The sequence below is a fragment of the Streptomyces sp. NPDC056580 genome (genome assembly GCF_042793175.1).
Lineage (GTDB): Bacteria > Actinomycetota > Actinomycetes > Streptomycetales > Streptomycetaceae > Streptomyces.
In genome coordinates this window covers 165284-388299 of sequence record NZ_JBHTVE010000008.1, presented here as the reverse complement: position 1 = coordinate 388299, position 223016 = coordinate 165284, and the positions used below count along the sequence as shown (strand labels likewise).

The 223016-nt window shown below is 72.2% G+C and carries 207 protein-coding genes, 2 tRNA genes and 1 riboswitch (1 of these 210 cut by a window edge); of the genes, 91 read left to right on the top strand and 118 right to left on the bottom strand.

The annotated features are described in order from the left end of the window. Positions 1–40: 40 nt before the first annotated feature. The 3 genes from ACFQ9Z_RS20595 to ACFQ9Z_RS20585 all read right to left on the bottom strand — a co-directional run bounded on the left by ACFQ9Z_RS20595 (position 41) and on the right by ACFQ9Z_RS20585 (position 3220). A complete protein-coding gene (locus tag ACFQ9Z_RS20595; RefSeq protein ID WP_383019934.1) occupies positions 41–2527 on the bottom strand; it encodes a trypsin-like peptidase domain-containing protein in 2487 nt (828 codons plus the stop codon). A gap of 14 nt (positions 2528–2541) precedes the next feature. Beyond that, positions 2542–2952, bottom strand: coding sequence for a CU044_2847 family protein (locus ACFQ9Z_RS20590; protein WP_383019739.1), 411 nt, complete (start codon positions 2950–2952; stop codon positions 2542–2544). A gap of 88 nt (positions 2953–3040) precedes the next feature. After that, a complete protein-coding gene (locus ACFQ9Z_RS20585; RefSeq protein ID WP_003992906.1) occupies positions 3041–3220 on the bottom strand; it encodes a DUF6104 family protein in 180 nt (59 codons plus the stop codon). 218 nt (positions 3221–3438) lie between these two features. Between ACFQ9Z_RS20585 and ACFQ9Z_RS20580 the strand changes: the two genes are divergently transcribed. Both ACFQ9Z_RS20580 and ACFQ9Z_RS20575 read left to right on the top strand, forming a co-directional pair. Next, entirely contained in the window at positions 3439–4320 is an 882-nt protein-coding gene (locus ACFQ9Z_RS20580; protein WP_383019735.1) for a DUF4097 domain-containing protein, read from the top strand. Position 4321: 1 nt separating this feature from the next. Continuing rightward, positions 4322–5395 carry a PadR family transcriptional regulator gene (locus ACFQ9Z_RS20575; protein ID WP_383019730.1) on the top strand — a complete coding sequence of 358 codons (1074 nt, stop codon included), beginning with the start codon at positions 4322–4324 and terminating at the stop codon, positions 5393–5395. A 56-nt stretch (positions 5396–5451) separates the two neighbouring features. On the opposite strand, the gene ACFQ9Z_RS20570 is transcribed toward ACFQ9Z_RS20575, so the two are convergent. Together ACFQ9Z_RS20570 and ACFQ9Z_RS20565 are read right to left on the bottom strand one after the other, a co-directional pair. Beyond that, complete coding sequence (locus ACFQ9Z_RS20570) at positions 5452–6417, bottom strand: zinc-binding dehydrogenase (protein WP_383019726.1); 966 nt, start codon at positions 6415–6417, stop codon at positions 5452–5454. A gap of 290 nt (positions 6418–6707) precedes the next feature. Beyond that, a complete protein-coding gene (locus tag ACFQ9Z_RS20565) occupies positions 6708–7928 on the bottom strand; it encodes an NADP-dependent malic enzyme (protein WP_143627032.1) in 1221 nt (406 codons plus the stop codon). 567 nt (positions 7929–8495) lie between these two features. Here ACFQ9Z_RS20565 and ACFQ9Z_RS20560 point away from each other — a divergent pair. From ACFQ9Z_RS20560 to ACFQ9Z_RS20550, 3 genes are read left to right on the top strand one after another with little or no spacing between them, the layout of a single operon-like run. Beyond that, a complete protein-coding gene (locus ACFQ9Z_RS20560) occupies positions 8496–9455 on the top strand; it encodes an ABC transporter substrate-binding protein (protein WP_383019719.1) in 960 nt (319 codons plus the stop codon). Positions 9456–9491: 36 nt separating this feature from the next. Then, the gene (locus tag ACFQ9Z_RS20555; protein WP_383019716.1) at positions 9492–10430 is read left to right on the top strand and encodes an amino acid ABC transporter permease; all 939 of its coding nucleotides are present in this window, start codon (positions 9492–9494) and stop codon (positions 10428–10430) included. After that, positions 10427–11230 (top strand): amino acid ABC transporter ATP-binding protein, encoded by an 804-nt coding sequence (locus ACFQ9Z_RS20550; protein WP_383019709.1) that lies wholly within the window; start codon positions 10427–10429, stop codon positions 11228–11230. The genes ACFQ9Z_RS20555 and ACFQ9Z_RS20550 overlap by 4 nt, the downstream gene beginning before the upstream one ends. A gap of 76 nt (positions 11231–11306) precedes the next feature. Here ACFQ9Z_RS20550 and ACFQ9Z_RS20545 read toward each other — a convergent pair whose 3' ends face one another. Continuing rightward, positions 11307–12071: a class I SAM-dependent methyltransferase gene (locus ACFQ9Z_RS20545; RefSeq protein WP_383019702.1), complete on the bottom strand. Its 765-nt coding sequence runs from the start codon at positions 12069–12071 to the stop codon at positions 11307–11309. A 100-nt stretch (positions 12072–12171) separates the two neighbouring features. On the opposite strand from ACFQ9Z_RS20545, the gene ACFQ9Z_RS20540 reads away from it, so the two are divergent. Next, positions 12172–12801 carry an ABATE domain-containing protein gene (locus tag ACFQ9Z_RS20540; RefSeq protein WP_143627040.1) on the top strand — a complete coding sequence of 210 codons (630 nt, stop codon included), beginning with the start codon at positions 12172–12174 and terminating at the stop codon, positions 12799–12801. On the opposite strand, the gene sodX is transcribed toward ACFQ9Z_RS20540, so the two are convergent. Continuing rightward, on the bottom strand, positions 12705–13139 hold the full coding sequence (gene sodX / locus ACFQ9Z_RS20535) for a nickel-type superoxide dismutase maturation protease (protein ID WP_383019693.1): 435 nt from the start codon (positions 13137–13139) through the stop codon (positions 12705–12707). The genes ACFQ9Z_RS20540 and sodX overlap by 97 nt on opposite strands. 144 nt (positions 13140–13283) lie before the next feature. Between sodX and sodN the strand changes: the two genes are divergently transcribed. Next, a complete protein-coding gene (gene sodN / locus ACFQ9Z_RS20530; RefSeq protein WP_143627044.1) occupies positions 13284–13679 on the top strand; it encodes a superoxide dismutase, Ni in 396 nt (131 codons plus the stop codon). Positions 13680–13795: 116 nt separating this feature from the next. Here sodN and ACFQ9Z_RS20525 read toward each other — a convergent pair whose 3' ends face one another. Further along, positions 13796–14275, bottom strand: a complete 480-nt coding sequence (locus tag ACFQ9Z_RS20525) for a GNAT family N-acetyltransferase (RefSeq protein WP_383019688.1) — start codon at positions 14273–14275, stop codon at positions 13796–13798. Between the two features lie 96 nt (positions 14276–14371). Here ACFQ9Z_RS20525 and ACFQ9Z_RS20520 point away from each other — a divergent pair, with 96 nt between their 5' ends. Together ACFQ9Z_RS20520 and ACFQ9Z_RS20515 are read left to right on the top strand one after the other, a co-directional pair. Next, positions 14372–14770: a helix-turn-helix transcriptional regulator gene (locus ACFQ9Z_RS20520; RefSeq protein ID WP_383019684.1), complete on the top strand. Its 399-nt coding sequence runs from the start codon at positions 14372–14374 to the stop codon at positions 14768–14770. Positions 14771–14821: 51 nt separating this feature from the next. Beyond that, on the top strand, positions 14822–15250 hold the full coding sequence (locus tag ACFQ9Z_RS20515) for a VOC family protein (protein ID WP_383019681.1): 429 nt from the start codon (positions 14822–14824) through the stop codon (positions 15248–15250). 49 nt (positions 15251–15299) lie between these two features. Here the strand turns inward: ACFQ9Z_RS20515 and ACFQ9Z_RS20510 are convergent, their stop codons facing one another. The 3 genes from ACFQ9Z_RS20510 to ACFQ9Z_RS20500 all read right to left on the bottom strand — a co-directional run bounded on the left by ACFQ9Z_RS20510 (position 15300) and on the right by ACFQ9Z_RS20500 (position 16563). Next, on the bottom strand, positions 15300–15632 hold the full coding sequence (locus tag ACFQ9Z_RS20510; RefSeq protein WP_383019678.1) for a DUF952 domain-containing protein: 333 nt from the start codon (positions 15630–15632) through the stop codon (positions 15300–15302). 95 nt (positions 15633–15727) lie between these two features. Further along, positions 15728–15952 carry a hypothetical protein gene (locus ACFQ9Z_RS20505; protein ID WP_383019675.1) on the bottom strand — a complete coding sequence of 75 codons (225 nt, stop codon included), beginning with the start codon at positions 15950–15952 and terminating at the stop codon, positions 15728–15730. Between the two features lie 26 nt (positions 15953–15978). Next, on the bottom strand, positions 15979–16563 hold the full coding sequence (locus ACFQ9Z_RS20500) for a dihydrofolate reductase family protein (RefSeq protein WP_383019672.1): 585 nt from the start codon (positions 16561–16563) through the stop codon (positions 15979–15981). A 143-nt stretch (positions 16564–16706) separates the two neighbouring features. Between ACFQ9Z_RS20500 and ACFQ9Z_RS20495 the strand changes: the two genes are divergently transcribed. After that, positions 16707–17297 (top strand): TetR/AcrR family transcriptional regulator, encoded by a 591-nt coding sequence (locus tag ACFQ9Z_RS20495; protein ID WP_383019668.1) that lies wholly within the window; start codon positions 16707–16709, stop codon positions 17295–17297. 188 nt (positions 17298–17485) lie between these two features. Here ACFQ9Z_RS20495 and ACFQ9Z_RS20490 read toward each other — a convergent pair whose 3' ends face one another. After that, positions 17486–18616 carry a family 2 encapsulin nanocompartment cargo protein polyprenyl transferase gene (locus ACFQ9Z_RS20490; protein ID WP_383019665.1) on the bottom strand — a complete coding sequence of 377 codons (1131 nt, stop codon included), beginning with the start codon at positions 18614–18616 and terminating at the stop codon, positions 17486–17488. 112 nt (positions 18617–18728) lie between these two features. Beyond that, a complete protein-coding gene (locus ACFQ9Z_RS20485; protein ID WP_383019660.1) occupies positions 18729–20135 on the bottom strand; it encodes a family 2B encapsulin nanocompartment shell protein in 1407 nt (468 codons plus the stop codon). 290 nt (positions 20136–20425) lie between these two features. Between ACFQ9Z_RS20485 and ACFQ9Z_RS20480 the strand changes: the two genes are divergently transcribed. Both ACFQ9Z_RS20480 and ACFQ9Z_RS20475 read left to right on the top strand, forming a co-directional pair. After that, positions 20426–21019 carry an N-acetylmuramoyl-L-alanine amidase gene (locus ACFQ9Z_RS20480; protein WP_383019656.1) on the top strand — a complete coding sequence of 198 codons (594 nt, stop codon included), beginning with the start codon at positions 20426–20428 and terminating at the stop codon, positions 21017–21019. A gap of 34 nt (positions 21020–21053) precedes the next feature. Beyond that, positions 21054–21947: a 1-aminocyclopropane-1-carboxylate deaminase/D-cysteine desulfhydrase gene (locus tag ACFQ9Z_RS20475; protein WP_383019653.1), complete on the top strand. Its 894-nt coding sequence runs from the start codon at positions 21054–21056 to the stop codon at positions 21945–21947. Between the two features lie 34 nt (positions 21948–21981). On the opposite strand, the gene ACFQ9Z_RS20470 is transcribed toward ACFQ9Z_RS20475, so the two are convergent. Further along, positions 21982–23577: a Na+/H+ antiporter gene (locus ACFQ9Z_RS20470; RefSeq protein WP_383019650.1), complete on the bottom strand. Its 1596-nt coding sequence runs from the start codon at positions 23575–23577 to the stop codon at positions 21982–21984. A gap of 61 nt (positions 23578–23638) precedes the next feature. On the opposite strand from ACFQ9Z_RS20470, the gene ACFQ9Z_RS20465 reads away from it, so the two are divergent. From ACFQ9Z_RS20465 to ACFQ9Z_RS20455, 3 genes are all read left to right on the top strand, one after another. Then, positions 23639–23899, top strand: a complete 261-nt coding sequence (locus ACFQ9Z_RS20465; protein WP_383019647.1) for a UBP-type zinc finger domain-containing protein — start codon at positions 23639–23641, stop codon at positions 23897–23899. A 261-nt stretch (positions 23900–24160) separates the two neighbouring features. Continuing rightward, complete coding sequence (locus ACFQ9Z_RS20460; RefSeq protein ID WP_004925829.1) at positions 24161–24574, top strand: anti-sigma regulatory factor; 414 nt, start codon at positions 24161–24163, stop codon at positions 24572–24574. Further along, the gene (locus ACFQ9Z_RS20455; protein WP_383019644.1) at positions 24571–25665 is read left to right on the top strand and encodes an RNA polymerase sigma factor SigF; all 1095 of its coding nucleotides are present in this window, start codon (positions 24571–24573) and stop codon (positions 25663–25665) included. The genes ACFQ9Z_RS20460 and ACFQ9Z_RS20455 overlap by 4 nt, the downstream gene beginning before the upstream one ends. 48 nt (positions 25666–25713) lie before the next feature. Here the strand turns inward: ACFQ9Z_RS20455 and ACFQ9Z_RS20450 are convergent, their stop codons facing one another. Continuing rightward, positions 25714–26166 carry a hypothetical protein gene (locus tag ACFQ9Z_RS20450; protein WP_383019641.1) on the bottom strand — a complete coding sequence of 151 codons (453 nt, stop codon included), beginning with the start codon at positions 26164–26166 and terminating at the stop codon, positions 25714–25716. Between the two features lie 158 nt (positions 26167–26324). Here ACFQ9Z_RS20450 and ACFQ9Z_RS20445 point away from each other — a divergent pair, with 158 nt between their 5' ends. Continuing rightward, positions 26325–27293, top strand: a complete 969-nt coding sequence (locus ACFQ9Z_RS20445; protein WP_143627076.1) for a diacylglycerol kinase family protein — start codon at positions 26325–26327, stop codon at positions 27291–27293. Positions 27294–27613: 320 nt separating this feature from the next. Further along, positions 27614–27871 (top strand): WhiB family transcriptional regulator, encoded by a 258-nt coding sequence (locus ACFQ9Z_RS20440; protein WP_003992873.1) that lies wholly within the window; start codon positions 27614–27616, stop codon positions 27869–27871. Between the two features lie 164 nt (positions 27872–28035). Here the strand turns inward: ACFQ9Z_RS20440 and ACFQ9Z_RS20435 are convergent, their stop codons facing one another. Both ACFQ9Z_RS20435 and ACFQ9Z_RS20430 read right to left on the bottom strand, forming a co-directional pair. Next, a complete protein-coding gene (locus tag ACFQ9Z_RS20435; RefSeq protein ID WP_383019636.1) occupies positions 28036–29502 on the bottom strand; it encodes a sensor histidine kinase in 1467 nt (488 codons plus the stop codon). 344 nt (positions 29503–29846) lie between these two features. Next, complete coding sequence (locus ACFQ9Z_RS20430; protein ID WP_383019632.1) at positions 29847–30476, bottom strand: TetR/AcrR family transcriptional regulator; 630 nt, start codon at positions 30474–30476, stop codon at positions 29847–29849. A 189-nt stretch (positions 30477–30665) separates the two neighbouring features. Here ACFQ9Z_RS20430 and nagB point away from each other — a divergent pair, with 189 nt between their 5' ends. From nagB to ACFQ9Z_RS20400, 6 genes are all read left to right on the top strand, one after another. After that, positions 30666–31451, top strand: a complete 786-nt coding sequence (nagB, locus tag ACFQ9Z_RS20425; protein ID WP_383019628.1) for a glucosamine-6-phosphate deaminase — start codon at positions 30666–30668, stop codon at positions 31449–31451. Positions 31452–31650: 199 nt separating this feature from the next. Next, positions 31651–32415, top strand: coding sequence for a GntR family transcriptional regulator (locus tag ACFQ9Z_RS20420; RefSeq protein ID WP_383019624.1), 765 nt, complete (start codon positions 31651–31653; stop codon positions 32413–32415). Positions 32416–32552: 137 nt separating this feature from the next. Further along, entirely contained in the window at positions 32553–32816 is a 264-nt protein-coding gene (locus tag ACFQ9Z_RS20415) for a DUF3311 domain-containing protein (RefSeq protein ID WP_383019620.1), read from the top strand. Next, complete coding sequence (mctP, locus tag ACFQ9Z_RS20410; RefSeq protein WP_383019615.1) at positions 32813–34441, top strand: monocarboxylate uptake permease MctP; 1629 nt, start codon at positions 32813–32815, stop codon at positions 34439–34441. Before ACFQ9Z_RS20415 ends, mctP begins: the two co-directional genes overlap by 4 nt. 140 nt (positions 34442–34581) lie before the next feature. Beyond that, positions 34582–34714, top strand: a riboswitch (cobalamin riboswitch). Positions 34715–34838: 124 nt separating this feature from the next. Continuing rightward, the gene (locus tag ACFQ9Z_RS20405) at positions 34839–37229 is read left to right on the top strand and encodes a ribonucleoside-diphosphate reductase subunit alpha (protein ID WP_383019610.1); all 2391 of its coding nucleotides are present in this window, start codon (positions 34839–34841) and stop codon (positions 37227–37229) included. A gap of 56 nt (positions 37230–37285) precedes the next feature. After that, positions 37286–38296 (top strand): ribonucleotide-diphosphate reductase subunit beta, encoded by a 1011-nt coding sequence (locus tag ACFQ9Z_RS20400; RefSeq protein ID WP_383019604.1) that lies wholly within the window; start codon positions 37286–37288, stop codon positions 38294–38296. On the opposite strand, the gene ACFQ9Z_RS20395 is transcribed toward ACFQ9Z_RS20400, so the two are convergent. Continuing rightward, on the bottom strand, positions 38209–38463 hold the full coding sequence (locus ACFQ9Z_RS20395) for a hypothetical protein (protein WP_383019601.1): 255 nt from the start codon (positions 38461–38463) through the stop codon (positions 38209–38211). The genes ACFQ9Z_RS20400 and ACFQ9Z_RS20395 overlap by 88 nt on opposite strands. A 92-nt stretch (positions 38464–38555) precedes the next feature. Between ACFQ9Z_RS20395 and ACFQ9Z_RS20390 the strand changes: the two genes are divergently transcribed. Continuing rightward, positions 38556–39521, top strand: coding sequence for a helix-turn-helix domain-containing protein (locus ACFQ9Z_RS20390; RefSeq protein WP_383019598.1), 966 nt, complete (start codon positions 38556–38558; stop codon positions 39519–39521). A 19-nt stretch (positions 39522–39540) separates the two neighbouring features. On the opposite strand, the gene ACFQ9Z_RS20385 is transcribed toward ACFQ9Z_RS20390, so the two are convergent. The 10 genes from ACFQ9Z_RS20385 to ACFQ9Z_RS20340 all read right to left on the bottom strand — a co-directional run bounded on the left by ACFQ9Z_RS20385 (position 39541) and on the right by ACFQ9Z_RS20340 (position 49494). Further along, positions 39541–40911, bottom strand: a complete 1371-nt coding sequence (locus ACFQ9Z_RS20385; protein WP_383019594.1) for a cytochrome P450 — start codon at positions 40909–40911, stop codon at positions 39541–39543. Then, on the bottom strand, positions 40908–41993 hold the full coding sequence (gene cyc1 / locus ACFQ9Z_RS20380; RefSeq protein ID WP_383019589.1) for an epi-isozizaene synthase: 1086 nt from the start codon (positions 41991–41993) through the stop codon (positions 40908–40910). Before cyc1 ends, ACFQ9Z_RS20385 begins: the two co-directional genes overlap by 4 nt. 257 nt (positions 41994–42250) lie before the next feature. Further along, entirely contained in the window at positions 42251–42901 is a 651-nt protein-coding gene (def, locus tag ACFQ9Z_RS20375; protein ID WP_383019586.1) for a peptide deformylase, read from the bottom strand. A 70-nt stretch (positions 42902–42971) separates the two neighbouring features. Then, positions 42972–43952: a tetratricopeptide repeat protein gene (locus ACFQ9Z_RS20370; protein ID WP_383019583.1), complete on the bottom strand. Its 981-nt coding sequence runs from the start codon at positions 43950–43952 to the stop codon at positions 42972–42974. Between the two features lie 100 nt (positions 43953–44052). Further along, positions 44053–45294 (bottom strand): HD-GYP domain-containing protein, encoded by a 1242-nt coding sequence (locus ACFQ9Z_RS20365; protein ID WP_383019578.1) that lies wholly within the window; start codon positions 45292–45294, stop codon positions 44053–44055. Beyond that, positions 45291–46637 (bottom strand): HD-GYP domain-containing protein, encoded by a 1347-nt coding sequence (locus ACFQ9Z_RS20360; RefSeq protein WP_383019575.1) that lies wholly within the window; start codon positions 46635–46637, stop codon positions 45291–45293. The genes ACFQ9Z_RS20365 and ACFQ9Z_RS20360 overlap by 4 nt, the downstream gene beginning before the upstream one ends. A gap of 128 nt (positions 46638–46765) precedes the next feature. Further along, positions 46766–47086 carry a mycothiol system anti-sigma-R factor gene (gene rsrA, locus ACFQ9Z_RS20355; RefSeq protein ID WP_383019571.1) on the bottom strand — a complete coding sequence of 107 codons (321 nt, stop codon included), beginning with the start codon at positions 47084–47086 and terminating at the stop codon, positions 46766–46768. Next, complete coding sequence (sigR, locus tag ACFQ9Z_RS20350) at positions 47083–47784, bottom strand: RNA polymerase sigma factor SigR (protein WP_383019566.1); 702 nt, start codon at positions 47782–47784, stop codon at positions 47083–47085. Before sigR ends, rsrA begins: the two co-directional genes overlap by 4 nt. Before the next feature lie 254 nt (positions 47785–48038). After that, positions 48039–48668, bottom strand: coding sequence for an alpha/beta family hydrolase (locus tag ACFQ9Z_RS20345; protein ID WP_383019931.1), 630 nt, complete (start codon positions 48666–48668; stop codon positions 48039–48041). 10 nt (positions 48669–48678) lie between these two features. Next, positions 48679–49494 carry an SOS response-associated peptidase gene (locus ACFQ9Z_RS20340; RefSeq protein WP_383019561.1) on the bottom strand — a complete coding sequence of 272 codons (816 nt, stop codon included), beginning with the start codon at positions 49492–49494 and terminating at the stop codon, positions 48679–48681. 50 nt (positions 49495–49544) lie between these two features. On the opposite strand from ACFQ9Z_RS20340, the gene ACFQ9Z_RS20335 reads away from it, so the two are divergent. The 4 genes from ACFQ9Z_RS20335 to ACFQ9Z_RS20320 all read left to right on the top strand — a co-directional run bounded on the left by ACFQ9Z_RS20335 (position 49545) and on the right by ACFQ9Z_RS20320 (position 53071). Beyond that, the gene (locus ACFQ9Z_RS20335; protein WP_383019556.1) at positions 49545–50267 is read left to right on the top strand and encodes a M50 family metallopeptidase; all 723 of its coding nucleotides are present in this window, start codon (positions 49545–49547) and stop codon (positions 50265–50267) included. A 28-nt stretch (positions 50268–50295) separates the two neighbouring features. Beyond that, positions 50296–51636, top strand: a complete 1341-nt coding sequence (gene aroA, locus ACFQ9Z_RS20330) for a 3-phosphoshikimate 1-carboxyvinyltransferase (RefSeq protein ID WP_383019553.1) — start codon at positions 50296–50298, stop codon at positions 51634–51636. A gap of 16 nt (positions 51637–51652) precedes the next feature. Continuing rightward, on the top strand, positions 51653–52663 hold the full coding sequence (rsgA, locus tag ACFQ9Z_RS20325) for a ribosome small subunit-dependent GTPase A (RefSeq protein WP_383019549.1): 1011 nt from the start codon (positions 51653–51655) through the stop codon (positions 52661–52663). Positions 52664–52747: 84 nt separating this feature from the next. Next, the gene (locus ACFQ9Z_RS20320) at positions 52748–53071 is read left to right on the top strand and encodes a DMT family transporter (protein ID WP_383019544.1); all 324 of its coding nucleotides are present in this window, start codon (positions 52748–52750) and stop codon (positions 53069–53071) included. A 147-nt stretch (positions 53072–53218) separates the two neighbouring features. Here the strand turns inward: ACFQ9Z_RS20320 and ACFQ9Z_RS20315 are convergent, their stop codons facing one another. Next, complete coding sequence (locus tag ACFQ9Z_RS20315; RefSeq protein ID WP_383019541.1) at positions 53219–53824, bottom strand: TetR/AcrR family transcriptional regulator; 606 nt, start codon at positions 53822–53824, stop codon at positions 53219–53221. Between the two features lie 142 nt (positions 53825–53966). On the opposite strand from ACFQ9Z_RS20315, the gene hisN reads away from it, so the two are divergent. Both hisN and ACFQ9Z_RS20305 read left to right on the top strand, forming a co-directional pair. After that, entirely contained in the window at positions 53967–54767 is an 801-nt protein-coding gene (gene hisN, locus ACFQ9Z_RS20310; RefSeq protein ID WP_383019538.1) for a histidinol-phosphatase, read from the top strand. Positions 54768–54917: 150 nt separating this feature from the next. After that, the gene (locus ACFQ9Z_RS20305; RefSeq protein WP_383019535.1) at positions 54918–55313 is read left to right on the top strand and encodes a cyclic nucleotide-binding/CBS domain-containing protein; all 396 of its coding nucleotides are present in this window, start codon (positions 54918–54920) and stop codon (positions 55311–55313) included. An 84-nt stretch (positions 55314–55397) separates the two neighbouring features. Here ACFQ9Z_RS20305 and ACFQ9Z_RS20300 read toward each other — a convergent pair whose 3' ends face one another. After that, entirely contained in the window at positions 55398–56852 is a 1455-nt protein-coding gene (locus ACFQ9Z_RS20300; protein ID WP_383019532.1) for a catalase, read from the bottom strand. A gap of 143 nt (positions 56853–56995) precedes the next feature. Between ACFQ9Z_RS20300 and ACFQ9Z_RS20295 the strand changes: the two genes are divergently transcribed. Next, positions 56996–57412, top strand: coding sequence for a Fur family transcriptional regulator (locus ACFQ9Z_RS20295; protein ID WP_383019529.1), 417 nt, complete (start codon positions 56996–56998; stop codon positions 57410–57412). A 131-nt stretch (positions 57413–57543) separates the two neighbouring features. Here the strand turns inward: ACFQ9Z_RS20295 and ACFQ9Z_RS20290 are convergent. The 4 genes from ACFQ9Z_RS20290 to ACFQ9Z_RS20275 all read right to left on the bottom strand — a co-directional run bounded on the left by ACFQ9Z_RS20290 (position 57544) and on the right by ACFQ9Z_RS20275 (position 62735). Further along, a tRNA-Met gene (locus ACFQ9Z_RS20290) sits at positions 57544–57617 on the bottom strand. A gap of 67 nt (positions 57618–57684) precedes the next feature. Beyond that, positions 57685–59502 carry a sel1 repeat family protein gene (locus ACFQ9Z_RS20285; RefSeq protein ID WP_383019525.1) on the bottom strand — a complete coding sequence of 606 codons (1818 nt, stop codon included), beginning with the start codon at positions 59500–59502 and terminating at the stop codon, positions 57685–57687. 208 nt (positions 59503–59710) lie between these two features. Further along, positions 59711–59784: transfer RNA gene (locus ACFQ9Z_RS20280), tRNA-Met, on the bottom strand. A gap of 41 nt (positions 59785–59825) precedes the next feature. Next, a complete protein-coding gene (locus tag ACFQ9Z_RS20275) occupies positions 59826–62735 on the bottom strand; it encodes a UPF0182 family protein (RefSeq protein ID WP_383019927.1) in 2910 nt (969 codons plus the stop codon). A gap of 163 nt (positions 62736–62898) precedes the next feature. On the opposite strand from ACFQ9Z_RS20275, the gene ACFQ9Z_RS20270 reads away from it, so the two are divergent. Next, positions 62899–63441, top strand: coding sequence for a PPA1309 family protein (locus ACFQ9Z_RS20270; RefSeq protein ID WP_383019522.1), 543 nt, complete (start codon positions 62899–62901; stop codon positions 63439–63441). A 76-nt stretch (positions 63442–63517) separates the two neighbouring features. Here the strand turns inward: ACFQ9Z_RS20270 and ACFQ9Z_RS20265 are convergent, their stop codons facing one another. From ACFQ9Z_RS20265 to ACFQ9Z_RS20250, 4 genes are all read right to left on the bottom strand, one after another. Beyond that, positions 63518–64612 (bottom strand): PDZ domain-containing protein, encoded by a 1095-nt coding sequence (locus tag ACFQ9Z_RS20265; RefSeq protein ID WP_383019518.1) that lies wholly within the window; start codon positions 64610–64612, stop codon positions 63518–63520. Between the two features lie 51 nt (positions 64613–64663). Further along, positions 64664–64837, bottom strand: coding sequence for a hypothetical protein (locus tag ACFQ9Z_RS20260; protein ID WP_383019515.1), 174 nt, complete (start codon positions 64835–64837; stop codon positions 64664–64666). 128 nt (positions 64838–64965) lie between these two features. Continuing rightward, positions 64966–65427: a molybdenum cofactor biosynthesis protein MoaE gene (locus ACFQ9Z_RS20255; RefSeq protein WP_383019512.1), complete on the bottom strand. Its 462-nt coding sequence runs from the start codon at positions 65425–65427 to the stop codon at positions 64966–64968. Positions 65428–65562: 135 nt separating this feature from the next. Further along, on the bottom strand, positions 65563–66723 hold the full coding sequence (locus ACFQ9Z_RS20250) for an SDR family oxidoreductase (RefSeq protein ID WP_383019508.1): 1161 nt from the start codon (positions 66721–66723) through the stop codon (positions 65563–65565). A gap of 191 nt (positions 66724–66914) precedes the next feature. Between ACFQ9Z_RS20250 and ACFQ9Z_RS20245 the strand changes: the two genes are divergently transcribed. Further along, on the top strand, positions 66915–68354 hold the full coding sequence (locus ACFQ9Z_RS20245; protein WP_383019505.1) for a zinc-dependent metalloprotease: 1440 nt from the start codon (positions 66915–66917) through the stop codon (positions 68352–68354). Further along, positions 68351–68872 (top strand): NUDIX hydrolase, encoded by a 522-nt coding sequence (locus tag ACFQ9Z_RS20240; protein WP_383019502.1) that lies wholly within the window; start codon positions 68351–68353, stop codon positions 68870–68872. Before ACFQ9Z_RS20245 ends, ACFQ9Z_RS20240 begins: the two co-directional genes overlap by 4 nt. 63 nt (positions 68873–68935) lie before the next feature. On the opposite strand, the gene ACFQ9Z_RS20235 is transcribed toward ACFQ9Z_RS20240, so the two are convergent. From ACFQ9Z_RS20235 to ACFQ9Z_RS20220, 4 genes are all read right to left on the bottom strand, one after another. Continuing rightward, a complete protein-coding gene (locus tag ACFQ9Z_RS20235) occupies positions 68936–69691 on the bottom strand; it encodes an AIM24 family protein (protein ID WP_383019499.1) in 756 nt (251 codons plus the stop codon). A gap of 17 nt (positions 69692–69708) precedes the next feature. Next, positions 69709–70389: an AIM24 family protein gene (locus ACFQ9Z_RS20230; RefSeq protein ID WP_143627154.1), complete on the bottom strand. Its 681-nt coding sequence runs from the start codon at positions 70387–70389 to the stop codon at positions 69709–69711. 11 nt (positions 70390–70400) lie between these two features. Further along, entirely contained in the window at positions 70401–72071 is a 1671-nt protein-coding gene (locus ACFQ9Z_RS20225) for a TerD family protein (RefSeq protein ID WP_383019494.1), read from the bottom strand. A gap of 135 nt (positions 72072–72206) precedes the next feature. Further along, entirely contained in the window at positions 72207–72803 is a 597-nt protein-coding gene (locus ACFQ9Z_RS20220) for a M48 family metallopeptidase (protein ID WP_383019491.1), read from the bottom strand. A gap of 278 nt (positions 72804–73081) precedes the next feature. Here ACFQ9Z_RS20220 and ACFQ9Z_RS20215 point away from each other — a divergent pair, with 278 nt between their 5' ends. Continuing rightward, positions 73082–74314, top strand: a complete 1233-nt coding sequence (locus tag ACFQ9Z_RS20215) for a TOMM precursor leader peptide-binding protein (RefSeq protein ID WP_383019487.1) — start codon at positions 73082–73084, stop codon at positions 74312–74314. Then, positions 74307–75674: an ABC1 kinase family protein gene (locus ACFQ9Z_RS20210; protein ID WP_383019482.1), complete on the top strand. Its 1368-nt coding sequence runs from the start codon at positions 74307–74309 to the stop codon at positions 75672–75674. Before ACFQ9Z_RS20215 ends, ACFQ9Z_RS20210 begins: the two co-directional genes overlap by 8 nt. Positions 75675–75779: 105 nt before the next feature. On the opposite strand, the gene ACFQ9Z_RS20205 is transcribed toward ACFQ9Z_RS20210, so the two are convergent. The 4 genes from ACFQ9Z_RS20205 to ACFQ9Z_RS20190 all read right to left on the bottom strand — a co-directional run bounded on the left by ACFQ9Z_RS20205 (position 75780) and on the right by ACFQ9Z_RS20190 (position 79323). Further along, positions 75780–76103, bottom strand: coding sequence for a hypothetical protein (locus tag ACFQ9Z_RS20205; RefSeq protein WP_383019478.1), 324 nt, complete (start codon positions 76101–76103; stop codon positions 75780–75782). After that, positions 76100–76468: a WhiB family transcriptional regulator gene (locus ACFQ9Z_RS20200; RefSeq protein ID WP_037660091.1), complete on the bottom strand. Its 369-nt coding sequence runs from the start codon at positions 76466–76468 to the stop codon at positions 76100–76102. Before ACFQ9Z_RS20200 ends, ACFQ9Z_RS20205 begins: the two co-directional genes overlap by 4 nt. A gap of 175 nt (positions 76469–76643) precedes the next feature. Then, a complete protein-coding gene (locus ACFQ9Z_RS20195; protein WP_383019923.1) occupies positions 76644–76925 on the bottom strand; it encodes a hypothetical protein in 282 nt (93 codons plus the stop codon). Positions 76926–77127: 202 nt separating this feature from the next. Continuing rightward, positions 77128–79323 (bottom strand): ATP-dependent DNA helicase UvrD2, encoded by a 2196-nt coding sequence (locus ACFQ9Z_RS20190; protein WP_383019475.1) that lies wholly within the window; start codon positions 79321–79323, stop codon positions 77128–77130. Positions 79324–79537: 214 nt separating this feature from the next. On the opposite strand from ACFQ9Z_RS20190, the gene ACFQ9Z_RS20185 reads away from it, so the two are divergent. Both ACFQ9Z_RS20185 and ACFQ9Z_RS20180 read left to right on the top strand, forming a co-directional pair. Next, the gene (locus ACFQ9Z_RS20185) at positions 79538–79795 is read left to right on the top strand and encodes a mycoredoxin (protein ID WP_143627174.1); all 258 of its coding nucleotides are present in this window, start codon (positions 79538–79540) and stop codon (positions 79793–79795) included. A 128-nt stretch (positions 79796–79923) separates the two neighbouring features. Continuing rightward, complete coding sequence (locus ACFQ9Z_RS20180; protein ID WP_383019466.1) at positions 79924–80118, top strand: hypothetical protein; 195 nt, start codon at positions 79924–79926, stop codon at positions 80116–80118. 64 nt (positions 80119–80182) lie between these two features. On the opposite strand, the gene nudC is transcribed toward ACFQ9Z_RS20180, so the two are convergent. The 5 genes from nudC to ACFQ9Z_RS20155 form a co-directional block, all read right to left on the bottom strand. After that, on the bottom strand, positions 80183–81127 hold the full coding sequence (nudC, locus tag ACFQ9Z_RS20175) for an NAD(+) diphosphatase (RefSeq protein ID WP_383019463.1): 945 nt from the start codon (positions 81125–81127) through the stop codon (positions 80183–80185). Between the two features lie 154 nt (positions 81128–81281). After that, positions 81282–82685: a dipeptidase gene (locus tag ACFQ9Z_RS20170; protein ID WP_383019460.1), complete on the bottom strand. Its 1404-nt coding sequence runs from the start codon at positions 82683–82685 to the stop codon at positions 81282–81284. 47 nt (positions 82686–82732) lie between these two features. Next, positions 82733–86413: a UvrD-helicase domain-containing protein gene (locus tag ACFQ9Z_RS20165; protein ID WP_383019457.1), complete on the bottom strand. Its 3681-nt coding sequence runs from the start codon at positions 86411–86413 to the stop codon at positions 82733–82735. Between the two features lie 112 nt (positions 86414–86525). Further along, the gene (locus ACFQ9Z_RS20160; RefSeq protein WP_383019452.1) at positions 86526–89837 is read right to left on the bottom strand and encodes an ATP-dependent helicase; all 3312 of its coding nucleotides are present in this window, start codon (positions 89835–89837) and stop codon (positions 86526–86528) included. 275 nt (positions 89838–90112) lie between these two features. Continuing rightward, positions 90113–90499, bottom strand: a complete 387-nt coding sequence (locus tag ACFQ9Z_RS20155) for an MGMT family protein (RefSeq protein WP_383019449.1) — start codon at positions 90497–90499, stop codon at positions 90113–90115. Between the two features lie 185 nt (positions 90500–90684). On the opposite strand from ACFQ9Z_RS20155, the gene ACFQ9Z_RS20150 reads away from it, so the two are divergent. The 4 genes from ACFQ9Z_RS20150 (at position 90685) to ACFQ9Z_RS20135 (ending at position 97806) form a co-directional block, all read left to right on the top strand. Beyond that, a complete protein-coding gene (locus ACFQ9Z_RS20150; protein WP_383019445.1) occupies positions 90685–93516 on the top strand; it encodes a lysylphosphatidylglycerol synthase domain-containing protein in 2832 nt (943 codons plus the stop codon). An 86-nt stretch (positions 93517–93602) separates the two neighbouring features. After that, entirely contained in the window at positions 93603–95147 is a 1545-nt protein-coding gene (locus tag ACFQ9Z_RS20145) for an alpha/beta hydrolase (RefSeq protein WP_383019439.1), read from the top strand. Between the two features lie 148 nt (positions 95148–95295). After that, the gene (locus ACFQ9Z_RS20140; RefSeq protein ID WP_383019436.1) at positions 95296–96852 is read left to right on the top strand and encodes an alpha/beta hydrolase; all 1557 of its coding nucleotides are present in this window, start codon (positions 95296–95298) and stop codon (positions 96850–96852) included. A gap of 444 nt (positions 96853–97296) precedes the next feature. Next, positions 97297–97806 (top strand): lamin tail domain-containing protein, encoded by a 510-nt coding sequence (locus ACFQ9Z_RS20135; protein ID WP_383019920.1) that lies wholly within the window; start codon positions 97297–97299, stop codon positions 97804–97806. A gap of 175 nt (positions 97807–97981) precedes the next feature. Here the strand turns inward: ACFQ9Z_RS20135 and moeZ are convergent, their stop codons facing one another. From moeZ to ACFQ9Z_RS20070, 13 genes are all read right to left on the bottom strand, one after another. Continuing rightward, positions 97982–99160, bottom strand: a complete 1179-nt coding sequence (gene moeZ, locus ACFQ9Z_RS20130) for an adenylyltransferase/sulfurtransferase MoeZ (protein ID WP_383019431.1) — start codon at positions 99158–99160, stop codon at positions 97982–97984. Between the two features lie 63 nt (positions 99161–99223). Continuing rightward, on the bottom strand, positions 99224–99973 hold the full coding sequence (locus tag ACFQ9Z_RS20125; protein ID WP_383019428.1) for a spherulation-specific family 4 protein: 750 nt from the start codon (positions 99971–99973) through the stop codon (positions 99224–99226). Then, positions 99961–100920, bottom strand: a complete 960-nt coding sequence (locus ACFQ9Z_RS20120; RefSeq protein ID WP_143627199.1) for an NAD(P)-dependent oxidoreductase — start codon at positions 100918–100920, stop codon at positions 99961–99963. The genes ACFQ9Z_RS20125 and ACFQ9Z_RS20120 overlap by 13 nt, the downstream gene beginning before the upstream one ends. Before the next feature lie 94 nt (positions 100921–101014). Then, positions 101015–101152, bottom strand: a complete 138-nt coding sequence (locus tag ACFQ9Z_RS20115) for a hypothetical protein (protein WP_383019423.1) — start codon at positions 101150–101152, stop codon at positions 101015–101017. Further along, positions 101149–102438, bottom strand: a complete 1290-nt coding sequence (locus ACFQ9Z_RS20110; protein WP_383019917.1) for a hypothetical protein — start codon at positions 102436–102438, stop codon at positions 101149–101151. Before ACFQ9Z_RS20110 ends, ACFQ9Z_RS20115 begins: the two co-directional genes overlap by 4 nt. Positions 102439–102875: 437 nt before the next feature. Then, positions 102876–104591 (bottom strand): DUF3492 domain-containing protein, encoded by a 1716-nt coding sequence (locus ACFQ9Z_RS20105; RefSeq protein WP_383019420.1) that lies wholly within the window; start codon positions 104589–104591, stop codon positions 102876–102878. A 202-nt stretch (positions 104592–104793) separates the two neighbouring features. Then, the gene (locus ACFQ9Z_RS20100; RefSeq protein WP_383019417.1) at positions 104794–106386 is read right to left on the bottom strand and encodes a dipeptide ABC transporter ATP-binding protein; all 1593 of its coding nucleotides are present in this window, start codon (positions 106384–106386) and stop codon (positions 104794–104796) included. Continuing rightward, positions 106383–107381 carry an ABC transporter permease gene (locus ACFQ9Z_RS20095; protein WP_383019413.1) on the bottom strand — a complete coding sequence of 333 codons (999 nt, stop codon included), beginning with the start codon at positions 107379–107381 and terminating at the stop codon, positions 106383–106385. Before ACFQ9Z_RS20095 ends, ACFQ9Z_RS20100 begins: the two co-directional genes overlap by 4 nt. Beyond that, complete coding sequence (locus tag ACFQ9Z_RS20090) at positions 107378–108421, bottom strand: ABC transporter permease (protein ID WP_383019409.1); 1044 nt, start codon at positions 108419–108421, stop codon at positions 107378–107380. Before ACFQ9Z_RS20090 ends, ACFQ9Z_RS20095 begins: the two co-directional genes overlap by 4 nt. 4 nt (positions 108422–108425) lie before the next feature. Beyond that, positions 108426–110144 carry an ABC transporter substrate-binding protein gene (locus ACFQ9Z_RS20085; RefSeq protein WP_383019405.1) on the bottom strand — a complete coding sequence of 573 codons (1719 nt, stop codon included), beginning with the start codon at positions 110142–110144 and terminating at the stop codon, positions 108426–108428. Between the two features lie 180 nt (positions 110145–110324). Next, complete coding sequence (locus ACFQ9Z_RS20080; protein ID WP_383019402.1) at positions 110325–110420, bottom strand: Ms4533A family Cys-rich leader peptide; 96 nt, start codon at positions 110418–110420, stop codon at positions 110325–110327. A 56-nt stretch (positions 110421–110476) separates the two neighbouring features. After that, positions 110477–111949 carry a DUF3152 domain-containing protein gene (locus tag ACFQ9Z_RS20075; protein ID WP_383019399.1) on the bottom strand — a complete coding sequence of 491 codons (1473 nt, stop codon included), beginning with the start codon at positions 111947–111949 and terminating at the stop codon, positions 110477–110479. Positions 111950–111955: 6 nt separating this feature from the next. Beyond that, a complete protein-coding gene (locus ACFQ9Z_RS20070; RefSeq protein WP_383019395.1) occupies positions 111956–112945 on the bottom strand; it encodes an alpha/beta fold hydrolase in 990 nt (329 codons plus the stop codon). Positions 112946–113201: 256 nt separating this feature from the next. Between ACFQ9Z_RS20070 and ACFQ9Z_RS20065 the strand changes: the two genes are divergently transcribed. The 4 genes from ACFQ9Z_RS20065 to ACFQ9Z_RS20050 all read left to right on the top strand — a co-directional run bounded on the left by ACFQ9Z_RS20065 (position 113202) and on the right by ACFQ9Z_RS20050 (position 115098). Beyond that, positions 113202–113438 carry a hypothetical protein gene (locus ACFQ9Z_RS20065; RefSeq protein ID WP_383019391.1) on the top strand — a complete coding sequence of 79 codons (237 nt, stop codon included), beginning with the start codon at positions 113202–113204 and terminating at the stop codon, positions 113436–113438. A gap of 167 nt (positions 113439–113605) precedes the next feature. After that, positions 113606–114247 (top strand): TetR/AcrR family transcriptional regulator, encoded by a 642-nt coding sequence (locus tag ACFQ9Z_RS20060; RefSeq protein ID WP_383019388.1) that lies wholly within the window; start codon positions 113606–113608, stop codon positions 114245–114247. A 133-nt stretch (positions 114248–114380) separates the two neighbouring features. After that, positions 114381–114608 carry a DUF3107 domain-containing protein gene (locus tag ACFQ9Z_RS20055; RefSeq protein ID WP_360660534.1) on the top strand — a complete coding sequence of 76 codons (228 nt, stop codon included), beginning with the start codon at positions 114381–114383 and terminating at the stop codon, positions 114606–114608. Between the two features lie 217 nt (positions 114609–114825). After that, a complete protein-coding gene (locus ACFQ9Z_RS20050; RefSeq protein ID WP_143627222.1) occupies positions 114826–115098 on the top strand; it encodes a hypothetical protein in 273 nt (90 codons plus the stop codon). A gap of 49 nt (positions 115099–115147) precedes the next feature. Here the strand turns inward: ACFQ9Z_RS20050 and ACFQ9Z_RS20045 are convergent, their stop codons facing one another. After that, entirely contained in the window at positions 115148–115894 is a 747-nt protein-coding gene (locus ACFQ9Z_RS20045) for a ferritin-like fold-containing protein (RefSeq protein WP_383019381.1), read from the bottom strand. A gap of 505 nt (positions 115895–116399) precedes the next feature. On the opposite strand from ACFQ9Z_RS20045, the gene ACFQ9Z_RS20040 reads away from it, so the two are divergent. Together ACFQ9Z_RS20040 and ACFQ9Z_RS20035 are read left to right on the top strand one after the other, a co-directional pair. Beyond that, positions 116400–118865, top strand: a complete 2466-nt coding sequence (locus tag ACFQ9Z_RS20040) for a DEAD/DEAH box helicase (RefSeq protein ID WP_383019378.1) — start codon at positions 116400–116402, stop codon at positions 118863–118865. Between the two features lie 155 nt (positions 118866–119020). Then, entirely contained in the window at positions 119021–119908 is an 888-nt protein-coding gene (locus ACFQ9Z_RS20035; RefSeq protein ID WP_383019375.1) for an alpha/beta fold hydrolase, read from the top strand. Between the two features lie 165 nt (positions 119909–120073). Here the strand turns inward: ACFQ9Z_RS20035 and ACFQ9Z_RS20030 are convergent, their stop codons facing one another. After that, positions 120074–120979, bottom strand: coding sequence for an NYN domain-containing protein (locus ACFQ9Z_RS20030; protein WP_383019914.1), 906 nt, complete (start codon positions 120977–120979; stop codon positions 120074–120076). Positions 120980–121175: 196 nt separating this feature from the next. Here ACFQ9Z_RS20030 and ACFQ9Z_RS20025 point away from each other — a divergent pair, with 196 nt between their 5' ends. Then, positions 121176–121328, top strand: a complete 153-nt coding sequence (locus ACFQ9Z_RS20025; RefSeq protein ID WP_174266095.1) for a hypothetical protein — start codon at positions 121176–121178, stop codon at positions 121326–121328. A gap of 46 nt (positions 121329–121374) precedes the next feature. On the opposite strand, the gene ACFQ9Z_RS20020 is transcribed toward ACFQ9Z_RS20025, so the two are convergent. The 3 genes from ACFQ9Z_RS20020 to ACFQ9Z_RS20010 form a co-directional block, all read right to left on the bottom strand. Beyond that, complete coding sequence (locus ACFQ9Z_RS20020) at positions 121375–121980, bottom strand: MarC family protein (RefSeq protein ID WP_143627230.1); 606 nt, start codon at positions 121978–121980, stop codon at positions 121375–121377. A gap of 65 nt (positions 121981–122045) precedes the next feature. Beyond that, complete coding sequence (locus tag ACFQ9Z_RS20015; RefSeq protein WP_383019369.1) at positions 122046–122903, bottom strand: PHP domain-containing protein; 858 nt, start codon at positions 122901–122903, stop codon at positions 122046–122048. 106 nt (positions 122904–123009) lie between these two features. Next, on the bottom strand, positions 123010–123651 hold the full coding sequence (locus tag ACFQ9Z_RS20010) for a DUF6758 family protein (RefSeq protein WP_383019366.1): 642 nt from the start codon (positions 123649–123651) through the stop codon (positions 123010–123012). Positions 123652–123822: 171 nt separating this feature from the next. On the opposite strand from ACFQ9Z_RS20010, the gene ACFQ9Z_RS20005 reads away from it, so the two are divergent. Beyond that, positions 123823–125046 carry an MFS transporter gene (locus ACFQ9Z_RS20005; RefSeq protein ID WP_383019362.1) on the top strand — a complete coding sequence of 408 codons (1224 nt, stop codon included), beginning with the start codon at positions 123823–123825 and terminating at the stop codon, positions 125044–125046. Between the two features lie 30 nt (positions 125047–125076). Here ACFQ9Z_RS20005 and ACFQ9Z_RS20000 read toward each other — a convergent pair whose 3' ends face one another. Then, a complete protein-coding gene (locus tag ACFQ9Z_RS20000; RefSeq protein ID WP_383019358.1) occupies positions 125077–125673 on the bottom strand; it encodes a suppressor of fused domain protein in 597 nt (198 codons plus the stop codon). Positions 125674–126157: 484 nt separating this feature from the next. Here ACFQ9Z_RS20000 and ACFQ9Z_RS19995 point away from each other — a divergent pair, with 484 nt between their 5' ends. Then, positions 126158–127282, top strand: a complete 1125-nt coding sequence (locus tag ACFQ9Z_RS19995) for a magnesium and cobalt transport protein CorA (RefSeq protein ID WP_360660561.1) — start codon at positions 126158–126160, stop codon at positions 127280–127282. A 23-nt stretch (positions 127283–127305) separates the two neighbouring features. Next, the gene (locus tag ACFQ9Z_RS19990) at positions 127306–127821 is read left to right on the top strand and encodes a hypothetical protein (RefSeq protein ID WP_383019351.1); all 516 of its coding nucleotides are present in this window, start codon (positions 127306–127308) and stop codon (positions 127819–127821) included. Positions 127822–127838: 17 nt separating this feature from the next. Here the strand turns inward: ACFQ9Z_RS19990 and ACFQ9Z_RS19985 are convergent, their stop codons facing one another. Further along, a complete protein-coding gene (locus ACFQ9Z_RS19985; protein ID WP_383019911.1) occupies positions 127839–128561 on the bottom strand; it encodes a hypothetical protein in 723 nt (240 codons plus the stop codon). 198 nt (positions 128562–128759) lie between these two features. On the opposite strand from ACFQ9Z_RS19985, the gene ACFQ9Z_RS19980 reads away from it, so the two are divergent. Genes ACFQ9Z_RS19980 through ACFQ9Z_RS19970 form a run of 3 tightly spaced genes read left to right on the top strand, consistent with a single transcriptional unit; the run spans position 128760 to position 131821 of the window. Continuing rightward, on the top strand, positions 128760–130049 hold the full coding sequence (locus ACFQ9Z_RS19980; protein WP_383019346.1) for a magnesium transporter MgtE N-terminal domain-containing protein: 1290 nt from the start codon (positions 128760–128762) through the stop codon (positions 130047–130049). Next, positions 130039–130644 (top strand): DUF1003 domain-containing protein, encoded by a 606-nt coding sequence (locus ACFQ9Z_RS19975; protein ID WP_383019341.1) that lies wholly within the window; start codon positions 130039–130041, stop codon positions 130642–130644. Before ACFQ9Z_RS19980 ends, ACFQ9Z_RS19975 begins: the two co-directional genes overlap by 11 nt. Before the next feature lie 43 nt (positions 130645–130687). Next, positions 130688–131821, top strand: a complete 1134-nt coding sequence (locus ACFQ9Z_RS19970) for an Mrp/NBP35 family ATP-binding protein (RefSeq protein WP_383019338.1) — start codon at positions 130688–130690, stop codon at positions 131819–131821. Between the two features lie 78 nt (positions 131822–131899). Here the strand turns inward: ACFQ9Z_RS19970 and ACFQ9Z_RS19965 are convergent, their stop codons facing one another. The 4 genes from ACFQ9Z_RS19965 to sigE all read right to left on the bottom strand — a co-directional run bounded on the left by ACFQ9Z_RS19965 (position 131900) and on the right by sigE (position 135016). Then, entirely contained in the window at positions 131900–132571 is a 672-nt protein-coding gene (locus tag ACFQ9Z_RS19965; protein ID WP_383019335.1) for a hypothetical protein, read from the bottom strand. A 210-nt stretch (positions 132572–132781) separates the two neighbouring features. Next, positions 132782–133219 (bottom strand): sec-independent translocase, encoded by a 438-nt coding sequence (locus ACFQ9Z_RS19960; RefSeq protein ID WP_383019332.1) that lies wholly within the window; start codon positions 133217–133219, stop codon positions 132782–132784. 82 nt (positions 133220–133301) lie between these two features. Beyond that, positions 133302–134303 (bottom strand): anti-sigma factor family protein, encoded by a 1002-nt coding sequence (locus tag ACFQ9Z_RS19955; RefSeq protein ID WP_383019328.1) that lies wholly within the window; start codon positions 134301–134303, stop codon positions 133302–133304. Continuing rightward, positions 134300–135016, bottom strand: coding sequence for an RNA polymerase sigma factor SigE (gene sigE / locus ACFQ9Z_RS19950; RefSeq protein ID WP_383019324.1), 717 nt, complete (start codon positions 135014–135016; stop codon positions 134300–134302). Before sigE ends, ACFQ9Z_RS19955 begins: the two co-directional genes overlap by 4 nt. A 234-nt stretch (positions 135017–135250) precedes the next feature. Between sigE and ACFQ9Z_RS19945 the strand changes: the two genes are divergently transcribed. Next, positions 135251–135949 carry an O-methyltransferase gene (locus ACFQ9Z_RS19945; protein ID WP_143627258.1) on the top strand — a complete coding sequence of 233 codons (699 nt, stop codon included), beginning with the start codon at positions 135251–135253 and terminating at the stop codon, positions 135947–135949. Between the two features lie 87 nt (positions 135950–136036). Here the strand turns inward: ACFQ9Z_RS19945 and ACFQ9Z_RS19940 are convergent, their stop codons facing one another. After that, on the bottom strand, positions 136037–136204 hold the full coding sequence (locus ACFQ9Z_RS19940) for a DUF3117 domain-containing protein (protein WP_018544333.1): 168 nt from the start codon (positions 136202–136204) through the stop codon (positions 136037–136039). A 376-nt stretch (positions 136205–136580) separates the two neighbouring features. Between ACFQ9Z_RS19940 and ACFQ9Z_RS19935 the strand changes: the two genes are divergently transcribed. Then, positions 136581–137384, top strand: a complete 804-nt coding sequence (locus ACFQ9Z_RS19935; RefSeq protein ID WP_383019319.1) for an enoyl-CoA hydratase/isomerase family protein — start codon at positions 136581–136583, stop codon at positions 137382–137384. A 72-nt stretch (positions 137385–137456) separates the two neighbouring features. On the opposite strand, the gene ACFQ9Z_RS19930 is transcribed toward ACFQ9Z_RS19935, so the two are convergent. Together ACFQ9Z_RS19930 and ACFQ9Z_RS19925 are read right to left on the bottom strand one after the other, a co-directional pair. Continuing rightward, entirely contained in the window at positions 137457–138089 is a 633-nt protein-coding gene (locus tag ACFQ9Z_RS19930; RefSeq protein WP_383019315.1) for a DNA-3-methyladenine glycosylase I, read from the bottom strand. Beyond that, positions 138086–138436 carry a DivIVA domain-containing protein gene (locus ACFQ9Z_RS19925; RefSeq protein WP_383019312.1) on the bottom strand — a complete coding sequence of 117 codons (351 nt, stop codon included), beginning with the start codon at positions 138434–138436 and terminating at the stop codon, positions 138086–138088. Before ACFQ9Z_RS19925 ends, ACFQ9Z_RS19930 begins: the two co-directional genes overlap by 4 nt. A 137-nt stretch (positions 138437–138573) precedes the next feature. Between ACFQ9Z_RS19925 and folP the strand changes: the two genes are divergently transcribed. Further along, positions 138574–139434 (top strand): dihydropteroate synthase, encoded by an 861-nt coding sequence (gene folP / locus ACFQ9Z_RS19920; protein WP_383019307.1) that lies wholly within the window; start codon positions 138574–138576, stop codon positions 139432–139434. Between the two features lie 62 nt (positions 139435–139496). On the opposite strand, the gene ACFQ9Z_RS19915 is transcribed toward folP, so the two are convergent. Both ACFQ9Z_RS19915 and dapE read right to left on the bottom strand, forming a co-directional pair. Continuing rightward, complete coding sequence (locus ACFQ9Z_RS19915) at positions 139497–140255, bottom strand: TIGR00730 family Rossman fold protein (RefSeq protein ID WP_383019304.1); 759 nt, start codon at positions 140253–140255, stop codon at positions 139497–139499. A gap of 106 nt (positions 140256–140361) precedes the next feature. Then, positions 140362–141441, bottom strand: a complete 1080-nt coding sequence (dapE, locus tag ACFQ9Z_RS19910; protein ID WP_383019300.1) for a succinyl-diaminopimelate desuccinylase — start codon at positions 141439–141441, stop codon at positions 140362–140364. Between the two features lie 94 nt (positions 141442–141535). Between dapE and ACFQ9Z_RS19905 the strand changes: the two genes are divergently transcribed. Continuing rightward, positions 141536–142552, top strand: coding sequence for a heavy metal transporter (locus ACFQ9Z_RS19905; protein WP_383019296.1), 1017 nt, complete (start codon positions 141536–141538; stop codon positions 142550–142552). Positions 142553–142828: 276 nt separating this feature from the next. Beyond that, entirely contained in the window at positions 142829–143260 is a 432-nt protein-coding gene (locus ACFQ9Z_RS19900; RefSeq protein WP_383019292.1) for an ATP-binding protein, read from the top strand. A gap of 75 nt (positions 143261–143335) precedes the next feature. Here ACFQ9Z_RS19900 and ACFQ9Z_RS19895 read toward each other — a convergent pair whose 3' ends face one another. Then, positions 143336–144433 carry a bifunctional succinyldiaminopimelate transaminase/glutamate-prephenate aminotransferase gene (locus ACFQ9Z_RS19895; RefSeq protein WP_383019288.1) on the bottom strand — a complete coding sequence of 366 codons (1098 nt, stop codon included), beginning with the start codon at positions 144431–144433 and terminating at the stop codon, positions 143336–143338. Between the two features lie 125 nt (positions 144434–144558). Next, a complete protein-coding gene (fdxA, locus tag ACFQ9Z_RS19890; RefSeq protein WP_143627275.1) occupies positions 144559–144879 on the bottom strand; it encodes a ferredoxin in 321 nt (106 codons plus the stop codon). A gap of 140 nt (positions 144880–145019) precedes the next feature. Between fdxA and ACFQ9Z_RS19885 the strand changes: the two genes are divergently transcribed. Continuing rightward, positions 145020–146036 carry a GNAT family N-acetyltransferase gene (locus ACFQ9Z_RS19885; RefSeq protein ID WP_383019284.1) on the top strand — a complete coding sequence of 339 codons (1017 nt, stop codon included), beginning with the start codon at positions 145020–145022 and terminating at the stop codon, positions 146034–146036. Between the two features lie 29 nt (positions 146037–146065). Beyond that, on the top strand, positions 146066–146932 hold the full coding sequence (locus ACFQ9Z_RS19880) for a tetratricopeptide repeat protein (RefSeq protein ID WP_383019280.1): 867 nt from the start codon (positions 146066–146068) through the stop codon (positions 146930–146932). 2 nt (positions 146933–146934) lie between these two features. Here the strand turns inward: ACFQ9Z_RS19880 and ACFQ9Z_RS19875 are convergent, their stop codons facing one another. From ACFQ9Z_RS19875 to mshB, 7 genes are all read right to left on the bottom strand, one after another. Continuing rightward, entirely contained in the window at positions 146935–147549 is a 615-nt protein-coding gene (locus tag ACFQ9Z_RS19875) for a DNA-binding response regulator (RefSeq protein WP_143627281.1), read from the bottom strand. A 20-nt stretch (positions 147550–147569) separates the two neighbouring features. Beyond that, on the bottom strand, positions 147570–148733 hold the full coding sequence (locus tag ACFQ9Z_RS19870) for a sensor histidine kinase (RefSeq protein ID WP_383019906.1): 1164 nt from the start codon (positions 148731–148733) through the stop codon (positions 147570–147572). A gap of 5 nt (positions 148734–148738) precedes the next feature. Next, positions 148739–149479, bottom strand: a complete 741-nt coding sequence (locus tag ACFQ9Z_RS19865) for an ABC transporter permease (RefSeq protein WP_383019275.1) — start codon at positions 149477–149479, stop codon at positions 148739–148741. After that, entirely contained in the window at positions 149476–150405 is a 930-nt protein-coding gene (locus ACFQ9Z_RS19860; RefSeq protein WP_383019271.1) for an ABC transporter ATP-binding protein, read from the bottom strand. Before ACFQ9Z_RS19860 ends, ACFQ9Z_RS19865 begins: the two co-directional genes overlap by 4 nt. 138 nt (positions 150406–150543) lie before the next feature. After that, entirely contained in the window at positions 150544–152925 is a 2382-nt protein-coding gene (locus ACFQ9Z_RS19855) for a hypothetical protein (RefSeq protein ID WP_383019266.1), read from the bottom strand. 155 nt (positions 152926–153080) lie between these two features. Continuing rightward, positions 153081–153497, bottom strand: coding sequence for a DUF6113 family protein (locus tag ACFQ9Z_RS19850; protein ID WP_383019263.1), 417 nt, complete (start codon positions 153495–153497; stop codon positions 153081–153083). Beyond that, entirely contained in the window at positions 153494–154360 is an 867-nt protein-coding gene (gene mshB, locus ACFQ9Z_RS19845) for an N-acetyl-1-D-myo-inositol-2-amino-2-deoxy-alpha-D-glucopyranoside deacetylase (RefSeq protein ID WP_383019258.1), read from the bottom strand. Before mshB ends, ACFQ9Z_RS19850 begins: the two co-directional genes overlap by 4 nt. Before the next feature lie 164 nt (positions 154361–154524). Between mshB and ACFQ9Z_RS19840 the strand changes: the two genes are divergently transcribed. Together ACFQ9Z_RS19840 and ACFQ9Z_RS19835 are read left to right on the top strand one after the other, a co-directional pair. After that, on the top strand, positions 154525–155409 hold the full coding sequence (locus ACFQ9Z_RS19840) for a helix-turn-helix domain-containing protein (protein ID WP_383019901.1): 885 nt from the start codon (positions 154525–154527) through the stop codon (positions 155407–155409). Then, entirely contained in the window at positions 155406–155615 is a 210-nt protein-coding gene (locus tag ACFQ9Z_RS19835) for a DUF397 domain-containing protein (protein ID WP_383019255.1), read from the top strand. The genes ACFQ9Z_RS19840 and ACFQ9Z_RS19835 overlap by 4 nt, the downstream gene beginning before the upstream one ends. 34 nt (positions 155616–155649) lie before the next feature. On the opposite strand, the gene ACFQ9Z_RS19830 is transcribed toward ACFQ9Z_RS19835, so the two are convergent. Then, entirely contained in the window at positions 155650–155844 is a 195-nt protein-coding gene (locus ACFQ9Z_RS19830) for a hypothetical protein (protein ID WP_020942059.1), read from the bottom strand. A 212-nt stretch (positions 155845–156056) separates the two neighbouring features. Between ACFQ9Z_RS19830 and ACFQ9Z_RS19825 the strand changes: the two genes are divergently transcribed. Further along, positions 156057–158189, top strand: a complete 2133-nt coding sequence (locus ACFQ9Z_RS19825; protein ID WP_383019250.1) for a prolyl oligopeptidase family serine peptidase — start codon at positions 156057–156059, stop codon at positions 158187–158189. A gap of 110 nt (positions 158190–158299) precedes the next feature. Here ACFQ9Z_RS19825 and ACFQ9Z_RS19820 read toward each other — a convergent pair whose 3' ends face one another. The 5 genes from ACFQ9Z_RS19820 to ACFQ9Z_RS19800 are packed head-to-tail and all read right to left on the bottom strand — an operon-like array spanning position 158300 to position 163848. Then, a complete protein-coding gene (locus ACFQ9Z_RS19820; RefSeq protein ID WP_383019247.1) occupies positions 158300–159349 on the bottom strand; it encodes an ABC transporter ATP-binding protein in 1050 nt (349 codons plus the stop codon). Next, complete coding sequence (locus ACFQ9Z_RS19815; RefSeq protein WP_383019244.1) at positions 159333–160316, bottom strand: ABC transporter ATP-binding protein; 984 nt, start codon at positions 160314–160316, stop codon at positions 159333–159335. Before ACFQ9Z_RS19815 ends, ACFQ9Z_RS19820 begins: the two co-directional genes overlap by 17 nt. Before the next feature lie 8 nt (positions 160317–160324). Next, positions 160325–161305, bottom strand: coding sequence for an ABC transporter permease (locus tag ACFQ9Z_RS19810; protein ID WP_383019239.1), 981 nt, complete (start codon positions 161303–161305; stop codon positions 160325–160327). Beyond that, positions 161298–162221: an ABC transporter permease gene (locus ACFQ9Z_RS19805; RefSeq protein ID WP_383019236.1), complete on the bottom strand. Its 924-nt coding sequence runs from the start codon at positions 162219–162221 to the stop codon at positions 161298–161300. The genes ACFQ9Z_RS19810 and ACFQ9Z_RS19805 overlap by 8 nt, the downstream gene beginning before the upstream one ends. A 7-nt stretch (positions 162222–162228) precedes the next feature. Further along, on the bottom strand, positions 162229–163848 hold the full coding sequence (locus ACFQ9Z_RS19800; protein WP_383019230.1) for an ABC transporter substrate-binding protein: 1620 nt from the start codon (positions 163846–163848) through the stop codon (positions 162229–162231). A gap of 120 nt (positions 163849–163968) precedes the next feature. On the opposite strand from ACFQ9Z_RS19800, the gene ACFQ9Z_RS19795 reads away from it, so the two are divergent. Then, on the top strand, positions 163969–164709 hold the full coding sequence (locus ACFQ9Z_RS19795) for a class I SAM-dependent methyltransferase (RefSeq protein ID WP_383019226.1): 741 nt from the start codon (positions 163969–163971) through the stop codon (positions 164707–164709). On the opposite strand, the gene ACFQ9Z_RS19790 is transcribed toward ACFQ9Z_RS19795, so the two are convergent. The 7 genes from ACFQ9Z_RS19790 to ACFQ9Z_RS19760 all read right to left on the bottom strand — a co-directional run bounded on the left by ACFQ9Z_RS19790 (position 164706) and on the right by ACFQ9Z_RS19760 (position 175720). Then, positions 164706–165827 carry an ABC transporter ATP-binding protein gene (locus tag ACFQ9Z_RS19790; protein WP_383019222.1) on the bottom strand — a complete coding sequence of 374 codons (1122 nt, stop codon included), beginning with the start codon at positions 165825–165827 and terminating at the stop codon, positions 164706–164708. The genes ACFQ9Z_RS19795 and ACFQ9Z_RS19790 overlap by 4 nt on opposite strands. Before the next feature lie 13 nt (positions 165828–165840). Beyond that, a complete protein-coding gene (locus ACFQ9Z_RS19785) occupies positions 165841–166902 on the bottom strand; it encodes an ABC transporter ATP-binding protein (RefSeq protein WP_383019216.1) in 1062 nt (353 codons plus the stop codon). Between the two features lie 15 nt (positions 166903–166917). Beyond that, positions 166918–167895, bottom strand: coding sequence for an ABC transporter permease (locus tag ACFQ9Z_RS19780; RefSeq protein ID WP_383019212.1), 978 nt, complete (start codon positions 167893–167895; stop codon positions 166918–166920). A 99-nt stretch (positions 167896–167994) separates the two neighbouring features. After that, positions 167995–169791 (bottom strand): ABC transporter substrate-binding protein, encoded by a 1797-nt coding sequence (locus ACFQ9Z_RS19775; protein ID WP_383019208.1) that lies wholly within the window; start codon positions 169789–169791, stop codon positions 167995–167997. Between the two features lie 103 nt (positions 169792–169894). Then, on the bottom strand, positions 169895–170941 hold the full coding sequence (locus tag ACFQ9Z_RS19770; protein WP_383019204.1) for an ABC transporter permease: 1047 nt from the start codon (positions 170939–170941) through the stop codon (positions 169895–169897). Positions 170942–171345: 404 nt separating this feature from the next. Next, the gene (gene typA, locus ACFQ9Z_RS19765; protein WP_383019199.1) at positions 171346–173253 is read right to left on the bottom strand and encodes a translational GTPase TypA; all 1908 of its coding nucleotides are present in this window, start codon (positions 173251–173253) and stop codon (positions 171346–171348) included. A 232-nt stretch (positions 173254–173485) separates the two neighbouring features. Beyond that, positions 173486–175720, bottom strand: a complete 2235-nt coding sequence (locus tag ACFQ9Z_RS19760) for an ABC transporter substrate-binding protein (protein ID WP_383019193.1) — start codon at positions 175718–175720, stop codon at positions 173486–173488. A gap of 286 nt (positions 175721–176006) precedes the next feature. Between ACFQ9Z_RS19760 and ACFQ9Z_RS19755 the strand changes: the two genes are divergently transcribed. The 4 genes from ACFQ9Z_RS19755 to ACFQ9Z_RS19740 are packed head-to-tail and all read left to right on the top strand — an operon-like array spanning position 176007 to position 179867. Beyond that, the gene (locus tag ACFQ9Z_RS19755) at positions 176007–176297 is read left to right on the top strand and encodes a hypothetical protein (RefSeq protein WP_383019188.1); all 291 of its coding nucleotides are present in this window, start codon (positions 176007–176009) and stop codon (positions 176295–176297) included. A gap of 26 nt (positions 176298–176323) precedes the next feature. Then, positions 176324–177145: a hypothetical protein gene (locus tag ACFQ9Z_RS19750; RefSeq protein WP_383019184.1), complete on the top strand. Its 822-nt coding sequence runs from the start codon at positions 176324–176326 to the stop codon at positions 177143–177145. A gap of 23 nt (positions 177146–177168) precedes the next feature. Beyond that, on the top strand, positions 177169–179100 hold the full coding sequence (locus ACFQ9Z_RS19745; protein WP_383019181.1) for a fumarate reductase/succinate dehydrogenase flavoprotein subunit: 1932 nt from the start codon (positions 177169–177171) through the stop codon (positions 179098–179100). After that, positions 179097–179867, top strand: coding sequence for a succinate dehydrogenase/fumarate reductase iron-sulfur subunit (locus ACFQ9Z_RS19740; RefSeq protein ID WP_383019177.1), 771 nt, complete (start codon positions 179097–179099; stop codon positions 179865–179867). The genes ACFQ9Z_RS19745 and ACFQ9Z_RS19740 overlap by 4 nt, the downstream gene beginning before the upstream one ends. A gap of 76 nt (positions 179868–179943) precedes the next feature. On the opposite strand, the gene ACFQ9Z_RS19735 is transcribed toward ACFQ9Z_RS19740, so the two are convergent. Then, complete coding sequence (locus ACFQ9Z_RS19735) at positions 179944–181257, bottom strand: hypothetical protein (RefSeq protein WP_383019173.1); 1314 nt, start codon at positions 181255–181257, stop codon at positions 179944–179946. Between the two features lie 80 nt (positions 181258–181337). On the opposite strand from ACFQ9Z_RS19735, the gene ACFQ9Z_RS19730 reads away from it, so the two are divergent. Further along, the gene (locus ACFQ9Z_RS19730; protein WP_383019170.1) at positions 181338–182888 is read left to right on the top strand and encodes a hypothetical protein; all 1551 of its coding nucleotides are present in this window, start codon (positions 181338–181340) and stop codon (positions 182886–182888) included. A gap of 51 nt (positions 182889–182939) precedes the next feature. Here the strand turns inward: ACFQ9Z_RS19730 and ACFQ9Z_RS19725 are convergent, their stop codons facing one another. The 6 genes from ACFQ9Z_RS19725 to ACFQ9Z_RS19700 form a co-directional block, all read right to left on the bottom strand. Further along, a complete protein-coding gene (locus ACFQ9Z_RS19725) occupies positions 182940–185528 on the bottom strand; it encodes a SpoIIE family protein phosphatase (protein WP_383019167.1) in 2589 nt (862 codons plus the stop codon). A gap of 250 nt (positions 185529–185778) precedes the next feature. Beyond that, on the bottom strand, positions 185779–186207 hold the full coding sequence (locus ACFQ9Z_RS19720; protein ID WP_383019160.1) for an ATP-binding protein: 429 nt from the start codon (positions 186205–186207) through the stop codon (positions 185779–185781). Between the two features lie 122 nt (positions 186208–186329). Then, positions 186330–186740 carry a (deoxy)nucleoside triphosphate pyrophosphohydrolase gene (locus ACFQ9Z_RS19715; RefSeq protein WP_383019156.1) on the bottom strand — a complete coding sequence of 137 codons (411 nt, stop codon included), beginning with the start codon at positions 186738–186740 and terminating at the stop codon, positions 186330–186332. Between the two features lie 30 nt (positions 186741–186770). Further along, positions 186771–186956 (bottom strand): SPOR domain-containing protein, encoded by a 186-nt coding sequence (locus ACFQ9Z_RS19710; protein WP_143627340.1) that lies wholly within the window; start codon positions 186954–186956, stop codon positions 186771–186773. 336 nt (positions 186957–187292) lie between these two features. Further along, positions 187293–188045, bottom strand: a complete 753-nt coding sequence (locus tag ACFQ9Z_RS19705) for a GntR family transcriptional regulator (RefSeq protein WP_383019149.1) — start codon at positions 188043–188045, stop codon at positions 187293–187295. Positions 188046–188257: 212 nt separating this feature from the next. Beyond that, on the bottom strand, positions 188258–189466 hold the full coding sequence (locus ACFQ9Z_RS19700) for a DUF4190 domain-containing protein (protein WP_383019144.1): 1209 nt from the start codon (positions 189464–189466) through the stop codon (positions 188258–188260). A 166-nt stretch (positions 189467–189632) separates the two neighbouring features. On the opposite strand from ACFQ9Z_RS19700, the gene ACFQ9Z_RS19695 reads away from it, so the two are divergent. Both ACFQ9Z_RS19695 and ACFQ9Z_RS19690 read left to right on the top strand, forming a co-directional pair. Further along, a complete protein-coding gene (locus ACFQ9Z_RS19695) occupies positions 189633–190631 on the top strand; it encodes a hypothetical protein (protein WP_383019141.1) in 999 nt (332 codons plus the stop codon). 134 nt (positions 190632–190765) lie between these two features. Beyond that, complete coding sequence (locus tag ACFQ9Z_RS19690; protein WP_383019137.1) at positions 190766–191644, top strand: helix-turn-helix domain-containing protein; 879 nt, start codon at positions 190766–190768, stop codon at positions 191642–191644. A 468-nt stretch (positions 191645–192112) separates the two neighbouring features. Here ACFQ9Z_RS19690 and ychF read toward each other — a convergent pair whose 3' ends face one another. Next, positions 192113–193201, bottom strand: a complete 1089-nt coding sequence (gene ychF / locus ACFQ9Z_RS19685; RefSeq protein WP_383019131.1) for a redox-regulated ATPase YchF — start codon at positions 193199–193201, stop codon at positions 192113–192115. Between the two features lie 181 nt (positions 193202–193382). Between ychF and ACFQ9Z_RS19680 the strand changes: the two genes are divergently transcribed. Further along, complete coding sequence (locus tag ACFQ9Z_RS19680; protein WP_383019123.1) at positions 193383–193913, top strand: DUF6542 domain-containing protein; 531 nt, start codon at positions 193383–193385, stop codon at positions 193911–193913. Between the two features lie 130 nt (positions 193914–194043). Here ACFQ9Z_RS19680 and ppgK read toward each other — a convergent pair whose 3' ends face one another. Together ppgK and ACFQ9Z_RS19670 are read right to left on the bottom strand one after the other, a co-directional pair. Then, entirely contained in the window at positions 194044–194805 is a 762-nt protein-coding gene (ppgK, locus tag ACFQ9Z_RS19675; RefSeq protein WP_383019120.1) for a polyphosphate--glucose phosphotransferase, read from the bottom strand. A 49-nt stretch (positions 194806–194854) separates the two neighbouring features. Then, positions 194855–195871 carry a 4-hydroxy-3-methylbut-2-enyl diphosphate reductase gene (locus ACFQ9Z_RS19670; protein ID WP_383019115.1) on the bottom strand — a complete coding sequence of 339 codons (1017 nt, stop codon included), beginning with the start codon at positions 195869–195871 and terminating at the stop codon, positions 194855–194857. 119 nt (positions 195872–195990) lie between these two features. Here ACFQ9Z_RS19670 and xseA point away from each other — a divergent pair, with 119 nt between their 5' ends. The 3 genes from xseA (at position 195991) to ACFQ9Z_RS19655 (ending at position 198238) form a co-directional block, all read left to right on the top strand. After that, positions 195991–197205, top strand: coding sequence for an exodeoxyribonuclease VII large subunit (gene xseA / locus ACFQ9Z_RS19665; protein ID WP_383019110.1), 1215 nt, complete (start codon positions 195991–195993; stop codon positions 197203–197205). Positions 197206–197289: 84 nt separating this feature from the next. Continuing rightward, positions 197290–197511, top strand: coding sequence for an exodeoxyribonuclease VII small subunit (locus ACFQ9Z_RS19660; RefSeq protein ID WP_383019105.1), 222 nt, complete (start codon positions 197290–197292; stop codon positions 197509–197511). A 136-nt stretch (positions 197512–197647) separates the two neighbouring features. After that, a complete protein-coding gene (locus tag ACFQ9Z_RS19655) occupies positions 197648–198238 on the top strand; it encodes a malonic semialdehyde reductase (protein WP_383019098.1) in 591 nt (196 codons plus the stop codon). A gap of 68 nt (positions 198239–198306) precedes the next feature. On the opposite strand, the gene ACFQ9Z_RS19650 is transcribed toward ACFQ9Z_RS19655, so the two are convergent. After that, positions 198307–198831, bottom strand: coding sequence for a DUF4245 domain-containing protein (locus tag ACFQ9Z_RS19650; RefSeq protein WP_383019095.1), 525 nt, complete (start codon positions 198829–198831; stop codon positions 198307–198309). Positions 198832–198959: 128 nt separating this feature from the next. Between ACFQ9Z_RS19650 and glpX the strand changes: the two genes are divergently transcribed. Next, positions 198960–199994, top strand: coding sequence for a class II fructose-bisphosphatase (gene glpX, locus ACFQ9Z_RS19645; protein ID WP_383019090.1), 1035 nt, complete (start codon positions 198960–198962; stop codon positions 199992–199994). Positions 199995–200079: 85 nt separating this feature from the next. Here glpX and ACFQ9Z_RS19640 read toward each other — a convergent pair whose 3' ends face one another. Both ACFQ9Z_RS19640 and ACFQ9Z_RS19635 read right to left on the bottom strand, forming a co-directional pair. Next, on the bottom strand, positions 200080–200454 hold the full coding sequence (locus ACFQ9Z_RS19640; RefSeq protein WP_143627362.1) for a WhiB family transcriptional regulator: 375 nt from the start codon (positions 200452–200454) through the stop codon (positions 200080–200082). Positions 200455–200629: 175 nt separating this feature from the next. Further along, positions 200630–201352 (bottom strand): DUF1707 domain-containing protein, encoded by a 723-nt coding sequence (locus ACFQ9Z_RS19635; protein ID WP_383019081.1) that lies wholly within the window; start codon positions 201350–201352, stop codon positions 200630–200632. Positions 201353–201520: 168 nt separating this feature from the next. Here ACFQ9Z_RS19635 and ACFQ9Z_RS19630 point away from each other — a divergent pair, with 168 nt between their 5' ends. Continuing rightward, a complete protein-coding gene (locus tag ACFQ9Z_RS19630) occupies positions 201521–203191 on the top strand; it encodes a fumarate hydratase (protein ID WP_383019075.1) in 1671 nt (556 codons plus the stop codon). Between the two features lie 167 nt (positions 203192–203358). Here ACFQ9Z_RS19630 and ACFQ9Z_RS19625 read toward each other — a convergent pair whose 3' ends face one another. Continuing rightward, on the bottom strand, positions 203359–203724 hold the full coding sequence (locus ACFQ9Z_RS19625; RefSeq protein ID WP_383019069.1) for a hypothetical protein: 366 nt from the start codon (positions 203722–203724) through the stop codon (positions 203359–203361). Positions 203725–203908: 184 nt separating this feature from the next. Here ACFQ9Z_RS19625 and ACFQ9Z_RS19620 point away from each other — a divergent pair, with 184 nt between their 5' ends. From ACFQ9Z_RS19620 to ACFQ9Z_RS19610, 3 genes are all read left to right on the top strand, one after another. After that, positions 203909–205294: a class II fumarate hydratase gene (locus ACFQ9Z_RS19620; protein ID WP_383019064.1), complete on the top strand. Its 1386-nt coding sequence runs from the start codon at positions 203909–203911 to the stop codon at positions 205292–205294. Between the two features lie 74 nt (positions 205295–205368). Beyond that, on the top strand, positions 205369–206058 hold the full coding sequence (locus tag ACFQ9Z_RS19615) for a DUF402 domain-containing protein (RefSeq protein ID WP_383019059.1): 690 nt from the start codon (positions 205369–205371) through the stop codon (positions 206056–206058). Between the two features lie 278 nt (positions 206059–206336). Further along, positions 206337–208475: a SpoIIE family protein phosphatase gene (locus tag ACFQ9Z_RS19610; protein WP_383019052.1), complete on the top strand. Its 2139-nt coding sequence runs from the start codon at positions 206337–206339 to the stop codon at positions 208473–208475. A gap of 54 nt (positions 208476–208529) precedes the next feature. Here the strand turns inward: ACFQ9Z_RS19610 and ACFQ9Z_RS19605 are convergent, their stop codons facing one another. Further along, positions 208530–210887: a transglycosylase domain-containing protein gene (locus ACFQ9Z_RS19605; RefSeq protein ID WP_383019044.1), complete on the bottom strand. Its 2358-nt coding sequence runs from the start codon at positions 210885–210887 to the stop codon at positions 208530–208532. A gap of 234 nt (positions 210888–211121) precedes the next feature. On the opposite strand from ACFQ9Z_RS19605, the gene ACFQ9Z_RS19600 reads away from it, so the two are divergent. From ACFQ9Z_RS19600 to ACFQ9Z_RS19580, 5 genes are all read left to right on the top strand, one after another. After that, complete coding sequence (locus ACFQ9Z_RS19600) at positions 211122–212057, top strand: SPFH domain-containing protein (RefSeq protein WP_383019039.1); 936 nt, start codon at positions 211122–211124, stop codon at positions 212055–212057. Then, complete coding sequence (locus ACFQ9Z_RS19595) at positions 212054–212308, top strand: hypothetical protein (RefSeq protein ID WP_383019035.1); 255 nt, start codon at positions 212054–212056, stop codon at positions 212306–212308. Before ACFQ9Z_RS19600 ends, ACFQ9Z_RS19595 begins: the two co-directional genes overlap by 4 nt. A gap of 161 nt (positions 212309–212469) precedes the next feature. Further along, complete coding sequence (locus ACFQ9Z_RS19590; protein ID WP_383019025.1) at positions 212470–212994, top strand: PadR family transcriptional regulator; 525 nt, start codon at positions 212470–212472, stop codon at positions 212992–212994. Then, positions 212991–213680, top strand: a complete 690-nt coding sequence (locus tag ACFQ9Z_RS19585) for an ABC transporter ATP-binding protein (RefSeq protein ID WP_383019015.1) — start codon at positions 212991–212993, stop codon at positions 213678–213680. Before ACFQ9Z_RS19590 ends, ACFQ9Z_RS19585 begins: the two co-directional genes overlap by 4 nt. Continuing rightward, positions 213677–216022 carry an ABC transporter permease gene (locus tag ACFQ9Z_RS19580; protein WP_383019008.1) on the top strand — a complete coding sequence of 782 codons (2346 nt, stop codon included), beginning with the start codon at positions 213677–213679 and terminating at the stop codon, positions 216020–216022. Before ACFQ9Z_RS19585 ends, ACFQ9Z_RS19580 begins: the two co-directional genes overlap by 4 nt. Before the next feature lie 64 nt (positions 216023–216086). Here the strand turns inward: ACFQ9Z_RS19580 and ACFQ9Z_RS19575 are convergent, their stop codons facing one another. Next, positions 216087–217040 (bottom strand): LysR substrate-binding domain-containing protein, encoded by a 954-nt coding sequence (locus ACFQ9Z_RS19575; protein ID WP_383019002.1) that lies wholly within the window; start codon positions 217038–217040, stop codon positions 216087–216089. A gap of 133 nt (positions 217041–217173) precedes the next feature. Here ACFQ9Z_RS19575 and ACFQ9Z_RS19570 point away from each other — a divergent pair, with 133 nt between their 5' ends. From ACFQ9Z_RS19570 to ACFQ9Z_RS19555, 4 genes are all read left to right on the top strand, one after another. Next, positions 217174–217728, top strand: coding sequence for a peroxiredoxin (locus ACFQ9Z_RS19570; protein ID WP_143627389.1), 555 nt, complete (start codon positions 217174–217176; stop codon positions 217726–217728). A gap of 3 nt (positions 217729–217731) precedes the next feature. Next, entirely contained in the window at positions 217732–218274 is a 543-nt protein-coding gene (locus ACFQ9Z_RS19565) for an alkyl hydroperoxide reductase (RefSeq protein ID WP_383018992.1), read from the top strand. A gap of 315 nt (positions 218275–218589) precedes the next feature. Beyond that, complete coding sequence (locus ACFQ9Z_RS19560) at positions 218590–219129, top strand: hypothetical protein (RefSeq protein ID WP_383018988.1); 540 nt, start codon at positions 218590–218592, stop codon at positions 219127–219129. Positions 219130–219310: 181 nt separating this feature from the next. After that, a protein-coding gene (locus tag ACFQ9Z_RS19555; RefSeq protein WP_383018982.1) for an SGNH/GDSL hydrolase family protein crosses the window boundary here: on the top strand, positions 219311–223016 show its 5' portion. Its footprint extends 323 nt past the window's final position; only the first 3706 of its 4029 coding nucleotides appear in the window; its start codon is at positions 219311–219313; its stop codon lies off the right edge, out of view.

Genomic DNA, 223016 nt, shown 5'->3' with positions numbered 1-223016 from the left:
GGCGAGTCGTTCCGCGGGGCAGCCGCCATGGCAGCACGGGTCAGCCGTCGGGAGCGGCGAGCGGCGGCGGCCGCATCGCCCCGGCGGAGCGCGGAGGCCGGTCGGGCGGGTCGAACAGCACCGCCAGCTTTCCGTGCAGTCCCCGGGCCCGGGCCGACTCCGGGTCGTGGAGCCGGATACGCAGTTCGCGCACCGGTTCGTGCAGGCCGTCGGCGTGCCGGGCGGTCCCCACCACGTGAGCGGCCTGTTCGTAGAAGTCCTTGCACTCGTCGTGGTCGTGCCCGTCCCGGCGCCACAGCACCACCGGGTGGCCGGCCATCAGCGCCTCCCTCATCGCCGCCTGCCCCTCCCCGCTCGCCACCGGCCCGCAGTAGACCGGGACACTGGCGTGGTCCAGCACCGACAGAGTGCTGTAGTACAGGTACGGGCTCGCGGAGCGGGCCGCGCCCACGTGGCCGTCGGCCGGGGACCGGCCGTGCAGCGGCTCGTGCGTGAGCGGGCCGCCGGCCACGCCCCGCCAGCGCTTGCGCCACTCCGGGGCGGGCGGCCGCTCGTTGCGCCGCAGGTCCCGGATGACGACGGTCCGGCGCATGCCGAGCGGCATCGACCGTTCGTCCACGAAGTCGTCGTCGTCATCGCCGTCACCGCCGTCAGCGCGCCCGCCGTCCCGGAGGCCGAAGCCGTCGCGGTGGCCGCGGTCCCCGGCCCGGAAGGCGCCGGGGTGCTCGGGCAGGAGCTGCCATTCGTCCACCGGCAGGTCGAACAGCTTGCGGGGCAGGAAGACCTCGATCCCCGCCAGGTGCTCACCGTGGTCCCCGAGGTTCAGCGCACGGTCCAGCGGGGCGCGCAGCGCCGCCGCGAGCTCGTCGACGCGCGCTCCCCGGTCGTCGGCGGCGACCGGGGTGACGTCCAGTCCGTCGTGGATCAGCTCCACGCTCCAGGGGTGCAGCCCGCCGTACATGGACGCGCCGATCCTGACCAGGACGTCGGTACGGCCGGCGGTCACCGTCCCGGCGGCCGCGGACGGTGACTCGCGGACGTCGAACCGGGGATCGGGGAGGGCGGAGGGTTCGGACGCGGCCCGGAGCCCGTACGCGACCGGAGGTGCGGACCCGGCCGGGGCCGTGAGCGCGGTCGGGGGCGCGGCCGCGGTGCCGGATGCGGCCGAGGTCGCCGGCGTGGCCTCGGGCGTGGCCGAGGTCGCCGGTGTGGTCGCCGCGGTGCGCCTGGCGTCCGGCGCTTCGCCAGATGCCTCGTGAGGCGCTTCCAACGCTCCGTCCGGCGGCCCGTACCCCGCGCGCACGGCCCTCGCGCCCGCCGGGCGCCCGTCCGGTCCGCCGACCGGCCCCCGGCCGTCGACCCCTTCCAGCAGTCCCCGGATCGCCCCGCCCACGGCCCAGTGCCGATGTCGTCCGGCCTGCGCGCCGAGCCATTCGGTGAACGCGCCGAGCCGGGCCGGGTCGGTCTCACCGGGGCGCTCCCGCACGGTCTTGCGCACCACCACCGCCGCGTACAGCAGGACGGCGTCGAGATCGACGAGCGTGCCGCCGCCCTCCGAGTCCAGGGTGCGCAGTCCGTACAGCAGGGCCGCGCCCTCGCGCCAGGTACGCACGTTGCGCGGCACCAGCGAGCGCAGCCGTTCGCCGCGCACCCGCTCCTTGACCTCCTCCACCAGGTGGACGATCTCGCCCGCTCCGGCGGGCGGCGGCAGCTCGGCGAGGTGGGCGTAGAGCCGGGCGCGGAGTTCGGCGGTGATGCCGGAGACGGGTGGTGCGAGCGCGGGCAGCCCGGCCTGGAGCGTGGTCCAGTTCGCGTACGGCGACGGGTCGTCGAGGAGGCTCAGATGGTGCCGGTCGTGGGCGCGCAGCACCTCGCGCAGGACACCGGAGGCGTCGCGCCGGTCGAGCAGCTCGTGCAACGCGGTGACCGGGACGGCGACGCCCTCCTCGCGGCGGCGGCCCTTGATGACCCCGACGACCGAGCCCTGCCGCAGGTCGAGAACGGGCCCGCCGGACAGTCCGCCGATCGGCAGACTGCCGCCGAGCAGCAGCGCGCGGGCGTCGGAACCCGCTAGTTCGCCGGTGCCGTGCCGGACGCCCAGCTCACCCGTCTGCAGGGACCAGCCGTACAGCCCCAGCGGGGCGCGGGCCCCGGGCTCCCGGTCGCCCAGCCACAGGCACCGCACGTCGTCCGCGCCCTCGACCCGGACCAGCGCGAGGTCGGGGAACGGCCAGGGGTCGCGGACCGAGTCCGGTTCCTCGGGCCGTGGCGCGAGGAGTACGGCCGTCCCGGCGCCCGAGCGTTCCTCCCAGGCGTCGGCGGCGGTGGGTTCGGTGGTGCGTTCCTGCCAGGTCACGCGTAAGGCGTTCTCCCCTCGGCACACCGCGGCTCCCCCCTTCCCCACGACATGGGCGCAGGTCAACAACCAGCCCGGGGCCACGAAGAACCCCGATCCCCAGTACGGGTCACGGTCCGTTGCATACCCGTCACCCGCTGCGCCGATGCGCGCCAGGGAGGGGCGCACCATCTCGTCGAAGGCGCTCATGCGGGGCCGGAGGCCGGCGAGCGCTGCGGTACGACGCCGCCGCCGGGCGCCGCGGGGTCCGTGCCGGCCGCGGCCGCCGCCGGTTCGGTCCAGGTCAGGGACACCGTCAGGGACGACGTGCCGCCGCCCTGCGCGATGGCGCTCACGATCCGGCCGGACTGCGCCGTCAGTTCGATCCCGAAGCTGACCGAGACCTCGACCGCCGCGGGTGTGTCCAGACCGGCGCGCAAGGAGCGCACGACCCCGCCGACCGTGTCGGCCAGGCCGCCCGCCATGTCGACGACGCGGTCACCGAGCCCCGTGTCCCAGTAACCGCTCTCGTCGAGCGCCCCCTCGTCCCCCGCACCGAGCCTGGCCCAGACGACCGTTCCGTCGTCGAGCCGTACGCGTTGCACTCCTCCACCCATGACGCCCCCGTTCACCGAATGGGAGAAGAAGGCTAACTCCGGTGACAGGAGAGGGGGAGGGGCTACGGACGATACGCGTCTTTACGGATTACTCGTCGTCCTCGTCGTCGAGCCGGGCGAGCCAGGTGGCGAGCCGCTCGACGGGCACCTCGAAGTCCGGGTTGAGATCCACGAACGTGCGCAGCTGCTCGGCGAGCCACTCGAAGGTGACCTCTTCCTCGCCGCGCCGCTTCTCCAGCTCCTCGATCCCGCGGTCGGTGAAGTACATGAACTACCTCTCCTGCGTTTCCACCCAGCCCCTGTGGGTCCTCCTACAGCCTAAGCAATCCCCACCAGCCCCTGGACACCCCGAGTCCCGCGCCCCGGACACCCCGAGTCCCGCGCTCCCGTCGGCACGAACAGGCGCCTTGACTTTCCCCATCCACGATATATCGTGTTTCTCGGAAGACGCGATATGGCGTGTCCGTGTCCGGCCAAGGAGGCCCCATGTCCGAGTGGTCCATCGCCGAGCCCCAGAAGCTGACCTTCGACACCCCCGTACGCGACCTGCACGTCCGCATCGTCAACGGAACGGTGAACGTCGTCGGCACGGACGAGGGTTCCGCCCGCCTGGAAGTCACCGACATCGAGGGCCCACCCCTGATCGTCACCAACCAGGGCGGCACCCTCACGGTCGCCTACGACGACCTCCCGTGGAAGGGCTTCCTCAAGTGGCTGGACCGCAAGGGCTGGCGCCGCAGCGCGGTCGTCTCCCTCGCCGTCCCCGCCGGCACCCGCGTGGAGGTGGGCGTGGTCGGCGCCGGCGCGGTCGTCTCCGGCATAAGCGGTCCCTCTGTGATCAAGGGCGTCACCGGCGACACCACTCTCGTCGGCCTCTCCGGCCCGGTCCGCGCCGACACCGTGTCCGGCAACCTGGAGGCCCAGGCCGTCACGGGCGACCTGCGGTTCAACTCCGTCTCGGGCGATCTGACCGTGGTCGAGGGCTCGGGCCCCTCCGTCCGCGCCGACTCGGTCAGCGGCTCCATGATCATCGACCTGGACCCGGACGGCCCCACCGACATCGGCCTGACCAGCGTCTCCGGCGAGATCGCGATCCGCCTGCCGCACCCGGCGGACGCCGAGGTCGAGGCCAACACCGCGAGCGGCACCATCTCCAACGCCTTCGACGGACTGCGCGTGCACGGTCAGTGGGGCGCGCACAAGATCACCGGCCGCCTCGGCGCGGGCAACGGCAAGCTCAGGGCGACGACGGTGTCCGGCTCCATCGCCCTGCTGCGCCGCCCGCCGGGCGAGGACGAGCCCCACACCCCCCGCGAGACCGGCGCCGGCTCCCCGGCCGACGGCACGACCGACAAGAAGGTGCTCTGACATGCCCCCCGTCTTCGCCCACGGCCGCCTGCGCCTGTACCTGCTCAAGCTGCTCGACGAGGCCCCGCGCCACGGCTACGAGGTGATCCGGCTCCTGGAGGAGCGCTTCCAGGGCCTGTACGCCCCTTCGGCGGGCACGGTCTACCCGCGGCTGGCCAAGCTGGAGGCCGAGGGCCTGGTCACGCACACCACGGAGGGCGGCCGCAAGGTCTACGCCATCACGGACGCCGGCCGCGCCGAACTGGCCGACCGCAGCGGCGAGCTGGCCGACCTGGAGCTGGAGATCCGCGAGTCGGTGGCGGAGCTGGCCGCCGAGATAAAGGCCGACGTGCGCGGTGCGGCCGGCGACCTGCGGCGCGAGATGCGCGCCGCCGCCTCCGAGGCCCGCCGGGGCTCCGGGAAGGGCGGCGGCGAGTCGGGGCCCTCCGGGGAGGGCGGTGACCTCGGTGACAAGGAGGCCTGGCGGGCCGCCAAGGAGGAGATGCGCCGGGTCAAGCAGGAGTGGAAGGAACAGGCCCGCCGCGCCAAGGACGAGAGCCGCCGGGCGCGCGAGGAGGCCCAGCGGGCCCGCCACCAGGCCCAGGAGGCCCAGGCACGGGCGCGCGCCCAGGCGCAGGAGGAGATGCAGCGCATCGCCCGCCGGGTCCAGGACCGCGTGCAGGACCACTTCGCCCGCGGCGACTGGCCGACCGGCGTACGCGACGGCCTGACCGAACTCGCCAAGGAGTTCGGTGAGTTCGGGAAGGAGTACGGCAAGGAGTTCGGCCGGGACCGCGGCTTCGGCCGCACCGCGGAGCAAGCGGGCACCGGGCCGCGCAAGTCGGCTCCGGCGGCACCGGAGTACTCCATGACCCCGGAGGACTTCCCGGCCGAGTACGAGCCGTCCTGGTCGCACGAGCCCCCCACCGGCGACCCGGCCCGCGACCTGGACCGTCTGCTGGACCGCTTCCGGGACGACATCCGCGACGCGGCCCGCGACCACGGCGTCACCGCCGACCAACTCGACGACGCCCGCCGGCACCTGTCGGCTGCGGCGGCGAACATCGGCGCGATACTGCGCCGCCCGAGGGTCTGACCCGCCGGTGACCGGGGCCCGGCCGCTTCTCCGGGCCACGCCACCGGCGGGCGGGATCACTCGTTCGTCAGGACGATCTTCCCGAACTGCTCGCCCGACGCCAGCCGTTCGAAGCCCTCCCGGGCCCGGTCCAGCGGCAGGACCTCGTCGATGACGGGGCGTACGCCGGTGGCGGCGCAGAAGGACAGCAGGTCCTCCAGCTCGTCCTTGGTGCCCATGGTGGAGCCGACGACCTTCAGTTCGAGGAAGAAGATCCGGGTGAGTTCGGCGTGCGAGGGGCGGTCACCGCTGGTGGCGCCGGAGATGACGAGCGTGCCCCCGGGGCGCAGGGACTTCACCGAGTGGGACCAGGTCGCGGCGCCCACGGTCTCGATGACGGCGTCCACGCGCTGCGGCAGCCGGGCTCCCGACTCCACCGCCTCGACAGCGCCGAGCTCCAGCGCCCGCTTGCGCTTGGCCTCGTCCCGGCTGGTCGCGAAGACCCGCAGCCCGGCCGCCTTGCCCAGCACGATCGCCGCCGTCGCGACGCCGCCGCCCGCGCCCTGCACGAGGACCGAGTCGCCGGGCCGCACCCCGGCGTTGGTGAACAGCATCCGGTAGGCCGTCAGCCAGGCGGTCGGCAGACACGCGGCCTCCGCGAAGGACAGCTCCTTCGGCTTGGGCAGGATGTTCCAGGTCGGCACCGCCACCTGCTCGGCGAACGTGCCCTGGTAGCGCTCGGTCAGGATGGAGCGGGGCTCCCTGGGGCCCACCCCGTGGCCGCTCTGCCCGATGACGGAGTGCAGGACGACCTCGTTGCCGTCCTCGTCGATCCCGGCGGCGTCGCAGCCGAGGATCATCGGCAGCTTGTCCTCGGCGAGGCCCACACCGCGCAGGGACCAGAGGTCATGGTGGTTGAGCGAGGCGGCGCGGACGTTCACGGTGCTCCAGCCGGGCCGGGCACCGGGGGCCGGACGCTCCCCCAACTCGAGTCCGGTGAGCGGCTGGTCGCGGTCGATTCGGGCGGCGTAGGCAGCGAACATGGGCTCGACGATAGGTGCGTCTCGCAGCCCGCGGAACCGTGGGGGGCTGTGACACATGCCCTCTTGCGCAAGGGCACCCGACCGGCGCAGCCCGGTGCGCGCCGCCCCCGGCACCGTCCCTCGCACCGCTCCCGGAAGCGGCCGTCCGGCGGCGGCTGCGAGCAGACGGCGGCCGAACGGCCGGGGACGGAGGAGCCCGGACGGACGACGGGCCGGGCGAGGACGCCGCCGGCCGGCCGGGCAAAGGCAATGGCCCCGCCCGGGACGGGCGGGGCCATTGCCGTGCCGTGTCAGCGGCGCGCGACGCCCTCGGCGCGGGCGGCGGCCGCCACCGCGGCCGTCACCGCGGGAGCGACCCGCTCGTCGAACGGCGACGGGATGACGTAGTCGGCGGCGAGATCATCGCCGACGACGGCGGCCAGCGCCTCCGCGGCGGCGATCTTCATGCCCTCGGTGATCCGCGTGGCCCGCACCTGCAGCGCGCCCGCGAAGATGCCGGGGAAGGCCAGCACGTTGTTGATCTGGTTCGGGAAGTCCGAGCGCCCGGTCGCGACGACCGCCGCGTACTTGTGCGCCACCTCCGGGTGCACCTCCGGGTTCGGGTTGGCCATCGCGAACACGAAGGCTCCCTCGGCCATGGAGGCGACCGCCGCCTCCGCGACCGTACCGCCGGAGACGCCGATGAACACGTCCGCACCCGCCAGGGCGTCCTCCAGCGACCCGGTGATACCGGCCTTGTTGGTGAAGGAGGCCAGCTCGCGCTTGACCGGCGTCAGGTCCTCCCGGCCGGCCGACACGACGCCCTTGCGGTCCGCCACGGCCACGTCCCCGATGCCGGCCTCGACCAGCATCTTGGCGATGGCGACACCGGCCGCGCCGGCGCCCGAGATGACGGCCCGGAGCTGCCCGATCTCGCGGCCGCTCAGCCGGGCCGCGTTGCGCAGCGCCGCGAGGGTCACCACGGCGGTGCCGTGCTGGTCGTCGTGGAAGACCGGGATGTCGAGGCGCTCCTGCAGCCGGCGCTCGATCTCGAAGCACCGGGGCGCCGAGATGTCCTCCAGGTTCACTCCGCCGAAGGAGGGAGCGAGCCGGACCACGGTCTCGACGATGTCGTCGACGTCCGTGCAGTCGAGCGCGATGGGCACCGCGTCGACCCCGCCGAACTGCTTGAACAGGATCGCCTTGCCCTCCATGACGGGGAGGGAGGCCTGGGGACCGATGTCCCCGAGTCCGAGCACGGCCGTGCCGTCGGTCACGACGGCGACCACCGAGGACTTCCACGTGTAGTCGTTGACCAGTTCCGGCTGCTCCGCGATCGCGGTGCACACGCGCGCGACGCCGGGCGTGTACGCGAGGGAAAGGTCGTCCTTGTCGCGGACCGGAACGGTGGCCTGCACGGCCATCTTGCCGCCGCGATGAAGCGCGAACGCCGGATCGAAGGAATCGAAGGGCTCGGCCCCGTCCTGATCCGTTGTGTTGTCGCTGCGAGGATTGACGATCTCCGCTGCCACTTTGTCTTACCCCTTAGGTATGCATGGTTTGAGGGTCGACCACTCCTGGTGAGGGGTGGGCGGGCACCGCGCAGGCCCGGTTACTGATGCGTACGAACGACTGCGCGACGGGCGCGCCGCACACGCGCCCTGAGCCCCGGATGAGGGGTGTAAAGAACCTTCTTACCGGACGGACGGCGCTGACGACGAGTCCATTAGGTGCAAGGTCACATCTGGGAACCAGAAAGCCACACGGTGATGACACGCGGCTGACAGGACCGCCACACCCCTGGCAAGGGGCTTGCGAGATGGGAAAAGCCACGGCCTTTGCCGACCACATGGTGAGACGCTACGAACTTTTTACGGCCGCGGGCCTGGATCCCCGCAGATGGTCCGGGGCTTGGGGCGGGGCAGGGGTCGTCCTGACGCAGTCGGGGGATCACCCGTTATCCGATTTTGACATTGCGACTCCCCTGAATGGGCGAACCCCAATGGCAAGATGCCGTAAACCCACGAGGTCGCGACACCCGAAGTCGTGTGTTCCCGACGACCGATCGGCACCTCTCTCCACCCGCCGGAGGAACCACCATGACCGCAAGCTCCACCCGTCGTACGACCGCCGCGCACTCCCGGCTAGCTGCGGTCGGTGCGATCGCGGTCGCAGGCGCCCTGCTGCTCACCGGCTGCGGTGACCAGACCAAGGACAGCGGCAACGACTCCGGCAGCTCGTCCGCCGGCAGCGCCCCGCTGGCCGCCAAGCTGCCCAAGGACATCCGCAGCAGCGGCGTCGTCCGGGTCGGGTCGGACATCGCCTACGCCCCGGTCGAGTACAAGGACAACTCCGGCAACGTCGTCGGTCTCGACCCCGACCTGGCGGCGGCCCTGGGCAAGCAGCTCGGGGTGAAGTTCCAGTTCGAGAACGGCACTTTCGACGGCCTGCTCACCGGTCTGCGCTCGGACCGCTACGACATCGCGATGTCGGCGATGACGGACAACAAGAACCGCCAGGAGGGCGTCGACCCCGACACCGGCAAGAAGGTCGGCGAGGGCGTCGACTTCGTGGACTACCTGACCGCGGGCGTCTCCATCTACACCCGCAAGGGCGACACCAAGGGCATCACGACCTGGGACGACCTCTGCGGCAAGAAGCTCGCCGTCCAGCGCGGCACCACGTCGGAGGACCTGGCCAAGGGGCAGGCCAAGAAGTGTCCGAGCGGCAAGAAGCTCGCCATCGAGGCCTTCGACGACAACCAGCAGGCCCAGACCCGGCTGCGCTCCGGCGGCGCGGACGCCGTGTCCGCCGACTTCCCGGTCGCCGCGTACGCGGTGAAGACCTCCGGCGGCGGCAAGGACTTCCAGGTCGTCGGCGAGCAGGTCGAGGCGGCGCCGTACGGCATCGCGGTGGCCAAGAAGGACACCCAGCTCCGGGACGCCCTCCAGGCCGCGATGGACGCCGTCATCAAGAGCGGTGAGTACGGCAAGATCCTCGAGAAGTGGGGTGCGCAGGACGGCGCCGTCAAGCAGTCCGTGATCAACGGCGGCAAGTGACCGCGGACCCGCAGCGGCCACCGAGAGGCAACACCCGTGACTGACATCGACAAGCCGGCGGCCGGGGAGCAGCGCGCTCCCTCGGTCGGCCCGGACGCCATCAGGGCGATCCCGGTCCGGCACTACGGGCGGTACGTCACCGCCGTCATCGCCATCGCGATCCTCGTCGCGATCGTCTACGCGTTCAGCCAGGGCCAGATCAACTGGCACGCGGTACCGGACTACTTCTTCGACGACCGGATCATGACCGGCGTCGGCAAGACCCTCCTGCTGACGGTCCTGTCGATGGTGATCGGCATCGTGGGCGGCATCGTCCTCGCCGTGATGCGGCTGTCGAAGAACCCGGTGACCTCGTCGATCGCCTGGTTCTACATCTGGTTCTTCCGCGGCACCCCGGTCCTGGTCCAGCTCTTCCTCTGGTTCAACCTCGGCCTGGTCTTCGAGTACATCAACCTGATGCCGTTCTACAAGGACTACTGGTCGAACTTCATGACGCCGCTGCTGACGGCGCTGCTCGGCCTGGGTCTTAACGAGGCGGCGTACATGGCGGAGATCTGCCGCGCCGGCCTGCTCGCGGTGGACGAGGGCCAGACCGAGGCGGCGCACGCCCTCGGCATGAGCCACAGCAAGACCCTGCGGCGGATCGTCATCCCGCAGGCGATGCGCGTGATCGTGCCGCCGACGGGCAACGAAGTGATCAACATGCTCAAGACGACCTCGCTCGTGGCGGCCGTCCAGTATCCCGAGCTGTTCCGCTTCGCCCAGGACATCGGCCAGAACTCCGGTGCCCCGGTGGAGATGTACTTCCTCGCCGCCGCCTGGTACCTGATCATGACCTCCGTGCTGAGCGTGGGCCAGTACTACATCGAGCGCTACTACGCCCGCGGTTCCAGCCGTCAGCTGCCGCCGACACCGTGGCAGAAGGTCAGGGCGAACATGCTCTCCCTGGGCCGGCCGAAGGGAGGCATGGCATGACCGACAAGCTGAGCAAGAGCGACGCCGTCCCCGCGGGCACGGCCCCGATGGTCAAGGCGGAGGGCGTTCACAAGTCCTTCGGCCACGTCGAGGTGCTCAAGGGCATCGACCTGGAGGTCAAGCAGGGCGAGGTGTTCTGCCTCATCGGCCCCTCCGGCTCGGGCAAGTCGACCTTCCTGAGGTGCATCAACCATCTCGAGAAGGTCAACGCGGGCCGTCTCTACGTGGACGGCGAGCTGGTCGGCTACCGGCAGAAGGGCGGGAAGCTGTACGAGCTCAAGGACAGCGAGGTCGCGCTCAAGCGCCGGGACATCGGCATGGTCTTCCAGCGCTTCAACCTGTTCCCGCACATGACGGCCGCCGAGAACGTCGTCGAGGCGCCGGTCCAGGTCAAGGGCGTCGCCAAGGCCCAGGCCAGGGAGCGCGCGATGCAACTCCTGGAGCGGGTGGGGCTCGCCGACAAGGCCGGGAACTACCCCTCGCAGCTCTCCGGCGGCCAGCAGCAGCGGGTGGCGATCGCCCGGGCCCTGGCCATGGACCCGAAGCTGATGCTGTTCGACGAGCCGACCTCGGCCCTCGACCCGGAGCTGGTCGGTGACGTCCTGGACGTCATGCGCGACCTCGCCGAGTCCGGCATGACGATGGTCGTCGTCACCCACGAGATGGGCTTCGCCCGCGAGGTGGGCGACAGCCTGGTGTTCATGGACGGAGGCGTGGTGGTCGAATCCGGCCGTCCCCGCGACGTCCTGACCGATCCGCAGCACGAACGGACCCAGTCGTTCCTGTCCAAGGTGCTCTGAGCGCGCGCGGAACCTCATGGGAGGAGGGGCGGTACGGACATTCCGTACCGCCCCTCCCGCGTCGTGCGGCGCCGGCTCACTTCAGCGCGAGCAGCAGGGTGTCCGAGGGCGAGCACCACACCGGCCGGGCCTCCCCGAAGCCCTTCTCGCGCAGCACGCGCGCGTGCCAGGCCGGAGAGGGCATGTCGCCGTCGGCGTGCTCGCCGTAGATCTCGAAGCGGCGGGCCGTCGGTCCGGCCAGGACCGGGTCCGCGGCGGCCACCCGCCACCACTCGGCCCAGTCCAGCGCGCCGTCCAGCTTGGCCTGATCCATGCGGGCGTGCCGCTGGGCGCGTTCGGCCGCGTTGATCCGCGGGGTGCTCTCGTCGATCATGTGGTCCGCGTTCATGAAGACACCGCCGGCGCGCACCAGTTCCGCGAGCCGTCCATAGAGTGCCGCGAGGGGTTCGCTGTGCAGCCAGTGCAGGGCGGTGGCGGTCAGCACCGCGTCGTACGAGTCGTACGGCAGCAGCGCGGGCCAGTCGGGGTCCTTGAGGTCGGCGGTGACGAAGCGGACGCGGTCGTCGCCCGCAAAGGTGCCCCGGGCGATGGCGAGCAGGGCCGGGTCGAGGTCCACCCCGGTGCTGGTGGCCCCGGGGAAACGCGCCAGCAGCCGAGCGGTGATGCTGCCGGTGCCGCAGGCGAGGTCGAGCACGCGCGGCGCCGTGCCCACGAGCGCCTCGACCATGTCGAGCATGATCCGGAACCGCTCCTCGCGGTCCGGCATGTACCACTCCTGCTGCCGGTCCCAGCTCTCCTGCCAGGCGGCCCAGTCGGTTCCGGTGCCAGTGCTGGTGGTCATGGAAACCCCGTCTCTCCTCGCACGCGTAATACCCTGGATACACGACCGGCTGTTACCCGACCGCAGACCCGACCATAGAGCGCCTCTGTAAGGACTACAAGTGGAACTGGCCTATTACTCGGATTACGCCGTACGCCTCGTCAACAGCGAGGAGCCGGTCCGCGGCAAGGACTCCCTGACCTCCGTGGAGGCCGTGCGCGACCTCTTCGGCGTCAACGCCTCGGCGGCCCGCCGCGCCACCGATGCCGACGTCACCCGCTTCCGCTCGGTGCGGTCCCGACTGCGCTCGGTGTTCGAAGCGGCCGACCAGGGCGACGAGACCCTCGCCGTCGACCTCCTCAACTCACTGCTGCTGGAGTTCCCGGTCAGCCCGCAGATCTCCGGCCACGACCACCGCGACGAGGACGGCCGCCCGCTGTGGCACATGCACCTGGCCGACCACCCCTCCAACGCGACCGCCGGCTACGCGGCCATCGCGGCGATGGGCCTCGCCTTCCACCTGACCGAGTACGGCGTCGACCGGCTGGGCCTGTGCGAGGCGGCCCCGTGCCGCAACGCCTACCTCGACACGTCCACCAACCGCTCCCGGCGCTACTGCTCCGACCGCTGCGCGACACGCGCGAACGTGGCCGCCTACCGGGCCCGCAAGCGCCTGGAGGCCGACCGGTCGGTGAACAGCGGCCTCGCCGCGGAGAACACCCAGCGCGCGAGCGCCAGCGGCGAACGCTGACCGGGCCGCAGCGGCCGGTACCGCAGCCACGCCCTGCCCAGGACCAGTTCGTCGGGCACCACCCCGTAATCGGTGCTGTCGCCACCGGCGTACGGATTGTCCGCGAGCACCCACCAGCCGCCCTCGCGCCGCTCCACGGCACGCTTGACGACGAGCAGGTCCTGCTGGAAGGGATGCCTCAGCACGACGACGTCCCCCGGCCTGACCACGGCCCCGTACCGCAGCACCAGCCGGTCCCCGTGGTGCAGCGTGGGCACCATGGACGGACCCGTCACCTCGGCCAGCCCGAAGGGCGCCCCGGCTCTCCCCCGCTCGCTCTCCTGCGACAGCTCCGGCATCCCGGCACCTCCCCGGTCCGTTCCTCCACCAGTCCCAGTGTGACCCTGGACTTTTGTCCTAAGCCCTAGGGGGCACTCACGAAAACAGGTCCCTCAGGGAGTAATGTCGCACCTGAGAAGACGATCACGAGGAAGGAATGCTCCATGCTTTCCCGCCTGTTTGCCCCCAAGGTCAAGGTCAGCGCCCACTGCGACCTGCCCTGCGGTGTGTACGACCCGGCCCAGGCCCGCATCGAGGCGGAGTCGGTGAAGGCCGTCCAGGAAAAGATGGCCGGCAACGACGACCCGCACTTCCAGACGCGTGCCACCGTCATCAAGGAGCAGCGCGCCGAGCTGGCGAAGCACCACGTCTCCGTGCTGTGGAGCGACTACTTCAAGCCCCCGCACTTCGAGAAGTACCCGGAGCTGCACCAGCTGGTCAACGACACCCTGAAGGCCCTCTCGGCCGCCAAGGCGTCCACCGACCCGGCGACGGGCCAGAAGGCGCTGGACTACATCGCGCAGATCGACAAGATCTTCTGGGAGACCAAGAAGGCCTGATCTCACGATCACGCCCTGTGACCCGTTTTTCCAGGTCGCCAGGTCCGCCTCACCGCACCCGGATCGTCAGCCCGCCCGCGAGGGCGCCTCGACGGTCCGGGTGCGGTCTTTCGCGCTCAGACACCGGCGCCGCCGGGCCGGCGCACCATGGAGACGTCGACCGGGTCCTCCGCCTCCACGACGAAGCCGTGGCGCTCGTAGAGCCGGCGGGCGGCGCTGCCCTGCAGGACCTTCAGGGCGACGGCCCTGCCCTCCGCGTCGGCGCGCTCCAGCACGCTCCGCAGCACGGCGGAACCCAGCCCGCGGCCCTGGTGGTGCGGGGCGAGGTAGAAGTGCTCCAGCCACCGCCTGTCCCCGGCGGGCCGGACCGTGACGCATCCGGCGAAGTCGCCGCCGCTCAGGACGACCGACGTGTACCGCGTGGAGAAGGAGTCCCGCAGCCGCTGCCGGACGCGGTGTTCGTCGTAGCGTCCGACGCGTTCGAGGTCCGCGCGCATGACCGCGGCCCGCAGCTCGGCGATCGTCTCGACGTCCGCGGTCGTCGCGGACCGCAGCGACCAGTCCGCGGCGCGCGCCGGCCCCTGCGTGTCCGCCACGTCCGCAGTGTCCGCCGTCCCCGTTCCTCGGCCGCTCGCCGTCGTCCCGGTGTTCATGGCTGGAGTATCGCAGCCGGGCCGTGCCAAGCTGTCTGCGTGAGTCTGGAGGACCTGGTACGGCTGCGGCGGGTGCGCGACCGCATGGACCGTGAGTACGCCGAGCCGCTCGACATGGCCGAACTGGCCCGCGGCGCGCACATGTCACCGGGCCACTTCCAGCGCAGCTTCCGCAAGGCGTACGGGGAGACGCCGTACAGCTATCTGATGACCCGCCGGGTCGAGCGGGCCAAGGCGCTGCTGCGGCGAGGCGATCTGACGGTGACAGAGGTGTGCTTCGCCGTGGGCTGCACCTCCCTCGGCTCCTTCAGCTCCCGGTTCACCGAGCTGGTCGGCCAGACGCCGAGCGCCTACCGGTCCGGCTCCCACGAGGAGAGCGCGGTGATCCCGTCCTGCGTGGCCCGCTCGTTCACCAGGCCGCGGCGCCGTCCGTACTGAACCACACCGGAGTTCCGCGCACGACGCCCCGGCTGCGCCTAGCGTGAGGTCATGGACCTGAGACTCAAGCAGTGCTTCATCGCCGTGGACGACCACGACAAGGCGCTCCACTTCTACTGCGACCTGCTCGGCATGGAGGTCCGCAACGACGTGGCCTTCGAGGGGATGCGGTGGGTCACCGTGGGCTCGCCCTTGCAGCCGGACGTGGAGATCGTGCTGGAGCCGCCGGGCGCCAGCCCGGACATCTCCCGGGCCGACAAGCAGGCGATCGCCGAACTGCTCGCCAAGGGGCTGCTGCGCGGCGTCATCTTCACCACCACCGACTGCGACGCGCTCTACGAGCGGGTCCGGGAGGCCGGCGGGGAGGTGCTGCAGGAGCCGACGGACCAGCCGTACGGGGTGCGGGACTGCGCGTTCCGCGATCCGGCCGGGAACATGCTGCGGTTCCTCCAGCGCCCCGCGGACCCGGACGCGAACTGAGCCCCCCGCCCGGGCGCGACCCGGGCCGGCGGCGGTCAGGGAGCCGCGGTCAGCGCCAGGGCTCCACGTCCACCACGGCGCCGACCGGGACGGGCCCGTACACGTGCGGGAACTCCTCGCCGTCCGGCGGCATGGCCTCGTATTTCACCGGCACGCCGAGCAGCGCCGGGTCCACGACCAGCACGACCAGCTCGTCCGGGCCCTCGTACCCGCCGTACAGGAGGGCCGCGATGCGCGGGAGCTGCTCACGGGTGGAGAAGTGGACGAACCCCTCCTCCTGGAGGGTGCGGCCGCGGGTGGACACCTCGTAGGCGCCGCGGGCGCGGGCCTCTTCCCACAGCGAGCGCTCGGTGATGTGGACGATGTGCGGAAGCTTCGGCATGCGGCCACGCTACGGCCCCGGCCGGGCCGCGCGCACCGGTGCCGAGCGGTCTGCCCCGGCGGCCGTCCGGCCCGCCGGGCCACGGGACCCGCGGATCAGGGCTGCCGCCCGGTGGTGCCGCCGCGCCGCGAGGGCGCGCTCGCGGTGTCCGGGGTGGCCGTGGACTCGGGCTCGGTATGGCGCACGTGGGTCGCGCAGTCGGCGTTGCGGCACGGGCCCGGGCCCCATTTCGGCACCCAGGCGCCCAGCGTCTTGTACCGGCCGACGACCGTTTCGACGGACTGTCCGCAGACGGGACAGACGTGGCTCTCGCTGTCCATGTCCTCAGGGTAGGGCGGACGGGGGCTCAGCGCTCCCTGCGGTACGTCCGCACGACCGCCCCGTTGCCGAAGGTGCGCACCGAGTCGAGGGCGAACTGAGTGATCCGCAGGCCGGTGCCGAACATCGGCATGCCGGTGCCGTAGACGAGCGGGTAGCTCTTGATCACGAGTTCGTCGATCTCGTCGAGCAGGGTTCCGGCGAGCCGCGAGCCTCCGCACAGGTAGATGTCCAGGCCCCCCTGCTCCGCCTTCAGTTCACGGACACGGCCGGTCACGTCGTCGTCGATGACCTCGACGTTCGGGTCGGGCGAGGCGCCGAGGGTGCGCGAGGCGACGAACTCGCGCAGGTGGGCGTAGGGACTGGTGATGCCCTCCTTCAGCGCCGGCTCGTAACTGCCGCGCCCTTGGACGACCGTGTCGAACCGCCGGTTCTCCAGATGGTCGAAGCCGAACTGCGCCCGGGCGTGGGTGGGCAGGGTCTCCGGGAACTCCGTCCTGAGGAAGCCGAGGTATTCCTCGTCCATGAAGCGGAGCAGCGCGGAGGCATCGCCCTGTTCGTCGCCGATGAAGCCGTCGAGCGAGCAGGCGATGAAGTACGTGAGCTTTCGCAAGCGGATCTCTTTTCGTAGGCTGCGCGGCGGTGAGATGACCACTACGCTTGTCGTGCCTCATTTGTAGTACTCCATGTGTAGTGGTTGCAAGGTCTTTCCGGGACGGAATCCGCTCCGGAGGTAAGTGGGAAAAGAGGTTCCGCATGGCGGGCAATCCGGAACGGCGCGCGGCGCTGGTGGACGCGGGCATCGCCGTCCTGGCGCGGGAGGGCGCGCGCGGGCTGACGTTCCGCGCGGTGGACGGCGAGGCGGGCGTGCCCACCGGTACCGCCTCGAACTACTTCACCGGCCGCGACGACCTGCTCCGCCAGATCGACGCCCGGCTGCACGTGCGGCTCGCGCCGGACCCCGAGCCGCTGGCGGAGTTGCTGCGCGGGCCCCGCGACCGGGCCCTGGTCACCGCTCTGATGCGGGACCTCATGGGCCGCGCGCTCCGTGACCGCACCGGCTACCTGGCCCTGTTCGAGATGCGGCTGGAGGCCACCCGGCGCCCCGAGCTGCGGGCCTCCTTCACCGCGTCGCTGCGCGGGGACCTGGAGCAGGGCATGGAGTTCCACCGCTCGGCCGGCCTGCCCGGCGGTGACGAGACCGTCGCCGTGCTCTACCTGGCCATGCTCGGTCTGATCCTGGAGCACCTGACCCTCCCCGGCGTCCTGGACGGGGCCCTGGAGGGCGTGAGCGTGCCGGAGGGCCTGGTCGAGCGGATCGTGACGACGGTCGTACCGGAGGCGTAGCCCCCGGGCGGAGCGGCTCACTCGCGCGGAAGCGGAAGGCCGCCGCTCACGGCGAAGCGGCGGGTCCCGCGCACGGTGGGGGTGCGCGGGGCCCGCCCGGGCCGGAACCCCGGTGACCGTGCGGGGTCAGGAGCCGCACGGTCCCGGTGGTTCCGGGGTCCTCGGCCGGCCGTCGGACGACGGACGGCTCAGCTGCTGCGCCGGGTCACGAACTCGGCCAGGGCCAGCAGCCCGCCCGCCGCCTCCGGCGCGGGGACGGCACGGGCCAGTTCCTGCACCGCCCGGGCCATCCGGTCGGCCGCCTCGGCCTGCGCCCAGTCCCGGCCGCCGGCCCGCTCGACCGCCAGAGCCGTACGGGCGATCTCCCCGCCGTCCCCGTCCTCCCCGTCGGTGTACGGCTTCCCGTACAGCGCGGCGAGTTCGGCCCCCGCCGGGGTGCCGGAGGTCAGGGCCGCCACCACCGGCAGGGACTTCTTGCGCACGGCGAGGTCCGCACCGGCCGGCTTGCCGGTGCGCAGCGGGTCCCCCCATATGCCGATCACGTCGTCGATCAGCTGGAAGGCGAGCCCGGCCTGGCGCCCGAAGCCGTCGAGCGCCGCCACCTCCTCCTCCCCCGCGCCCGCGTACAGCGCGCCGAGCGCGCAGGCGCAGCCCAGCAGCGCCCCGGTCTTCGCCTCGGCCATGACGAGCACCTCGTCCAGGGTCACCTCCTCGGGAGCGCGCCGCTCCAGGGCGGTGTCGGTGTGCTGCCCGGCGCACAGCTCGACGACGCAGTCGGCCAGCCGGGCGGCGGCCTGCCCGGAGACCGGGTGCGGGTCCGCGGCGAGCAGCCGCAGGGCCAGCGCCTGCAGGGCGTCCCCGGCGAGGATCGCGTCCGCGTCGCCGAACACCGTCCAGGCCGTGGGCCGGTGTCTCCGGGTGGCGTCCCGGTCCATCACGTCGTCGTGCAACAGCGTGAAGTTGTGGGTCAGTTCGACTGCCACGGCCGCCCGGACGGCCGCCGCTCCCGCTCCCGGGCCGCCGAGCGCCGCGGCCGCGGCGAGGACGAGGGCCGGCCTGATCGCCTTGCCCGCGTTGCCCGCCGCCGGCGTGCCGTCCGCGTGCTCCCAGCCGAAGTGGTAGCGGGCGATCCTGCGCATCGAGCCGGGGAGCGACTCGACGGCCGCGCGCAGTTCCGGGTCCACGACGGCCCGGGTCCGCTCCAGCAGAGCCGTCGCCTCCTGCCCGTCGGGCAGGCCGGCCACGGCGCCGCCGATGGACTCGCGCGGTTCACGCGGTCCGGGTGCGCGCTGTCTGGTCTCCGTCATGAAATCGGCCATGGCTCCCCCTCGTGACACCCACGGACGACGGTTGCTCCGCCCCGGGATGACGCATACCCCGGGGATGTACCCGCCGCGGAGGGCGGGGACACGGCGGCGCGGTTCGCGGACGTCACCTCCACCGGCCGATCTCGACGTTCTCCAGCACGCCGAGCGCGTCCGGCACCAGGACGGCGGCCGAGTAGTACGCCGTCACCAGGTACTTGATGATCGCCTGCTCGTTGATGCCCATGAAACGGACGGACAGGCTGGGCTCGATCTCGTCCGGGATGCCGGACTGCCTGAGCCCGATGACGCCCTGGTCGGCCTCACCGGTACGCATGGCGATGATCGAGGTCGTGCGCTCAGGGGTGACGGGGATCTTGCTGCACGGGTAGATCGGCACGCCTCGCCAGGTGGGGATGCGGTTGCCGCCGATGTCGACGGTCTCAGGGACCAGGCCGCGCTTGTTCAGCTCACGCCCGAACGCGGCGATCGCACGCGGGTGGGCGAGGAACAGCTTGGTGCCCCGCCGGCGGCTGAGCAGTTCGTCCATGTCGTCCGGGCCGGGCACACCGTCGTGCGGCTGGATCCGCTGGTCGTACTCACAGTTGTGCAGCAGCCCGAAGTCCCGGTTGTTGACCAGCTCGTGCTCCTGACGCTCCTTCAGCGCCTCGACCGTCAGCCGCAGCTGCTGCTCGGTCTGGTTCATCGGCTGGTTGTACAGGTCGGCCACGCGCGAGTGGATGCGCAGCACCGTCTGGGCGATGCTCAGTTCGTACTCGCGCGGCCGGGCCTCGTAATCGACGAAGGTGTGCGGGATGTCCGGCTCGCCGCTGTGGCCGGCCGCCAGCTCCACCTCCTTCTCACCGAACCTGTTGGTCCGCTGCGCGGGGATGGAGCGCAGCCGCCTGAGGTGTTCGCGCAGCGAGTCGGAGCGCTCGGCCACCTGCTCGAAGTCCTCACGGCCGAGGACCAGCACCGTGCACCCGGTGTCCGCCCGGGCGGTGTACTCCCAGATGGCGGCCGGGTCCAGCAGCGCCGCCTCGCCGAAGTAGGCGCCGTCGGCGAGGACGCCGAGGACGGCGTCGTCCCCGTACGGGCCCGTGCCGATCTTCTCCACCCTGCCGTGGGCCAGCAGATAGACCTTCTCGGTCCGGGCGCCGAAGGAGGCGATGACCTCTCCGGGTGCGAAGTTGCGCTGGCGGCAGCGCCGGGCCAGCTCGGCGAGGACCTCGTCGTCCTCGTACGACCGCAGCGCCGGCAGCTCGCCGAGCTCGGCCGGGACGACCTCCACCTGGTCCCCGGTCTTCACGAAGGTGATGCGGCCGTCGCCGACGGCGTACGTCAGCCGCCGGTTCACCCGGTAGGTGCCGCCCTGGACGTCCACCCAGGGCAGTGTGCGCAGCAGCCAGCGGGAGCTGATCTCCTGCATCTGCGGAACGGACTTGGTGGTGGTGGCCAGGTTCCGCGCTGCCGCCGTGCCGAGAGACTGCTGCGGCTTGCCCTGCTCCGTGCGGACCTCTTCGCCTACCGACATATGGGGGTGCCCTCTCGTGTATGCCCGGCGCCGAATCGCACACCGGTCTCACGAGCAAGCTTCCATGACGCAACGTGGCCGTGCCATTACCCGAAAGAGCGGGAATGGATCATCGCACTACTGGGCAGAAAGTGGGATCTTGTCCACCACCGGCCGGGATACGCCGACTGTCCGGATCGGCTCGCACAGCGTGCGAACCATGTAGTCCGGGACATCCGGTTTCGGTAGAAGCACCGGTACGAGTGGGCCGCGTCCGGCGGCCGACGGGGCACAGCACGAAGGAGGCGGTCATGGCGCCACCCATGTCCGCGAGCGGGTTCCTGGCCGCGCTGCGAGCCGAGGGCGCGACCGTCGTCGAGGTCGGCGACTGGCAGCACCACAACCGCAACCACAAGGGGCCGTGGGGCCCCGTCCACGGCGTGATGATCCACCACACCGTGACCCGGGGCAGTGCCCGCACCGTCGAGATCTGCCGCGACGGGCACGCGGGGCTCCCCGGCCCGCTGTGCCACGGCGTGATCACCAAGGACGGCACCGTCCACCTGGTCGGCCACGGCCGCGCCAACCACGCGGGGCTCGGCGACGACGAGGTGCTGCGGGCCGTGATCGCGGAGAAGCGGCTGCCGCCGGACAACGAGGCGAACACCGACGGCAACCGGTACTTCTACGGCTTCGAGTGCGAGAACCTGGGCGACGGCGACGACCCCTGGCCCGAGCCGCAACTGGACGCGATCGCGCGGGCCGCCGCGGCGGTGTGCCGCCACCACGGCTGGACGGAACGGTCGGTCATCGGCCACCTGGAGTGGCAGCCGGGCAAGGTGGACCCACGCGGCTTCACGATGGCGTGGCTGCGGGAGCGGGTGAAGGAGCGCCTGAAGGCGTAGCCGCCCGCCGCCCCCTCCGGGCGACAATGAGGACGTGACCAGCACCGACCCGCTCGCCCCGCGCCTGCCCTCGCCGCTGCAGGAGGTACGGGACGACCGGTTCGACCGGCGCGGCCTGCGCCTGCTCCTCAAGCGGGACGACCTGATCCACCCGGAGCTGATCGGCAACAAGTGGCGCAAACTGGCGCCCAACATCGAGGCGGCACGAGGCCGGGCGCTCGTCACCTTCGGCGGCGCCTACTCCAACCACCTGCGTGCCACCGCGGCGGCGGGCCGGCTGCTGGGGCTGCCGACCACCGGCGTGGTCCGGGGCCAGGAGCTGGCCGGGCGTCCGCTCAACCCGTCGCTGGCCCGGTGCGCCGCCGACGGCATGCGGCTGCACTTCATCGACAGATCGACATACCGGCACAAGCACGAGCCGGAGACCCGGGCCGCCGTCCTGCGCGCCGCCGGCGCCGAGGACGCGTACGTCGTCCCCGAGGGCGGCAGCAACGCCGCGGCCGTGCGCGGCTGCCGGGCCCTTGGCGCGGAGCTGGGCGGGCACTGCGACGTCGTCGCGGTGGCCTGCGGCACCGGCGGCACGCTCGCCGGACTCGCCGCCGGGCTGCCGCCGGGCAGCCGGGCGCTGGGCGTCCCGGTGCTCAAGGGCGGCTTCCTGGCGGCCGGCATACAGGCCCTGCAGGAGAGCGCCTTCGGTGCCCGCACCGGCGACTGGTCCCTGGACGACCGCTTCCATTTCGGCGGCTACGCCCGCACCACGCCCGCGCTCGACGCCTTCGCACAGGACTTCGAGCAGCGGCACTCCCTGCCCGTGGAGCGTCTGTATGTCGCCAAGATGCTGTACGGACTGGCCACCCTGGCCGGGGAGGGCGCATTCGCGCGCGGGACGACGGTCGCGGCGGTCGTCACCGGGCGCCCCTTCCCGTAGTCCGGCACGGCACAGCCCGGCACGGCCGGAGTTCCTACGCGGCCTCCCTGTAGACGGCCGCCTCCTCCAGGTCGAGCCTGCGCAGCAGCGCGCGGAGCATCTCGTCGTCGATGTAGCGGTGGTCGCGGAGCCTGACGAACACCTCGCGCTCGGCGCTGATCATCTCGCGGGACAGCCTGCTGTAGGTGTCGTCGACGGACTCGCCGGTGACCGGGTTGACCTGGCCGAGCCGCTCCCAGACGGCGTTCCGGCGGCGCTCCAGCACCGAGCGCAGGCGGTCGGCGAGCGGCGGCGGAAGGGCGTTGCGCTCGTCGGAGAGGAGTTCCCCCAGGCGGCTCTCCGCGGCCAGGGAGGCCTGCGCCTGCGCGTTGGCCTCGGCGAGCGTCTCGGCCTGCCGGTCGCGGCTGGGGAACTTCAGCATGCGGATCAGCGGCGGCAGGGTCACGCCCTGGAGGACCAGGGTGCCGATGACGGTGGTGAAGGTGAGGAAGAGGATCAGGTTGCGCTGCGGGAAGGGGTGCCCGCCGTGCACGGTCAGCGGGATGGAGAAGGCGATGGCGAGGGAGACCACCCCGCGCATCCCGGCCCACGAGGTGACCATCGCACCCCGCCAGGTGGGGTTCTCCTCGCGCGTCCTGATCCGCTCCGACAGCAGGCGGGGCACGAAGGCCGCCGGGTAGACCCAGACGAACCGGGCCAGCACGACGACCACGAAGACCACGACCGCGTACCAGGCGGCCGTGAGGCCCTCGTACTCGCCGAGGCCCTTCAGGACCACCGGCAGCTGCAGCCCGATCAGGGCGAAGACCGCGGACTCCAGGATGAAGGCGACCATCTTCCACACCGCTTCCTCCTGGAGGCGGGTGGCGAAGTCGACCTCCCACGCGCGGTGCCCGAGGTAGAGGGCGACGACCACGACCGCGAGCACACCGGAGGCGTGCACCTGCTCGGCGACGCTGTAGGCGACGAACGGGATCAGCAGGGACAGCGTGTTCTGCAGCAGCGGTTCCCGCAGGTGCGTGCGCAGCCAGTGCAGGGGCGCCATGAGCAGCAGGCCCACGCCGACACCGCCGACGGACGCGATCAGGAACTCCTCGATGCCGCCCGCCCAGGTGGCGCCCTCGCCGACGGCGGCGGCCAGCGCCACCTTGTAGGCGGTGATCGCGGTGGCGTCGTTCAGCAGGGACTCCCCCTGCAGGATCGTGGTGATCCGGGACGGCAGCCCGACCCGGCGGGCGACCGCCGTGGCGGCGACCGCGTCGGGCGGCGCCACCACCGCGCCGAGCACCAGGGCGGCGGGCAGCGGCATCCCGGGGATGACCAGGTAGGCGGCCCAGCCCACGAGGACGGTCGCGAACAGCACGTACCCCACCGACAGCAGCGCCACCGGCCTCACCTGGGCCCGCAGGTCGAGGTAGGAGCTGTCGCTCGCCGAGGTGTACAGCAGCGGGGGCAGCACGAGCGGCAGGACCACCTCGGGGTCGAGCCGGTAGTCCGGCACGCCGGGGATGTAGGAGACCGCCAGGCCGACCGCGACCAGCAGCAGCGGCGCCGGCAGCCGGGTCCGGCGGGCCGCCCCGGCGACCGCGGCGCTCCCCGCCACCAGCAGGAGCAGCGGCATCACGTCCATGGTCCTCGCCCACCCTCGTTTTCCGCGCGGCCACCCGCGCGCCCGTCGTAACCTGGCAATCATGAAACAGTGCACGCACTCCGACGCGCTGCCGCACCCCCAGCCCGAGCCGCTCAGCGAGACGTGTCCGGAGTGTCTCGCGCAGGGCACGCACCCGGTGCAGCTGCGGCTCTGCCTGACCTGTGGCCACGTCGGCTGCTGCGACTCCTCCCCCGGACGGCACGCCACGGCGCACCACACGGAGTCCGGCCACCCGGTCATGCGGACCTTCGAGCCCGGCGAGGACTGGCGCTGGTGCTTCGTCGACCACGTGCTCGTGTGACACTTCAGGGAGCGGCTGCCGCCGACGGTTCGGGCGTGTGACGCCGGGGTACGTCAACCCGGCGCGCGCTCTTCCCATTTGGGCCCGCGAACCCTCTAGACACGGAGCGTATTCGCAGCTTTACTGTGAGTGACGCCAGGGGGTTGGGGTCCCGGGGACAGAAACGTTCGGAGCGCGATAGCGTCACCGCGGAACCACGTATGCGTTACCCCGGGGGGCGACCCTCGGCCCCGTAAAGCTTGTACCACCATGGAGGTGAGGGTGTCCCAGATCGCAGGCGAGCCCGCGACCCAGGACTTCGTGGAAGTCCGGCTGCCGGCTGCGGGTGCCTACCTGTCGGTGCTGCGGACGGCCACGGCCGGTCTGGCGGCCCGCTTGGACTTCACCCTGGACGAGATCGAGGACCTGCGGATCGCCGTGGACGAGGCCTGCGCGATCCTGCTGCAGCAGGCCGTGCCCGGCTCCGTGCTCAGCTGTGTCTTCCGGCTCGTCGACGACTCGCTGGAGGTCACGGTGTCGGCGCCGACCACCGACGGCCACGCCCCCTCACGGGACACCTTCGCCTGGACGGTGCTGTCGGCACTGGCGGGGAAGGTCTCGTCCGCCGTCGACGAGGACAAGACCGTGTCGATCAGCCTCTACAAACAGCGCGGCGCGGGTCCCGGGCCGGCGTGAGGAACGGGGACGGGCCGGTGCGGGACGAAGAGCGCGGCACACGGGAGCTGCCTGCGGAGGGCCGAGGCCCCGCGGACGGCGCCCGACGCATGGCGGACGGCATCGACGGCATCCCCGAGCAGGCCAGGCCGCACCCGGAGGACGACTCCGCTGAGGCCGCCGGCGACGGTGCCGTGCAGAGCGCGCCCACGGAGGCACGCGGTGGGTCCGCTTCCGCCGCCCACCCGGAGGCGGGGGCTCGGGGAAGGGCTACGGGCGGGACGATGAGCGAGCACGAGCGATACGCGGAGGACGACGCGGTGGGCGCCGAGGCCGTGCCGGCCACTCATCACGATCCCCAGGACCGCAGCGGCGCGCGTGCGATGTTCCTCGAACTGCGCCGGCTGAACGCGGGCAGCGCGGAGTACGCGGAACTGCGCAACCAGCTCGTCCGTATGCACCTGCCGCTCGTCGAGCATCTCGCCCGCCGCTTCCGCAACCGGGGCGAGCCGCTGGACGACCTCACCCAGGTCGCCACGATCGGTCTGATCAAGTCCGTCGACCGCTTCGACCCCGAGCGCGGCGTGGAGTTCTCCACGTACGCGACCCCGACCGTGGTCGGCGAGATCAAGCGGCACTTCCGTGACAAGGGCTGGGCGGTGCGGGTGCCGCGCCGGCTGCAGGAGCTGCGCCTCGCGCTGACGACGGCAACGGCCGAGCTGTCCCAGCTGCACGGCCGCTCGCCCACCGTCCACGAGCTGGCCGAGAAGCTGGCCATCTCCGAGGAGGAGGTCCTGGAGGGCCTGGAGTCCGCCAACGCTTACTCCACCCTCTCGCTGGACGTGCCCGACACCGACGACGAGTCCCCCGCGGTGGCCGACACCCTCGGCGCCGAGGACGAGGCGCTGGAGGGCGTGGAGTACCGGGAGTCCCTCAAGCCTCTGCTGGAGGACCTGCCGCCCCGCGAGAAGCGGATCCTGCTGCTGCGCTTCTTCGGGAACATGACGCAGTCGCAGATCGCGCAGGAGGTCGGCATCTCCCAGATGCACGTCTCCCGGCTGCTGGCCCGCACCCTGGCCCAGCTGCGGGAGAAGCTGCTGGTCGAGGAGTGACCGGGGCCGCCTGATTCGGCGGCCGCGGTCGGCCGGACCGGAGCGCGCCTACTCGGCCCGGCCCGGCCCCTTGATCCCGAGGGCCCGGGTCGTCGCGGGGCTCACCAGGAGCACCAGCGCGGCGATCGCGACGACGGCCAGGGCGATACCGCCCGGGATGGCCATGCTGTCGGCCTGGAGCAGGTTGTAGGCCACCGGCAGGGCCATGAGCTGAGTGATCACCGCGGGCCCGCGGCTCCAGCCGCGCCGCAGCAGCAGGCCGCGCGCGGCGAGCGACGGCAGCAGCGCCAGCACCAGCAGGGTGATCCCGCCGGTCACGGCCTGCCGGCGGTCGTCCGGGGCGCCGGTGAGCCCGAGCACGAGGATCCACACGCCTCCGACCACCAGGGCGGCGCCCTCCAGCGCGGCCAGCGCCGCCGCGTACGTCAGCCGGCGCGGGCGCGGCTCGGTGCCCGCGGGGGCTTCGGCGGTGTCCGGGGTGGGATTCTGCTCACTGCTCACCCCTGAAGGGTATCCGCCGGCCGTCCGCGGCGGCCCCGGCAGGCCCGGGGTGCGGCCCGCCGCACGGCGCGTCCACGTGGGCAGGCTCACGTCCCCTCTCTTACCGGATCCCTACCTCGGTCTGGGCCGGGTACCACCCAGTAGGTACGCTGCCATCCATGCGTGCACTTCTCGTGGTCAATCCGGCGGCAACCACCACAAGCGCACGCAGGCGTGACGTCCTGATCCACGCGCTGGCGAGCGAGATGAAGCTCGAGGCGGTCACCACCGAGTACCGCGGTCACGCACGCGACCTGGGCCGGCAGGCCGCGCAGAGCTCGGACATCGACCTGGTCGTGGCCCTCGGCGGCGACGGCACCGTCAACGAGGTCGTCAACGGCCTGCTGCACGCCGGCCCCGACCCGGACCGGCTGCCCGGGCTCGCCGTGGTCCCGGGCGGTTCCACCAATGTGTTCGCCCGTGCGCTCGGCCTGCCCAACGACTCGGTCGAGGCGACCGGCGCCCTGCTGGACGCCCTGCGCGAGAACACCGAGCGGGTCGTCGGCCTGGGCCTGGCCTCGGGCACGCCGGGCACCGAGGACGAGGCGGTGCCGGAGCGCTGGTTCACGTTCAACGCGGGGCTGGGCTTCGACGCGGGCGTGGTCGGCCGGGTGGAGCAGCAGCGCGAGCGCGGGAAGAAGTCGACGCACGCGCTGTACGTGCGCCAGGTGGTCCGCCAGTTCCTCGGCGAGCAGCACCGCCGGCACGGCCCGATCACTCTGGAGCGGGCCGGGGCGGACCCGGTCACCGATCTCGTCGTCGCCATAGCCTCGAACACATCCCCCTGGACGTATCTCGGCAATCGCCCGATGTACGCGTCACCTAAGGCCTCGTTCGACACAGGCCTCGACGTACTCGGTCTCAGCCGTCTGTCCACGGCCGCGGTTGCCCGGTATGGCACCCAGTTGCTCACTTCGTCCCCCGAGCGGGGACCCCATGGGAAGCATGCCGTCTCACTCCATGATCTGGACCGGTTCACCTTGCATTCGAAGGTGCCCCTGCCCCTTCAGATGGACGGTGACCACCTGGGGCTGCGTACGAGCGTGACGTTCACAGGCGTACGCCGCGCACTGCGTGTGATTGTGTGAGCGGAAGAGGCGAAAGTCCTTTCACTCGAACGTTTAGGCCAGGGTCCACCCCATGGAAGTACGGCTGTGACCCAGTCGACACCGAGGAATCAAAAAAAACTTTCTGGAAGGGGTTGTATCCGCCGCTGAGGTTTGCGAGTCTCTACGTGGCGATCGGGACGGCCCGCAAGACCGGCCTCCACTGATCACCAGAACCCCTCTTCATACCAAGGACCACGCCGGGGAAGACTCGGCGATCGGCCCTTCACTTGTTGAGGGATTCGTGAAAGCGTTCACATTCACAAGCAACTTGCACGTAATACCAAGGAGAGGTAGCAGCCATGGACTGGCGTCACAACGCCGTTTGCCGCGAGGAAGACCCCGAGCTCTTCTTCCCCATCGGCAACACCGGTCCTGCGCTGCTGCAGATCGAGGAAGCCAAGGCCGTCTGCCGTCGCTGCCCGGTTATCGAGCAGTGCCTGCAGTGGGCGCTCGAGTCCGGTCAGGACTCCGGCGTCTGGGGTGGTCTCAGCGAGGACGAGCGCCGCGCCATGAAGCGCCGCGCCGCCCGCAACCGGGCCCGTCAGGCCTCCGCCTGACGTCCCACCCCTGCTGACAGCCTGAGCTTGGCGGCGCGTACACCGCGTACGCATCTCCCGCCCCCGAGCCGCAGCGCGCAGTACCCCCGATGCGCATAGCTTCGAGCTTCAGCCCCGGATCACGATGTGGTCCGGGGCTCAATGCTGTCCGGGGCCGTGCGGGCTCACTTCTGCGCGCGCACCGGGATGTCCAGGATCACCCGGGTCCCCCGCTCCGGCGCCGGGACCATGTCGAAGGTGCCGCCCAACTCGCCCTCCACCAGCGTCCGCACGATCTGCAGGCCGAGGTTGCCCGAGCGGTGCGGGTCGAACCCCTCGGGCAGGCCGACGCCGTCGTCCTGGACGGTGACCAGCAGGCGGGCCTCCTTGGTGGTGCCGCCGCGGACCGCGGAGACCTCGACCGTGCCGGTGTCGCCCTCACGGAAGCCGTGTTCCAGGGCGTTCTGCAGCACCTCGGTGAGCACCATCGACAGCGGGGTGGCGACCTCGGCGTCGAGTATGCCGAAGCGCCCGCTGCGCCGGCCGGTCACCTTGCCCGGTGAGATCTCGGCGACCATCGCGAGCACGCGGTCGGCGATCTCGTCGAACTCCACGCGCTCGTCGAGGTTCTGGGAGAGCGTCTCGTGCACGATGGCGATCGAGCCGACCCGGCGGACGGCCTCCTCCAGAGCCTCCCGGCCGCGCTCGGAGCCGATACGCCGGGCCTGCAGCCTGAGCAGGGCCGCGACGGTCTGCAGGTTGTTCTTCACCCGGTGGTGGATCTCCCGGATGGTCGCGTCCTTGGTTATCAACTCCCGCTCTCGGCGGCGCAGTTCGGTCACGTCCCGGCACAGCACCAGCGAACCGATGCGGGCGCCCTTGGGCTTGAGCGGAATGGTCCGGAACTGGATGACCCCGTCGTTCGCCTCGATCTCGAACTCCCGCGGCGCCCAGCCGCTCGCCACCTTGGCGAGCGCCTCGTCCACCGGGCCCCGGGTGGGCGCGAGTTCGGCGGTGGTCCGCCCCAGGTGGTGACCGACCAGGTCGGCGGCGAGGCCGAGCCGGTGGTAGGCGGACAGGGCGTTCGGCGAGGCGTACTGGACCGTGCCGTCCGCGTCCAGCCGGATCAGTCCGTCGCCGACCCGCGGCGAGGCGTCCATGTCGACCTGCTGGTCGGGGAAGGGGAACGAGCCGGCCGCGATCATCTGCGCCAGGTCCGAGGCGCTCTGCAGATAGGTCAGCTCGAGCCGGCTCGGGGTGCGGACGGTGAGCAGGTTCGTGTTGCGGGCGATGACCCCGAGGACCCGGCCGGCGCGCCGCACGGGGATGGACTCGACCCGGACGGGGACCTCCTCGCGCCACTCCGGGTCGCCCTCGCGCACGATCCGGCCCTCGTCGAGCGCCGCGTCCAGCATGGGCCGCCGGCCGCGGGGGACGAGATGGCCGACCATGTCGTCCTGGTACGAGGTAGGGCCGGTGTTGGGGCGCATCTGGGCGACCGAGACGTACCGGGTGCCGTCACTGGTCGGGACCCACAGGACCAGGTCGGCGAAGGAGAGGTCGGAGAGCAGCTGCCACTCCGAGACCAGCAGGTGGAGCCACTCGAGGTCGGAGTCGTCGAGGGCCGTGTGCTGGCGTACGAGTTCGTTCATGGAGGGCACCCTGCGAGCGTACCCGGGGCCGCGCGGGTGTCCGAAAAACACCCGCGGGCCGCGGCGCCTGGAAGGGACCCTCAACCCTTCCGGCACCGCAGCCCGGAGCATCATCGGCCGCGGGGTGTGCGGTCCCGGCCGGCCGAAGGCCGAGGATCCGGGGCAGTCAGGGCAGAGAGCTCCGGGTCCTCGGTCCGCCTTCCTGTGCGGGGAAGACGGAAGCTGTTCATTTTTCCCTACGGGATCCCCTTACGCATTGTGGACTAGACCACGAGGGGCTGTCCATGTGCGCGGGGAGATGAGTCAAGACGGCACGCGATGCCACGCAGCCTAGCCCGCCGGGGTCAGCCACGGGGCCAGATGGCCATGGCAATTTCGGCCAGCGCCTGAAGTTCCGCCCGGGCCGCGCCGTCCCGGGCCTGCTGGGACATGCCGTGGAGCACCGCCGTCGCATGCCGGGCGAGCGCCCCGGCGTCGGTGCCCGCGGGCAGCAGGCCGGCCGCCACGTCGGCCCGGACCCGGGACTCCAGGGCGGCCAGGGCCGCGTCGCGCCGGTCCCGCAGCAGCCGCTCGACCTCGGGGGTCGTGCAGTTGGTGGCCGCGTGCGCGACCAGGCAGCCGTAGGGGTGATCCGGGTCGGTGTACCGGACGGCGGCCTCGCGCAGCGTGCGCTCCACGGCGGCCCGGGCGGTGGGCTCCTCGGCCAGGGCGCGGTCGCCGAAGGCGCCGTGGGTGCCGGCGTAGACCCGGACCACCTCCTCGAACAGGGTCCGCTTGTCGCCGAAGGCCGCGTAGAGGCTCGGGGCGCCGATGCCCATGATCCGGGTGAGGTCGGAGACCGAGGTGGCCTCGTAGCCGTGCCGCCAGAACGCCGTCAGCGCCTTCTCCAGAGCGGTCGTCCGGTCGAAGGAGCGCGGGCGCCCTCGGGATCTCGACGGGCTGGCCTGCGCGTTCGTCTCCTGACCGGTCACCATGACGGTCATTCTATAGCGACCCCTAGAAAAATGACCTCGCCGCGCAGTACGGTCTTTCTGTAGCGCTCGTTAGAGAAGCTCGGGAATCGGGCGTCCACACCCCTGCCCCGGTCCCCGCATTCTGTTAGATTGGTCTAAACCACATGGATTTCCCAGACATCAAGCCCTCTTGAGAACGGCAGGCCCAGCGTGGAAGTTGTCATCGTCCCGGACGCCGCGGCGGGCGGCGAGCTGATCGCCGAGGCCATGGCGGAGCTGCTGCGACGCAAGCCCGACGCGCTGCTCGGTGTGGCCACCGGCTCCACCCCGCTGCCCATCTACCAGGCGCTGACCTCCAAATGGCGCTCCGGCGCGGTGGACACCTCCCGGGCGCGCGTAGCCCAGCTCGACGAGTACGTGGGGCTGCCCGCCGACCATCCCGAGTCCTACCGCTCGGTGCTGCGCCGGGAAGTGCTTGAGCCGCTCGGCATCGGGATGGAGTCCTTCATGGGGCCGGACGGCACCGCCGAGGACGTCCAGGCGGCCTGCGAGGCCTACGACCGCGCGCTCGCCGGGGCCGGCGGGGTGGACCTGCAGCTCCTCGGGATCGGCACGGACGGGCACATCGGGTTCAACGAGCCCTGCTCCTCGCTCGCCTCCCGCACCCGCATCAAGACGCTGACCGAGCAGACCCGCGTCGACAACGCGCGCTTCTTCGACGGTGACATCGAGCAGGTCCCGCACCACGTGATCACCCAGGGCATCGGCACCATCCTGGAGGCCCGCCACCTGGTGCTGCTCGCCACCGGCGAGGGCAAGGCGGACGCGGTCGCCGCCACCGTCGAGGGCCCGGTCGCGGCCGTCTGCCCGGCCTCGGCGCTCCAGCTCCACCCGCACGCCACGGTGGTCGTCGACGAGGCCGCCGCCGCCAAGCTCAAGCTGGCCGACTACTTCCGCCACACCTACGCCAACAAGCCCGACTGGCAGGGCATATAAGAGACGTCCCGCCCGCCCGGCCCGGCACGCCGGGCGGGACGCCGGGGACGCTGGACTAGACCAGCAGAGGGCACCCCGGTATACAGAGGGGATCACGGAGCGTGCGGGTGGAGCCTGACACACGAAGCCGTGCCACGATGTGAGCCGTGGCCGACGGTCGGTCGGCCGCTTTCGGCATCCGGAGCCGGGAAGGCAGAACATGAGCACCGACGTCAGCAGTGCGGAGAACGAGGCCGGCACGACCGTCCGTACCGCGCGCGTGCCCAAGTACTACCGCTTGAAGAAGCACCTGCTCGACATGACGGAGACGCAGGCGCCGGGCACGCCGGTCCCGCCGGAGCGGACGCTGGCGGCCGAGTTCGACACCTCCCGCACCACCGTCCGGCAGGCCCTGCAGGAACTCGTCGTCGAGGGCCGGCTCGAGCGCATCCAGGGCAAGGGCACGTTCGTCGCCAAGCCGAAGGTGTCGCAGGCGCTGCAACTGACCTCCTACACCGAGGACATGCGCGCCCAGGGCCTGGAGCCCACCTCGCAGCTGCTGGACATCGGGTACATCACCGCCGACGAGCGGCTCGCCGAGCTGCTGGACATAACGGCAGGCGGCCGGGTGCTGCGCATCGAGCGGCTGCGCATGGCCAACGGCGAGCCCATGGCCATCGAGACCACCCATCTGTCGGCCAAGCGTTTCCCCGCGCTCAGGCGGTCGCTGGTGAAGTACACGTCCCTGTACACCGCGCTCGCCGAGGTCTACGGCGTCCACCTCGCCGAGGCCGAGGAGACCATCGAGACCTCCCTGGCCACCCCGCGCGAGGCGGGTCTGCTCGGCACCGACGTGGGTCTGCCGATGCTGATGCTCTCCCGTCACTCCCTGGACGGCGAAGGTCAGCCGGTGGAGTGGGTGAGATCCGTCTACCGCGGCGACCGGTACAAGTTCGTCGCCCGTCTCAAGCGCCCCCAGGACTGACCGGCGGCGGGAACCTTCACGCTCCGCACGCGAAATCGATATGCCGATATGCGGACGAGGTCTTCCGCTGCCACGACGGCGTCACCTAGATTGCCTGCGCATTACACAGGTGATCAGTGAGGGGACGGAGCCGTGGCATGTCCGAAGCGCAAGAAGTGAGACCACCGGTCGTGACACCGGTCCGCATCATCATCGGCCTGTGTCTCGTCGCGCCGTTCGTGGCGATGCTGTGGGTCGGCTCGTACGCCAAGACGGACCCCGCGTTCATCGGGATCCCGTTCTTCTACTGGTACCAGATGCTGTGGGTGCTGATCTCCACCGCGCTCACGATGCTGGCCTACAAGCTGTGGCAGCGTGACCAGCGCGCCCGCCGGGTCCAGGACGGGGGTGCGGCGAAGTGAAGGACGGCGTCAACGGCGTCGCGCTCGGCGTCTTCATCTTCTTCTTCCTGGCCGTCACGGTCATGGGCTTCCTGGCCGCACGCTGGCGCAGGCCCGACAACGAGCACTCCCTGGACGAATGGGGCCTGGGCGGACGCTCGTTCGGCACCTGGATCACCTGGTTCCTGCTCGGCGGCGACCTGTACACCGCATACACCTTCGTCGCCGTGCCGGCGGCGATCTACGCGGCGGGCGCGGCCGGTTTCTTCGCGGTCCCGTACACGATCCTGGTCTACCCTCTGATCTTCACCTTCCTGCCCCGCCTGTGGTCGGTCTCGCACCGCCACGGCTACGTCACCACCTCGGACTTCGTGCGCGGCAGGTTCGGCTCCAAGGGCCTGTCGCTGGCCGTGGCGGTCACCGGGATCCTCGCGACGATGCCGTACATCGCGCTCCAGCTCGTGGGCATCCAGGCGGTGCTGGACGTGATGGGCGTCGGCGGCGGCGAGAACACCAACTGGTTCGTGAAGGACCTGCCGCTGCTCATCGCCTTCGGCGTGCTGGCCGCGTACACCTACTCGTCGGGCCTGCGCGCCCCCGCCCTCATCGCGTTCGTCAAGGACGCGCTGATCTACATCGTCATCGCGGTGGCGATCATCTACATCCCGATCAAGCTGGGCGGCTTCGACGACGTCTTCGCCAAGGCGGGCGACGCCTTCAGCCAGGTCAACCCGGCCACCGGCAAACCGCGCGGCGCGCTGGCCCCGCCGGAGGCGGGCCAGTGGACGTACGCCACCCTGGCGCTGGGCTCCGCGCTCGCCCTGTTCATGTACCCGCACTCGATCACCGCGACCCTGTCCTCGAAGAGCCGTGAGGTGATCCGCCGCAACACCACGATCCTGCCGCTGTACTCGCTGATGCTCGGCCTGCTGGCCCTGCTCGGCTTCATGGCGATCGCGGCCGGGGTGAAGGTCGCCAACGGCCAGCTCGCGATCCCGCAGCTGTTCGAGGACATGTTCCCGGACTGGTTCGCCGGCGTGGCCTTCGCGGCGATCGGCATCGGCGCCCTGGTGCCCGCGGCCATCATGTCCATCGCGGCGGCGAACCTCTTCACCCGCAACATCTACAAGGACTTCATCAAGCCGGACGCGACGGCCAAGGAGGAGACCCGGGTCTCCAAGATCGTGTCGCTGCTGGTGAAGGTGGGCGCGCTGGTCTTCGTGCTGACGATGGACAAAACGGTCGCCATCAACTTCCAGCTCCTGGGCGGCATCTGGATCCTGCAGACCTTCCCGGCCCTGGTCGGCGGCCTGTTCACCCGCTGGTTCCACCGCTGGGCGCTGCTCGCCGGCTGGGCGGTCGGCATGGTGTACGGCACGCTCGCCGCCTACGGGGTGGCCTCGCCCACCCAGGCGCACTTCGGCGGCTCCGCGAAGGAGATCCCGGGCATCGGGGAGATCGGCTACATCGGTCTCACCGCGTTCGTGCTCAACGTCGTGGTCACCGTGGTGCTCACCTTCGTCCTGAAGGCCGTGAAGGCCCCCGAGGGCCTCGACGAGACCAGGCCGGAGGACTACACGGCCGACGCGGGCGATCCCGGGGTCGAGGTGGAACTCCCGCCCGCCACCGCGGGCAGCGCCCACTAGCGCGACCGGTCACCGACCACCCCGCAGCGGGCCGCCGACAGCACCGACGTCGGCGGCCCGCTGTCATGCGATCTGACGCTGCGGAGCCACCGCAACACGCAACAGCCACAACATGTGGGGGTGCCACGGCAGCCTGGCACTAGATGTATGCTCATGCTCGCTGTCGCCGCAGGGGAATCCGGTGCGAATCCGGAACTGTCCCGCAACGGTGTACTCGCGTGCCTCCGCACGCCTGTTTCAGTCCGAGGACCTGCCGGCAGCGTGCGCCCGGCCGTCCGGTCCGGGTGCTCATCGACGTCCGGGCCTCGTGGAATGGGCCGGTGGACGCGGCGCCGTGCGCGCCCGCGCTGCCCCCTGCCCTCCGCAAGGCCCCGTGCCGAGCGAGGGAGAGCCCCACGTGACCATCGCGCCAGCCGACCCGGCTTCAGCCACCCCGGCGAGCGGAGCCCCGGTGGAGACCGACGGTCCCGGTGCCGCGCTGCTGCGGACCCTGACCGAGCTGACCGCCGACCTCCCCGACGCCGACCCCGGCCGGGTCGCCGCCGCCGCGCTGCGCGGCCGGTCGGCCCGGGCCGACGAGGCGGAGTTGCGCGAGCTGGCCACGGAGTCGGCCGCCGGCCTGATCTCCGAGGACCCCGCCTACTCCCGGCTGGCGGCCAGGCTGCTGACCGTCTCCATCCGCGTCGAGGCCGCCTCGCAGGGCGTCACCTCCTTCACCGGGTCCGTGGCCGTGGGTCACCGGGAGGGTCTCGTCGCCGACCGCACCGCGGAGTTCGTGCGCCTGCACGCCGAGCGGCTCGACGCGCTGGTCGACCCGGCGGCCGACGACCGCTTCGGCTACTTCGGCCTGCGCACCCTGCACAGCCGCTACCTGCTCCGCCACCCCATCACCCGCAAGGTGATCGAGACGCCCCAGCACTTCATGCTGCGCGTCGCCGCCGGGCTGGCCGAGGACGACAGCGCCCGCTCCGTGGACGAGGTCGCGTCGCTGTACGGCCTGATGAGCCGGCTCGACTACCTGCCCTCCTCCCCCACCCTGTTCAACTCCGGCACCCGGCACCCGCAGATGTCGTCCTGCTACCTCCTCGACTCCCCGCTGGACGAGCTGGACTCCATCTACGACCGCTACCACCAGGTCGCGCGCCTCTCCAAGCACGCCGGAGGCATCGGCCTGTCGTACTCCCGCATCCGCAGCCGCGGTTCGCTGATCCGCGGCACCAACGGGCACTCCAACGGCATCGTGCCGTTCCTGAAGACGCTGGACGCCTCGGTGGCCGCGGTGAACCAGGGCGGCCGGCGCAAGGGCGCCGCGGCGGTGTACCTGGAGACGTGGCACTCCGACATCGAGGAGTTCCTGGAGCTGCGCGACAACACCGGTGAGGACGCCCGCCGTACGCACAACCTGAACCTGGCGCACTGGATCCCGGACGAGTTCATGCGCCGGGTCGACGCCGACGGGCAGTGGTCGCTGTTCTCCCCGGTGGACGTGCCGGAGCTGGTGGACCTGTGGGGCGAGGAGTTCGACGCCGCCTACCGCGCGGCGGAGGCCGCGGGGCTCGCGAAGAAGACGATGCCGGCCCGGGACCTGTACGGCCGTATGATGCGCACCCTCGCGCAGACCGGCAACGGCTGGATGACCTTCAAGGACGCCGCCAACCGCACCGCCAACCAGACGGCGACCGCCGGGCACGTCGTGCACTCCTCCAACCTGTGCACGGAGATCCTGGAGGTCACCGACGACGGCGAGACCGCGGTCTGCAACCTGGGCTCGGTCAGCCTCGGCGCCTTCGTGGACACCGCGACGGGCGACCTCGACTGGGAGCGGCTCGACGAGACCGTCCGCACGGCCGTGACCTTCCTCGACCGCGTGGTGGACATCAACTTCTACCCCACCGAGCAGGCGGGCCGGTCGAACGCCAACTGGCGTCCGGTGGGCCTGGGCGCGATGGGCCTGCAGGACGTCTTCTTCAAGCTGCGGCTGCCCTTCGACTCCCCCGAGGCGAAGGCCCTGTCCTCCCGGATCGCCGAGCGGATCATGCTCGCCGCGTACGAGGCCTCCGCCGACCTCGCCGAGCGCAACGGACCGCTGCCGGCCTGGCGCAAGACGCGCACCGCCCAGGGCGTGCTGCACCCCGACCACTACGGCGTGGAGTTCACCTGGCCGGAGCGCTGGGCGGCGCTGCGGGAGCGGATCGCCCGGGTCGGCATGCGCAACTCGCTGCTCCTGGCCATCGCGCCCACCGCGACCATCGCGTCCATCGCCGGTGTGTACGAGTGCATCGAGCCGCAGGTGTCCAACCTGTTCAAGCGCGAGACGCTGTCCGGGGAGTTCCTCCAGGTCAACTCGTACCTGGTGAAGGACCTGAAGGAGCTGGGCGTGTGGGACGCCCGTACCCGCGAGGCGCTGCGCGAGTCCAACGGCTCGGTGCAGGACTTCGCCTGGATCCCGGCGGACGTACGCGCCCTCTACCGCACGGCGTGGGAGATCCCGCAGCGCGGTCTGATCGACATGGCCGCGGCCCGGACCCCGTTCCTCGACCAGGCCCAGTCGCTGAACCTGTTCCTGGAGACGCCGACCATCGGCAAGCTCTCCTCGATGTACGCCTACGCCTGGAAGTCGGGTCTGAAGACGACGTACTACCTGCGTTCCCGCCCGGCGACCCGGATCGCCCGCGCCGCCCAGGGACAGGCGCGGCCCCAGGCCACCGTCCCCGTCCAGCAGACCGCCGCCCCCGACGCGGTCGCCTGCTCCCTCGAGAACCCCGAGTCCTGCGAGGCCTGCCAGTAACTCCCGCCCGCCACCCGACCACCACTCCTGGAGGACGGCGCTCCGCGCCGACTGCGATGACTCGTCACACCAACCTGCTGGACCCCGGCTTCGAGCTGACTCTCCGTCCGATGCGCTACCCGGACTTCTACGAGCGCTACCGGGACGCCATCAAGAACACCTGGACCGTCGAGGAGGTCGACCTCCACTCGGACGTCGCCGACCTCGCGAAGCTGTCCCCGGCCGAACAGCACCTGATCGGCCGTCTGGTCGCCTTCTTCGCGACGGGCGACTCGATCGTCGCGAACAACCTGGTGCTGACCCTCTACAAGCACATCAACTCCCCCGAGGCCCGGCTCTACCTGAGCCGCCAGCTCTTCGAGGAGGCCGTGCACGTCCAGTTCTACCTGACGCTGCTGGACACCTACCTGCCCGATCCGGACGACCGGGCGGCGGCGTTCGCCGCGGTGGAGAACATCCCCTCCATCCGCGAGAAGGCCGGGTTCTGCTTCAAGTGGATCAACGAGGTGGAGAAGCTGGACCGGCTGGAGTCCAAGGCCGACCGCCGCCGCTTCCTGCTGAACCTCATCTGCTTCGCCGCGTGCATCGAGGGCCTGTTCTTCTACGGCGCCTTCGCCTACGTCTACTGGTTCCGCAGCCGAGGCCTGCTGCACGGCCTGGCCACCGGCACCAACTGGGTGTTCCGCGACGAGACGATGCACATGTCCTTCGCCTTCGACGTGGTCGACACCGTCCGCAAGGAGGAGCCGGACCTCTTCGACGACGAGCTGCGCGAGCAGGTAACGGACATGCTGCGGGAGGCCGTCGAGGCCGAGCTGCAGTTCGCGCGCGACCTGTGCGGCGACGGCCTCCCGGGGATGAACACCGAGTCGATGCGGCAGTACCTGGAGTGCGTCGCCGACCAGCGCCTGACGCGCCTGGGCTTCGCTCCGGTGTACGGCTCGGAGAACCCGTTCTCCTTCATGGAGCTGCAGGGCGTTCAGGAGCTGACGAACTTCTTCGAGCGCCGTCCGTCGGCGTACCAGGTGGCCGTGGAGGGCACGGTCGACCTGGACGAGGACTTCTGAGCCTCCTTCTTGCGGCTCGTCGCGTCCCGGGCCTCCTGAACCTCCCTGAGCTGGCGGTCGACGCGCCTGTCGTGGGCGATGCCGAGCACGGACGGGAGGATCAGGAGGACCAGGATGCCGAGCGTGGCGAGCATTCCGATCAGGCCTTCGATCTGGTTTCCGGTCATGACACCAATGTCGCGCCTGATGCTCCTTACCGACAGTGGCAGGACTGCCGTACACCCTCGATTTACTGCCAGGTTCGGGGCACACTGGCAGCATGCTGAGGAACGTGGCGGCGGTGCTGCTGGACGGTGTGCATCCCTTCGAGCTGGGAGTGGTGTGCGAGGTCTTCGGCATCGACCGCAGTGACGAGGGCCTGCCGGTGTACGACTTCGCCGTGGTCTCGGCGGAGGGACCGGCGCTGAGCACCCACGTCGGCGGGCTCACCGTGTCGACGCCGTACGGTCTGGAGCGGCTGGAGGAGGCCGACCTGATCGCGGTGCCGGCCGGCAGCGACTACGTCACCCGGGAGTACCCGCCCGCCCTGCTCGACGCCCTGGTGCGGGCCGTGGAGCGGGGCACCCGGGTGCTCAGCGTGTGCTCGGGCGTCTTCGTGCTCGGCGCCGCCGGACTGCTCGACGGCCGGCGGTGCAGTGTGCACTGGCGGCAGGCGGAGGAACTGGCGCTGCGCAATCCCCGGGCGCTCATCGAGCCGGACGTCCTGTACGTCGACGAGGACCCGGTGATCACCTCCGCCGGCACCGCGGCCGGCATCGACGCGTGTCTGCACCTGGTGCGCAAGGAGCAGGGCCCGGAGGTCGCGAAGAAGATCGCCCGGCGGATGGTGGTGCCGCCGCACCGGGACGGCGGACAGGCGCAGTACATCGAGCGGCCGCTGCCCGCGGCTCCCTGCGACACGGTCGGCGAGGTGCTGGTGTGGATGGAGGGGCACCTGGACCGGGAAGTGACCGTGGAACAGCTCGCCGCCCGCGCCCACATGGCCCCGCGCACCTTCGCCCGCCGCTTCCAGCAGGAGACGGGCACGACCCCCTACCGCTGGCTGCTGCGCCAGCGGGTGCTGCTGGCGCAGGAACTGCTGGAGGGCACGGACGAGACCATGGACGCCATCGCCTCCCGCACCGGCTTCGGTACGGCGGCGGCGCTGCGCCACCAGTTCGTCCGTGCCCTCGGCACGACCCCGAACGCCTACCGGCGCGCGTTCCGCGGCCCCGAGGCCGCCTGAGCGCGCCGGCAGCGGCGGCCTACCAGGGCACCGGCTTCAGCAGCAGCTTCTGCGGCCGCAGCGTGATGCCCACCCGGGTGGTGTCGTCCGACCCGCCGGCCTGCTCGAAGCGGTACTTCGCCGAGACCGCCGCGGTGATCAGGGTGAGCTGGGCCATGGAGAAGTGGTCGCTGGGGCACTTGCGGTTGCCGACGCTGAACGGGCTCATCGCGTACTTCGGCACCTCCTTGGCCCGCTCCGGCAGCCAGCGGTCGGGGTCGAAGTCGAGGTGGCGGCCGTAGGAGCCGGGGTCGCGCTGGACGGCGTATGGGCTGTAGACGATGTCCGCGCCCGCCGGAATGCGATAACCGCCCAGCGTGGTGTCGGTGATCGCGCGCCGCGTCAGAATCCATACGGCGGGCCGCAGCCGCATGGCCTCGACGACGACATTGTTGGTGTGCGTGAGCCGGCGGACGTGCTCGAATGCGACGGGCCGGCCCCCGGTCACGGATTCGACCTCGGCGCGCACCTTCTCGGCGTGTTCCGGGTGTTCCGCGAGCACCTGGAGCAGCCACATGATCGTGGAGGCGACCGTTTCGCTGCCCGGGGTGACTATCGCCACCACCTGGTCGTGAATCTCCTGTTCCCCGATGGGCTCTCCATTGTCGTCCTTCGCCTCCAGCAATGCCGTCAGCAAATCGTCCGGCTTTTGACCAGATGCCCTCCGCTCGGCGACGATCTCGTCGACCAGGAGATGCAGATCGGCCAGTGCCCGGTTGAATTCACGGTTGGCCGGGAACGGCAGCCGGTACAGCGGTCCGAGCGGGACGACCATCCGGCGGTACATACCGCGGAAGACGGTGGCGAGGTCTGCGCTCAGCCGCTCGGCACGCTCGTCCATGTACTCGCCGCGCAGCAGGCAGCGGGCGGCGATGCGCACCGCGACCCGGAAGGACTCCGAGGTGCAGTCGACGACTGTGCCGGGCCGCCAGCGCTCGGTCAGCGCGTGCGCCTCCTCCTCCATGACGGGGCCGTACGCGGGGACGGCGTCGAGCCGGAACGCGGGCTGGATGGTGCGCCGCTGGCGCCGGTGCCGGGGACCGTTCGCGGTGGCCACGCCCTCCTTGCCGAGCAGGCCCTCCAGGGACTCCCACAGCGGTCCGTCGATCCGGTAGTCCGTGCTGAGCGCGAGCGCGCCGGTGAGCGCCGGGGTGGTGACCGCGTACACCGTCTTGGGGCCGAGCTTGAGGCGCACCACGTCGCCGTGCGCGCGCAGCCCGGACATGAAGGCGAGCGGGTCGCGGACCAGCTTCAGGCCGTGCCCGAGGACCGGGACGGCGCCGCCGGCGAGCGGGGGTTCACGCAGCTCTGCCGTTTCGGAGGGCCGGGGCTTCACGGATTCGACGGTCATTTCTCACCTGCCGCTTCGTTGGTGACGTACGGGGGCGTGGACCGGTCCTCCCAGCTGTCGACCATGTACCGGCCCGACTCGTGGTGGAACCAGTAGACGGAGCTGAACCAGTTGCGCATGTTTCCGACGCAGGCGCGGACGGCGGTGCCGAGTTCCTTTCCCGACACCGAGCCGTCGTCGGCGAGTTCGTCGGCGAACCGCAGTGCCTCGCTTTCGGCGACCAGGAATTCGCCGATGCACCGCTCGACCCGCAGTCTGATTTCCTCGATCGCTTCCTCGAGGGTCAGGCCCTGATGTGTGACGAGACTGATGCCGAGATTGTGCACCTCGTCGCCCGCGATTTCCTTGGGCAGTGAGCAGAGGTCGTTGTACCAGGCGGCGAATTCCTGGCTCAGCAGTGCCGGACGGCGGTAGACCGGATTTTTCCGCACGGCATCCGGGAGTTCGCGTCCGGCGCTCGGCTCCAGGAGATCCGTCCATATCCAGTGGGCGAAGGTGAGCCGCCGCAGGGCGAGGTACTCCTCGACCTGCGGGACGTACCCCCGGGTGCGGTTGTGGAACTCGCGGTCGTAGGCGTCGATCACCGCGTGGAAGTGCCGGGTGAAGCGCTGGTTCCAGGTCTGCGGCAGGAACGAGAACAGCCGCAGCACGCTGTCCGCCAACCCCGCCACTACCGGGTCGGGATGGCCCAGGTGCCGCTGGGGCGCGTCGAGGGCCGCGTGCAGCAGGCGCCGCAGGCGCCGCCAGTCGGCGGCCCGGCCGTGGACGATGTCCCGGTCGTGGCGGTCGTCCCAGACGAAGAACCAGGCGCTGTAGTCGGCGATGGCCTGCAGCACCTCGTCGGAGGCGTCGGTGTAGTACCCCGCCATGAGGTCGGTGTAGCACAGTCCGTCGGCGTGTTCCCGGACCTTGTCCGCCGGCATGAGCCGCTTTTCGAGCAGCCACTGCCGGGTCTTCTCCTGAAGCTTCGGCCAATACGGGTGGAGTTGTCGTGGAAAGGAGTCCTCGATCACCGGAAGTGCGAGAGCCGGCGGCACCGCCAACGAGGTCGTCGATCTGGTGCCGGGTGAGAAAGCGTGCACGAACTGTCCCCTCTCAGCCGCCAGGAGCGCACACCCTCCATGTCGTGCCGGGCGTGCGCCGTTGCGTAACCCCCCGCTTACCATTCAGCACTACAACTGACCGTCGGGGGAACGGATTTGCTTCAATCACCACCCCGGGTTGCCGGGATTCACGTGACGAACAAATGAACGACGCCCGGCCGGGACGGATCCCGGACGGGCGTCGTGACGGACGTCGTCGCTGCTCTGCGCGGTGGCCGGGGTTCCGGCCGGGCGGCTCAGCCGTTGCCGACCACGGGGTAGCGTGGCTCGTTCTCGGCCATCTGCCGCAGCGCGTCCTTGCGGTCGCGCTTGGAGAGGCGGTCGATGTAGAGGTAGCCGTACAGGTGGTCGGTCTCGTGCTGCAAACACCGTGCGAAGTAGCCGGTGCCGCGCACCCTGACCGGGTTGCCCTTCTCGTCCTGGCCGGTCACCTCGGCGTAGTCGGGACGCGCGAGCGAGGCGTACGCCGTGGGTACGGACAGGCAGCCCTCGTTGCTGTCGTCGAGCCTGCGCCGGTCGGCGGGCAGGTCGACCAGCTTCGGGTTGCACACCACGCCGACGTGCCGGACGCCCTCGTCGTCCTGGCAGTCGTACACGAAGACCTTCAGGTCGACGCCGATCTGGTTGGCGGCCAGGCCCACGCCCTCGGCGGTGCGCTGGCTGGCGAACATGTCGGCGACCAGCTGGTCCAGCTCGGCGCCGAAATCGGTGACGTCCCTGCACTCCTTGTGCAGCACCGGGTTGCCGACGACCGTGATCGGCCGCGAGGTGCCGCGCTCGCGCCAGGTCCTCTCGCGCTCCTCGCAGTCCTCCGTGTCGACGACGTAGCCCTCGTCGTCGACGGGGAGCACGCCCGCGTGCTGCTGATCGGTGTCCTGCTGCGCCATGACCGACGTATGCCTTCCTGCAAGCCTTGGAACTCTCGGATACAGCCTAAACGTGGCCGGTCACCGGTGGTCAGCAAACCTCTTCGAGATCACGCCAGTCCCTGGAGTCCGGACTGTCCGCCACCCACCCGTCGAGCAGCCCCCGGACGAGCGACGCCGGCGCGGCGACCCCGCACTCGCGCTCCGGCACCCAGAGCTGGCCGTCGGTACGGTGCCCGAGCGGCCCCGGGTGACCGGGCTCGCTGTGATCGTGCGGATCCAGGTGCTCGCCGTCGCCCTCGTCGGACGGCATCCGCGACTCCGAGCACATCCGGCACAGCAGCCGCACCGAGGAGGACCAGTCCTCCGCGGCGAAGCCGGCGTCCGCAGCCAGTTGTTCCAGGGCGTCCCGGTCGGCCTCCGTGGCCGCCTCCAGCAGCACCACCCAGGTGGGCACGGGCGAGGGCGCCCACAGCTCGATCTCGTCGAACACCGGGAAGGAGTGCCCGGCGGACGTGGTGCGCTCGCCGTGCGGGACGCCGTCGTGCAGCACGACCTCGCCCCAGCGCCGCCCGGACGAGGGCAGCGGGATGGACAGCACCTCGATCCGCGCCGGATCCAGCCTGCGCCCCCACACGACCTCGGCCTCGCCCTCCGGGGAGAGCCGCACGGCCGCGCTGCCCAGGTCCATGCCGAGCGGCTCGCCCGCGGCGGTGGCGCCCCCGGGCACCCGCAGCCCGTAGGCCTGCCAGGCGCGCCGGGCCAGCGGCCAGTCCTGCAGGGCGGTCGCGGCGATGCCGACGTTCCACCAGTCGGGGGCGCCGGCCTCCCGGTCCAGCAGCGCGACCGCCCGCAGACCCGCCGCGCGGGCCTGCTCCCAGTCGTGCCGGAACTTGTGCAGCAGGGCGAGGTTGAACCAGGACTCCGCCAGCCAGGGTTCCAGGTCGGCGGCGCGTGTCAGCAGCTCGCCCGCGTCCTCGTAGCGGCCGTCGCCGATGAGCGTGAACGCCCGGTCGGTGGCCTGCCGCCAGGAGGCGGAGGGCCGGTGCCGTCCCTTTCCGAAGATCCTCACGATTCCCGCCTGCCAGTTCCAGTTCCGCACAGTGGGCTGGCTTGTGCCCCCGAACACCCTCTCCATCGCATCCAACCACGTACGGCCTCAAAGGCGCTCATTACCCATGGGTCACCCCATGCCGTGCGGGGTCGGACAGTGCCTGGGAGAGTACCCGGGCAAGCGATTCGACAACCTCCGGAGCGTAATCCCCCGCGCCGGCCAGGCGCAGCTCCTCAAGAGCCAGGAGCGGCCCCTCGGGTCCGGCGTCGCGGGACTTCTCCTCGAAGGCGTTCACGGTCCGGACGATCCGCGCGGCGAGCGGCTGCTCGGCGTAGGGGTCGGCCTGCCGCTCCACGACCGTGGCGACCGCCGCGTCCACCCCGGTCTGGCGCACCACGGCGCCGCCGAGCAGCGCGATGCGCCGCTGCTCATCGCGGGGCAGGGTGGCGGTGGCTCCGGCCGGGACCGGGTCGACGAGGCTGAGCTGGCCGATGTCGTGCATCAGCGCCGCGTACTCGAGCACGGTCAGCTCGGGCCGGGACAGGCCGAGGTCGCGGCCGACGGCCCGGCTGAGCGCGGCGACCCGGCGGGCGTGCCCGGCGGGGGTGCAGCCGGCCACCTCGGTGGCCCGGGCGAGCGAGGCGATGGTCTGCCGGTAGGTGGCCCGCACGGCGGCGTAGCGGCGGACCGAGAGCTGGGTGAGCAGCAGCGGCAGGCAGAACACGGGCAGCGCCCACAGCCCTGCGACGGCGACCGCGAGCGCCATGACCACGCCGGTCGCGCACACCGCGGAGCCGATGCCGAGCAGCCCGCGCAGTTCGTCGCGGAGCAGCGGGCCGAAGCGCCAGCCGGTGCGGGAGCGGGCGAGGGCGGCGGCGAGGACGGCGTCGCAGAGTGCGGTGAGGACGAGCAGCGCGACCAGCAGCAGGGCGTAGGCGGGCCCGTCCCAGCCGCGGAACGCTCCCCGGTCGAAGAGGGGTTGGAAGCAGACCGCGGCGAAGCCGGTGGTGAGGACACGGCGGGCGAGGTGGTCGCGGGTGGGGGTGCGGCCGCACCAGATGTGCGGGACCCCGCCGAGCAGCGAGGCGGCGAGGACGACGGTGACGACCTGCGCGGCGCTGTGCCCGGTGGGATGCCCGGCGTCGGGGCCCAGCAGGGCGTACGACAGCGACCCGGCAGCGCCCAGCGGCGCGGCCTGGCGCGACCGGGTGCCGGACCACCGGGTCAGCTCGCCGACGGCTATGAGCACGCCGAAGGCGAGCGCGACGCCCGGGTCGTCGATGCCGGTCCACAGGGTGCGGGCGAGACAGACGGCGGCGGTGAGGGCGGCGCAGGCGTGGATGAGCCGGAGGGCGGTCACCGGTGCGCACCGCTGCGGCGGCCGGCGGACGGCTGCTGCGCCGGGACCGTGTGCGGGGCGTCGTCGGCGGTGACGGCCGGGTGCCAGCCGTGCCGGCGCAGCGCCCGGACGAGCGCCGTGACCATGCGCGGGTCGAAGTGGGTGCCCGCACAGCGCTCCAGCTCCGTGACCGCAGCCGTCACCGGACGGGCCCTGCTGTAGGACCGGGTGGAGGTCATCGCGTCGAAGGCGTCGGCGACGGCCACGACACGGGCGCACTCGGGGATCTGAGCGCCCGCCAGCCCGTACGGGTAGCCGCTGCCGTCGAGCCGTTCGTGGTGGTGCAGGATCGCCGCGCGGGCCTCGCCCAGGAAGGAGATCCCGCGGACCATCTCGTGGCCGTACTCCGGGTGCAGTTCGATGATCCGCCGCTCCTCGGGGGTCAGCGGGCCGTCCTTGCGCAGCAAGCGGGTGGGGACGCCGAGCTTGCCGACGTCGTGCAGGATGCCGGCGAACCGCAGCACCTCGACGCGTTCGTCGTCCAGGCCGAGTTCGCGGGCGATCAGCACCGAGGCCTGGCCGACCCGCTCGCTGTGGCCGCGGGTGTAGCCGTCCTTGATGTCGACGGCCTGCACCAGGGCGCGGATGGTGGCCTGGTGGGCGGCCCGCTCCCGGTGGTACTGGGCGAAGACCCAGCAGGAGACGCACATCGGCAGCAGTACGAGCAGCGCGGCGCCGGGGCCGTACCGGCTGCGCCAGAGCACGGCCATCATCAGGCCGGCGAGCCCGTGCACCGCGACCGGCGCCAGCGAACGGGACAGCAGCCCGCTCCAGGCCCGGCGCAGCGGTGTGCTCCCCCACAGCCGGAAAGGCGTGGGCGGCGCCCCCGCTCCCGCCGCCAGGAGGCCGCCGTCGAGCGCGGTGAGCACCAGGCAGAAGGCGAGCACGGCCGCCCCTGCGGGCACGAGGGCGTGCGGGAAGGCGGGGGCCACGACCGCATCCCGGCCGCCGAGCGCCCCGTGCACCTGGGCCGCGGCCCACACGGCGAGCGCCGGCTGCGCGGCCCGCCAGACGCGCCGCGGCAGTACCGGCCGGTGCTCGACGTGGACGAGCAGGGCGGCCGGCAGCGGGACCAGCGCGGCGAAAGAGGGCGGCAGCAGGAAGGCGCCGGCGAGCAGCACCGGGTAGAACGTTCCGCCGAACCGGCGCCGCACGACGTGCTCGCAGGCCGCGTAAAGCGCGGCCAGCGGGATCAGCGTCCACCAGGGCGCACGGGCGGTGTGCAGGGGCAGGACGCACAGCACGGCGAGCAGGGCGACACAGGCCACATAGCCTCGCGCTCTCGCCGGAACCGCCGCCTCCATCGCGCCCTCCCCCCCACCGTGCCGGTGCAGGCTCGGAGCCTAGGGCGGGTTTCGGGGGGTCCGGGGGCCCATGACCCGATGATTAGCACGTTCGGGTGATATGGGCCTTGCCGGACGAAGGGCGTGGGTCAGGACTCCTGCGGTGTCACCGGGCCGGCCTGCGCCTTGGTGACGTCGTGCTCGGGGACGGTCTGCCCGGAACGGATCAGATCGATCCGCCCCATGACCTTGGCGCGCAGGTCGGCGGGCACGTCGTCATGGCCGCAGCACCGCTTGACCAGCTTCTTCACGGCCTGCTCGAGGCCGTACTTCTCCAGGCACGGCGAGCATTCCTCGAAGTGGTGCTGGAACTTGTCGCGATCGACGTCCGGCATCTCGCTGTCGAGGAACTCGTACAGGTGGTCGAGGACCTCACTGCAGTCAGTCTCGTGCGGCTCTCCGCAGCTCATGAGCCCGAGCCTTTCGCTTCGTTCGACTCTCCGGCGCCCGCCGGGACCAGTCCGCGCTCGCGGGCGTAGTCCTCCAGCATGCCGCGCAGTTGACGGCGGCCCCGGTGCAGCCGGGACATCACCGTACCGATGGGTGTCCCCATGATGTCCGCGATCTCCTTGTACGCAAAGCCCTCTACGTCCGCGAGGTAGACGGCGATGCGGAACTCCTCGGGGATCGCCTGCAGCGCCGCCTTCACGTCCGAGTCGGGCAGGTGGTCGAGCGCCTGCGACTCGGCGGAGCGCAGACCCGTCGACATGTGCGACTCGGCGCGGGCGAGCTGCCAGTCCTCGATCTCCTCGGCCGCGCTGCGCTGGGGCTCGCGCTGCTTCTTGCGGTACGAGTTGATGAAGGTGTTGGTCAGGATCCGGTACAGCCACGCCTTGAGGTTGGTGCCCTCACGGAACTGGTGGAAGGACCCGTACGCCTTGGCGTAGGTCTCCTGCACCAGGTCCTCGGCGTCGGCCGGGTTGCGCGTCATGCGCAGGGCGGCCGAGTACATCTGGTCGAGGAACTCGAGCGCGTCCCGCTCGAAGCGCGCGCTGCGCTCCGCGGTCGACTCGGAGCCGGTCTCCGTGTCCGCGTTCGTGCCCCGGCCCTCGGGCTGCTCCGCCTGGCCGTTGTCGGTCCCTGCGTCGGTACCGGTGACCGGACCCACCTCCTCAAGTTCCCGGACGGGACCGAAAGCGGCCCCACCTGTTTCGGAGGATAGAACACGACCCGTGCCCGCCGCCGCTCGAATAGGAGCGGTCCTGGCCGCGTGCAGCACTGTCCAGTCCAGGTCAGCGCGGCTGCTGCGGCTCGGGCAGTACGTCGAACCCATGCGGCGGACTTCCTCTCCTTCGACGTCGGCGCTGATCCTTCAGCACTTCTGTCCGCCTCAACAGCGCCCGGCCGCCGGGCATTCCCGGGTCACCCGAGTGACCCGACCCACTCCGCGACCCCGTCGGTGACGATCTCCAGCGCCCGCTCCTGGGTGATCTCCGCGCGCTTGGGGACGGCGAACCCGTGGTCCGCGGAGGGCACCTCGATCATCCGGTGGGGTCCTCCGGGGAACTCCGCCGGCCTGCCGAAGGGATCGTTGCCGCCCTGCACGACGAGCGTGGGCGCCCCGGCGCCGAGCAGTTCGGCGGCCCGGGACTTCTCCGGTCTGCCCGGCGGGTGCAGCGGGAAGCTCAGCGCGAGCACGGCGTGCGCGCCCAGTTCGGCGGCGGTGCGGCAGGCGACCCGGGCGCCCGCGCTGCGGCCGCCGGAGACGACGGGCAGTCCCGGCGCCGCCAGCGCGGGCCACACGCCGCGCCAGCCGGTGTCCAGGGTCTTCGGCGCGGGCGCGAGCTTCTTGCCGGCCACCCGCCAGGGCTGCTCGACGAGGGCCACGGTCACCCCGTGCCCGGGGAGCGCCCGGGCGAGCGCCTGGAGGTCGCGGGCCTCGACGCCGCCGCCGGCGCCGTGGCTCACCGCGAGGACGAGCCGGGGCGCGCCCGCCCGGTGCCAGGTGATCCGGGCGTCCCCGGCGTCGGTCGGGACGGCCTGTGTGGTCATGGTGGTCACGTCAGAAGAGTGTGCCGACTTCCGGGGCCGCCAGCTCCTTCAGCAGCTCCGCGCCGCCGTTGCGGACGTTGCTGACGGCCGTGGAGACCGGGTAGGCGCGCATCAGGCCGGGCGGGGGCGGGGCGAGCAGCGCGCGCAGACCGTCGGGGTCGGTGCGGGAGGGGTCGAGCCAGGCGTCCCAGCGGTCCGGGGTGAGCATGAGCGGCATGCGGGGGTGGATGTCCGCCAGGGAGTGCGGCCCGTCGGCGGGGGCGACGGCCAGCGGGGTCCGCTCCGCCTCCGTGGTGATCACGGAGCAGGTGACCCACCAGGCGCCCGGGTGGTCGTCGGGCAGGGTGCGGTCCCGCCAGAACTCGTACAGGCCGGCCATCGCGAACACCGAGCCGTCGGCGGGCAGCACGAAGTAGGGCTGCTTGCGCGGCCGCTTCTTCTTACCCTCGACCTCGAGCTCGCGCTCCTGGGCGCCGGTGACCCACTCGTAGTAGCCGTCGGCGGGCAGGATGCAGCGCCGGGCGGCGAAGGCACGGCGGTAGGCGGGCTTCTCGTGCACGGTCTCCGCGCGCGCGTTGATCATCCGCGCGCCGCCCTCGGGCGTCTTCGACCAGGAGGGCACCAGGCCCCACTTCAGCCTGCGGAGCTGGCGAACCGGACGCGGGTCCGCGGCGTCTTTCAACGGACGGTCCAGTACGGCGTGGACCTCCTTGGTGGGAGCCACGTTGTAGTCCGGCTCCAGGCTCTCCTCCGGCTCCCACTTCTCGATCCCGAAGACTCCTGCGAGATCCTCGGGCCCACGACTGGATGCAAACCGTCCGCACATACGTGCCACACTGCCAGACTCCGCACGACGACAGGGAGCCACTCGGACATATGGACAGCCTCGCCGCCCTCGCGCTGCCCGGCCTCTGGGACCGGCTCACCGGCACCCAGCCCGACCCCGGCCTGTGGGTGGTGCTGGCCACCGGGGTCGCCGCGCTCGCCGTCGTGGTGCCGCACACGCTGTGGCGCATAGCCCGCAACGCCATCACCATCGCGCACGAGGGCGGCCACGGCCTGGTGGCGCTGCTCACCGGCCGGCAGCTCACCGGTATCCGTCTGCACTCGGACACCAGCGGCCTCACCGTCAGCCGGGGCAAGCCGTACGGCCTCGGCATGATCCTCACCGCGGCGGCGGGGTACACGGCGCCCTCGCTGCTCGGCCTGGGCGGCGCCGCGCTGCTGGCGGCCGGCCGCATCACCCTGCTGCTGTGGGCGGCGACCGCGCTGCTGGTCGTCATGCTGGTGATGATCCGCAACGCCTACGGGGTACTGACCGTGGTGCTGGCCGGCGCCGCCTTCCTGCTGGTGTCGTGGCTCGCGGAGCCGCGGGTGCAGGCGGGGTTCGCGTACGCGGTGGTGTGGTTCCTGCTGCTCGGCGGGGTACGGCCGCCGTTCGAGCTGCAGGCCAAGCGGATGCGGGGCGGCGCGGGCGACTCCGACGCCGACCAGCTCTCCCGCCTGACGCACGTCCCGGCCGGCCTGTGGCTGTTCCTCTTCCACGCGGTGTCCCTGTGCTCCCTGATCGGCGGGGGCCGCTGGCTGCTGGAGGGTTGATACCGGGCCCTCCTTATACAGTGGCCCCATGGCCCCGAACACCGCCCACCCCGCCCTCTGGCCCGCCCCGCACGCGAGCGGAGTCGTCGACGCGACGGTCCACGTGCCCGGGTCCAAGTCGGTGACCAACCGAGCCCTCGTGCTGGCCGCCCTCGCCTCCGAGCCCGGCTGGCTGCGCCGCCCGCTGCGTTCCCGCGACACCCTGCTGATGGCCGGCGCCCTGCGGGCCATGGGCGTGCAGATCGAGGAGACCGTGTCGTCCAGCTCCGCCGTCTCGGGCGGTGCGAACGGCTCCGGTGAGGCCTGGCGGGTGCTGCCCACCGGGCTGCACGGCCCGGCCACGGTCGACGTCGGCAACGCCGGCACGGTGATGCGCTTCCTGCCGCCGGTGGCCGCGCTGGCCGACGGCCCGATCCGGTTCGACGGGGACCCGCGGTCGTACGAGCGTCCCCTCCACGGCGTGATCGACGCGCTGCGGGTGCTCGGCGCCCGCATCGACGACGACGGCCGGGGCGCGCTGCCGCTGACCGTGCACGGTGCCGGTGCGCTGGACGGCGGCCCGGTGTCGATCGACGCCTCCTCGTCCTCCCAGTTCGTCTCCGCGCTGCTGCTGTCCGGCCCGCGCTTCAACCAGGGCGTCGAGGTCCGGCACACCGGCGCCTCCCTGCCGTCGCTGCCGCACATCCGGATGACCGTGGACATGCTGCGCGCGGTCGGCGCCCAGGTGGACACCCCGGAGTCGGGCGGCGAGCCGAACGTGTGGCGGGTGACGCCGGGCGCGCTGCTCGGCCGCGACCTGACGATCGAGCCCGACCTGTCCAACGCCCAGCCGTTCCTGGCGGCGGCCCTGGTCACCGGCGGCAAGGTGCTGATCCCGGACTGGCCGGAGCGGACCACGCAGCCGGGTGACCGGCTGCGCGAGATCTTCACCGAGATGGGCGGCTCCTGCGAACTGACCGAGTTCGGGCTGGTGTTCACCGGCTCGGGCGCCGTGCACGGCATCGACGTCGACCTGGGCGACGTCGGCGAGCTGACCCCGGGCATCGCCGCGGTCGCCGCGCTCGCCGACTCCCCGTCCACCCTGCGGGGCGTGGCCCACTTGCGGCTGCACGAGACGGACCGGCTGGCCGCGCTGACCAAGGAGATCAACGAGCTGGGCGGCGACGTCACCGAGACGGCCGACGGCCTGCACATCCGCCCGCGCCCGCTGCACGGCGGGGTGTTCCACACCTACGAGGACCACCGCATGGCCACCGCCGGAGCGATCATCGGCCTGCTGGTCGAGGGCGTGCGGATCGAGAACGTGGCGACGACGGCGAAGACCCTGCCGGACTTCCCCGAGTTGTGGGCCGGGATGCTGGGGAACTGACGGGCGGACTGGGATCATGCGCCGTTACGGCAAGCACACCGACGAGGACGACATCCGTACCCGTCCCAACCGCAAGGGCAACCGGCCGCGTACCAACATCCGGCCCAAGCACGAGGACGCGGCCGAGGGGATGGTCCTCACCGTCGACCGGGGCCGGCTGACCTGTCTGGTCGAGGACCGCACCGTGATGGCGATGAAGGCCCGGGAGCTGGGCCGCAAGGCGGCCGTGGTGGGCGACCGGGTGGCCCTGGTCGGCGATCTGTCCGGCCGCAAGGACACGCTCGCGCGGATCGTGCGCATCGAGCAGCGCACCTCGGTTCTGCGCCGCACCGCGGACGACGACGACCCCTACGAGCGGGTGGTCGTCGCCAACGCCGACCAGTTGGCGATCGTCACCGCCCTCGCCGACCCCGAGCCGCGCCCGCGCCTGATCGACCGCTGCCTGGTCGCGGCCTACGACGGCGGCCTGGAGCCGCTGCTGGTGATGACGAAGTCCGACCTGGCCCCGCCGGACAAGCTGCTGGAGCTGTACGGCGCGCTGGACATCCCCTACGTGGTCACCAGCCGTGAGGAACTGGAGAACGACGACGCCGCCGACCGGGTGCGCGAGCACCTGGACGGCCGGATCACCGCGTTCGTCGGCCACTCGGGCGTGGGCAAGACGACCCTGGTCAACGCGCTCGTCCCGGCGGACCTGCGGCGCACCACCGGCCGTGTCAACGCGGTGACGGGCCGCGGACGCCACACCACCACCTCGGCGCTCGCGCTGCCGCTGTCCGGGGCGGCCGACTGGGTCATCGACACCCCGGGGGTGCGCTCCTTCGGTCTGGCGCACGTCGATCCCTCCCGGGTGATCCACGCCTTCCCGGACCTGGAGCCGGGCACCGAGGGCTGCCCGCGCGCGTGCAGCCACGACGAGCCGGACTGCGCTCTGGACGCGTACGTCGAGGAGGGCCACGCCGACCCGGCGCGGCTGTACTCGCTGCGCCGGCTGCTGGCCACGCGGGAACGCAAGGAGGGCGACTGATCGTCGCGGGGTTTGCCGGGGGCCGCGTTCGGTAAGTGCATAATCGCACCGAGCCGGAGATCCGGACCTACGGGAGGACCGCACATGGCGTGGCTGCTGGTCATAGTGGCCGGGATTCTGGAGACCGGTTTCGCCGTGTGCCTCAAGCTCTCGCACGGGTTCACCCGGCTGTGGCCGACGATCGCCTTCGCGTCCTTCGCCCTGGGCAGCTTCGGTCTGCTGACGCTGTCGCTGAAGAAGCTCGACGTCGGCCCCGCCTACGCCGTGTGGACCGGGATCGGCGCGACGGGCACCGCGATCTACGGCATGGTCTTCCTCGGCGATCTGGTGTCGACCCTGAAGATCGTCTCGATCACGCTGGTCATCCTGGGAGTGATCGGCCTCCAGCTCTCGGGCTCGGCGCACTAGGCGCCGAGGTGCCCGACGGCTCGTGAAGGGCCCGTCGGTTCGTGAAGGGCCCGTCGGCTCTGACGGGCCTGTCGGTTCGTGAAGGGCCCCTCGGTTCACGGGGCGGGCCGCTGCCGGGGCTCTGGACGCCCGGCCGGCGTCCACCGCTCACACCAGGTGCCGGACCAGGACGCCGCGCACCAGTTCCGCCACGCCGTCGTCCGCCGGTGGCGCCGCGACGCACGACAGGGCGAGACGGACGGCCAGTTCGCAGGAGCGGGTGAGGTCGGCGGTGTCCGCGGTGGCCGCCGCGGACCCGGCCAGCAGGGTCACCGCCCGGTCCCGTACCAGCCGCACGAAGTCGCCGGGCGAGGGCAGCGGGCCGTCCGCGCGGCGCTGCGCCGGCACGAGGGAGGAGGACGGCACCGCGGCGAGCGCCGGCGCCGGCAGTCGCTCGCTCCAGCATCCGGTGAGCATGGCCCGCACCAGCGCGCTGTCCCGGGCCGCCGACGCCATCCACTCGGCGGTGGCGGTGAGCCGGTCACGCGGGTCGGTGTGCGCGGCGAGGGCCCGTTCCACCCCGGCGAGGTAGCCGTCCGCCTCCCGCCGCACCAGCGCCCTGGCCAGCCCGTCCTTGCTCCCGAACTCGTTGTACAGCGTCTGCCGGGACACCCCGGCCGCCGCGGCCACGTCGACCATCCGCACCGCGGACCACGGCCGGCGCGCGAGCGCGGTGGCGGCGGCGTCCAGTAGGGATTCCCGGGCAGCAGGCATCGTCGCCTCCCTGGGGCGGACAACTCTGCGCCCAGATTTGACGCGCCCGCATGCACTGTCAAGGGTGCGCGGGCCAGGTTCCGCCCCGCCCGGCCCGGCCCTTTGTGGCCTGGTGGCGTCCATGGCGGATACGGTTCATGACATGCCGGACTACCTCGACGACCTCCGCCTCGCCCACGTACTCGCGGACGCGGCCGACGCCGCCACCATGGACCGTTTCAAGGCGCTCGACCTGAAGGTGGAGACGAAGCCGGACATGACCCCGGTGAGCGAGGCGGACAAGGCGGCGGAAGAACTGATCCGCGGCCACCTCAAGCGGGCCCGACCACGGGACGCGGTCCTCGGCGAGGAGTACGGCGTCGAGGGCACGGGTCCCCGCCGCTGGGTGGTGGACCCGATCGACGGCACCAAGAACTACGTGCGCGGCGTCCCGGTCTGGGCCACCCTCATCTCGCTGATGGAGGCGGGCGAGGGCGGCTTCCAGCCGGTCGTCGGCCTCGTCTCCGCGCCCGCCCTCGGCCGCCGCTGGTGGGCCGCCAAGGACCACGGCGCCTTCACCGGCCGCAGTCTGACCTCCGCGTCCCGCATCCACGTCTCCCGGGTGGGCGAACCGGCGGACGCGTCCTTCGCGTACTCGTCGCTCTCCGGCTGGGAGGAGCAGGGGCGCCTGGACGGCTTCCTGGACCTGGCCCGCGCCGTGTGGCGCACGCGCGCGTACGGCGACTTCTGGCCGTACATGATGGTCGCGGAGGGCTCCGTCGACATGTGCGCCGAACCGGAGCTGTCGCTGTGGGACATGGCGGCGAACGCGATCATCGTCACCGAGGCCGGCGGCACGTTCACCGGTCTCGACGGCCGTCCGGGCCCGCACAGCGGCAACGCGGCCGCCTCCAACGGCCTGCTGCACGACACGCTGCTGGACCACCTCGGCCGGCGCCCCTGAGTACCCGACGGGATCCGGGCGCGCCGTCAACTGGCCGCGCACGCCCTCTTGTTGACCCGCCCTTTACCGGGCACTCTGAGGTCGACCCCCACTTGTGAACTTGTGAACCTCTGCACGATGTCAGGGGTTCCTAGGAGGTGGCCTCATCCCATGCTCGTCCAAGACGCCATGAGCACGGTGGTCCTCACCGTCGGCCCCGCCCACACCCTGCGTCAGGCAGCCGCCCTGATGTCCGCCCGCCGCGTCGGCGCCGCCGTGGTCCACGACCCGGACGCCGGCGGCGTCGGCGTCCTCACCGAACGCGACATCCTCAACTCCGTCGGCCTCGGCCAGGACCCGGACACTGAACCCACCCACGCCCACACCACCACCGACGTCGTCTTCGCCGCTCCGACCTGGACCCTCCAGGAGGCGGCCCGCGCCATGACCCGCGGCGGCTTCCGGCACCTGGTGGTGCTGGACCGCGGGGAGCCGGTCGGCATCGTCTCGGTCCGCGACATCATCCGCTGCTGGGTCCCGGCAAGGGAGCCCGCAGCGGCGCTGTGAACGCACGGGAGCGGGCCGGACCCCCTCGGGATCCGGCCCGCTCACCCGCGATGGCCGGCGCCGGCGGACCGGCTCCGCCGCCGCTCAGCCGCGCAGCGCCTGCACCGCGGCCTCCAGCCGCTTGCCGAAGTCGGCGTCGGCGTTGCGGAAGTTGCCGATCGCGCGCTCGGCGATGTCCTCGCGCGAGACCTGGGAGATCGCCCCGGCCAGATTGGCGACCAGGCGCTCCTTCTCCTCCTCCGACATCAGCCGGTAGAGGTTGCCCGCCTGCACGAAGTCGTCGTCCTCGGCGTGCCGCGGCGTCGGGTGGGCGCCGGTGCCGGCGGTGAAGCCGTCGAACGGCTGCCACAGCGCCCGGCCGGTCTGCCGCGGACCGGCGAAGCTGTTCGGCTCGTAGTTCTTCGCACCGCCGTGCCGGCCGTCGTAGAGGTGGCCGTCCCGGGAGTTGGTGCGCGCCTCGGCGGCGTGCGGGCGGTTCACCGGCAGGTGGTCGGCGTTGATGCCGACGCGGTAGCGGTGCGCGTCGCCGTAGGCGAACAGGCGGCCCTGGAGCATCTTGTCGGGCGAGGGGCCGATGCCGGGCACGAAGTGCGCCGGCGAGAAGATCGACTGCTCGACCTCGGCGAAGACGTTGCGCGGGTTGCGGTTCAGCTCCAGCCTGCCGATCTCCATGACCGGGTAGTCCGCGTGCGGCCACACCTTGGTCAGGTCGAACGGGTTGAAGCGGTACGTCGCCGCGTCCGCCGCAGGCATGATCTGCACGCCCACCGTCCAGCTCGGGAAATCGCCGCGCTCGATGGCCTCGCGCAGGTCGCGCTGGTGGGAGTCGGGGTCCTTGCCCGCGAGGACCTCGGCCTGCGCGGCGGTGAGGTTCTTGATCCCCTGGTCGGTCTTGAAGTGGTACTTGACCCAGAAGACCTCGCCGGCCTCGTTGCTCCACTGGTAGGTGTGCGAGCCGAAGCCGTCCATGTGCCGGTACGAGGCCGGGATGCCCCGGTCGCCGAACAGCCAGGTGACCTGGTGGGTGCTCTCCGGGCTCAGGCCCCAGAAGTCCCAGACGTTGTCCGCCTCCGTGGATCCCGTGTACGGGTCGCGCTTCTGGGTGTGGATGAAGTCCGGGAACTTGATCGCGTCCCGGATGAAGAACACCGGGGTGTTGTTGCCGACGAGGTCGTAGTTGCCCTCCTCGGTGTAGAACTTCAGCGCGAAGCCGCGCGGGTCGCGGACCGCGTCCGCCGCGCCCAGGTTGCCGGCCACGGTCGAGAAGCGCAGGAAGACCTCGGTCTCCTTGCCGGCCTCGGAGAGGAAGGCGGCGCGCGTGTAGGGGGTGACGTCCGCGGTCACCGTGAAGGTGCCGTACGCCCCGGCGCCCCGGGCGTGCACCACGCGCTCCGGGATGCGCTCGCGGTTGAAGTGGGCCAGCTTCTCCAGCAGGAGCTGGTCCTGCACGAGCACCGGGCCGCCGACGCCTGCGGTCTCGCTGTTCTGGTTGTCGGCCACCGGTGCACCGGCCTCCGTGGTGAGCGGTCCCTGCGTCACGTACGCCTCCTGCGTCATTACCGACCAGTCCTGTCCATTGATCAAAGCCAGCACTGATCCTACATTGGACTTTGTCCAAGTCAAATGTCGATCCAAAGTCACACCTGTTCGGGATCTGGTCCTCTTGCTGTTACGCTGCTTCCATGAGCGACCTACTGGAACGGCTGCGCGGACGCGGATGGCGGATGACCGCACAGCGGCGCGTGGTGGCCGAGGTTCTCGACGGCGAGCACGTCCACCTGACGGCCGACGAGGTCCATGCACGGGCCGTCACGAAGCTGCCGGAGATCTCCCGCGCGACCGTCTACAACACGCTGGGCGAGCTGGTGACGCTGGGCGAGGTGATCGAGGTCACCACGGACAAGCGCGCCAAGCGGTACGACCCGAACGCGCACCGGCCGCACCATCACCTGGTGTGCGCCCACTGCGGCGCCATCCGGGACGTGCACCCCACGGGCAACCCGCTCGCCGACCTCCCCGACACCGAGCGCTTCGGCTTCACGGTGTCGGACGTCGAGGTGACCTACCGAGGGCTGTGCCCGAACTGCTCGGGCGCGTGACCCGGGACATGTGACACGGGAAGTGCGAGGAGAGGGGCCGCGGCCCCTCTCCTTTTCCGCGTGCCCGCACCGGGAAGCGGGAACGGCCGAGGGCCGGAATCCATCTCTGGATTCCGGCCCTCGGCCTTCAGTAGCGGGGACAGGATTTGAACCTGCGACCTCTGGGTTATGAGCCCAGCGAGCTACCGAGCTGCTCCACCCCGCGTCGGTGAACACGACACTACGGGAGGGAAGGCCGCGGAGGCAAATCCATTACCGGGGAGTGGCCCGGCTCACGCCGAGAGCTCCTCCCGCAGGGCGTCCCTGAGCCGGCCCGCCCGCTCGGCCACCTCCGCCGGCCCCAGCTCCACCGCGCGGTCGGCCCACCGCTGCCCCTCGGCCAGCTCGCCGCGACGCGCATAGACCAGGGCCAGCCGGAGCGCCGCCCGCCCGTGCCCGGCGTCGGCGGCCCGCGTCCACCACACGGCGGCCTCGGGCTCGCTGCCCTCCCTGGCCAGCAGCAGCCCCAGGTTGAAGGCCCCGTTGCGCGATCCGGCCTCGGCCGCCGCCCGGTACCACCGCGCCGCCTCCACCACGTCGCCCCGGGCCGCGGCGAGCATGCCCACCCGCACCTGCGCCCGGCGGTGCCCCTGGGAGGCCGCCCGCTCGTACCACTCCTCGCACTCGGTCTTCTCGTGCACGATCTCGCCCAGCTCGTGCGCCGGCTCCGGCGGCCGCCGCGCGTCCAGCAGGGTGGCCAGCCGGTACGCCGCCTCCGGGTTGCCGCCGCCGGCCGCGCAGCGCAGGTGACGCTCGGCCCCCTGCTCGTCGCCCTCGCGCAGCCGGGCGATGCCGACCTGCAGGGCGGCCTCGGTGTGCCCGGCCGCCGCCGCGCGCTCATACCAGCGCAGCGCGGCCCCGGCGTCGTCCTCGGTGCCCCGCCCGGCGTACAGGATGCCGAGGTTGAACGCGGCGTCCACGCTGCCCGCCTCGGCGGCCTTGGAGAACCAGGGCTCGGCGCCGGCCGGGTCGTCGCCCTGGAGCAGCAGGATGGCCAGCGCGTTCGCCGCCTCCCGGTGCCCGGCGTAGGCGGCCCGCCGGTACCACTGCTCGGCCTGCGCGGTCCGGCCCTGCTCGGCGCAGAGCAGCCCGAGGTTGTAGGCCCCGTTGTCGTCCCCGGCGTCCAGCGCGGCCCGGTACCAGCGCTCGGCGGTCTGCGTCTCGCCGCGCTCGGCGTGCAGCGCGCCCAGCGCGTTGGCCGCGTTTCCGTCGCCGTCCTGGGCGGCCCTGAGCCACCACACGGCGGCGCTCTCGGTGTCCCCGGCGTCGCGCAGCAGGAACCCGAGCGCGCACGCGGCCCGGGCCTCGCCGTCCTTGGCGGAGGTCAGGTACCAGCGCCCGGCCTCCTTGAGGTCCCCGCGCTTCTCCAGGATCGCCCCGAGGTGCAGCGCGGCCCGCCGGTGACCGCGCGCCGCGGCCTGCCGGTACCACTGCTCGCTCTCCTCGACAGCGTTGTCGGCCCCGGCCTCGTCCTCGGCGGCCCTGCGGTCGAGCGCGCGCGCCAGCCGGTAGGCGGCCTCGCGGTGCCCGCGCTCGGCGGCGGCCCGCATCCAGTCCCCGGCCTCGGTGTCCCCGCGGTGCTCCAACAGGTCGGCGAGCGCGTAGGCGCCCAGCGCGTGGCCCTGCTCGGCGGACTGGCGCAGCCAGTACTCGGCGGCGGGCTCGTCCCCGCGTTCGCGGTGGTGGCGGCCCAGCGCGTGCGCGGCGGCGGCCGAACCGGCGACGGCGGCGATCCGCCACCAGCCGGCGGCCTCCTCGGCGTAGCCCCGCTGGTGCAGCAGGACTCCCAGGTTGTTGGCGGCGGCGCGGTCACCGGCCGCGGTCGCGGCACGCAGGTGGGGCTCCGCCGCGTCGAGGTCCCCGCGGCGCAGCAGCATCGCGCCGAGGACGCTCATCGCCTCGGTGTCGCCGGTCCCCGCGGCGAGCCGGAGGCGCACCTCCTCGGCGGCGTCCCCCATGTCACCCATCTCGTCCCGGGCCGGTCCCTCACCCGGAGACTGCACAAATCGCCCTGTCGTGAACAGAGTTGCCTTGTCCCCCATAACGTCCATCGTCGCACCACCTGCAACCTGGGTACACCCGGTATACCGCAGCCCGTGAGGTCACTTCAGCGTTTTGTCGACATGCCCACAGAGAGACAAGTCAAACACAGACGGCCCAACTCCCCACGGCGGCGCGGCCGTCATTGCGGTCTGTACATGAGTTCGCACACCACGAAGGCCCGGATCCCTGTAGAGGAATCCGGGCCTTCGACTTCAGTAGCGGGGACAGGATTTGAACCTGCGACCTCTGGGTTATGAGCCCAGCGAGCTACCGAGCTGCTCCACCCCGCGCCGTTGCTCGGCAACCGTATCACGGCGCGGGGTGGCCTTGATCAACTCTTGCCGCCGCCGGGCCTGCCGCCGTCGGCCTTGCCGCCGCCGGCCGCCTTCTCCGCCTTGGCCTGCGCCTCCTCGGCACGCTTCAGCGCGGCCTCGAGGTCGTCCTGCGCCTTGGCGTAAGCGGACCAGTCCGGCTTCGGCTTCTGCAGGGCCTGCTGGCCGGCGTCGAACGCCTTCTGGGCGTCGTCGAGCGCCTGCCTGACCGTCGGGTTGCCGGTGTCGGGCGGGTTGTTCCCGGTCTTCGGCGGCGGGGTGGAACCCGCCACCCCGAACACCTTGTTGAGCGCCTCGTCCAGCGTGTCCTCGAAGGCGGTCCTGCCCTCGTAGGTGACCAGCACCTTGCGCAGCAGCGGGTACTTCAGCTCACCGCCGCGCACGTAGACGGGCTCCGCGTACAGCAGGCCCCCGTCCAGCGGCACGGTCAGCAGATTGCCGTACTCGACCTTGGAGTGGCCTCTGCTCAGCAGGCTGATGGTCTCGGCGATGTCCTGTTCGGAGTTGAACTGGCTCTGGACCTGTTTGGGCCCGTCGACGGTCGTGCTGGTCGGCAGTTTCAGCAGTCTGATCTTGCCGTAGTCGGCGGTCCGCGGGTCGGAGTCGACGGCCATGAAGGCGCTGAGGTTGTCCCGCCCGTTCGGCGTGAACGTCGTCGTCAGCGAGAACGCCTGGGCGCTCTGGTCCGGCATCTTCATGCTCAGGTAGTACGGCGGCACGGCGCTGTGCGAGTCGTTGGTCGGGTCGTCGGGGACCTGCCACACCTCGCTGCCGCTGAGGAAGGTCTGCGCGTCGGTCACGTGGTAGCGGGTGAGCAGCTCGCGCTGGACCTTGAACAGGTCCTGCGGGTAGCGCAGATGCTCCATCAGGTCGGCGGAGATGTCCGCGCGCGGCTGGACCGTGCCGGGGAAGGCCTTCATCCAGGTCTTCAGCACGGGGTCCGCGGTGTCCCACTGGTAGAGCTTGACCTCGCCGGTGTACGCGTCGACGGTCGCCTTCACCGAGTTGCGGATGTAGTTGACCTGGTTCTGCTGGGCCACCACCGCGCGGGAGTTGTTCGTCGCGGTCAGCGAGTCGGCCGTCGTGTCGCCGAGGGTCGTACGGGAGGCGTACGGATAGCCGTTCGTGGTCGTGTAGGCGTCGACGATCCACTGGATGCGGTGGTTCACGACCGCCGGGTAGGCGTCGCCGTCGATGGTCAGCCAGGGGGCGACGGCCTCGACGCGCTCCTTGGGGGTGCGGTTGTACAGGATCCGCGAGCCCTTGCCGATCGCGCCGGAGTAGAGGATCTGCGGCTCGTTGAACGCCACCGCGTACGCGGCCCGGTTCACCGCGTTGTCGAGGTTGATCCCGCTCTTGCCCTGGTAGCTGGTGGTCTTCTCGCCCTCGTCGTCGGAGTAGTCGACCTCCTTCTGGGGGCCGCCGACGATCGAGTACGTGGTGGTCTTCTCGCCGTAGTAGATCTGCTGCTTGTAGGCGCCGAGGGAGCCCTCGGACGGCAGGTTCTTCTCGGTGAAGACCGGGCGGCCCTCGGCGTCGGCCTCGGTGCCCTTGGCGGCGACCGCGCCGTAGCCGTGCGTGTAGCGGAAGTGGTCGTTGATCCAGTTGTTCTTCGGGATGCCGCCCAGGTTCAGCTCGCGCAGGCCGATGACGGTGTCCTGCTCCTTGCCGTCCTTGGCGTACCGGTCGACGTCCAGGTTGGTCGGGAACCCGTAGTAGTTGCGGATCTGCTGGAGCTGCTGGAACGTCGGCGACACGATGTTCGGGTCCATGATGCGGATGCTGGCCGTGTCGGACACCTGGTCGCGCAGCTTGGTCTTGTCCTCGGTGGTGGACTTGCCGGCGTACTCGGTGACCTTCGTGTCGTCGATGCCGTACGCCTCGCGCGTCGCCTTGAGGTTCTTCTGCACGTACGGGGCTTCCTTGGCCTGCTCGTTGGGCTGCACCTGGAACTTCTGCACGATGGCCGGGTACAGGCCGCCGATCAGGATCGCGGACAGGACCATCAGACCGAAGCCGATGACGGGCAGTTGCCAGGTGCGCCGCCACAGGGTGGCGAAGAACAGCAGCGCGCAGATGACCGCGATGCAGAACAGGATCGTCTTGGCCGGCAGGTAGGCGTTGGCGTCGGTGTAGCGCAGGCCGGTCCAGTCGCCGGTGGCCTTGAAGTCGCTGGACTTGACGGCCAGTCCGTACCGGTCGAGCCAGTAGGCGACCGCCTTCAGCGCCACGAAGATGCCGAGGAGCACCGAGAGGTGGCCGGTCGCGGCGGCGGTGGCGCGCGCGCCCGGGCTGGTGACGCGCAGCCCGCCGTACAGGTAGTGGGTGAGCGCGGCGGCGATCAGGCACAGGATCGCGGTTGCGAAGCCGAAGCCGAGCAGGAACCGGTACCAGGGCAGGTCGAAGGCGTAGAAGGAGACGTCGAGGTGGAACTGCGGGTCCTTCTGGTGGAAGGGCACGCCGTTGACCCACATCAGCCAGGTGCGCCACTGGCCGGCCGCGGAGGCGCCGGCGATCAGGCCGACGAGACAGGCGACGGCGAGCAGCAGCCAGGTCTTGTACGGCGCGATGCCCATCCGGTAGCGGTCCAGGCTCTGCTGCTCCATGGACATGGCGCTCAGCGGTGGCCGCAGCCGGTGCGCCAGCCAGATGTTGACCCCGACGGCGACGGCCATCAGCAGGCCGAAGACGAAGAACAGCCCGATCTTGGTCCACAGCGTGGTGGTGAACACGGACGAGTAGTGCACCGACCGGTACCACAGCCAGTCCGTCCAGAAGCCCGCGAACATGGTGAACACCATGCCGAGGACGGCGAGGACGCCCAGTGTCATGAGCAGGGCCCGGGCCCGCCGGGACGGACGTCCCGCTCTGATCCGTGGCCCCGTCGGGCCTCCGCCGCGGTCCGGCATCTGGAAAGCCAAGGTGCGCACCTCGAAGTTCGCTGTCGATACGTCAGGCCGCCGCGTTCACGGGCCGGCCGAGGCCCCCCGTGATCGCGGGCCACACCTATGCAACTTACTCACGGTTCACTCGGTTCCCGATTCCCCCCGGGAACGAGGCAGGATTGTGACCATGTCCAACACTCCCATGGCAGCGAGCCCGCTCACCCGGGCCGTACTCGAGATCGACGAGTACGCCTCCGGCCTCGGCTGGGACCAGCCCGCCCGCCTCTTCGCCCTCGTAGACACCGCCCGGCTGCGGGTACAGGAACCCTCGCTCGCCGCACAGCTCGGCCTGGACGCCGAGTCCGAATCGGCCGGCCTCACCCCGATCGAACAGGACGAGGTGCCGACGGACAGGCCGCTCGACGAGTTCCTCGGCACCATCGCCTGGCCGGACGCGGTGGTGGGCTGCGCGCTCACCGTGGAGCGCCTGATGCTGCCGCCGTCCGCCGAGGCGCAGGTGCCGCAGGGCCTGAGCGAGGCCGGGCTGGCGAAGTGGGTGGCCGAGCACCCCGAGCGCCAGGAGGTCCGCATGACGGTCGCGGTACTGCGCGACGGCAGCCGCGAGTCCGCGTTGCGCCTGCGCGAGAAGGACTCCCCGACGGAGGTCCTGACGGGCCCGGAGCTGGTGCCGGGCCTGGCCGAGGCCCTGACGGCGACCTTCGAGGACTGACCTCCCGCGGTACGGCGACGGGGGCGCCCCGGATGACCGGGCGCGCCCCCGGCCGCTTTCCGGGACCGGCGGCCGGCTACTTTGCGGTGCACTTCGGCAGGGCGGCGGTGTCGCCGGCGCGGATGTCCTTCAGGGCGTCGAGCGCGTCGCCGATGGTCTTCACCTTGACGAGCGTGAGCCCGCCCGGGGTGTCCTTGGCGGCCGCCGCGCAGTTGTCGGCGGGGGTGAGGAAGTACCGGGCGCCCTTGCTGCGCGCGCCGACGGTCTTCATCTCGATGCCGCCGATCGGCCCGACCGTCCCGTTGTCGTCGATGGTGCCGGTGCCGGCGACGAACTTGCCGCCGGTGAGGCTGCCCGGGGTGAGCTTGTCGTAGATGCCGAGCGCGAACATCAGGCCGGCGCTCGGTCCGCCCACGTCGGCGAGCTTGATGTCGATGCTGAACGGGAAGGTGTGGTCGGTGCCGGCGGAGATCCCGACGATGGCGCGCCGCGCCCCGCTGTCGTGGGAGGCCGCGGTCGTGATGCCGACGTCCCGGGTCCGCGTCGCCGTGCCGTGCCGCTTCTCGGCCGCGGCCTGCTCCTTGGCGGGGACCACGGTGAAGACGACCTTCTGGCCGGGCTTGTGCCGGGTGACGAGCTTGGCGACGTCGGTCGGCTGCCTGACGGCCGTGCCGTCCACGGCCTTGATCACGTCCCCGGCGTGCAGCCGGCCCTCGGCCGGGGAGCCCTTGACGACGGTGGAGACGATCACCCAGGACTTCACCGGGACGCCCAGCTCCTTCAGGGCGGCGACCTTGGCGCTCTCCTGGGACTGGCTGAACTCCTCGGCGTTCTCCTGGCTGGACTGCTCCTCGGTCTTGCCGTCCGGGTACAGGGTGTCGTGCGGCACGATCTTGCTGTCGTGCGCCAGCCAGCCGTAGACGGCCTCCACCAGGTTCATCCGGAAGTCGGCGCTGGTGACCCGGACGGTGGTCATGTTGAGGTGGCCGTCGGTCGCGTAGGTCTTGTGGCCGGAGATCTGCAGCACCGGCTCGCCTTCGTGCTCCCCGAGCGTGTTCACGGTGGGCCCGGGGGACATCTCCGCGTACGGCACGGGGATGAGCACTCCCGCGCACAGGAGCGCGATCAGCATCAGGGTGGAGGCGAGCATCGTCGCGGTGCGGCGTGGCATGCCACGACAGTACGGGACGCCTCCGTCAGCGCACCGTGAGGGCACCTCGGCTCAGGCGCCGCGGGCGCCCGAGGACTGCTTCTCCATGGCCTCGCGGAACCGGGCGTACCCGTCCAGCTCGGGACCGTCGCCGCGGGTCCTGCGGGTCCGGTTGGCCCAACTGCCCCACAGTCCGGCCGCGACCGCGGCCAAAAGCGGAATCAGCAACCAGGCGAGTGCCGCCATGCCGACCTCCCAACCCCATGAGCGTCCGCGACTGAGTGATCAGCAGATTAACCATCCGCCCTGACAACGCTCACGCGCGGGGGGTGGTTACGCAAGCGGGCGGGCCGGTCCGCGCCCGGTGACGCCGGTCAGCAGGCACCGACCCATTCCTCGGTCCCGTCGGAGAACCGCTGGTGCTTCCAGATGGGCACCTCGTGCTTCAGGTCGTCGATGAGCCGGCGGCAGGCCTCGAACGCCTCACCCCGATGGGGGCACGACACGCCGACGACGACGGCGAGGTCCCCGACCCGGAGGTCCCCCACCCGGTGGACGGCGGCCAGCGCCCGCACCGGGAACTCGGCGGCGACCTTCTCGGCGATCCGCCGCATCTCGGCCTCGGCGCTGGGGTGGCAGGAGTACCCGAGCGCGTCCACGTCGGCGCCCCCGTCGTGGTTGCGCACCGTCCCCACGAACAGCGCGGTGCCGCCGGCCGCGTCGTCCCCGACGGCCGCGAACACCTCGTCGAGGGAGAGCGGGGTGTCCCGCACGCCGATCAGCTTGATGGGGTCCTGCGCCGGCTGCTCACCGGGATGATCGTTCGTGGGTGCCATGCCCTCCATCGTGCCCCACGCATCCCCGTCCCGGAATACGACTTTCACCAGGCACGCGCGCGCGGAGTCTTGGAGCCTCCTACAGGGCGCGCCGGGCGCGGTCCTCCACGGAAGACGCCGCGGGAGCCGTTCCCCTCACCGCCGGCGGGCCTTGCGGGCCCGCCGCACCACGGCGGCCGCGCCCAGCAGCGCAACCGTGGCGCCCGCCGCGCCCGCGGCCGTGGCGTCCTTGCGCCCCAGCCTGCGGCCGGCGACCGTGTGCCGCCCGGAGACCTCCCCCAGCAGCTCCGCCAGCACCTCCTCGTTGGTCCAGCGGGGCCGCCACCCGGCGTCGTGCAGCCGGCTCCCGCTGACCACCCAGGGGTACATCGTGTACGCCAGGTCGCCCGCCGGGGACGGGGTGAGCCCGATCCGGTGGAGCCGGGCGGCCGCGCCCAGGGCGACCGCCGACGGCAGCTCCATCCGCCGGATGCCGCTCAGCTCCTCGACCTCCTCCTGCTCCAGCCACCCGTCGCAGCCGACGGCCAGTTCCCCGTCGACCTTCTCCAGGACGGCGTACTCCAGAGCGCCGCACAGGTCCTCGACGTGGCAGAACTGCCAGGCCGGCCGCGACCCGGCGACCACCAGCAGCCGGGGCGACTCGAAGTACCGGGTCAGCGCGGTGTCGGTGCCTCCCACCAGCACGGCGGGCCGCACCACCGTGACGTTCAGCCCCGGGTGCGCCCGCGGGGCGCGCCGCGCCAGCCGCTCGATCTCCAGCAGGTCCCCGACGCCGGTGGCCTCGGCCGTCGCGCGCAGCTCGGCGTCCTCCGACAGGGGCAGCTCGTTGTCCGGCAGCGCCCCGTAGACCATCGCGGAGGTGCACAGCACCACCCGGTGCACTCCGGCCGCCGCCGCGGCGGTCAGCACGGTCTGCGTGCCCCGGACGTTGTAGGCCGTGCGGGCCGCGGGATCGGTCTCCAGGTCGAGGTCGAGCGCGAGGTGCACCACCACGTCCGCGCCCCGCAGCTTGTCCGCGATCGCCGGATCGCGGACGTCGAGGATGTGCCACTGGGCGGCGGCGCACTCCCCGCGCCGTTCGTCGATGGCGATGACCTGCTTGATCTCCTCGGAGGCGGCGAGCCGCTCGGTGAGCATGGCGCCGACCCCGGCGGCCGCGCCGGTGACCGCCACGACGGGCCCGCGCACGGCGGTCGCGCCGTCGGCGCGCGACGCGGGGGTGGAGGGGCGTCGGTCGGGCGACGGGCGGTCTGAACGGTTTCGCGCTGCGCGAACCTGTGGATCTGGGGAACTCACCGGGCGTCTCCAGCGGTTGTCTTCGGTACGGGCGCGATTGAGGCGCACGTACCAGGTGCATCCATCCTGCCGCAGGCTTTCCGTGGGCGAAGCACCGAGGCCTGATCGGGTCGGGGTGTCTACGCTGGGTGGTGACGTCGGGCAGCCGCGCCGCCGGAGAGAACCGGTGGCCTTACCAGCCGAGGAACCCCGTGAGTGACACCCCATTCGGATTCGGCCTTCCGCCGGAGGAGCCGGAAGACGGCGACGAGGGCAAGAAGAAGGACCAGCAGAGCGGTGGTGAGCAGGGACCGGGCAACCCGTTCGGTTTCAGGCTGCCCGGAGCCGGAGGCTTTGGCGGCCCCGGTGCCGACAACCCGCTCGCAGCGATGTTCGGATCCCTGAACCCCACCGACCTGGGCGCCGCGTTCCAGCAGCTCGGCCAGATGCTCTCCTACGAGGGCGGCCCGGTGAACTGGGACATGGCCAAGCAGATCGCCCGCCAGACGGTCTCCCAGGGCACCTCGGACGGCGTCAAGGACGCCAGCGTCGGCGACGCCGAGCGCTCCTCGGTCCAGGAGGCCGTCCGCCTGGCCGACCTGTGGCTGGACGACGCCACGTCCCTGCCGTCGGGCGCGGCCTCGGCGGTGGCCTGGTCCCGCGCCGAGTGGGTCGAGGCCACCCTGCCCGCGTGGCAGGAGCTGGTCGACCCGGTCGCCGAGCGGGTCGGCGCGGCCATGGGCGACGTGCTGCCGGAGGAGATGCAGGCCATGGCGGGCCCGCTGATCGGCATGATGCGCTCGATGGGCGGCGCCATGTTCGGCACGCAGATCGGGCAGGCCGTCGGCGTGCTCGCGGGCGAGGTCGTCGGTTCCACCGACATCGGTCTGCCGCTGGGCCCGGCCGGCAAGGCCGCGCTGCTCCCGGCCAACGTGGCGGCGTTCGGCAAGGACCTCGGCGTGCCGCAGGAGGAGGTCCGGCTCTACCTGGCCCTGCGCGAGGCGGCGCACCAGCGCCTGTTCGCGCACGTGCCGTGGCTGCGCTCGCACCTGTTCGGCGCCGTCGACGGCTACGCGCGCGGCATCAAGGTCGACACGGCCAAGCTTGAGGACGTGGTCGGGCAGTTCGACCCGCAGAACCCCGAGCAGCTGCAGGACGCCCTTCAGCAGGGCATGTTCCAGCCGGAGGACACGCCCGAGCAGAAGGCGGCGCTGGCCCGTCTGGAGACCGCTCTGGCGCTCGTCGAGGGCTGGGTGGACGCGGTGGTGCACGCGGCCGCGAAGCCGCGTCTGTCGTCCGCCGACGCGCTGCGCGAGACCCTGCGCCGCCGTCGCGCCTCCGGCGGCCCGGCGGAGCAGACGTTCGCCACGCTGATCGGCCTCGAGCTGCGCCCGCGCCGGCTGCGGGACGCCTCCCGGCTGTGGGCCTCGCTCACGGACGCGCGCGGAGTGGACGGCCGGGACGCCCTGTGGGCCCACCCGGACATGCTGCCGACGGCCACCGACCTGGACGACCCCGACGGCTTCGTGCACCGCGAGCAGCTCGACTTCTCCGAGCTGGACAAGATGCTCGGCGAGGCCGCGGGCGGCGCCGCGGACAAGCCCGACCTGCGCAAGAAGGACGAGGACGACAAGGGCGACGAGACCGAGTGAGCCTGCACGACGAGGCCGTCCTGGAGCTGAAGGCGTACGAGGGCCAGGAGGGGCTGCGCCAGGCCTATCTCGACCACCTGGCGGCGCACCCGGACGGCATGTGGAAGGCGTGCGGGGCCGGTCACCTCACGGCGAGCGCGCTGGTGATCGACCCCGAGCGCGGCCGGGTGCTGCTCACCCTGCACCGGAAGCTGCGGATGTGGCTGCAGATGGGCGGCCACTGCGAGCCCGGCGACGCCACCCTGCGGGACGCCGCGCTGCGGGAGGCGGCGGAGGAGTCGGGGATCGCTGGACTGTCCCTGGTGCCCGGCGGCCCGGTCCGGCTGGACCGGCATCCGATCCCGCCGCCCTGCCACTGTCACTTCGACGTGCAGTACGCGGCGCTCGCTCCGCCGGGAGCCGTCCAGGAGATCAGCGACGAGTCGCTGGACCTGCGCTGGTTCCGGTACGACGAGGTGGCCGGCGTGGCCGACGAGTCGGTCGTGAGGCTGCTGGAAGCGGCGCGCGCCCGGCTGTGAGCGCCGGACGCAGGTGAGGGGCGCCCGCGCGCGCGGACGCCCCTCACCTGCGCTCACCGCGGGTCAGCTCCAGACGTTGCCCTGGTTCTGCCCGCGCGCGCCCTGCTGCCCCATGCCGAACTGCGCGGCGAGGCCCTGCCCGATCTGCGCGTGCTGCGGCGGCAGCAGCTCGCTGGGCTGCACCAGCGCGAAGCCGGCGCCCATGAAGCTCAGCTCCCAGCCCTCGCCGGTGCTGCCGCGCCGCCGCCAGACGCCCGAGGAGTGCGTCTGGGCCTGCATCTGCACCCGCAGCCCGGTGGACCAGGCGACGATCGCGTCGGCGTCGCAGTTGACGTACTTGTCCGGCGTGACCCGCATCAGCAGCGGCGCGCCCGAGGTCATCAGGGCCACCTTGCCGTGCCCGGTGATGTTCAGCTGGTACTTACCGGAACCGGAGATGCCGTAGAGGCTGTCGACGGCGATGACCTCGTGGTGCAGCGTGGAGTCCATGGCGAGGACGTAGGAGCTGTCCACCGTCAGCCCGTCCTGGTCGACGTCCATGACGTGCACGTACTGGGCGAGGTTGGCGAGGTAGACCGTGCCCTGCCCGTGGCAGCGCATCAGGTCCAGGCCCTCGCCGGTGTACCTGCGCGCGCGTGCCTGGCCGCTGCCGCGGTACTCGGCGTCGAACTCGACGAGGCCCTGGTAGGCGACCATGGTGCCCTTGCGGGCGAGGAGGTCGTCGTGGCCCTCCAGGGTGACGCGGAGCATCTGCTTGTTCTGCAGGCTCCAGCGCTCCTGGGTCTGCTGCTCGTTGTGGGCGAAAAGCGGGCTCTGCATGGTGTTCTGACTCCCCCTCAGCCCCGGACCCGGAGGCGGTCGGTGCTGTCCTCGCTGGGCTGGACGACGACGATGCCCTGGCCGGAGAAGGCCATCTGGTAAGCCTCGCCGCTGCCCCGGCCGATCAGCGACTGGGCCTTGAAGCTGCGCTTGCCCTTCACCTTGAGGTTCGGGGACCAGGCGACGAGCGCGTCCGGGTCGACGTACGTCTCGTCCTCGCCGCCGCCGCAGTCGACGACGATCGGCTTGCCCCGGGAGGTCAGCGCCACCCAGCCCTGACCGGAGATCCGGGTGTTCCACAGGCCCTGCCCGGCGAACTTGGCGAGCCCCTTGACCCGCTCGACGCCCCAGGTGAGGTGGGCGTCGAAGGCGAGCAGGTTGGTGGCGTTGACCGAGATGCCGTCGCCGTTGAGGTTGATCACGACGACGTCGGCGCCGTAGTCGGCGAGGTAGAGCAGTCCGTCGCCGGAGCACTTCATCAGCGGGGCGCCCTCGCCGGTGATCCAGTCGCGGGCGACCTGGCGGACGGCGGGAGGGTTGGGCTCGTACTGGATGAAGCCCTCGTACGCGACCATCGACCCCACGCGCGCGAGGAGGTCGCTGCCGGTCTGCATGGCGACCTTCAGCATGTGGTTGCCGTGGTTCTCCATGCGGGCGGTGACGGGTGCGGGGGCGTAGCCCGCGAGCGGCTGGTTCATGACGGGCTCCCTCAGACCTCGTACGGCTGGACGACGATGAAGTTGCCGGGAGCGCCCCGGAACTGCAGGTTGACGCTCTCCCCGGTGTCGCCCGGGTAGGCGTTGCGGCGCATCCGGACCTGGCTGGAGACGATCACCTGGGCGGCCGCCGACCAGGCGACCACCGCCTGGCAGTCGGCGAACGTCGTCGGCGTCACCGGCAGCACGACGGGTGTGCCGTGCGTCTTGACGACGATCGTGCCGGTGCCCTGGAACTGCATCGTGAACAGCGCGCCGCCGGGGATGCCGTGCCCCTCGATCCGCCGGACCTCGTACTGGAGGCTCTCGTCGAAGGCGAGGACGTTCTCCGCGGAGACGCAGATCGCGTCGCCCTGGAGCTCGACGGGGTGCAGGTGGGTGGACTCGTCGGCGAGGAAGACCTGGCCCTGGCCGGTGCAGCGCATCAGCTGCATCTCCTGGCCGGTGGCGTTGCCGACGATCCGTCCGGTGAACCCGGCGCCCTTGTAGTTGAAGTCGACCTTGCCCTGGTAGAGCACCATGCTGCCCTGCCGGGCCAGCACGGGCTGGCCGCCGACGCCGAGGTCGACGCGGATGAGCTTGGAGTTCTGCAGCGTCCAGCGCTGCCCGGTGGGCGTCTCCTTGAACGCCTGGAGCGCGGCCGTCACTCCGGCGCCGCCCTGGGGGGCGCCCTGGGGGACGCCGTACCCGGCGGCCTGCTGGCCGGGGACCTGGCCGTACGGCGGCTGCTGGCCGAAGCCGGGGGGCACGGGCGCCCCGGGCTGGCCGCCGTGGGAGGGCTGCTGGCCGTAGCCCGGGGGCAGCGGCGCGCTGGGCTGACCGCCGTAGGGCGGCTGCGGCGGCTGGCCGTACGGCGCGGGGGCCGGGGCCGGGGGCGGGACGACGCCGCCGGTGGGCGGGGCCAGGGGCGCGATGACCGTCGGCGCGCCGTGCACGTTCGGGGCGGGCGCCGGGGGCGGGGGCGGGGGCGGGGGCGGGGTGCCGCCGGGCGGGGCGAAGCCCTGCGGGGCCGGAGCGGGGGCGGGGGCCGGGGCGGCGGGTGCGCCGAAGGTGGGCGGGGCGGCGGCCTGGGCGGGCGGGGCGAAGCCGGGGGCGGCCGTGGACTGCGGCTGCGGCGGGGCGGCAGGCGCCTCCTCCTCCAGCACCTCGCCGCCGAAGTTCTTCAGCAGCGCCTCCAGGCCGCCGTCGAAGCCCTGTCCGACCGCGGCGAACCGCCAGACGTCCTTGAAGTAGAGGTCACCGAGCATCACGGCCCGCTCGGTGGAGAACTCCGAACCGTCGAAGGAGTACCGCGCGACCTCCTCACCGCCGGCCACGATGCGCAGGTATCCGGGGCCGATCTGGGACATCTGCCCGGCGCCGTCGACGGTCGCCGTGAAGGACAGTTTGCGGATGCCGTCGGGGACGCGGTCCAGCGTGACGCGGAACGACTCCGTGTCGCCGGCCTGGGCGCCCAGCAGCTGGATGGACTCCTCCGGGGACTTCGGCTGGTTGAAGAAGACGAAGTACCGGTCGTCCGAGAGGCGCTCGTCGGCGTCCAGACCGAAGCAGCTGATGTCGAAGGTCAGTCCGGGGCCGGCGATCTGCACGCCTACGTACAGATCGGTGCCCGCGGTGAGGTCACTGATCCTGGCCTTGTGGCCGCGTTGGAATTCCCTGGCCATGCGTTACGACCGTCCCCCATCCCGAATGCGAGTGCGTCGCGTCAGGCTAACCGCAGATCTCCGCAAAGGACGCGGCCGGTGCGAGTCGGTACAGAGCCGGTACACAACCGGCCGCACGCCCCGCCGGCGGCCCGGTCACTCGTCGCGCGCGCCGGGCGCGTGGGGCAGCCGGCCGGCCGCCACCACCCCTTCGAGGTAGCCGCGGGCCCGCTCGGTGCGCGGGTAGTTCTCCAGCAGGCGCCAGAAGTCGGCCCCGTGACCGGGCACCAGCAGGTGCGCCAGCTCGTGGCAGAGGACGTAGTCGACGACGTACTCCGGCATCCCCTGCAGCCGGTGGGAGAGGCGGATGCTGCCCTCGGCCGGGGTGCACGAGCCCCAGCGGGTGTTCTGGTTGGTGACCCAGCGGACGGACGCGGGGCGCGCCCGGCCGTCGAAGTACTGGGCCGACAGCCGCTCGGCGCGCCCGGTCAGCTCGGCGTCGCCCAGCACCCGTCTGCTCTCCTGGGCGGCGAGCTTGTCGAGCATGAGGGTCACCCAGCGCCGCTCCTCCGCCTCCGACATCCTGGCGGGGATCAGCACGACGGTGCGGTCGCCCTCGCGGTAGGCGGAGACCGTCCGGCGGCGCCGGGTGCTCCTGCGCACCTCGATCGGGCTCGCCCCCGAGCCGCTCGGCGGCTGGTTCGTCATGCCGCGCTGCGGTTGTCCGGCGCGGTGCAGGGGGTCGGCGGGCACGCCCCGACGTTACCCGCTGGGCCGGGCCGAAGTCCCGGCACCGGGACGCCCGGCCGCGGATACCCCTCCGTGTGTCTGATTTGTACGACCGATATGCCCGACTGGTGCCGCCGATTCGTACGACGAACACCCCCAGCCTGTGGACAACCGCGGGCACGCCTCCGGCACGGCCCTGCATGCTTGGCGAGGTCGGCGGAGCACGACCGGCTCCACCGGCCTCGGGACGTTTGCCCACCCGGGGGGCAATTCAGGAGAATGCGACGGACACGGGGGCTGTCATGCATCCGATGGTGAAACCCGCGCTGCGGCGCGGCTGGCGCGACCTCAACACGGTGCAGTTCGGGATGACCCCGGCGCACGCGATGACACTGGGACCGATGGACACGGCGACCGGCAGCTTCCTGGACCTGCTCAACGGCACCCGCGGCCTGCCTCTGCTGCGGGACGAGGGCCGGCGCATGGACCTGCCGGACGGCCAGGTCGACACGCTGCTCGCGCGGCTGGGCCGCGCGGGCCTGCTCGACGACACACGCGGCGGCGGACCGGCCGCCGACGCCCTGCGAGAGAGGACGGACGTCATGGAGCGGCTGCGCCCCGACCTCGCCTCGCTGTCCCTGACCACGCCCGAACCGGGCGGCGCGCTCGGCCGGCTCGCCGCCCGCGGCTCGCTGCGCGTGCAGGTGCGGGGCGCGGGGCGGGTCGGCGCCCTGCTGGCTTCCGTGCTGTCCGGGGCCGGGGTCGGAGAGGTCGACGTGCGCGACGTGGGGCGGGTCGAGCCGTGGGACGTGGCGCCGGGCGGGCTGCCCGCCGACTCGCTGCGTGAACGCCGGCAGGAGGCGGCCCGGGCGGCCGTCCGCCGGGCGGCCCCGGGCCGGCCGGCGCGCCGCACCCGCGCCGGCCGGGCCACGTCCCCCGACGGCGTGGGCGCCGACGATCCCGGCCTCTCCCTGGTGATCATCGCCCCGCGCGACGACGTCGCCGTGCACGCGCCGGACCCGTTCGCCGCCGAGCCGCTCATGGCCTCCGGCACGCCCCATCTGTACGCCGGGGTCGTGGAGGGGACGGGCGTGGTCGGGCCCCTCGTCCTGCCCGGCGCCACGGGCTGCGCGGGCTGCCTGCACCAGGAGCGCACGGACCACGACCCGGCCTGGCCCCGGCTGGTCGCCCAGTGGCGTTCCGGCGACGCCCGCCGGGTGGGAGCCTGTGATCTGGCTCTCGCCACGGCCGTCGCCGGACTGGCCGCGGCCCATGCCACGGCCTTCCTCGACGGGGAGTGGCCGTCCAGCGCGGGCGCCCGCTGGGAGGCGTCCCTGCCCGGTCTGACCTGGCATTCCCGGCCGGTGGCCGCGCATCCGGCATGCGGCTGCGGGGCGACGGAGAGGGCTGAGGGGGAGCACTCCTCCACGGATGAGGAGCCACGCGGGACAATGGCGGTACCACGGCTGTCGCCGGAGCAACGACGCGAGGCAGTCGCGTTGGGGCCGACTGGGACTTGGAGGGCGCATGTCTGATCTTCCGCGCAAGGCGGTCACCCGAACCGCCAAGCTCGCCGCGCTCCCGCTCGGCTTCGCCGGCCGGGCGACCTGGGGGCTGGGCAAGCGAATCGTGGGCGAGTCCGCGGAGATCGTCGGCAGGGAGCTCCAGCAGCGCACGGCGGAGCAGTTGTTCAAGGTCCTCGGCGAGCTGAAGGGCGGGGCCATGAAGTTCGGGCAGGCGATGTCCGTCTTCGAGTCCGCCCTGCCCGAGGAGATCGCGGGCCCCTACCGTGCGGCGCTGACCAAGCTCCAGGACGCGGCGCCGCCGATGCCCACCCGCACGGTGCACGCGGTGCTCGAGGAGCGGCTGGGCGCCGAGTGGCGGGAGCTGTTCCTGGAGTTCGAGGACAAGCCGGCGGCCGCTGCCTCCATCGGGCAGGTCCACCGAGCGGTGTGGCACGACGGCCGTGAGGTGGCGGTCAAGGTGCAGTACCCGGGCGCGGGCGAGGCCCTGCTGTCCGACCTGAGCCAGCTCAGCCGCTTCGCCCGGCTGCTCGGGCCGCTGATCCCCGGCATGGACATCAAGCCGCTCATCGCGGAGATGCGGGACCGGGTCTCCGAGGAACTGGACTACGCGCTGGAGGCGCAGGCCCAGCAGGCGCACGCGGAGGAGTTCGCGGACGACCCCGACGTGGTGGTCCCGGCGGTGGTCCACCAGTGCGACCAGATCCTGGTCACCGAGTGGATCGACGGGATCCCGCTGTCGGAGGTCATCAACGACGGCACCGAGGAGCAGCGCGACCGGGCCGGCCAGCTCCTGGCCCGCTTCCTCTTCTCCGGCCCGGCCCGCACCGGACTGCTGCACGCCGACCCGCACCCGGGCAACTTCCGCCTGATGCCGGGCGACCCGGACGGCGACGGCGAGTGGCGCCTGGGCGTCCTGGACTTCGGCACGGTCGACCGGCTCCCGGGCGGTCTGCCGGAGCCGATAGGCGTCTCGCTGCGGATGACCCTGGACGGCGAGGCCGAGACGGTCTACGAGCTGCTGTGCTCGGAGGGGTTCGTCAAGGACTCCATAGAGCTGGATCCCGAAGCGGTCCTCGACTACCTGCTGCCGATCATCGAACCGGCCCGGGTCGAGGCGTTCACCTTCACCCGCTCGTGGATGCGCAGCCAGGCGGCCCGCATCGCCGACGTCCGCTCCCCCGCCTACCAGCTCGGCAAGCGGCTCAACCTGCCGCCGGCGTACCTGCTGATCCACCGGGTGACGCTGAGCACCATCGGTGTGCTCTGCCAGCTCGGGGCCACGGTGCGGCTGCGTGACGAGCTGGAGGAGTGGCTTCCCGGCTTCGTCACGGTGGACGAGCTGGACGAGGAGGAGCCGGCGGAGGCGTGACCGCCGCGAACGCGCCGCGGGGGCCGGCCCGTCAGGACGGACCGGCCCCCGCGGTGAAGGCTTCGCCTCCCGTCGCCGGGAGGCCACCACTTCAGATGTGCTGGATCACTGCATGACGGCCATGGCCAGCGCACGGCGAGCGCGCATCGAGGCGCGCTCCGCCCGGCGCTGCATCCGCCGGGCGGTCGCCAGGCGCGCGGCCCGGCGCTCCCGCTCGGCGTCTTGCAGCATGTCGTGCATATGCGCACGAGCCAGGGCTTCTGGGATGAGTTGCATCTCTCGGGTCCTGTTCTGACGCGAGTCGATCGCGCCGGTGGTGGTGAAGTCTGGGGTCGCGGAGCCTGCGGGCTCGCTGGTGGACGGCTTCATCGGGGCCTGCTTCTTGGGGTCGTGCGTGAGGGGACGGTCGATGGTTCCTGCGGCGTTCATGCTGTGACCGGGTTCTTGCGCGGGCGGCCACGCGGCCGCTTGCGGGCGACGACGACACCCTGGACGAACAGCTCGCCACCCCAGACGCCCCAGGGCTCACGCCGCTCCTTCGCCCCGGCCAGGCAGGCCTCCATCAGCGGGCAGGTGCGGCAGAGGGACTTGGCGTACTCGACGTCGGCCGGCGACTCGGCGAAGAAGACCTCGGGGTCGTAGGAACGGCAGGGGACGGGTACGCCGAGGTTCTCGATGGCGTCGTCGAGCGCGGTGAGCGCGGTGAGCGGGATCAAGGTGGAGTCCTCCGTGAGGCCGGGCGGGGGGATCGTTTGTGAAGGCGGTACGGACGGGGCGTGCGCTTCGAGTTGCACGATCAGGTCTTCCTCGTCTGGTCGTTCCGGCCGGTTGACCGGGCGTCGGCTTGGTACCGGGTTCTTTTCCTGTCCCGAGGCCCCTTCGCTCCGTCGTCCCCGTTCGGGGCAAACAGAAGGGCCGCGGATCCCGGGTGGGGTTCCGCGGCCCTGAAGGCGCCGGCCTGATCGGCGATCAGGCTGGATCACTCCAGGGTTCTGGCCCACGGAAGGCCCACATCAGGTGGTTCTGCGTCGTCTGCTTCCGGAATCCGGCACCGGCCGCCGCAAAGGCATAGGCATGCGCCTGTGCCGCTACCGCTTCCAGTGCCTTCGTCGGTCGCTCATTGCGCTCACGGACGGGAAGGACCGCGAGAGCAGGGGAGGACGCCGGACGGACGGCACGGATGCCGGACAGACCGGTGCCCTGGTTCGAGGCGCCGAGCATGCACGTGGAGACGGCCGAGCGATCGGTCATTTTGGCCGCACTGATGATGGTCTCGATGCTGATCACTGGACTCGCCTCCTCTCGGCGTCTTGGGGGGACCGGGGTGAACCGATCCGCTCGGATACGCAAGTACAACACGGAGTCAGGGCCTCGGAGAAGGCCGCCGCTTCCGTGCCTAGAACCTATGGGGATTCGCGGGGCATGCGCAAACTATTTTTTCGACGAGTTGGCGTCAGTCCCGCACGCCCTCCGTCCCGATCTCCTGGCCCGCGCAGATGGCCAGAACATCGGCTCCGTAGCGCTGCAGCTTGCGGGCGCGGACGCCGGGGATCCGGGAGAGTTCGGCGGGGTCCTCGGGCCGCGCCTCGGCGATGGCCATCAGGGTGCGGTCGGTGAAGACGCAGAAGTCCGGCTGCCCGCTGCGCTGCGCCTGGACTGCGCGCCATTCGCGCAGCCGCTCGTAGACGCCCTCGTCCATGTCGGAGGGGCAGTCCTCGCAGCGCATCAGCTTCATCTCGCCGGCGTCGGTGAGGGTGCGGCCGCAGACCCGGCAGCGGGCCACGGTGCGCTGGGTGCGCCGGGGGACGGCCGGGGCGCGCACGGCCGTGCCGCGCTCGATGCCTCCGGCGGCGCCCGCGCCGGTGCGGCCGGCGGTGGCGGCGCTTCCGGGGCGCAGGCCGTCGAGGAAGCGGCTGGGCCTGCGGTTGGGCCGTCCGCCCGGTGCCCGGGACAGGGACCAGGAGAGGTGGAGGCGCTCCCGGGCGCGGGTCACGCCGACGTAGAGGAGGCGGCGCTCCTCCTCGATCTGCTCGTCGGTCCTGGCGTAGGTGATCGGCACCATGCCCTCGGCGACGCCGACGAGGAAGACCACGTCCCACTCCAGGCCCTTGGCCGCGTGCAGGGAGGCCAGGGTGACGCCCTGGACGGTGGGGGCGTGCTGGGCGCCGGCCCGCTCGTCGAGTTCGGCGACGAAGTCCCCGAGGGTGGCGCCGGGGCGGGCGGCGGAGAAGTCGTGGGCGAGGTTGACCAGGGCGGCCAGCGACTCCCAGCGTTCGCGGACGGCGCCGGAGCCGGCCGGGGGCATGGTGGTCCAGCCCTCTCCGGAGAGGACGGCGCGCACCTGTGAGGGCAGGTCGACGGCGTCGTCCAGCAGGGAGTCGTTGCCGCCGAAGCGGGCCGCGCCGCGCAGGGCGACCCCCGCCTTGCGCACCTCGGGCCGGTCGAAGAAGCGTTCCGCGCCGCGCAGCTGGTAGGGGACGCCGGCGTCGGCCAGGGCCTGCTCGTAGGTCTCGGACTGGGAGTTCGTACGGAACAGGACGGCGATCTCGGAGGCTGGGACGCCGGCGTCGATGAGCTCGCGGATGCGGCGGGCGGCGCCCTCGGCCTCGGCGGGTTCGTCGGTGTACTCGGCGTAGACGGGTTCGGGGCCGGGGGCGCGCTGGGAGACGAGTTCCAGCCGGTGATCGGCGGCGCGGCCGCGGGCCTGGCTGAGCAGGCCGTTGGCGAGGTGCACGACCTGCGGGGTGGAGCGGTAGTCGCGGATCAGCTTGACGACGGTGGCGCGGGGATGCCGGGAGCGGAAGTCGATGAGGTGGTCGGGCGTTGCTCCGGTGAACGAGTAGATCGTCTGGCTGGCGTCGCCGACGACGCAGAGGTTCTCGCGGTCGCCGAGCCACAGCTCCAGAAGGCGCTGCTGCAGGGGGCTGACGTCCTGGTACTCGTCGACGACGAAGTGCTGGTACTGGGCGCGGACCTGTTCGGCGATGTCCTGCCGGTCCTGGAGGACGGCGACGGTCAGCAGCAGGACGTCCTCGAAGTCGATGACGGCGCGGTCCCGCTTGAGGTTCTCGTAGGCGGCGTAGACGTGGGCGATCTCCGCCGGGTCGCGCGGGGCTTCCCGGCCGGCCTTCGCAGCCGCGTACGCGTAGTCGGCCGGGACGGTCTGGGTGACCTTGGACCACTCGATCTCGCCGGTGACGTCCCGCAGCTCGCCCCGGTCGAGGCGGAGGTTGCACGCGGCGGCCGCGTCGGCGACGAGCTGGATCTTGCGGTCCACCAGCCTGGGCATGGAACCGCCGACGGCTTTCGGCCAGAAGTACTGCAGCTGCCGCAGCGCGGCGGAGTGGAAGGTGCGGGCCTGGACGCCCTGGGCCCCGAGCTGGCGCAGGCGCCCGCGCATCTCTCCGGCGGCGCGGTTGGTGAAGGTGACGGCGAGCACGCTGGACGGCTGGAGGATGCCCGCCCGGACGCCGTAGGCGATGCGGTGGGTGATCGCCCGGGTCTTGCCGGTGCCCGCTCCGGCCAGGACGCACACCGGTCCGTGCAGGGCGGTGGCCACCTCGCGCTGCTCGGGGTCGAGCCCGTCGAGCACCGCGTCGGCCGTGCCCGGTACCTGCGGGAAAAGGGTGGAGTGCGTTGCTGGTGTCACATGGCCATGCTGCCAGGTCGCCCGGGACCACTGTGCCGGTTGTCCACAGGCGGGGGCCCGCGGTCGTACTTATGCGGCGGGCGTCACGGACGGAGGCGGTCCGGCGGGGGCGGCGCCGTCCGGGCCGGTGCGAAGGGGGGCGGGGAATGCCCGCCCCGCCCGCCGCGTTCACTCCCTGGACGACCTTCCCCGAGCTGCCTGAGGAGCGCGAGACATGCAGGGCACTGTGACGATGTACAGCACGACTTGGTGTGGCTACTGCCGTCGACTGAAGAGCCAGCTGGACCGCGAGGGCATCGCGTACACCGAGATCAACATCGAGCAGGACCCGGAGTCCGCGGCCTTCGTGGAGAAGGCGAACGGCGGAAACCAGACGGTCCCGACCGTCCGCGTGGTCCCCACCGCCGGTGGCAACGAGGTCGTGATGACGAACCCGAGCCTGGCCCAGGTGAAGCAGGCCCTCACCGCCTGACCCTTCCCCGCCGCACGACCCCCGACGGCCTCTACGGCCGGTCGGGGGTTCTGTGTGCCCGCGCGGGTTCTGTGTGCCCGCGCGCCTCGCGCACCGGATTGTCGGACCCTGCGGCTACCGTGCGCGGCATGGACATGAATGACCCGCAGGACGTGGCAGCGGCGTTCTGGGCACAGTTGCTCGGCGTCACGATCAGCGAGGACCCGCCCCCGCCCGACTCTCCGCTCGGCCGCGTCCGGCGGTTCGCCGCTGAGCACGGATACGACGCGCTCAGGGACGAGCACTTCGAAGCCGCGAGGCAGGGGCGCCCCCTGCTTCCCTGAGACGGCGCGACCCCGCCCGCCCCGACGGGCCGGCGGGGTCGCGGACGGTGGACCGTCCCGCGTCCTAGACGACGCTGCGCGTCGGCAGCGGCTTGCCGTACCACATCTCGATCAGGCGGGCGGCGATGGAGATGCCGTAGGGCGGCAGCACCTCGCCGGTCTCGAAGGCCGTGCACAGGTCCTCGCGGGAGAACCAGCGGGCCTCGTGGATCTCGTCGCCGTCGACGGTGATGTCGGTGGAGGTGGCGCGGGCCATGAAGCCGAGCATGAGGCTGGACGGGAAGGGCCAGGGCTGGCTGGCCACGTACTCGACCGGGCCGACGACGACGCCCGCCTCCTCGAAGACCTCGCGGCGCACGGCCTGCTCGATGGACTCACCGGGCTCGACGAAACCGGCGAGCGTGGAGAAGCGGCCCTCGGGCCAGTGGACCTGCCGGCCGAGCAGGATCCGGTCGTCCTCGTCGGTGACGGTCATGATCACCGCCGGGTCGGTGCGCGGGTAGTGCTCGGCGCCGCAGGCCTGGCAGCGGCGGATGTGGCCGGCGGCGGCGATGACCGTGCGCTCGCCGCAGCGGGAGCAGAAGCGGTGGGTGCGCTGCCAGTTCTCCAGGCCGACGGCGTGCACCATGAGGCCCGCGTCCCGCGGCGACAGCAGCAGTCCGGCCTCGCGCAGGCCCGCCGGGCGCGCGGACTGGTCGATGCGGCCGGGCAGGGAGTCCTTCTGGAGCGCGAAGTAGCTGACGCCCTCCTCGTCGTTGCCGAGGAAGTAGCGGTGGGCTTCGGTGAGCGGCGCCTCGAAGGACGGGGTCATGACGAGCTCGGTACGGCCGTCGGGAGTCTCGTCGATGAGGACCTGGCCGCCGGAGACCACGAAGCAGCGGGTCGTGGGGTGGCTCCACGCCGCCGCGAGCCAGGCCTCGTCGAGCCGGTGGTGGGCGGCGCGGTCGATGCCGCTCGGGGCGGTCAGTGAGATGGGGCGGTCGGCGGTCTGGTCGGTCCAGGTGGTCACGGGTGCTTCCAACTCCCCCAGTGCAAAGTGCAACGGTTCGTTTCGGCGGGTGGTTCGGCGGACTCAGGGCGGGAGCGCACCGGGCGGGCGGGGCGTGCGGGCGGTTCCTCCAGTGTGCCCCGTGCGCGGTCCCGTCCCGTACGGCGGTTGCCGGTCAGGTGGCGTGCCGCCAGTTCTCGGCGAGGTCGCCCCACAGGTAGGCGCTGGTCTCGACGCCCTTGAGGAGGAGATCCAGCTCGACCTTCTCGTTGGGGGCGTGCCAGCCGTCGGAGGGGACGGAGATGCCGAGGAAGAGGACGGGTGCGCCGAGAACCTCCTGGAGGTCGGCGGCGGGTCCGGAGCCGCCCTCGCGGGTGTAGCGGACGGGCCCCTCGAAGGCCCGGCTCATGGCGCGGACCACGGACTGCAGCGCGGGGTGGTCGAGCGGTGTCAGGCACGGGCGGGTGGCGGCGCCGAACTCGATCTCCTGCCGGATGCCGGCGGGCACCCGCTCGGCGGCCCAGGCGCGGACGGCCTTCTCGATGTGGTCGGGGTCCTGGCCCGCGACCAGGCGGAAGGAGAGCTTCAGCGTGGCGGAGGACGGGATGATCGTCTTGCTGCCGGGGCCCTGGTAGCCGCCGCCGATGCCGTTGACCTCCGCGGTCGGGCGGGCCCAGACGCGCTCCAGGGTGGTGTGCCCGGCCTCGCCGTGGGTCGCGCGCGACCTGGCGGTGCGCAGCCACCGCTCCTCGTCGAAGGGGAGCTGGGCGAACAGTTCGCGCTCGCGGTCGGTCAGCTCGACGACGCCGTCGTAGAAGCCGGGGACGGCCACGCGCGCGTGCTCGTCGTGCAGGGCGGCGACCAGGCGGGCCGCGGCGGTGGCCGGGTTGGGCACGGCACCGCCGAAGGAGCCGGAGTGGATGTCCTGGTCGGGGCCGTACAGACGGATCTCGCACTCGGCGAGGCCGCGCATGCCGGTGCAGACGGTCGGGGTGTCCTCGGACCACATGCCGGTGTCGGAGACGATGACGGCGTCCGCGGCGAGCCGGCCGGCGCGCTCTTCCACCAGGGCGCGGAAGTGCGGTGAGCCGGACTCCTCCTCGCCCTCGATCAGGAGCTTCAGGTTGACCGCGGGTGCGGTGCGGCCGGTGGCGGCGAGGTGGGCACGGACCCCGAGTGTGTGGAAGAACACCTGGCCCTTGTCGTCGGCGGCCCCGCGCGCGTGAAGGCGGTTGCCGCGGACGACGGGCTCGAAGGGCTCGCTGTCCCAGCCGTCCTCGAGGGCGGCGGGCTGCACGTCGTGGTGGCCGTAGACGAGCACGGTGGGTGCCTGGGGGTCGCCGGAGGGCCATTCGGCGAAGACGGCCGGGGCGCCCGGGGTCGGCCAGACCTCGGCGGTCGGGAAGCCGGTCTCGGCCAGCTTCGCGGCGAGCCAGTCGGCGCTGCGCCGTACATCGGGTGCGTGGTCGGGCTGGGCCGACACGGAGGGGATGCGCAGCCATGCGGTGAGGTCGTCGAGGAAGGCTGCGCGGTGCTCTTCGATGTACGTGCGGACGGCGCTGTCCGGGGTCTGGCTCATGCTCACGAGCCTATCGGCCCGCAGGGGCATCCTCGGCGGGCTGTTCGTCACACTCGGGAGCCCCCGGCAGCCTCTCGCGGGTGGTCCGGGTGATCGTCGGTGAGCAGCCGCTCCAGGGCGGCACGGTCCGGCAGGGCCTCGGGGCGTACGACCTCACCGGTGCGCACGTACAGGAAGGCGGCCGTGACCGACTCGGGCGGTACGCCCTGCTGTTCGGCCCAGGCCAGCCGGTACACGGCGAGCTGGAGCGGGTCGGCGGTGTGGGCGCGGTTGGTCTTCCAGTCGACGATCTCGTAGGTCACGCGGTCGTCGTCGCCGCTTCGGTAGACGGCGTCGATGCGGCCGCGCACGACCCGGCCGGCGAGGGTGAGCTGGAAGGGCGCCTCGATCCGGTAGGGGGTGCGGTGGGCGTACTCGGTGTTCTCGAAGGCCTCCTTGAGGGCCTCGAGGTCGTGCTCGTCGGCGATCTCCGCCTCGACGCCGGGCAGCTCGTCCGGCTCGAGCATGGGCAGGGTGAGTTCCTCGAAGCGGGCTTCGACCCAGGCGTGGAAGCGGGTGCCCCGGCGTGCGGCGGGTCGCGGGGGGCGCGGCATGGGACGGGCGAGTTCCTGCGCGAGTCCGTCGGGGTCCTGGGCGAGGAGCATCAGCTGGGACGCGGTGAGGGTGGCCGGCAGGGGGACGTCGGTGGTGCCGCGGCGGGCGCGCAGCAGCTCTCCGGTGAGCGCGTCGAGGTCGCGGTCCCAGGAGGCGATGGCGCGGGCCTCCTCGGGTGTGACGCGGGTCTCGTCCGGGGTGCGGGGCGCCGGGTGCGCCGGGGCGTGCCCGCGGCGGCGGGCCCGCTCGTCGGGGGCGGGCGCCTGGTGGGGCACGGCCGGCCGCTCGGCGGTCCAGGCGCCCCAGCCGCCGGGCTCCCGCGGGGCGGGGGCGTGCTCGCCGTACGCGGACCGCGCCTCGTAGGGCACACCGTCATAGGAGTGCTCGTCGTACGGGTCCTCACCGTCGGGGTCTTCGCCGTAGGGATGCTCGCCGTAAGGGTCCTCGCCGTACGGGTCGTCGTCGTACGGGAAGTCCTCCTCGTGCGGGAAGTCCTCCTCGGCCGGGAAGTCCTCGTCGTCCGGCGGGGTCGGCCAGTCCGGGTCGCCGGGGGCGCCGGGGTCGTGGTCGGCGTGGAGCCGGACGGCCAGGGCGTCCAGGTGGGCGCGGACCGTCCCGGCGGCCGCGCGGCGCCGCGCCAGGGCGGTGTCGTCCAGCGGCAGCGGCCACGCGTGGTCGGCGCCGGCCGTGTGCAGGGCCGGGTTCTCCTCGTCCTCGGCGGGTTCGTCGGCCCAGGCCTCGATCTCGCCGTGGCCCGCGGCGCAGTGGTCGTGGAGGGCCTGGAGGAAGTCGGAGGGCCCGCGCGGCTTCTTCTGGCTGGGGCCCCACCAGTGTCCGGAGCCGAGGAGCAGGGAGCGGGGGCGGGTGAAGGTGACGTAGCCGAGGCGAAGTTCCTCGGTGCGCTGGTGCTCCTTCATGGCCTCGTGGAAGGCCTTCATGCCCCGGGAGTCCCAGGAGCCGATGTCGGGCAGGGTGTCGGCGTCGCCGCGCAGGGCGTGCGGCAGCACCTTCGCCTGCGCGGTCCACTTCTCGCGGCCCTGGGCGCTGGGGAAGGTGCCGGTGACCAGTCCGGGGACGGCCACGACGTCCCACTCCAGGCCCTTGGACTTGTGCGCGGTGAGGACCTTCACGGTGTTCTCGCCGCCGGGCAGGGCGTTGTCGAGGCCCTTCTCGTACTGGGCGGCGGTGCGCAGGAAGCCGAGGAAGGCCAGCAGGGTGGCCTCGCCGTCGCCGGCCGCGAAGGAGGCGGCGACGTCGAGGAAGTTGGACAGGGTCTCGCGGCGGCGCGCGGCGAGCGCGTGCGGGGACGCGGAGAGCTCCACCTCGAGGCCGGTGACGGCGAGGACGCGGTGCAGGACGTCAAGGAGCGGGTCGGCCAGGGAGCGGCGCAGATCACGAAGCTCCCTGGCGAGGTAGGCGAAGCGCACGCGCGCTTCCGGGGAGAACGGCAGTGCGTCGTCGTCCCGCTCGTCCTCGCGCAGGGGTGACTCAAGGAACGTGTCCAGGGCGTCCGCGAGCGATATCACCTCCGAGGGGTCGGTCCCCTCGACGGCCTGGGCGAGCCTGCGGTCGGGGTCGTCGGTGCCGTCCGCCCGCGCGTGGGCGACCAGCAGTCGGGCGCGGCGGCCGAGGAGGGCGAGGTCGCGGGGGCCGATGCGCCAGCGCGGGCCGGTGAGCAGGCGGACGAGGGAGGCGTTGGCGCCGGGGTCCTGGAGGACTTCGCAGACGGCGACGAGGTCGGCGATCTCGGGCAGGTGCAGCAGCCCGGAGAGGCCGACGACCTCGACGGGGATGTCACGGGCGACGAGCGCGCCCTGGATCTCGGCGAAGTCGGTCGCCGTGCGGCACAGCACGGCGATCTCGCCGGGCGCCCTGCCGGTGCGGACGAGGTGGGCGATGGAGTCGGCGATCCATTCGGTCTCCTCGGCGTGGGTGCGCAGCAGGGCGCAGCGGACCGTGCCGTCGTGCTCGGCGCCGGGGGCCGGGCGGAGGGCCTCCACGCCCGCGTGCATGGCGCGCAGCGGCTCGGCGAGGCGGTTGGCGAGGTCGAGGAGGCGGCCCCCGCTGCGGCGGTTCTCGCTGAGCGCCTGGCGGGTGGCGGGCCGGCCGTCGTCGCGGGCGAAGTGCTCGGGGAAGTCGTCGAGGTTGGCGACGGAGGCGCCGCGCCAGCCGTAGATGGCCTGGCAGGGGTCGCCGACGGCGGTCACGGGATGGCCGGTGCCGCCGCCGAACAGGCCCGACAGCAGGACGCGCTGGGCGACGGAGGTGTCCTGGTACTCGTCGAGGAGCACGACGCGGAACTCCTCGCGCAGCAGGCGGCCCACCTCGGGGATGCCGGCGAGGCGGGCGGACAGCGCGATCTGGTCGCCGAAGTCGAGCAGGTCGCGTTCGCGCTTGGCGGCCCGGTAGCGCAGGACGAGGCCGGCGAGTTCGCGGCGGGCGGCCGCGGTCTCGGGGACCTTGCGCAGGTCGGCGTTGGTGAGTCTGGCGCCGGCCAGGGTGTGCAGCAGGCCGGCGTCCCAGGCGCGCAGCTCCTCGGGGTCGACGAGGTGTTCGGCGAGCTCGGAGTCGAGGGTGAGCAGGTCGCTGACGAGGTCGGCGAAGGAGCGGGTGAGCGCGGGGTAGGGGCCGGGCGCCTCGCGCAGCACGCGCGCGGCGAGCTGGTAGCGGGTGGCGTCGGCGAGCAGCCGTGAGGTGGGTTCCAGCCCGAGGCGCAGGCCGTGGTCGGTCAGCAGCCGGCCGGCGAAGGCGTGGTAGGTCGAGATGACCGGCTCGCCCGGCGGGTTGCCGTTGTCCGCCCCGGCGGGGCCGGCCGGCGAGGGGTGCCCGCCGGGCGGCGGGAGGGCGTCGGGGTCGGTGACACCGGCCTTGATCAGCGCCGTGCGGACTCGTTCGGCGAGTTCTCCCGCGGCCTTGTTGGTGAAGGTCAGGCCGAGCACCTGTTCCGAGGCGACCTGGCCGGTGCCGACCAGCCAGACCACGCGGGCCGCCATCACCGTGGTCTTGCCCGAGCCGGCTCCGGCCACGATCACCTGCGGGGCGGGCGGCGCGGTGATGCAGGCCGTCTGCTCCGGGGTGAACGGGATGCCGAGGAGCTCCTTGAGCTGCTCGGGGTCGGTGATACGGGCGGGCATGTCGTCAGAGGCTAGCGGCGAGCACTGACAACCGGCGCACGCGGACCGCGCTGACGGGAAGAACCGCAGCTCAGCGCGTAGGGTGCCGTACGTCACGGTGCCTGGGGGCAGGTCATTCGACCACGTGCCGCCCCTCCGGCCGGGCGCTGCACGAGGCGCGGAACGCGCAGTGGGCGCAGTGCTGGCCGGCGGTCGGCGTGAAGCGTTCGTCGAGGACCTTCCCGGCGGCGGTGGCCAGCAGCTCGCCGACCCACTCCCCCGCAGGCGGCTCCTGGGTCTGCACCTTGGGCAGGTTCTCCCCGCCGTCGCGTACGGCGGCACCCTGCCGCAGGTGGACCAGTTCGGCGCCGCCGGCCTCGGGGCGCGCGCCGTCGAAGGCGGCGTCGGCGGCGCCCTCGCGCACGGCGAGCTGGTAGACGGCGAGCTGGGGGTGGCGGGCCACCTCGGCAGAGCTGGGCGCCTGCTTGCCGGTCTTGAAGTCCACGACGTAGGCGCGGCCCTCGCCGTCCGCCTCGACCCGGTCCATCTGGCCGCGGATGCGCACCCGGTAGTCGCCCGCGGCGAGGGTGACGTCGAAGTCCTGCTCGCTGGCCACCGGGGTGCGGCCGGTGCGGTCCAGGACGTGCCAGTTCAGGAAGCGTTCGAGAGCCGCGCGCGCGTTGTCCTTCTCCTGGGCCGACTTCCAGGGCGCGTCGAAGGCGAGCGCGTTCCACACCGAGTCCAGGCGTTCCATCAGGACGTCGAGGTCGGCCGGGCTGCGGCCGGAGGCGACCTCGTCGGCGAGGACGTGGACGACGTTGCCGAAGCCCTGGGCGGCGGTGGCGGGCGCGTCGGCCTTCACCTCGCGGCCCAGGAACCACTGCAGGGCGCAGGTGTTGGCGAGCTGGTCGAGAGCGCTGCCGGAGAGCACGACGGGCTGGTCGCGGTCGCGCAGCGGCACCTTGCTCTCGGTCGGCTCGTACATGCCCCACCAGCGGTCGGGGTGGGCGGACGGCACCAGGGGCCGGCCGTCCTCGTCGGTGAGGGCGGCGAGCCTGGCCAGGCGCCGCGCCGCCGCTTCGCGCAGCGCGTCGGACGCCTGCGGGTCGACGGTGGTGGCGCGCAGTTCGGCGACGAGCGCGGCCACGGACAGCGGCCGGCGCGGACGGCCGGTGACGTCCCGAGGTTCGACGCCCAGCTCGGTCAGGAAGCGGGAGGGCTGGTCGCCGTCGTCGGCCGGCGCCTTCACGGCGGTGACGACGAGGCGTTCACGCGCGCGCGTGGCGGCCACGTAGAACAGGCGGCGTTCCTCGGCGAGGAGCGCGCCCGGGGTGAGCGGTTCGGCGAGTCCGTCACGGCCGATGCGGTCGGCCTCCAGCAGGGAGCCGCGGCGGCGCAGATCGGGCCACAGTCCCTCCTGGACGCCCGCCACGACGACGAGCCGCCACTCCAGGCCCTTGGCGCGGTGCGCGGTCATCAGGCGGACGGCGTCGGGGCGCACGGCCCGGCGGGTGAGGGTGTCGGCGGCGATGTCCTGGGCCTCGATCTCCTCCAGGAAGTTCAGGGCGCCGCGGCCGCCGACCCGCTCCTCCGCGCGCGCGGCGGTGGCGAACAGCGCGCAGATCGCGTCGAGGTCGCGGTCCGCGTTGCGGCCGGCCGCGCCGCCGCGCCGGGCGGCGCGTTCCAGCCGGCCGGGCCAGGGTGTGCCCTGCCACAGGTCCCACAGCGCCTCCTCGGCCGTGCCGCCGGCGGCGAGGCGCTCGCGGGCGGTGCGCAGCAGCGCGCCGAGGCGCTGGGCCCCGCGCGCGTAGACCGGGTCGTGGGCGACGAGACGCTCGGGTTCGGCGAGCGCCCGCGCGAGCAGCTCGTCGGAGGGCGCCGGCAGCGGGTTCCCGGCGGTCCGTTCCTCCTCGCGCAGGGCGCGTCCGAGACGGCGCAGGTCGGCGGTGTCCATGCCGGCGAGCGGGGAGGCGAGCAGGGTGAGCGCGGTCTCGGCGTCGAGCCAGGAGACGTCGCGCTCCTCGCCTGCCGTTTCCTCCTCCGCGGGCCGTGACTCGGCCGTGGCCACGGCCCTGAGGGCGGTGAGCAGGGGCGCCACCGCGGGCTCGTGGCGCAGCGGCAGGTCGTCGCCGTCGATGTCCAGGGGGACGCCCGCCGCGGTGAGGGCCCGGCGGAGCGTCGGGATGCTCCGGGAGCCGGCGCGCACGAGGACGGCCATGTCGCTCCAGGGGACGCCGTCCTCCAGGTGGGCGCGGCGCAGGATGTCGGCGATGTTGTCCGTCTCGGTGCCGGGCGTCGGGTAGGTGTGGACCTCGACCCGGCCGCCGTCGCGTACGGCCTCGGGCTCCCGGTGGGCGCGCACCTTCTCGGCCGGCAGGCGGGTCAGCGGCATGCGCCGGGTGATCAGGCGGGTGGCGGCCAGCAGGGCGGCGCCGGAGCGGCGGGCGGTGCGCAGCACCTCGACGGGCGCGGGCCGGCCGTCCGCGCGCGGGAAGGCCGCCGGGAAGTCCAGGATGCCGTTCACGTCGGCGCCCCGGAAGGTGTAGATCGACTGGTCCGGGTCGCCGAAGGCGACCAGGGTGCGGCCGCCGCCGGCCAGGGCGTGCAGGAGCCTGACCTGGGCCGGGTCGGTGTCCTGGTACTCGTCCACGTACACGGCGTCGTACCGGGCGGCGAGCCGGGCCGCGGCCTCGGGGCGCTGGGCGAGCAGCACCGCCCGGTGGACGAGTTCGGCGTAGTCGATGACGCCCTGGAGGTCGAGGACGTCGAGGTACTCGGCGAGGAACGCGGCGGCGGCACGCCAGTCGGGGCGTCCGATGCGGCGGGCGAAGGCGTCCAGGGCGCCGGGGCCGAGGCCCAGCTCACGGCTGCGGGCGAGCACGGCCCGGACCTCGTCGGCGAAGCCGCGGGTGGTCAGGCAGGCGCGCAGTTCGTCCGGCCAGCGCACGTGGTCCAGGCCGAGCCGCTCCAGGTCCGGCTGACCGGCGAGCAGCCCGCGGACGGTGACGTCCTGCTCGGGTCCGGAGAGCAGGCGCAGCGGCTCCGCGAACAGGCCGCTGTCCTGGTGGGCGCGGAGCAGGGCGTAGCAGTACGAGTGGAAGGTGGTCGCCCGGGGGGCGCGGGCCGCGCCGATGCGCAGGGCCATGCGGTCGCGCAGGTCGACGGCGGCCCTGCGGCTGAACGTCAGCACCAGGATGCGTTCGGGGTCGGCGCCGCGGGCGATGCGCGCGGCCACGGACTCCACCAGGGTGGTGGTCTTGCCGGTGCCGGGCCCGGCGAGGACGAGCAGCGGCCCGGCGCCGTGGTCAACCACGGCGCGCTGCGCGGCGTCCAGTCGAGGGGGATCAGGCGCGGCGGGCGGGGTGCGGACCAGCCGGTAGGCGCCACTGTTCCCCTGTCGCACCGGTGGGTGCGGCAGACGGCTGGTGGTGGAGGAGGAGCTCACGTGGTTCGCCGGTCCTGGTGGTCGTGCTGGTGGGCGGGCGGTCACGCGTGCGAGGCGGTGGCCGCGGGGTGAGGGGGACACGCGCAGGCGACGCTACGCCGCCGCATCGGACGGAAGTAGGGCTTCCGGTTGTTCCCTCGTGGCTCCAGGGCCCCTCGTGGCCCCGGTGTCACGCGTGTCCCTCATTCCACGAACGTACGTCATGCCACGGACGTCCCTCATGTCCCTCGTACGGGCCACCGATTCCCGTCGGGGGCCCCCGATGGCGGAAGCTGTCAGGTGTGACCGTCCGTGCCCGCGCCGCCGTCCCATCGCGCCCGTCTCATGTCGAGCCGCGGCACATGGCCCTCGGCACTCCTGCCCGCCGCCTTGAGCGGGGTGCCCTCGGCCCGGTAGTGGGCGAGAGCGCGGAGCTCGTGGCCGGGCAGCAGCACGCCGTCGGCACGGACCACGCGCCACCACGGGACGGCGCTGCCGTAGAGGGACATCACCCGGCCGACCTGGCGCGGTCCCCCCTCCTCGAGCCACTCGGCGACATCGCCGTACGTCATGACCCGCCCGGGCGGGATCAGCTCGGCGACCTCGAGGACCCGCTCGGCATAGTCCGGCAGCGCGTCCTCGCACCCGTCACGGGTGTCCTCGGCAGGGCTCCGCTCGCTCATTCGCCCCATCCTGCCGCACCCCACCGACAATGCGGCGCGGAAGGCCGGGGCGGGCCCCTCGCCCTCGGGCGGCGCTTCCGGCAGACTGTCCGACCCCGCATCCGCACCCTGATGCCCGCGAGTGCCGGTGGGGCATGCCACCATCGTGCGGGCGGTGACCGGTGATACGAGACCAAGAAGAGACGATGAAGCAGCAGGGTGTGCACCCCGAAGGCGCGGCGGGCACCCCTGACGCGTCCGCGCGTCCCGAAGCCGCCCCCTCCGGCCGGGAAGCCACCGGCGCGGCGGGCCGGGAGGGCGGCGCCGCTGTGCCCGGGGAGGGCGCGCGCGAGGACGCCACGCGCGCGCGCGGCGACGAGGCGGGAACCGTCGAGGGGACGCCCTCCGGCGGACCGCGGCCGGACAGGGGCCCCGGCGACAGCGCCCACCCGGAGGAGGTGGAGGGCGACGAACCGCTGCTTCCCGCGCGCGTGCACCGTCCCTCCGACCTCATGCGGCTGCTCGTGGGCGTGCTCGCGGTCGTCGTGCTGCTCGCGGTCGCCGCCTTCGCGCACGGCACCACCTCGGGCCTCGAACAGGACATCAACAAGGGCACCGGACAGGCCCCCGACCTGCTGATCAAGATCGCCGGCCTCGCCTCCAGCATCGCCATCCTGCTGGTGCCGGTCGCCTTCGCGATCGAGCGGCTGATCAAACGGGACGGGCTGCGGATCGCCGACGGCGTGCTCGCGGCCGTGCTCGCGCACGGAGTGACCCTCGCCACCGACCTGTGGGTGGCCCGGGCCGCGCCCGACTCCATCCAGGAGGCGCTCACCCAGCCCTCGCCCGGCGACATCCACGCCCTGACCGACCCGGTGCACGGCTACCTCGCGCCCGTCATCGCCTATATGACGGCCGTCGGCATGTCGCGCAGACCCCGGTGGCGCGCGGTGCTGTGGATCGTGCTGCTGCTCGACGCGTTCTCGATGCTCGTCACCGGCTACACGACCCCCTTCTCGATCATCCTGACCGTGCTGATCGGCTGGACCGTCGCCTACGGCACGCTGTACGCGGTCGGCTCGCCGAACGTGCGCCCCACCGGGCGGACCCTGATGGCCGGTCTCCGGCACGTGGGCTTCCACCCGGTCGCCGCGGCCCGCGAGGAGACCGTGGAGTCGGAGAACGGCGACCGCGGCCGGCGCTACTTCGTCACCCTGGAGGACGGCCGGCCGCTGGACGTCACGGTCGTCGACCGGGAGCAGCAGGCCCAGGGCTTCTTCTACCGGGCCTGGCGCAACCTGACCCTGCGCGGCTTCGCCACCCGCTCCAGCCTGCAGTCCCTGCGCCAGGCCCTGGAGCAGGAGGCACTGCTGGCGTACGCGGCGATCGCGGCGGGCGCCAACGCGCCGAAGCTGATCGCCACCTCCGAGCTGGGCCCGGACGCGGTCATGCTCGTCTACGAGCACACCGGCGGGCGCACGCTGGACTCGCTGGCGGACGAGGAGATCACCGACGAGCTGCTGCGCCGCACCTGGCGCCAGGTGCAGGCGCTGCAGTCCCGGCGGATCGCACACCGCAGGCTGGCCGGTGACGCGATCCTGGTGGATCGTTCCGGCAGGGTGATCCTCACCGAGCTGCGCGGCGGCGAGATCGCCGCCGGTGACCTGCTGCTGCGCATGGACGTCGCCCAGCTCGTCACCACGCTCGGCCTGCGGGTGGGCGCCGAGCGGGCGGTGGCCTCGGCCGTCGGCGTGCTCGGTCCGGACGCGGTCGCCGACTGCCTGCCCATGCTGCAGCCCATCGCCCTGACGCGCTCCACCCGCGCGACGCTGCGCCGGCTGGGCCGGGAGCGGGCCCAGCGCGAGCGCGAGGCGGTGCTCGAGGCCTCCCGGCAGGCCAAGCAGGCCCGGCTCGAGGAGGCCTCGGCGACGGCCGGCCCCACGCCCGGGAAGCCCGACAAGAAGACGGTCCGCGCCGAACAGCGGGCCGAGAAGCGGGCCATCGACGAGGCCCTGGACGAGGCCCGCGAGGAGGACCTGCTCACCCAGATCCGGCACGAGGTGCTGCGGATCAGGCCGCAGGCGCCCGTGGAACCGGCCCGCCTGGAGCGGGTGCGGCCGCGCACGCTGATCAGCTTCATCGCCGGCGCGATCGGCGCGTACTACCTGCTGACGCAGCTCACCCACATCGAGTTCGGTCCGCTCATCGCCAACGCCCAGTGGGGCTGGGTGCTGGCGGCGGCGGCCTTCTCCGCGCTCAGCTACGTGGCCGCCGCGATGGCGCTGCTGGGCTTCGTACCGGAGCGGGTGCCGTTGCCGAGGACCGTGGGCGCCCAGGTCGCGGGGTCGTTCGTGAAGATCGTGGCACCGGCGGCGGTCGGCGGGGTGGCGCTCAACACGCGCTTCCTGCAGCGCGCCGGAGTGCGCCCCGGGCTCGCGGTCGCCAGCGTCGGCGCCTCGCAGCTGTTCGGGCTCGGCTGCCACATCCTGATGCTGCTGTCCTTCGGCTACCTGACGGGCACCGAGAAGACGCCGTCGCTCTCGCCGTCCCGGACGGTGATCGCCGGCCTGCTGACGGTGGCGGTGCTGGTGCTGGTGGTGACGTCGGTGCCGTTCCTGCGGAAGTTCGTCGTCACGCGCGTGAGGTCGCTGTTCGCCGGTGTCGTGCCGCGCATGCTCGACGTGCTCCAGCGGCCGCAGAAGCTCGTCACCGGCATCGGCGGCATGCTGCTGCTGACCGCCTGCTTCGTGATGTGCCTGGACGCCTCCATCCGTGCCTTCGGCGACGGGTCGACCTCGCTGAGCATCGCCAGCGTCGCCGTGGTCTTCCTCGCCGGCAACGCGCTCGGCTCCGCCGCGCCCACCCCGGGTGGCGTCGGCGCGGTCGAGGCGAGCCTCACGCTCGGCCTGATCGCCGTCGGCCTCCCCAAGGAGGTCGCCGCACCGGCCGTCCTGCTGTACCGGCTGCTCACGCTGTGGCTGCCGGTGCTGCCCGGCTGGCTCGCCTTCAACCAGCTCACCCGCAAGGGCGCCCTGTAGGCGGGCCCCCGCGGGCCGGGGCCCGCGCTTAGCTCGGACGGCCCGCGTCCCGCGCGCCCCGGCCGCCACGCGCGCACGATGGAGGCATGGCGAACCCCTCCAGGCTGCGTGCCGCCGCCCTGACCACGAGCGCCGCGCTGCTGGCCGCCCTGCTGACCGGGTGCGGCGACGGTGCCGGGAACGGGGACCTGACGACGCAGAGACTGGACTGGAAGGACTGCCCGGCCCCGTCCGCGGCGCAGGGCGGCGGCGGTACGCCGTCCCCGCTTCCGGACGGCACCCAGTGGCAGTGCGCCACCATGCGGGCGCCCCTGGACTGGAGCAGGCCCAAGGGCGACACCATCGGCATCGCCCTGATCAGGGCCAGGGCGAGCGGTGACCCGAGCAGGCGGATCGGCTCGCTGATCTTCAACTTCGGCGGCCCCGGCGGCAGCGGCGTCACCACGCTCCCCGCGTTCGGCCAGGACTACGCCACCCTGAACACCCGCTACGACCTGGTGAGCTTCGACCCGCGCGGCGTCGGCCGGAGCATGCCGGTGGAGTGCCAGAGCGACGCCCAGCTCGACCAGTACTTCCAGCAGGACGCCACTCCCGACGACAGCGCCGAGCAGGCCCAGCTCGTCGACCGCACCAAGGAGTTCAACGGCGACTGCGCGAAGCACTCCGAGAAGATCCTGCCGCACGTGCGCACCACCGACGCGGCCCGCGACATGGACCTGATGCGCCAGGTCCTCGGCGACGGCAAGCTGCACTACTTCGGCATCTCCTACGGCACCGAACTCGGCGGCGTCTACGCCCACCTGTTCCCCCGGCGCGTCGGCCGGATGACCCTCGACGCGGTCGTCGACCCCACCGAGGACCCGGAGCAGAGCGCGCTCGGCCAGGCCCAGGGGTTCCAGCTCGCGCTCGACAACTTCGCCCGGGACTGCACGTCGAAGATCGAGGACTGTCCGGTCGGCGACACCCCGCAGGACGTCAAGAACCGCATCGCCACGTTGCTCAGGGACCTGGACAGGAAGCCGATCCCCGGCGCCTTCCCGCGGCAGCTCACCGAGACCGCGGCGACCAACGGCATCGCCCAGGCGCTGTACTCGAAGGACTTCTGGGAGTACCTCACCGAAGGGCTGCAGCAGGCGTACGAGGGCGACGGCAAGATCCTGATGCTGCTGTCCGACTCGATGAACGGGCGCAGCGAGAACGGCGAGTACAGCAACATCACCCCGGCGAACATCGCCATCAACTGCTCCGACGAGAAGCCTCGCTACACCGCGGACGAGATCAGGCGGAAGCTGCCGCAGTTCCGGGCCGTCTCCCCGCTGTTCGGCGACTTCCTGGCCTGGTCCATGCTGAGCTGCGCCGGCTGGGCCGTGCCGGGGTCGGCCGTCCACCCCGACGTGAGCGCGCCGGGAGCGGCGCCCATCCTCGTCGTCGGCAACACCGGCGACCCGGCCACCCCGTACGAGGGCGCGAAGAAGATGGTGGACGCGCTCGGCAAGGGCGTCGGCGTCGAGCTGACGTACAAGGGCCAGGGGCACGGGGCGTACGACAGCAAGAACAAGTGCGTGCAGAGCGCGGTGAACGGATACCTGCTGGACGGGAAGGTGCCGAAGGCGGGCACGGTCTGTTCCTGAACACCCGCCCACCCGAAAACAGCCCGCCCCCGGACAACGCGCAGGTCACAGGCTTATCCACAGCCCGTCACGGGCTTGTTCCCCGCCGCCTACCATGACGGGAACGCCTGCCGCGGCACGACGCGGAGGGCCTGCGAGGGGGGTGCGCATGCTTCGAGTTCTGCGGTGGACGGCCGGGGTGGCCGCGGCGCTGCTGGTGGCCGGGTGCGGTGGGAGCGGCCCGGGCGGGAGCGACGACGAGGGCAGGGGGACGGGCCCGGCCGGACGGGACGGCGCGGCCGGCGCCCCTGCGGCGTCCCCGGCCGGTCCGCCCGCCTCGCTGACCTCGCAGCGGCTCGCCTGGCACCGGTGCGGTGCCACCGGGGGCTCGGCGGCTCCGGGCGACGAATGGCGGTGCGGCACGCTCAGGGTGCCGCTGGACTGGTCGAAGCCCGGCGGTCCGACGATCGGCATCTCACTGATCCGCGCACGCGCCACCGGGAACGACCTGATCGGCTCTCTGCTGTTCAATTTCGGCGGCCCCGGCGGCTCGGGGGTGGAGACGATGCCGTACTACGGCGCCACCGTCTCCAGACTGCGCGAGCGCTACGACCTGGTGAGCTTCGATCCGCGCGGGGTCGGCGCGAGTGAGGGCGTGCGCTGCCGGAGCGACCGGGAGATCGAGGCCGCCGAGGGCGTGGACGCCACGCCGGACAGTCCGGCCGAGGAACGGGCGTACTTCCAGGACGCCGCCGGCTTCGCGAAGGGCTGCCGGAAGGCCGCGGGCCGGCTGCTGGCGCACGTCTCGACCACCGACACCGCACGGGACATGGACCTGCTGCGCCAGGTGCTCGGCGACAGGACGATGCACTACTTCGGCATCTCCTACGGCACCGAACTCGGCGGCGTCTACGCCCACCTGTTCCCCCGGCGCGTCGGCCGGATGATCCTCGACGCGGTGGTCGACCCGACCGCGGACACGGTGGGCCACGCGAAGAACCAGGCGCGGGGCTTCCAGCGGGCGCTGGAGGACTACCTGAGGTCCACCGGCCAGGACCCGCGGGAGGGCACGCGCCGGATAGCGGCGCTGCTGGAGAGGATCGACGCCAGGCCCCTGCCGACCGCGTCCGGGCGGAAGCTGACCCAGACGCTCGCCCTCACCGGCATCATCCTGCCGCTGTACAGCGAGGCCGGCTGGCCCCGGCTGACCGCCGCCCTGAAGTCGGCGGAGCAGGGCGACGGCTCGAAGCTGCTGGCACTCGCGGACCAGTACAACGAGCGCGATTCCTCCGGGCGTTACGGCACCAGGGTCCACTCCCAGCGGGCCATATCGTGCCTGGACGCCGCACAGCGGCCCACGCTCGCCCGGACGAGGAGCCTGCTGCCCGAGTTCGAGCGGATCTCGCCGGTCTTCGGTGACTACCTCGGCTGGGACACGGCCGGCTGGTGCCACGACTGGCCGGTGGCCGGGCAGTACGACACCCCGCGGGTGAGCGCCCCGGGCGCGGCGCCGATCCTGCTCGTCGGCAACACCGGGGACCCGGCGACCCCCTACGAAGGCGCCCGCAGGATGGCGGACGAGCTGGGCAGGGGCGTCGGCGTGGAACTCACCTGGAAGGGCGAGGGACACGGCGCCTACGGCAACGGGAGCGACTGCGTCGACTCGACGGTGAACGCCTACCTGCTCAGCGGCACGGTGCCGAAGGACGGCAAGGTCTGCTCCTGACGGCGGCGGAGCGCGGACGAGGCGTTCCGGCACGGGACGCCGCCGCGCCGGAAGGGACTAGTCCGATCGGGAGGGGTGGTTCCTGTTACTCACTTTCGGGTGATGCCGACCCGGTGCGCAGGACGCCGGGTGGGCGTCACGAGCCGGACGGACCAGTGCTGGAGCGGCCGCATTGCTGACGAAGGTTCAATTCCAGGCGTTGGAGTCATACATGGATGTTGCAGCAGAGAGTCACAGAAATATGTTGAACGCGTAATGCCACGCACATCTCCCCCACAAACCGGGCGCACGGCTTGCACAGTGTGAGTGCGCGGCCGGCCGGCCGCCACCCGCACAACGCACCACCACTGGCCTGCGGCGTTCTCACGTCCGCAGATCCGCATCGGAGGTGCCATGGACTCCTGTAGGGGGATCCTCGTGACCGTTTCCGCATCCGTGCGCCGCATGACCGCCGTCGCCGCCGTGGCGGCCGCCACCGTCGGGGCCGTGGCCCTGCCGGCCTCGGCCGCCGACCACCACCCGGGCCGCCATCACCGCGACAGCGTCTACATCAGCAGCGTGCGGTACGACGCCCCGGGACGCGACGACCGCTCCAACCGCGCCCTCAACAGGGAGTGGGTCGACATCACCAACGACTCGCGCCGCCCGATCAACCTCAGCGGCTGGACCCTGTCCGACAGGGACGGCCACACCTACACCTTCCGCCACTACCGGCTGGCCGGCCGCGCCACCGTCCGCGTCCACACCGGTTACGGCCACGACACCCGCACCGACCTGTTCCAGGACCGCAACCGGTCCGTCTGGGACCGCAACGACACGGCGACCCTGCGCAACGGCTACGGCCGCTTCGTCGACGACGCCTCCTGGGGCCGGGGCGACCGCGACGACCGCGACCACCGCGACCACCACGGCGACCGCGACCACCGCGACCGCGACCACCGCGACCGCCGGTGACGGTCTGCCCACGCCGGTGAGCGCGGACCCGCGGTCCCGCTGAGCTGGTGGGCGTGGCACTCGCCCGGGGGCGTGCCACGCCCACCGCACACCACCAGAAACGCCCGAAGCCCACGGCATCTGAGCTGGTCAGAGCCGTGGGCTTCGGGGTGGCCGCGGGTCGGCGGACGAAAGGTCAGTAGACCGGCTTGTCCGGTTCGATCTGGTTGACCCAGCCGATCACGCCGCCGCCGACGTGCACCGCGTCGGAGAAGCCCGCGGACTTCAGGACCGCGAGGACTTCCGCACTGCGGACACCCGTCTTGCAGTGCAGGACGATCTTCTTGTCCTGCGGCAGGCCCTCCAGGGCGGTGCCCATGAGGAACTCGTTCTTCGGGATCAGGCGGGCGCCCGGGATGGAGACGATCTCGTACTCGTTCGGCTCGCGGACGTCGATGATCTCGATGTTCTCGCCGTCGTCGATCCACTCCTTGAGCTGCTTGGGAGTGATCGTGGAGTCGGCCGCCGCCGCCTGGGCCTCCTCGGACACGACGCCGCAGAAGGCCTCGTAGTCGATGAGCTCGGTGACGGTCGGGTTCTCGCCGCAGACCGCGCAGTCCGGGTCCTTGCGGACCTTGACCTGGCGGTACGTCATCTCCAGGGCGTCGTAGATCATCAGACGGCCGACCAGCGGCTCGCCGATGCCGGCGAGGAGCTTGATGGCCTCGTTGACCTGGATGGAGCCGATGGACGCGCACAGCACGCCCAGCACGCCGCCCTCGGCGCAGGAGGGGACCATGCCGGGGGGCGGGGGCTCCGGGTAGAGGCAGCGGTAGCAGGGGCCGTGCTCGGACCAGAAGACGGACGCCTGGCCGTCGAAGCGGTAGATCGAACCCCACACGTACGGCTTGTTCAGCAGCACGCAGGCGTCGTTGACCAGGTAGCGGGTCGCGAAGTTGTCCGTGCCGTCGACGATCAGGTCGTACTGGCTGAAGATGTCCATCACGTTTTCGGCCTCGAGCCGCTCCTCGTGAAGGACCACGTTCACGTACGGGTTGATGCCCTTGACCGTGTCACGCGCGGACTCCGCCTTGGAGCGGCCGATGTCGGACTGGCTGTGGATGATCTGGCGCTGCAGGTTGGACTCGTCGACCTCGTCGAACTCCACGATGCCGAGCGTGCCCACGCCCGCGGCGGCCATGTACATCAGCGCCGGCGAGCCCAGGCCGCCGGCGCCCACGCAGAGCACCTTGGCGTTCTTCAGCCGCTTCTGCCCGTCCATCCCCACATCGGGGATGATCAGGTGGCGGGAGTACCGGCGGACCTCGTCTACGGTGAGCTCAGAGGCTGGCTCGACCAGGGGTGGCAGCGACACGGGGACTCCGTTGGTCGGTCGATCACTACGGTTGTTCTCCCTGTAACACTGCCACGGGCTTCTTCATTCCGAGACACCTGTTCCGATCCGCGAGACGATTTCGTCCCAGTAGCCGGGCATCGTCTCCCAGGGGTCGGCCCGGCCGCCGCGGGCGGTGCGATCGGTGAGGTAGATCGTGCCCGCGCCCTGCCAGCGGGCGATGCGCAGCGCCTCCTCCAGATGACCGCGCGGCACGCCGTGCACGAAGTGGCAGAAGCGGTCCGGCGGGTAGTCGGCGGTCCACTCGGCGGCCTGCGAGAAGCGGTAGTCGGGCCAGGCGCCCGAGAACGTCACCAACTGGTCGGCGTTCTCCGCGTAACCCGGGTGCGGGTGGCTGCCGTGGCCCAGGACGATGTGGGCGGTGTCACTGATCGCCCGCAGAGTGGTGACCGCCCGGCGGACCTCGGGCAGCGCGCCGCGCCCGGTGGGACACCGGTCGAACAGGAAGCCGTCGACGCGGTACCACTCGAGGTGGCGGTGCGCGTCGGAGAGCAGGTCGCCGAAGGGACGGACGCCGTGGGCGAGGTCCAGGTGACCGAGGACCCGCACGCCCGCGTCGCGCAGTCGGCCCACGGCCTCCAGGCAGTGCGGGTCGGGACGGCTGCCGGGCCCGGCGGCGACGTTGAGCACCACCCAGTCGAGGGGTGCGCCGGGGCGGGCGAGCTCTGCCCACTGGGCCGGGGCGACCAGCGGATGCGCGAAGCCGGGGATGCCGAGCCCGGTACGGACACCGGTGCCGGTGGTGCTCGCCGTGGTACTGGTCAGATGCGGCATGCCGCCTCCATCCAGATGTCGGCGAGGGATTCCTCGAGGCTGATCCGGGGGCGCCAGCCGAGCCGGTCGCGGGCGGTGCGCACATCGGCCTGCTGCCAGCTCCCGCAGCCGTCCGGGTACGGGTAGGCGACCGGGGCGGCGTGCTCGGAGTCGGCGCGGGGGTGGCCGATGGCGCTGCGCAGCGGCCCGGGCGGCGCGTCGAGTTCGTGCAGGGCGCCGCCGTATCCGGCGACCCGGGCGAGGACGGCCGCGGCGTCGCGGAGACGGACGGCGCGGCCGGAGCCGATGTTGATGACGCCCTGCGCGGCGGAGAGCGAGGCGGCGTGCACGGCGCGGGCGACGTCGCGGACGTCGACGAAGTCGCGCTGGACGCCGAGGCCGCCGAGCTTGAGTTCGCCGTCGCCGGACTGCATGGCGCGGCGCATCGCCTCGGCGAGCCGGCCGAGCGGGGAGCCCGCCGGGGTGCCCGGTCCGGCGGGTGAGAAGACACGGAGCACGACCGCGTCGAGGCCGGAGCCGAGGACCAGTTCGGTGGCGGCGAGTTTGCTGACGCCGTAGGGGCCACCGGGGCGGGGCACGGCGTCCTCGGCGGTGGAGGAGCCGGGCTGGCTGGGGCCGTACTCGGAACCGCAGCCGACCTGCACGAGGCGGGCGCCGCAGCCGCTGCGGCGCAGGGCCTCGCAGACGGTGGCGACGGCGACGGTGTTGTGCCGGACGAGGTCGCGGGCGCCGCCCCGGGTAGCGCCGGCGCAGTTGACGACCACTCCGGGATGGACCGCGTCCAGGAAGCGGGTGAGCGCTCCGGGGCTGCCCGAGGCGAGGTCGAAGCGGACGTCGGCGTCGTCCCCGCGGCCGAGCGCGGTGAGCTGGACTGCGGGGTCGGCGAGCAGGCGGTCGGCGACGAAGCGGCCGATGTATCCGTTGGCTCCGATCAGCAGGACCCTCATCGGGCGGCTCCCGGGGCGTGCGCTCCGGCGGCTCCCAAGGCTCCGGACGCGCCGGGCGCTCCGGGCACTCCGGGCGCTCCGTGTCGGGAGGTGGTCATCTGGTCTTCTCCTTCGAAGGGGTGATGCGGTGGCCTGCGGTGGGGGGCCGGACGCCGTGGCGGTGGCCGGGTGCCGCCACGCCCTCGGGGCGGGTGACGGCGGACTCGGCCGGGGCCGGTGGCGGAAGCTTCATTCGGGCGCTCCCGCCGTGGCGTGGGCCGAGGCCCGGGTGAGGGTGCGCAGCGCGTGGACCAGCAGGATCAGCGCGGCCGCGCCGCAGGCGAGCGTCGGCACGGCGGCCGGGCCCCAGGTGTCCACCAGGGCCTGGACGGGCACGCCCAGGAAGGCGCAGCCTGGCAGCCTGGCGGCCAGCGGCAGGGCGAGCGCCGCCGCCTCGGCGACCGCGGCGGCCCCGAGCACGAGCGCGGGGGCGTGCCGGCGACGGTGCACGACGAGGAGGCGGGCGAGCAGCAGGAGGGCGCCCAGGGCGACCCCCTGCGGGTAGGCCGCGCTCTCCCTCAGGGCCGTGCCGCACAGGGCGAGCAGGCCGGTGAGGGCGCCCAGGAACAGGACCAGGACACCGGCCAGCAGCGGCCGGGCGGCACTGGTGAAGTCCTCGAGGCCGCGGCTGCCGGCGAGCCTGCGGCGGGCCCCGGCGGCGAGGAGGTGGGCGCACCAGGCGGCCGGGGCGCAGGCCAGGGTGAGCGCCAGGGCGGGCGCCGCGGTCATCGGCCAGGGGCCGTCGGCGGCGCCGGTGGGCAGGGCGTCGGGCCCGCCCGCCACGACGGCCTCCAGAAGTCCGTCGCCGAGCAGTGCGTACCCGAGCAGCCAGAGCGTCCACGCACGGGTGCCGGCCGCCGTGCGCCAGGGGACGGCGCCGGGTCCTGCGGCGAGGGGGCCGTGGCGCAGGGCGGCGCGTGCCGCCGCGGCCAGGGCGAGGAGGCCCGCGGCGGCCGTCAGCGGGCGGAAGTGGCCGTGGGTGAGGCGCAGTCCGGCCAGGGCGGCCGCGGTGAGCGCTCCGGGCAGGAGGGTGAGCAGGACCCAGCCGGCCCGGACGCGGGGGCCCCGCCCCGGCACGGGGCGGGGGTGCGGCGCGCCGTCGCGGGGCACGCGCGCGTACAGCTCCTCGGCGAGCGAGAAGACGTCGCGGTGCCGGAACCGGGCGGCCGTCCGGTCGGTGACGCCGTGCGCCTCCAGCCCGGCGGCGATCTCCAGCGGGTCCACGGCCCGTTCGCACAGCTCCCGGTGACGGTGCAGCAGGGTCTTGACGGGGTCGGCGGTTCCGCGCCGGACCGGGACCGTGCGGCTTCCGCCGGACCCGGCGCCGGCGTCCGCGGGGGCCGGGTGCGCCGGTCCCCCGGCGCCTGAACCGGCGACTCCCGCGTCCGCGTGCCCCGCCGCGGCCGCTCCGGCGTGCGCCACGGCGCCCGTGAGCCATCCCCGCGACCGCCCGTCCCAGGCCGTACCGCCGGCCGGCATCCCGGCGCGGTCGAGCCCGCCGGGCCGGTCCGAGGCGTACGGCGCGCGCGCACCGCTCACCGCCTGGCCGTCCGGCTCCTCGGCGCCGTCCGGCTCCTCCGCCCCGCTCAGGCCGCCAGCACCCCTCGGTTCCGTGCCGCTGACGGCATCGGCGCGGCGGAGCGCATCCGTTCGGCACAGCGCATCCGTACCGGCGAGCACATCGGCACCGGGGAGCACGTGAGTACCGCGAGGCACATCGCCGGCGCGGCGCACGTCGGTAGCGCCACGCACATCGGCACCGCCGAGCGCATCAGCGCCGCTGAGCACGTCCGTTCCCCTCCGCGTCCCCGTACCGCGCAGCGCCCCCGTGCCCTCGGGCTCGTGTTCGGCCTCCGCGTCGTCGTGGGCGCTCTCCGCCCCGCCGGTGCCGGGCGGGACGCCGCATTCGCCGTCCCTCACAGGGCCCCCTCCGACGCCGCGCCCGAAGTCGCGCGGACCGGGTCGCCGGGTGGCCGGGCGGGCGCCTCTCGGGTGCGTTCCCGGGCCGTGGGGCCGGTCCAGTGGACGGGGACATGGGTTTCGGCCGGTGCGGCGAACGGCAGCGGGTCGCCGGTGTCGCCGAGGACCACCCGGCGCACCGGGTGGTGCGAGACGATCTCCAGGTAGATCCCGTTGAACGCCGCGATGTTCTGCTCGACGGTGAACAGTTCGAGCGCGCGGGCGCGTGCGGCGGCCCCGAGGCGTTCACGGCGCTCGGGGTCGCGCAGCAGCGCCACGCACGCCTCGGCGAACGCCCGGGGGTTGCGCGGCGGTACGACGAGGCCGGTGCCGCCGATGACCTCCACCACCGCGCCGACATCGGTGGACACCGTGGCGCGGCCGCTGAACATGGCCTCCACCAGGGTGTTCGGGAAGCCTTCCACGACGCTGGAGAGGACGACCACGGCACTGCCCGCGTACGCGTCGGGCAGGGTCGGCGCCTCGGGACCGCCGATCTCCTCGAAGGAGACCGGGTTTTCGCCGACCGCGTGCACGCCCTCGGCCTCGTCCGGGAAGAGCTGCGCGGCGAGCACCCGGCAGTGGCCCAGGTAGGCCTCGCCCTCCGCGCCCACGGGCGTGCCGACGATCCGCAGCCGGGCCCTCGGTTCCTCCTTGCGGACCTCGGCGAAGGCGTGCAGCAGCGACACGAGGTCCTTGCCGGGTTCGACGCGTCCCACCCAGCCCAGCGTGTGCGGTTCGGCGCGGTCCGGGGACTCGCCGGCCTCGCTGAAGCGGGAGGCGTCCATGCCGGGGTGCACAGTGCGGATCCGGGCGCGGTCGGCGCCGCAGCGTTCCTGCCAGCGGCGGGCGTGCGCGTTGCCGGGTGTGAGGAGGGTGGCGCGCCGGTAGACCTCGGCGGCCAGCAGGCCGTGGAAGGCGGCGAGCAGGGTGCGTACGGCGGGGGCGGCGTCGTCGGGGCCGAGGGTGAGGTAGTGCGAACGGAGCGGTACGCCGTACTCGGTGACCAGGAGGGGCACTTCGCACAGGTGCCGGGCGATGAGCCCGGGCAGGGCGGTCGCGCCGCCGGCGGTGGCGTGGCAGAGGTCGGCGGCGCCGAGGCCGTCGTCGCGGTACCAGTCGAGCGAGAGGGGGCGCAGGGCCTGTTCGAGGTGGGCGGTGACGGTGAGCAGGTCGGCCACGCGCGCCTCGCGCGCCGTGCGCGGCGCACCGGGGGCGCGGCAGGCGCGCTCCAGCGTGCGCAGGGCGGTGTCGGAGCGGAGGGCGCCGACCAGTCCGCCTTCGTCGCGGGCGAGTTCGGCGAGGCCGTACAGCGCGCTGCCGAAACGGTCCGCCTGGTGCGCGGGCCGGGTCTCGGCGGCTTGGCCGGAGGCGGCGCCCGGCCCGCTGCCGAGAGCCTCGACCATTTCCCCGTAGCACTCGGTGAAGCGCCGGCGCGCGCGCCGGCCGTGGGTGACACCGTCGCCCTCGGCCGTCCAAGGCGGAGCCGTGCGCACCCGGCCGACCTGCGGCGGGAGCGGGAACCGGCCGGCGTCCCGCTGCGACCGGCCGCGGCTGAGCGCGTAGACGTCGAACTCGTGCTGGGCGAGCCCGCGCACGAGCCGGTCGCACCAGAGCCCGGCGTCACCGCCCACATCCGGGTAGCCACTCTCTGTAAGCAGTCCGATGCGCACGTGTGCACCCCCGATCTCCGTGAGTGGGAAGCCGCCTTCGTCCCGGCGGCTCGCAGCGGCACGAACGTATGCGGACAAGGCGGTGGCGCGACGGACGGTTGTCCATCGCGCCACCAGAAGGGGTGAACGGGCGTGACTTTCCGGTGCGGGTCGCGTTCTGTCGCGCTATGACTGCGGAAGGTGATCGTCCGCGCGGGAGGCGTTACGCGGCGGCCAGCTCCCGCCGGGCCGCCCGCCGCTCGGCCGCCAGCCGCGGGTCGAGCGCGGGCACGGCGGCAAGGAGCTGCTTCGTATACGGCTCGCGCGGGGCGTCGTACACCTCGTCCACGGGCCCGTACTCGACGATCCGGCCGTGGCGCATCACCGCGACCCGGTCGCTGACCTGGCGGACCACGGCGAGGTCGTGCGCGATGAACACGAGCGCGAGGCCGAGTTCCCGCTGCAGCTCGCCGAGGAGCGCGACCACCTGGGCCTGCGTGGTGACGTCGAGCGCGGAGACCGGCTCGTCCAGGACGATGACGCGCGGGTCGGCGGCGAGCGCCCGGGCGATGCCCACGCGCTGGCGCTGGCCGCCGCTGAACTCGTGCGGGTAGCGGTCGTAGTGCGCCGCCTCCAGCCCCACGCGCTCCAGCAGTTCGCCCACCCGCGCCCGGATGCTCCGCTCGTCCCGCTCTCCCCGCGCGCGGAGCGGGTCCGCGATGGACTCGCCCACGCTGCGGCGGGGGTTGAGGGAGGAGACGGGATCCTGGAAGACCATCTGGACGGACGGGTCCACGCCGGTGTGCGGGCGTCCCGCGTAATGGATGGCGCCGGCGGTCGGCTCCAGCAGCCCGACCAGCATGCGGCCCAGCGTCGTCTTGCCGCTGCCGCTCTCCCCCACGACGCCCAGGGTCTCGCCCCGGCGGACGGTCAGCGAGACGTCCTCCACGGCCGGGAACGCGCGTTTGCCGCGCCCGAACTCGCGCCGCAGGCCGGTGGCCTCCAGCACGGCCTCCCCGGCCGCCGGTGAGGCGGCCCGCGGCGCGTCCACGCGGGGTACGGCGTCGAGCAGCTCGCGGGTGTACGCCTGCCCGGGCGCCGCCAGGACCGTGCCGACGGGGCCGTGTTCGACGGCCCTGCCGTGCCTCATGACCAGCACCTCGTCGACGCTCTCGGCGGCGACCCCGACGTCATGGGTGACGAGCAGCAGGCCCATGCCGGTCTCCTCGCGCAGCGTGTGCAGCAGGTCGAGGATCTGGGCCTGGACGGTGACGTCGAGGGCGGTGGTGGGCTCGTCGGCGATCAGCAGGTCCGGCTCGCAGGCGAGCGCCATGGCGATCAGGGCGCGCTGGCGCATGCCGCCGCTGAACTCGTGCGGGCGGGAGCGGGACCGCCGTGCGGCGTCCGGGATGCCGACCCGGTCCAGCACCTCGACGGCACGCGCGCGTGCGGCGCGGCGCGACACGCGCGCGTGCACGCGGTGGACCTCGGCGATCTGGTCGCCGATCGCGTAGTACGGGTCGAGCGAGGACAGCGGGTCCTGGAAGACCATGGCCGCCTTGGCGCCGCGCAGCCGGCGCAGTTCCTCGTCCGAGGCCCGCCGCACGTCCGTGCCCGCGACGCGGACCGAACCGCCGACCCGGGCCCCGGTGCCCCGGTGCAGACCGAGCAGGGCGCCGGCGACGGTGGACTTGCCGGAACCGGATTCGCCGACCAGCGCGAGGGCCTCGCCGCGCGCCAGCCGGAAGGAGAGTCCGTCCACGGCGCGCACGGTCCCGAACTCCACGGTCAGGTCCTTGACCTCGACCAGGCTCATGCGAGTACCACCCGTCGGTCGGCCACCGCGTACAGGACGTCCGCGACGGCGTTGGCGATGACCACGAAGAAGCCGATGACCAGGACCATGCCGACGACGACCGGCAGGTCGACCACCTTGACCGCGTGGACAAGTTCCTGTCCGATGCCGGGGAGCCCGAAGAGGGTCTCGGTGAGGACGGCGCCACCGACGGCCCCGCCGAAGTTGTTGGCGTTCAGCGCGATGACCGGCGCGAGCGCGCCGCGCAGGGCGTGCCGCCCGACCACCGAGCGCTCGGCGACCCCGTACGCGCGGAACGTCCGTACGTGGTCCTCGGCGAGGGTCTCCAGCATGGCCGCCCGGGTCAGGCGCGCGAACGCCGCGGCCTCGATGAGGGCGAGCGAGAGCCAGGGCAGCAGCAGGTTCCACGCCCACTGCTCGGGATCGTCGGTGAGCTTCACGTACTGCGGGAAGGGCAGGAGGCGCAGCTCCCCGCAGACCACGATCATCAGGACCAGGCCGATGACGAAGACGGGCGTGGCCGTGCCGGCGAGGGTGACGGCGGTCAGCGCCCGCTCGGTGAACCGGCCGCGCCGCCAGGCGGAGAGCACCCCGGTGCCGACGCCCAGGACGAGCCAGATCACCATCGCGCCGGACACCAGCGACAGGCTGACCGGGAGCTTGGCCAGGATGACGTCCGTCACCTGCCGGTCGCTCTGGTAGGAGAGCCCGAGGCAGGGCGCCGGGCAGTGGGCCACCGAGGTGCCGGTCGAGTAGTCCTGGCCGGCGACGATGCCCCGCAGGAAGTGCCAGTAGCGCAGGTACAGGGGGTCGTCGAGGTGGAGCTGCTGGGCGACCTGGTGGACCTGGGCGGGCGAGCAGCGCGGGCCGCAGCTGATCTGGGCGACGTTGCCGGGGGTGACGTAGAAGACGACGTAGATGATCACCGAGATGGCGAGCAGGGTGATCAGGGCGCCGACGGCGCGGCGCAGTACGAAACCGCCGAACCCGCTCATGCGGCGTCCTCCTTTCCGGTCCCGGCCGCGCCGGCCGCAGTCCCCCCGGCCGCCCGGCCCTCGCCCTTGGCGCCGGTGCCGACCCGCAGCCGGGAGGCCGCGCGCGGGTCGAGGGCGGTGCGCACGCCGTCGCCGAGGACGGTCAGCGCGACGACGGTGACGAAGAGGGCCCCGGCGGGCAGCAGCAGGTACTGGGGCGCCGCCTGGTACCAGACGTCGGCGGCGGTGAGCATCTGTCCCCAGGACGGCGTCGGCGGCTTGACGCCCACGCCGAGGAAGGACAGGGCCGCCTCGATCGAGATGTTGATGGGCACGAGCAGCGCGGCGTACGTGATGACGGGCGCGGCGAGCCCGGGCAGCAGCTCGCGGCGGGCGATCCGCCAGGTGCCCCAGCCGCTGAGCCGGGCGGCGGCCACATGGTCGAGCCCCTTGAGGGTGAACGTCTGCGCGCGTGTGATCTTGGCGATGTTGCCCCAGGCGATCAGGCCGATCACGAAGGTGACCAGGACGGGCCGCGGAAAGCTCGTCGGGACGATGGCGAGCAGCGCGAGGGCCATGATCATCAGCGGCAGGGCGATGATGATGTCGGTGATCCGGCTCAACAGTTGATCAATGAACCGGCTGCCGAGCGCCGAGGCGACGCCGATCAGCACGCCGAGGGTCACCTGGATCACGGTCGCGGCCAGCGCGACGCCCAGCGAGACCCGCGCCCCGTACACCAGCCGGGCGAACAGGTCGCGGCCGGTCTGCGGCTCGACGCCCAGCCAGTGGCCGCCGCCGGCGCCGCCGAACGAGCCGATGGGCACGCCCCCGCGGGCGGAGTCGATCAGGGAGGGGTGGTAGGTGGTGGGGTCCTGGCCCTCAAGGGCGGTGAGCAGCGGCGCGGCGAGCGCGACCAGGACGAGCAGCGCCACGACGGCCGCGGCGACCAGGGCGGCGCGCTGCGCCCGCAGCCGCCGCCAGAACTGACGGGCCCCCGAGGCCCCCGGGACGGTGGTGTCCGTCCCGGGGGCCTGGGTGGCGACGAGTGCCTCGCTCACGGCCTTACTTCACCGCGACCTGGGAGATGTCGAGCACGCCGGTCCAGTCGCTGATGACGATGTTCCTGACGTCCTGGCCGTACAGGCGCTTGTAGACCGGGTGGAACAGCGGCACCACGAGGGCCTGCTCGCCGATCTTCTTGTCCAGCGCGCCCCACCGCTCGGCGGCCGCGTCGAGGTCGGTCAGCTTGTTGATCGCGTCGATCTCGGCATTGACCGACTTGTCGTCGAGCAGGCCCGTGTTGAAGTTCGCGCCGTCCTTGACGATCTGCCGGCCGTCGAAGATCGGGGCGAGGAAAGGACCGCCGGAGGGCCAGTCGGCACCCCAGTGGGCGAGGAAGAAGCCCGGCTCGGTCTTCACGTTGTGGATCTTGTCCGCGTAGTCGTTCTCCTCCAGGCCCTGCAGCTTGACCGTGATGCCGGCCTTCTTCAGCGCGTCCTGGATCGCGGTCGCGATCTCGGGGCTGGTCTCGAAGTCCTTGCTGTTCGAGTGGGTCAGCGTGACGGTGAGACCGTTCTTGTGGCCGGCCTGCGCCAGCAGTTCCCTGGCCTTGGCCGCGTTGCCGGACTTGCCCGCCGGGAACGGGTCGTAGGGCGTGTAGCCGAAGGACTTCTGGTCGGGCAGGAAGGTGGTGGCGGGCTCGGCGAGCGCGCTGCCGCCGGCCGCGTTGACCACGGACGAGCGGTCGACGGCGTAGGCGATCGCCTGCCGGACCTTCGGGTCGTCGAACGGCTTCGCCTTCGGGTTGAAGGCGATGTAGTTCGTGTAGCCGAAGTGGCCGGTGCCGACCCGTGCGGCCAGCGCCTTGTCGCCGGTGACCTTGGCGAGCTCGGCCGGGCCGAGGTTGGTGTCCGTGGTGACCGCGGCGGCGTCCGCTCCCTGGGAGGCGGACAGCCGCTGGTTGATCACGGAGGAGTCCAGGCCGGAGCGGACGTCGACGGTGTCCGGGTAGGCCTTGCGCTCGGCGTCGACGGCCGTGGACCAGTACGGGTTGCGCTTCAGGACGAGGTGCTCGCCGTCGTTCTCGTTGCTGACGACCTTGTAGGGGCCGGACGAGACCGGGTGCTGCTCGTACTTCGTGCCCGTGTCCTTGGCCTCGGGCACGGGCGTGAACTGGGTCTGGGTGGCCAGGTAGGGGAACTCGCCCTCGGGCTTGTTCAGGTGGAAGACGATGGTCCGCTCGTCCGGCGTCTCGATCGCGGACAGGCCCTTCTTGTCCTTGTACGGGCCCTGATAGTCGGCGGCGCCGGCCAGCCAGTCCCGCAGGTAGGGCGCGCCGCCCGACAGCTCGGGCGCGAAGGAGCGCTCGATGCCGTACTTGACGTCGGCGGAAGTGATCGGGGTGCCGTCCTCGTACTTCAGGCCCTTGCGCAGGGTGTACGTCCACACGGTCGCGTTCTTGCTGGGGCGCCCGGTGTCGGTGGCGAGGTCGGGGACGACCTCGGCGCCGGCCGCGCCGTTCTCGCGGTTGCGGGTGGTGAGGGTGCGGAAGACGAGCGAGGGGACGTTGCCGCCGCCGGAGGTGTAAAGGCGGGCGGGGTCGAAGTCCTGCTGCGGGTTGGAGTTCAGCACCGTGAGCGTGCCGCCCTTGTGCGGCGCGGAGTCGCCGGCCGGGCCCTTGGCATCGTTGTCCTCCGGGCCGCAGGCGGCGGCGCCCGCTGCCACGACCAGGCTGACGGATGCCGCTGCCACGCGGCGCGCTATGACGGACGGTTGACGCATCGGAATGACGACCTCTCGGGGCTGAATCGAGGATTTCTCGACAAGTGAGACAGATGGACGAGGAGTGAGACGGCTGCGGGCAGACGTCGGCCCCGGCGTCGGGTCGTCGAAGACACCCGTGACACGGTCACGGACGGAATGAGGGAGATGAGTCGCGACGCGAACGCCAGGGAGGCGGCGTCAGCGACAGTGGATGTCGGCCACGCAGAGCGCGGTCACACCGAACAGCGCCAGCTCGATGGCTGCGCTGCGCGAGGCGGTGTGACGGGACGACATGCCGAGAAATATGAACGAACTTGCGACTCATGTCAATCTGACATAAGCGCCGCCTGTCAACTCCTCGGATACGGCCAGGGGTTGGGTCGGCAGTGGATTCCGTCGTGATCGAGGAACTTGGTCTGCTGCTGCATGACCGGAGCGAGTTCGCCGTCCTTGTCGCAGGTCACATGACCATGGCCGAGCCGGTGGCCGACTTCGTGATTGATCAGCATTTGCCGGTATGCGTGGATTTTGTCCCCGTAGGTGACACTGCCCTGGGCCCACCGGTAGGCGTTGATCATCACGCGTTCGGTGGACGCCGAGTCGCAGGAGACGTTGTCCTCGGTGGTGTCCAGGCCCGACTTGGCACACCACTTGGCGGTGGTGCCCGGACTGGCGAGCGTGATCACGAAGTCCGGCTTGCCGGAGGAGACCCGCTCGAAGGTACGGGCGCCGTCATGGGCCCAACTGCGGTCGTCGTTCAGCGTCTTCTGCACTGCCTCGGCGAACAGCGCGCCGTCCAGGCCGAGTCCCTGCTCGACGTCCACCCGGTAGGTGTACTTCTGGCCCCTGCCGGGCGCCCTGTCGAGGCCCGGGACCGCGTCGAACTTCCCGGACCCCCGCAGGTCGGCGCTGAGCGGGTACGTGCGGGCCATCTTCTGGTCGTAGGTGAGCGCCGCCACGCTCGGCGCGGTGGACGGGGCCGCGCCGGCGGCCTGGGCGCCGTCCGCCCGGCCGGTGGCGGTCCGCGCCCGCACGCCGCTGCCGTCAGGGCTGTCGGCGACCTGACCGGCGACGACGATCGCCAGGGCGGTGGTCACGGCCGCGGCCGCGATGCCGGTGAAGGCCCGGCTCCTGCCGCCGGGGCGCTGAGCGGGCACGGTGGCCTCGGGCCCGTCGCCGCCCGACCCGGACCCGGCGCCCGTAGCCGCCGGTTCCGGGTCGGGGCCGTCCTGTCCACCGCCGGGTGCGGCGCGGCGGCCGGGGCCGGACTCGAAGACGTCGATGTCCTCGGCGAAGGCGTCGAGGTACTCCTGCCGGGGGCCGCCCTGCCGCCGGCGCTGCCTCGGCAGGGCCGTACCGGGCCCGCCGCCCGCACCCTTCCGGGCGCCCGAAGCCGCTGCCGACCCCGTCGGGGACCCGGCGCCGGCCCCGGCGCCGCCGTCGGCCGCACCCCTGACCTCACCCCAGCCGCCCCCGGCCTCACGCTGCTCGGGATGCCCGCCACGGGCCCGGGAGGCACCGCCGCCGAACCGCGGCACCCCCTGTGCGGGGGTGCCGTCGGGCAGCCGGGGCACCCCTTGAGCGGGCGTGCCGTCCGGCGGTCGCGGCGCCCCGCGACCAGGCGTGCCGGCCGGGAAGCCGGGCGCCCCCTGCGCCGGGCGCTGTGCCGCCTCCTGGGCGGCCGGGCCGCCCGGGAACTGCCGCTGCCCGGGCAGCCGGACCTCGCGTCCGGCCCCTGGGGCCGCGCCCCGCGCCTCTCCCTGTTCGTTTATGTCCGTGGAGCCGGCCTTGGCGGCCGGTCCTCGGCGACTGTGGCGTCCCACCAGCCCTCAGCTCTCCGTGTCCTCGGCGGAATCGCCGTCCGGTGTCGCGGCCTGCGCGAGGAGTTCCCGGAACGCCCCCGCGACCACCTCCGGGTACTCCATCATCGCCACGTGCCCCGCCTCCGGCAGCGACAGCAGACGCGAGTCGCGGAAGGAGCGGGCCGCCTTGCGGGCCATGCGGAAGCCGACGAGCTGGTCGCGGCCGCCGTAGATCAGCAGGGTCGGGGCGAGGACGCGCTCGGCCTGGCGCCACAGCCCGTGCTGACCGCCCAGGGTGTAGGCGTTGACGATACCGCGCGCGGAGCGTGCCATCGCGTCCCAGAAATAGGGCAGTTGCAGCCGCCGCTCCAGTTCCTCGACGGCGTGCCCGAACGCCTCGGCGGACACGCGTGCCGGGTCGCCGTAGCAGAGCGCCATGACGCCGCGCACCCGCTGCTCGGGCGTCCACTCCCGGGTGAGCCGGGTGAACAGCGCGGCGATGCCGGGGACGCCCAGCAGCCCCGTCGGCACCGCGGTCCGCTGGATCCGCAGCTCGGGCAGGGCGGGCGACACAAGGGTGAGCGTCCGGACGAGATCCGGCCGTACGGCGGCCACGCGCGTGGCGACCGCGCCGCCGAGGGAGTTGCCGAAAAGGTGCACCGGGCCGCGGCCGACGGCGTCGAGACAGCGGATGACCGCGCGCGCGTGCCCGGTGATGGAGTAGTCGCCGTCGTCCGGGGGCGGGGAGTCGCCGAAGCCGGGCAGGTCGACCGCCTCGCCGTCCACGTCGCCGTCCAGCTCGGCCATCAGCGCCGACCAGTTCTGCGAGGAACCGCCGAGCCCGTGGACGAAGAACGCGGGCGGCAGCCCCTCACGCGCGGGCGGCCGCGAACGCACCGAAAGGGTGACCCCCGGGAGCCCCACCGACCTCAGCCGCTCGCCCTCGCCGACCCGGACGGGCGCGACCCTGGGAAGGACACTTGCGGCCGGAACGGACGGCGACTCGGTCGAAGACATGCGCCAATGTTACGAGACGATCACATAGCGGCTCATGTGTTCGCCGTCACAGAGGAGGGCCCGCCATGACGGGGGCAGGACCGGGAACCCGGCGCGGACCGGACGGGGCGACGCCCCGCCCGGGAGCCGCGCGACCGCAGGGGCGACGGGCGTCCACGGCATGGCACCGCGACGCGGTGTCTCCTAGGCTCTGACACAGGGCACCCGCATGTGGCCCCTGCTGGTTCCAGGGACGTTCGTAGGAAGGGAGCCCACCATGACCCACGACTCCATCGAGGACCCCATCGAGCCCGACGCGATCGAGGACCAGGAGGACGACAGCGCCCCCGAGATCGACGTCGAGGCCCCCGAGGGGGACGCCGCCGAGCAGCACGCGGACATCGCCCCGGAGCGCGACGAACCGCTCACGGACGTGGACCCGACCCGCGGCAACGAGGCCGATCTCATCGAGCAGAGGCGCGTCGTGTCGCTCGACGAGGACGACTATCGCTGACCCCGTCGCCGTCCCACGGGGTCCGTTCGGCCGCGCCAGGGGGCGCCGACCGCTTTCATCGCCGTCCGGTACGTGAAATTCTGCGCTCGCACCGCGCACAGCACGGTTACCGAAAAGTACGATGGCCGCGCGGCCTACACCGCACGTGGACGACTTTGGGAGGCGGCGTGACAGCCATCGAGCAAACTGAGGCGGCACGCCCACGTGGCACACGTCTGCCACGCCGAGCCCGACGGAACCAGCTGCTGGGCGCCGCCCAGGAGGTCTTCGTCGCGCAGGGCTACCACGCCGCGGCGATGGACGACATCGCCGAGCGGGCCGGCGTCAGCAAGCCGGTGCTCTACCAGCACTTCCCGGGCAAGCTGGACCTCTACCTCGCGCTGCTGGACCAGCACTGCGAGGCGCTGATCCAGTCGGTGCGCAACGCGCTGGCGTCGACGACCGACAACAAGCAGCGCGTCCGCGCCACCATGGACGCCTACTTCGCCTACGTCGAGGACGACGGCGGCGCCTTCCGACTGGTCTTCGAGTCCGACCTGACGAACGAGCCCGCGGTGCGCGAGCGCGTCGACAAGGTCACCAACGACTGCGCCGAGGCCATCTGCGACGTCATCGCCGAGGACACCGGCCTCTCGCGCGCGGAGTCGATGCTGCTCGCCTCCGGTCTGGGCGGGCTGGCCCAGGTGGTGGCGCGCTCCTGGCTGCACAGCGATCGCACCGTGCCGCGCGACCAGGCGGTGCAGCTGCTGACCTCGCTGGCGTGGCGGGGCATCGCCGGCTTCCCGCTGCACGGCATGGACCACCACTGACGCTCGTCTCTTCCCCCGCGGTGTTCGCTGATGGCGTTCCGGCCCGCAGCGTGTACGTCCCCTCACCGGGCTAATGTGTGCTGGTACGGCGCGGAAGATCGCGCACAGCACTGACCGTCGGAGGGACATAGCCGTGGAGGTCAAGATCGGCGTGCAGCACGCGCCCCGCGAGATCGTTCTGGAGAGCGGTCAGAGCGTCGCCGAGGTCGAGCGCCTGGTGTCCGAGGCCCTGGCCGGCAAGGCGCCCCTGCTCAGCCTCGAGGATGAGAAGGGCCGCAAGGTCCTGGTGCCGGCGGACCGCCTGGCGTACGTGGAGATCGGCGAGCCGACCGTCCGCAAGGTCGGCTTCGGCACGCTGTAGGTCCCGTTCGACGGAAGGGGCCCGGCGGCATGGCGCCGCCGGGCCCCTTCCGTCTTTCGGCGCCCGTGCCTGAGGTGTCCGTGCCGTCGCCGGGTCCGTGGCACCCGCACACAGTTGGCGCACGAGTCGTCCACAGGGGAGGGTTGCACTCCGCAGGTCACGGGTAGGACGGGCTACGACCGTGAAGCACCGGCCGGCCGTGGGAGGGACCCAAGACATGATCCTGGAAGCACTCGGATCCGCGATGGTCGGTCTGCTCCTCGCCTGGGCGGCGACACAGCGCCTGGCGCACCGTCTGCCCGCCCCACCCCTGGTCTTCGCGACGGGCGTCGCCGGCGCCCTGTTCGGCGACTTCGTCACCCACAGCGCGCTCGGTCCCGGCACGGCCCTGCTGAGCCTGCTGGGCGCCGCGGTGGTCTCGGCGGCCTCCCTGTCGCTGCTCCTCCGCCCGGCCGGCCGCCGGCTGCGCCGACGATCGATCCCGGCGTAGCGGGCGACGCCGCCGGGGGGCGCGCACCGCGCCCCCCGAACGCCGGGGATCAGGCCGCGAGGCCCAGTGCGGCCATCCGCTTGGTGTGCGCCTCGGTGATGCGGGAGAACATCCGGCCCACCTCGGCGAGGTCGAAGCCGTCGGCCACACCGCCCACGAGCATCGTGGACAGCGCGTCCCGGTCGGCGACCACCCGCTGCGACTGCGACAGCGCCTCACCCATCAGCCGCCGGGCCCACAGCGCCAATCGGCCGCCCACGCGCGGATCGGCGTCGATCGCCGCACGCACCTTCTCCACCGCGAAGCCGGCGTGCCCGGTGTCGTCGAGGACCGCGAGGACCAGCTCGCGCGTGTCGGAGTCCAGACGGGCCGCGACCTCCCGGTAGAAGTCGCTGGCGATCGAGTCGCCGACGTACGCCTTCACCAGGCCCTCCAGCCAGTCGGAGGGCGCGGTCTGCCGGTGGAAGCCGTCCAGGGCGGCGACGAACGGCTCCATCGCGGCGGTCGGCTCCTGACCGATCTCGGTCAGCCGGTCGCGGAGCCGCTCGAAGTGGTGGAACTCGGCCGAGGCCATCTTCGCCAGCTCCGCCTTGTCCGAGAGCGTCGGCGCCAGCTTGGCGTCCTCCGCGAGCCGCTCGAACGCCGCGAGCTCGCCGTACGCGAGCGCTCCGAGCAGGTCCACGACCGCGGCGCGGTACTGCGGGTCGGCTGCGGCCCGCGCCCAGTCCTGGGCGGCGACGCCGGTGCGTCCGGCATCGGCGGCGGGCGCGTTCTCAGGCTTGTCAGAGCTAGTCATGAGGCGCACAATAGTCCGCTCGCCCCGCCCCGGAAGCCCCCGGCCGACGACTGTGACCACGACTACGTGAGCAAATCGGCCATCGCATGTGCGCGAATCCGGGGTATGGTGGTAATGCGCCTGGCTGAGTGCGTCGATGATGTTCGACGTGTCCCGACAGGCCGCACGCATGAGGATGCCCGGTCGGTGGCCCGATCGGCTCCGACCCGACAGCCCTCCCCGGCCGTACGGAACATACGTACGACGACCGGAGGGACACCCTCAGCGGTACGAGCGCTAGAGCGTCGGCAGAGGTCCCGTGCTTTACGGCTGGCCCCGAGTGGTTCGCCCGTATGGCAACCGACGTCCCCGGCACGGTCCGTCAAGACCCCCGCGCTCGCCTCGCGCCGCGCCACACAGAAGAGGCAGCACCCTGACTACCACCTTTCGAGACCTCGGAATCCTTCCCGAGACGGCCGAGGCCCTGGAGGCCGTCGGCATCATCACCCCCTTCCCCATCCAGGAGATGACGCTTCCCGTCGCCCTTTCCGGCACGGACGTCATCGGCCAGGCCAAGACCGGCACCGGCAAGACGCTGGGCTTCGGCCTCCCGCTCCTGGAGCGGGTGACGGTCCCCGCCGACGTCGAGGCCGGCCGCGCCGCCCCCGAGGCACTGACCGAGGCCCCGCAGGCACTGGTCGTCGTCCCGACGCGCGAGCTGTGCCAGCAGGTCACCAACGACCTGCTGACCGCGGGCAAGGTGCGCAACGTGCGCGTCACCGCGATCTACGGCGGCCGGGCCTACGAGCCCCAGGTCGAGGCCCTGAAGAAGGGCGTCGACGTGGTCGTCGGCACCCCGGGCCGGCTGCTCGACCTGGCGGGCCAGAAGAAGCTGAACCTGAAGCACGTCAAGTGCCTGGTCCTCGACGAGGCCGACGAGATGCTCGACCTGGGCTTCCTGCCCGACGTCGAGAAGATCATCGACATGCTCCCGGCCAAGCGCCAGACCATGCTGTTCTCGGCCACCATGCCGGGCGCGGTCATCGGTCTCGCGCGGCGCTACATGTCGCAGCCCACCCACATCCGCGCCACCGCGCCGGACGACGAGGGCGCGACGGTCGCCAACATCAAGCAGTTCGTCTACCGCGCGCACTCCATGGACAAGCCGGAGATGGTCTCCCGCATCCTGCAGGCCGAAGGCCGCGGACTCGTGATGATCTTCTGCCGCACCAAGCGCACCGCCGCCGACATCTCCGAGCAGCTCGAGCGGCGCGGCTTCGCCTCCGGCGCGGTCCACGGCGACCTCGGCCAGGGCGCCCGCGAGCAGGCCCTGCGCGCCTTCCGCAACGGCAAGGTCGACGTCCTCGTCTGCACCGACGTCGCCGCCCGCGGCATCGACGTCGAGGGCGTGACCCACGTCATCAACTACCAGTCCCCCGAGGACGAGAAGACCTACCTGCACCGCGTCGGCCGCACCGGCCGCGCGGGCGCCAAGGGCACGGCGATCACGTTCGTCGACTGGGACGACATCCCGCGCTGGCAGCTCATCAACAAGGCGCTGGACCTGGGCTTCGGCGACCCGGTGGAGACGTACTCCACGTCCCCGCACCTGTTCTCCGAGCTCGGCATCCCCGCGGGCACCAAGGGCATACTGCCGCGCTCGGAGCGGACCCGCGCCGGGCTCGACGCGGAGGAGCTCGAGGACCTGGGCGAGACCGGTGGCCGCGGTGCGCGCGGCCGTGTCCGGGGCGGCCGTGGTGGCCGACCCGAGTCCGGCGCCGCCCCCACGGCCGAGCGTGAGCGCCCGGCCCGCAGCACCCCGCGCCGCCGTCGCCGCACCCGCGGCGGAGCCGCGCTGGACGGCACCACCGCTCCCGCGCCGGCTACCGGGTCCGGCACCGCCGCCGAGGAGCCCGCGGCGACCCGCACCCCGCGCCGCCGTCGCCGCACCCGCGGCGGAGCCGCGGCCGAGCCGGTGACGAGCGCCGCGCAGGCGACCGTCGAGACGGCCGCCGTCGAGTCGCCCGCTGCCGAGACGGCCGCCGTGCTTTCGGTGGACACGGCGGAGGGCCCGGCCGTCCTGGACGCCCCGGAGAAGCCGCGCCGCCGCCGTACGCGCAAGCCTGCCCAGGCCGCCGAGGCCCAGCCGGCCGAGGCGCCCGTGACCGAGGCGCCCGCGATCGTGGCCGACCCGGCGCCCGTGACGGCAGCGCCCGAGGCCGTGGTCGAGGCCGCCGAGCCGAAGCCGCGCCGCCGGACCCGCAAGACGGCCGAACCGGCCGCCGAGGCCGCCGTGGACACCGCCGCTGCCGCCGAGGCCGCCGTCGACACCGCGGAAGCCACGGAGGCCAAGCCCCGCCGCACTCGCAAGAAGGCAGCCGCCGCCCCGGAGGCCGTCGAGGCCCCCGAGACCGAGGCCGAGGCCAAGCCGCGCCGGACCCGCAAGACCGCCGCTGCCGCCGAGGCCGCCGTCGACACCGCGGAAGCCACGGAGGCCAAGCCCCGCCGCACTCGCAAGAAGGCAGCCGCCGCCCCGGAGACCGTCGAGGCCTCTGAGGCCGAGGCCGAGGCCAAGCCGCGCCGGACCCGCAAGACCGCCGCTGCCGCCGAGGCCGCCGTCGACACCGCGGAAGCCGCCGAGGCCAAGCCCCGCCGCACCCGCAAGAAGGCAGCCGCCGCCCCGGAGACCGTCGAGGCCTCTGAGGCCGAGGCCGAGGCCAAGCCGCGCCGGACCCGCAAGACCGCCGCTGCCGCCGAGGCCGCCGTGGACGGGGCCGAGGTGGCCGCGCCCAAGGCGCGCCGGACCCGTAAGGCCGTCGCCGAGGCGGCGGTCCCGGAGATCCCGGCGCAGGCCACCGAGGGGCCGGAGGCCAAGCCGCGCCGCCGGACCACCCGCAAGGCGACGGCGCCCGCCGCCGAGGCCGCCGAGGCGGCTCCGAAGGCCCGCCGTACCCGTAAGGCGGCGGCGTCCGTGGAGACGCCCGAAGCCTGACCCGCACCCCGGCACACCAGCCGGACGACGGCACGGCACCACGCCGATGGCCCGGCCCACCTTCCGTGGGCCGGGCCATCGGCGTTCCGGCCCCGCCTCCGCCCCGTGCACGGCCCGTCACCCGCCGCACCGCCACGCCGGATAACCTCTTCCTCATGAGCAGGCCTGCCACCTTCGTCCCGCCCGCCGGCGCCCGCACGTACCACCTGCGCACCACACGCGGGGAGTTCGCCGTGGTGGACGCGCCCGTCGCCGACGGGGTCGAGCCCAGGGGCGTCGCGCTGCTGCTGCCGGGATTCACCGGCAGCAAGGAGGACTTCAACCCGCTCCACGTGCCGCTGGCCCGGCGCGGGTACCGGACCGTGGCCGTGGACGGGCGCGGGCAGTTCGAGTCGGACGGGCCCGAGCACGACGAGGACGCCTACGCCCAGCAGGAGCTGGCCCGGGACGTGCTCGCACAGGCGGCGGCGCTCGGGACGGCGCCGGTGCATCTGCTGGGACACTCGCTGGGCGGGCAGGTCTCGCGCGCGGCCGTGCTGCTCGACCGCTCCCCCTTCGCCTCGCTCACCCTGATGGCCTCGGGGCCGGCGCAGATCTCGGCTTCCCAGCGGCAGCGAGTGAAGCTGCTGCGGGACGCGCTCGCGGTGATGACGATGGCCGAGGTGTGGGACGCGATGCAGGCCATGGAGGCGCCCGAGGAGACCGCCACCGGCGGGCCGGCCGACGGCCTCGGCAACCGGACCGACCTACGACGCCGCTGGCTGGGCAACAAGCCCGCCCAGCTCATCGCCACCGGGCGGCAGTTGTGCACCGAGCCGGACCGGGTCGCCGAACTCGCCGCCGTGGCACTGCCGTTCCACGTGCTGTCCGGAGAACTGGACGACACCTGGCCGCTGGCGCTGCTCGACGGCATGGCGCAACGGCTGGGAGCCCGGCGGACGGTCGTGGCGGGTGCCGAGCACTCGCCCAACACCGACCAGCCGTTCGCCACGGCCCGGGCGCTCGCCGACTTCTGGGACGCCCACCCCGCGCCCGCCGGCTGAGCACCCGACCAGCGCCCGCCGACTGAACACCCGCCTCCCGCGCGCCAGGCTGACCAGTTGGAGGCGGACCGCCAGGCTGACCAACGCGAGGCGGACCGCCAGGCTGACCATGACCGGCGGGGCCCCCAGGCTGACCATGACCAGCGGGTGGGCCGCCAGACCGCCTCAGTACTGCGTCCGCAGGTGCTCCCAGAAGCCGTCCCGCAGGGCGCGGCGCAGGTCGGCCTGGCCGCGCAGGGAGTACTGGAGCATGCCCTCGGCCTCCACCAGCAGGTCCTGGTCGACGGAGCCGGGCAGGTAGGGGTGGCCGGGCAGCAGCTCGACCAGCGCCTCGCGGCCGCGGGCGGAGAGCCACTTGGCCGCGATCTGGGCGCCGACGAAGCGGACGTCCTCACGGGTGGGCCGGGTCCCGGCGGCGGGCTCGAAGGCGGCGGCCGTGCGCCGGGAGACGTAGGGCTTGAAGAACTCCAGGTCCAGGGTGCGCTGGCTGTCGACCTCCCAGAGCAGCGGCTCGGCCTGGTTGCGGCCCTCGGCGGCCTCGATGCCCCACAGGTGGACGCGGGCGCCGTAGCCCTGGGCCGCCTCCACCGCCGACACCAGGTCCTCGTCGCCGCCGAGCAGGGCCGCGTCGCTGATGGCGCGGTGCCGGGCCAGTGACTCCAGGTCGCTGCGGATGAGTGAGTCGACGCCCTTCTGCTGGTTGTTGGCGTTGAGGTTGCCGAGACGGACCTTGACGTCGGGCAGTTCGGCGATGGTCTGCTGCTCGGCGGTGTGGATGCGGCGGCGGGCGCCGTCGTACCAGTAGACGCGCAGCAGCCGGCTGTCGGCGAAGATCGTGCGGGCCCTGTCGATGAGGGCGTCGATCAGGCCCTCGGCGTCCAGGTCGAAGGCGCGCCGGTCCTCCGTCCCGGCGACGAGCCGGCCCGCGGCCGCGTAGAGGTATCCCGCGTCGACGAAGATCGCGTGGGTCGAGGGCGTCTTCGCCACCTCGACGAGCATGCGCTGCAGCAGCTCGTTGGTGTGGTCGATGCGGGCGGCGAGGGCCGCCAGGTCGTCGTTCATCACGTCCATTGTCCCGGCGATCACGCTGCGAACACAACCGCTCTCGGTCAGTCTCACGGACGCCGCTTACCGGTCAGTAATTAGACGTTCGAAAAATTTATTTAGCGTAGGGAATGTTTGTAACACGCAGCCCGTTGGATACCTACGACAGCACGTCACACCAGTAGTTCTCCGCAGGAGGATGACCAGACGAAGGGAGAAGCCCGTGCGCTTCGAAATCATGCGACTCGACGAGGTCGACGGCACCACCGTGGACAGCACCGTCGTGGACGCCGCCTCCGTCAACCGGATCGTTCAGCAGGCCGCCGCCGTAGGACAGCGCCTCTGGATCCGTCCGGCCGAGAGCCCGGCCTCGTAACACCCGGCGCTCACTCAAGCTTTCCGGGGGAGCCGAGGCCCGCTTCTCAGCTCCCCCGGATCACCTGAGTGACCCCGTTGATGATCTGCTGCACCGCGATCGCGGAGAGCATCATGCCCGCGAGCCGCGTCACCAGGACCACGCCGCCGTCCTTGATGACCCGGATGATCAGCAGCGAGTAACGCATCACCAGCCACAGCACGACGTGGATCGCGAGGATCGCGGCCCACACCGACACCTGCGTGGCGACGCTCCCGGCCTTCTGCACGGCGAGGATGACGGACACGATGGCGCCGGGCCCCGCCAGCAGCGGCATGCCCAGCGGCACCAGGGCGACGTTCACGTCCTTGGTCTGCTTCGGCTCGTCGGTCTTTCCGGTGAGCAGGTCCAGCGCGATCAGCAGGAGCAGCAGACCGCCCGCGATCATCAGCGCGGGGACGGAGACGTGCAGGTAGTCGAGGATCTGGTGGCCCAGGACGCCGAAGGTGGCGATGACCCCGCCCGCCACGCACACGGCCTGGAAGGCCATGCGCTTCTGCACCTTGGCCGGACGGCCGGCGGTCAGGGCGAGGAAGATCGGGGTGATCCCCGGGGGATCCATGATGACGAAGAGGGTCAGGAACAGGGAGCCGAAGACGGCGAGGTCGAACATGGTGGTGCTACAGGCCTTGCTGAAGTGAGCGGTACGGGGGGATCGGGCGAGGCGGGCAGGCCGCCTCAGGCTCCGCCGGTCCCCGGCACCGGGAACGCGCCCGTGGCCCGCCGGGTGATCTCGCCGTAGACCTCGGGGTCCGTCGTGTACGCGCCCAGCGAGACGGTCTTGCGGCTGCCGTGGTAGTCCGAGGACCCCGTGACCAGCAGCCCCAGCTCACCGGCGAGGCCGCGCAGCCGGGCCCGCGCGTCGGCGTCGTGGTCCATGTGGTCGACCTCGATGCCGTCCAGTCCCGCCGCCGCCATCTCGGCGATCACCGGCTCCGGCACCGTACGGCCGCGCTTGGCGGCGGCCGGGTGCGCGAACACGGTCACCCCGCCCGCGCCCTTGACCAGCCGGATCACCTCGAAGGGGTCGGTCTCGTGCTTCTCCACGAAGGCCCGGCCGCCGTCGGCGAGCCACTCCCCGGTGAACGCGTCACCGACGGTGGGCACGACGCCCAGCTCGACCAGCGCGGTGGCGACGTGCGGCCGCCCCACGGAACCGCCGGCGGCGATCCGCTCCACCTGCTCCCAGGTGACCGGCACGCCCAGCTCGTCGAGCTTGGCGACCATGGCCCGGGCCCGCGGCACCCGGTCGTCCCGGACCAGCTCGCGCTCGGCGAGCAGAGCGGGCTCCTCGGGGTCGAAGAGGTAGGCCAGCATGTGCATGGAGACGCCGTCGACCCGGCAGGACAGCTCGGCCCCGGTGACCAGGGTCAGGCCCTCGGGCAGCGCGGCGATCGCCTCGGCGTGCCCGCGGGTGGTGTCGTGGTCGGTCAGCGCGACGACGTCCAGACCGGCCGCGGCGGCGTTGCGCACCAGTCCGGCCGGGGTGTCCGTGCCGTCGGAGGCCGTGGAGTGACAGTGCAGGTCGATGCGCACGGCTGCTCCAGGCGGTGACGGGACGGAAGGGGACACCCAAGGATAGCGGCCGGAACAGGATGCCCTGTCACACCCGCACCCCCAGGGCGCCCCCTACAGCCGGCACTCAGGGTTCCAGCAGCCTCGGCGACAGCGCGCCGCACGGCACCAGGTCTATCTCGGCGCCCGCGTCCCGCAGGTCCGCCAGCACCAGTTCGTCGTACATCAGCAGGCCGGACTGCTCCGGCCACACCACCGCCCACAGCCACAGCCCGAGCGCCTCGCCGGCGAAGACCGCGCGGTCGTCGGGACCGCCGGAGACATGCCAGAGCGGGGTGGGGCGGCCGGCGGCCAGCACCTTGGCCTGGGGCGGCTTCTCGACGTTCATGTACGGGCCCGGGTCCGGGCCCCCGAGGCCGGCGTACCGCGCGCCGAGGCCGACGCCGAGCTCCTCGGCGACGAGGATCAGCTCGCCCACGCCGCCCAGCGGGCCTGGGCCGGTGCACGCCACGGCGGTGGCACGGCCGCCGCTGCGGTCGTCCCCGGCGTAGGCCACGCCCGTGAACAGCCATCCGACCGGCAGCGGCCACGGCATCCACACCGGGACCTGCGTGCGGTGCACGACCACGTTGAGCGCCTCGACGCTGGGCGGGATCACGGGCTGCAGCGGATACACCGTCCCGTGTGCTTCGCACTGCCAGGAATCGGCGAAGAGGCCGGGAGCCCTGACCCGGCCACCACACTTCGGGCAACTGGGTTCGCCCCTCATAGGGCTCCACGGTCCTACCCCGACCGGCCCGCGTCAAGGACGATCACCCGTCCGGGCGGAAGCCGCACGGCCCGCCCCACCAGGCAGAACTAGATGCATCTTGCATTAATTAGCCCTGCTAACTTACTATGTGCATAAACCAACTATCTGTAACCGGGACGGGAGAAGCACATGGACTCCTTCGACGCGGGAGCCGGCGGCATCCTGCGACAGCCCAAGGCGGTGTGGGCCACGGCCGGCGCCTCCGTCGTCGCCTTCATGGGCATCGGCCTGGTCGACCCGATCCTGCCGTCCATCGCGCAGGGCCTGCACGCCACACCCAGCCAGGTGTCCCTGCTCTTCACCTCCTACTTCCTGATCACCGCGGTGGCGATGCTGCTGACCGGCTTCGTCTCCAGCCGCATCGGCGGCCGCAAGACCCTGCTGCTCGGCCTCGCGTTCGTGATCGTCTTCGCGGCCCTGGCCGGCACCTCCGGCTCGGTCGGCCAGCTCGTCGGCTTCCGGGCGGGCTGGGGCCTCGGCAACGCGCTGTTCGTCTCCACCGCCCTCGCGGTGATCGTCGGCGCGGCGGCCGGGGGCAGCGCGGCGGCGATCCTGCTCTACGAGTCCGCCCTCGGGCTCGGCATGGCGTGCGGCCCGCTGCTCGGCGCACTGCTCGGCAACATCAGCTGGCGCTACCCCTTCTTCGGCACGGCCACGCTGATGGCGATCGGCTTCCTGTGCATCACGGCGTTCCTGAAGGAGCAGCCGAAGCCCGCCCGGAAGACCTCGATACTGGACCCGGTCAAGGCGCTCGGCCACGGCGGCCTGGCCTCGGCGGCCGTCTCGGCGTTCTTCTACAACTACACGTTCTTCACGGTGCTGGCCTTCACGCCGTTCGTGCTGAACATGACCCCGTACCGCTCCGGCGCGGTGTTCTTCGCCTGGGGCGTGCTGCTGGCGGTCTTCTCGGTGATCGTGGCCCCGCGCATGCAGGCGCGGTTCGGTTCGCTGAAGGTGCTCGGCGGCTCGCTGGTGCTGCTCGCGGCGGACGTGCTGGTGCTCGGCTACGGCGACCACAGCACCGCCGTCGTCTGCACGATCCTGTCCGGCGCCTTCATCGGCGTGAACAACACCGTCTACACCGAACTGGCCCTCGGCGTGTCGGACGCGCCGCGCCCGGTGGCGAGCGCGGGCTACAACTTCGTCCGCTGGTTCGCGGCCGCCGCCGCGCCCTACTTCGCGCCGAAGATCGAGGAGTGGACCGACATCCACATCCCGTTCGTGGTCGCGGCGGTCACCGCCGTGCTCGGCGCGGCCGTGGTCCTCGTACGGCGCCGGGCCCTCACCCACGAGGCGGAGGAGCTTGAGCCCCGGCACGCCTCCGAGGACGGTGTCGGCGTCTTCGCCAACTGACCGCCCAGGAGCGGGCGTTGGTGACCTTGCTCACTCGGGTGCGGCATCCAGCGGGGCGGACCTGCGGGCGGGATCCCGCAGGTCCGTCCCGCTCGCCAGCCAGCGCTCCTGGAGGGCCTGGGCGCCGTGGACCCGTTTCCAGGCGGCCTCGTTGGGGGTCATCGGCAGCAGCGGCAGGAACCGCACCGGCTCCATCGGGTCGTCCAGCGCCAGATCCTCGACGAGTCCGCCCGGCTCGCCCACCAGGACGGAGCTGAAGGGGGCGCCGGGCCACAGCGGTCCGCCGACGTCCAGGGACGCGCCCGGAGCCACCACCACACCTTCCACCTGCGGGGACGCGGCGAGCACGGCGAGCGGGCGGAGCACCTTGTCGGTGTCGGCGAGACCGGCGCGGACCGACAGCACCAGCTCGGCGCGCGGGCCCCTGACGGGGTCGGCGAGCACCGCCGTGGGGTCGGTCATGGGGTGGGCGGACATGCCGAGCGTGGCGTAGCGGACCACGTCCCCCTCGTGGAACCGGAGCACCTCGATGCGGTCCGTACCGAGAAAGGTGACCGCGGCGCGCGCGTCCGGTTCGCCCAGCGCGGTGTTCAACCGTGCCTCTACCAGAGGAAGAACATCAACCATGCGGTGAGCATAGAACTCGTCAGCACCGGGCAAAGCTGCACCTTGACACCACGGGCTGCTGCTACGCTGAGCCGGTGGTTCGGGGCAGCACGCAGAAGCGTCGCTATCGAGTCCCGACGCTGAGACTCCCTTACGAGGGACCGGCCGGAGGAGGTGGGGCTGTCATGGATCGAAGTCGACCGTGCAGTACCACTCGCTCTTCCGGCTGCTGATGTAGTTCCCGGCTGGCCGCCGCCTTCCCTTTCGCGTCGTCGTTCGGAAGAGCACTTCGTCTCGCCTTGCCTGATCTGTCTGACCTGACCTGAATCAGTTCTGCGTCAGCAGTGAAGACGCCACCGCGACGGTGCGGTGCTCCCCGCTTTGTGGACGTGCCAAACATCCTTCCCCGCCCGAACGCCGGGAAGACTCCGCAGGACGTCCCCATTCCGGGTAGTTCCACCCGTAGACGCGCGCTTTCGCTGCCCGCCCGCGAAGGAGCCTGCCCATGTCGATGATCCGCGACCTGCGCGCCGTGGTCCGCCCGTCGTCCCGCGTCTCGCCGCGCAAGGAGCAGAGCGCGCCCTACGACACCACGCGTGACCCCGCCACGCCCTCGGCCGTCGTCGACTGCGCCGTCTACCGCGACGGCGCCCGGGTGCGCAGCGCGGAGCCGCTGAGCCCGCAGGAGGCGATGCGGCTGGTGCGCCGCGACGGCGGGTTCGTGTGGATCGGGCTGCACGAGCCGACGGAGTCGGAATTCGCCGGCATCGCCCGGGAGTTCGGGCTGCACCCGCTGGCCGTGGAGGACGCGGTGCAGGCCCACCAGCGGCCCAAGCTGGAGCGGTACGACGACTCGCTGTTCACCGTCTTCAAGACCATCCACTACATCGAGCACGACCGGCTCACCGCGACCAGCGAGGTGGTGGAGACCGGCGAGGTCATGTGCTTCACCGGCCGGGACTTCTTCATCACCGTCCGGCACGGCGGCCAGGGCTCGCTGCGGGCGCTGCGGCACCGGCTGCAGGACGACCCCGAACTGCTCGCCAAGGGCCCCTCGGCCGTGCTGCACGCGATCGCGGACCACGTGGTGGACGGCTACATCGCGGTGGCCGACGCGGTGCAGGTCGACATCGACGAGGTGGAGACCGAGGTCTTCTCGCCGGGCCGGCGGGGCGGGGTCTCGCGCGGTGTGGACTCGGCGCGGATCTACCAGCTCAAGCGTGAGGTGCTGGAGTTCAAGCGGGCGGTGGCCCCGCTGCTGCGGCCCATGCAGCTGCTGAGCGAGCGCCCGATGCGGCTGGTCGACCCCGACATCCAGAAGTACTTCCGGGACGTCGCCGACCACCTCGCCCGGGTCCAGGAGCAGGTGCTGGGCTTCGACGAACTGCTCAACTCCATCCTCCAGGCCAACCTGGCGCAGGCGTCCGTCGCGCAGAACGAGGACATGCGCAAGATCACCGCCTGGGCCGCGATCATCGCCGTGCCGACGATGGTCTGCGGGGTGTACGGGATGAACTTCAAGTACATGCCGGAGCTGCACTGGCGGTACGGCTACCCGGTGATCATGGGCGTCACGGTCGCCCTGTGCCTGGGCATCCACCGCACCCTGAAGCGCAACGGCTGGCTGTGACCGGCCCTGGTTAGGCTGGGCTCATGACAAGCGAGCTGCTCGACCAGGCCCTCGTCGAGGAGGCCACCAAGAAGTCCGGCCTCATCTGGGTCAAGGGCGCCGGGGCCCCGGCGGCGCGCGCTCTGTGGCACGTGTGGCACGAGGGCGCGGTGTGCCTGGTGGGCGACGGACCCGGGGAGCAGCCGCTGACCGGCCTCGGCGACGGCGGCTCGGCCGAGGTGAGCGTGCGCAGCAAGGACAAGGGGGGCCGGCTGGTGACCTGGCGGGCCACCGTGTCGGAGCTGGGCGCCGGCTCGCCGGAGTGGGAGGCCGCGGTGGCCGAGCTGAAGGGCAAGCGGCTGAACGCCCCCGACGGCGAGGAGATGCCCGCCCGCTGGGCCCGGGAGTGCAGGGTGCTGCGCCTGGTGCCGGACGGGTCCCCGCTTCCGTTGCCCTCCGGGAGCCTGGCGGAGCGTCCGGTGCCGTCCCCGGCGACGACCCGCCGGCCGGCCCCGGCGGGCCTGCACCGCCTGCTGGCCGGGCGCCGGAAGAAGCGCTAGCGCCGGGGGCGTGCGGGCTACGACGTCGGCAGCTGCTTGCCGTAGTCGACCGTCTCGCCCTTCGCGGGCCGGGTCACGGTGAAGTCCTTGCCCCAGTCGGAGAAGGCCAGGGTGCCCGCGGAGGCGGCGCGCACCAGGCGCAGCGGGTACGGCTTGCCGTCCAGGGAGACGTCCAGGGTGCCGCCGTCGCCGCCGTCGCCGGTGACGCGGATGGTTGGGGTACCCGCTGTGTCGTGGTGGCCGTCGGTCGCCAGCGAGCCGTGCAGGGTCAGCAGACCGTCGAGGAGGACGTCCTTGTCCGTGAAACCGCTGAACTTCTTGTACGCGGGGTCTCCTTGGGGCACCTTCACGTACTTGCCGTCGAGCGTGCCCGCCGCGGACTCGTCGCCGCCGTTCCAGAACCGCGCGTCGGCCTTCAGGTACAGCTGGGTTCCGACCCGCAGCAGCCGGAAGGTGGCGCCCCGGGAGGTGACCGAACCGGTGCCGCCGTCGTCCTTCAGCCGCATGTCCAGCCGGTACGTACGCCCGCTGGTGACCACGGTCCCGGACAGCCGCACGGCGGGGGCCGCCTCCGCGGCGGCCCGGGTCCTCGCCTGGATCTCGCCGGCGGGCAGCTTGCCGACCCCGTTGGTCCCGGCGTCCGGATCGTCGCTGCACCCCGTCAGCACCGTCGCTCCCGTCACCGCCAGCGCGCACGTCGCGGTCACCAGCGCGGCCCGGCGAACACGGCCCAGGGGCATCGCAGTCACAGCAAGGGCTGCCTTTCTGACGGGTGCTGAGCGGCGTACGGCAGCGTACCGGGGCCCCGCCCGACCGGCGGAGCCGGACCGTCCGGACCGCCCACCAGGGCGTATCCGATCGGTACGGGCTAGCCTGAAGCGCACGCGAGCGGGCAGAGAACAGCAATCCCACGCAAGGCGAGCAAAGGAAGCACAGTCATGGCAGCCGGCGCCCCCCGGATCTTCGTCTCGCACCTCGCCGGGGTCCCCGTCTTCGATCCGAGCGGCGACCAGGTGGGTCGCGTACGCGACCTGGTGGTCATGCTGCGCGTCGGGCGACGGCCCCCGCGCGTCCTCGGGCTGGTCGTCGAGCTGTCCACCCGGCGCCGCATCTTCCTGCCCATGACCCGGGTGACCGGCATCGAGTCCGGACAGGTCATCACCACCGGCGTGCTCAACATGCGCCGTTTCGAGCAGCGGCCCACCGAGCGGCTGGTCTTCGGCGAACTGCTGGACCGGCGGGTGAAGCTGGTGGAGGGCGACGAGGAGGTCACCGTCCTCGACCTGTCCGTCCAGCAGCTCCCCGCCCGCCGGGACTGGGAGATCGACCGCGTCTTCGTCCGCAGGGGCCGCAGGGGCGGCGCCTTCCGCCGGGCCAAGGGCGAGACGCTGACCGTCGAGTGGTCGGCCGTCACCGGCTTCTCGCTCGAGGAGCACGGACAGGGCGCCGAGAACCTGCTCGCCACGTTCGAGCAGCTCCGCCCGGCCGACCTCGCCAACGTGCTGCACCACCTGTCCGCCAAGCGCCGCGCCGAGGTCGCCGCGGCCCTGGACGACGACCGCCTGGCCGACGTCCTGGAGGAGCTGCCGGAGGACGACCAGATCGAGATCCTCGGCAAGCTGGCCGAGGAGCGCGCGGCCGACGTCCTGGAGGCCATGGACCCGGACGACGCGGCCGACCTGCTGTCCGAGCTGCCGGAGGCGGACAAGGAGCGGCTGCTGAGCCTGATGAAGCCCGCCGACGCGGCCGACATGCGGCGCCTGATGTCCTACGAGGAGCACACCGCGGGCGGTCTGATGACCACCGAGCCGATCGTGCTGCGCCCGGACGCCACCGTCGCCGACGCGCTCGCCCGGGTCCGCAACCAGGACCTCTCCCCCGCGCTCGCCGCCCAGGTCTACGTCTGCCGCCCGCCCGACGAGACCCCGACCGGCAAGTACCTGGGCACGGTCCACTTCCAGCGGCTGCTGCGCGATCCCCCGTACACCCTGGTCAGCTCGATGGTCGACGACGATCTGCAGACCCTGGACCCGGACGCCGCCCTGCCGGTCGTCGCCGGGTTCTTCGCCGCGTACGACATGGTGGCCGCCCCCGTGGTGGACGAGTCCGGCTCGCTGCTCGGCGCGGTCACCGTGGACGACGTCCTGGACCACATGCTGCCCGACGACTGGCGGGAGACGGAGTTCCACCTGGACGAGGGAGAGGAGGCGGCCACTCATGGCTCCTGAGCGCGACACCGCGACCCGCGAGCGCAACCCGGCGGGCGCCACGGCCGCCCCCCGGCCCCGCACCCCCCGGCTGGACCAGCCGCGCCCGCCGAGGCGCCGGATCCTGCCCGAGTGGGACCCGGAGGCGTTCGGCCGGCTGTCGGAGCGGATCGCCCGCTTCCTCGGCACGGGGCGGTTCATCGTCTGGATGACGGTCGTCATCATCCTGTGGGTCCTGTGGAACGTGGCCGCGCCGGTGGGGCTGCGCTTCGACCAGTACCCGTTCATCTTCCTGACCCTGATGCTGTCCCTGCAGGCCTCCTACGCGGCCCCGCTGATCCTGCTGGCGCAGAACAGGCAGGACGACCGCGACCGGGTCAACCTGGAGCAGGACCGCAAGCAGAACGAGCGGTCCATCGCCGACACCGAGTACCTGACCAGGGAGGTCGCCGCGCTGCGCACCGGCCTCGGCGAGGTGGCCACCCGCGACTGGATCCGCTCGGAGCTGCAGGACCTGGTGAAGGAACTGGAGGAGCGGCGGCGCCACGACGGGCACGTCGTATTCCCGGCAGAGCGGGCGGAACGGTCGCCCGGACGTGACGCAGACGACCGCTGAGCCGCTACCCCCGGGCCCCTCGGAGCGCCGTACCATCGTCTCTATGGCTACGGAAGACGCGGTGCGCGAGGCACTGGCGACGGTGAACGACCCTGAGATCAACCGGCCCATCACCGAGCTGGGGATGGTCAAGTCGGTGGAGGTCGGGGAGGACGGCGCGGTCGCGGTCACCGTGTACCTGACGGTCTCCGGCTGCCCGATGCGCGAGACGATCACCCAGCGGGTGACCGAGGCCGTCTCCCGGGTCGAGGGCGTCACCGGCGTCACCGTCTCGCTGGACGTGATGAGCGACGAGCAGCGCAAGGAGCTGGCGAACGCGCTGCGCGGCGGCCAGGCCGAGCGCGAGGTCCCCTTCGCCAAGCCGGGCAGCCTCACCCGGGTCTACGCGGTCGCCTCCGGCAAGGGCGGCGTCGGCAAGTCCTCGGTGACGGTCAACCTGGCCGCGGCGATGGCGGCCGACGGCCTGAAGGTCGGTGTCGTGGACGCCGACATCTACGGCCACAGCGTGCCGCGCATGCTGGGCGCGGACGGCCGTCCGACCCAGGTCGAGAACATGATCATGCCGCCGTCCGCGAACGGTGTGAAGGTCATCTCCATCGGCATGTTCACCCCGGGCAACGCGCCGGTCGTCTGGCGCGGCCCGATGCTGCACCGCGCGCTCCAGCAGTTCCTCGCCGACGTGTACTGGGGCGACCTGGACGTCCTGCTGCTCGACCTGCCGCCCGGCACCGGTGACATCGCGATCTCGGTCGCGCAGCTCGTCCCGAACGCCGAGATCCTGGTCGTGACGACTCCCCAGCAGGCGGCGGCCGAGGTCGCCGAGCGGGCCGGCTCCATCGCCGTGCAGACCCACCAGAAGATCGTCGGCGTGGTCGAGAACATGTCCGGCCTGCCCTGCCCGCACTGCGGCGAGATGGTCGACGTCTTCGGCACCGGCGGCGGCCAGACGGTCGCGGACGGCCTCACCCGCACCACGGGTGCGTCGGTCCCGGTGCTCGGCAGCATCCCGATCGACGTCCGGCTGCGCGAGGGCGGCGACGAGGGCAAGCCGGTGGTCCTGAGCGACCCGGACTCCCCGGCGGGTTCGGCCCTGCGGGCCATCGCGGGGAAGCTGGGCGGCCGTCAGCGCGGCCTGTCGGGCCTGTCGCTGGGGCTGACCCCCAAGAACAAGTTCTGAGCCCTCTCGCGGCCGTCCGGCCCGGGACGAAGGGGCGCCGAGCGGTACCGGCGCCCCTTTCGTGTGCCCGCGGGTCCGTCAGGCGTACGCGGCGACGTCCTTGACGACCGAGAAGCCCAGTCCGTACGCGCTCATCCCCCGCCCGTAGGCGCCGACGTGCACGCCGGAGCCGGTGGTGCCGGCCAGCACCCAGCCGAACTCGGACTCCCGGTAGTAGAAGGGCATGGGCGTCCCGTCCACCGGCAGGGAGAGGCTGGACCACTCCGGTCCCTCTAGGTCGTCGGCCAGCGCCCAGGCGGTCTCGGTCTGCTGGTCCAGCCAGTCGTCGCGCAGGGTGTGGTCCATCTGCCCGGGCCAGGTGAAGGACAGCAGCCCCACGCCCGCAAGCCAGGCCGCCGAGGAGACCGACGTCGCCTCCAGCAGACCCGTGCCGTCGGCGCTCCGGCGGGAGGGGTTGGCGGCGACGGTGACGACCACCGCGAACTTCTCCCTCGGCTCGTCCGTGGCCGCGGCCACGTGCTCGTTGCGCACGGAGGGCTCGTCACCGTGCCCGATCGACCCGTGCTCGACGGCGCCGTCTGCCGCCGTGCCGACCTGCATCAGCCAGCGCGGCCCCGTGAAGGCCTCGTCGAGGCCGTACCAGGGGAAGGGCGCCCGCAGGTACCCGTCGATGGTGCGCGGGGCGGAGGGGAGCTGTCTTCCGCCCTCCGCGGCCGGCGGCTGCGCGCCCACCCGACTCGTCGTCTCCATCTGCCCGGACGCCTCCTCGCTCTCGTCGGACCGGGGTGGCCCGCCCCCCTTCGGGCGTCCTCGTCCGGACCGCACAACAACTCGGCAGCATATCCACACCGGTGAGGGCGGCACGGAAACCGCCCGGCGCGTGGGTCGCGCGTGCGGCCCACCGGGGACTTGTACGACGTGAGCGGGTTGTGAGGTGCGTCACCTGACGCCCGTTCGGGCTCAGGTGGCGTCGGCGTCGAAGGCCGGACGGACGTCCTTGCCGGAGTCCTGGGGCTTCTTGGTCATGTCGATGCGACCGCCGGACGAGGAGGACGACGAGGACGACGTCTGGCCGTCGCGGCTGTTGACCGCGTCCGTGACCTCGGCCATCTCCTTCTTCAGGTCGAACCCGTTGCGGATCTCCTTCAGCCCCAGGTCCTCGTTGTTCATCTGCTTGCGGATGAACGTCTTGGGGTTGAGGTCCTCGAACTCGAAGTCCTTGAACTCCGGGCCCAGCTCGCTGCGGATGTCCTGCTTGGCGCTCTCCGAGAACTCGCGGATCTTCCGGATCGTCCGCGTCACGTCCTGGATGACCTTGGGGAGCTTGTCCGGACCGAACACGAGCACAGCGAGAACAATGATGGTCACCAGCTCGAGTGGTCCTATGTCATTGAACACCTGGCGCTCCTTGCGATCCTCGGTCGCTCAACGGTACCCGGCCCACCTGTCGGACGGGTACCGCCTGGTGGTGAGACTTCCGTCAGTTCCGCCCGGACGGGGCGGAAGGAGCGGCCGAGGGCGTGTCGGTGACCGGAGCCGACAGCGCGTCCGGGCCGTTCGGCCCGGGCGTGACCTCGAGGCCGGGCGCGGCCGGCCAGGTGGTCAGGGGCAGGGGGGTGATGTCGCCCAGCGGGCGTATCAGCGGCGAGACCGCGGCCGCGCCGGCCATCACCGGCGTGGTCAGGTCGCGCATGACGTCCTGGACCTGCCCGGCCAGGGGCGGCTGGGCTCCGGGCAGCAGGGGGGCCGACAGGGACGTCGGCGCCGCCGGGTCCGGGCCGGGCAGGGTGCCGCCCTGGGCGAGCAGCGGCCCCACCGCACGGCGGCGCTGCGCGTCCGGCGTCGCCGCGCTCGCGGCCGTGCCGGCGCCCGCCGAGCGGGCCGGGACCACGCTGCCCGTGCCGGCGCCGCCGCGGGCGTCCGCGGCGAGGCCGCCGGGGATGGCGGTGGTGACGCCGCCGAGGGCGACCGCGGCCAGCGACACCGCCCCGGCGGCGGCGGCCGCGAACCGCAGTCCGCGCGAGGCGGGGCGGTCGGCGTCCGGGCGGCCGACGGGGTGTATGCGGAAGCCGCGCTCCTCGGGGGCGGGGGCCACGGCGTGGACGGGAGCGGCGGGTACGTAGCCGAACTCGAAGCGCTCCTCGCGGCTCACCCCGAAGACCCCGGCCTCGGCGCCTCGCCCGAGGAAGCCTCCCCCGGGCGCCGGCGTGCCGCCGCCGTCCAGGTCACCTCCCCCGGGAAGGCCCTGGAGACGGGCCAGGAAGCTCTCGGAGGGGGGCGGCGGGGCCGCCTCGGCGAACACGTTCTTCAGCCGGCGCTGGGCGTCCGCCTCCGCCTTGCACCGGGTGCAGGTGGCCAGGTGGGCGAGGACGCGCTCGCGCGACTCATGACCGAGCTCCCCGTCCACCAGGGCGGAGAGCCGGTCTCCCAGGTGCTGCTCGGCGAGGTGCGCCCGAGCGGGTTTCGGACGGGATCCGTTCACGCGGTCGCGCCCCCTCCCCCCAGAGCGGGGACACGGGCCACGAAGGAGCGCCGCCCGGCCTTGCGGGCCTCGGGCGACCGGTGGGCGAGGGCCTTGCGGAGCTGGGAGCGGCCGCGGTGGATGCGGGAGCGGACCGTGCCGAGCTTCACGCCGAGGGTCGCGGCGATCTCCTCGTACGACAGTCCCTCGATGTCGCACAGCACGACGGCGGCGCGGAACTCGGGCGCGAGGGTGTCCAGCGCCTGCTGCACGTCGGCGTCGAAGTGGGCGTCGTTGAAGACCTGCTGCGGGGTCGGCTCCTTGCTCGGCAGGCGCTCGGCCGCGTCCTCGCCGAGGGCGTCGAAGCGGATGCGCTGCTTGCGCCGGACCATGTCCAGGAACAGGTTGGTGGTGATGCGGTGCAGCCAGCCCTCGAAGGTGCCCGGCGAGTACGTCGAGAGGGAACGGAAGACGCGGACGAAGACCTCCTGGGTGAGGTCCTCGGCGTCGTGCTGGTTGCCCGTGAGGCGGTAGGCCAGGCGGTAGACGCGGCCGCTGTGGGTGCTGACGATCTCCTCCCAGGTGGGCGGAGTCCACGCCTGCCCGTCCGCGTCGGTGGTGAAGCTCGCGGTCTGGGCGTCGCCGGCGGCGAAGCCGGCGGTCCGGCTGTGGTCAGCGGCAGTGTCGGTCACGGATTTCGGCTTCCCCGCCGGCCCGAGAAGACGCCTCAGCATCCCTCTGCGGTCGACAGGCGCAGCCGCACCTCCCCTGTCAGCTCTGGTGGTGTCCAGTGGAGCCCCTACCATAGCCACCTCGCCCGTTAGGACCGGATAAGCGGTTTTACGAGAAATTGATCTGGGCTGATACGGCTCATACGCCTGCGTCAGCATGTGCTCGGTGTCCCGGTCCACCCCTCGCCCCCCGTCGCGTCCAGGCCCTTCGTCTCAACCCTGTAAACGCGCGGTCCCATCTGCGGGTTCCCGGCGCCAACGGATACAGTCACGCCCAGGCACCCACGGGGACAGGAGAGGGTCATTACCGGCAACCGGCAGACGAGCTGGGCGTTCGCCGACGCCTTTGTCGCCGAGGACGAGGCGCTGCTGTGGGCCCGCGACCGGGCCCGCGAGGCAGGGCTGCGCTCGGTGTCGCCCGGCACGGGCGCCGCGCTCCGCCTGCTCGCCGCCTCCGTGGACGCCAAGGCGGTCGCGGAGATCGGCACCGGCTGCGGGGTGTCGGGGATCCACCTGCTGCACGGCATGCGCCCCGACGGGGTGCTCACCACCGTCGATCCGGAGCCCGAGCACCAGCAGTTCGCCCGGCAGGCCTTCCGCGGCTGCGGCTTCGCCAGCAACCGGGCCCGCTTCATCCCGGGCCGCGCGCTCGACGTGCTGCCCCGTCTCGCGGACGCCGGCTACGACCTCGTCTTCTGCGACGGGGACCGGCAGGAGTACTCCGACTACCTAGCTGAATCGTTGCGCCTGCTGCGGCCGGGCGGGCTGGTGGTCTTCGAGGGCGTCTTCGCCAACGGCCGCACGGTCGACTCCGGGCCGCAGCCCTCGGAGGTGCTGCGGCTGCGCGAGCTGCTGCGCACGGTGCGGGAGAGCCAGGAGCTGGTGACGTCGCTGCTGCCGGTGGGCGACGGGCTGCTGTGCGCCGTCAAGCGGTGAGTCTGGTGCGCCGGGGGCCGGGACACACGTCCGCCCCGGCACCGCATACGATGCCGGGGCGGACGGAAGGACAGAATCGCCGGCTCGTCAGACGACGACCTTCTTGAGGGCGTCGCCGAGGGCCTCGGCCTCGTCAGGGGTCAGCTCGACGACGAGCCGACCGCCGCCTTCGAGCGGAACGCGCATGACGATGCCCCGCCCCTCCTTGGTCACCTCGAGCGGGCCATCACCCGTCCGCGGCTTCATGGCCGCCATGCTCGTTCCCCTTCCTGAAACCAGGCTCATCGTCTGCCGAAGCCCCACGAAGGGCACCCCGCGGTCCTGGTACGGGACACGCGACACCGGCATCGAACACATTGCTTCCAAGCCATTATCCCGCATCTCAGGACCCGATGACCAACATCAGTAGGCATCGCTTGAGCAACGCGCGCGAGCAAAACCACCCAATTCGGCGATGTGGCTGCGATACTGCGCCCCCGCACGGACACACCGCGTGCGGCTCCGCTCCGTTTTTCTTTGACGCAGGTCACACCTGCGCTCCGGCCCCCGGACGGCGATGTCCGCCATGCTGTCCTTCGGACCGTGGCCTACCGAGCGGTACGCCACCACTTCACACCGGAGGGGATGCCCCATGGCCGACACCGTTCTCTACGAGGTGACCGAGGGACTCGCGACGATCACGCTGAACCGCCCCGAGGCGATGAACGCGCTGAACATCGCGGCCAAGGTCGCCCTCCGGGAGGCGGCGGAGTCCGCGGCCGGGGACAGCGCCGTGCGGGCGATCCTGCTGACGGCGGCCGGGGACCGGGCGTTCTGCGTGGGCCAGGACCTCAAGGAGCACATCGGGCTGCTGGTGTCGGACCGCGAGACCGGGGCGGGGCAGACGATGACCACCGTCAGGGAGCACTACAACCCCATCGTGCGGGCGCTGGCCGGAGCGGCGAAGCCGGTGGTCGCCGCGGTGAACGGCGTCGCCGCCGGCGCCGGTTTCGGCTTCGCGCTGGCCGCCGACTACCGGGTGGTCGCCGACACGGCGGCCTTCAACACCTCGTTCGCGGGCGTCGCGCTCACCGCCGACTCCGGCGTCTCCTGGACGCTGCCCCGGGTGGTCGGTCCGTCCCGCGCCGCCGACCTGCTGCTCTTCCCGCGCAACATCAGCGCCCAGGACGCCCTGGAACTGGGCATCGCCAACCGGGTCGTGCCCGCCGCCGAGCTGCGGGCCGAGGCGGAGAAGGTGGCCCGGGCCCTGGCCGAGGGCCCGACGGTGGCCTACTCGGCGATCAAGGAGGCGGTGGCCTACGGCCTGACCCACTCCCTCGCCGAGACCCTGGAGAAGGAGGACGAGCTGCAGACCCGCGCGGGCGGCTCCGAGGACCACGCGATCGCGGTGCGGGCCTTCGTGGACAAGGAGAAGCCCAAGTACCTGGGCCGCTGACCGGAGGGTCGGTCGGGCGGACCGCGCCGCGCTCACGGGCCGTGGCACGCCCCGCCCACCGCGCCGACGGGGCTACTGAGCCCGGAGCCGGCCCGCTCCGCCGGACGCACCCCGTACCGCCGGGGCGGTGCGGCTCACGCACCCCTCCAGGTGGTCGTCGACCAGTCCGCAGGCCTGCATCAGCGCGTACGCCGTCGTGGGGCCGACGAACCGCAGGCCCCGCTTCTTCAGCGCCTTGGACAGGGCCGTGGACTCCGGCGTGACGGCGGCGACGTCGGCCAGGGTCCGCGGCACCGGGCGGCCCGCGGGCTCGGGGGCGTGCGACCAGATCAGCTCGTCCAGCTCGCCCTCGGCCCAGCCGGCCAGCACGCGCGCGTTGGCGAGGGTGGCGTCGACCTTGGCGCGGTTGCGGATGATGCCCGGGTCGGCCAGCAGCCGCTCGCGGTCCTCGTCGGTGAACGCGGCGACCTTCTCGATGCGGAAGCCGGCGAACGCGGCGCGGAAGCCCGGGCGGCGGCGCAGGATCGTGATCCAGGACAGGCCCGACTGGAAGGCCTCCAGGCTGATCCGCTCGAAGAGGGCGTCGTCGCCGTGGACCGGGCGGCCCCACTCCTCGTCGTGGTACGCCACGTAGTCCTCGGCGGACAGGGCCCACGGGCAGCGTGCCCTGCCGTCGGGCCCGACGATGGCCGCTCCGGTGCTCATCGCTGATCCTCCCGGCCCGGCTTGTCCAGCCGGGCGTGCGCGGCGGCGCGGGCGCCGGCCAGCGCGGACTCCAGGTCGGCGATCCGGGCGTCCCGCTCGGCGAGTTCGGCGGCGAGCCGGCCGAGGGCGTCGTCCACGTCGGACATGCGGTAGCCGCGCGGTGCGAGCGGGAAGCGCAGGTTCTCCACGTCCCGGCCGGCGACCGGGCGGTCCGGGGGCAGGGGGTCCCGCAGCCGCTCCGGGGCGGCCTCCGGCAACGGGCCGCGCTCACCGCCGCTGACCACGGCGAGTGTCACCGCGGCCACCACGACGGCCAGGGCGACGACCAGGAACAAGAACATCACCATCGCCGAAGGTCCCCACGCTCGATACCGGACGCTGTGCCGGAAGACGAATCTGTCAGGCTCCGATCGTGCCATGCGGAACCGGCGGTTAGGGTCGCAGGCGGCTGTACCGAAGCACGTACTAGGAGAGGTCACGGCGGATGCTCAGGCTGGGCAAGCGGGAATTCGGGCCGCACGAGTCCGTGATCATGGCGATCGTGAACCGGACCCCGGACTCCTTCTACGACCAGGGAGCCACCTTCCACGACGAGGCGGCCCTCGCCCGCGTGGAGCGGGCGGTGGCCGAGGGCGCCGCGATCGTCGACATCGGCGGAGTGAAGGCGGGCCCCGGCGAGGAGGTCACGGCCGAGGAGGAGGCGCGGCGGACGGTGGGTTTCGTCGCCGAGGTGCGGCGCCGCTTCCCCGATGTGGTCATCAGCGTGGACACCTGGCGGGCCGAGGTCGGCGAGGCGGTCTGCGAGGCGGGCGCGGATCTGCTGAACGACGCGTGGGGCGGCGTCGATCCCGCCCTCGCGGAGGTCGCCGCGCGTCGCGGCGTGGGACTGGTGTGCACGCACGCGGGAGGGGCCGAGCCCCGCACCCGCCCGCACCGGGTGGCCTACGACGACGTCGTCGCCGACATCCTGGGGGTCACCCTGGGACTGGCGGAGCGTGCCGTCGCCCTGGGGGTGCCCCGGGAGTCGGTGCTGATCGACCCCGGTCACGACTTCGGCAAGAACACGCGGCACAGCCTGGAGGCGACGCGGCGGCTGGACGAGATGGTCGCCACCGGCTGGCCGGTGCTGGTGTCGCTGTCCAACAAGGACTTCGTGGGCGAGACGCTGGACCGGCCGGTGAAGGAACGGCTGATCGGCACGCTGGCGACGACCGCGGTCTCGGCGTGGCTGGGGGCCCAGGTGTACCGCGTGCACGAGGTCGCCGAGACCCGCCAGGTCCTGGACATGGTCGCGTCCATCGCCGGCCACCGGCCCCCGGCGGTGGCCCGCAGGGGCCTGGCGTAGGCGGGGAACGGGGCCGGGGGCGAGGCCCCGGGCCCCCTGCCGCCGGGCGAAGCGCCCGGCGTCTAGCGCCCGGCCTCCTTGGACACCAGGGCCACCGCCTCCTCGACCTCGTCGGTCACGTGGAACAGCAGCAGGTCCTTCTCCGTCGCCTTGCCCTGGGCCACCAGCGTGTTCTTCAGCCAGTCCACGAGGCCGCCCCAGTACTCGCTGCCGAACAGGACGATCGGGAAGCGGGTCACCTTCTGGGTCTGGACCAGGGTGAGTGCTTCGAAGAACTCGTCCAGGGTGCCGAGGCCTCCGGGCAGCACCACGAACCCCTGGGCGTACTTGACGAACATCATCTTGCGGACGAAGAAGTAGCGGAAGTTCAGACCGATGTCGACGTAGGGGTTCAGCCCCTGCTCGAAGGGCAGCTCGATGCCGAGCCCGACGGAGGTGCCGCCGGCCTCGCACGCGCCCTTGTTGGCCGCCTCCATGGCTCCCGGGCCGCCGCCGGTGATCACGGCCCAGCCGGCCTCGACCAGCCCTCGCCCCAGCTTCACGCCCGCGTCGTACTCCGGGGAGTCCGCGGGCGTCCGTGCGGAGCCGAACACGCTGATCGCGGGCGGGAGCTCGGCCAGCGTGCCGAAGCCCTCGACGAACTCCGACTGGATCCGCAGGACCCGCCAGGGGTCGGTGTGGACCCAGTCCGCGGGGGCACGCTCGTCCAGCAGCCGCTGGTCGGTCGTACTGGACGTCACCTTGTCCCGCCGCCGGAGGACCGGTCCGAGTCGCTGCTCGTCCGGCGGCTGCTTCTTCCCCAGGGGGTTGCCGGTCGCCATGTGCGCTCCCTCCGCTTGCGGGTAGTACGGCCTCCCAGCCTAGATCCACACGGGTTTCGGAGGGGGGACGTGAGCGTGTCCGGCGTGCGGCGCCCGCTGGTCCCCGCTACGCGGTGAGCCAGGCCCGCAGCCGCTCCTCGCCCGCCAGGATCTTGGCCACTTCTACCCGCTCGTCCCGCTTGTGCGCCAGGTGCGGGTTGCCCGGACCGTAGTTGACGGCGGGCACGCCGAGCGCGGAGAAGCGCGAGACGTCCGTCCAGCCGTACTTGGGCTGCGGGGTGCCGCCCACCGCCTCGATGAAGGCCGCGGCGGCCGGGTGGGAGAGGCCGGGCAGCGCGCCGGGGCTGTGGTCGTCGATCACGAACTCCTCCACCCCGCAGTCCGCGAACACCTCACGGACGTGGGCGACCGCCTCCTCCTCGGTGCGGTCGGGGGCGTAGCGGAAGTTGACCGTCACCACGCACTCGTCGGGGATGACGTTGCCCGCCACTCCACCGGAGATCCCGACGGCGTTGAGGCCCTCGCGGTACTCCAGGCCGTCGATGACCGGCCACCGCGGCTCGTAGGAGGCGAGCCGGGCCAGGATCGGGGCGGCCGTGTGGATGGCGTTGGAGCCCATCCAGCCGCGTGCCGAGTGCGCCCGCTCGCCCCGGGTCTTCAGCAGCACCCGCAGCGTGCCCTGGCAGCCGCCCTCGACCTGGCCGTCGGAGGGCTCCAGCAGCACCGCGAAGTCGGCGCGCAGCCAGTCCGGGTGGGCCTCGGCGACGTGCCGGAGGCCGTTGAGCTCGGCCGCGACCTCCTCGTTGTCGTAGAAGACGAAGGTCAGGTCGCGGTTGGGGGCCGGCACCGTCGCCGCGATGCGCAACTGCACCGCCACGCCCGACTTCATGTCGCAGGTGCCGCAGCCCCACAGCACGCCGTCCTCGTCCAGCCGGGACGGCACGTTGCCGGCGATCGGGACGGTGTCGATGTGGCCGGCCAGCACGACCCGCTCGGCGCGCCCCAGGTCCGTACGGGCGATCACGTTGTTGCCGTGGCGGTCGACCCTCAGGTGCGGCAGCGCGCGCAGGGCGGTCTCGATCGCGTCCGCGAGCGGCTTCTCGGTGCCGCTCTCGGAGGGGAAGTCCACGAGCCGCGCGGTGAGCGCGGCGGCGTCCAGCGTGAGGTCAAGCGAGGTGTCGGCCATGGTCCCGACCCTAGGCCATGGCGTCCTGGCGGGTCCGCGCCGCGCTGCGCGGACCCGCCGCCGGGCCGGGAAGGCCCTCCAGTACCTTGTACGCGTGCCAGAGCCGTCCCCCAACCGTCCCAAGCGTCGCGGCCGCCTCCTGCGTTTCGGGGCGGCGCTGTTGGTCCTGTGCGGTGTCGCCGCCTACCTCGTGGTGCAGTACGTCACCGGGGGCGGTGGCATGCGCGGCTGCAAGGTGGTCGCCGCCGACGGTGACGGGGCGTCCTACGAGTTCACGCCCGAGCAGGCGGTGAACGCGGCGACGATCGCGGCCGTCGGCACCGGGCGGCACATGCCCGAGCGGGCCACGACGATCGCGCTGGCCACCGCCCTGCAGGAGTCGGGGCTGCGCAACCTCGGGCACGGCGACCGGGATTCCCTCGGCCTGTTCCAGCAGCGGCCCTCGCAGGGCTGGGGCACCGAGGAGCAGATCATGGACCCGGCCTACTCGGCGGGCATCTTCTACGCCCACCTGGCCAAGGTGCCGGACTACGCCGGCCTGCCGCTGACGGTGGCCGCGCAGCGCGTGCAGCGCAGCGGCTACCCGGAGGCCTACGCCAAGCACGAGCGGGACGCCGAGCTGCTGGCGGCCGCGCTGACCGGCCGCGCGGAGGCCACGCTGACCTGTGCCGGGCGCCCTGAGCGCACCGCCGCGGCGACCGGCCCGGACGCCGTGCGGGCGGCGCTGGTGCGGGACTTCGGGCGGGACGCGCTGCAGGAGACCGGCGCCGTGGTGGGCGGTACGCCGGTGCCCTCGCCGTCGCCGTCGCCGAGCGTCACCGCGACCGCGCACGGGCGGACGGTGACGGTGCCGGTGTCCGGGGGCGGCGCGCGCGGGGGCGGCGCGCGCGGGGGCAGGACGGCGGCGGCCGAGCGGGAGCGCGAGCGGGGCTGGCAGCTCGCGCAGTGGGCGGTGGCCAACTCCTCGGCGCTGCACATCCAGCGGGTGTCATACGCGGACCGCGAGTGGACCGCGAGGGACGGCGGCGGCACCTGGCACCGGATCGGCACGGACGGCGCCGGCGGTGCGGAGAGGTCCGCCGGGTCGGTCCGGATCGTGACCGGACAGTAGTACGGGGACTCCCCCGGCCGGGTTGTGCGGCTGCGCGGCGGGCGTGTTCTCCGCCGGGGGCGCGCGATGTTCCGGCAGCCCTTGGGAATCAAGGGCCGTAAGGATTCTGCAGCACCCTCAGCGAGCCACCTTTGCCCATTTTTATCCACAAACGATAATGCGATGCGTTGCCCATTCTTTGCCTTCGGCGTCCGCAACCTTCGTCGGCCTCGAGCGGTAAGCACGGCGTCCGGGTGGCCCGGACACACCACCGTTCCTCCCGTCGAATGGAGCACCATGTCCCTCCCCCTGACCCGCCGGATCGCCCGTGCCGCGCTGCTCGTCGCAGCGGGAGCGGCCGCCGGGGTCGGTGCGGCCGGCTCTGCCGGCGCGGCCACGAACCAGCCGACGGTCACCCCGGCGCTCGGCGGCCTGACCGCGCTGGACAGCGCGGCCGGCGTCGGCAGCACCGTCGACGGCGCGGCACAGCACGTCACCGGCGTCACCGGCAGCACGAACGGCAAGGCGGCCAAGAAGGCGGCGCCGGGCGGCACCGGCGCCGTGACGAAGGCGTTGCCCGCGGCGAACAGGGCCGCCGGGACGGCGGGCGGTGTCCTCGGGCGCGCCGCGAGCACCGCGGCCCAGGGCGGGCTGTCCGCGGGCTCGCTCACCCAGGGCGGACTGCCCACGTCGTCCCTGCCGGCCGCCCAGCTCCCGCTCGGCGGCTGAGCAGCGCCGCCACGGCCGACGGCCGACGGGGTCCGGGGAACGCTCCCCGGACCCCGTCCGCGTGTCCGGCTGCCGCTACGCGGCCAGGCGCTCCACCGCGGCGCGCACCCGCTCGTCCGTCGCGGTCAGGGCCACGCGCACGAACCTGTCGCCCGCCTCGCCGTAGAAGTCGCCCGGCGCGACCAGGATGCCCAGGCCGGCCAGGTGGGCGACGGTGTCCCAGCAGGACTCGTCGCGGGTGGCCCACAGGTAGAGGCTGGCCTCGCTGTGCTCGATGCGGAAGCCGTGGCCGAGCAGGGCCCGGCGCAGCGACTCGCGGCGGGCGGCGTAGCGCTCGCGTTGGACGCGGACGTGCTCGTCGTCGCCCAGGGCCGCCACCACCGCGGCCTGCGTCGGCGCCGAGGTCATCATGCCGCCGTGCTTGCGGATCTCCAGCAGCGGACCGAGGACGGCCGGGTCGCCCGCGATGAACGCGGCGCGGTAGCCGGCCAGGTTGGACCGCTTGGAGAGCGAGTGGACGGCCACGATGCCGTCGTAGGAGCCGCCGTTGACGTCCGGGTGCAGGACCGAGACCGGGTCGGCCTCCCAGCCCAGTTCGAGGTAGCACTCGTCGGAGACGAGGAGCACGCCGTGGGCGCGGGCCCAGGCGACGATCTCCGTCAGCTCGCCCTTGGACAGGACCTTGCCGGTCGGGTTGGACGGGGAGTTGAGCCACAGGAGCCCGAGGTTCGCCGGGTCCAGCTCGCGCGGGTCGTCGTAGGCCTCGTGAGCGGCGCGGGCCAGCCGGGCGCCGACCTCGTACGTCGGGTAGGCCAGGCGCGGGTAGGCGACCTTGTCGCCGGGGCCGAGGCCGAGCTGGGTGGGGAGCCAGGCCACCAGTTCCTTGGAGCCGACCACCGGCAGCACGTGGCGGTGGGTGACGTCCCGGGCGCCGAGGCGGCGCTCCAGCCAGCCGGTGATCGCGTCGCGCAGCGCCGGGGTGCCCCAGACCGTCGGATAGCCCGGCGAGTCGGCCGCGTCGACCAGCGCCTTCTGGATCAGCTCGGGGACCGGGTCGACCGGGGTGCCGACGGACAGGTCGACGATGCCGCCGGGGTGGGCCGCGGCCGTCTTCTTGTACGGCTCCAGCTTGTCCCAGGGGAAGGTCGGAAGCCGGTCGGAGACTGCGGACACGGGTGCTGGCTCACTTTCTGCTTCGGCGAACGCCAGGGTCCCGTACGGCGCTGATCGGGTGATCGGGCCGTACGGGACCGGGGCGGCGCGCTGCGGGCCGCCGGGCGACCGCCCGGCGGGTCAGGTCACTGGGCCTGCGGCGGCAGCGCGGCGATGAAGGGGTGGTCCCGCTCGATCAGGCCCAGCTTGCTGGCGCCGCCGGGGGAACCGAGCTCGTCGAAGAACTCGACGTTCGCCTTGTAGTAGTCCTTCCACTCCTCCGGAGTGTCGTCCTCGTAGAAGATCGCCTCGACCGGGCAGACCGGCTCACAGGCACCACAGTCGACGCATTCGTCCGGGTGGATGTACAAGGACCGCTGGCCCTCGTAGATGCAGTCGACCGGGCACTCCTCGATGCACGCCTTGTCCTTCACGTCGACACAAGGCTGCGCGATGACGTAGGTCACGCTGTCGTTCCTCCTCGATAGGGCGCTGGCGGGCCTCCGTAGGCTCCGCCGCCTGGCGCGCGGGAGCGCGGCGTCGTCGATGCCCGCCCCTAGTATCTCCGTTCTTGGGCAAGATCCGAACAGGAGGGGTGAACTGACCAGTGGAAATCTCGGCGCACGGACGCCTCGAGGTCCGTATCACCGCTGATGACGTGGGAAAACGCGTCTCGGTGCGGCGCTTGAGCGAGCCCGGGGCAGGGCCGGAGAAGTTCACCGACACGGTCGGTGTTCTCACATCATGGGACGACGGCGTGCTCGTGATCACATCGCGGGACGGGCGAAGTGTCCGGATCGCGGAGTCCGCGCTGGTCGCGGGGAAGGTGATCCCGGCCGCGCCGGCCCGCCGCCGCGGACCCGCCGCCGGCTACCCCGAGCTGGCCCGGGTCGCCTCCCGGGCGTGGCGGCCGGTGGAGAGCGAGCGGCTCGGCGAGTGGGAGCTGCGCGCGGCCGGGGGGTTCACCCGGCGGGCCAACAGCGTGCTGCCGTCCGGTGATCCGGGGACCGGCCTCGACGCCGCCCTGGAGGCCGTGTGCCGCTGGTACGGCGAGCGCGGTCTGCCCGCCTACGTGCAGACCGCCACCGGCGCCGAGGGCACGCAGGAGGTGCTGTGCGCGGAGCTGGAGCGGCGCGGCTGGGTGCGCGAGGTCACCGCGGAACTGTGGACCGGCGCGCTGGCGCCGGTCGCGGACGCCGCCGGGGGCGCCGGGGTGGAGCTGTCCCGGGAGGCGGACGAGGCCTGGCTCGCCCGGTACCAGCGCAAGGGCGTGAGCGAGGTGGCCCTGCGGGTGCTGGGCAGTGGTCCCTCGGTGTGGTTCGCGACCGTGCCCGGTGCGCCCGGCGGGGCTCCGGCTGCGATCGGGCGGTGCGTGGTGGACGGGCGCTGGGCCGGGTTCGCCGCCGTGGAGGTCGATCCCGCCCGCCGCCGGCAGGGGCTGGCCACCGAGGTGATGGCCGCGCTGGCCCGGCGGGCCCTGGCCGAGGGCGCCTCGGCGGCCTGGCTGCAGGTGGAGAGCGGCAACGAGGGGGCCCGGGGGCTGTACGCCCGGCTGGGCCTGGCGCCGCACCACGCCTACCACCACTACCGCCGGCCGGACGCCGGTGGCGCCGGAGGGTCGTAGCGATCGCCGTGGGAGGGCATGACCCAGACATGCGGCACCCTCGTCTCCCGCCCCCGTACCCGCCACCGCCGGAGCGCTCCGCGGAGCTGCGGCGGCGGTTCGGCGCCGAGGCCCGGTCCGAGCGGCCGGACCTGTCGGCGCTGTGCCTGCTGATCGGCGCCCAGGCGGACGGCTCGCTGGACGAGGCCGGCATCGACGCGGCCCAGCTCGAACTGGACCGGCTGGCCGGGCGGCTGCCGTACCGGCCGGGCGGGCCGCGGGCGTGGGCCGAGGCGGTGTGCCGGCTCCTCGGCGGGGCCGAGGCGTTCCACGGGGCCCCCGCCGACTACCAGCGGCTGGAGTCCTCGCTGCTGCACGAGGTGCTGCGGCGCCGGCGCGGGCTGCCCATCCTGCTGTCCGTGGTGTGGCTGGAGGTCGCCCGGCGGGCCGGGGCGCCGGTGTACGGCGTCGCCCTGCCGGGGCACTTCGTGGTCGGGTTCGGGGCGGCGCGGGAACAGGTGCTGGCCGATCCGTTCGACGGCGGCCGGGTGCTGACCGGCACGGACGCCGAACTGCTGGTGGCCGGGGCCACCGGGGCGCCGTTGCAGCCGTCGATGCTGGAGCCGGCGACCCCGCTGGAGGTCGTGCAGCGCATCCTCAACAACGTCCGGGCGTGGGCCTCCGCCCGTCCGGAGCGGTCGGACGTGGCGCTGTGGGCCGTGGAGCTGAGCCTGCTGCTGCCCGCGCATCCGGCCCGGCTGCGCTACGAGCGCGGACAACTGCTGGTGCAACGCGGCGAGTTCGAGGCCGGCGCCATGGAGCTGGACGCGTACGCGCATCTGATCGAGGTGGTCGACGAGCCGGCCGCCGACCGGGTGCGCCGGCAGGCCCGGACGGCCCGGGCGATGCTCAACTAGGGTCAGAGCCAGCCCTTCTCGCGGGCTATGCGCACCGCCTCGGCCCGGTTGCGGGCCGCCAGCTTCTGGATGGCCGTGGAGAGGTAGTTGCGGACCGTGCCCTGCGACAGGTGCAGGGCGGCCGCCAGCTCGGCGTTGGTGGAGCCGTCGGCCGCCGCGCGCAGGATCTCGCGTTCACGGTCGGTGAGCGGGTTGGCGCCCTCGGCGAGGGCCGCCGCGGCCAGGGTGGGGTCGATGACCCGCTCCCCGGCGAGCACCCGGCGCACCGCGGCGGCGAGCTGGGCGGCCGGTGCGTCCTTGACCAGGAAGGCGTCGGCGCCCGCCTCCATCGCGCTGCGCAGGTAGCCGGGGCGGCCGAAGGTGGTGAGGACGACGAGTTTCACCGCGGGGAACTCCCGGCGCACCCGGGCCGCCGCCTCGATGCCGGTGCAGCCGGGCATCTCGATGTCGAGCAGGGCCACGTCCACATCGTGCGCGCCGACGGCCGCCTGCACCTCGTCGCCGCGCGCCACCTGGGCGACGACCTCGATGTCGTCCTCGAGGCCGAGCAGGGCGGCCAGCGCCTCACGGACCATCGACTGGTCCTCGGCGAGGAGGACCTTGATCGGGCTGCTCATGCCCGGGATCCTACGTCCCCTCAGGGCGTCAGCGGCACGCGGGCGACCAGCCGGAAGCCCCGCCCGGCCCGCCCGGCCTCCAGCATGCCGCCGGCCTTCTCGAGCCGCTCGGTCAGGCCCGTCAGACCGTTGCCGGGAATCGTGCCGAAGCCGCCGGAACCGTCGTCCTCCACGGAGAGTTCGAGCATCGGGCCGTCCAGGGTCTGGCGGTGCAGGAGCTGTACGACGCACCGGCGGGCGCCGCTGTGCCGGACCACGTTGGTGACCGCCTCGCGCAGCGCCCAGGCGAGCGCGGCCTCGCTGTCCTCCCCGGCTCCGGCGAGGTCCGGCTCGGCGGGCAGTTCGGCGCTCACGCCGGCCGCGGTCAGCGCGACCTGGGCGCCCGCCAGCTCGGCGGACAGCCGGGGGCGCCGGTAGCCGGTGACCGCCTCCCGGACGTCCACGAGGGCCTGGCGGCTGACCTGTTCGATGTCGGCCACCTGCTGGGCCGCCTTGTCGGGGTGTCCGGGCAGCATCCGTCCGGCCAGCTCGCTCTTCAGCGTGATCAGGGAGAGCGAGTGGCCCAGCAGGTCGTGCAGGTCCCGGGCGAGCCGCAACCGCTCCTCGTTGGCGGCGAGATGGGCGACGGTGGCCCGGGCCTCGCGCAGCTCGACCGTGGTGCGGATGAGCTGGACGACGCCCGACATCGCGAATCCGATGAGCACCACCACCAGCACCAGGTTCCTGGCCTGCGCCTCGTCCGTGGCCAGGCCGACCAGCAGCATCACCGCGCCGGTCGCCGGTACGGCCCAGTACGCCGCCCGCAGCGGCAGGGCCGCCCCGCAGGCGACGGAGACGTAGCAGAACAGGCCGAGCCAGGCGGCGCCGAGCGTGAGGCACAGCACGACGGCCAGCACGCACAGGACGACGATGAGGCCGGCGACCAGGGACCGGCGCATCGGCCGCCCCATGTTCCGGAAGACCAGCAGCAGGTAGACCCCGGCGAACACCGCGAGGCCCAGCCAGCCGGCCGCCGTCCCGGAGGGCGTGTGGCGGCCGGCGGCCAGGTCGTGGACCGGGGAGCTCATGAAGACCAGCCAGACACCGACCCAGACGAGCTTGCGCAGCAGCTCCCGGCGGTTGCGGGGCGGCTGCCCCAGGCCCGTCTGCCGCTCGGGGCCGTGCGGTCGGTCCTCGGTCGTCATGGCGCTCACGCCTTCAGCGTGTCCTTCCGGTACAGCCAGGCCGCGCCGCCCGCGAAGAGGACGAAGTAGACGGCCAGGACGGCGATGTCCGTGGTGTCGGGGGCCTGGCTCTGCTCGATCGCCCGCCCCAGTGCAGCGTACGCGTGCGTCGGCAGCCACTCGGCGATGTCCTGGAGGATCCGCGGGAAGCTGGTGGAGGGCATCCACAGGCCGCCGAGGATCGACAGGCCGAAGTAGACGATCATCGTGATCGGACGGACCGCGTCCCCGGAGGCGAGGTAGCCGATGGCCACGCCGAGCGCCGCGAAGACCAGGCTGCCCGCCCAGATGACCCCCGTGAGGGCGAGCCACTGCCAGGCGTCCAGGCGTACGTCCTTGAAGGCGGCCGCGACGAGGAACACCACGATGATGGACGGCAGGCTCACCACGGCCGCGCCGGCGGTCTTGGCGAGGACGTAGCCGCGCCCGGGCAGCGGGGTCAGCCGGAGCTGCCGCACCCAGCCGCTCTCGCGCTCCTTGGCGATGCGCTCGCTGTTGCCCATCAGGACGGCGGTCAGGGCGCCGAAGGAGGCCATGGAGACCATCAGGTAGGTGGCGACGGTCAGGCCGGTCTCGTCGACCTTCTCGCCGGAGCCGGCGCTGCTGGAGAAGATCAGGTAGATGAACGAGGGGTAGAGCACCGAGAAGAACAGGAACTTCTTGTTCCGGAGCGAGCGGGTCAGCTCCAGTCTGATCAGCGAGTTCATGACTGCCTGGCCTCCTCGGCCTCCGTGATGGCGACGAAGGCCTGCTCCAGGCCGAGGCCGGCGACTTCGAGGTTGCGGGGGTGGACACCGAGGCCGTACAGGGCGTGGACGGTGGCGTCGGCGTCGGCGGACTGGATGCGGACCGTCTGCCCGGAGACGTCGAAGGAGGTGAGCGACGGAAGGCCGCGCAGGGCCGCCTCGTCGACGCTCCCCTCCAGGTCGAAGGAGATCCGCCGGGCTCCCGCGCGGGCCTTGATCTCGGCCGCGGTGCCGTCCGCGAGGAGCCGGCCGCGGTGCAGCACCAGCACCCGGTCGGCGATGGCGTCGGCCTCTTCGAGGTAGTGGGTGGCGAACAGGACCGTGCGGCCCTGGTCGGCCTGCTCGCGCATGGTGGCCCAGAAGGCCTGGCGGGCGGAGACGTCCATGCCGGTGGTCGGCTCGTCCAGGACGATCAGGTCGCTGTCGCCGGCGGTGGCGAGGGCGAACCGGACGCGCTGGGCCTGGCCGCCGGAGAGCTTGTTGACCTTGCGGTCGGCGATCTGCGTGATGCCCGCCCGGGCGAGCACGTCCGCGGCCTTGCAGGGCCTCGGGTGCAGGGAGCAGGCCAGCTTCACCAGCTCGGCGACGGTGACCTCGTCCATCAGCCCGCCGGTCTGCAGCATGGCCCCGACCCGCCCGGCGACGATGGCCTCGCGCGGGCTCGTGCCGAACAGGCCGACCGTGCCGCTGTCTGGGTGTTTGAGCCCGAGCAGGAGGTCGAGCGTGGTGGACTTGCCGGCGCCGTTCGGACCGAGAAGGGCGACGGTCTCCCCCGGGTACAGCCGGAGCGAGAGGCCGTCGACGGCCCGCACGCTCCCGTACGTCTTGGTCACCTGGTCGAACCCGACCACCGGGGTGGTGGCGGCCGGTGCCGCTGTCGTTGTCATGCCCCCATGCTGGCGGCGCGGGGCGGGGGCCCGGCAGTGTCGGCGGTCCTCGGTGCCGGATGACAGATGTCATGCCGTTCCGGTGACACGGCGAAGGGGGGCGTCCGGCCCGCCGGACGCCCCCCCTTCCCCGCGTCGCTAGCTCGGGTTCGTGTCGATGACCGCGACCCGGTTGGTACGGCTCGTCAGCGCCTGGCGCAGGGCGACGTACACGTCCTGCGGCGTGACCGCCGTCTTCTTGCCGTTGCCCCGGGTGATGAGCACGCCGTCGAAGGTCTGGCCGTAGAGCTGCTTCAGGGCGTCCAGGTCCGGCTTGTCGGTGAGCTTGCCGTCGGGCGTGTCCGCGACCCGGAGGAACTTCCACAGCGACTTCTGCGGGCTCATCTGGATCGAGTGCGCGGCGTCGGTCTGCACCGTCACGTTGGCCGACATGGCCGGCTCCGCGAACTCCTTCATCTCCCGGTCGACCTCGGCCTTGGAGACCATCGGCTGCCTGGTGGCGGTCGGCACGGAGACGGGGGTGGCGGTGCCGGTCTCCACCAGCGTGCGGTAGGCCTGTTCGACCGCCCGGCTCGACCCGGCCGCGTCGATGGCCTTGCCGGCCTTGCCGTAGACGGCGACGGCCTTGCCGGCGCGGAACTCGACCCCGCCCTCGACCACGGAGCCGGAGCCGCCGCCGGTCTGCTGCAGGGCCGCCTGCAGCTTCTCCTCGTCCACCGGCATGACCGGCTCGATCACCCGCTTCTGCCCGAAGACCGAGCCGATCACGGAGACCGGGTTGTAGTCGCTCCGCGCGGCGTCGCTCACGGTGGCCGCGAAGTCGAACTGCAGGCCGGCGTTGTCCGGCGCGATGGACACGGTCTTGCCGCCCACGGCCAGCTTCAGCGGCTTGTTCACCCGGGCGCCGAAGGCGTCGTCGAGCTTCTTGACGGCCTCGTCGCGGGTGCCGCCGCCGATGTCGACGCCGAGCACGGTGGTGCCCTTGGGCACGTCGGAATGGTTCATCAGCAGTCCGGCGCCGTAGACGCCGGCCGCGACGAGGACCACGCCGACGCCGAGCAGGACCAGCTTGCTGCGGCCCTTCTTCTTCGGCCGGGCCGCCGCCTTGGCCTGCGGGGCCGGGGCGGGCAGCTTGGGCGCCTGGTGCGGCACCGGGCCGTCGGTGGGGCCGCCGGAGCCGAACGGGGACTTCCCGGCGCCCGGGACGGGCGGGATGCCGCTGGTGACGGTCTGCCCGGAGACGTTGCCGGGGCCGCGGTAGCCGGGCGTGCCCGGCTCGGGGGCCGGCTTCTGCGGGGTGAGGATCGCGGTGTCGTCGCTGAGGCCGCCACCGGGGCCGGCGAAGGCGCCGGGGGCCTGCGGGCCGCCCTGGCGGCCCGGGTTGTTCGCGCCGCCGGGCAGCTGGTGGCTGCCGGTGTCGCCGGGCATCCGGTGACTGCCGGTGTCGCCGGGCATCCGGTGACTGCCGGTGTCGCCGGGCATCCGGTGACTGCCGGTGTCCCCGGGCAGCGCATGACTGCCCGTGTCGCCGTAGCCGTCGAAGGACTCGCCCGGGAATCCGTCCAGGTCGCTCAGTGCGCTCCTGGGGGTCGGCGGGATCATCGGCCCGTCGCCGGTGACCGGTCCGCTCGTCGGGCCCGCGGGCCCCTTGGGACCGCGACCGCCCTGGCCGTTCGGGCCGCTGAAGCCGTTGGGGCCGCCCGGGCCGCCGAGGCCGCCGGTTCCGCCCGCGGCGCCGCCGCCGGCGGGCCCGTTCTGTCCGCCCTCCGAGAAGAACGGCAGGTCGTCGCGGCTCGGCTCCTCGCCGCCGGTCCCGCCGGAACGGGCGCCGCCGCGCGGGCCCGCGGCCAGCGCCTCGGTCACGTCGAAGGAACCGGTGCCACCGCCGTGGCCCGGGGCCACGGGGCCGCCGGTCGCGCCGGGCAGGCCGGAGCCGTTGGTGCCGCCGGGGCGGGGTCCGCCCGTCGCGCCCATGGCGCCGACCACGCCGCCTGGGCGGCCGCCGCCCGGGCGGGGACCGCCGGCGCCCGACCGCGGGCCCGGGACGGACGGTGCGGCGGGTGCGGCCGGGGCGGCCGCCGAACCGCCGGGCAGACCGGCGCCGTTCGTGCCGCCGCCGCCCGGACCGCCCTTGGGCGCGGACGACTTGCGCGGCGCGAACCAGTCGCTGGTCTTCTCCTCGGCCTGCGGCGCGGGCTCGGCCGGCGTGTCCGCGACGGGCGCCGCGGCGGCCGGAGCCGGCCGCGGGTCCGGTCCCGCGTCGTCCTTCGCGCCCTCGGCGTCGCCGACGGGCTTGCGCACCACGACCGGCGGGATGGGCCGTGATCCGGGGATGTTGATACGGATCCGAGTCGTCAGCGTGGTCTCGGTCTTGCGTTCCTCCGGCTGCGCGGCCGAACGGCCCGCGTCCGCACCGGCTTCGGAGGCGACGGGGGTCCCGTACGGAGGCGTCCCGGAGGGGTATGCGGCTCCGCCGCGCCCGTTGGGCCCGGAGGACGGAGTGTCAGTTTCACGACTCAAGGCAGGTTCTCCCGGTTGGCTCCACCGCCCGTTACGACCTCAGCGGGCAGTTCGGCGGCGCGCACCACCATACTGGCCACTTCTGGCGCGTATCCCATGACCGCTGAGGAAATGCGCACCGGACTCGCACGTGCGCCGTACGGCGAAGTGGTACGTCACTTGCCAAGTCGGGCAGCGCCGCCGCCGGGTTGCCGCCCCGGACCAAGGGTGGCGCAGATCACAGCCACCGCCATGCCGCCGAACAGGAAGAGATAGGAGCCGAGTCCCGCGCTGAACAGGAAGTCACCCTCGGGACGGCTGGCGGTCAGCAGGATGACGGCGATGATCCAGCCGGCCACCGGCGCCAACGCCCCGCCCCGGCCGCGCAGCGCGTACGCGCCGCCGAGGAAGAGCCCGGCCGCGCCCGCGAGGGCGAGCAGCAGGCCGCCGGGGAACCACGCACCCTGGACCAGAGCCCCGGCGATGCCGACGACAGCGCCGAGGACGAACAGCCCGGCGTAGGCGGCCATCCGCCCGGCCGAGGGGCGCTGCAACGGCTGGGCCAGCGCGGACCCGCGTCCCGCGGTGCTCATGACGTCTCCTCGGCGTCGCCGGCGACACCGGCGAACAGGTCGGTCTCCCCGGGCTCGGCGGTACCGCGCACCAACTCGTAGTACTCGGTGGTGAACAGCGGCTGCGCCAGCTCGTTGGAGAGCGCGAAGTAGGGCTCGGCCACCTCGATCTGGGTGGCGTGGGCGCGCATGGCGGCGGCCTTGGCCGTGGCGTGGGCGGAGCCGTCGACGGCGGTGGTGATCCGCTCGTCGCCGACCACTCCGGGTACGTCGGCCAGGGTGGCCCCCTTGGCGAACGGCAGCGCGGGCAGTTCCTCCTGGAGGCGGGCGAAGGCCGCCTCGGCGACGGAGCGCGGCACGCGGTTCCAGTAGACCTTCGCGATCCGGTGCCCGCGCTCGGCCGCCAGTTCGACGGCGCGCATGGCGACGCGGTGGGCCTGGATGTGGTCCGGGTGGCCGTAACCGCCGTTGTCGTCGTAGGTGACGAGGACCTGCGGGCGGACCTCCAGGATCACCTCGGCGAGCGACCCGGCGGCGATGTCCAGGTCGGCCTGCCAGAAGCAGCCGGGGTCCTCGTTGTCCGGGGTGCCCATCATTCCGGAGTCCCCGTAGCGGCCCGCGCCGCCGAGCAGCCGGAAGTCCGTCACGCCCAGCTCGCCGAGGGCCGCGGCCAGCTCGCCGCGGCGGTGCGCGCCCAGCGCGGGTCCGGCCAGGTGCCGCAGCCCGGGCGGGATGACCTCGCCGCGCTCCCCGAGGGTGCAGGTGACCAGGGTCACATGGGCGCCCTCGGCCGCGTACCGGGCCATGGTCGCGCCGTTGTTGATCGACTCGTCGTCCGGGTGCGCGTGCACCAGCAGCAGACGCCGGTCGGGCAGATCCGTCATGGGACCACCCTACGCAGCGCCGCCGGGCGGCGTCCGGAGGCGGGCTCCGTCACCGGCGATCTGCTGATTTTCCCGATTCACCCGGCTCGGGAAGTCCCGCTCGTCCTACCGTGATGGGTGATCACAGCGTCGCGCAGGGCGACCGGGGTCAGGGAGGGGCGCGGATGTCGGTGGACGGCGAGGCGGTGCGGGTGCGTACCGGAACGGCACAGGCCGATGAGCCGGGGTGGGAGGTGGATCCGGACGACGACTGGGCGCTCGCCGTGGTGGCGACCGTGGGGCGGCAGTTGAGGCTGCGGCGGGAGGCCGCGGGCCTGCGGGCCGGCGAGTTCGCGGCGGCGGTCGGCTACGGCGAGGACCTCGTCTACAAGATCGAGGCCGGCAAGCGGATCCCCCGTCCCGAGTTCCTGGACGCGGCGGACGAGGTACTGCACGCCGGGGGGCTCATCGCGGCGATGAAGGAGGACGTGAAGAAGGTCCGGTACCCGAAGAAGGTGCGGGATCTGGCGGAGCTGGAGGACAAGGCCGTCGAGATCGGGGTGTACGTGTGCAGCAGCATCCCCGGCCTGCTTCAGACACCGGAACACGCACGGGCGTTGCTGGAATGCTGGCAGCCCGCCTACTCTCCGGAGGACCTGGAACGGCGAGTGGCCGCCCGCATGGCCCGGCGGTCCGTTTTTGATCGTTCGCCCGCGCCGGCCCTCGGGTTCGTCCTGGAGGAGGCGACACTGCGCCGCAGGGTTGGTTGCACAATGGTGCGGCGACAGCAGTTCGAGCGGCTGCTGGAGGTGGGGCGGCTGAACAACGTCACCCTTCAGGTGATGCCGTTGGATAGCACACCGCACCCCGGCATGAGCGGCAGGATCGAGTTGCTGAAGTTCGAGGACGGCACGGCGGTAGGACGCGCCGACGGCATGTTCAACGCACGGCCGGTCTCGAGCCTGAGGGAGCTGCGCATCCTCGAACTGCGGTACGGCACCGTCCGAGCCCAGGCTCTGCCACCCGAAGAGTCACTGGCCCTCATCGAGCAATTGCTGGGAGCGACATGACCCGCAAGTCCACTACCGGCGACGACCAGGAACCGGCGTGGTTCAAGAGCAGCTACAGCGATGGCCCCGACGGCGACTCCTGCGTGGAGATCGCCATAGCGCCCCGCACGGTGCACGTCCGTGACTCGAAGGACGCGCAGGGGCCGCGCCTGGCCTTCGCCCCCGCCGCGTGGTCCCGCTTCGTGCCGTACGCGGTCGAGGGCTGAACCGGCCGCTGCCGCCGCCCGGCCCCGGGCGCCCTCAGAACTTGATGCTGCCGATCATGCTGGCGACGTTGGTCGTCAGCTCACTGATCGTGGGGGCCACGGTCGACGAGGCGAGGTAGAACCCGAGCAGCATGCAGATGACCGCATGACCGCCCTTCAGTCCCGACTTCTTGATCAGCAAGAAGACGATGATCGCCAGCAGCACCACCGCCGAAATCGAGAGTGCCACGGCGGCTCACCTCCAAAAATCCCAGGGACGCGGGGGGTTCGGACTATGGGGGTTGTGACCCGGTCGTATGCCGGGCGTCGATCCAAACGGCAAGTCCATGCGGACGCCAGCGGGTTCATACCCACTCAGCGGTAGTGATCATAACTATCCGTACTCGCGCATCGCTCGGCGCACGGCCGCACAAGGGGGCGCATGGCCAATATGGTCGGGGTATGACGACCGAGGCTCACTCCTTCCCCCGTCGGCACGCACGCACCCAGCGGTTCACGCTCGGCGCGCCGCGCGCGTTCACCGTGGCGCCCGACGGTTCGCGTGTCGCTTTCCTGCGTTCCGGCTCCGGCACCGACCGGGCCAACTCGCTCTGGGTCCTGGACCCCGCGGACGGCTCCGAGCGCCTGGCGGCCGATCCGCGCGCCCTGCTGCAGGGCGCCTCGGAGGAGCTCCCGCCCGAGGAGCGGGCGCGCCGCGAGCGCAGCCGGGAGGGCGGGGCCGGCATCGTCGGCCACGCCACCGACGCCGCCGTGGAGCTGGCGGCTTTCGCCTTGTCAGGGCGGCTCTTCACGGCCGATCTGCGGGCCGGCACGGCACGTGAACTCCGGGTCCCGGGACCGGTCGTCGACCCGCGTCCGTCGCCCGACGGGCAGCACATCGCGTACGTGGCGCGCGGCGCGCTGCGGGTGACGGGCGCCGGGGGCGAGGGCGACCGGGCGCTGGCGGAGCCGGAGGCCGAGCAGGTGACCTACGGGCTCGCGGAGTTCATCGCCGCCGAGGAGATGTCGCGCAGCAGGGGTTTCTGGTGGGCGCCGGGGTCGGACCGGCTGCTGGTGGCGCGGGTGGACGACACGCCGGTGCGGCGGTGGTGGATCGCCGACCCGGCCCGCCCGGAGCGTGAGCCCAACTCCGTCGCGTACCCGGCCGCGGGGACGCCTAACGCGGACGTGCGCCTGTTCGTCCTCGGCCTCGACGGGGAGCGCACGGAGGTCGCGTGGGACCGGGCGCGCTATCCGTATCTGGCGCGAGTGCACTGGTCAGAGGCGGGTGCGCCGCTCATCCTGGTGCAGGCCAGGGACCAGCGCAGCCAGCTCTTCCTGGCGGTGGACCCGGACACCGGGGCGACCCGGATGGTGCACGCCGACGAAGATCCAACATGGCTGGAACTTTTCGCCGGCGTGCCCTGCTGGAGCCCGTCCGGACAGCTTGTCCGGATCGCGGACGAAGGCGGCGCGCGGGTGCTGACCGTGGGCGAACGCCCGTTGACCGGGCCGCAGTTGCACATCCGTGCGGTGCTCGACGTGACGGCCGACGACGTGCTGGTCACGGCCTCGGCGGGCGAGGAGGCGGCGTCGCCGGAGACCGGCGAGATCCACGTCTACCGGGTGAACGAGCTGGGCGTGGAGCGCGTGTCGCAGGAACCCGGTGTGCACTCGGCGGTGCGGGCCGGGGGCGTGACGGTGCTGATGTCCGCGACGCTGGACAGTCCCGGCACCCGTGTCCAGGTGCTGCGTGACGGAAAACGAACGACGACTGTCACCTCTTATGCGGAAGATCCCGGTCTGTCCCCCCGCGTGACCCTCACCCAGAGGGGCGCACGCCGAATTCCGTGCGCCGTGCTTATGCCTACGGACTACCCCGGTGACACTCCCCTCCCCGTGCTGATGGACCCCTACGGCGGTCCGCACGGCCAGCGGGTGGTCGCCGCGCACAACGCGCACCTGACCTCGCAGTGGTTCGCCGATCAGGGGTTCGCGGTGGTCGTGGCCGACGGGCGGGGCACGCCGGGGCGCTCGCCGGCGTGGGAGAAGGAGATCCGGGACGACCTCGCGGCCGTCGTGCTCCAGGACCAGGTCGACGCCCTGCACGCCCTCGCCCAGGACTTCCCGCTCGACCTGGGCCGGGTGGCCGTGCGGGGCTGGTCCTTCGGCGGCTACCTGGCCGCGCTGGCGGTACTGCGCCGCCCGGACGTCTTCCACGCCGCGGTGGTGGGCGCGCCCGTCACCGATCTGCGGCTGTACGACACCCACTACCAGGAGCGCTACCTGGGCCTGCCGGACGAGCAGCCGGAGGTCTACCGCCGCAACTCGCTGATCGACGACGCGGGCCTGGTCGACGCGGCCGAACCGCACCGCCCGATGATGATCGTCCACGGCCTCGCGGACGACAACGTGGTCGTCGCGCACTCCCTGCGCCTGTCCTCCGCCCTGCTGGCCGCGGGCCGCCCGCACGAGGTCCTGCCGCTGTCCGGGGTGACCCACATGACCCCGCAGGAGAACGTCGCGGAGAACCTGCTCCGCCTCCAGCTCGACTTCCTCCGGCGCTCGCTGCCCGAGCCCGGCGAATCCGCGTGAACGGCGTTAACGCACAGGCAACTTCACGGAAGCGGCGCCGATATACCGACGCGCGAGGCTGAACAGCGTACGGCCGTGCGGGTGCCGTGAGCGGGCCGGGATGCGCCATGTCATCCCGGCCCGCTGCCGTCTCCGGCGCGCTGCAGCGTCTCGGCGAAGTGGCAGGCCGAGTCGTGGGCGGCGGGGCCGGGTTCGTCGCGGAAGACGGCCGGCACCGCCAGGGCCGGCACCTCCCGGGCGCACCGCTCCCGGGCCTTCCAGCAGCGGGTGCGGAAGCGGCAGCCGGAGGGGATGTCGGCGGGGGACGGCACGTCACCGGAGAGGATGATCCGCTCGCGCCGCTCGCGGCCCTCCGGGTCGGGCACCGGCACCGCGGACAGCAGCGCCTGGGTGTACGGGTGGGTGGGGTATTCGTAGATCTCGGTGTCGGTGCCGGTCTCCACGATGCGGCCCAGGTACATCACACCGACCCGGTCCGAGATGTGCCGCACGATCGACAGGTCGTGCGCGATGAAGACGTAGGACAGGTCGAACTCCGACTGGAGCCGGTCCAGGAGGTTGATCACCTGCGCCTGCACGGAGACGTCCAGGGCGGAGACCGGCTCGTCGGCGACGATCACCTCCGGGCGCAGCGCCAGGCCCCGCGCGATGCCGATGCGCTGGCGCTGCCCGCCGGAGAACTGGTGCGGGTAGCGGTTGATGTGCTCCGGGTTGAGCCCGACCACGTCCAGCAGCTCACGGACCCTGCGCCGGCGGTCGCCCCTGGGGGCGGCCTCCGGATGGATCTCGTACGGCTCGCCGATGATGTCCCCCACCGTCATACGGGGGTTGAGCGAGGTGTACGGGTCCTGGAAGACCATCTGGATGTTGCGGCGGACGGCCTTCAGGGCACGGCCGGACAGCCGGGTGATGTCCTCGCCCTTGAAGCGGATCGAGCCCGCCGTGGGCTTCTCCAGGTTGCACAGCATCTTCGCGACCGTCGACTTGCCGCAGCCCGACTCCCCCACGATGCCCAGGGTCTCGCCCCGGCCCAGGTGGAAGTCGACGCCGTCCACCGCCTTGACCGAGCCGATCTGCTTGCGGAAGACGATTCCCCGCGTCAGCGGGTAGTGCTTGACGAGTCCGCCGACCTCCAGGACGGGCTCAGCGCTCGCGGTCATCCAGGCACTCCCTCCAGAAGTGGCAGGCGCTACCGCGTTCCTCGGAGACGGGGTACAGCGGGGGCTCGTCGGTGCGGCAGACGTCCCGGGCCATCGGGCAGCGGGGGTGGAAGGCGCAGCCGGGCGGGATGTGCGTCAGGCTCGGCGGCAGGCCCCTGATGGCGTACAGCTCACGGCCCTTGAGGTCCAGGCGCGGGATGGAGTCCAGCAGGCCGCGGGTGTAGGGGTGGGCGGGCGCCTTGTAGATGTCGTGCACGGGGGCCGACTCCACGATCCGGCCCGCGTACATCACCGCGATGCGGTCGGCCACGTCCGCGACCACCCCGAGGTCGTGGGTGATCAGGATCAGGCCCATGCGGTACTCGCGCCGCAGCTCGGCCAGCAGCTCCATGACCTGGGCCTGCACGGTGACGTCCAGGGCGGTGGTGGGCTCGTCGGCGATGATGAGCGCGGGCTCGAGGGCCAGCGCCATGGCGATCATGATGCGCTGGCGCATGCCGCCGGAGAACTGGTGCGGGTAGTCCCGCAGCCGCTGGGCCGCGGCCGGGATGCGCACCCGGTCCATCAGCTCGACCGCCCTGGCCCGGGCGGCCTTCTTCGACATGCCCCGGTGCACCACGAACATCTCGCCGAGCTGGTCGCCCACGCAGAGCACGGGGTTGAGGGCGGACAGGGCGTCCTGGAAGATCATCGCCATCCCGGCGCCGCGGACGCCGCGCCGCTCCTCCTCCTTCAGCCGCAGCAGGTCGCGGCCCTGGAAGACGACCTCCCCGCTGGTGATCCGGCCCGGGGGCGTGTCCAGGATGCCCATCACGGCCTGCGCGGTCACCGACTTCCCCGAGCCCGACTCGCCGAGTACCGCAAGGGTCTCGCCCGCGTCGACGGCGTACGACACCCCGTTGACGGCCTTGGCGACCCCGTCCCGGGTGCGGAACTCCACGTGCAGGTCGCGCACTTCGAGCAGCATGCCGTGCGTCACCTCAGCTTCGGGTCGAGGGCGTCGCGCACCGCGTCGCCGAGCATGATGAACGCCAGGACCGTGACGGCGAGGGCTCCCGCGGGCCACAGCAGCGCGTGCGGGGCGTTGCGGACGTAGGGAGAGGCGGCGGAGATGTCGATGCCCCAGGAGACGCTGGGCGGTTTGAGGCCGACGCCGAGGTAGGACAGGGTCGCCTCGAGCGCGATGTACGTGCCGAGCGCGATGGTGGCGACGACGATGACCGGGGCGACGGCGTTCGGGGCGATGTGCCGCAGCAGGATCCGGGAGTGGGAGGCGCCGAGGGCGCGGGCGGCCTGCACGTAGTCGTTCTGCTGGACGGTGATGACCGAGCCGCGCGCGATCCGGGAGACCTGCGGCCAGCCGAGCAGCACCATGAACCCGATGACCGGCCAGACCGTGTTGCTGGTGACCACGGAGAGCAGGACGAGACCGCCGAGGACGACCGGGATGGCGAAGAAGATGTCGGTGCCCCGGGAGAGCACCGCGTCCCACGCTCCCCCGAAGAACCCGGCCAGGGCGCCCAGCACCGATCCGAGCAGCGCGACCCCGAGCGTGGCGCAGACGCCGACCGTCACGGACGTACGGGCGCCGTACACGGTCCGGGTGTAGACGTTGCAGCCCTGGCCGTCGTACCCGAAGGGGGCGCCCGGCCCCGGACCGTCCTGGGCCTTGGCCAGGTCGCAGCTCAGGGGGCTGCCGGGCGCGATCGCCGAGGGCCACAGGGAGATGAAGAACAGGAAGAGGATGACCAGGGCGGAGACCAGGAAGACGGGGTTGCGGCGCAGGTCCCGCCAGGCGTCGGACCACAGCGAACGCGGCTTGCCGGTGTCCTTCGCGCCCCCGGGGCCGCCCGGGGCCCCCTCGAGTGTCGTCGCCTCGCTCGCCGCCAGGTCCATGGCGCCTCCCATGCCGGTTCCGGCGATCGCTCCGTCCTGCTCCCGTCGCCGTTCAGGCATAGCGGATCCTCGGGTCGAGTACCGCGTACAGGAGGTCCACCAGCAGGTTGGCGACCAGGAAGACCAGCACGAGCACGGTCACGAAGCCGACGACCGTCTGGGTGTTCTGCCGCAGGATGCCCTGGTAGAGCTGGTAGCCGACGCCGTGGATGTTGAAGATCCGCTCGGTGACGATGGCGCCGCCCATCAGCGCGCCGATGTCGGTGCCGATGAAGGTGACCACGGGGATGAGGGAGTTGCGCAGCAGGTGCCGGGTGATCACCCGGTGCCGGGGCAGGCCCTTGGCGACGGCCGTGCGCACGTAGTCGGCCCGCTTGTTCTCGGCGATGGAGGTGCGGGTCAGCCGGGTGACGTAGGCGAGGGAGACGGAGGCGAGGACCAGGCCGGGCACGATCAGCTCGTCGAAGGCCGCGGCCGGGGAGACGGAGGGCTTGATCCAGCCCCACTCGACGCCCAGCAGGAGCTGGAGCAGCAGACCGGTGACGAAGGTGGGGACGGCGATGACCACGAGGGTGAGGACGAGCACCGAGGTGTCCACGGGCCGGCCGCGCCGCAGCCCGGTCACCACGCCCAGGACGATGCCGACGACGATCTCGAAGAGGATCGCGACGATCGTCAGCCGGATGGTGACCGGGAACGCCGTCGCCATCAGCTCGGTGACCGGCTGGCCGTTGAACGCCGTCCCGAAGTCACCGGTGAAGACGTTCCCCATGTAGGTCAGGTACTGCTGCCAGAGCGGCTTGTCGAGGCCGAACTCCCTCTTGAGCTGGGCCGCCGTCGCCGGGTCGCAGCTCCGCTCGCCGCACAGGCCGGCGACGGGGTCGCCCATGACGTTCACCATCAGGAAGATCAGCAGCGTGGCCCCGACGAACACCGGGACCATCTGCAGCAGCCGCCGCACGACGTAGCGCCCCATGACGCGCTCAGCCGACCTTGATCTCGTTGTAGACCGGGACGCTGAAGGGGTTCAGCGCCACGTGGGACAGGCGCGCCGAGTAGCCGGCGCTGCCGTTCTGGTACCACAGCGGGATGGCGGCCATGTTGTCCCGCACCACGCCCTCGGCCTGCTGGAAGAGCGCGACCGAGCGGGCGGTGTCGGTCTCGGCGTTGGCCCGGTCGACGAGCCGGTCGAACCGCTTGTTCGACCAGGTGCCGTCGTTGGAGGAGGCGCCCGTGTAGTACAGCGGCTGCAGGAAGTTCTGGATCAACGGGTAGTCCATCTGCCAACCGGCCCGGAAGGGACCGGGCATCTTGTGCCGGGCGATCTGGTTGCGGAAGTCGGCGAAGGTGCCGATCGGGTTGCCGACGCAGGCCCGGTCGTTGCCGAGGGCGTTGTTGATGGAGTTGCACACGGCGTCCACCCACTGCTTGTGCGAGCCCGAGTCGGCGTTGTAGGTGATCTTGAGCTGCCCGCCGGGGATCCCGCCGCCCTCCTGGATCAGCTTCCTGGCGCCCGCGGGGTCGTAGTCGCAGGCGTGGCCGCACAGCCCGGACTGGTAGCCGCCCTTCGGGCCGAGGACCGGGGAGGTCCAGTCGGTGGCGGGGGTGCGGGTGCCGCGGAAGAGGGTCCGGGTGATCTGCGCGCGGTTGATCGCCATGGACAGGCCGGTGCGCACCTTCCGGGCGCCGTCGGTGTTCCACCTATGGTCGTAGAAGGGGAAGGCGAGGGTCTGCAGGATGCCGGCCGGGGTGTTGATGTAGCGGCCGTCGAGATCGGTCCGCACGTTCTTGAGCTGCGTGGCGGGCACGTCGTCGACCAGGTCGAGGTTGCCGGCCAGCACGTCGGTGTAGGCGGTGTTGTTGTCCGTGTAGACCAGCAGGCTCACGCCCTCGTTGCGGGCCCGGTCCGGGCCCGGGTAGGCGGCCCACTTCTCCAGGGCCATGGCGGAGCCCTTGGTGTACGAGCGGATCCGGTACGGCCCGTTGCCGACCGGCTTGCTCACCCAGGCCGCGTGGTCGGTGAAGAACGCCCTCGGGAGCGGGGCGAAGGCGACGTAGCCGAGGGTGTCGGGGAAGCTGGAGAACTTCTGGCCCAGCCGGACGGTGAAGCTCAGGGGGCCGGTGACCCGGAGCCCCGACAGGGTGTCCGCGGTCTGCTTCCCGCTGTCGGGGTGGACCTTGCCGTAGCCCTCGATGTACCCGAAGAAGTACGCGTTCTTCTGGTTGTTGCGCAGGCTCGCCCCGTAGTTCCAGGCGTCCACGAAGGACTTCGCGGTCACCTTCTCGCCGTTGGAGAAGGTCCAGCCGTCCCTGACCCTGACCGTGAAGTTCTTCGAGTCGGTGGTCTCGATGCTCTCGGCGAGCATGTCCTTGGCCTGGCCGGTCCTCGGGTCGTACCGCTTCAGGCCCCGGAAGATCATGTCGAGCACCTTGCCGCCCTGCACCTCGTTGGTGTTGGCCGGCTCCAGCGGGTTCTGCGGGTCGCCCCAGGAGGAGGTCAGCACCCCGGCGCCGCCGGCGCCCGCGCCGCTCCCGCACGCCGTCGCGGCGAGGGCCAGTACCACCGCGCCCGCGGCCCGTCGGGCGCGCCCGGCTCCGCGCATCGGCACCTCCTCCTGATACGCAATCAGACATATCACACGAAAAGGCATACAAAACGCACGGCTCGTGATGGATTCCCGGATCCGCTTACTGGTCGGCGGATCAGCAGGCAGACTCACGGCATGGTCGATCGCGTATTCGCCGACGTGGAACTCGCTTCTCTGTACGACAAGTTGAACGCCTGGGGCCCCTCCGACGACTTCTATCTGGGGTTCGTCACGGAGGCGGAGAGAGTGCTCGACGTGGGCTGCGGGACCGGCCGGCTGCTGCGCGCCGCCCGGGCCGCGGGCCACCGGGGCCGGCTCACCGGCCTGGATCCGGCCGCCGCCATGCTCGTACAGGCGCGGCGGGCCGAACCCGGGGCCGAATGGGTGCTCGGGGACTTCACGACGCACCACTGGGAAGGGGCGTTCGACCTGGTCGTGATGACCGGTCACGCCTTCCAGGAACTGCTCGGCGACGAGGACGTGCGCAATTGTCTGCGCGGGGCCCGGCGGGCGCTCGCCGAGGGCGGCCGGTTCGTCTTCGAGACGCGGAATCCGGCGGCCCGCGCCTGGGAGCGCTGGACGCCGGAGAAGGTGTACGAGATCCCCGACGGGGACGGCGGAATCGTACGGGTGTGGCACGACGCCGAGCCGGCCCCCGTCGGGGACCGGCTCGGATTCACTGAGACCTACGCGGGCGCGCGGTGGGACCAGCCGCTGGTGTGCCGCAGCACCCTGCGGTTCCTGGACGCCGACGCCCTGGACGGCTTCCTCGCCGAGGCCGGGCTGACCGTCGCCGAGCGCTACGGGGACTGGGGGCGGGGGCCGCTGGCCCCCGCCGCCCCAGAGATCATCACCGTGGCCCGGGCCGCCCCCTAGGCCTGCGGGGTCTCGCTCTCCTCCAGCGCCACCAGCGCCGGGTCCATGACGATGTCCTCGTCACGGGCCTCGGTCGTCGGGTCCTCCGGGAAGTGGCAGGCCGTCAGGTGCCCCGCGCGGTTGCCGGAGAGCTGCACCAGCGGCGGCTCCTCGGTCGCGCACTTGTCCTGCGCCTTCCAGCACCGGGTGCGGAAGCGGCAGCCGGACGGCGGGTGGATCGGCGAGGGCACGTCGCCGGCGAGGCGGATGCGCTCCCGGTCCGCGGTGTCCCCGTCGACGCCGACCTCCGGCACGGCCGACAGCAGGGCGTGCGTGTAGGGGTGACGCGGCCGGTTGTAGATCGACTCGCGGTCACCGACCTCGACCACCTTGCCGAGGTACATGACCGCGACGCGCTGCGAGAAGTGCCGCACCACGGCGAGGTCGTGCGCGATGAACAGGAAGGCGATGCCGAGTTCCTTCTGGACCTCCTGGAGCAGGTTGACCACCTGCGCCTGGATGGACACGTCCAGCGCGGAGACCGGCTCGTCCGCCACGATCAGCCTCGGGTTCAGGGCCAGCGCGCGGGCGACGCCGATGCGCTGGCGCTGACCGCCGGAGAACTCGTGCGGGAAGCGGTTGTAGTGCTCCGGGTTCAGGCCGACGAGCTCCAGCAGCTCCCGGACCTTCTTCTCCCGGCCGCCCTCCGGTTCGATCCCGTTGACCTCCATCGGCGACTTGATGATCGAGCCGACGGTCTGCCGCGGGTTCAGCGAGGAGTACGGGTCCTGGAAGATCATCTGGATCTCGGACCGCACGGGCGCGATCTGCCGGCGCGAGGCGTGCGTGATGTCCTGCCCGGCGTAGGTGATCGAGCCGGCGGTCGGCTCCAGCAGCCGGGTGATGAGCCGGCCCGTGGTCGACTTGCCGCAGCCGGACTCGCCGACCAGGCCGACGCTCTCGCCGACGCCGACCGTGAGGTCGATGCCGTCGACGGCCTGCACCGCGCCGACCTTCCGCTTGATCGGGAAGCCGCCGTAGATCGGGAAGTGCTTCGTGAGGCCCTTGACCTCCAGAAGCGTCTCCGCCGGGGTGCCGGAGGTGCCCTGCTGTGCCGGGAGGGTGAGGTTGTCGCTCATGTCTCGGTTCTCCCTAGCGCAGCCGGGGCTGGATCTTGTCGATGAAGATGGTCTGCTTCTGCTCGTCCGTCAGGTGGCACGCGGCGGCGCGACCCTCGCCCAGCGGCGGCCGCACCTCCGAGCAGAGGTTGCCAGGCACCTCTTCCCGGAACGCGCAGCGCGGGTGGAAGCGGCAACCGGCGGGCGGGTTGAGCAGCGAGGGCGGGGTGCCGGGGATCGGCGTCAGGTGCTGGTCCAGGTCGCTGTCCAGGCGCGGCATCGAGCTGAGCAGGCCCCAGGTGTAGGGGTGCTTCGGCTCGTGCAGCACCTCGCGGACGCTGCCGCGCTCCACGGCCCGGCCCGCGTACATCACCAGCAGGTCGTCGGCCATGTGCGAGATGACGCCCAGGTCGTGGGTGATGAAGATGATCGCGGAGCCGAACTCCTGCTGGAGGTCCTTCAGCAGGTCGAGGATCTGCGCCTGCACGGTCACGTCGAGCGCGGTGGTCGGCTCGTCGGCGATCAGCAGCTCGGGGTCGCACATCAGCGCCATGGCGATCATCGCGCGCTGGCGCATACCGCCGGAGAACTGGTGCGGGTAGTCGTCGAAGCGCACCTTGGGCTGCGGGATGCCGACCTTCTCCAGCATCTGGATGGCCCGGTCCCTGGCCTCCTTCTTGGAGGCGCCGCGGTGCTTCATGAACGGCTCGGAGAGCTGGCGGCCCACCGTGTAGAACGGCGACAGGGCGGTCAGCGGGTCCTGGAAGATCATCGCCATCTTGTTGCCGCGGAGCCGCTCCAGCTCGCGCTCGCTGGCGGTGACGAGTTCCTTGCCGTCGAGGACGATCTCCCCGTCGATCTTGGAGCTCCGGGGGTTGTGCAGGCCCAGGATCGTCAGGTTGGTGACGGACTTGCCGGAGCCGGACTCGCCGACGATGCCCAGGGTCTTGCCGCGCTCGACGTCGAAGGAGAGGCCGTCGACCGCCTTGACGATGCCGTCCTCGGTGGAGAACTGCACCTTCAGATCGCGCACCGAGAGGAAGCTCTCCGGACCGGTCGGGGCCGACGCGTCCTCGGTCTTGGTCAGTGTGGTCACGGTGGTTCGTTCTTCCTAGGAGAGCCGGACGCGCGGGTCGATCCAGGCGTACGCGATGTCGGTGAGGATGTTGAAGATCAGGATGAAGAAGGCACCGAACAGCATGACGCCCATGGTCATGGGGAGGTCCTTGTGGATCGCGCCGTCCACGGCGAGGCGGCCGATGCCCTGCAGCGAGAAGGTCAGCTCGGTGACGACGGCGCCGCCCAGCATGCTGCTGAGGTCGATGCCGAGGACGGTGACGATCGGGATGAGCGCGCCACGCCAGGCGTAGCGGAAGAAGACGTACTTGCGCGACATGCCCTTGGCGCGGGCGGTGCGCACGTGCTCCTCGGCGAGCTGCTCGATCATGGAGGAGCGCGCCATACGGGTGTACTGCGCGGTGAAGATGGTGGCCATCACCAGGGTGGGCAGCAGCATGCCGGTGAACCAGCCCACGGGGTCCTGGGTGATGGGGACGTACGCGGGGTTCTCCATCCAGCCCGTGCTGTAGACGAAGATCCACAGGACGATCGGGCCGAGCAGGTAGATCTGGAACGAGCTGAGCACCATCGAGGCGCCGGTGGCGACCTTGTCGACCACGGAGCCGCGCTTGTACGCGGCGATCATGCCGGCTCCCACGCCCACCACGAGGAAGACGACCGCACCGCCGGCGGTGAGCGTCAGCGTGGTCGGGAAGCGGTCCATGATCGTCGACCAGACCATGTCGCCCGAGTAGAACGACTGGCCGAGGCACGGGGCGCCGCAGTGACCGGTCGGGAAGTCACGGCCGACGAAGATGCCCGACATGAAGTCCCAGAACTGCTGGGCGATCGGGAGGTTGAGCCCGAGGGCCTGGCGGATGTCCTCCAGCCGCTGGGGAGAGCAGTCCTTGCCACAGGCCAGAGAGGCGTAATCGGATGGCGCGGCTACGAACAGGAAGAACGTGACGGCGCCGATGAGGAACAGGGTGACCAGGGCGCCGACCGTGCGCCGGATGATGAACTGAAGCATGGCGGGAGGGCTGCTCTCTGCGGAGACGAGTGGAAGGTTTCACGGAGGTGCGGGGACGCGCTCCGCCTGGTGCGCGTCCCCGCGTTCAGCCGTAGAGAGTTACGACTTCTTCAGGAACAGGTGGTTGATGTCGAGGAGGCTCGACACCGAGCTGTAGCGGGTGCCGCCCACGTTCGAACCCGAGAGCTGGAACTGCTTGGTGTACCACAGCGGAGCCGCCGGCACGATCTTCTCCAGCAGGTAGTGCTGCGCCTCCTTCCAGGTGGCCGCGGCCTGCTCGGGCTTCTCGTTCAGCGCCTTCTTGATCAGCGCCTGGACCTTCGGGTCGTTGACGTGCGAGTAGTTCGACGAACCGTCGGCGACCTGGTCACCGTCGTAGATCGGGGTGACGACCGTGGACGGCGACGGCCAGTCCTGGCCCCAGCCCGTGACGTACATGTCGTACGGGTTCTTGAGCTTGCCGATCTGCTCGTAGTAGCTCGCCGCGTCGACCTCCTTGGAGACGACGTCGAAGCCGACCTTGGAGAGGGCGTCCTCGATGGCGACCTTGCGCTTCTGGCCGTTCTCGCTGTTGCCGTAGGCGAAGACGACCTTCTTCTCGGCCGCCGGGACGCCCTTGAGGAGCTCCTTGGCCTTGGCGATGTTGCCCTGCGGCGTCTTCAGACGGCCGTACGGGTCGTAGCCGGCCTCGTAGCCGGGCAGGGTCGGGGCGAAGTAGTTCGGGGCCACGTCGCCGCCGTAGACACCGCCCTCACCGGCGATGAGCGACTTGGAGTTCAGCGCGTAGGTGATGGCCTGGCGGACCTTCAGGTTCTTCACGCGGTCCAGGTTGAAGGTCAGCTGCATCACGTAGGGCTGGTAGCCCTTGACCGTGCGCTTGTTGACCGACGGGTTCTTGATGACGTCCTGGATCTGCGTGGCCTCGACGCCGCCGGTGAACTGGATGGCGTTCTTGTCGCTGCCCTGGTCGGCGATCAGACGCTTGGTCTGGGTCGACTCGGTGACGCCGAACTGGAAGTTGAAGCCGTCCACGTACTGGTGGCGCACGGAGTCGGTCTTCGGGTCCCAGTTGGTGTTCTTGACGAGCACCAGGGACTTGCCGTTCTTGTACGACTGGACCTTGTACGGACCGGTGGCGACCGGGGCCGAGTCGTACTTCTCCTTCGTGTCGTCCTTGGCCGGGACGATCGCGTAGCCGGCCATGGCCAGCGTCTGCGGCAGGTCCTGACGCGGGGTGTCGAAGTGGAAGATGACGGTCTTGTCGTCCGGGGTGTCCAGGACGGACTTCGGCAGGTGCTTGCCGTCGAAGCCGCCCTTGGGCAGCGCGTCGCGGTACTTGGCGCCGCTCAGCCAGTTCTGCAGGTAGGTCGGGCCGTCGAAGATGAACTTCGCGTACAGGCGCTCGACGGAGTGGCGGACGTCGGCGGACGTGATGGCGTTGCCCTTGGCGTCCTTGACGCCGTCCTTGAGGGTGAACGTCCAGGTCTTGCCGCCGTCCGACGACTTGCCCGAGTCGGTCGCGAGGTCACCCACGACCGAGACGTTGCCCTTGTCGTCCTCCTTGAACTGGGTCAGGCGGCGGAAGAGCAGGTTGGCGACCTGACCGGCGTCGGAGACGTAGATCTGGCCCGGGTCCAGGTGCGAGAGGCCCGCCTCCTGGTAGACCGTGATGGTGCCGCCGCTCTGGGCTCCGGCTATGTCCTCGGCCGGACCGGTGGAGCCGGCGGCGTCGGCGTAGGTGACCGCCTTCGACTGGACCGAGGCTTCCTTCTGGTCCTTCTTGGAGTCCGCGCCGGTGTTGGAGCCCTTGTTCTCGGAGCATCCGGTGAGCACGAGGGAGCCGGCCGCGAACGCGACGACGATGGCCTGCGCTCTGCGCGAGCTGAACGACTTCATGAGGCGAATGCACCTACCTGTCGGTTGTTATTCCTGAGTACTGCCTGACGCGGCTGGTAGGCCGGCTCCGGGGGTGGCAGTCATCCCCCCACAAGCGGACGATCTACCGCCCGGACTTGGGGTCGAACGCGTCCCGTACCGAGTCTCCGAGGAGGTTGAAGGCAAGGACGAAGATCACCAAAGCGAGACCGGGGAAGAAGAGGAACGCCGGGTCCTGCTCGGTGTACTTGGCACCGTTGGCGAACAGCTTTCCCCAGTCCGGGGTCGGCTCGACGAAGCCGACGCCCGCGAAGGACAGGAACGCGATGGTGAGGATGGTGCTGGGCAGCGTGTACGTGAACTGCACCAGGATGGGCGTCACCACGTTCGGCAGGATCTCCTTGCGGACGATCCGCCAGGGCGAGGCGCCGGAGACCTTCGCGGCCTCCACGAACTCACGCTCGCGCAGCGACAGCACGGTCGAGCGCACCAGACGGGCCATGCCCATCCAGCCGAGGAGCCAGAGCACGATGAGCATCGCGACGGCTCGCAGGTACGTGGGCGTCTCCTCGCGCGGGTCCACGAAGAACGCGGTCACCACGGGCATGAAGGCGATGAAGAACAGCTGCTGCGGGAAAGCGAGGAAGAAGTCGGTGACGCGGCCGATCCAGTAGTCGGTCCTGCCGCCGAAGTAGCCGCCGATCAGACCGAGGATGACACCCGTCACCATCATCAGGACCGTGATGCCCAGTGCCATGAACAGCGAGGTCCGCATGCCGTACACCAGCATCGCGAACACGTCGCGGCCGTACTGCGGCTCGACGCCGAACCAGTGCGACCCGGACAGACCGCCGAAGTAGCCGAGCGGCAGACCGAAGTCGTCGAGGACCGGCGAGTCCTGGTACGTCGGGTCCTGGCCGTACAGGGTGTACGGGTCCGTCCCGCTGAGCTTGGTCAGCAGCGGCGCGGCCAGACCGATGACGAAGTACAAAATCACTATCGCCGCACAGATGACACCGGTACGGTCACGCTTGAAGCGCTGCCACATCAACTGGCCGGGAGAGCGACCCTCGAGCGTGGTCTCGCCCTTGGCGGGCGCAGGAGCCGGCTCGAGTTCGGGCTCCAGGGCAACCGACGGCCCGGAGCCTTCAGCCTTGGCAGGACTGGACATGTGAGTTCTTCCCCCGGGGGGTTGGAGAGCTGAGCGCAGCGCAGATACCGGAGAGTTCTGCGGTTTGGGGGAACTTTCGCCAATGCGTTCAACGCGCGTCAAGGGCGGAAGACATAGGGATCTCCCTACCGTCATTATTTTGAGCAAAAATTGCAGAGATCGACACCTGTGCGCGCTTGACACGACCAGAGGGTTCTCGGCAAATCGGACAGCTCGTTACTTTTTTTTCGTTACATGTCCGAAACTTGACGCGCTTGTCCCCGCTATCCGAACACTCGGTACCGGCGGCTTGCCGGGCGAAACGGTCACCGCACCGCTACCCGTGCCGGGTGCGGACATACAGACCGAAAGCCCGGCCCTCCAGATGGTGGAGGACCGGGCTCCATGGGCTTCGGGCGCGGGCGTCAGCCGTGCTTGGCGCGGCTCGCGGCGCGGGCGCGCTCGCGGGCGTCCAGGTTCACCTTGCGGATGCGAACCGCCTCCGGGGTCACCTCGACGCACTCGTCGTCGCGGCAGAACTCCAGGGACTGCTCGAGCGACAGCTTGCGCGGCGGCACGATCGCCTCGAACGAGTCGGCCGACGAGGACCGCATGTTCGTGAGCTTCTTCTCCTTGGTGATGTTCACGTCCATGTCGTCGGAGCGCGAGTTCTCACCGACGATCATGCCCTCGTACACCTCGGTGCCCGGCTCCACGAAGAGCACGCCGCGCTCCTGGAGGTTCGTCATCGCGAAGGCGGTGACGGCGCCGGAGCGGTCGGCGACCAGGGAGCCGTTGTTGCGGGTCGTCAGGGTGCCGAACCAGGGCTCGAAGCCCTCGTGGATGGAGTGGCCGATGCCCGTGCCGCGGGTCTGGGTGAGGAACTCGGTACGGAAGCCGATGAGACCGCGGGACGGCACGACGAACTCCATGCGGACCCAGCCCGAGCCGTGGTTGGACATGTTGTCCATCCGGCCCTTGCGCACGCCCATGAGCTGCGTGACGGCGCCCATGTGCTCCTCGGGCACGTCGATCGTCATGCGCTCGACCGGCTCGTAGACCTTGCCGTCGACGTCCTTGGTGACGACCTGCGGCTTGCCGACGGTCAGCTCGTAGCCCTCGCGGCGCATCTGCTCGACCAGGATGGCGAGCGCCAGCTCACCGCGGCCCTGGACCTCCCAGGCGTCCGGGCGCTCGGTGTCCAGCACGCGCAGCGAGACGTTGCCGATCAGCTCGCGGTCCAAGCGGTCCTTCACCTGGCGCGCGGTGACCTTGCGGTCCTTGACGGCCGCCTTCGCGTCGGCGCCCTTGCCGGTGCCGCCCCGGCCGACCAGCGGCGAGGTGTTGGTACCGATCGTCATCGAGATCGCGGGCTCGTCCACCGTGATCAGCGGCAGCGGTACCGGGTTCTCGGTGTCGGCCAGCGTCTCACCGATCATGATGTCCGGGATGCCGGCGACGGCGCAGATGTCACCGGGGCCGGCCACCTCGGCGGGCCTGCGGGTGAGCGCCTCGGTCATCATCAGCTCGGAGATGCGCACGTTGCTGACGGAGCCGTCGCGCTTGATCCAGGCGACGGTCTGGCCCTTGCGCAGCTCGCCCTGCTCGACGCGGAGCAGCGCGATGCGGCCGAGGAAGTTGTCGGCGTCGAGGTTGGTGACGTGGGCCTGGAGCGGGGCGGCCTCGTCGTAGGTGGGGGCCGGGATGTGCTCCAGGATGGTGGAGAAGAACGGCTCAAGGCTGTCGCTGTCGGCCGGGACCGTGCCGTCGTCCGGCTTGGTCAGCGAGGCGACGCCGTCACGGCCGCAGGCGTAGACGATCGGGAACTCGATCTGGTCCTCGTCCGCGTCCAGGTCCAGGAACAGGTCGTAGGTCTCGTTGACGACCTCGTCGATCCGGGAGTCCGGGCGGTCCGTCTTGTTGATGCACAGGATGACGGGCAGGCGCTGCTGGAGCGCCTTGCGCAGCACGAAGCGGGTCTGCGGCAGCGGGCCCTCGGAGGCGTCGACGAGGAGCACCACGCCGTCGACCATCGACAGACCGCGCTCGACCTCGCCGCCGAAGTCGGCGTGGCCGGGGGTGTCGATGATGTTGATGGTGATCGGGTCCCCCCCGTCCTTGGGGTGGTACTTCACCGCCGTGTTCTTGGCGAGGATCGTGATGCCCTTCTCACGCTCCAGGTCGTTCGAGTCCATGACCCGGTCGTCCACCTGGTCGAGCTGGTGGGCGGCGAACGCGCCGGCCTGCTTCAGCATGCCGTCGACGATGGTGGTCTTGCCATGGTCGACGTGGGCGACGATGGCGACGTTACGGATGTCGTGGCGCGTGGCCATATTGCGGCGTACTCCCGGAGTATGAGGATTGCCCTGCGCGGACGTCGGTGTTGATGCGCGGGCCCTGCCGGGCTGGACACGCCACGGCCTCACCCCATGGTACGTGGCCCTGCGGGCTGAGGCCTCCGCAGGGCCACGGGGACGGGAGCCGGACGGTTCCGGTTCACGCTCCGGACGGGCTCCGGTTCACCCTCCGGACGGGCTCCGGTTCACCCTCCGGACAGGCCGGGTCTCACTTCGTCGCGGTCGGGCCGGGCGCGATCTTCGCACCCTTCTTCAGGAAGCCCATGTCCTCGTAGACCGGCGTCCGGAAGCCGAACGCCCCGGCGTTGACCACGTCCTTGCGCGCACCGACCAGCTCGGGCCGCTGGTAGAGCGGGATGGACGCGGCGGCCGCCCAGATGCGCGAGTCCGCCTTGCGGATCAGGTCGCGGGCCTCGTCCTCGTCCAGTGTCGCCGCGGCCTGGTCGAAGAGCTGGTCGACCTGGTCGGTGCCGACCCGGGTGTAGTTCTGCTCGATGTTGACCGAGCCGTCGGCGGCCGGGATCGGCTTGCCGTAGATCGGCCGGGCGTCGGTGGCGGGGAAGGCGGACGACGGCCACGAGTACAGCGCCAGGTCGTAGTCGCCGGAGGCGATGTGGTCCTTGAAGTAGCTCTCGTCCGAGACCTTGGTGACCGTCGTGCGGATGCCGACCTTCGCCAGCATCGCCGAGATCCGGGCGGCGACGGTGTCCAGCGTCTCGGAGCCCGGGCCCGAGGGCAGCACGAAGCGCAGGTCGAGCGCCTTGCCGTCCTTGGCCAGCGGCGCGGCCACGGCGCCGGCCGGGGCGGCGGTGCCCCGGGGCGCGTAGGCGCCCGGCGCGCTGCCGTGCTTCAGCTCCGTGCCGGGGTACTGCCGGCCGTCCTGGGCGAGGTGCTTGCCGCCTTCGTCGCCCCTCTCGCGCCGCTCCTCGGCCGACTCGTGCTGCTTGCCCTTGTTGTCCTCGCCGACGATGTACTCGCCGTCGTCGCCGCCGTCCGACTTCTCCTCCTTGTCATTCTTCTCACTCTTCTCACCCTTCTCACTCTTCTCCCCCTTCTCGCCCTTGTCCCGCTCGGCGCCGGCCGCCTTCTCGGACCGCTTCTGCTCCTTCACCGGTCCGCCGGCCACCCAGCCGGCGTCCGTGAGCAGCGCCTGCGCCTCCTTGACGTCCGGGCCGCCCAGGGCGCCGCTGCCGTCCGCGTAGGCGTCCTGCCCGGACAGGGCGAGGTGACTGCCGACCGGCACGGCGGGCAGGCCCAGCGGGGTCAGCACGACCTTGGCCAGTTCCTCCCGGTCCAGGGCGCGGGCGACGCCCCGGCGGACCCGCTCGTCGGCGAGCATGGCGCCGGCGCCGTTGAGGGCGAGCTGGGTGTAGGCGGGCTCCAGCGACTTGCGGACGCCGAAGGCGCGCAGCTCCTGCTGCTGCTCCAGGTAGCGGGTGATCGCCTTGCGCAGCTTCTTCGGGCCTGCCTTCACCTGCTCGGCGCCGAAGCCGTGCGCCAGCGCCCAGGACCGCAGCCTGCTCACCGAGGTCTTGCCGCCGCCCCGCAGCGGGGAGCCGGCCGAGCCGCCGGCCGCCTTGATGCGCTCGGCGTCGGCCGCGTCGATGTCGGCGAGCTGCACGGTCCCGTCGGCGAGCGCGGCCACCCGCTTGTCGCGGTCCACCGCGTGCAGCACCAGCTCGTTGAGCTTGGCGGGGCTGCCCCACCAGCGCGGGTTGCGGGTCAGGACGACGTCCTTCTTGGCGGTGTCGACCTTGTCCACCTTGAAGGGTCCGGCGGTGACGTTCAGCTTGCGGCGGGCGCCGTCGTTGAAGGCGTCGGGGGTGCCCATGACGTCCTTCGGGTACAGCGGGGAGAACAGCGACTTCCAGTCGGCGTAGGGGCGGGAGAAGGTGACCCGGACCTGCAGGTCGCCGGAGCCGCGCTCGATCTTCTCGATGCGGTCGTAGCCGGCGTTGCGGGCGGTCCAGTAGGCGCTGTCCTTGCCGGACAGGGCGCGCCACTGGGCGGCGAAGTCGGCGGCGCCGATCTCCCGGCCGTCGCTCCACACCGCCTGCTGGTTCAGCTTGTAGAGCACCACCTGGCGCGGTTCGGTCTCGATGACCTTGGCCGACTCCAGGTAGGCGGGGTTCGCCACCGGACGGCCGTTGGCGTCGGACCGGAACATCGACGGCAGCACGGCCTGCGCGACGCGGGTGGTGCCCGCGTCGGCGTCGGCCTGGTAGGTGTTCAGGGTCTCCGGCACCGCGTCCACGGCCCACTTCAGCGTGCCGCCGTCGGCGACCTTGTCGCGGGTGACCAGGCCGATGTCCGGTCCCGCCAGCGGACGGCTCGCCTCCTCGTCGGAGCCGCAGCCCGCCAGGAGCGGCACCGCTAGGGCGCCCGCGGTGAGGAAGACGGCCGGGCGCAGGACCGCGCGCAGGCCGACGCCATGCTGGGACATCTCTGCTACCTCCGGGAAGCCGCGGGCGTTATGATCACTTTTGGCGGTATATGGAGCTGATCAGATCTATGCGCCCACTGAAGAGGAAAGGATCCGGCAACAGCGGGCGACACGGCGGCGACGGACACGAACCCCACCCGTGCGGCGCAACACACCGAATGTGCATCCGTACGCCTCGGCCAATCGGTGCACATCTCTTCACAGCCCCAGGTGTGACGCGCAACACTCCAAGGCGCATGAACGTCGCCGCCCAAGGACCGCAGACACGCGGAAGTGAGGGCAGATCATGTCCGTGCAAGACGAACTGACGTCCGTCCAGCGCTGCCTCGACGACCTGCACCGGTCGATCGGACGCCTGGAGCAGCAGATCGGCAGCGGCGGCCTGGACATGCGCCGGGTCCGGACGGACGCCGACCATCTGCGCGACAGCCTGCGGCTGCTGCGCGAGGCGGCGAGCCAGCCGGCCGCCCAGAGCCGCCCCGACCTCGTCACCATCTCCGACACCCCGTACGACATCAGCCTGTGGACGGACTCGGACGACGAGGGTCTGGGCGCCCGCGACCGGCACGCTCCCTGACACCCCGAACCGACCGGAGTCCTGCCTTGGCCACTGGTACGGAAACCCAACCCGACAGCGGCGGCGTGCGCGGCGGCAAGCGCGCCGCCATCGCCGCCCCGCACCTGCGGACCGACCGCTGGTGGCTGGCGCCCGCCGTCACCGCGGCCGGCCTGCTCGCCTTCGTCGTCTACTCGACCTGGCGGGCGTTCTCGAACGCGCACTACTACGCGGCGCCGTACGTCTCCCCGTTCTACTCGCCCTGTCTGGCGGAGAACTGCCGCACCATGCGCGCCGGGCCGAACGCGGAGATCTTCGGGAGCTGGTGGGGCGTCTCCCCCGCGATCATCATCCTGATCTTCCCGCTGGGCTTCCGGCTGACCTGCTACTACTACCGCAAGGCGTACTACCGCAGCTTCTGGGCGTCGCCGCCCGCCTGCGCGGTGGCCGAGCCGCACCGCGGGTACACCGGCGAGACCCGCTTCCCGCTGATCCTGCAGAACGTCCACCGCTACTTCTTCTACGCCGCCCTGCTGGTCGCCGGTGTGCTGACCTACGACACGGTGCTGTCCTTCCGGGACACGCACTACCGCTGGGGGCACATGGGTCTGGGCACTCTGGTGTTCCTGGCGAACATCGTGCTGATCTGGGCGTACACGATCTCCTGCCACTCCTGCCGGCACATCGTCGGCGGCAAGCTCAAGCACTTCTCCCGGCACCCCGTGCGCTACCGGGCGTGGCAGTTCGTCGGACGGCTGAACGCCCATCACATGCTGCTCGCCTGGGCGTCCCTGGTGAGCGTGGCGCTCGCCGACTTCTACGTCTATCTCGTCGCTTCCGGCGTCTTCGACGATCCGCGCTTCTTCTAGAGACTCCAGTGAGGGACTGATTGATGTCCGTGGTCGACCGGCAGGAGTGGGACGTCGTCGTGGTCGGTGCCGGGGGCGCCGGGCTGCGGGCCGCCATCGAGGCGCGCGAGCGGGGCGCCCGTACGGCGGTGATCTGCAAGTCGCTGTTCGGCAAGGCGCACACGGTGATGGCCGAGGGCGGCATCGCCGCGGCGATGGCCAACGCCAACGAGCACGACAACTGGCAGGTCCACTTCCGCGACACCATGCGCGGCGGGAAGTTCCTCAACCAGTGGCGGATGGCCGAACTGCACGCCCGGGAGGCCCCGGACCGGGTGTGGGAGCTGGAGACCTGGGGCGCGCTGTTCGACCGCACGAAGGACGGCCGGATCTCGCAGCGCAACTTCGGCGGCCACGAGTACCCGCGGCTCGCGCACGTCGGCGACCGCACCGGCCTCGAGCTGATCCGCACCCTCCAGCAGAAGATCGTCTCGCTCCAGCAGGAGGACGCCCGGGAGACCGGGGATTACGAGTCACGGTTGAAGGTCTTCCAGGAGTGCACGGTCACCCGGATCCTGAAGGACGCCGACCGGGTCGGCGGCGTCTTCGGCTACGAGCGCGAGACCGGGCGGTTCTTCGTCCTCGAGGCACCCGCCGTGGTCGTCGCGACCGGCGGGATCGGCAAGTCGTTCAAGGTGACGTCGAACTCGTGGGAGTACACCGGTGACGGGCACGCCCTGGCGCTGCTGGCCGGGGCGCCGCTGCTGAACATGGAGTTCGTGCAGTTCCATCCGACCGGCATGGTCTGGCCGCCGTCGGTCAAGGGCATCCTCGTCACCGAGTCGGTGCGCGGGGACGGCGGAGTGCTGCGCAACTCCGACGGCAGGCGGTTCATGTTCGACTACGTCCCGGACGTGTTCAAGGAGAAGTACGCCGAGTCGGAGGAGGAGGCCGACCGGTGGTACGACGACCCCGACCACAACCGCCGGCCGCCCGAGCTGCTGCCGCGCGACGAGGTGGCCCGGGCGATCAACTCCGAGGTGAAGGAGGGCCGCGGCTCCCCGCACGGCGGGGTCTTCCTCGACGTGTCCACCCGGATGCCCGCGGAGGTCGTGCGGCGCCGGCTGCCGTCGATGTACCACCAGTTCAAGGAGCTCGCCGACGTCGACATCACCGCCGAGGCGATGGAGGTGGGGCCGACCTGCCACTACGTGATGGGCGGCATCGCCGTCGACTCCGACACGGCGGCGGCGCGCGGGGTGCCGGGACTGTTCGCGGCCGGTGAGGTCGCGGGCGGCATGCACGGCTCCAACCGGCTCGGCGGCAACTCGCTCTCCGACCTGCTGGTGTTCGGGCGCCGCGCGGGCTGGCACGCGGCCCGCTACGCGCAGGGTCTGGCGGCGGGCCGCCCGCGGGTGGACGACGCACAGGTCGACACGGCGTCCGCGGAGGCCCTGCGCCCGTTCTCCGCGCAGGCGGAGGGCGAGGCGGGGCCGCCGGAGAACCCGTACGCCCTGCACCAGGAGCTGCAGCAGACGATGAACGACCTGGTCGGCATCATCCGCCGCGAGGGCGAGATGGAGCAGGCCCTGCACAAGCTGGCCGAGCTGCGGGTGCGGGCCCGGCGGGCCGGTGTCGAGGGGCACCGCCAGTTCAACCCCGGCTGGCACCTGGCCCTCGACCTCAGGAACATGCTGCTGGTCAGCGAGTGCGTGGCGCGGGCCGCGCTGGAGCGCACCGAGTCGCGCGGCGGGCACACCCGCGAGGACCATCCCGCGATGGACCGCGCCTGGCGCAACGTGAACCTGCTGTGCGCGCTCGCCGACCCCGGCGGAACCCTCGCCGGAGCCGATCCCGCCCGGGCCCAGATCCGGCTCATCCGGGAGACCACCGAACCCGTCCGCCCGGACCTGCTCGCCCTCTTCGAGAAGGAGGAGCTGGTCAAGTACTTCGCCGAAGAGGAGCTGTACGAGTGAGCAGCTACGAGGCCCGCTTCAAGGTGTGGCGGGGCGATGTGAACGGTGGCGGCCTGGCCGACTTCACGGTCGAGGTCAACGACGGCGAGGTGGTGCTCGACATCGTGCACCGCCTCCAGGCCACCCAGGCGCCCGATCTCGCGGTGCGCTGGAACTGCAAGGCGGGCAAGTGCGGTTCCTGCTCGGCGGAGATCAACGGGCGGCCCCGGCTGTTGTGCATGACCCGCATGTCGGTGTTCGACCGGGAGGAGACCGTCACCATCACCCCGCTGCGGGCCTTCCCCGTGGTCCGCGACCTGGTGACGGACGTCGGCTACAACTACCGCAAGGCCCGGGAGATCCCGGCGTTCGTGCCGCCGGCCGGACTGGGGCCCGGCGAGTACCGCATGTCGCAGGAGGACGTGGAGCGCTCGCAGGAGTTCCGCAAGTGCATCGAGTGCTTCCTGTGCCAGGACGTCTGCCACGTGGTGCGCGACCATGAGGAGAACAAGCGGGCGTACGCCGGCCCGCGGTTCCTGATGCGCGTCGCGGAGCTGGACATGCACCCGCTGGACGCGGCCGCCGAGAAGGGCCTGGACCGCGGCCGCGCGGCTCAGGACGAGCATGGTCTCGGCTACTGCAACATCACCAAGTGCTGCACGGAGGTCTGCCCGGAGGGCATCCGGATCACCGACAACGCCCTGATCCCCCTGAAGGAGCGCGCCGTCGACCGCAAGTACGACCCGCTGGTGTGGCTGGGGTCCAGGATCAGGAGGCGGACTCCGTAGCGGGCGGCACGCGGGTGCGGCCGGGGCATCCGTGTGGTTGTCCCCGGCGTGCTCCGCACGCGTCGGCGGGCGGGCGCTACCGCGCCCAGCCCTCGCGGTACGCGGCCCAGTCGTCCTCGGTGGCCGCGAAGTCGACGTACAGCGCGACGCCGAAGCGGGAGCGGTCGGCGTCCGTGCGGGACAGCCCGAGGCGGACGCCGCGGACGGCGGCCGGGACGGTCTCCGCGTGGGCCCAGTGGCCGAAGCGGTTCTCGTGGTAGAAGGGCAGACCCATGAGCAGGTCGGTGCTCTCGGGGGTGACCTCCAGGGCCAGGCTGGTCTGCTGGGCCACATAACCGCCGTACAGGCTCTGCAGCGGCTGCATGGTGTCGTACGACATCACGGCGATCTGGTCGACGCGGCGGGCCACCTGCCCGAAGTAGGCCTGCGACCACCACTTGGGGTGGCCGGTGGTCGTGCCCCAGAAGGAGTGGAACCCGGGCAGCGGGTCGATCTGGTGCGCGGCGACGGAGAGCGCGGCGTGGTGGGCGCGGGTGAGGGCGCGCAGGTCGTCGAGGAGCGAGAGGTAGTCGCGGTCGCCGGAGTGGAGCGGCTCCAGGTCGAAGTGCGTGCCCTCGAAGCCGGCGGCGAGGACGTCGCGGGCCGAGCCGACGATCGCCGCGCGGGTGGCGGCGCGCTCCAGACGCAGGCCGTCGGGGCTCTCGGTGGCCAGCACGTCGCCGAGCCAGGCCTGGACCCGGACGCCGGGCAGCTCCCGGTGCACGGCCGCCACCAGCCAACCCGCCTTCCGGTACGCCGCCTTCGGGAGCGTGCCGTCGTGCTCCAGGGGCCCGGCGTGGACGTACAGGTCGCGGATGCCGGTGCCCCGGAGGCGGTCGGCGAGGGCCTTGACGTCCCCGTCGCTCTTGCGCCCGTCCACCCAGGCGTGGCCCAGCCAGAGGGCGTCCTTGTCACGGGTGAGGGTGCCCGGGGCCGGGCTGCCGGTGTAGTTGACACGCAGAGCCGTCTCGGCGGTGAGCAACGGCAGCACCAGCACGAGAAGAGCCGCGCCCAGCACCCGCCGCAGCCGACGGCGCCTGGGCGCGGGGGGCCGGGTGGCGCCGGAGGCCGGGGGCGGTGGGGGCGCGTTGTCGCCGTCGGAGGCGGGCGGACCGCCGTCGGAAGCGGGCGGACCGTCGCCACGCGCAGACGGCGCGTCACCCGGTACGGGCGCGACGTCGCCGGGGGTCGGCGGGGTGGCGCCGGGGGTCGGCGGGGTGGCGTCGGGCGTGGGCCGGGCGTCGCCAGGGGCCGGTGGGGCGTCGGCGGGTGTGGGCGAGGGCTCGGGGGCCCGGTCGTGTGGTGTGCCCGGGTTCGGTTGCGTCTTCCGGTCGCGCCGTTCCGCTTCCATCCCGACCCCTGTTCATCGTGTTCCCCCAGCCGCGTCCGCCCCACTCGCGCAGGCGCCTACCCGCCCATACGCTCCGAAACGTGACGTCCTCTCCGATCCGCGGCCGGCCCGGTCGCCCCCGCGCGCCCGTACGGGTGCGCCTGGCGCTCGCCGCGGCCGGTGCGCTCGTGGGGGCCGGGTGGCTGGTGCTGCCGGTGATGACGGCGGGCGGCGGTGATCCGGTTCCCGCCGCACCGGCCGGTCCGGTCGCCGGGCGCGCCGCGCCGCGGCAGGACGAGACCTCGGCCACCGACTTCGTGCTGCCGGTAGCCGTCCTCGGCGCGGCCGGGGTGCTGGCCGGTTACGGGTATCTGCGGCGCACCCGGCGGGCCCGGACCCGCACGACGCCGGGCGTGGTGCCGGCGGCGCCGCCCGTGCCCACGACGGCCGAGAGCGAGCGGCAGGCCCGCGCCGCGCTGGTACTCGCCGACGACTGCGTGCGCGGCAGCCGGGAGGAACTCTCCTACGTCGAGGAGCTGTCGGGGGCGGAGGCGGTCGAGCCGTTCACGCACGCCCTGCGGGCCGCGGAGACCGAGCTGTCGGCCGCGTTCGCGATGTGGCGGCGGTACGAGGAGGGGGTCCCGGTGGAGGCGGCGGCCCGGCGGCAGGCCCTGGTGGGGGTGGTCGGGCGGTGCGCGGAGGCGGGACGGCGACTGGACGCCGAGGCGGCGGAGCTGGACCGGCTGCGCGGTCTGGAACTGGAGGTGACCCCGGCTCTGGAGCTCGCGGAGGCACGGTTCCGTGAGCTGGCCGCGCGGACTGCGGCGGCCGACGTGACGGCGGCCGGACTGCGGGAGCGGTACACGCCCTCGGCGGGCGCACCCGTCACCGGGTATGTCGAACAGGCCAAGGACCGGCTGGTGTTCGCCACGGAGAAGCTCAACGAGGCGCGGCAGGCCGCCGACGCGGGCGAACCGGCGCGGGCGGCCCGGCAGTTGCGCGCCGCCGAGGGCGGTGTCAGCCAGGCCGGTGTCCTGGTGGCCGCGGTGGAGCGGCTCGCGGCCCGGCTGCGGGAGGCGGCCGCGCTGGTGCCGGCCGCGCTGACCGGCGCCGAGGCGGAGATCGCCACGGTGCGCAAGGAGGGCGGACCCGCTTTTCTGGCCGACGGTGAGCTGCGGGCCGGGCTCGCGCACGCCGATGCCGCGCTGGCCGGTGTGCGCGCCGAGCTGACCGGCGGTCCGTACGACCCGCTGGACGCGCTGCGGCGGATCACCCGGGCCGCGCAGCGCCTGGGGGCGGGGCGGTCCGGGGTGCTGGCGGCCGCCGCGCTGCTCGTGTCGGGCGCCACGGTCGACGCCGCGGAGGACTTCGTCGCCGTGCACCGCGGGGCGGTGGGCGCACCGGCGCGGGCCCGGCTGGCGCAGGCGGTACGGGCCCTGGGCTCGGGCGCCGAGGCCGACGTGCTCGCCGGGCAGGCCCGCGAGCTGGCCGAGCAGGACGTGCGGGCCCACGGGAACCCGTTCGCCGACGGCCACACCAGCGGCCTCACCGGCGCCGTTCTCGGCGGCATCCTGCTGGCCGAGGAACCGGACGGCGGCCCCCCGGCCGGCTTCGGCGGCCCCCGGACCCGCTCCCGCCGCCACCTGCCGTGATCCGTCCGCCCGGGCCCCTCACCGGCGGCCGCGGCGTACCGGGGCGGCCCCTCAGAAGAGGCTGAGCAGGGCTTCCGCCGGGTCGGTCAGGGCGGTCTCGCCGCCGGGGAGGGGCAGTTCGAACCACACCGTCTTACCCCGCGGCGTGCGCCGCGAGCCCCACGCCGCGCTGAGCAGCCCGACGAGCTGGAGGCCGCGGCCGCCCTCGTCCGTGTCCCGGGCCCGGCGCCGCCGCGGCTGCACGAGACCGGAGTCCCACACCTCGCACACCAGGGTGCGGTCCAGCAGCAACCGCAGCCGGATCTCGCCCTCCCCGTACCGCAGGGCGTTCGTCACCAGCTCGCTGACCAGCAGTTCCGTCGTGTCCACCAGCGGCTCGAGGCCCCAGTCCACGAGCTGCGCCCGGGCGTACTCGCGGGCCCGCCCCACGCTGCGCGGCTCGCGCGGCAGCGTCCAGTCCCCGACGGACTCGACGGGCAGCCCCTGGACCCGGGCCATCAGCAGCGCGATGTCGTCCTCGCCGTGATGGGTGTCGAGGGTGTTCAGCACGTGGTCGCAGACGTCCTCCAGGGGGCGGGAGGGGTCGGTCAGCGCGCCCACGAAGGCCTGGAGCCCCTCGTCGAGGGGGTGGTCGCGGGACTCGACGAGGCCGTCCGTGTAGAGGGCGAGCAGCGCGCCCTCCGGCAGTTCGACCTCCACCTCCTCGAACGGCTCGCCGCCCACGCCGAGCGGCATCCCGGGCGGCACGTCGAGCATCAGGGCCGCCTCGCCGGGTTCCACCAGCACCGGCGGCAGGTGCCCGGCGTTGGCGAACGTACAGCGCCTGGTGACGGAGTCGTAGACGGCGTACACACAGGTCGCGAGGTACACCTCGGAGAGGTCCGCGTCCCGGGGCTGGCGCGCCGCGCGGGTGGCCTGCTGGACGCCCCCGGGGGTGCCGAGGCCGCGGGCGATCTCGTCCAGCGCGGAGAGCACCTCGGCCGGTTCGAGGTCCAGCAGCGCCAGCGTGCGTACGGCGGTGCGCAGTTCGCCCATCGCGACCGCCGCGCGCAGCCCGCGCCCCATGACGTCGCCGACGACCAGCGCGGTGCGGTGACCGGGGAGTTCGATGACGTCGAACCAGTCGCCGCCGACCTCGGTGGCCGCGTTCCCGGGCAGGTAGCGGCAGGCGATGTCGAGGCCGGAGGCCTCGGGGTCGCCGGGCGGAAGCAGGGAACGCTGGAGTATCAGCGCCCGCTCGTGCTCACGGCGGTACAGCCGGGCGTTGTCGATGCAGACGGCGGCGCGCGCGGCCAGTTCGACCGCGAGGTCCCGGTCCCGGTCGCCGAACGGCTCGCTGCCCTTCGTCCGGGCGAACCGCGCGAGCCCGACGACGGTGTCGTGCGCGACCATCGGCACGGCCAGCGTGGACTGCACCAGGCCGCCGTCCTCCGGCGGTACGTGCTGCGGCCGGGCGGTGCGCAGGGCGTCCGCGCAGGGCGAGTTGAAGGGGAAGTGGTGGACCGCGCCGACCGCGACGGCGTCCCCCGAGCCGCTGAGGGGTGCGTCGGAGACGGCGCTGGCGAAGGCGACGCGGCGCAGTTCGGCGCTGCCGTCGGTGAGGCCGGGCGGGGCTTCGTCGCCGGTGAGCAGGCCCTGGTAGAGGTCGACGGTGGCGAGGTCGCAGAAGCCGGGGACGACGACGTCGAGGAGTTCGCGGGCCGTGGTCTCCAGGTCCAGGGAGTTGCCTATGCGGGCGCCCGCCTCGTTGAGCAGGGCGAGGTTGCGCCGGGCCGCCGCAGCCTCGCGGGCGGCCGCGCGGCGGGCGGTGATGTCGGTGCCGAGCCAGGCGATGCCGATGGGGCGGCCGCTGCCGCTGTGCACCCGGTAGAGGTTGACCGACCAGTGCCGGCGTTCCTCGGAGCCCGGGACGAATCCGGTGACATGCATGTCCGTGATGGAGTCGCCGGTCTCCAGCACCCTGCGCAGCGTGGCCGAAACCCGATCGGCCTCGGCGCGCGGCAGGTAGTCGTGAACTCCCTTGCCCCGGTGGTCGTCCGGGGTTCCGCCGAAGATGGAGGCGAAACGCATGTTGGCCCGGCGGACCCTCAGGTCGGGGTCGATCAGCAGGAACCCGAACGGGGATTGACCGAAAATCGCCTGCGAGGCGGCGAGGTCCGTCTCGATGCTGCGCAGGGTCCGGACGTCCACCACGATGCAGACGGCGGCCCGTTCGCCCTCGGCGGTCCGGGTGGGCATGACGTAGACCTCTGCGAGCCCCTCTTCTCCCCGGTCCCCGTCCGGCCCGTCCGGCATCCGGAAGGGCACCACACCGGTCCACTCCCGCCCGTCGAGGATCTCGGCCATCTTCCGCTGGCTGCGCTCGCGAAGGTCGGAGTCGACGAAGGCCTCGATCGGGTCCGTCCCGACGGCGCGTTCGGCGGGGATGCCGAAGAGCTGTTCGGCGCGCAGGCTCCACTGGTCGACCAGTCCGCCGGGACCGATGGAGAAGGACGCGACCCGGATGTAGTCGTAGATGGAGCCGGGCGGACTGCTCTGCCACATGGCGTCGCCCAGCCCGCCCGCGTGGCGCGCGGCCTGGTCACTAGCGCCGTCCGACGGGTCCTCGGACTCCGTGGCCTTCGCTGGTATCTCGCTCACGCGAACCGTCCCCTCCAGCTCACCGCACCCGGCACCGGTCACCGGGGGCGGCTGCCCGCAGTATCCAGCACTACGGCGCCGCACAACACGGTGTTCACGATCACAGCTCGGTCGAGGTGCTTTTCGGACCGGGCCGTGACAACACTCCCAGTCTTCTAACCAGGGAACACGGCCTCGAATCACGTACCCCCGCCCCGGTCGCCGGACGGCCTTACGCGATGGACGGCGGGAGCCGGGATGTACACCGCGTTCAGCCGGGCACCGCCAGCTCGAACCAGACGGTCTTTCCGCCGCCGCCGGGCCGGGTTCCCCAGCGGCGGGCGGCGCCGGCCACCAGTTGCAGGCCGCGGCCGCTCTCGTCCTCGGGCCGGGCGACGCGCTCGCGGGGCGGATCGGGCAGCGGGTCGGACACCTCGACCAGCAGCGCGTCGCCGATCCGCGCCGGGCGTACCAGCCGCACCCCGATGGGGCCGGTGGCGTGCCGCAGGGAGTTGGTCACCAGCTCGCTCACCAGCAGCGCGGCGAGGTCGGCGACGCAGTCGAGGTCCCACCCCCGCAACTGGCCGCGGACCGCGCTGCGGGCGCTGCGCACGACGCCCGGCTCCGCCGGGAAGATCCACTCGGCGCAGTCGCCATCGATGTCGATCACGCCGATCACTTCCCAGGCCAGCGAGCCCACCCATGTCCGTTTTCATGGGGTTAATGGGCACATACCCGGTATCCGTTGGGGCTTACCGCGCGGGACGTCGCGCTGTGGTGCGAACGGCCTAGGAGCCCCGCCGCCCGGCGGCGCTCCGCCGCTCAGCGAGCTCCCGCAGCAAGGCGGGCGGCGACCTCGCGGACCGCGGGGACGTCCTGCTCGAGCCAGGGCACCTCCCAGAGCCGCTCCGGGGTGAGCCAGCGCAGTTCGTCGTGGTCCTGGAGGGGCCGGGGCGCGGCGGAGCCGGGCCTCAGCCGGGCGGTCCACACCCGCAGCACGTAAGGCGACTTCAGCGGCCACTCCCCCGGCACCCGCTCGACGGGTTCGGCGTCGATGCCGAGTTCCTCGGCCAGTTCACGCGTCAGGGCGTCCTCGGGACGCTCGCCCGGCTCCACTTTGCCGCCGGGCAGCTCCCAGCGCCCGGCCAGCTCGGGAGGTGCGCTGCGGCGCGCGGCGAGCAGCCGGCCGGCGTCGAGCAGGGCGGCGCCCACCACCACGGTCCGATCCGTCATGGGCTGGAGCCTACGGGACGCCGGAGAAGGTCAGTTGTGGGCGCCGTTACCGATGCGCTCGACCCAGTAGAGCTGCTTGTGTCCGTGGTCGTCGAGGCTGTCGGCGATCTTCTGGGCCTCGGCCCGGGTCGCGTACCGTCCCACGCGGTAGCGGTTGCCGTTGTCGTCCTGCCGTATCACGATCCAGGGCAGGGACACCCCCGTGCCCTCACTCATGGCCCCCACCGCTCCTTCTCGCACCGCCCCGCCCTCCCTCGCACTCAGGCGCCCGCCGAGCCCCGCCCAAGGAAACCGCAGTCCGCATATGCCCGAGCGTACGCCCAACCTTCACGGAGCGAATACGTCTTTTCACAAAGAGGTACGCAACCAGCCAGAACGAGGGGGGCGCGCGACCACGAACGCGCCGCCCCCTCCGCCGGTGTCGTGGGCCGGGACCGTTTCACCCGTACCTGCGATCACCTGGGAGAACGGCCGGATAGCAGCGGCGGTCATGGCACCGGGGGCCGGCGCGCGCGGTGGTGTGCGGCCCCGCGGCGCGTGCCGGAGTGTGCGCTACTTCACGGGCAGGTGGTACGCGGCGCGGTACCGGTCGGCCGGGATCACGACGTCGGCGGTCTCCACCGGGCGGCCGGAGGCGAAGTAGGTGCGCTGGATGACGAGGACCACATGACCGGGCACGCCGCCCAGGAGGTTGAGTTCCTCGGCGAGACCGGGACGGGCGCCGACCTCCTCGGTGACGTTGTCCACGATGACGTCGATGGCCCGCATCCGCTCGACCACGCCCATGCCGCCGAGCGGCCCCTCCTCGGGCAGCATCACCGGAGTACGGCCGGTGACGGCGAGCGGTTCCCAGGAGGTGGAGAGCATCATCGCCTCGCCCACCTCCCGGAACAGGTACTTGGTACGCATGACACGCGCACCGGGGTCGACCCCAAGCCGCTCCGCGACGGCGGCCCCTGCGATGACCTGCTCGCTGCTCGACTCCCAGGTGCCGCGCACGGAGGCGTCCGCCTGCTCCTGCCGGAAGGGTGTGGCGCCCGAGGACGGGCGGAAGCCGGAGCGGGCCACGCTCCTGGGCACCGGCCGCTCGCGCACGTACGTCCCCGAACCGGAACGCCCTTCGACCAGCCCCTCGGCCATCAGGACCTTCCGGGCCTCCAGTGCGACGGTGTCCGAGACGCCGTACTCCTCGCGGATGCGGGCCTGGGAGGGGAGCCGGGTATGGGGAGGCAGTGAACCGTCGACGATCTTCTTGCGGAGATCACCCGCGACACGCAAGTACGCCGGCTGCTCACCGAAAGTCACTGGCCGCTCCCATCAGGTTGTACAGACAGCAACAGCCTGGCAACCGTGGGTTGTCCCGTGCAAGCAAAGGCCAGAGAATCACTCGATGTGATGACATGGGGCCGGGCAGGGCTCCTCCCAGGCACTTTCTCCCCGCTACGGCCGTAGCCACACCTGCGCGCTCCTCGCCCGGCCGGTCGCCGGGGCCGGGGCGCCCGGGGCCGGGGCGCCGCTCACACCGCCATGCCGCTGCCGCCGTCCGAGCCGCCGCCCCCCGGGCCGCCGCCGTCCCCACGGTCGCCGGTCGGCGGGGTGGTCTCCAGCCCCAGGGCCTTCCGGGCGGACACTCCCTGCTTCGGATCGAGCAGGCGCATGCCGGTGTCGTAGTGCTGGTAGAACGCGTCGGCATCCTTCGCCCGCGCGGCCTTCGCCCATTCGGCACGCGCCCTGTCGAGGCCGGCGGCCAGGTCGGTGACCGGCGTCCGGGCGCCGGCGGGCCACTCGTGGCCGCGCAGTGTCCGGGCCTGTCCGTCCAGTGCCGCGGCGACCCGCCCGGCCCACGCCCGGTGCCCCGGCAGGTCGTCCTCGACCTGCTCCTCGTCCGGGGCCGACTCGACGGCCGCGTTCAGGAGGTGAGCGGCCTTCAGGTACGCGACCTGGTCGGCGTCCAGGACGGTCGCGTCGTTGCGCAGCGACCCGGTGAGGCTCCCGCCCTCGGTCGCGTTGCCGAAGACGCAGGTGACCTCGCGGTCCCCGGCCGCCCAACTGCGTTCGGTGGGCGTGAGGTAGTAGACGTCGACGTCGTCGGGGACGGCCCAGGCGTCCATCGCGTAGCTGTCCCGGAGCCCGTAGCAGCGCTCGTCGGCGGTGCCGCTCACGGAGGCGTCACCGGGGTAACCGCCGTCCCGCAGCCGGAACGAGGCGAACACCTCGCCGTCGTGCTCCCCGGAGCAGGGCACCCCGGTCACGACTTCCGTGCCGCTGCTCAGGGCGCCGCTGGGCGAGTCGAAGCAGTCCCCCTTCACCAGCGAGGCGTCCGCGCCGTCGCGCGCCCCCTCCTTCACTCCCTCCCAGAAGCCGGCCGCTCCGCCCGTGGCCAGTATCAGCGCCCACAGCGCGACCCCGATGCCGGACAGCACCGAGCCGCCGACCGCCAGCCCCGACCCGCGCTCGCCCCGCCGCCGGATCTGCCGCAGCGCGATGAGCCCGAACACCAGACCCAAGCCGGGCAGGCAGCACAGCACGCCGAACACCATCGAGGTGACGGCGAGGCCGTTGACGGGGGCGGGCCGGTTGTAGGGGCTGTATCCCTGCGTCCATGGCTGGTACGCCGGCCCCTGCGGATACCCCGGCGGCCCGTACGGCCCCTGCGGGTACGGCTGCTGGGGCGGCTGGTGCGGCCCGTGCGGCTGCTGGGGACCGGCGGGCGGGGGTATGGACACCGGTACCGTGCTCCTGGCTGTTGGACTGATGCGACTGCGCGCATGTTAAGCCAGGTCAGCGCTTCCGGGGGCAGGCCGGTGGCGCGTGATCCGCAGGCCTTGAGGATCACGCGCCACCGGGCGTACGTGGTGCAGGTCAGCCAGCTGGCCCGAAGACTCAGGCGGCTTGCTGCTGCTGTTGCTGCTGTTGCTGACCTTGCTGCTGCTGTTGCTGTTGCTGACCTTGCTGCTGCTGCTGTTGCTGCTGCTGTTGCTGACCTTGCTGCTGCTGCTGCTGTTGCTGCTGCTGTTGTTGCTGTTGCTGCTGCTGCTGTTGCTGTTGCTGACCTTGCTGTTGCTGTTGCTGTTGCTGCTGCTGTTGTTGCTGCTGCTGCTGTTGCTGTTGTTGCTGCTGCTGCTGCTGCTGCTGCTGTTGCTGCTGTTGCTGTTGCTGCTGCTGCTGTTGCTGTTGCTGTTGCTGCTGTTGCTGCTGACCTTGCTGCTGCTGTTGCTGCTGCTGTTGCTGCTGCTGCTGTTGCTGCTGCTGTTGCTGCTGCTGCTGTTGCTGCTGCTGTTGCTGCTGCTGTTGCTGCTGCTGTTGCTGCTGCTGCTGCTGTTGCTGCTGCTGCCCCCGCTGCTGCTGCTGTTGCTGCTGTTGCTGCTGCTGCCGCACCGGGTCGCGCACCTGCTGGAGCTGCTGCTGTCGCTGGCCCCGCTGCTGCTGCACTACCTGCTTGCAGGAGCGCTGCTTGCACGGGCGGTCCGTGGTGGTGGGCGCCTTCTGGTGGGCCGATGCCACCACACCGGCTGGAGGTGCGGCACCGGCCGCTTCCCCGGCGAAGCCCGCCGGGAACGCAAGTGCGGCAGCGAGGAGCGCTGGGCTGAGCCGGGTGAGGTACCGCTTGCCACGCATGACCTGTCTCCCTTCGACCAGCGGAACGAGAGACGGTCGTCCTTCCGTGACAGGTGCCGCGAAACGAGCACCGCGCAACGGCCGAACGCCGCTCTCATCAGCAGGATCACACGCGCCACACCCCGCATCAAGAAACCGCTCATCGTAGGACTCGCGGTTATCGGCAACAGCCGTCCACATTGCGGCCCACACACGGGGGGAAGCGATGAAGAAAGCCCAATGAAAGTCATGTATCGAGCACTTGGGAACGCATGCGCGCAGGCATCGAGGTGATAGCCGCCGCATTGCCGGAGGCGCTCGCCCGCACCCCCTGAAGACGCGCGCGGAACAGATACCGACTATCCTATGACTAGGGGTCTTTGGCCTGAAAAGCATCCGGACCAGTCACTCGGAAGAGGGAACGACGGATGAATCACGACCCACGCCGAGCGGAGCTCGCGGACTTCCTCAGATCACGGCGCCTGGCCCTCCAGCCGGAAGAGGTCGGCCTTCCGCCGCGCGCCTCGCGGCGAACACCCGGCCTGCGCCGGGAAGATGTCGCCGACCTCGCGGGCATCAGCTCCTGCTGGTACTCACAGCTCGAACAGGCACGCAAGATCCGGGTGTCCGACCACGTCCTCAGCTCGCTCGCCGGCGCCCTCCGGCTCAACGGCGAAGAATACGACTACCTTCTGACCCTGACGAGCGAGGACGTCCGTTCCCGTTCGTCCACACCCGCCAACGCTGTGCCACCGACGCTCCAGCGCATCCTGGACAGCCAACTCCCGCATCCTGCATTGGCCCTCGGCCCCCGGTTCGACATTCTCGCCTGGAATCAGGCGCGGAGCGATGTGTACGGCGACCTTTCCACGACGAATCCCGAGCATCGGCATCTGCTGCGCATTCTGTTCAGCGACCACATGCGCGAGCTGATGCAGAACTGGGAGCCGAGTGCCCGCTCGGCACTCGCCGAGTTCCGTTCGGCCACCGGACTTTATGTCGACGAGCCGTGGTTCACCGAATTGGTCCGCGAACTGAGCGAAATGAGCGAGGAATTCCGCGCCTGGTGGCAGCGGCACGAAATCGGAAGGCGGCGCATCGCCACCCGGGAGATCCGGCATCCCCTCGTCGGACGCCTGCTGCTGGAGGAGACCACGTTCGTCGTCGACGACCGCTCGAGCCGGCGGGTCATTCTGGAGACCCCTCAGCCCGGCACCGGAACCGAGCACAGGCTGACGGCGCTCGCCTGGCGGCACGACCGGGTGCGGGCGGCGTCACACCATGCGCTGGGGCAGGCCTGGAACTGACGGCCGGCGGCGGGGCGCCCGTGAGAGGCGGGCGCCGTGCGCCTGTCCGTCACGCGCGGCGGCGGGCGGGCCCGGCCGGCCGCTCCGCCACCGTGGTCCTCAGGCGGGCGCATGACGTCGGGGTCCCTGCGTCATCATGATCATCCTCGGGGAACGCGGGCACGCCGCACGCTGCCGCCGCACGGCGCTGCCCTCAGGTCCTCGGTGCGGCTGCTTCCCGGGCGGCCGGGCGCCGCCCGTCCCGTCGCCGGCTCGGGCGAGCGAGAGAGGGAGGACCGGGATGTTGTGCGCCGGACCGCCGGCTCCGCGGCGGAACCGCTTCCAGGCGGACTCTCGATGGAGCCGGTCGCCGGGCGGTCCGCCAGGCGTCCACCTACGAATCGACGTCGTTTCCAGTGATGTTCAACTCGGCGGCGTACGACGCGGAGGGGCCGGGCTCTGCCGAGCCCGGCCCCTCCGTGCGCGCGATCAGACGTTGAAGCGGAACTCCACCACGTCGCCGTCCTGCATCACGTACTCCTTGCCCTCCATACGGGCCTTGCCCTTGGCGCGGGCCTCGGCTACGGAGCCCGCCTCGACCAGGTCGTCGAAGGAGATGACCTCGGCCTTGATGAAGCCCTTCTGGAAGTCGGTGTGGATCACACCGGCCGCCTCGGGGGCCGTGGCGCCCTTCTTGATCGTCCAGGCGCGGGACTCCTTGGGGCCGGCCGTGAGGTACGTCTGCAGGCCGAGGGTGTTGAAGCCGACGCGGGCGAGGGTTGCGAGGCCGGGCTCGTCCTGGCCGACGGACTGCAGCAGCTCCAGGGCCTCCTCCTCGTCCAGCTCGGCGAGGTCGGCCTCCAGCTTGGCGTTGAGGAAGATCGCCTCGGCGGGGGCGACCAGGGCGCGCTGCTCGTTCTTGAAGTCCTCGTCGACCAGTTCGTCCTCGTCGACGTTGAAGACGTAGAGGAACGGCTTGGTGGTGAGCAGGTGCAGGTCGTGCAGGAGCTCGTTGCGCTCGGTGCCCTGGACGATGCCGTGCGCGAAGAGCGTGTCGCCCTTCTCCAGGATCTCCTTGGCCTCCTCGACGGCCTTGACCTTCGGGGCCACGTCCTTCTTGATCCTCGACTCCTTCTGGAGCCGGGGCAGGACCTTCTCGATGGTCTGGAGGTCGGCGAGGATCAACTCGGTGTTGATCGTCTCGATGTCGTCCTTCGGCGAGACCTTGCCGTCGACGTGCACGACGTTCTCGTCCTTGAAGGCACGGATGACCTGGCAGATCGCGTCGGACTCGCGGATGTTGGCGAGGAACTTGTTGCCCAGGCCCTCGCCCTCGGAGGCGCCGCGCACGATGCCGGCGATGTCGACGAAGTCGACCGTGGCCGGGAGGATGCGCTCCGACTTGAAGATCGACGCGAGCCGGGCGAGCCGGCCGTCGGGGACGCCGACCACGCCGACGTTCGGCTCGATCGTGGCGAACGGGTAGTTGGCCGCCAGCACGTCGTTCTTGGTCAGGGCGTTGAACAGGGTCGACTTGCCGACATTGGGCAGGCCGACGATTCCGATCGTGAGCGACACGTTGCGACTTCCCGTAGATGAGAGGGGCCAGGGGCTGCCAGGGGCCGGAGACACTGGTCGATCCACCAGTCTACGGCGTCCCCGGCGACGGGCTCGCGGGAGCGAGGGAGGTCCGGCCGAGCCGCTCCCACCGGCGTGTCTGAGGGCTGATTGAACACATAAGCAGACCTAAGTTGGTCCAATGGAGCAGCGCAGAAGCCGACCCACGAACAACGGACGGCGACGGGCCACACCGCCCGCGTCGCTGCCGCCGCAGGTACGTCGGCCGGTGCCGCACGGGGCGCGGCCCGCGGCCGGACGGCCGCAGGGTGCCGGGCCGTCGGACGGGCAGCCGGCGGGACTCCGGCTCACCGGACTCGGCGGGGGGCTGTTCTGCGCGGCGGCGATGTTCGTGCTCGGTCTGCTGGACCAGCTCGTGTTCGGTGCGTCCCTGACGCTGTACGGCGTGCTGTTCCTGCCGGTGTGCGTGCTGACCGCGCTGTGGGTCCGCGGCGGTGACGTGCTCACCGCGCCGGTCGTCGTGCCGATCGCCTTCGCGGTGGGCCTGTTCCCCGTGGCGGACGGCGGCGGGGGGCTGCTCGGGCGGTTGATGGGGCTGGTCACCGGGCTCGCCACGCAGGCGGGCTGGCTGTACGGGGGGACGCTGCTCGCGGGGATGATCGTGCTCGTACGCCGGGTGCTGTGGGTGCGGGCCCGCCGCAGCCAGGGCTGACCGGCGGGCCGCGCCCAGGGCCCCTCGTCCGGATCACGCCGGGCTCGCGGGCCCCGGCACCGCGCCCTGATCCGGCCTGATCCGAACGGGAGGCCTCAGGGCCTGTCTGACGATTCCCGTCGCACGGGCCCTAGTCCCGCAGGCGTGCCTGTGCCTGGGCCGCGTGCATCGCGGCTCCGACGATGCCCGCGTTGTTCTGGAGCTGGGCCGGCACGATCTCGGCCTTGACGCCCTCGATGAGGTGCAGGAACTTGTCCGCCTTGCGGCTGACCCCGCCGCCGACGATGAACAGCCCGGGCGAGAACAGCATCTCGACGTGGGCCAGGTACTTCCCGACCCGGCGCGCCCACTGATCCCAGTTCAGGTCGTGGTCCTCCTTGGCCTTGCTGGAGGCCCGCTTCTCGGCCTCGTGGCCGTTCAGCTCCAGGTGGCCCAGCTCGGTGTTGGGGACCAGGACGCCGTCCACGAACACGGCGCTGCCGATGCCGGTGCCGAAGGTGAGCATGACGACCGTGCCCCGCCGGTCCCGGCCGGCGCCGAACTGCATCTCGGCGACGCCCGCCGCGTCCGCGTCGTTGACCACGGTCACCGGCAGGCCGCCCAGCCGGCCGCCGAACAACGCGCGCGCGTCCGTGTCCACCCAGCTCTTGTCGACATTGGCCGCCGTGCGGACCGTGGCGCCGTCCGTGACCACTCCGGGGAAGGTCAGGCCCACCGGGCCCGTCCAGCCGAAGTGGTCGACGACCTGCTTCACCCCGTCGGCGACGCCGTCGGGCGTCGCCGGCTGCGGGGTGAGCACCTTGCAGCGCTCCTGGGCCAGGTCGCCCTTGTCCAGGTCCACAGGGGCGCCCTTGATCCCGGATCCACCGATGTCCACGCCGAAGATCTGCATGGCTCCACGTTACGACGTACCACTGACGGTCACGCCACGGAGATGCCCGTCACGCGTCGGCGGCGCCGCTTCCGCCGCGCTCGGCGACCAGGGCCGCCGCCTCGTCGCGCAGGTCGCGGCGCAGCTCCTTGGGCAGCGAGAAGGTGATGGACTCCTCGGCGGCCTTGACGATCTCCACGTCCCCGTAGCCGCGCTCGGCGAGCCACTCCAGGACCTGCTCGACCAGCACCTCGGGGACGGAGGCGCCGGAGGTGACGCCGACCGTCGTCACGCCCTCCAGCCAGGTCTCGTCGATCTCGTCGGCGAAGTCCACCAGGTGGGCGGCGCGGGCGCCGGCGAGCTTGGCGACCTCGACCAGCCGCTTGGAGTTGGAGGAGTTGCGCGAGCCGACCACGATGACCAGGTCGGCCTCGGCGCCCATCTGCTTCACGGCGAGCTGGCGGTTCTGGGTGGCGTAGCAGATGTCGTCGCTCGGCGGGGAGACGAGGCCGGGGAACTTCGTCTTCAGGGCGTCGACGGTCTCCATGGTCTCGTCCACGGAGAGGGTGGTCTGGGACAGCCACACGACCTTCGAGGGGTCGCGGACCTCCACCTTGGCGACGTCATCGGGGCCGTCGACGAGCTGGATGTGCTCGGGGGCCTCGCCGGAGGTGCCGATGACCTCCTCGTGGCCCTCGTGCCCGATCAGGAGGATGTCGTAGTCGTCCTTGGCGTACCGCACGGCCTCCTTGTGGACCTTGGTGACCAGCGGGCAGGTGGCGTCGATCGTGGCCAGCCGGCCGCGCTCGGCCTCCTCGTGCACGACGGGGGCGACGCCGTGCGCGGAGAACATCACGATGTTGCCCGGCGGCACCTCCTCCGTCCGCTCGACGAAGACGGCGCCCTTCTTCTCCAGGGTCTGCACGACGTACTTGTTGTGGACGATCTCGTGCCGGACGTAGATCGGGGCCCCGTACTGCTCCAGGGCCTTCTCGACGGCGATCACGGCGCGGTCCACACCGGCGCAGTAGCCCCGGGGGGCGGCGAGCAGGACACGGCGGCCAGACGAAGCGGTCATGGGACCCATCGTAAGGGTGTGTTCACCGGCTACGGGATCTCGTGCCCGCCCGGGCCGTCACCCGGGCTCCGCCGCGGGCGCGCGAGCGGGCGCGGCCTTTTGTCGGCGCCCGCCGTTACGCTCGCGGCATGGCTGTGAACACGTCGCCCGAGACGCCCCTGCCCGTCGGTGAGGTCTCGCGGCTCATCGGCAGGTGGATCGACCGGCTGGGCGCGGTGTGGGTCGAGGGGCAGATCACCCAGCTCTCGCGGCGGCCGGGCGCCGGGGTGGTGTTCCTGACCCTGCGGGACCCCTCGCACGACATCTCCGTCAGCGTGACGTGCTACCGGCAGGTGTTCGACGCCGTGGCCGACGTGGTCGGCGAGGGCGCCCGGGTCGTCGTCCTGGCGAAGCCGGAGTGGTACGCGCCGCGCGGCCAGCTCTCCCTGCGGGCCGCCGAGATACGGCCCGTCGGCGTCGGTGAGCTGCTGGCCCGGCTGGAGCAGCTCAAGAAGGCGCTCGCGGCCGAGGGGCTGTTCGCGCCGGAGCGCAAGAAGCCGCTGCCGTTCCTGCCGCAGCTCATCGGGCTGGTCTGCGGGCGGGCCTCCGCCGCGGAGCGGGACGTGCTGGAGAACGCCCGCCACCGCTGGCCCGCCGTCCGGTTCGAGGTGCGCAACGTGGCCGTGCAGGGTGTGCACGCCGTTCCGCAGGTCGTGCAGGCGGTCAAGGAGCTGGACGCGCTCGACGCCGTGGACGTCATCGTCGTCGCGCGCGGCGGCGGCAGTGTGGAGGACCTGCTGCCGTTCTCCGACGAGCAGCTCGTGCGCGCGGTGGCCCAGTGCCGTACGCCGGTGGTGTCCGCCATCGGGCACGAGCCCGACAGCCCGCTGCTCGACCATGTGGCCGACCTGCGCGCCTCCACCCCGACCGACGCGGCCAAAAAGGTCGTGCCGGACGTGGGCGAGGAGTCCGAGCGGGTGCGGATGCTGCGGGACCGGGCCAGGCGCTGTGCGTCGGCGGCCGTGGAGCGGGAGGAACGGGGACTGGCGCACGCGCTGGCACGTCCCTCGATGGAGGACCCGCACCGGATGGTCGACGAACGCGCCGACCACGTGGCGTCGCTGCTGGACCGCGGCCGGCGCACGCTCGGCCACCTCCTGGACCGCGCGGACTCCGAACTGACGCACACGCACGCACGCGTGGTGGCCCTCTCCCCGGCGGCCACGCTGAAGCGCGGCTACGCGGTGCTGCAGCGGGCGGACGGGCACGTGGTGCGCGACCCGGAGGAGGTGTCCGGGGGCGAGCCGCTGCGGGCGCGGGTCGCCGAGGGCGAGTTCGGCGTCCGGGTGGACGCCCCGGCGTGATCCGCACGGGAGGCCCTGGGGCCTTTCGCCCGGACCGGCCCGTGAGCCCGGCATGATCGAAACGAGACGACCTAGGGTGGGTGGATGACCAGCAAGGTGGACGAGGCGCTCTCCTACGAGCAGGCCCGGGACGAGTTGATCGAGGTCGTACGGCGGCTGGAGGCGGGCGGTACGACGCTCGAGGAGTCCCTGGCGCTGTGGGAGCGGGGCGAGGAGCTGGCCAAGGTGTGCCGGCGCTGGCTGGAGGGGGCGCGGGCCCGGCTCGACGCGGCGCTGGCCGAGGAGGCCGAGGAGGACGCCGAGTAGGGCGACGGGACGGCACGCGGCACTGTGCCGGTTCTCACCGCACCCCCAAGTTGGTTGAAGGTTGAACTTTGCCGTAGGGTCGTACGCGTCAGCCGGTCCGGCGCCCGGACCGGACGCGTACCCGAGGAAGTCACGCATGTCTCTCGTTCTTGACCCCGCCGCCCAGGACCTGCTGTTCCGCGAGGCCCGCACCGCGAACACCTTCACCGACGAGCCGGTGACCGAGGAGCAGATCCAGGCGATCTACGACCTGGTCAAGTACGGTCCCACCGCCTTCAACCAGTCCCCGCTGCGCATCACCCTGGTCCGCTCCCCCGAGGCCCGCGAGCGCCTGGTGAAGCACATGGCCGAGGGCAACCAGGCGAAGACCGCCGCCGCCCCGCTCGTCGCGATCCTCTCCGCGGACAACGAGTTCCACGAGGAGCTGCCGGCCCTGTTCCCGGCCTTCCCGCAGGCCAAGGACGCCTTCTTCGCCGAGCGCCCGGTCCGCGAGGGCTCCGCCGCGATGAACGCCGCCCTCCAGGCCGGTTACTTCATCGTCGGCGTCCGCGCCGCCGGGCTCGCCGCCGGCCCGATGACCGGCCTCGACTTCGAGGGCGTCCGCAAGGAGTTCCTGGACGACGACCACACCCCGCTGATGGTCGTCAACATCGGCCGCCCGGGCCCGGACGCCTGGTACCCGCGCTCTCCGCGCCTGGCGTACGAGGACGTCGTCACGACCGTCTGACCCGCACGCATGCGAAGAGGCCCCCGGCGGACGCCGGGGGCCTCTTCGCATGCGTGCGGGCGCCGTGCTCAGGACATCCTCAGGGCCGCCGCCATCTTCGTGAGCCGGTCGAAGGGTGCCGTGCCGGCCACCACCGTGGTGGAGCCGGGGGTGTCCTCCAGGACCAGGGCGTCGTAACGGCCGCCGGTGTAGCGCGTCCAGGTGCGCTCGCCGATCCGCTCGGTCCGCTTCGTCGCCTTCGAGCCCTGGCTGGCCTCGTGGATGAAGTCGGAGCGCTTCTGAGTCGACTGCTCGACCTGCACGTACTGACCCTCGGGATCCTGGAAGCCGAGGTGCCAGCGGTCGGAGTTCTCCCCCTGGAAGCGCACCGAGGTCGCCTTCCAGGTGCCGGGCAGGCCCTCCGGAGCGGCCACCGGGTAGCTCGCGGCTCGACGCGCCGTGACCAGCTCGACCTGGTAGTCGACCCGCTTGATGTCGGGAGCGTGATCGTCGTGCGGGACGAAGACGTAGATGACCGCCGCCGCGATCCCGATGAGGCCCAGGGAGAGGATCATGTCCCGGACCGTCTTCTGCTTGCCGTTGGAACCTGCCACGCCCCCTATCGTCGCAGGTGCCCGGAGCGCTCATCCGTGGGGTCCCCTGCTCATTTTGTCTGCTCAACGATAGAGTCGGGACCTAAGACCCTCATCCGGCCGTCGTCGTATCAGAAAGGTGCGCTCCGATGACCGAGAATCATCATCTGCCGTCCGAGCTCGATGTGCCCTCCGAGGCGCCCGACCGCAACCTCGCCCTGGAACTCGTCCGGGTGACCGAAGCCGCCGCCATGGCCGCCGGCCGCTGGGTCGGGCGCGGTGACAAGAACGGCGCCGACGGCGCCGCGGTGCGCGCCATGCGGACCCTCGTCTCCACCGTCTCGATGAACGGCGTCGTCGTCATCGGCGAGGGCGAGAAGGACGAGGCCCCCATGCTCTTCAACGGGGAGCACGTGGGCGACGGCACCGGCCCCGAGGTCGACATCGCCGTCGACCCGATCGACGGCACCACCCTGACCGCCAAGGGCATGCCCAACGCGATCGCGGTCCTCGCCGCCGCCGAGCGCGGCGCCATGTTCGACCCGTCCGCCGTGTTCTACATGGACAAGCTGGTCACGGGCCCCGAGGCCGCCGACTTCGTCGACATCAACGCACCCGTGTCGGTGAACATCCGCCGGGTCGCCAAGGCCAAGCGCCGCACGCCCGAGGACGTCACGGTCGTCATCCTCGACCGCCCCCGGCACGAAGGCATCATCAAGGAGATCCGCGACACCGGCGCCCGCATCAAGCTCATCTCCGACGGCGACGTGGCCGGCTCCATCCTCGCCCTGCGCGAGGGCACCGGCATCGACCTGCTGCTCGGTATCGGCGGCACCCCGGAGGGCATCATCTCGGCCTGCGCCGTGAAGTGCCTGGGCGGGACCATCCAGGGCAAGCTGTGGCCCAAGGACGACGAGGAGCGCGCGCGGGCCATCGACGCCGGGCACGACCTGGACCGGGTGCTGACCACGGAGGACCTGGTCACCGGCGAGAACGTCTTCTTCGTCGCCACCGGCATCACCGACGGCGAGCTGCTGCGCGGGGTGCGCTACCGGTCGGAGACCGCCACCACCGACTCGATCGTGATGCGGTCGAAGTCCGGCACCGTGCGGCGGATCGACTCCGAGCACCGGCTGAGCAAGCTGCGGGCCTACAGCGCGATCGACTTCGACCGGGCGAAGTGACCCGCCGGGGCGAGCACCGCTCCCCCGCAGACCGCCGCAGACCGATGGGCGCCCCCTGTGCGGAGGGGGCGCCCATTTCCCGTTCTCAGCCGGCTATGCGCTCCGCCGTCGCCCGCGCCGCCTTCTTGAGCTCGAGCTCCCGCCTGCGGCGGCGCGCCAGCACCACACGGCGCTCGGCCGCCGTCAGACCGCCCCAGACTCCGTACGGCTCGGGCTGGAGCAGGGCGTGCTCGCGGCACTCGACCATGACGGGACAGCGCGCGCAGACGCGCTTTGCCGCCTCCTCGCGGGACAGCCGGGCGGCCGTCGGCTCCTTGGACGGGGCGAAGAACAGGCCGGCCTCGTCGCGCCGGCACACCGCCTCGGTGTGCCAGGGGGCGTCTTGGTCCCTGTCGCGCGCTGGCACCCGCTGGGCCGGAACGGCAGCTACCTGCAGGGACGAATGCGGCGGTTGCAGCACGGTCTACTCCTGACGACGGCTTCGCGAGTGAGCGACGATGCAGCAAGGCCTACCCGCTGTGCGCGCGCCTATGCACAGCGTTCGTGACCGCGGGCGCACGGCGGCCGGTTCACGCCCCCGCCCGCCCGCGGACGACCGGACGGCGCCCTTCCGGGCGCCGCCGGATGCGCGGCCGTCACCGGTCCAGGTGTTTGCGCAGCTTCCTGTCGACCTGGTCATGGGCCCGGTCGAGCTTGTCATGGACCCGATCGAGGATGTCCGCCACGCGCCTGCCGCGCTTGGCCCGCGCCTCCACGTTGCCGAGCACGGCCCAGCCGTCGACGTAGACCACGGGCGCCTCCGCGTCGGCCGAGTCGAGCGGGGCCACCTCGAAGTTGCCCAGCACGCCGCCGCCCGTGCCGCGCAGCGAGACGTTCTCCGGCACCCGGATCTGCACGTCACCGAAGACCGAGACGGCCTTGACGACCACCTGCTGGTACTCGAAGATCGCCTCGCTCAGGTCGATCTCGACGCTGCCGAAGACCGCGTACGCGTGCAGCCGGCGCCCGGCCCGCCAGCGGCCGCGCCGCATGGCGCTGCTGAAGACGGCCACCACGTTGGCGTCCGCCTCCGCGGGCACCGCGCCGGGGGCCGGGCGGGGCGGCACGGCCGTGTAGGAGGACGCCGCCGGCCCGTGGTGGGCGGCGGGCAGGTCGCGTATGAAGACCTCCAGCTCGCCGGCCGTCTTGGCGTGCAGCACCCCCTCGACGCGCTCGGCGTGCTCGTCCGCGGTCAGCCTGCCCTCGGCCAGGGCCTCGCGGAGGATGTCGGCGACGCGGTCGCGGTCGGCGTCCGAGGCGCGCAGGTCTGCGGGGGCCGGCGGCCCGTCCTGGGCTGGAGCGTGCTTCTGAAGGTCCACGGCAGCAGCGTACCGAAACGCGATAGATCGCGACTAGGGGTGTGGACGGCCGCGGGCGTGTCGAACTGAGCCTCACCTCACAGCTTCCGCGCAGACGGCAGGTTCTACGCTGGTGGGGCCCGCCAACGTCGGCGGGCAGCCGTCCGTCAGAGTGAGGAATGGGCTGAGATGCCTGAGTTCGCGTACACCGATCTGCTTCCCCAGGGCGAGGACACCACCCCGTACCGGCTGGTGACCTCGGAAGGCGTGTCCACCGTCGAGGGGCCGGACGGGCGGACGTTCCTCAAGGTGGAGCCGGAGGCGCTGCGCAAGCTCGCCGAGGAGGCCATCCACGACATCCAGCACTACCTGCGCCCGGCCCACCTCGCCCAGCTCCGCCGCATCGTCGACGACCCCGAGGCCTCGGGCAACGACAAGTTCGTCGCCCTGGACCTGCTGAAGAACGCGAACATCGCGGCGGCCGGCGTGCTCCCGATGTGCCAGGACACCGGCACCGCGATCGTGATGGGCAAGCGCGGCCAGAACGTCCTCACCGCGGGCGAGGACGAGAAGGCCCTCTCCCACGGCATCTATGACGCCTACACCAAGCTGAACCTGCGCTACTCGCAGATGGCTCCGCTCACCATGTGGGAGGAGAAGAACACCGGCTCCAACCTCCCGGCCCAGATCGAGCTGTACGCGACGGACGGCGGCGCCTACAAGTTCCTGTTCATGGCCAAGGGCGGCGGCTCGGCCAACAAGTCCTTCCTGTACCAGGAGACGAAGGCCGTCCTGAACGAGGCCTCCATGATGAAGTTCCTGGAGGAGAAGATCCGCTCGCTCGGCACGGCCGCCTGCCCGCCGTACCACCTGGCGATCGTCGTCGGCGGCACCAGCGCCGAGTACGCGCTGAAGACCGCGAAGTACGCCTCCGCGCACTACCTGGACAACCTGCCCGCCGAGGGCTCGCCGCTCGGCCACGGCTTCCGGGACGAGGACCTGGAGCAGAAGGTCTTCGAGCTGACCCAGAGGATCGGCATCGGCGCGCAGTTCGGCGGCAAGTACTTCTGCCACGACGTGCGCGTGGTGCGGCTGCCGCGGCACGGCGCGTCCTGCCCGGTCGCGATCGCCGTCTCCTGCTCCGCGGACCGCCAGGCGGTCGCCAAGATCACCGCCGAGGGCGTCTTCCTCGAGCAGCTCGAGACCGACCCGGCGCGGTTCCTGCCGGAGACCACCGACGAGCACCTCGAGCAGGACGGGGACGTCGTCCGGATCGACCTGAGCCAGCCGATGGACGAGATCCTCGCCGAGCTGGCCAAGCACCCGGTCAAGACGCGGCTCTCCCTCACCGGCCCGCTGGTCGTCGCCCGCGACATCGCGCACGCCAAGATCAAGGAGCGGCTGGACGCGGGCGAGGAGATGCCGCAGTACCTGAAGGACCACCCGGTCTACTACGCGGGCCCGGCCAAGACGCCCGAGGGCTACGCGTCCGGTTCCTTCGGCCCGACGACGGCCGGCCGCATGGACTCGTACGTGGCGCAGTTCCAGGCGGCGGGCGGTTCCAAGGTGATGCTCGCCAAGGGCAACCGCAGCAAGCAGGTCACCGAGGCGTGTGCCGCGCACGGCGGCTTCTACCTCGGCTCCATCGGCGGCCCGGCCGCCCGCCTCGCCCAGGACTGCATCAAGAAGGTCGAGGTCCTGGAGTACGAGGAGCTGGGGATGGAGGCCGTCTGGAAGATCGAGGTCGAGGACTTCCCGGCGTTCGTCGTCGTCGACGACAAGGGCAACGACTTCTTCCAGGACCCGGCGCCGCAGCCGACGTTCACCAGCATCCCGGTGCGGGGTCCGGGCCTGGGCTGATCCGGCGGCGGCACCCGCGAGGAGCCCCTGGCGCGTCGCCGGGGGCTCTGCCGTTCCACCGGCACGGGACGACCGCGTCGGGACCCGGGATCACCTCGTCGGGACAGGGCGGCGAACCGGACTCGCCGTGGAGCGGCGCCGCCCCGGGGCCCTGACGGGGCCGCTTGTCAGTGCGGCACGCAGCCGAACCAGTGCACCGTGGCGCCGTCGGCGATGAAGCCCATGCACCTGATGGTCCTGTCGTGCAGCTTCTCGGTCCGGTCGACCGGGCCGTCCAGGTAGGCCGTCGTGTGGTGGGCCTCCCGCAGCTCGTCGACCTCCACGCGGTACCAGCGGCCTTCGCCGGACGGCAGGTCGCATCCGCGGGCCGTCAGGTTGCGGCTGGGATCGCCGCTCCAGACGGGCCGTTCGGCGCGGTCGCAGTGGACTCCGCCCGCGGCGCCGGCGGTGCCGGCTCCCGCGCCCAGCAGGGTCGCCGTGCCTATGGACACCGCCGCGACGCCGCCGAGCAGACCCTTGAGAGTGAAACGCATCGATCGGTCCTCCTGCCAGCCGTGGTGACGGCGGGAATCGCCCACCATCTCGGACTGATAGTCACATTTATCCGTGATGTCCCGCCCGGCGGCCGGGGGTCCGGTCCCCCGACCCGGTGACGCCGGTGGTGCCAATGGGCCCACGGTCCGGAACAACCGCCGCGCCCCGATCGCTGACAAGGGCATGAGCGACTACCGCATCGAACACGACTCCATGGGCGAGGTCCGGGTGCCGGCCCACGCCAAGTGGCGGGCGCAGACGCAGCGCGCCGTCGAGAACTTCCCCGTCTCCGGGCAGCGGATCGAGCGGGCGCACATCGAGGCGCTGGCGCAGATCAAGGGCGCCGCGGCGAAGGTGAACGCCGAACTGGGCGTCTTGGACAAGGACGTCGCGCAGGCGATCCAGGACGCGGCCGCCGAGGTCGCCGCGGGGAAGTGGGACGAGCACTTCCCGGTGGACGTGTTCCAGACCGGGTCCGGGACGTCGTCCAACATGAACGCCAACGAGGTCATCGCCACCCTGGCCGGTGAGCGGCTCGGCAAGGACGTGCATCCCAACGACCACGTCAACGCCTCGCAGTCCTCGAACGACGTCTTCCCCTCCTCCCTGCACATCGCCGCCACCGCCGCCGTCACCCACGACCTGATCCCGGCGCTCGAGCACCTCGCCGCCGCTCTCACGCGCAAGTCCGAGGAGTTCGCGGACGTCGTCAAGGCCGGGCGGACGCATCTGATGGACGCGACGCCGGTGACCCTGGGTCAGGAGTTCGGCGGGTACGCGGCCCAGGTCCGGTACGGCGTGGAGCGGCTGCGGGCCTCGCTGCCCCGGCTGGCGGAACTGCCGCTGGGCGGGACTGCGGTCGGCACCGGGATCAACACCCCGCCCGGGTTCTCCGCCGCGGTCATCGCGGAGGTCGCGCGGGCCACCGGACTGCCGCTCACCGAGGCCCGCGACCACTTCGAGGCGCAGGGCGCCCGGGACGGGGTGGTGGAGACCAGCGGGCAGCTCCGGACCATCGCGGTGGGGCTGACGAAGATCGCCAACGACCTGCGCTGGATGGCGTCCGGGCCGCGCACCGGGCTGGCCGAGATCCGGCTGCCAGACCTGCAGCCGGGTTCCTCGATCATGCCGGGCAAGGTCAACCCCGTCATCCCCGAGGCCGTGGTCATGGTCGCCGCCCAGGTGATCGGCAACGACGCGACCATCGCCACCGCCGGCGCCTCCGGGAACTTCGAGCTGAACGTGATGCTGCCGGTCATCGCCAAGAACGTGCTGGAGTCGGTCCGGCTGCTCGCGAACGTCTCCCGGCTGCTGGCCGACCGGACCGTGGACGGCATCACCGCCGACCGCGAACGCGCCCGCGAGTACGCCGAGTCCTCGCCCTCGGTGGTGACGCCGCTGAACAAGTACATCGGCTACGAGGAGGCCGCGAAGGTCGCCAAGAAGTCGCTGGCCGAGCGCAAAACCATCCGCGAGGTCGTGCTGGAGGGCGGCTACGTGGAGCGCGGCGACCTCACCCTGGAGCAGCTCGACGAGGCGCTGGATGTCCTGCGGATGACACACCCGTGACAACCTGCCCCGCCGCGTCGAACCGTGACGCGAACCGCGGGCGTTCATATGTGTACGGCACCTAATATCTGTTCATGGCGGACAACGGAGCGGTGAGACGAGTGGCGGCGGGGCCTGCGGCCTACTGGACCCCCGGGAGCCAGATCCTGTGGCGGTACCGGGAGAACGCCGGCGCGCGCTTCCACATCGCGCGGCCCGTCACCGTCGTCCGGGACGACGCGGAGCTGCTCGCGGCGTGGATGGCGCCCGGAACCGAGTGTGTGAAGCCGGTGCTCGCCGACGGCACGCCGTTGCACGTGGAGCCGCTGGAGACCCGCTACACCAGGCCGCGCACCGTGCAGCGGGACCGGTGGTTCGGCACGGGTGTGCTGAAGCTGGCCCGGCCCGGTGAGCCCTGGTCGGTGTGGCTGTTCTGGGAGCCGGGGTGGCAGTTCAAGAACTGGTACGTCAACCTCGAGCAGCCGCTGGCCCGTTGGGCGGGCGGGGTCGACTCCGAGGACCACTTCCTGGACATCTCCGTCCACCCGGACCGCAGTTGGCACTGGCGGGACGAGGACGAGTTCGCTCAGGCCCAGCGGGACGGGCTGATGGACGAGGGGACCGCCGCGCGGGTGCGGGCGGCCGGGCGGGCCGCGGTGGAGGTGATCGACGCCTGGGGCCCGCCGTTCTCCGAGGGCTGGCAGCACTGGCGCCCGGATCCCTCCTGGGGGGTACCGTCACTCCCCGAGGACTGGGACCGTACGCCCGCGCACGTGTCCTCATGAGACCCTTGATGCGCCCCCGGCCCACAACCGTAGGATCGTCCTCCGCAAGAATCCGCAAGGCAACTCCCGGGGCGCGAACCGGGTCTGACCAGACGTCACCGAGGGGCGGCAGGAGTGAGCGAGGGGTACGACGGCAACACCCCGGCGGACCCGGCAGGGTCCTTCGGCGGCACAGGCACGACCTCTGACCACGCCGGAATTCCGTTCCTGGGGCATGTATTCCGGGTATCGGACTCTCGGCGGGACCATGTGCGCGCCCGGCGCGCAGCCCCGGACGGATGGATTCGACGCGCGTGACGGAGCACCCCACGTCCTACGACCGCCCGCAGTCGGGCGCTGACCCCGCGGAGTCCCGCGGGGCGCTGCTGCGTACCCAGGGGCCGCTCGGCAGCCCCGCCTTACCGGCGCAGGCCCGGGCCGACGGGCCACCCGCCGCACCGGGGACGGCGACGCCCCGCGGCAAGGGGAACAAGGGAAAGGAGCCCCCGGTCAACGGCCCCGAGCACTCCCAGCCCGCGGCCGCGCCGGCCATGGGGGCGCCTGCCGCGCGAGGGGAAGCGAGCGTGGAGGAGCATCGTCCGCGTCCGGCGGCGGAGGCCATTCCGCCGCAGCCGGGCGCCCAGCAGGAACGGGGGCCGGGCGGCCAGGACCGCCGTACCGGGCGGGGACTGCCGCCGGGGCGGCCCATGCCGATGCGGCGCGACGGGGACCGGCTGAGGTTCGTGGGCGCGGCGACCCGGCGGATCGCGCGCGGCCTCGATCTGGACGAGATCGTGATGGGGCTGTGCCGGGCCACAGTGCCGACGTTCTCCGACGCGATCCTGGTCTACCTGCGCGACCCGCTGCCGGTGGGCGACGAGCGTCCGACCGGGCCGGTGGTGCTGCGGCTGCGCCGCACCGACCGGATCCCGGACGAGCGGGACACCGAGGGGCTTTCGCTGCCGCCGTTCCCGGAGCCCGAGCCGGAGGCGTCCGCCCTCACCGAGCTGTCCTCGCTGACCACCGAGCTGTGCGAGGTGCGGCCAGGCGGCGCCCTGAACGAGGTGCTGCGCGGGGTGCGCCCGGTGTTCGCGGACGCGCCCGCCGCCCGGGCGGCGCTGCCCGAACTGCTCGGCGAGAGCGGCGAGGCGGCCGTGCCGGGTGGCCGGCACGCGATCCTCGCGCCGCTTCGCGGCCGGCGCCGGGTGATCGGCGCCGCGCTGTTCCTGCGCCGCCCGGAGCGGCTCGCGTTCGAGGCGGACGACCTGCTGGTGGCGGCGCAGCTCGCCACGCACAGCGCGCTCGGCATCGACAAGGCGGTGCTGTACGGCCGGGAGGCGTACATCGCCGACGAGCTGCAGCGCACCATGCTGCCGGAGACGCTGCCCCGGCCGACCGGGGTGCGGCTGGCGTCCCGCTATCTCCCGGCGGCGGAGACCGCGCGGGTGGGCGGCGACTGGTACGACGCGATCCCGCTGCCGGGCAGCCGGGTGGCGCTGGTGGTCGGTGACGTGATGGGGCACTCCATGACGTCGGCGGCGATCATGGGCCAGCTGCGCACGACGGCGCAGACGCTGGCCGGTCTCGACCTGCCTCCGCAGGAGGTGCTGCACCACCTGGACGAGCAGGCGCAGCGGCTGGGCACCGACCGGATGGCGACCTGTCTGTACGCCGTGTACGACCCGGTGACGCACCGCATCACGATCGCCAACGCGGGTCATCCGCCGCCCGTGCTGCTGCACCTGGGCGGCCGGGCGGAGGTGCTGCGGGTGCCGCCGGGCGCGCCGATCGGCGTGGGCGGGGTGGACTTCGAGGCGGTGGAGCTGGACGCGCCGGCCGGGGCCACGCTGCTGCTGTACACCGACGGGCTGGTGGAGTCCCGGCTGCGCGACGTGTGGACCGGCATAGAGCAGTTGCGCGAGAAGCTCGCGGCGACCGCGCGGCTGACCGGCCCGGACCATCCGCCGCCGCTCGAGGCGTTGTGCGACGAGGTGCTGGACATGCTCGGCCCGGGCGACCGGGACGACGACATCGCGCTGCTCGCGGCCCGTTTCGACGGGATCGCGCCGAGCGATGTGGCGTACTGGACGCTGGAGCCGGAGACCGCGACGCCCGGGCAGGCCCGCCGGCTGGCCCGGCGCGCGCTGGCCCGGTGGGGGCTGGAGGAGCTGACCGACTCGGTGGAGCTGCTGGTCAGCGAGGTGGTCACGAACGCCGTGCGCTACGCCACCCGTCCGGTGACCCTGCGGCTGCTGCGCACGGACGTGCTGCGCTGCGAGGTCGGCGACGACGTGCCCCAGTTGCCGCGGCTGTGCCAGGCGCGGGCGACGGACGAGGGCGGCCGCGGGCTGTACCTGGTCAACAAGCTGGCCCGGCGCTGGGGCGCGACCCGGCTGAGCACCGGCAAGGTGGTCTGGTTCGAGCTGAACCGGGGGTGAGCGCACAAGAGGAGGGGCGCCCGGATCACTCCGGGCGCCCCTCCTCTTGTGCGCCTACTGGTTTCGTGTGTGCGGCGGGCCGAGGTTGTCGGCAGGGTTGAGCGGGTCGTCGCTCGCGGGGTCCGTCGGCGGCTCGCTGGACGGGCTCTGGGACGGCGACTGGGAAGGCGACTGGCTCGGCGTCCGTGACGGGCTCTGGGACGGCGACTGGGACGGCGACTTGGACACCGGCGGTTCGCTGCTCGGCGAACTCGACGGGGTGCCGGACGGGGACTGGCTGACCGTCGGGGTGTCCGACGGCTCGACGGCCGCGCCCTGGGTGGTGTCCAGGTCGAAGCGGGACTTGTCGGTGACCCCGAAGGTGTAGGCCGCCCAGATCTCCGCGGGCGGGCCGCCGCCGTTGACCCGGCCGCCGCCCATCGCCCCGCTGAGGGAGACGTGGTCGTTCTTCTTGACCGGCCTGCCGTCGCAGCCGGTGCCGCCGTTCTTCGCCGCCTCGCCGAACAGGCCGACGGAGGTGACCAGGTCGGGGGTGTAACCGGTGAACCAGGCCGAGCGGTTGCAGTCGGAGGTACCGGTCTTGCCCGCCACCTGCTGGCCGTCGCGCAGCGGGTTGCCCGCCACGGACGTGCGGGCGGTGCCGTCGTCGACCACTCCGGTGAGCACCGAGGTGACGCTGTCGGCGACCGTGCGGCTGATCACCTGGCCGCCGACGGGGTCGGGCATCCGGACCGCGTGGCCCTTCTGCTCGGCCGACTTGACGATGCCGGGCGTCACCTGGCGGCCGTGGTTGTCGAAGGTGGCGTAGATGCCGGCCATCTCCAGCGGGCTGGCTCCCATGGAGCCCAGCGTCTGGGCGGGCACCGCCTGCATGCCCTCGGTGTCCATGCCGAGCTGCTTGGCGGTGCTCATCACCTTGTCCATGCCGACGTCGACGCCCATCTGCGCGAAGACGGAGTTGACGGACTGGTTCATCGCCTGCTGGACGGTGATGGGGCCGTAGTTCTGGTTGTCCTCGTTCGGCGGCGCGAAGCCGACCTTGGCGCCGTGGTCGACGACCTGGCGGCGGCTGGTGCCGTCGTAGACCGTGCCGGCGGTGATCGGCTTGCCCTCCTGCGTGGTGGCGTTCTGCGCCAGCGCGGCGGCGAGGATGACCGGCTTGAACGTGGACGCGGGCTGGTAGTCCCGGCGGGTGGCGTTGCTGGTCCAGTGGGTGAAGTAGTCCTCGCCGCCGTACATGGCGACGATCCTGCCGGTCTTGGGGTCCACCGACACGGCGCCGGCCTGGACGTCGGCGTCGACCTTGCGCTTCTTCGGCTCCAGCCTGCTGGTGAGACGCTCCTTGACGGCCTTCTCCAGCGCGGCCTGCTTCTTGCGGTCGACGTTCAGGGTGATGGTCCAGCCCTGGCCGGCGACCTTGGCCGCCGCGTCGGACCTGGACAGGCCCTCGTCCTGCATCAGCTTCTGCGCGAGCTGGGCGTTGGCGAGCGTGACCAGGTAACCCTTCTGGCCCTCCATGCCGGGGGCGCCCTTGGGCTCCTTGGGCACCGGGAAGGTCATGGCGTCGCGCTTGGCCTTGGGCAGCCAGTGCTCCTCGACCATGTTGTCCAGGACGTAGTTCCAGCGCGCCTTGACCAGCCGCTTGCCGGTGGGGGTGGCGTCCGCCCAGTCGTACTGGCTCGGCGCCTGCAGCAGGGCGGCCAGGTAGGCGCCCTGCTGCACGGTCAGGTCCTGGGCGTCGACGCGGTAGTAGGCCTGGGCGGCGGCCTGGATGCCGTAGGCGTTGCGGCCGTAGTAGGAGGTGTTGATGTAGCCGGCGAGGATGTCGTCCTTGGACTTCTCGCGCTCCACCTTGAGCGAGATGACCAGTTCCTTCAGCTTGCGCGAGACGGTCTGATCCTGGTTCAGGTAGTAGTTCTTGACGTACTGCTGGGTGATCGTGGAGCCGCCCTGCTTGCCCCGCCCGGACAGGGTGTTGACCAGGCCCCGGGCGGTGCCCTTGAGGTCCACTCCGGGGTCGGTGTAGAAGGACTTGTTCTCGGCCGCCACGAAGGTGAGCTGGACCTTCTTCGGCACCTTGTCCAGGTCGACTATCTCGCGGTTGACCTTGCCGTCGCGGGCCAGGATGGTGCCGTCGCTGTACTTGTAGACGTTGCTCTGCCGCTGGGCGGCGACGTTCCCGGCGGGGATGTCGACCGCGATGTACAGCGCGACGAAGGCGCCGATGGAGAGCAGGCACAGTCCGAAGAACGTGCCGAGGATCTTCTTCCAGGTGAACAGCCGGCGTATTCGGCCCTTGGCGGGCCTGCCGCCGGCCGCCGCGGACGCGGCCGTGGGCTGCGAGCGGCGACTCCGGGGCGCCGCGCGGCGGCCACCGCGCTGTCGCGCTCGTCTCTCTTCCGCTCGTCCCATGAGTCCTACGCTCCCGCTTCCGTCTCAGTGGTCAGCTCCGAAAGCTAACACCCGCCTATATGACAAAGGGCGTCCGATCCGCCCTTTTACGGACGTGACAATCAGCACCCACCTCAAGGGAACCGACGGATATCTCTGGTGCGGGGTTGCCCGGCGGCTTAAAGTGATATCACTTAGCTAGTACGAAGCCGGGTGCCCGAGGGAGTCGGGCGCCGCCGAGAACGGGGGACCCCCATGTCCGCGCACGACACGACCGCGACCGCCGACATACCCGAGATGCCCGCGCCGCGCGTGCGCGAGTTCCAGGCCCACAGCATCGGCGGCGGCCTCGCCCTGCTCCTCGGTCTGCTCGGGCTCGCCGCCGCCGCGGCCCTGCTCGCCGCCGCCTCGGCGGTGACCGCGGACGGGGCAAGGGCCGCGCTCGTCGTGGGCGGCGTGCTCGTCCTCCTCGCCGCGGTGATCGCCATGCGCGGCCTGAACACGGTCGCGCCCGGCGAGGCGCGCGTGGTCCAGCTCTTCGGCCGCTACCGGGGCACGATCCGGCAGGACGGCCTGCGCTGGGTGAACCCCTTCACCTCGCGCACCCGCATCTCCACCCGCGTGCGCAACCACGAGACCGCCGTCCTGAAGGTCAACGACGCCTACGGCAACCCGATCGAACTGGCCGCGGTCGTGGTCTGGAAGGTCCAGGACACCGCGCAGGCCACCTTCGAGGTGGACGACTACGCCGAGTTCGTCGCCACCCAGACCGAGACGGCGGTACGGCACATCGCCATCGAGTACCCCTACGACGCCCACGAGGAGGACGGCCTCTCGCTGCGCGGCAACGCCGAGGAGATCACCGAGAAGCTGGCCGTCGAACTGCAGGCGCGGGTGGAGGCGGCCGGGGTGCGGGTCGTCGAGTCGCGCTTCACGCATCTCGCGTACGCTCCGGAGATCGCCTCGGCGATGCTCCAGCGCCAGCAGGCCGGCGCGGTCGTCGCGGCCCGGCGGCAGATCGTGGACGGCGCGGTCGGCATGGTGGAGGCAGCGCTCGCCCGGATCGCGGAGCAGGACATCGTGGAGCTGGACGAGGAGCGGAAGGCGGCCATGGTGTCCAACCTGATGGTGGTGCTGTGCGGCGACCGGGCCCCGCAGCCGGTACTCAACACCGGGACCCTCTACCAGTGACGGATCCGTCGGAGGAGACACCGCGGCGACGGCCTCAGCAGCGCAAGCAGGTGCTGCTGAGGCTGGACCCGTCGGTCTACGACGCCCTCGCGCGCTGGGCCGGCGACGAACTGCGGTCGGCCAACGCGCAGATCGAGTTCCTGCTGCGCAAGGCGCTGTCGGAGGCGGGGCGCCTGCCGCGGGACACCGGTCCGCTGCCCCGCCGCGGACGGCCGCCCCGAGGCCCGGCCGCCGGGCCGCCGCCGGGCTGAACAGACCTCGCGGCAAGGCCCGTTCCCGTGTGCGCGGGGGCGGGCCCGCAGTCGTTACCGAACCCGGACAATCGGCTCCCACCTGCGCCGCGCCACCGCGCGCCAGGCACTGGACACTCCGCGTATACACCCGACGTATACACGGTGTGTAGAGTGCTCGCATGTCCATCGGTCACACCCTCCTAGGGCTCCTGGAGTCCGGCCCCCGACACGGCTACGACCTGAAGCGGGCCTTCGATGAGAAGTTCGGTCACGACCGGCCGCTGCACTACGGCCAGGTCTACTCGACGATGTCCCGGCTGCTGAAGAACGGGCTCGTGGAAGTCGACGGGATCGAGTCGGGCGGCGGCCCCGAGCGCAAGCGGTACGCCATCACCGACGCCGGCGTCACCGACGTCGAGCAGTGGCTCGCGACCCCGGAGAAGCCCGAGGAGTACCTCCAGTCGACCCTCTACACCAAGGTCGTCCTCGCGCTGCTCACCCACCGGGACGCCGTCGACATCCTGGACACCCAGCGCGCCGAGCACCTGCGCAGCATGCGCGTCCTGACCGACCGCAAGCGCAAGGGCGACCTCGCGGACCAGCTCGTCTGCGACCACGCCCTGTTCCATCTGGAGGCCGATCTGCGCTGGCTGGAGCTGACCGCCGCCCGGCTGGACCGGCTCCGCGCGGAGGTGGCCCGGTGACCCCTCCTTCCGGCTCCCTGCTCGCCGCCGAGGACCTGCGCAAGGCCTACGGCCCGACGCTCGCCCTGGACGGCGCCGCGTTCTCCATCCACCCCGGCGAGGTCGTCGCGGTGATGGGGCCCTCCGGCTCCGGCAAGTCGACGCTGCTGCACTGCCTCGCCGGCATCGTGCCGCCCGACTCGGGCTCGATCACGTACGACGGGCGGGAACTCGCCACCATGAACGACGTCGAGCGCAGCGCGCTGCGCCGCAGCGAGTTCGGATTCGTCTTCCAGTTCGGGCAGTTGGTGCCGGAGCTGACCTGTGTGGAGAACGTGGCGCTCCCGCTGCGGCTGAACGGCACCTCCCGCAAGGAGGCCGAGCGGGCCGCGCTGGGCTGGATGGAGCGGCTGGAGGTGGACGGCCTGCGCGGCAAACGGCCCGGTGAGGTCTCCGGCGGCCAGGGGCAGCGGGTGGCGGTGGCGCGGGCGCTGGTCACCGGGCCCCGGGTGCTGTTCGCCGACGAGCCGACGGGCGCGCTGGACTCGCTCAACGGAGAGCGCGTGATGGAACTGCTCACCGACGCGGCCCGGTCGACCAACGCGGCCGTCGTGCTCGTCACCCACGAGGCCCGGGTGGCCGCCTACTCGGACCGCGAGATCGTCGTGCGCGACGGCAGGTCCCGGGACATGGAGCGGGCCGTATGAAGCCGTGGCAGTGGCGGAGGGATCTCGCCCTGGGAGCCCGGTTCGCCGTCACCGGCGGGCGCGAGGGCTGGATCCGGATGACGCTGACGGCGGTCGGCGTCGGGCTGGGCGTGGCCCTGCTACTGCTGACCACCGCGCTGCCGAACGTGTTCACCGCCCGCCACCGGGTCGAGGAGGCACGCTCCGACTACACGTTCTCCGGCACCACCCGCCCCAAGGCCGACAACACGGTGCTGCTCGCCGTGACCGACACCCAGTGGCACTCCAAGGACGTGCGGGGCCGGCTCCTCGAAGCCGAGGGCCCGCGCGCGCCGTTGCCGCCCGGGCTGGGGAGCTTCCCCGGCAAGGGCGAGATGGCGGTCTCCCCCGCGCTGCGGGATCTGCTCGCCTCCGACGGCGCCCGGCTGCTGCGCGAGCGGCTGCCCTACCGGATCACCGGGACGATCGGCGAGAGCGGCCTGATCGGCTCGCACGAGCTGGCGTACTACGCGGGCGCCGAGGGCCTGGACCCCGACGCGGGCGGTGGCGTACGGGTGGACCGGCTGACCCGCTTCGGCGATCCGCACCCGACCGGCGAGAAGGCCGACCCGGTGCTGCTGATGATGGTGCTGGTCGTGTTCGTGGTGCTGCTGATGCCGGTGGCCGTGTTCATCGCCGCGGCCGTGCGCTTCGGCGGTGAACGGCGCGACCGCCGGCTGGCCGCGCTGCGGCTGGTCGGCTCCGACAGCCGGATGACCCGGCGGATAGCGGCGGGCGAGGCCCTGGCCGGGGCCCTGCTCGGCCTGGTCGTCGGCACTGTCCTCTTCCTGATCGGGCGCCAGGTCGCGGGCTCGGTCGAGGTGCTGGGCGAGAGCGTGTTCCCCGGCTACCTCGACCCCTCCCCGGCGCTCGTCGCGCTGGTGGCGGTGGCGGTGCCGGCGTCCGCGGTGCTGGTGACGCTGCTCGCGATGCGCGGGGTGGTCGTGGAGCCGCTCGGCGTCGTGCGGACGGCCAGGCCGGCCCGGCGTCGCCTGTGGTGGCGGCTGCTGCTGCCGCTGGCCGGCCTCGCACTGCTGTACCCGATGCTCGGCAAGGGCCGGGACGGCGGCGGCTTCAACCAGTACCTGGTGACCGGCGGCGTACTGCTGCTGCTGGTCGGGGTGACCGCGCTGCTGCCGTGGATCGTGGAACGGTTCGTCGCCCGGCTCGGCTCCGGCCCGGTCTCCTGGCAACTGGCGGTACGCAGACTGCAGTTGAGCAGCGGTACGGCGGCCCGCATGGTCAACGGCATCGCGGTGGCGGTGGCCGGCGCGATCGCGCTGCAGATGCTGTTCGCGGGCGTGGAGAGCCAGTACACCAAGGACACCGGCCAGGACCCCGGCCGGGCGTCGATGGAGGTCACGCTGCCCGACCGCAGCGACGTCACCGCCGTGGACCAGGCGTTCCGGCGGACCGAGGGGGTGCGGACGTCGGTGGTGCTGTCGACCGCGTCCGCCGCCGACAAGCGCGTGGACCCTGAGACCCTGATCGATCTCACGGTCGGCGACTGCGCCGCGCTGCGCGAGGTGGCACGGCTGCCCTCCTGCCGGGACGGCGACGTGTTCCGGCTGCGCAACCCGCACTACGACGCCGAATACAGCGCCTCCATAGCCGCCGTGGCACGGCCCGGCCGGCAGCTCTACCTCGACCCGGCCTACTCGGACTCCCCCGGCCTCCAGGTGCCCTGGAAGCTGCCGGCCGGCATCGAGCAGGTGCCGTACCGCGAGGACGCGCTGCAGAACGCCGCCAACGGGCTGCTGGTCACGCCGTCCGCGCTGCCCGCGAAGGCGAGGCCCGGCCTGCGCGCCCATGTCTTCCTGCGCACCGACGAGTCGGTGCCCGACGCGGCGGAGCACGTGCGCAACACGGCGGCCCGGGTGGAGGCGACCGCGGACGTGTTCACCTGGACGGAGACCAGGCAGTCCACCAAGTACGCCTCGCTGCGCACCGGTCTGTTCGTCGGCGCGGTCTGCGTGCTGGCGCTGATCGGCGCGAGCCTGCTGGTCTCGCAGCTCGAGCAACTGCGCGAGCGGCGCAAGCTGCTGTCCTCGCTGGTCGCCTTCGGCACCCGGCGCCGCACGCTGGGCCTGTCGGTGCTGTGGCAGACGGCGGTGCCCATCGCCCTGGGCCTGCTGCTGTCCTCGGCGGTCGGCCTGACCCTCGGCGCGGTGCTGCTGAAGATGACGGCGACACCGGTGACGGTCGACTGGGCGAGCGTGCTGTCCATGACCGGCGCCGGCGCGGCGGTGGTGCTCACGGTGACCCTCCTGAGCCTGCCCCCGCTGCTGAGGCTGATGCGCCCGGACGGACTGCGCACCGAATAGCCGCCCGGCGTCCGTGCGGTACGCCGCCGGCCCCGGGGACCGGCCAGGTGTCACGCCTGGCCGGTCAGGCGTCCAGCACCCGTACGGGCAGGGGGCGCAGGGCCTCGCGCAGGGCGGCCGCCAGTTCCTCGTACTCCGCTCCCCTGGCGGCGCCCGCGCGCATGGCGAAGGCGACGCGCCGGCTGGGGGCGGGGTCGGCGAAGTAGCCGGTGCGCAGCCGGCTGCCGCGGGCCGCCTCGACCCTGAGGGCGGTGCGCGGGAGCAGGGTGCAGCCGAGGCCGCCCGCGACGAGCTGGACCAGCGTGGACAGCCCGGCGGCCGTGGTGGTCACCGGGGCGTCCTCCCGCCCGGCCTCCCGGCAGATGTCCAGGGCCTGGTCGCGCAGGCAGTGGCCCTCGTCCAGCAGCAGCAGGTTCAGTTCCCGCAGCGCCTCGCGCGGGATGCCCTCGCGCCCGCCGAGCCGGTGGTCGGGCGGAGTGACGAGCGCGAAGTCCTCGTCGAAGAGGGCGAGTTCGGTCACGCCGGGGACGCCGAGCGGGACGGCCAGCAGCAGCAGGTCCAGGCGCCCGGACTGCAGGCCCTCGACGAGGCTCGCGGTCTGCTCCTCGTGCACCTGCAGGTCGAGGTGCGGGTACCGCTCGTGGACCAGGGCCAGCACGGTGGGCAGCAGGTACGGGGCGACGGTCGGGATCACCCCGAGCCGCAGGACCCCGGTGAACGGCGCCCGGACCGCCTCAGCCTCCTCCAGCAGCGCCCCGACCTCGCCGAGCACCGCCTTCGCCCGCACCGCGAGACGCTCACCGGCGGGCGAGAGCAGCACCTTGCGCGTCGTACGCTCGAGGAGGGTCACCCCCAGGATCTCCTCCAGCGCCGAGACCGCGCCGGACAGGGCGGGCTGGCTCATCCCGATGGCGGCGGCCGCGTCCCGGAAGTGCAGATGCTCGGCCACGGCCGCGAAGGCCCGGAGCTGGGACAGGCTGGGCTGACGCCGCTTCGCGCTGGCGCTACTGACGGTCACTGATAGAAACCTCCGATCAACACGACCGAGTGTAGCTATTTCCCGTATCAATGCACCCTGTGCCAACATCGGCGAAGTCCAACCCATGGGTGGTGTTCGCGATCCGGACACCGCCTCGCTGCAAGGAGAGCGTGTGCTCACTGTCGGTGACAAGTTCCCCGAGTTCGAACTGACCGCCTGCGTCTCGCTGGAGAAGGGCAAGGAGTTCGAGACGATCAACCACAAGACCTACGAGGGCAAGTGGAAGATCGTCTTTGCCTGGCCCAAGGACTTCACCTTCGTGTGCCCGACCGAGATCGCCGCGTTCGGCAAGCTGAACGACGAGTTCGCCGACCGTGACGCCCAGATCCTCGGCTTCTCCGGTGACTCCGAGTTCGTCCACCACGCCTGGCGCAAGGACCACGACGACCTGCGCGACCTGCCCTTCCCGATGATGGCCGACTCCAAGCACGAGCTGATGCGCGAGCTGGGCATCGAGGGCGAGGACGGCTTCGCCAAGCGCGCCGTCTTCATCGTCGACCAGAACAACGAGATCCAGTTCTCCATGGTGACCGCCGGTTCCGTCGGCCGTAACCCCAAGGAGGTCCTGCGGGTCCTCGACGCGCTCCAGACGGACGAGCTGTGCCCCTGCAACTGGAGCAAGGGCGACGAGACGCTCGACCCGGTCGCGCTGCTGGCCGGTGAGTGACCCATGTCGCTTGACTCGCTGAAGTCCCTCGTCCCGGACTACGCCAAGGACCTGAAGCTCAACCTGGGCTCGGTCATCGGCAACTCCGACCTGCCGGCGCAGCAGCTCTGGGGCACGGTGCTGGCGACCGCCATCGCCTCCCGCTCCCCGATCGTGCTGCGTGAGCTGGAGCCGGAGGCGAAGGCGAACCTGTCGCCGGAGGCGTACACGGCCGCCAAGGCCGCCGCCGCGGTGATGGCGATGAACAACGTCTTCTACCGCACCCGGCACCTGCTGTCCGACCACGAGTACGGCACCCTGCGCGCCGGTCTGCGGATGAACGTCATCGGCAACCCGGGCGTGGAGAAGGTCGACTTCGAGCTGTGGTCCTTCGCGGTCTCCGCGATCAACGGCTGCGGCATGTGCCTCGACTCGCACGAGCAGGTGCTGCGCAAGGCCGGCGTCGAGCGCGACGTGGTCCAGGAGGCGTTCAAGATCGCGTCCGTGGTCCAGGCCGTCGGCGTGACCCTCGACGCGGAGGCGGTCCTGGCCCACGCGGCCGAGTAACCCGCTCCAGCACACAGCGGCCCCCGCCCATCCGATGGGCGGGGGCCGCTGCGCGTTCAGTGATGTGACAAGAACTACTCGTTCCGCTCCGGGCCCGGAACCATGAGTGAACAAGCCACCGAGCGATGTCCGTTTCCTCCCTCGGCACGAAGAAGCTCCGCACGCCCAGAGTCATAGCGGAATCAAAATCTCCACTTTGCTTTCGAATTACTTTCGACAGCGGCAAAGCGCATCTGATTAGCTCCCCGGGACCACATTCCTGCCGTCGGCCCGCTTTTTCCGACGGCAGTCTCAATGCATTCCATGGGGGAACGCATGTCCATTCGAATCCGTTTCTCGGCGCGAACCGCGCTCGCCGCGGCCGCGGCCGCCCTCGGCCTCCTCGGCGCGGCCGCTCCGCAGGTCGCCGCCGCCGGCCGGCCGGTGCCCCGCGTCGTCGCCGGGGCCGACGGGCACACGAAGGCGATCGCGGCGGCGCGGCCCGCCGCGGCCGCCGCCGGTGCGACCGTCTGCGGTACGGGCTACAAGCTCTACAAGGCGGCCGTCCTGCCCGACGAGTCGCGCAAGGGAACTCTCTTCGTCTACGTCAAGGGCAGCAACACGGCGAGCAACGACGCTCCGACCTGCGCCATCCTCGACAACAACACGCCGAGCGCGAAGTGGATGAAGATCAAACTCTGCTCGAACTACACGGCCGAGGGCTGCGCGAGCGACTCGGGCACCTTCTCCGAGTACGCGGGCCCCGTCTACCGCGACCACGGCGGCTGCGGCACGGTCACCTCACTGATGAAGACCAGCTCCAGCGCGAGCACCTACCTCATCAACAACGTCCAGGACAGCACCAACTGCAACTAGCGGCCGCCGCGCGAACCGCGCACCCGGGCCCCGCGCGCCGCACGCGCGGGGCCCGGGACCGCTGAATTCTGATTCCGGTTTCCCGTCCGCCTTCACCGGGCCTTCCCGTCCGGGGCGGAGGGGCACTTCGCCGTGCCCGGAAAAGCTCATGGACAATCCAATGAATACGGGGAAAGCTCCTTTGCGTTCCAAGAGACGAACTCGCGCGCCCCTGGTGGCCCTCGTGGCCTGCGCCGCCGTTACCGGCGGCATGCTCCAGGCGGCGCCCGCAGGCGCCGCTCCGGCATCCCGCCCCTCCGCCCGTCCCGCCACCGCGCCGCCCGCGCCCTCCGGCCGGGTGCGCAACCCGGACGGGAAGCTCGGCAGGGGCTGGCGGGACAGTCCCGACCGCGCCGTCACCGCTGCCGCCGACGCGGACGGTCTGCGGATCCTCGTCGCCGACAGCTCCAAGGCGTACGCGTGGAAGACCGCCGCGCTGCTGTCGGAGCCGGGCATGCCGGCGGATTCGTGGATCGGCAACCAGTGCCTGATGGACCGCTCACACGCGGCCGTCGTCTACGCGCCGCGCGGCTTCACCAACAAGCCCGACCTGATGCAGGGCGGCGCGTTCGCCGCCGTCGTCGACCTGACGTCCGGCAAGGTGACCAAGCTGCCCTTCACCGCGTCGCTGGCCTACTTCGACCCGTCCTGCAACACGGCCACGCACCAGGCCGCGTTCACCGCCTTCCGGGACATGAACGACGCCGCGAGCACGCGGACCCGTGTGATCACCGTGGACGTGTCCGGCAGGACGACGGGCACGGCGGCGGCCCGCGGGGAGATCACGAGTGCCGTTCCGGTGCGGGACGGCACGGTGGCCGCCCTCGGCAGCCGCCTGGTGCACCTCGACCGCTCCGGCCGGGTGCGCAACCTCGCGGACGCGGACAGCGCGCCGTTCGACATCCGGCCCGCCGCCGGCGGGATCGCCTTCGTCGACCGCGACGGCCGGTCCACCGCGCACGCCAAACTGTTCACCGGCCGCGGCAGGCCGGAGAACATCGCCTCGGGCCGGCTCGGCGACCTCGACCTCGTGCCGGGCGACGCGGGCCGGGTCTTCCTCACCGGCCGCCCCAAGGGCTCCACCGCCACCGCGGGCGCCGGCGTCACCCGGCTGAACGCCCCGGCCGGCACCGATGTGTCCTCGCGGGGCCGACTGGCCGTCGAACCGGTGCTCACGCCCGGAGTCCGCGCCGGCCTGGCGAACATCAAGGGCGCGGGCAAGGGCTTCACCCGGTCCGGGGAACCCGGCTCCCGGACGGCGACCCCCGCCGACCAGGGCGATCTGCCGGTGACGGTCACCAGCACCGCCACCGCCACCGGCAGGGAACTGACCCAGAGCGTGCGGCACGACGCCGTCGACGGCTCCGGGCACGACCCCTCCCCGGCCCTCGCCGCGGTCGCAGGCGCCCACCGGCCGAAGGGAGCCTCCCCGAAGCGGGGCCTGACCGCGAGCCCCCCGACGGACGACGACCGCTGGTGCGCCGTGTCGCGCAACGACATGAAGGTCCAGGCACTCCAGCCGACGCCGAACCAGGTCGAGTGGGCCGCCGACATGGCCGTGCGCGGTGATCTGAGCGCGAGCTACATCCGCCAGGGCGGCTACCGCGGCCAGGCCGGTCTCGGCACCGTCGACCCGCAGTCCCTGTTCCCGCTGCCGAAGCTGACCGGAGGCGGCAGGATCCCGGTCAACGTGCTCCTCGGCATCATGGCCCAGGAGTCGAACCTGTGGCAGGCCGAGGGCGGGTCGATCCCCGGGCAGACGGGCAACCCGCTGGCCGCTGTCGACGGCTACTACGGCCACAAGGCCGACCCGAACGACCCGGCCGCCTACTGGCAGATCAACTGGGACAAGTCGGATTGCGGCTACGGCGTGGGCCAGGTGACCGACGGCATGCGGCTGGCCGGCCACGCCAAGCCCGGCGAGACCAGCCTGTCGCCCGCGCTGCAGAAGCTCGTCGCGATCGACTACGCGACCAACATCGCCGCCTCCCTGAAGATCCTCGCGGACAAGTGGAACGAGGTCCACAAGGCCGGCCAGAAGATCACCGTCAACAACGACGACCCCTCCTACGTGGAGAACTGGTTCACCGCCGTCTGGAACTACAACCTCGGCTTCAATCCCCCGTCGGAGGCCGGCAAGCACGCGGGCCACTGGGGTCTGGGCTGGTACAACAACCCGGCCAACCCGATCTACGCCAAGGGCTGGGGCCACCCGTTCATGAACACCGACGTGGACCCGTACGCCGTCAAGGACGCGGCCCATCCCCAGGACTGGCCGTACGAGGTCAAGGTGATGGGCTGGGCCGCCTGGTCCATCGACTCCGGCTACTCCTACGCCACCTCCGGCCGCCAGGACTGGCCGGGCGAGTCCGGCTTCTCCTCGGCCGGCTTCCGCCCCGCCTACTGGAACGGAAACGACCAGCCCTACATGTACGAGGGCAGCGCTCGGTACAACCGGGTGCACGTCACCCCGTCGCTCGACACGTTCTGCAACTCCAAGAACAACTGCGACCCCGCCACGCCGCCGAAGTGCCCGGACGCGGAGTGCTACGCGCAGTACTGGTGGAACCAGCCCAACGTGACCTGGAAGAGCGACTGCAACGCCACCTGCGGCCACGAGAACATCAAGTACCAGTCCCTGGTGCAGGAACCGGGCCGCGGCACCCGGCTGCAGAACGGCACCCCGGTGTGCTCCGGCGCCCCGGCCGGCGCCAAGGTCGTCGCCTCCGTCCCGGACGGAACGCCGTCCTGGAGCGACCAGAGCGGCTGCGCGACGATCGCGTCGGCGGGCAGCTTCCAGTTCTCGTTCAACCCCGGCGCTGAAGGCCGGTACGAGGCCAAGGCCGACCTGCACTCGGTCGGCGGCGGCTACGGCGGTCACTACTGGTACGCCCGCACCCGCGACGCCGCCCACTTCGGCGGCCCCACCGGCGACATGACCATCGACGGGACCTGGACCCTCGGCCAGAGCCTGAACTGGGCGCGCGTCCTTGTGCACCTGCCCGACACCGGCGCGCAGACCCGGCAGGCCAAATACACCGTGCTGGGCACGGACAGCCTGAGCGCGAAGCGTGTGGTGCTCCAGCGGGCCGGCGGCTGGGCCAGCCTGGGCGTGTTCCACTTCACCGGCACCCCGCGGGTCGAGCTGTCGAACTCGACGAAGGACGGGACAGGCGACGAGGACATCGCCTGGGGCGCGGTCGCCTTCCAGCCCCTCGCGGGCAAGCCGGCCGACTCCGTGGTGGCGATGGGCGACTCCTACTCGTCGGGCGAGGCGGTCACCGGCCCGAACGGCTCCGACCTGTACCCGGAGACCGACCACCCGGACAAGCAGAAGGACGAGGAGGTCGACAAGTGCCACCGCTCCAGGCTGGCGTGGTCGAGGCAGGCGACCCTCCCGGGTTACTCCAGCTCCATCGGCGCCCTGGCCGACAGCCTCGACCCGAGGCTGGACTACCACTTCGTGGCCTGCTCCGGAGCCCGCACCTACAACGTGCTCGACCAGGACCTGTCCGGTGAGCTGCCACAGCTCGAGACCGGTTACCTGGACCAGAACACCACCCTGGTGACGATCAGCATCGGCGGCAACGACGCCCGCTTCAGCGACGTCATGGGCAAGTGCATCGACATCCCGGTGCCCTCGACGACCACCTGCCCGTACTCGGAGCTGGAGAACGTCGACCCCGCGACCGGTAAGAAGACGGGCGGCTCCACCGGCCCCCTGAAGGACTGGGCGCCGAAGTGGCTGCACGACTCCGTGCGGCCGCGGATCGCCCTCACCCTGAACGCCATCCACGCCCAGGCCCCGAACGCGAAGGTCGTCCTCATGGGCTATCCGCGCCTGGTGG

Coding starts and splice junctions, on each gene's coding strand:
- ACFQ9Z_RS20595 (WP_383019934.1), bottom strand. CDS start 2,527: ATGGTGCGCCCCTCCCTGGCGCGCATCGGCGCAGCGGGTGACGGGTAT.
- ACFQ9Z_RS20590 (WP_383019739.1), bottom strand. CDS start 2,952: ATGGGTGGAGGAGTGCAACGCGTACGGCTCGACGACGGAACGGTCGTC.
- ACFQ9Z_RS20585 (WP_003992906.1), bottom strand. CDS start 3,220: ATGTACTTCACCGACCGCGGGATCGAGGAGCTGGAGAAGCGGCGCGGC.
- ACFQ9Z_RS20580 (WP_383019735.1), top strand. CDS start 3,439: ATGTCCGAGTGGTCCATCGCCGAGCCCCAGAAGCTGACCTTCGACACC.
- ACFQ9Z_RS20575 (WP_383019730.1), top strand. CDS start 4,322: ATGCCCCCCGTCTTCGCCCACGGCCGCCTGCGCCTGTACCTGCTCAAG.
- ACFQ9Z_RS20570 (WP_383019726.1), bottom strand. CDS start 6,417: ATGTTCGCTGCCTACGCCGCCCGAATCGACCGCGACCAGCCGCTCACC.
- ACFQ9Z_RS20560 (WP_383019719.1), top strand. CDS start 8,496: ATGACCGCAAGCTCCACCCGTCGTACGACCGCCGCGCACTCCCGGCTA.
- ACFQ9Z_RS20550 (WP_383019709.1), top strand. CDS start 10,427: ATGACCGACAAGCTGAGCAAGAGCGACGCCGTCCCCGCGGGCACGGCC.
- ACFQ9Z_RS20545 (WP_383019702.1), bottom strand. CDS start 12,071: ATGACCACCAGCACTGGCACCGGAACCGACTGGGCCGCCTGGCAGGAG.
- sodX (WP_383019693.1), bottom strand. CDS start 13,139: ATGCCGGAGCTGTCGCAGGAGAGCGAGCGGGGGAGAGCCGGGGCGCCC.
- sodN (WP_143627044.1), top strand. CDS start 13,284: ATGCTTTCCCGCCTGTTTGCCCCCAAGGTCAAGGTCAGCGCCCACTGC.
- ACFQ9Z_RS20515 (WP_383019681.1), top strand. CDS start 14,822: ATGGACCTGAGACTCAAGCAGTGCTTCATCGCCGTGGACGACCACGAC.
- ACFQ9Z_RS20510 (WP_383019678.1), bottom strand. CDS start 15,632: ATGCCGAAGCTTCCGCACATCGTCCACATCACCGAGCGCTCGCTGTGG.
- ACFQ9Z_RS20505 (WP_383019675.1), bottom strand. CDS start 15,952: ATGGACAGCGAGAGCCACGTCTGTCCCGTCTGCGGACAGTCCGTCGAA.
- ACFQ9Z_RS20495 (WP_383019668.1), top strand. CDS start 16,707: ATGGCGGGCAATCCGGAACGGCGCGCGGCGCTGGTGGACGCGGGCATC.
- ACFQ9Z_RS20490 (WP_383019665.1), bottom strand. CDS start 18,616: ATGGCCGATTTCATGACGGAGACCAGACAGCGCGCACCCGGACCGCGT.
- ACFQ9Z_RS20485 (WP_383019660.1), bottom strand. CDS start 20,135: ATGTCGGTAGGCGAAGAGGTCCGCACGGAGCAGGGCAAGCCGCAGCAG.
- ACFQ9Z_RS20480 (WP_383019656.1), top strand. CDS start 20,426: ATGGCGCCACCCATGTCCGCGAGCGGGTTCCTGGCCGCGCTGCGAGCC.
- ACFQ9Z_RS20470 (WP_383019650.1), bottom strand. CDS start 23,577: ATGGACGTGATGCCGCTGCTCCTGCTGGTGGCGGGGAGCGCCGCGGTC.
- ACFQ9Z_RS20465 (WP_383019647.1), top strand. CDS start 23,639: ATGAAACAGTGCACGCACTCCGACGCGCTGCCGCACCCCCAGCCCGAG.
- ACFQ9Z_RS20445 (WP_143627076.1), top strand. CDS start 26,325: ATGCGTGCACTTCTCGTGGTCAATCCGGCGGCAACCACCACAAGCGCA.
- ACFQ9Z_RS20440 (WP_003992873.1), top strand. CDS start 27,614: ATGGACTGGCGTCACAACGCCGTTTGCCGCGAGGAAGACCCCGAGCTC.
- ACFQ9Z_RS20435 (WP_383019636.1), bottom strand. CDS start 29,502: ATGAACGAACTCGTACGCCAGCACACGGCCCTCGACGACTCCGACCTC.
- ACFQ9Z_RS20430 (WP_383019632.1), bottom strand. CDS start 30,476: ATGGTGACCGGTCAGGAGACGAACGCGCAGGCCAGCCCGTCGAGATCC.
- ACFQ9Z_RS20420 (WP_383019624.1), top strand. CDS start 31,651: ATGAGCACCGACGTCAGCAGTGCGGAGAACGAGGCCGGCACGACCGTC.
- ACFQ9Z_RS20415 (WP_383019620.1), top strand. CDS start 32,553: ATGTCCGAAGCGCAAGAAGTGAGACCACCGGTCGTGACACCGGTCCGC.
- ACFQ9Z_RS20400 (WP_383019604.1), top strand. CDS start 37,286: ATGACTCGTCACACCAACCTGCTGGACCCCGGCTTCGAGCTGACTCTC.
- ACFQ9Z_RS20395 (WP_383019601.1), bottom strand. CDS start 38,463: ATGACCGGAAACCAGATCGAAGGCCTGATCGGAATGCTCGCCACGCTC.
- ACFQ9Z_RS20390 (WP_383019598.1), top strand. CDS start 38,556: ATGCTGAGGAACGTGGCGGCGGTGCTGCTGGACGGTGTGCATCCCTTC.
- ACFQ9Z_RS20385 (WP_383019594.1), bottom strand. CDS start 40,911: ATGACCGTCGAATCCGTGAAGCCCCGGCCCTCCGAAACGGCAGAGCTG.
- def (WP_383019586.1), bottom strand. CDS start 42,901: ATGGCGCAGCAGGACACCGATCAGCAGCACGCGGGCGTGCTCCCCGTC.
- ACFQ9Z_RS20360 (WP_383019575.1), bottom strand. CDS start 46,637: ATGGAGGCGGCGGTTCCGGCGAGAGCGCGAGGCTATGTGGCCTGTGTC.
- rsrA (WP_383019571.1), bottom strand. CDS start 47,086: ATGAGCTGCGGAGAGCCGCACGAGACTGACTGCAGTGAGGTCCTCGAC.
- ACFQ9Z_RS20345 (WP_383019931.1), bottom strand. CDS start 48,668: ATGACCACACAGGCCGTCCCGACCGACGCCGGGGACGCCCGGATCACC.
- ACFQ9Z_RS20340 (WP_383019561.1), bottom strand. CDS start 49,494: ATGTGCGGACGGTTTGCATCCAGTCGTGGGCCCGAGGATCTCGCAGGA.
- ACFQ9Z_RS20335 (WP_383019556.1), top strand. CDS start 49,545: ATGGACAGCCTCGCCGCCCTCGCGCTGCCCGGCCTCTGGGACCGGCTC.
- aroA (WP_383019553.1), top strand. CDS start 50,296: ATGGCCCCGAACACCGCCCACCCCGCCCTCTGGCCCGCCCCGCACGCG.
- rsgA (WP_383019549.1), top strand. CDS start 51,653: ATGCGCCGTTACGGCAAGCACACCGACGAGGACGACATCCGTACCCGT.
- ACFQ9Z_RS20320 (WP_383019544.1), top strand. CDS start 52,748: ATGGCGTGGCTGCTGGTCATAGTGGCCGGGATTCTGGAGACCGGTTTC.
- ACFQ9Z_RS20315 (WP_383019541.1), bottom strand. CDS start 53,824: ATGCCTGCTGCCCGGGAATCCCTACTGGACGCCGCCGCCACCGCGCTC.
- hisN (WP_383019538.1), top strand. CDS start 53,967: ATGCCGGACTACCTCGACGACCTCCGCCTCGCCCACGTACTCGCGGAC.
- ACFQ9Z_RS20305 (WP_383019535.1), top strand. CDS start 54,918: ATGCTCGTCCAAGACGCCATGAGCACGGTGGTCCTCACCGTCGGCCCC.
- ACFQ9Z_RS20295 (WP_383019529.1), top strand. CDS start 56,996: ATGAGCGACCTACTGGAACGGCTGCGCGGACGCGGATGGCGGATGACC.
- ACFQ9Z_RS20285 (WP_383019525.1), bottom strand. CDS start 59,502: ATGGACGTTATGGGGGACAAGGCAACTCTGTTCACGACAGGGCGATTT.
- ACFQ9Z_RS20275 (WP_383019927.1), bottom strand. CDS start 62,735: ATGCCGGACCGCGGCGGAGGCCCGACGGGGCCACGGATCAGAGCGGGA.
- ACFQ9Z_RS20270 (WP_383019522.1), top strand. CDS start 62,899: ATGTCCAACACTCCCATGGCAGCGAGCCCGCTCACCCGGGCCGTACTC.
- ACFQ9Z_RS20265 (WP_383019518.1), bottom strand. CDS start 64,612: ATGCCACGCCGCACCGCGACGATGCTCGCCTCCACCCTGATGCTGATC.
- ACFQ9Z_RS20260 (WP_383019515.1), bottom strand. CDS start 64,837: ATGGCGGCACTCGCCTGGTTGCTGATTCCGCTTTTGGCCGCGGTCGCG.
- ACFQ9Z_RS20255 (WP_383019512.1), bottom strand. CDS start 65,427: ATGGCACCCACGAACGATCATCCCGGTGAGCAGCCGGCGCAGGACCCC.
- ACFQ9Z_RS20235 (WP_383019499.1), bottom strand. CDS start 69,691: ATGCAGAGCCCGCTTTTCGCCCACAACGAGCAGCAGACCCAGGAGCGC.
- ACFQ9Z_RS20230 (WP_143627154.1), bottom strand. CDS start 70,389: ATGAACCAGCCGCTCGCGGGCTACGCCCCCGCACCCGTCACCGCCCGC.
- ACFQ9Z_RS20225 (WP_383019494.1), bottom strand. CDS start 72,071: ATGGCCAGGGAATTCCAACGCGGCCACAAGGCCAGGATCAGTGACCTC.
- ACFQ9Z_RS20215 (WP_383019487.1), top strand. CDS start 73,082: ATGCATCCGATGGTGAAACCCGCGCTGCGGCGCGGCTGGCGCGACCTC.
- ACFQ9Z_RS20210 (WP_383019482.1), top strand. CDS start 74,307: ATGTCTGATCTTCCGCGCAAGGCGGTCACCCGAACCGCCAAGCTCGCC.
- ACFQ9Z_RS20205 (WP_383019478.1), bottom strand. CDS start 76,103: ATGAACGCCGCAGGAACCATCGACCGTCCCCTCACGCACGACCCCAAG.
- ACFQ9Z_RS20195 (WP_383019923.1), bottom strand. CDS start 76,925: ATGACCGATCGCTCGGCCGTCTCCACGTGCATGCTCGGCGCCTCGAAC.
- ACFQ9Z_RS20185 (WP_143627174.1), top strand. CDS start 79,538: ATGCAGGGCACTGTGACGATGTACAGCACGACTTGGTGTGGCTACTGC.
- ACFQ9Z_RS20180 (WP_383019466.1), top strand. CDS start 79,924: ATGGACATGAATGACCCGCAGGACGTGGCAGCGGCGTTCTGGGCACAG.
- ACFQ9Z_RS20170 (WP_383019460.1), bottom strand. CDS start 82,685: ATGAGCCAGACCCCGGACAGCGCCGTCCGCACGTACATCGAAGAGCAC.
- ACFQ9Z_RS20165 (WP_383019457.1), bottom strand. CDS start 86,413: ATGCCCGCCCGTATCACCGACCCCGAGCAGCTCAAGGAGCTCCTCGGC.
- ACFQ9Z_RS20155 (WP_383019449.1), bottom strand. CDS start 90,499: ATGAGCGAGCGGAGCCCTGCCGAGGACACCCGTGACGGGTGCGAGGAC.
- ACFQ9Z_RS20150 (WP_383019445.1), top strand. CDS start 90,685: ATGAAGCAGCAGGGTGTGCACCCCGAAGGCGCGGCGGGCACCCCTGAC.
- ACFQ9Z_RS20145 (WP_383019439.1), top strand. CDS start 93,603: ATGGCGAACCCCTCCAGGCTGCGTGCCGCCGCCCTGACCACGAGCGCC.
- ACFQ9Z_RS20140 (WP_383019436.1), top strand. CDS start 95,296: ATGCTTCGAGTTCTGCGGTGGACGGCCGGGGTGGCCGCGGCGCTGCTG.
- ACFQ9Z_RS20135 (WP_383019920.1), top strand. CDS start 97,297: ATGACCGCCGTCGCCGCCGTGGCGGCCGCCACCGTCGGGGCCGTGGCC.
- ACFQ9Z_RS20125 (WP_383019428.1), bottom strand. CDS start 99,973: ATGCCGCATCTGACCAGTACCACGGCGAGCACCACCGGCACCGGTGTC.
- ACFQ9Z_RS20120 (WP_143627199.1), bottom strand. CDS start 100,920: ATGAGGGTCCTGCTGATCGGAGCCAACGGATACATCGGCCGCTTCGTC.
- ACFQ9Z_RS20115 (WP_383019423.1), bottom strand. CDS start 101,152: ATGAAGCTTCCGCCACCGGCCCCGGCCGAGTCCGCCGTCACCCGCCCC.
- ACFQ9Z_RS20110 (WP_383019917.1), bottom strand. CDS start 102,438: ATGCCGGCCGGCGGTACGGCCTGGGACGGGCGGTCGCGGGGATGGCTC.
- ACFQ9Z_RS20100 (WP_383019417.1), bottom strand. CDS start 106,386: ATGAGCCTGGTCGAGGTCAAGGACCTGACCGTGGAGTTCGGGACCGTG.
- ACFQ9Z_RS20095 (WP_383019413.1), bottom strand. CDS start 107,381: ATGAGCGGGTTCGGCGGTTTCGTACTGCGCCGCGCCGTCGGCGCCCTG.
- ACFQ9Z_RS20085 (WP_383019405.1), bottom strand. CDS start 110,144: ATGCGTCAACCGTCCGTCATAGCGCGCCGCGTGGCAGCGGCATCCGTC.
- ACFQ9Z_RS20080 (WP_383019402.1), bottom strand. CDS start 110,420: ATGTCGTCCCGTCACACCGCCTCGCGCAGCGCAGCCATCGAGCTGGCG.
- ACFQ9Z_RS20070 (WP_383019395.1), bottom strand. CDS start 112,945: ATGTCTTCGACCGAGTCGCCGTCCGTTCCGGCCGCAAGTGTCCTTCCC.
- ACFQ9Z_RS20065 (WP_383019391.1), top strand. CDS start 113,202: ATGACCCACGACTCCATCGAGGACCCCATCGAGCCCGACGCGATCGAG.
- ACFQ9Z_RS20050 (WP_143627222.1), top strand. CDS start 114,826: ATGATCCTGGAAGCACTCGGATCCGCGATGGTCGGTCTGCTCCTCGCC.
- ACFQ9Z_RS20045 (WP_383019381.1), bottom strand. CDS start 115,894: ATGACTAGCTCTGACAAGCCTGAGAACGCGCCCGCCGCCGATGCCGGA.
- ACFQ9Z_RS20040 (WP_383019378.1), top strand. CDS start 116,400: ATGACGCTTCCCGTCGCCCTTTCCGGCACGGACGTCATCGGCCAGGCC.
- ACFQ9Z_RS20035 (WP_383019375.1), top strand. CDS start 119,021: ATGAGCAGGCCTGCCACCTTCGTCCCGCCCGCCGGCGCCCGCACGTAC.
- ACFQ9Z_RS20030 (WP_383019914.1), bottom strand. CDS start 120,979: ATGGACGTGATGAACGACGACCTGGCGGCCCTCGCCGCCCGCATCGAC.
- ACFQ9Z_RS20020 (WP_143627230.1), bottom strand. CDS start 121,980: ATGTTCGACCTCGCCGTCTTCGGCTCCCTGTTCCTGACCCTCTTCGTC.
- ACFQ9Z_RS20010 (WP_383019366.1), bottom strand. CDS start 123,651: ATGAGGGGCGAACCCAGTTGCCCGAAGTGTGGTGGCCGGGTCAGGGCT.
- ACFQ9Z_RS20005 (WP_383019362.1), top strand. CDS start 123,823: ATGGACTCCTTCGACGCGGGAGCCGGCGGCATCCTGCGACAGCCCAAG.
- ACFQ9Z_RS20000 (WP_383019358.1), bottom strand. CDS start 125,673: ATGGTTGATGTTCTTCCTCTGGTAGAGGCACGGTTGAACACCGCGCTG.
- ACFQ9Z_RS19995 (WP_360660561.1), top strand. CDS start 126,158: ATGTCGATGATCCGCGACCTGCGCGCCGTGGTCCGCCCGTCGTCCCGC.
- ACFQ9Z_RS19990 (WP_383019351.1), top strand. CDS start 127,306: ATGACAAGCGAGCTGCTCGACCAGGCCCTCGTCGAGGAGGCCACCAAG.
- ACFQ9Z_RS19985 (WP_383019911.1), bottom strand. CDS start 128,561: ATGCCCCTGGGCCGTGTTCGCCGGGCCGCGCTGGTGACCGCGACGTGC.
- ACFQ9Z_RS19980 (WP_383019346.1), top strand. CDS start 128,760: ATGGCAGCCGGCGCCCCCCGGATCTTCGTCTCGCACCTCGCCGGGGTC.
- ACFQ9Z_RS19975 (WP_383019341.1), top strand. CDS start 130,039: ATGGCTCCTGAGCGCGACACCGCGACCCGCGAGCGCAACCCGGCGGGC.
- ACFQ9Z_RS19970 (WP_383019338.1), top strand. CDS start 130,688: ATGGCTACGGAAGACGCGGTGCGCGAGGCACTGGCGACGGTGAACGAC.
- ACFQ9Z_RS19965 (WP_383019335.1), bottom strand. CDS start 132,571: ATGGAGACGACGAGTCGGGTGGGCGCGCAGCCGCCGGCCGCGGAGGGC.
- sigE (WP_383019324.1), bottom strand. CDS start 135,016: ATGCTGAGGCGTCTTCTCGGGCCGGCGGGGAAGCCGAAATCCGTGACC.
- ACFQ9Z_RS19940 (WP_018544333.1), bottom strand. CDS start 136,204: ATGGCGGCCATGAAGCCGCGGACGGGTGATGGCCCGCTCGAGGTGACC.
- ACFQ9Z_RS19935 (WP_383019319.1), top strand. CDS start 136,581: ATGGCCGACACCGTTCTCTACGAGGTGACCGAGGGACTCGCGACGATC.
- ACFQ9Z_RS19930 (WP_383019315.1), bottom strand. CDS start 138,089: ATGAGCACCGGAGCGGCCATCGTCGGGCCCGACGGCAGGGCACGCTGC.
- ACFQ9Z_RS19925 (WP_383019312.1), bottom strand. CDS start 138,436: ATGGTGATGTTCTTGTTCCTGGTCGTCGCCCTGGCCGTCGTGGTGGCC.
- folP (WP_383019307.1), top strand. CDS start 138,574: ATGCTCAGGCTGGGCAAGCGGGAATTCGGGCCGCACGAGTCCGTGATC.
- ACFQ9Z_RS19915 (WP_383019304.1), bottom strand. CDS start 140,255: ATGGCGACCGGCAACCCCCTGGGGAAGAAGCAGCCGCCGGACGAGCAG.
- dapE (WP_383019300.1), bottom strand. CDS start 141,441: ATGGCCGACACCTCGCTTGACCTCACGCTGGACGCCGCCGCGCTCACC.
- ACFQ9Z_RS19900 (WP_383019292.1), top strand. CDS start 142,829: ATGTCCCTCCCCCTGACCCGCCGGATCGCCCGTGCCGCGCTGCTCGTC.
- ACFQ9Z_RS19880 (WP_383019280.1), top strand. CDS start 146,066: ATGCGGCACCCTCGTCTCCCGCCCCCGTACCCGCCACCGCCGGAGCGC.
- ACFQ9Z_RS19875 (WP_143627281.1), bottom strand. CDS start 147,549: ATGAGCAGCCCGATCAAGGTCCTCCTCGCCGAGGACCAGTCGATGGTC.
- ACFQ9Z_RS19870 (WP_383019906.1), bottom strand. CDS start 148,733: ATGACGACCGAGGACCGACCGCACGGCCCCGAGCGGCAGACGGGCCTG.
- ACFQ9Z_RS19865 (WP_383019275.1), bottom strand. CDS start 149,479: ATGAACTCGCTGATCAGACTGGAGCTGACCCGCTCGCTCCGGAACAAG.
- ACFQ9Z_RS19860 (WP_383019271.1), bottom strand. CDS start 150,405: ATGACAACGACAGCGGCACCGGCCGCCACCACCCCGGTGGTCGGGTTC.
- ACFQ9Z_RS19850 (WP_383019263.1), bottom strand. CDS start 153,497: ATGAGCACCGCGGGACGCGGGTCCGCGCTGGCCCAGCCGTTGCAGCGC.
- mshB (WP_383019258.1), bottom strand. CDS start 154,360: ATGACGGATCTGCCCGACCGGCGTCTGCTGCTGGTGCACGCGCACCCG.
- ACFQ9Z_RS19840 (WP_383019901.1), top strand. CDS start 154,525: ATGTCGGTGGACGGCGAGGCGGTGCGGGTGCGTACCGGAACGGCACAG.
- ACFQ9Z_RS19835 (WP_383019255.1), top strand. CDS start 155,406: ATGACCCGCAAGTCCACTACCGGCGACGACCAGGAACCGGCGTGGTTC.
- ACFQ9Z_RS19825 (WP_383019250.1), top strand. CDS start 156,057: ATGACGACCGAGGCTCACTCCTTCCCCCGTCGGCACGCACGCACCCAG.
- ACFQ9Z_RS19820 (WP_383019247.1), bottom strand. CDS start 159,349: ATGACCGCGAGCGCTGAGCCCGTCCTGGAGGTCGGCGGACTCGTCAAG.
- ACFQ9Z_RS19815 (WP_383019244.1), bottom strand. CDS start 160,316: ATGCTGCTCGAAGTGCGCGACCTGCACGTGGAGTTCCGCACCCGGGAC.
- ACFQ9Z_RS19810 (WP_383019239.1), bottom strand. CDS start 161,305: ATGCCTGAACGGCGACGGGAGCAGGACGGAGCGATCGCCGGAACCGGC.
- ACFQ9Z_RS19805 (WP_383019236.1), bottom strand. CDS start 162,221: ATGGGGCGCTACGTCGTGCGGCGGCTGCTGCAGATGGTCCCGGTGTTC.
- ACFQ9Z_RS19800 (WP_383019230.1), bottom strand. CDS start 163,848: ATGCGCGGAGCCGGGCGCGCCCGACGGGCCGCGGGCGCGGTGGTACTG.
- ACFQ9Z_RS19795 (WP_383019226.1), top strand. CDS start 163,969: ATGGTCGATCGCGTATTCGCCGACGTGGAACTCGCTTCTCTGTACGAC.
- ACFQ9Z_RS19790 (WP_383019222.1), bottom strand. CDS start 165,827: ATGAGCGACAACCTCACCCTCCCGGCACAGCAGGGCACCTCCGGCACC.
- ACFQ9Z_RS19780 (WP_383019212.1), bottom strand. CDS start 167,895: ATGCTTCAGTTCATCATCCGGCGCACGGTCGGCGCCCTGGTCACCCTG.
- ACFQ9Z_RS19775 (WP_383019208.1), bottom strand. CDS start 169,791: ATGAAGTCGTTCAGCTCGCGCAGAGCGCAGGCCATCGTCGTCGCGTTC.
- ACFQ9Z_RS19770 (WP_383019204.1), bottom strand. CDS start 170,941: ATGTCCAGTCCTGCCAAGGCTGAAGGCTCCGGGCCGTCGGTTGCCCTG.
- typA (WP_383019199.1), bottom strand. CDS start 173,253: ATGGCCACGCGCCACGACATCCGTAACGTCGCCATCGTCGCCCACGTC.
- ACFQ9Z_RS19760 (WP_383019193.1), bottom strand. CDS start 175,720: ATGTCCCAGCATGGCGTCGGCCTGCGCGCGGTCCTGCGCCCGGCCGTC.
- ACFQ9Z_RS19755 (WP_383019188.1), top strand. CDS start 176,007: ATGTCCGTGCAAGACGAACTGACGTCCGTCCAGCGCTGCCTCGACGAC.
- ACFQ9Z_RS19745 (WP_383019181.1), top strand. CDS start 177,169: ATGTCCGTGGTCGACCGGCAGGAGTGGGACGTCGTCGTGGTCGGTGCC.
- ACFQ9Z_RS19735 (WP_383019173.1), bottom strand. CDS start 181,257: ATGGAAGCGGAACGGCGCGACCGGAAGACGCAACCGAACCCGGGCACA.
- ACFQ9Z_RS19715 (WP_383019156.1), bottom strand. CDS start 186,740: ATGACGGATCGGACCGTGGTGGTGGGCGCCGCCCTGCTCGACGCCGGC.
- ACFQ9Z_RS19710 (WP_143627340.1), bottom strand. CDS start 186,956: ATGAGTGAGGGCACGGGGGTGTCCCTGCCCTGGATCGTGATACGGCAG.
- ACFQ9Z_RS19690 (WP_383019137.1), top strand. CDS start 190,766: ATGAATCACGACCCACGCCGAGCGGAGCTCGCGGACTTCCTCAGATCA.
- ACFQ9Z_RS19680 (WP_383019123.1), top strand. CDS start 193,383: ATGGAGCAGCGCAGAAGCCGACCCACGAACAACGGACGGCGACGGGCC.
- ppgK (WP_383019120.1), bottom strand. CDS start 194,805: ATGCAGATCTTCGGCGTGGACATCGGTGGATCCGGGATCAAGGGCGCC.
- ACFQ9Z_RS19670 (WP_383019115.1), bottom strand. CDS start 195,871: ATGGGTCCCATGACCGCTTCGTCTGGCCGCCGTGTCCTGCTCGCCGCC.
- xseA (WP_383019110.1), top strand. CDS start 195,991: ATGGCTGTGAACACGTCGCCCGAGACGCCCCTGCCCGTCGGTGAGGTC.
- ACFQ9Z_RS19660 (WP_383019105.1), top strand. CDS start 197,290: ATGACCAGCAAGGTGGACGAGGCGCTCTCCTACGAGCAGGCCCGGGAC.
- ACFQ9Z_RS19655 (WP_383019098.1), top strand. CDS start 197,648: ATGTCTCTCGTTCTTGACCCCGCCGCCCAGGACCTGCTGTTCCGCGAG.
- glpX (WP_383019090.1), top strand. CDS start 198,960: ATGACCGAGAATCATCATCTGCCGTCCGAGCTCGATGTGCCCTCCGAG.
- ACFQ9Z_RS19630 (WP_383019075.1), top strand. CDS start 201,521: ATGCCTGAGTTCGCGTACACCGATCTGCTTCCCCAGGGCGAGGACACC.
- ACFQ9Z_RS19625 (WP_383019069.1), bottom strand. CDS start 203,724: ATGCGTTTCACTCTCAAGGGTCTGCTCGGCGGCGTCGCGGCGGTGTCC.
- ACFQ9Z_RS19620 (WP_383019064.1), top strand. CDS start 203,909: ATGAGCGACTACCGCATCGAACACGACTCCATGGGCGAGGTCCGGGTG.
- ACFQ9Z_RS19615 (WP_383019059.1), top strand. CDS start 205,369: ATGGCGGACAACGGAGCGGTGAGACGAGTGGCGGCGGGGCCTGCGGCC.
- ACFQ9Z_RS19610 (WP_383019052.1), top strand. CDS start 206,337: ATGGATTCGACGCGCGTGACGGAGCACCCCACGTCCTACGACCGCCCG.
- ACFQ9Z_RS19605 (WP_383019044.1), bottom strand. CDS start 210,887: ATGGGACGAGCGGAAGAGAGACGAGCGCGACAGCGCGGTGGCCGCCGC.
- ACFQ9Z_RS19600 (WP_383019039.1), top strand. CDS start 211,122: ATGTCCGCGCACGACACGACCGCGACCGCCGACATACCCGAGATGCCC.
- ACFQ9Z_RS19590 (WP_383019025.1), top strand. CDS start 212,470: ATGTCCATCGGTCACACCCTCCTAGGGCTCCTGGAGTCCGGCCCCCGA.
- ACFQ9Z_RS19580 (WP_383019008.1), top strand. CDS start 213,677: ATGAAGCCGTGGCAGTGGCGGAGGGATCTCGCCCTGGGAGCCCGGTTC.
- ACFQ9Z_RS19565 (WP_383018992.1), top strand. CDS start 217,732: ATGTCGCTTGACTCGCTGAAGTCCCTCGTCCCGGACTACGCCAAGGAC.
- ACFQ9Z_RS19560 (WP_383018988.1), top strand. CDS start 218,590: ATGTCCATTCGAATCCGTTTCTCGGCGCGAACCGCGCTCGCCGCGGCC.